At 71.9% G+C, this 230,686-nt stretch carries 199 protein-coding genes, 3 tRNA genes and 1 pseudogene (2 of these 203 running past the window's edge); 73 read left to right on the top strand and 130 right to left on the bottom strand.

Annotated elements, in window-relative coordinates; translation table 11 throughout:
- On the bottom strand, positions 1-993 hold the 5' portion of the coding sequence (locus tag HNR22_RS26195) for a glutamine synthetase family protein (RefSeq protein WP_179782583.1). The gene continues 372 nt to the left of window position 1, outside the view; 993 of the gene's 1,365 nt are visible here — the first part of the coding sequence; its start codon is at positions 991-993; its stop codon lies off the left edge, out of view.
- A gap of 91 nt (positions 994-1,084) precedes the next feature.
- Here HNR22_RS26195 and HNR22_RS26190 point away from each other — a divergent pair, with 91 nt between their 5' ends.
- Complete coding sequence (locus HNR22_RS26190; RefSeq protein WP_179782582.1) at positions 1,085-2,230, top strand: PQQ-dependent sugar dehydrogenase; 1,146 nt, start codon at positions 1,085-1,087, stop codon at positions 2,228-2,230.
- Between the two features lie 66 nt (positions 2,231-2,296).
- On the opposite strand, the gene HNR22_RS26185 is transcribed toward HNR22_RS26190, so the two are convergent.
- The 7 genes from HNR22_RS26185 to pcaF form a co-directional block, all read right to left on the bottom strand.
- The gene (locus tag HNR22_RS26185) at positions 2,297-2,710 is read right to left on the bottom strand and encodes a hypothetical protein (protein WP_179782581.1); all 414 of its coding nucleotides are present in this window, start codon (positions 2,708-2,710) and stop codon (positions 2,297-2,299) included.
- Positions 2,711-2,715: 5 nt separating this feature from the next.
- A complete protein-coding gene (locus HNR22_RS26180; protein ID WP_179782580.1) occupies positions 2,716-7,131 on the bottom strand; it encodes a polymorphic toxin-type HINT domain-containing protein in 4,416 nt (1,471 codons plus the stop codon).
- A gap of 272 nt (positions 7,132-7,403) precedes the next feature.
- Entirely contained in the window at positions 7,404-8,957 is a 1,554-nt protein-coding gene (locus HNR22_RS26175; RefSeq protein ID WP_179782579.1) for an amino acid permease, read from the bottom strand.
- 351 nt (positions 8,958-9,308) lie between these two features.
- Positions 9,309-9,809: a DUF456 family protein gene (locus HNR22_RS26170; RefSeq protein WP_179782578.1), complete on the bottom strand. Its 501-nt coding sequence runs from the start codon at positions 9,807-9,809 to the stop codon at positions 9,309-9,311.
- 55 nt (positions 9,810-9,864) lie between these two features.
- Positions 9,865-12,030 carry an EAL domain-containing protein gene (locus HNR22_RS26165; protein ID WP_179782577.1) on the bottom strand — a complete coding sequence of 722 codons (2,166 nt, stop codon included), beginning with the start codon at positions 12,028-12,030 and terminating at the stop codon, positions 9,865-9,867.
- A 5-nt stretch (positions 12,031-12,035) separates the two neighbouring features.
- Positions 12,036-12,848: an SAM-dependent methyltransferase gene (locus HNR22_RS26160; protein WP_179782576.1), complete on the bottom strand. Its 813-nt coding sequence runs from the start codon at positions 12,846-12,848 to the stop codon at positions 12,036-12,038.
- Between the two features lie 110 nt (positions 12,849-12,958).
- Positions 12,959-14,164, bottom strand: a complete 1,206-nt coding sequence (gene pcaF, locus HNR22_RS26155; RefSeq protein ID WP_179782575.1) for a 3-oxoadipyl-CoA thiolase — start codon at positions 14,162-14,164, stop codon at positions 12,959-12,961.
- Between the two features lie 105 nt (positions 14,165-14,269).
- Between pcaF and HNR22_RS26150 the strand changes: the two genes are divergently transcribed.
- The 4 genes from HNR22_RS26150 (at position 14,270) to HNR22_RS26135 (ending at position 18,550) form a co-directional block, all read left to right on the top strand.
- On the top strand, positions 14,270-15,235 hold the full coding sequence (locus HNR22_RS26150) for a glutathione S-transferase family protein (protein WP_179782574.1): 966 nt from the start codon (positions 14,270-14,272) through the stop codon (positions 15,233-15,235).
- Complete coding sequence (locus tag HNR22_RS26145; RefSeq protein WP_179782573.1) at positions 15,228-15,884, top strand: DUF998 domain-containing protein; 657 nt, start codon at positions 15,228-15,230, stop codon at positions 15,882-15,884. Before HNR22_RS26150 ends, HNR22_RS26145 begins: the two co-directional genes overlap by 8 nt.
- 223 nt (positions 15,885-16,107) lie before the next feature.
- A complete protein-coding gene (locus HNR22_RS26140) occupies positions 16,108-17,412 on the top strand; it encodes a dicarboxylate/amino acid:cation symporter (RefSeq protein ID WP_172862166.1) in 1,305 nt (434 codons plus the stop codon).
- Between the two features lie 70 nt (positions 17,413-17,482).
- Positions 17,483-18,550 (top strand): NADH:flavin oxidoreductase/NADH oxidase, encoded by a 1,068-nt coding sequence (locus HNR22_RS26135; protein ID WP_179782572.1) that lies wholly within the window; start codon positions 17,483-17,485, stop codon positions 18,548-18,550.
- A 58-nt stretch (positions 18,551-18,608) separates the two neighbouring features.
- On the opposite strand, the gene HNR22_RS26130 is transcribed toward HNR22_RS26135, so the two are convergent.
- Positions 18,609-22,142, bottom strand: coding sequence for an ABC transporter ATP-binding protein (locus HNR22_RS26130; RefSeq protein WP_179782571.1), 3,534 nt, complete (start codon positions 22,140-22,142; stop codon positions 18,609-18,611).
- A gap of 1,012 nt (positions 22,143-23,154) precedes the next feature.
- Between HNR22_RS26130 and HNR22_RS26125 the strand changes: the two genes are divergently transcribed.
- On the top strand, positions 23,155-23,721 hold the full coding sequence (locus tag HNR22_RS26125) for a hypothetical protein (protein ID WP_179782570.1): 567 nt from the start codon (positions 23,155-23,157) through the stop codon (positions 23,719-23,721).
- A 331-nt stretch (positions 23,722-24,052) separates the two neighbouring features.
- On the opposite strand, the gene HNR22_RS26120 is transcribed toward HNR22_RS26125, so the two are convergent.
- Together HNR22_RS26120 and HNR22_RS26115 are read right to left on the bottom strand one after the other, a co-directional pair.
- Positions 24,053-24,892 carry a GNAT family N-acetyltransferase gene (locus tag HNR22_RS26120; RefSeq protein ID WP_179782569.1) on the bottom strand — a complete coding sequence of 280 codons (840 nt, stop codon included), beginning with the start codon at positions 24,890-24,892 and terminating at the stop codon, positions 24,053-24,055.
- Positions 24,822-26,162 (bottom strand): MFS transporter, encoded by a 1,341-nt coding sequence (locus tag HNR22_RS26115; protein ID WP_179782568.1) that lies wholly within the window; start codon positions 26,160-26,162, stop codon positions 24,822-24,824. Before HNR22_RS26115 ends, HNR22_RS26120 begins: the two co-directional genes overlap by 71 nt.
- 112 nt (positions 26,163-26,274) lie before the next feature.
- Here HNR22_RS26115 and HNR22_RS26110 point away from each other — a divergent pair, with 112 nt between their 5' ends.
- Entirely contained in the window at positions 26,275-26,865 is a 591-nt protein-coding gene (locus tag HNR22_RS26110) for a PadR family transcriptional regulator (RefSeq protein ID WP_088946673.1), read from the top strand.
- A gap of 160 nt (positions 26,866-27,025) precedes the next feature.
- Here HNR22_RS26110 and ispG read toward each other — a convergent pair whose 3' ends face one another.
- The 5 genes from ispG to HNR22_RS26085 form a co-directional block, all read right to left on the bottom strand.
- Positions 27,026-28,198, bottom strand: a complete 1,173-nt coding sequence (gene ispG / locus HNR22_RS26105; protein WP_179782567.1) for a flavodoxin-dependent (E)-4-hydroxy-3-methylbut-2-enyl-diphosphate synthase — start codon at positions 28,196-28,198, stop codon at positions 27,026-27,028.
- A 9-nt stretch (positions 28,199-28,207) separates the two neighbouring features.
- Entirely contained in the window at positions 28,208-29,458 is a 1,251-nt protein-coding gene (locus HNR22_RS26100) for a M50 family metallopeptidase (RefSeq protein ID WP_179782566.1), read from the bottom strand.
- Positions 29,458-30,669 (bottom strand): 1-deoxy-D-xylulose-5-phosphate reductoisomerase, encoded by a 1,212-nt coding sequence (gene dxr, locus HNR22_RS26095; protein WP_179782565.1) that lies wholly within the window; start codon positions 30,667-30,669, stop codon positions 29,458-29,460. The genes HNR22_RS26100 and dxr overlap by 1 nt, the downstream gene beginning before the upstream one ends.
- A 504-nt stretch (positions 30,670-31,173) precedes the next feature.
- Positions 31,174-35,145 (bottom strand): CARDB domain-containing protein, encoded by a 3,972-nt coding sequence (locus tag HNR22_RS26090; RefSeq protein ID WP_179782564.1) that lies wholly within the window; start codon positions 35,143-35,145, stop codon positions 31,174-31,176.
- Between the two features lie 376 nt (positions 35,146-35,521).
- Positions 35,522-36,073, bottom strand: coding sequence for a GNAT family N-acetyltransferase (locus HNR22_RS26085; protein WP_179782563.1), 552 nt, complete (start codon positions 36,071-36,073; stop codon positions 35,522-35,524).
- A 51-nt stretch (positions 36,074-36,124) separates the two neighbouring features.
- Between HNR22_RS26085 and HNR22_RS26080 the strand changes: the two genes are divergently transcribed.
- Positions 36,125-36,964: a YhjD/YihY/BrkB family envelope integrity protein gene (locus HNR22_RS26080; RefSeq protein ID WP_179782562.1), complete on the top strand. Its 840-nt coding sequence runs from the start codon at positions 36,125-36,127 to the stop codon at positions 36,962-36,964.
- An 11-nt stretch (positions 36,965-36,975) separates the two neighbouring features.
- A complete protein-coding gene (locus HNR22_RS26075) occupies positions 36,976-38,571 on the top strand; it encodes a phytoene desaturase family protein (protein WP_179782561.1) in 1,596 nt (531 codons plus the stop codon).
- Positions 38,572-38,665: 94 nt separating this feature from the next.
- Here HNR22_RS26075 and HNR22_RS26070 read toward each other — a convergent pair whose 3' ends face one another.
- Positions 38,666-40,246: a Rieske 2Fe-2S domain-containing protein gene (locus HNR22_RS26070; protein WP_179782560.1), complete on the bottom strand. Its 1,581-nt coding sequence runs from the start codon at positions 40,244-40,246 to the stop codon at positions 38,666-38,668.
- A gap of 199 nt (positions 40,247-40,445) precedes the next feature.
- Here HNR22_RS26070 and HNR22_RS26065 point away from each other — a divergent pair, with 199 nt between their 5' ends.
- The gene (locus tag HNR22_RS26065; protein WP_088946662.1) at positions 40,446-40,667 is read left to right on the top strand and encodes a DUF2631 domain-containing protein; all 222 of its coding nucleotides are present in this window, start codon (positions 40,446-40,448) and stop codon (positions 40,665-40,667) included.
- 85 nt (positions 40,668-40,752) lie between these two features.
- On the opposite strand, the gene HNR22_RS26060 is transcribed toward HNR22_RS26065, so the two are convergent.
- The 8 genes from HNR22_RS26060 to HNR22_RS26025 form a co-directional block, all read right to left on the bottom strand.
- Positions 40,753-41,922 carry a DivIVA domain-containing protein gene (locus HNR22_RS26060; protein ID WP_179782559.1) on the bottom strand — a complete coding sequence of 390 codons (1,170 nt, stop codon included), beginning with the start codon at positions 41,920-41,922 and terminating at the stop codon, positions 40,753-40,755.
- A 31-nt stretch (positions 41,923-41,953) separates the two neighbouring features.
- Positions 41,954-43,111: a dual-specificity RNA methyltransferase RlmN gene (gene rlmN, locus HNR22_RS26055; RefSeq protein ID WP_179782558.1), complete on the bottom strand. Its 1,158-nt coding sequence runs from the start codon at positions 43,109-43,111 to the stop codon at positions 41,954-41,956.
- 103 nt (positions 43,112-43,214) lie between these two features.
- Complete coding sequence (locus HNR22_RS26050; RefSeq protein ID WP_179782557.1) at positions 43,215-44,507, bottom strand: phosphatidate cytidylyltransferase; 1,293 nt, start codon at positions 44,505-44,507, stop codon at positions 43,215-43,217.
- Positions 44,508-44,901: 394 nt separating this feature from the next.
- Entirely contained in the window at positions 44,902-45,459 is a 558-nt protein-coding gene (frr, locus tag HNR22_RS26045) for a ribosome recycling factor (protein ID WP_088946658.1), read from the bottom strand.
- 83 nt (positions 45,460-45,542) lie between these two features.
- Complete coding sequence (pyrH, locus tag HNR22_RS26040) at positions 45,543-46,310, bottom strand: UMP kinase (protein ID WP_088946657.1); 768 nt, start codon at positions 46,308-46,310, stop codon at positions 45,543-45,545.
- 161 nt (positions 46,311-46,471) lie between these two features.
- The gene (gene tsf, locus HNR22_RS26035) at positions 46,472-47,299 is read right to left on the bottom strand and encodes a translation elongation factor Ts (RefSeq protein WP_179782556.1); all 828 of its coding nucleotides are present in this window, start codon (positions 47,297-47,299) and stop codon (positions 46,472-46,474) included.
- A gap of 133 nt (positions 47,300-47,432) precedes the next feature.
- Positions 47,433-48,338, bottom strand: coding sequence for a 30S ribosomal protein S2 (gene rpsB, locus HNR22_RS26030; RefSeq protein ID WP_179782555.1), 906 nt, complete (start codon positions 48,336-48,338; stop codon positions 47,433-47,435).
- 399 nt (positions 48,339-48,737) lie between these two features.
- Positions 48,738-49,862, bottom strand: coding sequence for a hypothetical protein (locus HNR22_RS26025; RefSeq protein ID WP_218906708.1), 1,125 nt, complete (start codon positions 49,860-49,862; stop codon positions 48,738-48,740).
- A 196-nt stretch (positions 49,863-50,058) separates the two neighbouring features.
- Between HNR22_RS26025 and HNR22_RS26020 the strand changes: the two genes are divergently transcribed.
- The 5 genes from HNR22_RS26020 (at position 50,059) to HNR22_RS26000 (ending at position 55,751) form a co-directional block, all read left to right on the top strand.
- The gene (locus HNR22_RS26020; RefSeq protein ID WP_179782553.1) at positions 50,059-50,418 is read left to right on the top strand and encodes a YraN family protein; all 360 of its coding nucleotides are present in this window, start codon (positions 50,059-50,061) and stop codon (positions 50,416-50,418) included.
- Positions 50,419-50,450: 32 nt separating this feature from the next.
- On the top strand, positions 50,451-51,971 hold the full coding sequence (locus tag HNR22_RS26015; protein WP_179782552.1) for a YifB family Mg chelatase-like AAA ATPase: 1,521 nt from the start codon (positions 50,451-50,453) through the stop codon (positions 51,969-51,971).
- Positions 51,968-53,179 carry a DNA-processing protein DprA gene (locus HNR22_RS26010; RefSeq protein ID WP_179782551.1) on the top strand — a complete coding sequence of 404 codons (1,212 nt, stop codon included), beginning with the start codon at positions 51,968-51,970 and terminating at the stop codon, positions 53,177-53,179. Before HNR22_RS26015 ends, HNR22_RS26010 begins: the two co-directional genes overlap by 4 nt.
- A 291-nt stretch (positions 53,180-53,470) precedes the next feature.
- Complete coding sequence (locus HNR22_RS26005; RefSeq protein WP_179782550.1) at positions 53,471-54,526, top strand: tyrosine recombinase XerC; 1,056 nt, start codon at positions 53,471-53,473, stop codon at positions 54,524-54,526.
- 43 nt (positions 54,527-54,569) lie between these two features.
- Positions 54,570-55,751 (top strand): aminotransferase class V-fold PLP-dependent enzyme, encoded by a 1,182-nt coding sequence (locus tag HNR22_RS26000; RefSeq protein ID WP_179782549.1) that lies wholly within the window; start codon positions 54,570-54,572, stop codon positions 55,749-55,751.
- Here the strand turns inward: HNR22_RS26000 and HNR22_RS25995 are convergent.
- The gene (locus tag HNR22_RS25995; RefSeq protein WP_179782548.1) at positions 55,672-56,379 is read right to left on the bottom strand and encodes a peptidoglycan DD-metalloendopeptidase family protein; all 708 of its coding nucleotides are present in this window, start codon (positions 56,377-56,379) and stop codon (positions 55,672-55,674) included. The genes HNR22_RS26000 and HNR22_RS25995 overlap by 80 nt on opposite strands.
- A 255-nt stretch (positions 56,380-56,634) precedes the next feature.
- Between HNR22_RS25995 and HNR22_RS25990 the strand changes: the two genes are divergently transcribed.
- Entirely contained in the window at positions 56,635-57,762 is a 1,128-nt protein-coding gene (locus HNR22_RS25990; protein WP_179782547.1) for a sulfite oxidase, read from the top strand.
- A 63-nt stretch (positions 57,763-57,825) separates the two neighbouring features.
- Here the strand turns inward: HNR22_RS25990 and HNR22_RS25985 are convergent, their stop codons facing one another.
- The 12 genes from HNR22_RS25985 to proS all read right to left on the bottom strand — a co-directional run bounded on the left by HNR22_RS25985 (position 57,826) and on the right by proS (position 66,186).
- A complete protein-coding gene (locus HNR22_RS25985; RefSeq protein ID WP_007075222.1) occupies positions 57,826-58,149 on the bottom strand; it encodes a DUF2469 domain-containing protein in 324 nt (107 codons plus the stop codon).
- Positions 58,146-58,958, bottom strand: coding sequence for a ribonuclease HII (locus HNR22_RS25980; protein ID WP_088946626.1), 813 nt, complete (start codon positions 58,956-58,958; stop codon positions 58,146-58,148). Before HNR22_RS25980 ends, HNR22_RS25985 begins: the two co-directional genes overlap by 4 nt.
- Complete coding sequence (locus HNR22_RS25975) at positions 58,952-59,437, bottom strand: NUDIX domain-containing protein (protein WP_179782546.1); 486 nt, start codon at positions 59,435-59,437, stop codon at positions 58,952-58,954. Before HNR22_RS25975 ends, HNR22_RS25980 begins: the two co-directional genes overlap by 7 nt.
- A gap of 48 nt (positions 59,438-59,485) precedes the next feature.
- Complete coding sequence (lepB, locus tag HNR22_RS25970; protein ID WP_179782545.1) at positions 59,486-60,121, bottom strand: signal peptidase I; 636 nt, start codon at positions 60,119-60,121, stop codon at positions 59,486-59,488.
- A 10-nt stretch (positions 60,122-60,131) separates the two neighbouring features.
- Positions 60,132-61,001 carry a signal peptidase I gene (gene lepB / locus HNR22_RS25965; RefSeq protein WP_179782544.1) on the bottom strand — a complete coding sequence of 290 codons (870 nt, stop codon included), beginning with the start codon at positions 60,999-61,001 and terminating at the stop codon, positions 60,132-60,134.
- A 181-nt stretch (positions 61,002-61,182) separates the two neighbouring features.
- Entirely contained in the window at positions 61,183-61,539 is a 357-nt protein-coding gene (gene rplS, locus HNR22_RS25960) for a 50S ribosomal protein L19 (protein ID WP_179782543.1), read from the bottom strand.
- A gap of 142 nt (positions 61,540-61,681) precedes the next feature.
- Entirely contained in the window at positions 61,682-62,455 is a 774-nt protein-coding gene (trmD, locus tag HNR22_RS25955) for a tRNA (guanosine(37)-N1)-methyltransferase TrmD (RefSeq protein ID WP_179782542.1), read from the bottom strand.
- A 12-nt stretch (positions 62,456-62,467) separates the two neighbouring features.
- Complete coding sequence (gene rimM / locus HNR22_RS25950) at positions 62,468-63,082, bottom strand: ribosome maturation factor RimM (protein ID WP_179782541.1); 615 nt, start codon at positions 63,080-63,082, stop codon at positions 62,468-62,470.
- Positions 63,082-63,342, bottom strand: a complete 261-nt coding sequence (locus HNR22_RS25945; protein WP_172862164.1) for an RNA-binding protein — start codon at positions 63,340-63,342, stop codon at positions 63,082-63,084. Before HNR22_RS25945 ends, rimM begins: the two co-directional genes overlap by 1 nt.
- On the bottom strand, positions 63,317-63,820 hold the full coding sequence (gene rpsP, locus HNR22_RS25940; protein WP_179782540.1) for a 30S ribosomal protein S16: 504 nt from the start codon (positions 63,818-63,820) through the stop codon (positions 63,317-63,319). Before rpsP ends, HNR22_RS25945 begins: the two co-directional genes overlap by 26 nt.
- A gap of 229 nt (positions 63,821-64,049) precedes the next feature.
- Positions 64,050-64,697: a DUF402 domain-containing protein gene (locus HNR22_RS25935; protein WP_179782539.1), complete on the bottom strand. Its 648-nt coding sequence runs from the start codon at positions 64,695-64,697 to the stop codon at positions 64,050-64,052.
- Between the two features lie 82 nt (positions 64,698-64,779).
- Entirely contained in the window at positions 64,780-66,186 is a 1,407-nt protein-coding gene (proS, locus tag HNR22_RS25930; RefSeq protein WP_179782538.1) for a proline--tRNA ligase, read from the bottom strand.
- A 219-nt stretch (positions 66,187-66,405) separates the two neighbouring features.
- Here proS and HNR22_RS25925 point away from each other — a divergent pair, with 219 nt between their 5' ends.
- Positions 66,406-67,008: a TetR/AcrR family transcriptional regulator gene (locus HNR22_RS25925; protein ID WP_179782537.1), complete on the top strand. Its 603-nt coding sequence runs from the start codon at positions 66,406-66,408 to the stop codon at positions 67,006-67,008.
- Between the two features lie 406 nt (positions 67,009-67,414).
- On the opposite strand, the gene HNR22_RS25920 is transcribed toward HNR22_RS25925, so the two are convergent.
- From HNR22_RS25920 to ftsY, 9 genes are all read right to left on the bottom strand, one after another.
- On the bottom strand, positions 67,415-68,494 hold the full coding sequence (locus HNR22_RS25920) for an amidohydrolase family protein (protein ID WP_179782536.1): 1,080 nt from the start codon (positions 68,492-68,494) through the stop codon (positions 67,415-67,417).
- 65 nt (positions 68,495-68,559) lie between these two features.
- Positions 68,560-70,122 carry a signal recognition particle protein gene (ffh, locus tag HNR22_RS25915; RefSeq protein WP_179782535.1) on the bottom strand — a complete coding sequence of 521 codons (1,563 nt, stop codon included), beginning with the start codon at positions 70,120-70,122 and terminating at the stop codon, positions 68,560-68,562.
- A gap of 114 nt (positions 70,123-70,236) precedes the next feature.
- Positions 70,237-70,893, bottom strand: a complete 657-nt coding sequence (locus tag HNR22_RS25910) for a response regulator (protein ID WP_179782534.1) — start codon at positions 70,891-70,893, stop codon at positions 70,237-70,239.
- The gene (locus HNR22_RS25905; protein ID WP_246381006.1) at positions 70,890-72,053 is read right to left on the bottom strand and encodes a sensor histidine kinase; all 1,164 of its coding nucleotides are present in this window, start codon (positions 72,051-72,053) and stop codon (positions 70,890-70,892) included. Before HNR22_RS25905 ends, HNR22_RS25910 begins: the two co-directional genes overlap by 4 nt.
- A gap of 115 nt (positions 72,054-72,168) precedes the next feature.
- Positions 72,169-74,445, bottom strand: coding sequence for a [protein-PII] uridylyltransferase (locus HNR22_RS25900; protein ID WP_179782532.1), 2,277 nt, complete (start codon positions 74,443-74,445; stop codon positions 72,169-72,171).
- A gap of 17 nt (positions 74,446-74,462) precedes the next feature.
- On the bottom strand, positions 74,463-74,801 hold the full coding sequence (locus HNR22_RS25895; protein ID WP_172862163.1) for a P-II family nitrogen regulator: 339 nt from the start codon (positions 74,799-74,801) through the stop codon (positions 74,463-74,465).
- A 25-nt stretch (positions 74,802-74,826) separates the two neighbouring features.
- Complete coding sequence (locus tag HNR22_RS25890; protein WP_088946612.1) at positions 74,827-76,236, bottom strand: ammonium transporter; 1,410 nt, start codon at positions 76,234-76,236, stop codon at positions 74,827-74,829.
- A 276-nt stretch (positions 76,237-76,512) separates the two neighbouring features.
- Positions 76,513-77,376, bottom strand: coding sequence for an aminoglycoside phosphotransferase family protein (locus tag HNR22_RS25885; RefSeq protein ID WP_179782531.1), 864 nt, complete (start codon positions 77,374-77,376; stop codon positions 76,513-76,515).
- Between the two features lie 6 nt (positions 77,377-77,382).
- Positions 77,383-78,570 carry a signal recognition particle-docking protein FtsY gene (gene ftsY, locus HNR22_RS25880; protein ID WP_088946610.1) on the bottom strand — a complete coding sequence of 396 codons (1,188 nt, stop codon included), beginning with the start codon at positions 78,568-78,570 and terminating at the stop codon, positions 77,383-77,385.
- Between the two features lie 149 nt (positions 78,571-78,719).
- Here ftsY and HNR22_RS25875 point away from each other — a divergent pair, with 149 nt between their 5' ends.
- The 5 genes from HNR22_RS25875 (at position 78,720) to HNR22_RS25855 (ending at position 83,738) form a co-directional block, all read left to right on the top strand.
- Complete coding sequence (locus HNR22_RS25875) at positions 78,720-80,447, top strand: alkaline phosphatase D family protein (protein WP_179782530.1); 1,728 nt, start codon at positions 78,720-78,722, stop codon at positions 80,445-80,447.
- Positions 80,448-80,457: 10 nt separating this feature from the next.
- Positions 80,458-80,898, top strand: coding sequence for a MarR family winged helix-turn-helix transcriptional regulator (locus tag HNR22_RS25870; protein WP_231927243.1), 441 nt, complete (start codon positions 80,458-80,460; stop codon positions 80,896-80,898).
- Between the two features lie 183 nt (positions 80,899-81,081).
- Positions 81,082-82,659 carry an MDR family MFS transporter gene (locus HNR22_RS25865; protein WP_484502656.1) on the top strand — a complete coding sequence of 526 codons (1,578 nt, stop codon included), beginning with the start codon at positions 81,082-81,084 and terminating at the stop codon, positions 82,657-82,659.
- An 11-nt stretch (positions 82,660-82,670) separates the two neighbouring features.
- Positions 82,671-83,165: a universal stress protein gene (locus HNR22_RS25860; RefSeq protein ID WP_172861966.1), complete on the top strand. Its 495-nt coding sequence runs from the start codon at positions 82,671-82,673 to the stop codon at positions 83,163-83,165.
- Positions 83,166-83,207: 42 nt separating this feature from the next.
- Positions 83,208-83,738, top strand: coding sequence for a DinB family protein (locus tag HNR22_RS25855; RefSeq protein ID WP_179782528.1), 531 nt, complete (start codon positions 83,208-83,210; stop codon positions 83,736-83,738).
- A 7-nt stretch (positions 83,739-83,745) separates the two neighbouring features.
- Here the strand turns inward: HNR22_RS25855 and HNR22_RS25850 are convergent, their stop codons facing one another.
- The 3 genes from HNR22_RS25850 to HNR22_RS25840 form a co-directional block, all read right to left on the bottom strand.
- Positions 83,746-84,366, bottom strand: coding sequence for an HAD-IA family hydrolase (locus tag HNR22_RS25850; protein ID WP_179782527.1), 621 nt, complete (start codon positions 84,364-84,366; stop codon positions 83,746-83,748).
- Positions 84,366-87,980 carry a chromosome segregation protein SMC gene (smc, locus tag HNR22_RS25845; protein WP_179782526.1) on the bottom strand — a complete coding sequence of 1,205 codons (3,615 nt, stop codon included), beginning with the start codon at positions 87,978-87,980 and terminating at the stop codon, positions 84,366-84,368. Before smc ends, HNR22_RS25850 begins: the two co-directional genes overlap by 1 nt.
- 358 nt (positions 87,981-88,338) lie before the next feature.
- On the bottom strand, positions 88,339-88,533 hold the full coding sequence (locus tag HNR22_RS25840) for a hypothetical protein (RefSeq protein WP_007456482.1): 195 nt from the start codon (positions 88,531-88,533) through the stop codon (positions 88,339-88,341).
- 374 nt (positions 88,534-88,907) lie between these two features.
- On the opposite strand from HNR22_RS25840, the gene HNR22_RS25835 reads away from it, so the two are divergent.
- Positions 88,908-90,059 (top strand): CAP domain-containing protein, encoded by a 1,152-nt coding sequence (locus HNR22_RS25835; RefSeq protein ID WP_343059967.1) that lies wholly within the window; start codon positions 88,908-88,910, stop codon positions 90,057-90,059.
- Positions 90,060-90,176: 117 nt separating this feature from the next.
- A complete protein-coding gene (locus HNR22_RS25830) occupies positions 90,177-91,019 on the top strand; it encodes an endo alpha-1,4 polygalactosaminidase (RefSeq protein ID WP_179782525.1) in 843 nt (280 codons plus the stop codon).
- A 416-nt stretch (positions 91,020-91,435) separates the two neighbouring features.
- Here the strand turns inward: HNR22_RS25830 and HNR22_RS25825 are convergent, their stop codons facing one another.
- The 9 genes from HNR22_RS25825 to rsmD all read right to left on the bottom strand — a co-directional run bounded on the left by HNR22_RS25825 (position 91,436) and on the right by rsmD (position 99,362).
- A complete protein-coding gene (locus HNR22_RS25825; RefSeq protein ID WP_179782524.1) occupies positions 91,436-93,655 on the bottom strand; it encodes an MMPL family transporter in 2,220 nt (739 codons plus the stop codon).
- A gap of 221 nt (positions 93,656-93,876) precedes the next feature.
- Complete coding sequence (mutM, locus tag HNR22_RS25820; protein WP_179782523.1) at positions 93,877-94,734, bottom strand: bifunctional DNA-formamidopyrimidine glycosylase/DNA-(apurinic or apyrimidinic site) lyase; 858 nt, start codon at positions 94,732-94,734, stop codon at positions 93,877-93,879.
- Entirely contained in the window at positions 94,727-95,650 is a 924-nt protein-coding gene (gene rnc / locus HNR22_RS25815; RefSeq protein ID WP_246381005.1) for a ribonuclease III, read from the bottom strand. Before rnc ends, mutM begins: the two co-directional genes overlap by 8 nt.
- Complete coding sequence (locus tag HNR22_RS25810; protein WP_141908202.1) at positions 95,647-96,633, bottom strand: phosphate acyltransferase PlsX; 987 nt, start codon at positions 96,631-96,633, stop codon at positions 95,647-95,649. The genes rnc and HNR22_RS25810 overlap by 4 nt, the downstream gene beginning before the upstream one ends.
- 111 nt (positions 96,634-96,744) lie before the next feature.
- Positions 96,745-96,918 (bottom strand): 50S ribosomal protein L32, encoded by a 174-nt coding sequence (gene rpmF, locus HNR22_RS25805; protein ID WP_030335284.1) that lies wholly within the window; start codon positions 96,916-96,918, stop codon positions 96,745-96,747.
- A gap of 5 nt (positions 96,919-96,923) precedes the next feature.
- Entirely contained in the window at positions 96,924-97,487 is a 564-nt protein-coding gene (locus HNR22_RS25800; protein ID WP_088946597.1) for a YceD family protein, read from the bottom strand.
- A 109-nt stretch (positions 97,488-97,596) separates the two neighbouring features.
- Complete coding sequence (locus HNR22_RS25795; protein WP_179782522.1) at positions 97,597-98,094, bottom strand: SPFH domain-containing protein; 498 nt, start codon at positions 98,092-98,094, stop codon at positions 97,597-97,599.
- A 225-nt stretch (positions 98,095-98,319) separates the two neighbouring features.
- Positions 98,320-98,802: a pantetheine-phosphate adenylyltransferase gene (gene coaD / locus HNR22_RS25790; RefSeq protein ID WP_179782521.1), complete on the bottom strand. Its 483-nt coding sequence runs from the start codon at positions 98,800-98,802 to the stop codon at positions 98,320-98,322.
- Complete coding sequence (rsmD, locus tag HNR22_RS25785; RefSeq protein ID WP_179782520.1) at positions 98,799-99,362, bottom strand: 16S rRNA (guanine(966)-N(2))-methyltransferase RsmD; 564 nt, start codon at positions 99,360-99,362, stop codon at positions 98,799-98,801. The genes coaD and rsmD overlap by 4 nt, the downstream gene beginning before the upstream one ends.
- A gap of 307 nt (positions 99,363-99,669) precedes the next feature.
- Between rsmD and HNR22_RS25780 the strand changes: the two genes are divergently transcribed.
- A complete protein-coding gene (locus HNR22_RS25780) occupies positions 99,670-100,635 on the top strand; it encodes an LPXTG cell wall anchor domain-containing protein (RefSeq protein WP_179782519.1) in 966 nt (321 codons plus the stop codon).
- Between the two features lie 116 nt (positions 100,636-100,751).
- Here the strand turns inward: HNR22_RS25780 and recG are convergent, their stop codons facing one another.
- Both recG and HNR22_RS25770 read right to left on the bottom strand, forming a co-directional pair.
- Entirely contained in the window at positions 100,752-102,950 is a 2,199-nt protein-coding gene (gene recG, locus HNR22_RS25775; protein WP_179782518.1) for an ATP-dependent DNA helicase RecG, read from the bottom strand.
- Positions 102,947-104,560 (bottom strand): DAK2 domain-containing protein, encoded by a 1,614-nt coding sequence (locus HNR22_RS25770; RefSeq protein WP_179782517.1) that lies wholly within the window; start codon positions 104,558-104,560, stop codon positions 102,947-102,949. The genes recG and HNR22_RS25770 overlap by 4 nt, the downstream gene beginning before the upstream one ends.
- Before the next feature lie 287 nt (positions 104,561-104,847).
- Here HNR22_RS25770 and rpmB point away from each other — a divergent pair, with 287 nt between their 5' ends.
- Positions 104,848-105,039, top strand: coding sequence for a 50S ribosomal protein L28 (gene rpmB / locus HNR22_RS25765; RefSeq protein ID WP_007456456.1), 192 nt, complete (start codon positions 104,848-104,850; stop codon positions 105,037-105,039).
- Between the two features lie 199 nt (positions 105,040-105,238).
- Here the strand turns inward: rpmB and HNR22_RS25760 are convergent, their stop codons facing one another.
- Together HNR22_RS25760 and HNR22_RS25755 are read right to left on the bottom strand one after the other, a co-directional pair.
- Complete coding sequence (locus HNR22_RS25760) at positions 105,239-105,700, bottom strand: GNAT family N-acetyltransferase (RefSeq protein ID WP_179782516.1); 462 nt, start codon at positions 105,698-105,700, stop codon at positions 105,239-105,241.
- Positions 105,701-105,729: 29 nt separating this feature from the next.
- A complete protein-coding gene (locus tag HNR22_RS25755; protein WP_387380973.1) occupies positions 105,730-106,662 on the bottom strand; it encodes a thiamine-phosphate kinase in 933 nt (310 codons plus the stop codon).
- 153 nt (positions 106,663-106,815) lie between these two features.
- Here HNR22_RS25755 and HNR22_RS25750 point away from each other — a divergent pair, with 153 nt between their 5' ends.
- Together HNR22_RS25750 and HNR22_RS25745 are read left to right on the top strand one after the other, a co-directional pair.
- Positions 106,816-107,049, top strand: a complete 234-nt coding sequence (locus HNR22_RS25750) for an Lrp/AsnC ligand binding domain-containing protein (RefSeq protein ID WP_030487446.1) — start codon at positions 106,816-106,818, stop codon at positions 107,047-107,049.
- Entirely contained in the window at positions 107,050-107,718 is a 669-nt protein-coding gene (locus HNR22_RS25745; protein ID WP_343059965.1) for a DUF3515 domain-containing protein, read from the top strand.
- 71 nt (positions 107,719-107,789) lie between these two features.
- On the opposite strand, the gene HNR22_RS25740 is transcribed toward HNR22_RS25745, so the two are convergent.
- Both HNR22_RS25740 and HNR22_RS25735 read right to left on the bottom strand, forming a co-directional pair.
- Positions 107,790-108,890 carry a D-alanine--D-alanine ligase gene (locus HNR22_RS25740; RefSeq protein ID WP_179782513.1) on the bottom strand — a complete coding sequence of 367 codons (1,101 nt, stop codon included), beginning with the start codon at positions 108,888-108,890 and terminating at the stop codon, positions 107,790-107,792.
- Positions 108,891-109,085: 195 nt separating this feature from the next.
- A complete protein-coding gene (locus HNR22_RS25735) occupies positions 109,086-109,304 on the bottom strand; it encodes a hypothetical protein (RefSeq protein ID WP_088946586.1) in 219 nt (72 codons plus the stop codon).
- 278 nt (positions 109,305-109,582) lie between these two features.
- On the opposite strand from HNR22_RS25735, the gene HNR22_RS25730 reads away from it, so the two are divergent.
- Entirely contained in the window at positions 109,583-110,428 is an 846-nt protein-coding gene (locus tag HNR22_RS25730) for a helix-turn-helix domain-containing protein (protein WP_179782512.1), read from the top strand.
- Positions 110,429-110,433: 5 nt separating this feature from the next.
- A complete protein-coding gene (locus tag HNR22_RS25725; protein WP_179782511.1) occupies positions 110,434-110,634 on the top strand; it encodes a DUF397 domain-containing protein in 201 nt (66 codons plus the stop codon).
- Between the two features lie 242 nt (positions 110,635-110,876).
- On the opposite strand, the gene HNR22_RS25720 is transcribed toward HNR22_RS25725, so the two are convergent.
- The 5 genes from HNR22_RS25720 to HNR22_RS25700 all read right to left on the bottom strand — a co-directional run bounded on the left by HNR22_RS25720 (position 110,877) and on the right by HNR22_RS25700 (position 115,676).
- Positions 110,877-111,926: an ROK family protein gene (locus tag HNR22_RS25720; RefSeq protein WP_179782510.1), complete on the bottom strand. Its 1,050-nt coding sequence runs from the start codon at positions 111,924-111,926 to the stop codon at positions 110,877-110,879.
- Positions 111,927-112,010: 84 nt separating this feature from the next.
- Positions 112,011-112,799 (bottom strand): putative protein N(5)-glutamine methyltransferase, encoded by a 789-nt coding sequence (locus tag HNR22_RS25715; protein WP_343059964.1) that lies wholly within the window; start codon positions 112,797-112,799, stop codon positions 112,011-112,013.
- The gene (locus tag HNR22_RS25710) at positions 112,796-113,926 is read right to left on the bottom strand and encodes a cystathionine gamma-lyase (protein WP_179782509.1); all 1,131 of its coding nucleotides are present in this window, start codon (positions 113,924-113,926) and stop codon (positions 112,796-112,798) included. The genes HNR22_RS25715 and HNR22_RS25710 overlap by 4 nt, the downstream gene beginning before the upstream one ends.
- An 8-nt stretch (positions 113,927-113,934) precedes the next feature.
- Positions 113,935-114,942, bottom strand: coding sequence for an NAD(P)H-dependent glycerol-3-phosphate dehydrogenase (locus HNR22_RS25705; protein ID WP_179782508.1), 1,008 nt, complete (start codon positions 114,940-114,942; stop codon positions 113,935-113,937).
- Entirely contained in the window at positions 114,939-115,676 is a 738-nt protein-coding gene (locus HNR22_RS25700; protein ID WP_179782507.1) for a 1-acyl-sn-glycerol-3-phosphate acyltransferase, read from the bottom strand. The genes HNR22_RS25705 and HNR22_RS25700 overlap by 4 nt, the downstream gene beginning before the upstream one ends.
- Positions 115,677-115,803: 127 nt before the next feature.
- Between HNR22_RS25700 and cofC the strand changes: the two genes are divergently transcribed.
- The 5 genes from cofC to HNR22_RS25675 are packed head-to-tail and all read left to right on the top strand — an operon-like array spanning position 115,804 to position 121,495.
- Positions 115,804-116,454, top strand: coding sequence for a 2-phospho-L-lactate guanylyltransferase (gene cofC / locus HNR22_RS25695; RefSeq protein ID WP_179782506.1), 651 nt, complete (start codon positions 115,804-115,806; stop codon positions 116,452-116,454).
- A 23-nt stretch (positions 116,455-116,477) separates the two neighbouring features.
- Positions 116,478-116,675 carry a cold-shock protein gene (locus HNR22_RS25690; protein WP_030335323.1) on the top strand — a complete coding sequence of 66 codons (198 nt, stop codon included), beginning with the start codon at positions 116,478-116,480 and terminating at the stop codon, positions 116,673-116,675.
- Between the two features lie 54 nt (positions 116,676-116,729).
- Entirely contained in the window at positions 116,730-119,084 is a 2,355-nt protein-coding gene (locus HNR22_RS25685) for an RNA degradosome polyphosphate kinase (protein WP_179782505.1), read from the top strand.
- 24 nt (positions 119,085-119,108) lie between these two features.
- On the top strand, positions 119,109-120,629 hold the full coding sequence (locus HNR22_RS25680) for a CYTH and CHAD domain-containing protein (protein WP_179782504.1): 1,521 nt from the start codon (positions 119,109-119,111) through the stop codon (positions 120,627-120,629).
- A complete protein-coding gene (locus HNR22_RS25675) occupies positions 120,617-121,495 on the top strand; it encodes an NUDIX hydrolase (protein ID WP_179782503.1) in 879 nt (292 codons plus the stop codon). Before HNR22_RS25680 ends, HNR22_RS25675 begins: the two co-directional genes overlap by 13 nt.
- Before the next feature lie 25 nt (positions 121,496-121,520).
- On the opposite strand, the gene HNR22_RS25670 is transcribed toward HNR22_RS25675, so the two are convergent.
- From HNR22_RS25670 to leuC, 4 genes are all read right to left on the bottom strand, one after another.
- Positions 121,521-123,446: an endonuclease/exonuclease/phosphatase family protein gene (locus HNR22_RS25670; RefSeq protein ID WP_179782502.1), complete on the bottom strand. Its 1,926-nt coding sequence runs from the start codon at positions 123,444-123,446 to the stop codon at positions 121,521-121,523.
- 140 nt (positions 123,447-123,586) lie between these two features.
- A complete protein-coding gene (locus HNR22_RS25665) occupies positions 123,587-124,276 on the bottom strand; it encodes an HU family DNA-binding protein (RefSeq protein ID WP_179782501.1) in 690 nt (229 codons plus the stop codon).
- Between the two features lie 171 nt (positions 124,277-124,447).
- Positions 124,448-125,035, bottom strand: coding sequence for a 3-isopropylmalate dehydratase small subunit (gene leuD, locus HNR22_RS25660; RefSeq protein ID WP_179782500.1), 588 nt, complete (start codon positions 125,033-125,035; stop codon positions 124,448-124,450).
- Positions 125,036-125,049: 14 nt separating this feature from the next.
- Entirely contained in the window at positions 125,050-126,495 is a 1,446-nt protein-coding gene (gene leuC / locus HNR22_RS25655; RefSeq protein ID WP_179782499.1) for a 3-isopropylmalate dehydratase large subunit, read from the bottom strand.
- A 49-nt stretch (positions 126,496-126,544) separates the two neighbouring features.
- Here leuC and HNR22_RS25650 point away from each other — a divergent pair, with 49 nt between their 5' ends.
- The gene (locus HNR22_RS25650) at positions 126,545-127,231 is read left to right on the top strand and encodes an IclR family transcriptional regulator (protein WP_007456408.1); all 687 of its coding nucleotides are present in this window, start codon (positions 126,545-126,547) and stop codon (positions 127,229-127,231) included.
- Between the two features lie 177 nt (positions 127,232-127,408).
- On the opposite strand, the gene HNR22_RS25645 is transcribed toward HNR22_RS25650, so the two are convergent.
- The 4 genes from HNR22_RS25645 to HNR22_RS25630 form a co-directional block, all read right to left on the bottom strand.
- Positions 127,409-127,481: transfer RNA gene (locus HNR22_RS25645), tRNA-Glu, on the bottom strand.
- Positions 127,482-127,643: 162 nt separating this feature from the next.
- Positions 127,644-127,716, bottom strand: a tRNA-Glu gene (locus HNR22_RS25640).
- A gap of 135 nt (positions 127,717-127,851) precedes the next feature.
- A tRNA-Gln gene (locus HNR22_RS25635) sits at positions 127,852-127,923 on the bottom strand.
- Positions 127,924-128,031: 108 nt separating this feature from the next.
- Complete coding sequence (locus tag HNR22_RS25630) at positions 128,032-128,835, bottom strand: fumarylacetoacetate hydrolase family protein (RefSeq protein WP_179782498.1); 804 nt, start codon at positions 128,833-128,835, stop codon at positions 128,032-128,034.
- A gap of 172 nt (positions 128,836-129,007) precedes the next feature.
- Between HNR22_RS25630 and HNR22_RS25625 the strand changes: the two genes are divergently transcribed.
- Positions 129,008-130,483, top strand: a complete 1,476-nt coding sequence (locus HNR22_RS25625) for a hypothetical protein (protein WP_179782497.1) — start codon at positions 129,008-129,010, stop codon at positions 130,481-130,483.
- A 34-nt stretch (positions 130,484-130,517) separates the two neighbouring features.
- A complete protein-coding gene (locus HNR22_RS25620) occupies positions 130,518-131,384 on the top strand; it encodes a 3-methyladenine DNA glycosylase (protein WP_179782496.1) in 867 nt (288 codons plus the stop codon).
- 15 nt (positions 131,385-131,399) lie between these two features.
- On the opposite strand, the gene arfB is transcribed toward HNR22_RS25620, so the two are convergent.
- The 7 genes from arfB to HNR22_RS25585 form a co-directional block, all read right to left on the bottom strand.
- Positions 131,400-131,825 (bottom strand): alternative ribosome rescue aminoacyl-tRNA hydrolase ArfB, encoded by a 426-nt coding sequence (gene arfB / locus HNR22_RS25615; protein WP_099851126.1) that lies wholly within the window; start codon positions 131,823-131,825, stop codon positions 131,400-131,402.
- A gap of 34 nt (positions 131,826-131,859) precedes the next feature.
- Positions 131,860-132,156: a hypothetical protein gene (locus HNR22_RS25610; protein WP_179782495.1), complete on the bottom strand. Its 297-nt coding sequence runs from the start codon at positions 132,154-132,156 to the stop codon at positions 131,860-131,862.
- Between the two features lie 110 nt (positions 132,157-132,266).
- Entirely contained in the window at positions 132,267-133,139 is an 873-nt protein-coding gene (locus tag HNR22_RS25605; protein ID WP_179782494.1) for a S1C family serine protease, read from the bottom strand.
- A 37-nt stretch (positions 133,140-133,176) separates the two neighbouring features.
- Positions 133,177-134,136: a VWA domain-containing protein gene (locus tag HNR22_RS25600; RefSeq protein WP_179782493.1), complete on the bottom strand. Its 960-nt coding sequence runs from the start codon at positions 134,134-134,136 to the stop codon at positions 133,177-133,179.
- A complete protein-coding gene (locus tag HNR22_RS25595) occupies positions 134,133-135,152 on the bottom strand; it encodes a DUF58 domain-containing protein (protein WP_179782492.1) in 1,020 nt (339 codons plus the stop codon). Before HNR22_RS25595 ends, HNR22_RS25600 begins: the two co-directional genes overlap by 4 nt.
- A complete protein-coding gene (locus HNR22_RS25590) occupies positions 135,149-136,198 on the bottom strand; it encodes an AAA family ATPase (protein ID WP_179782491.1) in 1,050 nt (349 codons plus the stop codon). Before HNR22_RS25590 ends, HNR22_RS25595 begins: the two co-directional genes overlap by 4 nt.
- Before the next feature lie 275 nt (positions 136,199-136,473).
- Positions 136,474-136,983 carry a hypothetical protein gene (locus HNR22_RS25585; protein ID WP_179782490.1) on the bottom strand — a complete coding sequence of 170 codons (510 nt, stop codon included), beginning with the start codon at positions 136,981-136,983 and terminating at the stop codon, positions 136,474-136,476.
- 339 nt (positions 136,984-137,322) lie between these two features.
- Here HNR22_RS25585 and HNR22_RS25580 point away from each other — a divergent pair, with 339 nt between their 5' ends.
- Positions 137,323-138,336 (top strand): endonuclease/exonuclease/phosphatase family protein, encoded by a 1,014-nt coding sequence (locus tag HNR22_RS25580; protein ID WP_179782489.1) that lies wholly within the window; start codon positions 137,323-137,325, stop codon positions 138,334-138,336.
- A 42-nt stretch (positions 138,337-138,378) separates the two neighbouring features.
- On the opposite strand, the gene cimA is transcribed toward HNR22_RS25580, so the two are convergent.
- Positions 138,379-139,962 (bottom strand): citramalate synthase, encoded by a 1,584-nt coding sequence (gene cimA / locus HNR22_RS25575; RefSeq protein ID WP_179782488.1) that lies wholly within the window; start codon positions 139,960-139,962, stop codon positions 138,379-138,381.
- A gap of 364 nt (positions 139,963-140,326) precedes the next feature.
- On the opposite strand from cimA, the gene HNR22_RS25570 reads away from it, so the two are divergent.
- Complete coding sequence (locus tag HNR22_RS25570) at positions 140,327-140,785, top strand: hypothetical protein (RefSeq protein ID WP_088951510.1); 459 nt, start codon at positions 140,327-140,329, stop codon at positions 140,783-140,785.
- A 56-nt stretch (positions 140,786-140,841) separates the two neighbouring features.
- Positions 140,842-141,588 carry a tyrosine-protein phosphatase gene (locus tag HNR22_RS25565; protein WP_343059961.1) on the top strand — a complete coding sequence of 249 codons (747 nt, stop codon included), beginning with the start codon at positions 140,842-140,844 and terminating at the stop codon, positions 141,586-141,588.
- Between the two features lie 78 nt (positions 141,589-141,666).
- Here HNR22_RS25565 and HNR22_RS25560 read toward each other — a convergent pair whose 3' ends face one another.
- Both HNR22_RS25560 and HNR22_RS25555 read right to left on the bottom strand, forming a co-directional pair.
- A complete protein-coding gene (locus HNR22_RS25560) occupies positions 141,667-142,764 on the bottom strand; it encodes a branched-chain amino acid aminotransferase (RefSeq protein ID WP_088946555.1) in 1,098 nt (365 codons plus the stop codon).
- Between the two features lie 162 nt (positions 142,765-142,926).
- Positions 142,927-143,958, bottom strand: a complete 1,032-nt coding sequence (locus HNR22_RS25555; protein WP_179782486.1) for a 3-isopropylmalate dehydrogenase — start codon at positions 143,956-143,958, stop codon at positions 142,927-142,929.
- Between the two features lie 229 nt (positions 143,959-144,187).
- Here HNR22_RS25555 and HNR22_RS25550 point away from each other — a divergent pair, with 229 nt between their 5' ends.
- The gene (locus HNR22_RS25550; RefSeq protein ID WP_179782485.1) at positions 144,188-145,030 is read left to right on the top strand and encodes an FAD:protein FMN transferase; all 843 of its coding nucleotides are present in this window, start codon (positions 144,188-144,190) and stop codon (positions 145,028-145,030) included.
- 385 nt (positions 145,031-145,415) lie between these two features.
- A complete protein-coding gene (locus HNR22_RS25545) occupies positions 145,416-145,772 on the top strand; it encodes a hypothetical protein (protein WP_179782484.1) in 357 nt (118 codons plus the stop codon).
- A gap of 75 nt (positions 145,773-145,847) precedes the next feature.
- Here HNR22_RS25545 and serA read toward each other — a convergent pair whose 3' ends face one another.
- The 5 genes from serA to HNR22_RS25520 all read right to left on the bottom strand — a co-directional run bounded on the left by serA (position 145,848) and on the right by HNR22_RS25520 (position 153,956).
- The gene (gene serA / locus HNR22_RS25540) at positions 145,848-147,446 is read right to left on the bottom strand and encodes a phosphoglycerate dehydrogenase (protein ID WP_141908176.1); all 1,599 of its coding nucleotides are present in this window, start codon (positions 147,444-147,446) and stop codon (positions 145,848-145,850) included.
- 462 nt (positions 147,447-147,908) lie between these two features.
- Positions 147,909-148,922 (bottom strand): ketol-acid reductoisomerase, encoded by a 1,014-nt coding sequence (ilvC, locus tag HNR22_RS25535; protein ID WP_088946550.1) that lies wholly within the window; start codon positions 148,920-148,922, stop codon positions 147,909-147,911.
- A 93-nt stretch (positions 148,923-149,015) separates the two neighbouring features.
- A complete protein-coding gene (gene ilvN / locus HNR22_RS25530) occupies positions 149,016-149,531 on the bottom strand; it encodes an acetolactate synthase small subunit (protein ID WP_088946549.1) in 516 nt (171 codons plus the stop codon).
- A complete protein-coding gene (locus HNR22_RS25525; RefSeq protein ID WP_179782483.1) occupies positions 149,531-151,414 on the bottom strand; it encodes an acetolactate synthase large subunit in 1,884 nt (627 codons plus the stop codon). Before HNR22_RS25525 ends, ilvN begins: the two co-directional genes overlap by 1 nt.
- Positions 151,415-151,601: 187 nt before the next feature.
- Entirely contained in the window at positions 151,602-153,956 is a 2,355-nt protein-coding gene (locus HNR22_RS25520) for a putative bifunctional diguanylate cyclase/phosphodiesterase (RefSeq protein WP_218908329.1), read from the bottom strand.
- A gap of 129 nt (positions 153,957-154,085) precedes the next feature.
- Here HNR22_RS25520 and ilvD point away from each other — a divergent pair, with 129 nt between their 5' ends.
- Positions 154,086-155,933 (top strand): dihydroxy-acid dehydratase, encoded by a 1,848-nt coding sequence (gene ilvD / locus HNR22_RS25515; protein ID WP_179782481.1) that lies wholly within the window; start codon positions 154,086-154,088, stop codon positions 155,931-155,933.
- Between the two features lie 140 nt (positions 155,934-156,073).
- Complete coding sequence (locus tag HNR22_RS25510) at positions 156,074-156,925, top strand: SCO4651 family lipoprotein (RefSeq protein WP_246381004.1); 852 nt, start codon at positions 156,074-156,076, stop codon at positions 156,923-156,925.
- 511 nt (positions 156,926-157,436) lie between these two features.
- Here the strand turns inward: HNR22_RS25510 and HNR22_RS25505 are convergent.
- Positions 157,437-159,890 (bottom strand): glycoside hydrolase family 2 protein, encoded by a 2,454-nt coding sequence (locus tag HNR22_RS25505; protein ID WP_179782480.1) that lies wholly within the window; start codon positions 159,888-159,890, stop codon positions 157,437-157,439.
- Positions 159,891-160,010: 120 nt separating this feature from the next.
- On the opposite strand from HNR22_RS25505, the gene HNR22_RS25500 reads away from it, so the two are divergent.
- Positions 160,011-161,030, top strand: a complete 1,020-nt coding sequence (locus tag HNR22_RS25500; RefSeq protein ID WP_179782479.1) for a substrate-binding domain-containing protein — start codon at positions 160,011-160,013, stop codon at positions 161,028-161,030.
- A 20-nt stretch (positions 161,031-161,050) separates the two neighbouring features.
- On the opposite strand, the gene HNR22_RS25495 is transcribed toward HNR22_RS25500, so the two are convergent.
- The gene (locus tag HNR22_RS25495; RefSeq protein ID WP_343059959.1) at positions 161,051-163,444 is read right to left on the bottom strand and encodes an EAL domain-containing protein; all 2,394 of its coding nucleotides are present in this window, start codon (positions 163,442-163,444) and stop codon (positions 161,051-161,053) included.
- Between the two features lie 218 nt (positions 163,445-163,662).
- Here HNR22_RS25495 and HNR22_RS25490 point away from each other — a divergent pair, with 218 nt between their 5' ends.
- Positions 163,663-164,055, top strand: a complete 393-nt coding sequence (locus tag HNR22_RS25490) for a PH domain-containing protein (RefSeq protein ID WP_179782477.1) — start codon at positions 163,663-163,665, stop codon at positions 164,053-164,055.
- Here HNR22_RS25490 and HNR22_RS25485 read toward each other — a convergent pair.
- Positions 164,049-164,975 carry an NAD(P)-dependent oxidoreductase gene (locus HNR22_RS25485; RefSeq protein ID WP_179782476.1) on the bottom strand — a complete coding sequence of 309 codons (927 nt, stop codon included), beginning with the start codon at positions 164,973-164,975 and terminating at the stop codon, positions 164,049-164,051. The two genes, HNR22_RS25490 and HNR22_RS25485, sit on opposite strands and share 7 nt — an antisense overlap.
- 187 nt (positions 164,976-165,162) lie before the next feature.
- Between HNR22_RS25485 and HNR22_RS25480 the strand changes: the two genes are divergently transcribed.
- From HNR22_RS25480 to HNR22_RS25470, 3 genes are all read left to right on the top strand, one after another.
- Positions 165,163-166,980, top strand: a complete 1,818-nt coding sequence (locus tag HNR22_RS25480) for a SpoIIE family protein phosphatase (RefSeq protein ID WP_179782475.1) — start codon at positions 165,163-165,165, stop codon at positions 166,978-166,980.
- A gap of 92 nt (positions 166,981-167,072) precedes the next feature.
- Positions 167,073-168,245, top strand: coding sequence for a PQQ-dependent sugar dehydrogenase (locus HNR22_RS25475; protein ID WP_141908146.1), 1,173 nt, complete (start codon positions 167,073-167,075; stop codon positions 168,243-168,245).
- Positions 168,246-168,306: 61 nt separating this feature from the next.
- Positions 168,307-169,881, top strand: a complete 1,575-nt coding sequence (locus HNR22_RS25470; protein ID WP_179782474.1) for a metallophosphoesterase — start codon at positions 168,307-168,309, stop codon at positions 169,879-169,881.
- A gap of 11 nt (positions 169,882-169,892) precedes the next feature.
- On the opposite strand, the gene HNR22_RS25465 is transcribed toward HNR22_RS25470, so the two are convergent.
- Both HNR22_RS25465 and gatB read right to left on the bottom strand, forming a co-directional pair.
- Positions 169,893-172,250: a transketolase-like TK C-terminal-containing protein gene (locus HNR22_RS25465; RefSeq protein WP_179782473.1), complete on the bottom strand. Its 2,358-nt coding sequence runs from the start codon at positions 172,248-172,250 to the stop codon at positions 169,893-169,895.
- A gap of 122 nt (positions 172,251-172,372) precedes the next feature.
- On the bottom strand, positions 172,373-173,872 hold the full coding sequence (gatB, locus tag HNR22_RS25460) for an Asp-tRNA(Asn)/Glu-tRNA(Gln) amidotransferase subunit GatB (RefSeq protein ID WP_179782472.1): 1,500 nt from the start codon (positions 173,870-173,872) through the stop codon (positions 172,373-172,375).
- Positions 173,873-174,020: 148 nt separating this feature from the next.
- Here gatB and HNR22_RS25455 point away from each other — a divergent pair, with 148 nt between their 5' ends.
- Positions 174,021-174,239, top strand: coding sequence for a hypothetical protein (locus HNR22_RS25455; RefSeq protein WP_179782471.1), 219 nt, complete (start codon positions 174,021-174,023; stop codon positions 174,237-174,239).
- On the top strand, positions 174,236-174,793 hold the full coding sequence (locus HNR22_RS25450; RefSeq protein ID WP_179782470.1) for a hypothetical protein: 558 nt from the start codon (positions 174,236-174,238) through the stop codon (positions 174,791-174,793). Before HNR22_RS25455 ends, HNR22_RS25450 begins: the two co-directional genes overlap by 4 nt.
- A gap of 76 nt (positions 174,794-174,869) precedes the next feature.
- On the opposite strand, the gene gatA is transcribed toward HNR22_RS25450, so the two are convergent.
- From gatA to ligA, 4 genes are all read right to left on the bottom strand, one after another.
- Positions 174,870-176,345, bottom strand: coding sequence for an Asp-tRNA(Asn)/Glu-tRNA(Gln) amidotransferase subunit GatA (gene gatA, locus HNR22_RS25445; RefSeq protein ID WP_179782469.1), 1,476 nt, complete (start codon positions 176,343-176,345; stop codon positions 174,870-174,872).
- On the bottom strand, positions 176,342-176,647 hold the full coding sequence (gene gatC / locus HNR22_RS25440) for an Asp-tRNA(Asn)/Glu-tRNA(Gln) amidotransferase subunit GatC (RefSeq protein WP_088946529.1): 306 nt from the start codon (positions 176,645-176,647) through the stop codon (positions 176,342-176,344). Before gatC ends, gatA begins: the two co-directional genes overlap by 4 nt.
- A 157-nt stretch (positions 176,648-176,804) precedes the next feature.
- Positions 176,805-179,546, bottom strand: coding sequence for an EAL domain-containing protein (locus HNR22_RS25435; RefSeq protein WP_179782468.1), 2,742 nt, complete (start codon positions 179,544-179,546; stop codon positions 176,805-176,807).
- Positions 179,547-179,704: 158 nt separating this feature from the next.
- A complete protein-coding gene (gene ligA / locus HNR22_RS25430) occupies positions 179,705-181,840 on the bottom strand; it encodes an NAD-dependent DNA ligase LigA (protein WP_179782467.1) in 2,136 nt (711 codons plus the stop codon).
- Positions 181,841-182,015: 175 nt separating this feature from the next.
- On the opposite strand from ligA, the gene HNR22_RS25425 reads away from it, so the two are divergent.
- On the top strand, positions 182,016-182,552 hold the full coding sequence (locus tag HNR22_RS25425; protein WP_179782466.1) for a type II toxin-antitoxin system PemK/MazF family toxin: 537 nt from the start codon (positions 182,016-182,018) through the stop codon (positions 182,550-182,552).
- A 158-nt stretch (positions 182,553-182,710) separates the two neighbouring features.
- Here HNR22_RS25425 and HNR22_RS25420 read toward each other — a convergent pair whose 3' ends face one another.
- The 7 genes from HNR22_RS25420 to HNR22_RS25390 all read right to left on the bottom strand — a co-directional run bounded on the left by HNR22_RS25420 (position 182,711) and on the right by HNR22_RS25390 (position 189,229).
- The gene (locus HNR22_RS25420) at positions 182,711-183,721 is read right to left on the bottom strand and encodes an ADP-ribosylglycohydrolase family protein (protein ID WP_179782465.1); all 1,011 of its coding nucleotides are present in this window, start codon (positions 183,719-183,721) and stop codon (positions 182,711-182,713) included.
- A gap of 30 nt (positions 183,722-183,751) precedes the next feature.
- Positions 183,752-184,117, bottom strand: a complete 366-nt coding sequence (locus HNR22_RS25415) for a VOC family protein (protein WP_179782464.1) — start codon at positions 184,115-184,117, stop codon at positions 183,752-183,754.
- A gap of 36 nt (positions 184,118-184,153) precedes the next feature.
- The gene (locus tag HNR22_RS25410) at positions 184,154-185,158 is read right to left on the bottom strand and encodes a uroporphyrinogen decarboxylase/cobalamine-independent methonine synthase family protein (RefSeq protein WP_179782463.1); all 1,005 of its coding nucleotides are present in this window, start codon (positions 185,156-185,158) and stop codon (positions 184,154-184,156) included.
- 37 nt (positions 185,159-185,195) lie between these two features.
- Complete coding sequence (gene mnmA / locus HNR22_RS25405; RefSeq protein ID WP_179782462.1) at positions 185,196-186,269, bottom strand: tRNA 2-thiouridine(34) synthase MnmA; 1,074 nt, start codon at positions 186,267-186,269, stop codon at positions 185,196-185,198.
- A 201-nt stretch (positions 186,270-186,470) separates the two neighbouring features.
- Positions 186,471-187,646 carry a cysteine desulfurase family protein gene (locus tag HNR22_RS25400; RefSeq protein WP_179782461.1) on the bottom strand — a complete coding sequence of 392 codons (1,176 nt, stop codon included), beginning with the start codon at positions 187,644-187,646 and terminating at the stop codon, positions 186,471-186,473.
- A 102-nt stretch (positions 187,647-187,748) separates the two neighbouring features.
- Positions 187,749-188,402 carry a sortase domain-containing protein gene (locus HNR22_RS25395; RefSeq protein WP_179782460.1) on the bottom strand — a complete coding sequence of 218 codons (654 nt, stop codon included), beginning with the start codon at positions 188,400-188,402 and terminating at the stop codon, positions 187,749-187,751.
- Positions 188,399-189,229, bottom strand: coding sequence for a DUF4397 domain-containing protein (locus HNR22_RS25390; protein ID WP_179782459.1), 831 nt, complete (start codon positions 189,227-189,229; stop codon positions 188,399-188,401). The genes HNR22_RS25395 and HNR22_RS25390 overlap by 4 nt, the downstream gene beginning before the upstream one ends.
- A 229-nt stretch (positions 189,230-189,458) precedes the next feature.
- Here HNR22_RS25390 and HNR22_RS25385 point away from each other — a divergent pair, with 229 nt between their 5' ends.
- Together HNR22_RS25385 and HNR22_RS25380 are read left to right on the top strand one after the other, a co-directional pair.
- Positions 189,459-190,061, top strand: coding sequence for an RNA polymerase sigma factor (locus HNR22_RS25385; RefSeq protein WP_179782458.1), 603 nt, complete (start codon positions 189,459-189,461; stop codon positions 190,059-190,061).
- Entirely contained in the window at positions 190,015-190,920 is a 906-nt protein-coding gene (locus HNR22_RS25380; protein WP_179782457.1) for an anti-sigma factor domain-containing protein, read from the top strand. The genes HNR22_RS25385 and HNR22_RS25380 overlap by 47 nt, the downstream gene beginning before the upstream one ends.
- Positions 190,921-191,018: 98 nt before the next feature.
- On the opposite strand, the gene HNR22_RS25375 is transcribed toward HNR22_RS25380, so the two are convergent.
- From HNR22_RS25375 to HNR22_RS25360, 4 genes are all read right to left on the bottom strand, one after another.
- Positions 191,019-191,978, bottom strand: a complete 960-nt coding sequence (locus tag HNR22_RS25375) for an electron transfer flavoprotein subunit alpha/FixB family protein (RefSeq protein ID WP_179782456.1) — start codon at positions 191,976-191,978, stop codon at positions 191,019-191,021.
- A gap of 15 nt (positions 191,979-191,993) precedes the next feature.
- On the bottom strand, positions 191,994-192,773 hold the full coding sequence (locus tag HNR22_RS25370; protein WP_179782455.1) for an electron transfer flavoprotein subunit beta/FixA family protein: 780 nt from the start codon (positions 192,771-192,773) through the stop codon (positions 191,994-191,996).
- 187 nt (positions 192,774-192,960) lie between these two features.
- A complete protein-coding gene (locus HNR22_RS25365; protein ID WP_218906700.1) occupies positions 192,961-193,368 on the bottom strand; it encodes a hypothetical protein in 408 nt (135 codons plus the stop codon).
- 2 nt (positions 193,369-193,370) lie between these two features.
- On the bottom strand, positions 193,371-194,168 hold the full coding sequence (locus HNR22_RS25360; protein WP_179782453.1) for a GNAT family N-acetyltransferase: 798 nt from the start codon (positions 194,166-194,168) through the stop codon (positions 193,371-193,373).
- Positions 194,169-194,209: 41 nt separating this feature from the next.
- On the opposite strand from HNR22_RS25360, the gene HNR22_RS25355 reads away from it, so the two are divergent.
- From HNR22_RS25355 to HNR22_RS25345, 3 genes are read left to right on the top strand one after another with little or no spacing between them, the layout of a single operon-like run.
- Positions 194,210-194,602: a DUF202 domain-containing protein gene (locus HNR22_RS25355; protein ID WP_179782452.1), complete on the top strand. Its 393-nt coding sequence runs from the start codon at positions 194,210-194,212 to the stop codon at positions 194,600-194,602.
- Positions 194,599-194,904, top strand: coding sequence for a DUF202 domain-containing protein (locus HNR22_RS25350; RefSeq protein WP_179782451.1), 306 nt, complete (start codon positions 194,599-194,601; stop codon positions 194,902-194,904). Before HNR22_RS25355 ends, HNR22_RS25350 begins: the two co-directional genes overlap by 4 nt.
- Positions 194,905-194,931: 27 nt before the next feature.
- Positions 194,932-195,348 carry a PLD nuclease N-terminal domain-containing protein gene (locus HNR22_RS25345; protein ID WP_179782450.1) on the top strand — a complete coding sequence of 139 codons (417 nt, stop codon included), beginning with the start codon at positions 194,932-194,934 and terminating at the stop codon, positions 195,346-195,348.
- A gap of 54 nt (positions 195,349-195,402) precedes the next feature.
- Here HNR22_RS25345 and HNR22_RS25340 read toward each other — a convergent pair whose 3' ends face one another.
- Together HNR22_RS25340 and HNR22_RS25335 are read right to left on the bottom strand one after the other, a co-directional pair.
- On the bottom strand, positions 195,403-197,025 hold the full coding sequence (locus tag HNR22_RS25340) for an acetolactate synthase (protein WP_179782449.1): 1,623 nt from the start codon (positions 197,023-197,025) through the stop codon (positions 195,403-195,405).
- Between the two features lie 117 nt (positions 197,026-197,142).
- Positions 197,143-197,916 (bottom strand): enoyl-CoA hydratase-related protein, encoded by a 774-nt coding sequence (locus HNR22_RS25335; protein ID WP_179782448.1) that lies wholly within the window; start codon positions 197,914-197,916, stop codon positions 197,143-197,145.
- A 98-nt stretch (positions 197,917-198,014) separates the two neighbouring features.
- On the opposite strand from HNR22_RS25335, the gene HNR22_RS25330 reads away from it, so the two are divergent.
- The 3 genes from HNR22_RS25330 (at position 198,015) to HNR22_RS25320 (ending at position 199,468) form a co-directional block, all read left to right on the top strand.
- Positions 198,015-198,494, top strand: coding sequence for a DUF6232 family protein (locus tag HNR22_RS25330; protein ID WP_179782447.1), 480 nt, complete (start codon positions 198,015-198,017; stop codon positions 198,492-198,494).
- 126 nt (positions 198,495-198,620) lie between these two features.
- Positions 198,621-199,100, top strand: coding sequence for a DUF6232 family protein (locus tag HNR22_RS25325; protein WP_179782446.1), 480 nt, complete (start codon positions 198,621-198,623; stop codon positions 199,098-199,100).
- On the top strand, positions 199,100-199,468 hold the full coding sequence (locus HNR22_RS25320; protein WP_088946509.1) for a DoxX family protein: 369 nt from the start codon (positions 199,100-199,102) through the stop codon (positions 199,466-199,468). The genes HNR22_RS25325 and HNR22_RS25320 overlap by 1 nt, the downstream gene beginning before the upstream one ends.
- 32 nt (positions 199,469-199,500) lie before the next feature.
- Here the strand turns inward: HNR22_RS25320 and HNR22_RS25315 are convergent, their stop codons facing one another.
- A complete protein-coding gene (locus tag HNR22_RS25315) occupies positions 199,501-201,126 on the bottom strand; it encodes a dienelactone hydrolase family protein (RefSeq protein ID WP_179782445.1) in 1,626 nt (541 codons plus the stop codon).
- Positions 201,127-201,216: 90 nt separating this feature from the next.
- Here HNR22_RS25315 and HNR22_RS25310 point away from each other — a divergent pair, with 90 nt between their 5' ends.
- Positions 201,217-201,945, top strand: coding sequence for a hypothetical protein (locus HNR22_RS25310; RefSeq protein ID WP_179782444.1), 729 nt, complete (start codon positions 201,217-201,219; stop codon positions 201,943-201,945).
- A 23-nt stretch (positions 201,946-201,968) separates the two neighbouring features.
- On the opposite strand, the gene HNR22_RS25305 is transcribed toward HNR22_RS25310, so the two are convergent.
- Positions 201,969-202,427 (bottom strand): rhodanese-like domain-containing protein, encoded by a 459-nt coding sequence (locus tag HNR22_RS25305; protein ID WP_179782443.1) that lies wholly within the window; start codon positions 202,425-202,427, stop codon positions 201,969-201,971.
- A 163-nt stretch (positions 202,428-202,590) separates the two neighbouring features.
- Between HNR22_RS25305 and HNR22_RS25300 the strand changes: the two are divergent.
- A pseudogene (locus HNR22_RS25300) lies at positions 202,591-203,524 on the top strand (helix-turn-helix domain-containing protein).
- Positions 203,525-203,534: 10 nt separating this feature from the next.
- On the opposite strand, the gene HNR22_RS25295 reads toward HNR22_RS25300, so the two are convergent.
- Complete coding sequence (locus HNR22_RS25295; RefSeq protein WP_179782442.1) at positions 203,535-204,431, bottom strand: PfkB family carbohydrate kinase; 897 nt, start codon at positions 204,429-204,431, stop codon at positions 203,535-203,537.
- 24 nt (positions 204,432-204,455) lie between these two features.
- Positions 204,456-205,295, bottom strand: coding sequence for an ABC transporter ATP-binding protein (locus HNR22_RS25290; RefSeq protein WP_343059956.1), 840 nt, complete (start codon positions 205,293-205,295; stop codon positions 204,456-204,458).
- Positions 205,296-205,426: 131 nt separating this feature from the next.
- Between HNR22_RS25290 and HNR22_RS25285 the strand changes: the two genes are divergently transcribed.
- Both HNR22_RS25285 and HNR22_RS25280 read left to right on the top strand, forming a co-directional pair.
- Positions 205,427-206,428: an ABC transporter ATP-binding protein gene (locus HNR22_RS25285; RefSeq protein WP_179782440.1), complete on the top strand. Its 1,002-nt coding sequence runs from the start codon at positions 205,427-205,429 to the stop codon at positions 206,426-206,428.
- Positions 206,425-207,441, top strand: a complete 1,017-nt coding sequence (locus HNR22_RS25280) for an ABC transporter permease subunit (protein ID WP_179782439.1) — start codon at positions 206,425-206,427, stop codon at positions 207,439-207,441. The genes HNR22_RS25285 and HNR22_RS25280 overlap by 4 nt, the downstream gene beginning before the upstream one ends.
- A gap of 121 nt (positions 207,442-207,562) precedes the next feature.
- Here the strand turns inward: HNR22_RS25280 and HNR22_RS25275 are convergent, their stop codons facing one another.
- Positions 207,563-208,738 (bottom strand): ROK family transcriptional regulator, encoded by a 1,176-nt coding sequence (locus tag HNR22_RS25275; protein ID WP_179782438.1) that lies wholly within the window; start codon positions 208,736-208,738, stop codon positions 207,563-207,565.
- Positions 208,739-208,906: 168 nt separating this feature from the next.
- Here HNR22_RS25275 and HNR22_RS25270 point away from each other — a divergent pair, with 168 nt between their 5' ends.
- Positions 208,907-210,358, top strand: coding sequence for a glycoside hydrolase family 3 protein (locus HNR22_RS25270; RefSeq protein WP_179782437.1), 1,452 nt, complete (start codon positions 208,907-208,909; stop codon positions 210,356-210,358).
- Positions 210,359-210,622: 264 nt separating this feature from the next.
- Here the strand turns inward: HNR22_RS25270 and HNR22_RS25265 are convergent, their stop codons facing one another.
- A complete protein-coding gene (locus tag HNR22_RS25265) occupies positions 210,623-211,285 on the bottom strand; it encodes a GNAT family N-acetyltransferase (RefSeq protein ID WP_179782436.1) in 663 nt (220 codons plus the stop codon).
- A 171-nt stretch (positions 211,286-211,456) separates the two neighbouring features.
- On the opposite strand from HNR22_RS25265, the gene HNR22_RS25260 reads away from it, so the two are divergent.
- Together HNR22_RS25260 and HNR22_RS25255 are read left to right on the top strand one after the other, a co-directional pair.
- Positions 211,457-211,651 (top strand): DNA repair protein, encoded by a 195-nt coding sequence (locus tag HNR22_RS25260; protein WP_179782435.1) that lies wholly within the window; start codon positions 211,457-211,459, stop codon positions 211,649-211,651.
- 133 nt (positions 211,652-211,784) lie between these two features.
- Positions 211,785-212,303 (top strand): hypothetical protein, encoded by a 519-nt coding sequence (locus HNR22_RS25255; protein ID WP_179782434.1) that lies wholly within the window; start codon positions 211,785-211,787, stop codon positions 212,301-212,303.
- A 9-nt stretch (positions 212,304-212,312) separates the two neighbouring features.
- Here the strand turns inward: HNR22_RS25255 and HNR22_RS25250 are convergent, their stop codons facing one another.
- The 3 genes from HNR22_RS25250 to HNR22_RS25240 form a co-directional block, all read right to left on the bottom strand.
- Entirely contained in the window at positions 212,313-212,774 is a 462-nt protein-coding gene (locus HNR22_RS25250) for a hypothetical protein (RefSeq protein WP_179782433.1), read from the bottom strand.
- A gap of 344 nt (positions 212,775-213,118) precedes the next feature.
- Positions 213,119-213,868, bottom strand: coding sequence for a Clp protease N-terminal domain-containing protein (locus HNR22_RS25245; protein WP_179782432.1), 750 nt, complete (start codon positions 213,866-213,868; stop codon positions 213,119-213,121).
- A gap of 64 nt (positions 213,869-213,932) precedes the next feature.
- Positions 213,933-214,952, bottom strand: a complete 1,020-nt coding sequence (locus tag HNR22_RS25240; RefSeq protein WP_179782431.1) for a glycosyltransferase — start codon at positions 214,950-214,952, stop codon at positions 213,933-213,935.
- Between the two features lie 117 nt (positions 214,953-215,069).
- On the opposite strand from HNR22_RS25240, the gene HNR22_RS25235 reads away from it, so the two are divergent.
- Positions 215,070-215,885, top strand: a complete 816-nt coding sequence (locus tag HNR22_RS25235) for a DUF72 domain-containing protein (protein ID WP_218908312.1) — start codon at positions 215,070-215,072, stop codon at positions 215,883-215,885.
- 9 nt (positions 215,886-215,894) lie between these two features.
- Here the strand turns inward: HNR22_RS25235 and HNR22_RS25230 are convergent, their stop codons facing one another.
- A complete protein-coding gene (locus tag HNR22_RS25230) occupies positions 215,895-217,730 on the bottom strand; it encodes a glycoside hydrolase family 15 protein (RefSeq protein ID WP_179782429.1) in 1,836 nt (611 codons plus the stop codon).
- A gap of 156 nt (positions 217,731-217,886) precedes the next feature.
- Between HNR22_RS25230 and HNR22_RS25225 the strand changes: the two genes are divergently transcribed.
- A complete protein-coding gene (locus tag HNR22_RS25225; protein ID WP_179782428.1) occupies positions 217,887-218,312 on the top strand; it encodes a VOC family protein in 426 nt (141 codons plus the stop codon).
- A gap of 52 nt (positions 218,313-218,364) precedes the next feature.
- Here the strand turns inward: HNR22_RS25225 and HNR22_RS25220 are convergent, their stop codons facing one another.
- The 3 genes from HNR22_RS25220 to HNR22_RS25210 all read right to left on the bottom strand — a co-directional run bounded on the left by HNR22_RS25220 (position 218,365) and on the right by HNR22_RS25210 (position 222,775).
- Positions 218,365-219,579, bottom strand: coding sequence for an FUSC family protein (locus HNR22_RS25220; protein WP_179782427.1), 1,215 nt, complete (start codon positions 219,577-219,579; stop codon positions 218,365-218,367).
- A gap of 64 nt (positions 219,580-219,643) precedes the next feature.
- Positions 219,644-219,940, bottom strand: coding sequence for a DUF6582 domain-containing protein (locus HNR22_RS25215; RefSeq protein ID WP_088946488.1), 297 nt, complete (start codon positions 219,938-219,940; stop codon positions 219,644-219,646).
- 132 nt (positions 219,941-220,072) lie between these two features.
- Positions 220,073-222,775 carry an RICIN domain-containing protein gene (locus HNR22_RS25210; protein WP_179782426.1) on the bottom strand — a complete coding sequence of 901 codons (2,703 nt, stop codon included), beginning with the start codon at positions 222,773-222,775 and terminating at the stop codon, positions 220,073-220,075.
- A gap of 762 nt (positions 222,776-223,537) precedes the next feature.
- Here HNR22_RS25210 and HNR22_RS25205 point away from each other — a divergent pair.
- From HNR22_RS25205 to HNR22_RS31750, 3 genes are read left to right on the top strand one after another with little or no spacing between them, the layout of a single operon-like run.
- Complete coding sequence (locus HNR22_RS25205) at positions 223,538-224,140, top strand: DUF4956 domain-containing protein (protein ID WP_179782425.1); 603 nt, start codon at positions 223,538-223,540, stop codon at positions 224,138-224,140.
- Positions 224,137-224,970: a polyphosphate polymerase domain-containing protein gene (locus HNR22_RS25200; protein WP_179782424.1), complete on the top strand. Its 834-nt coding sequence runs from the start codon at positions 224,137-224,139 to the stop codon at positions 224,968-224,970. The genes HNR22_RS25205 and HNR22_RS25200 overlap by 4 nt, the downstream gene beginning before the upstream one ends.
- Positions 224,961-227,039, top strand: a complete 2,079-nt coding sequence (locus HNR22_RS31750) for a CotH kinase family protein (RefSeq protein ID WP_179782423.1) — start codon at positions 224,961-224,963, stop codon at positions 227,037-227,039. The genes HNR22_RS25200 and HNR22_RS31750 overlap by 10 nt, the downstream gene beginning before the upstream one ends.
- Positions 227,040-227,088: 49 nt before the next feature.
- Here HNR22_RS31750 and HNR22_RS25190 read toward each other — a convergent pair whose 3' ends face one another.
- Positions 227,089-230,073 (bottom strand): glycoside hydrolase family 3 protein, encoded by a 2,985-nt coding sequence (locus HNR22_RS25190; RefSeq protein WP_179782422.1) that lies wholly within the window; start codon positions 230,071-230,073, stop codon positions 227,089-227,091.
- Between the two features lie 298 nt (positions 230,074-230,371).
- Positions 230,372-230,686, bottom strand: partial view of an AAA family ATPase gene (locus HNR22_RS25185; RefSeq protein ID WP_179782421.1) — the 3' portion only. It continues 255 nt past the right edge of the window; only the last 315 of its 570 coding nucleotides appear in the window; the start codon falls outside the window, past its right edge; the stop codon is at positions 230,372-230,374.

The following is a 230,686-nucleotide window of genomic DNA, read 5'->3' as shown; positions in this document are numbered from 1 at the left end:
CACCCCCCACCGCAGCGCCGTCGGGGCGAACGATCCGGGCTGGTAGCGCTTGTAGGAGTTGATGTTCGGGGCGAAGAGCAGGCTGAACTCCCGCATGGTGGCCAGCAGCCCGGCGAGCACCCGCTGCCCGGTCGGCGACAGGTGCGCCGGCCCGTCGCCGAGCATCGCCGAGCCACCGCTGCTGTCCCGCAGGGAGAAGTGGATGTGGCAGGAGTTGCCCTCCCGCTCGTTCGGCTTGGCCATGAAGGTGATCGACATGCCCTCCTGGGCGGCGATCTCCTTGGCGCCGTTCTTGTAGATCACGTGGTGGTCGGCGCAGGCAACCGCCTCGTCGTAACGGAAGGCGATCTCGTGCTGGCCGAGATTGCACTCGCCCTTGGCGCTCTCCGGGGTGAGCCCGGCAGCGGCCATCTCGGTGCGGATCCGACGCAGCAGTGGCTCCACCCGGGCGGTGCCGAGCAGGGAGTAGTCGACGTTGTATTGATTCGCCGGGGTGAGATCGCGATAGCCGCGCCGCCAGGCGTCCTCGTACGAGTCACGGAACAGCACGAACTCCAGCTCGGTGCCGGCGTACGCGGTCAGCCCGTGCTCGGCCAGCCGGTCCAACTGCCGGCGCAGGATCTGTCGGGGCGAGGCGACCACGTCACCCGAGCCGTCGAGCCAGGTCAGGTCGGCCAGCAGCATCGCGGAGCCGGGCTGCCAGGGCGTGCGGCGCAACGTGCCGAAGTCCGGCACCATCGCGAAGTCGCCGTAGCCGCGCTCCCAGCTCGACATCGCGTACCCGTCGACGGTGTTCATGTCGACGTCCACGGCGAGCAGGTAATTGCAGCCCTCGCTGCCGTTGGCCACCACCTGGTCGAGGAAGAAAGGCGCGTGGAACCGCTTGCCCTGCAGGCGGCCCTGCATGTCGACCAGGGCCAACACCACGGTGTCGATCTCGCCGGCCTCGACAGCGACCCGCAACTCTTCCAGCGTCAACGGCGTTCTGCTCATGAGCGGGCCTCCATCACCAAGGTCTACTGGCAAACCGGATCACCGTCAATGCCCCCGGCGTGGTCGGCGGCAAACCACGCGAGGAGTTGTCATGCGTCTTCGAGCAGTTATCGCCGTCGTCACTCTCGCCATCTCGCTCGGCACGGCGGTGAGCGCCGAGGCAGCCGTCCGTCCGCCGGACGGGTCGGTCACCGCTGCCGGTGCCGAAGGGTTCGACTTCGCCCAACCGGAGGTCGTCGCGACCGGGCTGGAAGCCCCCTGGGGGCTCGACTTCCTGCCCGACGGCAGCGCCCTGGTGGCCCAGCGCAACCAGGGCACCGTGCTGCGGGTCCGACCCGGCCAACCGACGGCGCAGGTCGCCCGGATCGCCGGAGTGGTCGGCGGCGGCGAGGGAGGCCTGCTCGGCCTGGCCGTCTCGCCCCGGTACCGCCTGGACCGGTGGGTCTACGTCTGCTTCACCACCGCGTCCGACATCCGGATCGCGCGGTTCCGGCTGAACGCGCCGCAACGCCAGCAGGTGATCTTCAACGGGCCCGTGCGGGCGTCCATCCACAACGGTGGACGGATCGCCTTCGGCCCCGACGGGATGCTCTACGTCGGCGTCGGTGACGCCGGTGTCCCGGCCAACGCGCAGAACCTGGCCAGCCGCAATGGCAAGATCCTGCGGATCCGGCCGAACGGTGGCGTCCCGGCGGGCAACCCGTTCCCCGGCTCGCCGGTGTTCAGCTACGGCCACCGCAACGTGCAGGGTCTGGCCTGGGACGCGCAGGGCCGACTGTTCGCCACCGAGTTCGGCCAGGCCACGTGGGACGAGGTGAACCGCATCGTCCCGGGCGGCAACTACGGCTGGCCGGTCGTGGAGGGCCCGAGCAACGATCCCCGGTTCCGTGCCCCGGTGGTGGTCTGGCCTCCTGCGCAGGCGTCGCCGAGTGGTGCTGCCTTCGCAGGCGGCACCCTGTTCGTCGCCGCGCTGCGGGGAGCCCGGTTGTGGACCGTCCCGATCAGCCCCGCCGGGACGGTCGGGACACCGTCCGCCGAGCTGGTGGGCGCCTACGGTCGGCTCCGGACCGTCGAGGTGGCTCCGGACGGCTCCCTCTGGGTGGCCACCAGCAACCGCGACGGCAACGGCACGCCGAGGCCACAGGACGACCGCGTCCTCCGGTTCACGACCGGCGAGCGGCAGCCGCCGCCCGCCGGTCGTGCGGGTTTCCGTCCTGCGGACCCGGCGCAGCCCTGATCCACCTACCGGTGGATCAGGGCTGCCTTCGCCGCCGTGCTCGGCCGGACCGGCCCCACTCTCACGTCACTTCACAGTCCCCATCGCCACCACGACGTCCTCCTTGCCGGTGTGTGACCAGAACACCGGCTCGTCCGAATAGCTCAGTTTCGCCTCGGCCCAGAGCGGGTGCGACGAGACCACGAACCAGTCATGGCTGCGGGACAGCAGATAGATGTCCCAACCGGGCTCAAGAACCAGTCCGTGCAACTCCGTCAGACGGCGCGTCTGCTCCGGATCTGCCCTCCGCAGCCACAAGCCGCGCAGCACGAAGGGTGTGCAGAGGTATTTCACGTCCTGGAACAACACCTCAAGCCGGTGCTCGTGCGTGGAGTTGGCATCTGCCTGAAGCCACACCTGGGTGTGGGTCCGACTCACGTGAGTGATCTGAAACAGCCGGTCCGGGGCTTCAAGCTCGGCGGTGATGTCATTATTGATCATAAATCTCACATATCCTTGAATTCTCGCCAGCCGGCATCCGTCGTCGGGAGCTTGCTCCACAGATCGGCGGAGATATTCTCGCCGTTCAGGAAGAACTGGACAGACTTCCTGTCTCGTCCGCCGTCGGCCGGCCCGAGGATGATCGCATTTATCAGCTGCGCCATCTCCCAGCTCGTGCCCTGACCGGCCATCGCGTTCTCCGGACTCATGCTCTTTCCGCGTCGGACCGCGGTACGCAGCTTGAGGAACGCGTCGTCGCCACCGTCGAGCCCGTCCAGTGTGACGTAGATCTTTACACTCGGATCCTTGATCGCCGCCTTCACCATTCCGATCCACAGCGGCAACTTGTTGTTGGTGTCCGGGTCCATGTCGCCCCACGGAGAGCCGTTGTACGTGGTGACGTTGAGGCCGTCCTTGTTGAGCAGGTCCCGGAGCGCGTCGCTACCCAGCCCTTCCGACGGACCGTTCAGGCCCAGCACCACATCCTTGCAGCCACCATTGTGCACAAGGATCGGCGTCTCACCGGCGAGCACGTAGTACGTGTGCGTGCGGTGCACGGTGAGGTTGAACATCGTCCGGTGGCCCGGGTGGGTACGCACCGTGGTGACGCGGGCGTCGCTCCCGTCGGGGGTATGCAGGACGGTGCCGGGCGCAAGCTCCCCCGCACCGGTCCAGCTGTGGGTTGCCGGAACGAAGAAGGGATGCTTGGGCGTGGTGCGCAGGACGGCACGCTGCCCGGTGGGCTGCCAGACGGTGAGCTCGGTGAGCTCGGTGTCGACACTCCTGATCAGGTCAACGACCGGTTCGCCGCGGCTGCTGCCGGTGAGCGAGTCGGTGGCGAGCACCCGATCCCCCACCCGCACGTCGGCGATGGGCTTGCTGGTGCCGTCGGCGAGCAGGACGGGAGTTTCGGGCGCGAAGCTGTTCCCGCCCGCCAGACACGAGGGCAGACGCTTGAGTTTCGCGAGGGCGAGAGTGAGCAGCGAGATCTCCGCCTCAGCCACCTTCGCGGCGCGGCTGAGTTCGTAGAGCTGCTTGGCGGCCTTGAAGCCGGCCCCGACGAGCTTGGCGATGCCGGCGAACGCCAGCGCCTCCAGCGCGATTCCACCCAGGTGTAGCAGAGTGTTGGCCAACGACTGGTCGCCGTTGAAGTACTTGTAGATGTTGAGGCCGACATCGCCGATGTCCAGCAGGGTGCCGGCGACGATGCCGCAGACCAATGTCGCGACGCAGCCGATACCGACAGCGATCGCGATGGGAATCAGCGCGGCCGTGATGCCCTTGAGAGTCTCGGTGATCATGACCAGCGTCTGGTCACCCGTGAACTCCGGGGTGAGCACCGAGGCGAGGCAGTTCTTGCTGAGCTGGCTGCCCTCGGGATAGACGCTGCAGTAGGCGGAATTGCTGTACGCCCGTTTGGCAAGCTCGACGGGGTCGGCAATGACGTTGGAGACGCAGTTTCGGTACCAGTCGCCCTGGGTGCCGGCCAGGAATCTCTCGATGTCCGACGCCGGGCCGGAGGCGTACTCGGCGTGACACTTGCCGATCTCCGCGCCCCTGACCGACAGGAACTTCCCGTACGCCTCCTCGGCTGCGGCCTGAGCCTCTTCGGCACTCTTACCGGCGGCGAGCGCCGAATCCAAGGCGCGATTGGCCGAAGCACGTGCCTCGTTGGCGGACTGGATGGCCTGCTCGTGGGAAGCAACGGCCCAGGCCGCGGAACGGATTGCACTGCGAGCCGAGGCGGCGGCACGGGTCGCAGCGGCCTTGGCGGTCTGAACCGCGATGGCCGCCTTCTCGGCTGACTGACTGGCCTGGTTGGCGTACTGAGCGGCCTGTGCCGCATAGCCGGCGGCCTGCTGTGCCGACAGGGCGGCCTGGCTGGCGTAGTTCGCAGCGGCCGCCGCGTCCTTACGAGCCTGGGCTGCGACGGACTGCGCCTTCAGCGCGTTCTCGGTGGCGGTCTTGGCAGTCTGGTTGATCCGCTGCACCAGGCCCGCGGCCACCGCCAGGTGAGCGGCAGCGTCCTGGTCCCGCTCAGCGGCGGCATAACGGCCTTCGTCGAGGAACTGCCGCAGCCCTGGGGGTGGACCGTCCAAGGCGATCTGCGCTGCGGCCTTCACCTCGGGGCCGCTGTCCGGGCTGGCCAGGATCGTGTTGACCTGAACCCGCTGCCCGACCGTGGCGGCCCGGTACTGACCGGCGGCGATGAACTCCCGCAGCACCTGCCCGTCCCCGGAGTCCAGTGCCACCTGCGCCTGCTGCGCCAGATAGGTGTCACCGGCGGTCTTCGCCGCGGACAGGATCTGGTTCACCTTGAGCCGGTCCTGCGTGAGACGGCCGGAGTAGTTCTGCGTCTGTAGGAACTGCGACACCTGCGCGTCGCTGCCCGCGAGCGCCGCGAGCGCCGCGTCGCGCAGCGCGGTGTTGTCGGTGATGGCCAGGTCCCGTAGCGTGACCCGGTCGTCCTGCCCGGCCGCAGAGGCGATACCGGTACGGACGAACTCCATCACCTGCAGGTCACCACCGGCCAGCGCGGCCTGCGCGGCCTGCCTGGTCCAGGCACCACGGGAGCTCATCAGGTTCAAAGCGGCCTTGCGCCCGGCGGTGACCGCGACAGCGGGATCGGTGGCCGGGTTGACCGCCTCGTCGACCAGCCGGTTGGTCTCCGCATCGCGCTGCGCGGCCTGCACCGCGTCCCACTTGGCCGCTGCCTGCGCCTGGTCGTACAGCCCGCTGGCCTGCCGGGCAGCCTCGACGCCCTGGTCCAGCATGACCGCGATGCGCTCCGCGTCTGCCGTCCGCGCCGCGTTGTACACCTCGATCGCCTGGCCGGCGGTCTCCGCCGCGGCCTGCGCGGCCGCAGTCGCGGCGTTGGCGGCCTCGGTCGCTCGCTGTGCGGCTGTCGCGGCATCACCGGCATGATTCGCCGCGTCGATGGCTGCGTCTGCGGCCTGCTCCGCATGCTGCGCAGCTCGGTTCGCCGCGTCCCTCGCACGGAACGCGGCCTGCGCGGCCACCATCAGATAGTTCTGCGCGGCGTCGGCCGCCCGCAGCGCCCGATCGGCGTCCGCCCGCGCCTGCTTCGCGGCCGCCACCGCCGCCGAGGCGTCGGCGCCGGCCGCGTTGGCGTACCCGGTCGCCTCGTCGTTGGCGTCCGACGCGTGCTTCGCCTCCAGCGCCGCCAGGCGGGCTGCTTCCACCGCTCCCAGGCCCGCCTGGATCGCCTGCCCCGCCAGATGCGCGCTGGTTGCGAGATCCCGCGTCAGCCGCGCATTGTCCTTCGCCTCTTGCGCGATGATCCGGGCCGCGTCCGCCTTCGACGCGTCCGTCGCCGCGTTCGCCGCCGCGTTGTAGGCCTTCGTCGCCGCCTGCTCCGCCTTCGACGCGGCCGACGCCGCGCGTTGGGCGGCGGCAGCAGCGGCCCGGGCCGCCCGCTGCGCCGAGGCTGCCGCCTGCACCGCCACCTTCGCCGCAGCCGCGGCCTTCTGCGCGGCCACCGCCGCTCGCTTGGCCTGCGCCGCCGCCTCTCGCGTGTCGTTACGCGCCGCATTGGTGGCCGCGGCGGCTTGTTGCGCCGACCGGCGGGCCGCCGCAGCGGCCTCCTTCGCCCGCGCTCCCTCGTCGACCGCCCGCTGTGTCTCCTGCGCCGCTACCTCGCCCTGCGCCTGAGCCTGGGCCTGCAGCGCCGTCAACGATTCGGTCTCCTGGTCACGGGCCGCCGCTACCGACCACCCGTAGGCCAGGAATGACTCCAACGCCTCCGGCGTGCCCGCATCGAGCGCCTTCTGCCCCGCAGCCTTGACCGCGGTCCCACCTGACGCCATTGCCTGGTTGACCCGCACCCGCTGATCTACCAGCCACCGCGACTGCCAACCGGCATCGACGAACTCACGCCACACCGACGGGTCCGAGGTGTCCAACGCCTGCTGCGCGGCCGCCTTGACCTGAGCCCCGCCGGCGGCCATCAACTGGTTGACCTGGACCCGCGCGTCGGTGTCCGACGGCTGCTGCCAGCCGTAGTCGAGGAATCGGCGTATCGCGTAGGCGTCGCCGGCATCGGCCGCGTTCAGCGCCGACTGCGCCGCCCCGCGAACCGACGGGCCGCTGTCAGCGATCACCGCGACGACGGCGTCTCGGTCGTCCAGCCGCTGAGCCTCCTGCCACTTGCCCTCGATGAACGCCCGCACCTGTTCCGGCGAGCCGACCAGCGCCATCTCCGCGGCGGCACGTACCTGGGCTCCGCCGTACAGCCATGCCTGCACCACAGGTGCCCGGTCGACCGGCGGAGGCAGCGGATCCTCTGCGCGGGCCGGGGTCGGGTGCAGCAGGGACGCCAGCACGGCCAACGCGGTGAGGCAGGCCAGCACGGCCTGCCACCGTCTGGTCGTGCCGAGCCGACGAGGTACGACGAGCGGCATGGACGATTTCAGGATCACTTCAGTCCCCCGTGGACTAAGACGTGGAAGTGGACGACAGATTCCTCGACGATCGAGGGGCCTCAACCGAGCCGGCCCGCAACTTGCGAAAGAGAAGCTCGCCGATTTGCCGGCGGTGGCAATCTATAAGGACTCGGCGGGTCCCGTGATCCCGCCAAATGTGAGACAGAGCACAGCATTCAGCTCGGCCGAGGACGGCCACGAGTGCCTCCGCCCTGAGCCGGGCGGAAGCCCCGCGCGTCGACGACTACCGATCAGTCGCTGCGTTCCTCGACGGTACGGACGGGTCCGGTGAACCACCTGCGGGCCGAGGCGTACCACCAGACCGCGACCACCAGCAGCACCCCGCCGACGGCGAGTGGCGCGTAGTTGACGGCCGACCAGGTGAACCCGTCGTTGCCGGGCACTCCGGCGGGCACGATCGGCAGCACGAAGTAGACAGCGATGACGGCGATCTCGATCACCGCGATCCAGCCGAGCAGCTTGTACTTGCGGCCGAGCGTCCACGGCCCGGGCACGAACCGGTCGCCCATCCGCAGCCGCAGGGCGATCGGGATGAGGAAGGACAGGTAGAGCCCGAGCACCGCCACCGAGACCACCGCGTAGAAGGCGACCGGAATGCCGGCCGAGCTCTCGTAGAGCGCCGGCAGGGTCAGCACCAGGCCGGCCAGGGTCGCGCCGATGATCGCGTTGACCGGGGTGCCGTTGCGGTCGACCTTCGACCAGAGCCGCCACCCGGGCACCGCCCGGTCGCGGCTGAACGCGTAGGCCATGCGGCTCATCGAGGTCACGCAGCTCATCCCGCAGAAGAACTGGCCGATGGTGGAGATGATGATGACGATCTTGAAGAAGACCGGCGTCAACGCGGACTCGAAGATGGCACCGGAGAAGCCACCCGCGGCGTTGACCGCCTCGACGTCGGTGGCCGCGAAGAGGAACGCCAGGAGCAGGATCCAGCCGCCGACAGCGGAATAGAAGATCGACTGCCAGAGCCCTCGCGCGGCGGCCTGCGAAGCGCCCCGGGTCTCCTCGGAGACGTGCGCGCAGGCGTCGAAGCCGGTGATCGTGTACTGGGTCAGCAGGAAACCCAGGGGCAGCACGTAGAACCAGAACGTCAGCCCGCCGACGTCGCCGTCACCGAAACCGGAGTTGTTGAAGCGCTCGGTGAACACGAACTGGAAGCTCTGGTGGTTGTCCGGCACGAAGATCAGGATGGCCACCACGACGGCCGCGCCGGCCACGTGCCACCAGACCGAGACGTTCTGGAGTACGTCGATGATCCGGTGCCCGAAGATGTTGATCAGCCCGTGCAGCACCAGGATGATCACGAAGAGGACGAACGCCTGCCGCAGCGTCCCGGCCCAGCCGTCGAAGAGCGCCGACAGGGTGAGGTTGAGGAACGTCGCGCAGCCGTAGTCCACCGAGGCGGTGACCGCCACCAGGCCGATGAGGTTCAGCCAGCCGGTGAACCAGCCGTGCACCGGGCGACCCATGGTGGCCGCCCACCAGTAGATCCCGCCCGCGGTCGGGTACGCCGAGACCAGCTCGGCCATGCAGAAGCCGATGATCAGGATGAACAGCGAGATCAGCGGCCAGCCCCAGGAGATGGCGACCGGCCCGCCGTTGTTCCACGCCTGACCGAAGGTGGTGAAGCAGCCGGCCAGGATCGAGATGATCGAGAATGAGATGGCGAAGTTGGAGAAGCCACTCCACTTGCGGCGCAGCTCCTGTTTGTAGCCGAGTTCGGCGAGCCGTCGGGCGTCGTCGTCCATCGGTTGCTCGGCGGTTGGCACGGGGGTCGTTGCCACTGCACACCTCCCTGAGGTGGTTCCGCGTGCGAGTGGGCAAAGTGTGATCCCGGGCGATCAAGACGGTCAATACATACTCGGCGGGAATGTCACCGCCGGCGGCTAATTGTGTTGCCCCTGCGGCCACCCCGGCCGCATCCTTGAGCCCGTGACCAGCCCGTTCGCGACGGGCTCACCCCCGGGCGCTCGGACCGCCCGGACCGCGGCGGCGCGGGGCACACCTCTCTCTCACGTACGGCGATCCGCCGTACCCGACCAGTGCCCCGCGCCCCCACCACGCCTCGTGATCAAGAGCTTTGCGTCAGTTTTTCGGCCTTCCATGACGCAAACTTCTTGATCACGCGAAATGGATCAGGTCAGGAGGAGGCCGGTCACCCAGAGGGCCGCTACCACGAAGCCGGCCAGGAACTCCACCAGCATCGACAGACCGGCCGCCTTGAGCGCCTGCACGGTGGACGGCCAGGCGAGCTGGTTGCTGCCGAGCCGCAGCCGCTCCGCCGCCCACACCCCGGCGACGAAGCCGAGCACCAGCCCCACGACCGGCACCACGAAGAACCCGACGATGCCGAGCACACCGCCGGCGAGCAGTGTGGACGTCGGCACACCGGTGCGCTTCAGGTTCCGGCCCGGCCACGCGTACTTGATCACGGTGCCGCCCGCCACGACCACCGTGGCAGCGGCGAACACCGCCCAGCCCACCATGCCCGCACCGCCGAAGACCGCCCAGACCAGCACACCACCCCAGCACAGCGGCAACGCCGGCAGGCCGGGCACCACCACGCCGGCCAACCCGGCCAGGATGGCCAGCCCGGCCACCACTGTCACCACGGTCTGCGAGTCCGTCAGGCTCACGTCGCCACCTTCCATCGCCGCCATCGGTGCCGACCGAACCGTAGTGGGCCCCCGCTCACGCCGTCGCCCCGCCACGGAGTCGGGCGGTGATCGCGTCGGCCGGAGCCGGGGCGCCGAAGAATCGCCCCTGCCCGGTGTCGCAGCGCAGCGCCCGCAACCGCTCGGCCTGCACCCCGGTCTCCACCGCCTCGGCGGTCACCCACAGCTCCAGCGCGTGCGCCAACCGGACCAGCGCGTCGACGATCCGTTCGTCGCGGTGGTCGGCGGCGACGTCGGTCCCGTCGGCGCGGATGCCCTCGACGAACGGGCCGGCGAGCTTCAGGCAGTGGATCGGCAGCCGCCGCAGGTACGCCAGGTTGGAGTACCCGGTGCCGAAATCGTCCACCGCCAGCCGGACGCCGAGCGCGGCGAGCCGGTACAGGCTGCGCAGAGGCTCGTCGGCGCTGCCCATCACGGCGCTCTCGGTCAGCTCCAGTTGGAGCAGCTCGGCGGGCAGCCCGCTGGTGTGCAGCGCGTCGGCCACCGTCTCCACGATCGCCGGGTCGTCGGCCTGCCGCGCGGCCAGGTTGACGCTGACCACCAGCCTGGCCTCGGGGAACTCCCGCCACCACCGCTCGGCGTCGTGACAGGCCTGCCGCAGCACCCACTCACCGAGCCGGACGATCAGGCCGGTCTCCTCGGCCAGGCCGATGAACCGGTCCGGCCCGATCAGGCCCAGCTCCGGATGCTCCCACCGGACCAGCGCCTCCACCGCGAGCATGCTGCCCTCGAGCAGCGACACGATCGGCTGGTAGTGCAGGACGAACTCGCCCCGGTCCAGTGCGGCGGGCAGCCCGGCCACCAGCGCCGACCGGGCGATGTCCCGGGCGCTGCGCTCCGGGTCGTAGACCGCCCACCGGCCCCGGCCCGCCGCCTTCGCCCAGTACAGCGTGGTGTCCGCGGCCTTCATCAGCTCCGACGGGGTGGTCTCCGCGGCCGGGCACTGCACGATTCCCACACTGGCCGAGACGGCCAACTGGTGGTCACCGACGTGCACCGGGGCCGCGACGGCGGCCAGCGCGGCCTCCGCGACGGCTACCGCGTCGTCGATGTCGTTCCCGCCGTCGACGAGGATCACGAACTCGTCGCCGCCCATCCGGGCGACCAGGTGGCCGTGGTCGGCGACGCACGCGGCCAGCCTCCGGCCGATCATCACCAGCAGCCGGTCACCGAGGTCGTGACCGAGGCTGTCGTTGATCGCCTTGAAGCCGTCCAGGTCGAGGAAGCACACCCCGACCCGCCGCCCGGTGTCCGCGCCGTCGAGGACCCTGCCCAGGGTCTCGAAGAACAACGTCCGGTTGGGCAGCCCGGTCAGCGGGTCGTGCAGCGCCTGGAAGCGCAGCCTTTGCTGGAGTTCGTACCTCTCGGTGATGTCCTCGATCATCGCGACGGTGAACCGGGGCCGCCCGTCGTCGTGCCGGATCAGTGAGACGGCCAGATCGGTCCAGACCACGCTGCCGTCCTTGCGGTGGTAGCGCTTCTCGACCCGAGCCGAGTCCTGCTTGCCCTCGATCAGCTCCTGGTACAGCTCCCACATCCCGGCGGCGTCGTCGGGGTGGAAGAGCCCGGACACGTTGGTCTGGCAGAGTTCCTCGATCGAGTAGCCGAGCATGTCGGCGAACGCCTGGTTGACGTCGAGGATCTGACCGTCCACACCGGCGATGCCGATCCCGATCGCGGCACCGGTGAACACCGCCCGGAACCGCGCCTCGCTGTCGCGCAGCGCCTGCTCGACCTCGTCGCGCGCCTGCCAGGCGGACCGGGCGATCCGTTCCTGCTGACTGAAGGTGCGGTCGCGAAGCGCGCGGGCGAACCCGGCGGCCAGCCCGCCCTGCACGGCCGCGATCCGGTCGGCGAGGTCCGCCGGCCGGTCGAGGGCACCCAGCACCCGGTCCGCGAAATCCGCACCGAGGGCGTGCAGCGTCCAGTCCAGGGCCTGCGGCTCGGTGAGGTGCGCCTCCACCAGCGCCCACCCGACCTCCTCGGCCGGGCGGGCGGAGAAGGGCTCTGCCCGCACCGCCTGCGCCAGCCGGATCGTGTGCACCAGCAGCAGCCGCTCGGTCTCGGCCGCGCTGAGCGGCACGAACCCGAGGCGGCGCACCGCACGGGCCCAGTCGGCGGCGTACCCCTGGGCGTCGGCCCGGCCGGCGTCGACCCCGGCGGGGTCCGGGACGGCGGCCACCTCGATCAGCCGGCGGGCTGGTCGTACCGGGCGACGCCCCCGAAGGCGCCGAACCGCTCCGGGTGCTCGTCCACGTCGGACGGTGAGTCGGGACGCCAGAGCGGCATGTGCACCACGCCTGGTTCGAGGACCGTCCAGTCCCCGAAGAAGCCGGTGACCTGGGCGCGGGAGCGCAGGGTGATCTCGGTGTCCGTCCGCGCGGAGAGACGCTGGGCGTCCAGCATCTCCTGCGGCTGGTCCTCGAACGTGGAGTGCGAGATGACCAGGAAGCTGCCCGGCGCGGCGGCGGCCCGCAGGGTGGCCAGAATCTCCTCAGGCCGGTCGCCGTCGGGGATGAAGTGCACCACCCCGGCCAGCAGGATGCCCATCGGCCGGCTGAAGTCGATCAGCCCGAGCTGCTGGGTCTCGGCGAGGATCCGCTCCGGCTCGCGCAGGTCGGCGTGGATGACCCCGGTCAGCTCGTTGCCGGCGAGCAACTCCCGGCTGTGCGCGACCGCCACCGGGTCGATGTCGACATACACCACTCGGGCCTTGGGGTTCACCCCCTGGGCCACCTCGTGGACGTTGCCCACGGTGGGAATTCCGGAGCCGATGTCGAGGAACTGGTCGATGCCGGCGTCGAGCAGCACCCGGACGGCCCGGCGCAGGAACTCGCGGCCCGAACGCATGGTGGCGGCGAGATTCGGCGTCATGCTGGCGATCTGTTCGGCCAGCTGCCGGTCGATTTCGAAGTTGTGCGCCCCGCCCAGGAAATAGTCGTACACCCGGGCCGCGCTCGGCCTGGTCAGATCGATCTCGGTCGGCAGTCCGTCCGGCATCAGCGTGCTCCCCAGTTCATCGCCGCGGCGCGGGACAGCACCGGCGTCGGGGCGCGCAGCGGACACGCGTGGGCACCGGTCGACCCGCGGGTCGTGTGGTGTGGACCACTCTAGGCGGCTGACTCCAGCAACAGGGAGATCCCTTGACCAACACCGATGCACATGGTGGCCAGAGCCCGGCGGCCGCCGCGACGGCGCAACTCCAGGGCGGCGGTCAACGCCAGCCGCGCGCCGCTGGCACCGAGCGGGTGCCCCAGCGCGATGGCCCCGCCGTTCGGGTTGACGTGTTCGGCGTCCACCGGCAGCCCCAGCTCGCGCAACACCGCCACCGACTGGGCGGCGAACGCCTCGTTCAGCTCCACCACGTCCACCGCGCCCAACTCGACGCCGACCCGGTCGAGCAGCTTGCGGGTGGCCGGCACCGGGCCGATCCCCATGATCCGGGGCGGTACGCCGGCCGCCGCCGCCCCGCCGATCCGGGCCAGCGGAGTGAGGCCGTACCGGTGCACCGCCGCCTCGCTGGCGACCAGCAGGGCCACCGCCCCGTCGTTGACGCCCGAGGAGTTGCCGGCGGTCACCGTGCCGCCGTCGCGGAACGGGGTCGGCAGCGAGGCCAACTTTTCCAGCGAGGTCTCCCGGGGGTGCTCGTCGACCTCGACCAGCCGGGTCTCCCGACGGCCGGCCGGCACGGACACCGCCACGATCTCCTCGGCGAACCGGCCGTCGGCCTGCGCCTTTGCCGCGCGCTGCTGCGAGCGGTACGCGAAGGCGTCCTGCTCGGCCCGGCTCACGCCGTACTCGGCGGCCACGTTCTCCGCCGTCTCCGGCATCGAGTCGACGCCCCACCCGTCGCGCATCAGCGGGTTCACCAACCGCCAGCCCAGGGTGGTGTCGTACACCTCGGCCGAGCGGGAGTACGCCGACGTGGCCTTCGGCATGACGAAGGGGGCACGGCTCATGCTCTCCACCCCGCCGGCGATCACCAGCTCCGCGTCCCCGGCGACGATGGAACGGGCGGCGGTGGCCAGGGCGTCCAGGCCCGAGCCGCAGAGCCGGTTGACGGTGCTGCCCGGCACCTCCTGTGGCAGGCCGGCCAACAGCGCCGCCATCCGGGCCACGTTGCGGTTGTCCTCGCCGGCCTGGTTGGCGCAGCCGAGCACCACGTCGTCCACCCGCGCCCAGTCCACCGACGGGTGCCGGGCGACCAACTCGCGGATCACGTGCGCGGCCAGGTCGTCGGGGCGGACGCCGGCCAGCGCGCCGGCGTACCGGCCGATCGGGGTACGGACACCGGCCACCAGGTATGCCACGGTCATCGCGAGTCCTTCGGGGTGCAGACGGCGGGGGTGGGGCACGCCCACCGGGTCGCGAGGGCTGCCGGCCGCCAGGATATCCGCGTCGGCAGCGGATAGGTTGACGGCATGGCCCGGGCCCAGTTCAGCGCAGAGACCAGCGGCGGCGGCGCGTTCGTCCGTCAGCCCAACCGGTTCACCGGTCGGGTCACCGCCGACTCCACCTCCCCGCCCGGTGGCGGGCCCGACGAGCAGGACCGTTGGCCGCTGGAGGCCGGCCGGTACCGGCTGATCTGGTGCCGTGCCTGCCCGTGGGCGCACCGGGCGAGGATCGTGCGGGGCCTGCTCGGCCTGGACGACGCGATCTCGCTGGGCACCGTCGACCCGATCCGCGACGAGCGGGGCTGGGCGTTCGCCCTGGACCCGGACGGCTTCGACCCGGTCCTCGGCGTCAGCTTCCTCTCCGAGGCGTACCTGGCCACCGACCCGGACTACACCGGCCGGGTGACAGTGCCGGCGCTGGTCGACACCCTGACCGGCCGGGTCGTCACCAACGACTACCCGCAGCTCACCCTCGACCTCTCCACCGAGTGGCGGCGGCTGCACGCTCCCGACGCACCGGACCTGTACCCGGTCGAGCTGCGCCCCGAGATGGACGCGCTGATGGCCGAGATTCACACCGACGTCAACAACGGCGTGTACCGGTGCGGGTTCGCCACCTCCCAGGAGGCGTACGACGAGGCGTTCCGGGCACTCTTCGCCCGTCTGGACGCTCTGTCCGAACGCCTCGCCGGGCAGCGCTACCTGATGGGTGACGCGATCACCGAGGCCGACGTGCGGCTGTTCACCACGCTGGTCCGGTTCGACACCGCGTACCACGGCCACTTCAAGTGCAACCGGCAGAAGCTGACCGAGATGCCGGTGCTCTGGGCGTACGCCCGGGACCTGTTCCAGACCCCGGGCTTCGGTGAGACGGTGGACTTCGACCACATCAAGCGGCACTACTACGGCACCCACCGGGAGATCAACCCGAGCGGCATCGTGCCGCTCGGGCCTGACGACTCCGGTTGGAGCACTCCACACGGGCGTGGCTGAGCCGGGTCGGCCCGGCACCACGACCGCGCCGAGGGCCCGCGCCGACGTCGCCCGCCGGGTCGCCGGGTCCGCCGCGGCCGGCTGCGCGCTGGCCGGCGCGGTCGCGGTGACCGTCGCCGTGGTCGCCGGTCCCGGTCCAGGGCTCACCGGGTACGTCAGCGAGGCGGGCATCGCCGGCAGTGGTCACGCCACGACGTACCGGATCGGGATCCTCGCTCTGGCCGCAGCGCTGCTGCTGGTCGGCGCGGCGCTGCCTCCCGGGGTGTGGGCGGCACCGGCCCTGCTCGCCACCGGCGCGGTCTTCACCGCCGTGTCCGGGGCGGTGACCTGCTCCGCCGGCTGCCCGCTGCCACCGTTCGAGCGGGCGACGGCGGCGGATCTGGTGCACGGCGGCACGAGCATCGCGGCGACCGCGTCGGTGGTCCTCGCCATGGTCACGCTCGCCGTGTCCGGGCCGGCGGGCCCGGTGCTCCGTCGGCTGGCCGGCCTGGCCGCCGCGGTGTCCCTGCCGCTCTGCGCCGCGGTGGGGCTGGCGATGCTCGTCCTCGGCCGGGGTGCGGTGGTGGGCGTGCTGGAACGGCTGGTCCTCGCCGTCGCGGTGCTGTGGGGCCTCGCGACCGCGACCGCCCTCGCCCTTGCCCGCCGGTAGGACGGCGGGCAAGCCGGATGTAAGGAGCCTCACGCCGATCACCCCTTCCTCCCAGCGGGAATCGGCGTAACGTCGGCGAGCGATGACCAATGTCTGGGGCCTCACCGAGCGCCTGTACGTCGATCTCCGACTGCAGGCCAGCGGCGTCTGTCCGGCATAGCCGCGACACACACGCCCACCCGCTCGGAACCAGACAATTGGACAACGTCTCATGCCTTTCGGCCTGCGCAAGATCCCCTTCTCCGTGCAGATCCTGCTCGGCCTCGTGCTCGGCGTCGCGCTGGGTTTCCTGGCCCGCGCCAACGACCTGAGCTGGCTGACCACCACCCTGCACACCGTCGGTAGCCTCTTCATCCAGCTGCTCAAACTGGCGGTGCCGCCGCTGGTCTTCACCGCCATCGTGGTCAGCGTGGTCAGTCTGCGCGGCGTCGCGAACGCCGCCCGGCTCGCCCTCAAGACCCTGATGTGGTTCGGCATCACCGCCCTGATCGCGGTAAGCATCGGCATCGGCCTCGGCCTGCTCACCAACCCGGGCAAGGGCGTGACCCTCGACCTGGGTGGCGCGGCCCCGCCGAAGAACACCGGCTCGTGGACCGACTTCCTCACCGGCATCGTGCCCACCAACCCGGTCGGCGCGTTCGTCGAGGGCAACGTCCTCCAGATCGTCTTCCTCGCCGTCGTCGTGGGTGCCGCGGCCCTGCTGGTCGGCGAGCCCGCCGAGCCGTTCGTGGCGCTGAACCGGTCCCTGCTGGAGATCGTCCAGAAGGCGCTCTGGTGGGTCATCCGCCTCGCCCCGATCGGCACCCTCGGCCTGATCGGCAACGCCGTCGCCTCGTACGGCTGGGACCTGCTGGCCCCCCTCGCGAAGTTCACCACCGCCGTCTACGTCGGCTGCGCCATCGTGCTGTTCGTGGTGTACCCGCTGGTGCTGATCCTCGCCGGCCGCCTCAACCCGCTGCGGTTCTTCGCCGGCGCCTGGCCGGCGATCGAGCTGGCCTTCGTGTCCCGCTCCTCGGTCGGCACCATGCCGGTGACCCAGCGCTCCGTCGAGCGGCTCGGCGTCCCCCGCGAGTACGCCTCGTTCGCGGTGCCGTTCGGCGCCACCACGAAGATGGACGGTTGCGCCGCCATCTACCCGGCCCTCGCCGCGATCTTCGTGGCCCAGGTGTTCGGTGTGCAGCTCGGCGTGACCGACTATCTGCTGATCGCCTTCGTCTCGGTGGTCGGCTCGGCGGCCACCGCCGGCCTGACCGGCGCGATCGTGATGCTCACCCTGACCCTCAGCACGCTGGGTCTGCCGCTGGCCGGCGCCGGCCTGCTGCTGGCCATCGACCCGATCCTGGACATGATCCGCACCGCCACCAACGTGGCCGGGCAGGCACTCGTGCCGACAGTGGTCGCCGCCCGGGAAGGCACCCTCGACCGGGCCGCGTACGAGTCCGCCGGTCGGCGGGACCTGACCGACCCGGAGCCGGTCGCCGACCCCCGGCCGACCCGACAGGACGAGCTGAGCCCCGTACCCGCCTGATCCAGCTGACACCGACGGCGACGGGCCCCTCCCCGGAGGGGCCCGTCGCCGTCTTCGAGAGGATGACCCCATGAGTTCCCTGTTCACCCCCCTGGCCCTGCGCGCGGTCACCCTGCCCAACCGGATCGCCATGGCGCCCATGTGCCAGTACTCCGCCGGCCCCGACGGTCTGCCCACCGACTGGCACCTGATCCACCTGGGCAGTCGCGCGGTCGGCGGTGCCGGTCTGATCCTGACCGAGGCGACCGCCGTGCTCCCCGAGGGCCGGATCAGCCCGCAGGACACCGGGCTGTGGTCCGGCGCGCACGTCGACGCCTGGCGACCGGTGACCGCGTTCGTCGCCGCCCACGGCGCCGTGCCGGCCGTGCAGCTCGCGCACGCCGGTTTCAAGGCCTCCACCTACCGGCCGTGGGCACCAGAACGCGGTGGCGTGCCGGACAGCGAGGGTGGCTGGACGCCCGTCGCGCCCGGCTCGGAGCCGTTCACCGCCGACTACCGGACGCCGACCAGCCTCGACGAGGCCGGCATCGCCGGTGTGGTCCAGGCGTTCGCCGCAGCCGCCGAACGCGCGCTGGACGCCGGCTTCGCCGCCGTGGAGATCCACGCCGCGCACGGCTACCTGCTCAACGAGTTCCTCTCGCCGCTGACCAACCACCGCACCGACTCCTACGGCGGCGACCGTGCCGCCCGGATGCGACTCACCCTGGAGGTGGCCCGCGCGGTGCGCGCCGCGGTCGGCGAGGACGTGCCGGTGCTGACCCGGATCTCCGCCACCGACTGGGCCGAGGGCGGCTGGACGATCGAGGACAGCGTGGTGCTCGCCGGCGAGCTGGCCGGCGTCGGCGTCGACCTGGTCGACGCGTCCTCCGGTGGTGTCAGCGTGGACCAGCGCATCCCGCTCGGCCCCGGCTACCAGGTGCCGCTGGCCGCCCAGATCCGCCGCGACGCCGGTGTGCCGACCGGCGCGGTGGGCCTGATCGTCGAGCCCGAGCACGCGGAGCAGATCATCGCCAGCGGCGAGGCCGACCTGGTGCTGCTGGGCCGGGAGCTGCTGCGCGACCCGTACTGGCCGCGCCGGGCCGCCGCCAAGCTCGGCGTCGCGTACTCCGGCCCCGCCCAGTACGCCCGCGCGGCCTGATCTTCCGGGCGGGCGGGCGGCTGCCGCTGTGCGCAGCCGCCCGACCGTCACCCCGCTCTCAGCCGGCCAGGTGTGACCAGCGACCCTCCAGGTCCTGCCAGGTCCCCTGGGCCGCCACCTGCCCGCCGAGCAGCACCACCACGTGGTCGGCCCGGACCAGCGCGGCGCGCTTCGCGGTGGAGCCGACCACTGTCACCCCGTGGTCGCGCAACGCCTGCCACAGCGCCAGCTCGGTCGTGACGTCCAGCGCCGACGACACGTCGTCGGCGACCAGCAGTTCGGTACGCGGGGCCAGCGCACGGGCCAGCGCCAACCGCTGCAACTGCCCGCCGGAGAGCCGGGTGCCCTTGTGCCCGATGAGCAGACCGAGCCCACCGCCGGCGGCGGCCAGGTCGTGGTCGAGCTGTGCGGTGCTGACCGCCCCGGCCGCGTCCACCTGGTGCCCGAGCGCGATGTTGTCGGCGACAGTGCCGGACAGCACGCGAGGCAACTGGCCGACGTAACCGACCTGGTTGGGGCGGAGGAACAGCTCCGGCTCGGTGACCGGGTCACCGTTCCAGGCCAGCTCACCGGTGTGGTGCACGATCCCGGCCAGCGCCCGCAGCAACGAGGACTTGCCCGACCCCACCGGCCCGACGACCAGCACCAACTGCCCACGCTGCACGGTCAGGTCCACGTCCCGGACGGCCACCGTACCGTCGGAGTGCACCACCCCGAAGCCGCGCAGCTCCAGGCAGCGCAGCGGATGCCGGGGTGGTGGCGTCGGCGCGGGCGCCGTCCCGGCGGCCAGGTCGACAGCCGAAACCCCAGCGGAGTACGCGCTCACTCCGGTCATCGCCGCCGTGCGCCGCGTCCAGACCCGCGCCGAGGGCAGCTGGGAGATCAACGAGGCGGTGGTCCAGGCGAACCAGCGCGCCGCGCCCAGCGTGGAGACGGCCACCAGCACCGCCCCGGCGGAGAGCGAGCCGCTCAGATAGAGCGCCCACGCACCGATCGGCAACAGCCCGCTGGCCACCGACGGTGTGGAGCGCGCCCACACCTGCACCGAGATCTCCCGCCGTTGCCGGTCGCTGCGCAGCACGTCCAGGCCGGCCAGGTGACGCAGCACCGCCGTGGTCGCGCCGGCGAGCTTCACCGTCCGCGCCGCGGAGAGCGCGGAGACCAGCGCCGTGGCGAAGGCGGCCCGCGCCGCCACCGTCGCCCGGGCCGCGCGTTCGAGTTTCGGCCCGAACAGCGTCGCGGCCAGCCCGGAGACCACCATCGTGCCGAGGAAGAACAGCCCCGGTACGACGCTGCCGGTGACCGCCGTCATGGCGACCACCAGGACCAGCGCGACGGCCTGGTCCAGCACGTTGTCGGCGAGCTGGACCACCCGCTCGGTGTCGCCGCCCTGCGCCACGACCTCGGCCGGGGTGTGCGAGCTGACCCGGCGCGCCCCGGTCTGGCCGTGCACCAGGCGCAGGCCGATGCGCAGCATCTGCCGCACCCACCACTGGGGGAACCAGACGTGGGTGTAGTACGGCAGCGGCATGGTGACCAGCAGCCCGGCCACGATCCCGACCGCCGGCAGGTACGGGTTGCCGGTCCCGTCGACCAGGTCGGCCCAGAGCCAGGGCAGCACCGGGCCGTCCAGCCCCAGCAGGCTGAGCCCGAGGAACAACCCGATCGCCGCCAGCCCGTACCGGGGATCGTTGGTGCAGAGTCGGATGATCTCCCGCAGCGTCCGGGCCGGCGGGACGGGCGGCAGCGGTGGCGGGTCGGCCCGCGTCGGCCCGGTTTTCTCGACCGACTCGACCTGCCCGGCCTGCTCGACCGGCTCGGTGGTCGGCTCGCTCGGCCAGGCGTCGGCCGGGTCGGGGCCGACCAGCAGCTCGGTGCCGGTGCCGGCGCGGCCGGCCGGTGCCACTGCGGCGTACGCGGCCGCGTGACTGGTCGCCAGCAGTTCGGCGAAGCGCGTCGACGTCTCCAACGGGCCGGCCTCGACCACCGCGCCGTCGGCCAGCACGACCACCTCGTCACAGCGTCGCACCGAGGAGAGTCGGTGCGCGATGACGATGCCGATCCGGTCGCGCAACAGTCGTTCGGTGGCCCGCTGCACCCGTGCCTCGGTGACGGGATCCAGACGTGCGGTGGCCTCGTCGAGGATCACCACATGCGGGTCACGGACCAGGATCCGGGCGAACGCCACCAGCTGCTCCTGGCCGGCGGAGAGCACGTGCCCGCCCTCCCCCAACCGGGTCGCCAACCCGTCCGGCAACTCGGCGATCCAGCCGGCCAGACCCAGCTCGTTCAATGCCTGGGCCGCGGCGTCGAGCAGCTCGGGGTCGTAGAGCGCCACGTTCTCCGCCAGCGTGCCGGCCACGATCTCGGTACGCTGCGGCACCAGTGCCACCCAGCGGCGCAACTGCTCGACGTCGAGGTCACACAGGTCGGTGCCGCCGAGGAAGACCGTGCCCGACGGCACGTCGACCGCCCTGGTGAGCACCTTCGCCAGCGTCGACTTGCCCGAACCGGTCCGCCCGATCAACGCGTACGAGCGTCCACGCGCGAAGGTGAGGCTGAGCCCGCGCAGCGCGGCCCCCCGGCCGCCCTCCGGGCCACTCACCTGGTACCCGAAGGTCAGGTCGCGGATGCGCAGGTCACCCTCGGCCGGGCTGGCGCCGCCGACGGGCTCCTGCCGAGCCTTGTGCAGCAACTGCACCCGGGCCCACGCCCCGAGAGCCTCCTGAATCTCCGGCACCATTCGGCTGACGTGTTCCGCGGTGGCGCCGAAGGCCAGGGCGAGCAGCCAGATGGCGGTGAGCCGGGCGGCGTCGATCCGGTCGGTGGTCAACGCCCAGGCCCCACCGAGCACCACCGCGCCGATGCCAGCCCGGATCGTGGCGGTCGCGGCGGCGGCCACCCGGGCGGACAACACCCAGACCAGACCGCCCCGGGACAGCACGGCGGCGGCCCGCCGCGCGTACAGCCGCAGCACGTACGGACGGGCCAGGCTGGTCCGTACGTCGTCCTGGCCGTGCACCGCCTCCTCCATCACGGCGGCCAGGTCGGACCACGCCTCCTCCTCAGCCATCCGGGCCGGGGCGATCCGCGCCGTGGGCCGACGCAGACTGGCTGCGAGCACCACCGTGAGCAGCACCATCGCGACACCGGCCGGCCACCACACGACCAACGCCACGACCATCGACAACAGGCCGACGCAAAGACCCTGAGCGAGCCGGGTGCCCTGGTTACGGATCGCCGACGCCACCTGGTAGACGTCCCCGTCGATGCGGTCGAGCAGCTCACCCACCGGGGTGGTCTCCAGGGTGGGCAGATCCTGCCCGAAAGCGACCCGGCAGAGCCGTCGGCGTACGTCGGCGGACCAGTCGGCGGTCAGGCCGGCCATCAGCAGGCTCACCGCGAGGTCGCTGAGCACCACGGCGACCAGCGCCGCGGCCAGCACGGCGAAGAAGCCGGCCGACCGATGCACCAGCACCGCGCCGGCCAGCGCCGAGGCGCCCGCCTGACCGGCGGCGCCGAGCACGATCAGGACGGCCACGACCGTCATACGACGTGCCGAGGTGCCCCACAGATCACGGAGCAGGCGCATGGAAAGTCCTCCGGATGTGGGGTGGCGGAGAATTCAGCCTGCCGGCGTCCGCGCGTAGATTCAACCGAATTTCCGGCCCTGAGCAGGGCGTCAGTCCTCGCCGACCTCATGATCGACTCGGCTTCATTGAAGTCGGGGTGTCAGCCTGTCGCGGATGCCGCGGTTTCCGTGAAGGCGAGTGGATCATGCGCATGTGGGCGGTTCCGGGTGCCCGATGGGTGCTCGGGCGCACGGCACCCAGGCCGGCGGAACGCGTGCGCCCCTGGATTGCTGGGCAGGGGCGAAGGTGACGGGGTGATGCGAGGTTTGTCCGGTAAGAGGGGTTGAGCCGACGGTCTCGATGGCCCCGACACGAGGTTCGGGGCCTTTGGCCGGTGACCGGTCGCACCCGTGGGCCGGAATGATGGCCGGGGCGGGGTCGTTACACACCCTGACGATCGCAGGACCACCGGCTCACCGCCCCGCCTACCGGGGTTGGAACCGCTGGTGGCGGGGTTGGAATGCCGCCCCGGTCCGCATCGTTGACGCCTCCGCAACGACCACCCGAGCACCCCGCTCGACCGGGTGCCACGGGTTGGCCCCGGACCCGGAATGACTCATCGGGTGCCACGGGATGGCCCGCCCGGCCCCCGGAATGACCCCGGGCCCCCGGTCGTTGCAGTCCCCACGAGCGACCACCCCGCCACCGCTTCACCAGCGGATGTCGGTCGGGTGGGCCCACCGGGAATGACCCCCGACCCCCGGTCGTTACACCTGAACCCGGCGCCACGAGCCCCCGCTTGTCACCGCCGACCCGGCGCCCGAGCCCCCCGCTCGCAGGCCGCCGACCCGGCGCCCGGGCCCCGCTCGTAGGCCGCCGACCCCGGCCCCGCAAGCCCCCGGCATTGTGGGCGCCGATCTCCCCCAGACTTTCCCCTTGATGTTGTTGCAGCGCCGGACGAGGTGCTCACACCCTTGTGTCGCCGACCCCCGTCAGTGGCCGGGTGTTCCTACCCCCGAAGGAGCTACCCCCATGAACACGATCTTCCGTAAGAGCGTGCTGTCTGTTGCTGGTCTCGCGTTCGCCGGTGGTGTCTTCGCCGGCCCGATCGCCGCCCACGCCGCCACCCCGGCCGTGGACGCCAAGCCTGTCGCGGTAGCGGTGCAGTCGGCCGCCCCGAAGCCGCAGGGCGACCAGTCCCACATCACCCTCAATGACGAGCAGACCGCGAACGTCAAGGCGATCATCGCCGCCACGAAGAAGGCCGGCCTGCCCGAGCGCGCCGCGGTCATCTCCATCGCGACGAGCCTGCAGGAGTCCAAGCTGGAGAACCTGGGTCACCTCGGCGACGCCAACGACCACGACTCGCTGGGCCTGTTCCAGCAGCGCCCGACCAGCGGTTGGGGCACGCCGGAGCAGATCACCGACCCCGAGTACTCCACGACCGCGTTCCTCAAGGGTCTCAAGCAGGTTGACGGGTGGCAGGACATGCCCCTGACCGACGCCGCGCAGACCGTGCAGGTCTCCGCCTACCCGGACGCCTACGCGCAGTGGGAGCAGCAGGCCACCGACCTGGTCGCCCAGCACTGGAACAGCTGACCCACCCGCACGCACACCGAACAACCCGACCGCTGGCCGGCACCCCCACCCGGGGTGCCGGCCAGCGGCATATCCCCCACAAACACAAGGACACCGACAACGAGGCCCGGTAGAGATCGGCCCCCTCGGCACGCGGCACGGGTGCGCCGGGGCTGCGGGGACTCGGCAGATCCGCACGGCACACGTGCGGCCGGTGCGGCACCCGCGCTCGGCGCCCGGCACCCGGCGCCCGGCGCCCGGCACGCGGCACGCGGCACGCGGCGCCCGGTGGCGGGTGGCCAGTGCGGCACCCGCGCCCGGCACGCGGTAAGCGGCACCCGGCACCCCAGGGTCAGAAGAGGACCGTGGCGAGGGTGCCGACCGGCTGGAAGCCGCAGCGTTCGTAGACCCGGCGGGCCGGGAGGTTGAAGTCGTTGACGTACAGGCTGACGGTGGGGGCGACCCGCAGCAACGCGTCGCGGACCACGGCTGCCATGGCGGCTGCGGCGATCCCTCGGCCGCGCCACTCGGGTGCCACCCAGACGCCTTGCACCTGCGCCGTCCGCTTGGTCACCACGGCCAACTCGGCCTTGAACACGACCTTGCCGTCGACGAAGCGGGCGTACGCCCGACCGGCGCGGACCAGGTCGTTGACCCGGCGGCGGTAGCTGCGCCCGGCGTCCTCGGCCAGCGGGGAGACGCCAACCTCCTCGGTGTACATGGCCACTGCCGCGGGGAAGAGCCGATCGACCTCGCCGGAGCGGACCTGGCGTACCTCCGGGTCGGCCGGTACGGGTGGCAGGGAGTCGGCGACCAGCAGCGGCTGGTTGGGGCGGACGTCTCGCGCTGGCCCCCATGTGTCGGAGAGCCGGTCCCACAGCCCGAGCACGGCGTCGGCCCGACCGACGATGGACGAGCACAACCGCTCCTCGCCCGCGAGCAGGTCGGCGAAGGCGGCTACCGCGGCGTCGCTCGCCAGCACCGGTGTCAGGTTGCCGCCGAGCCAGCACAGCGATTCGAGGTTGCGCCGTGCCCCGTACCCCAGGATTCTGCCCTCGGCCCGCCACCACGAGAGGCCGCGCGCGGCGATCCGTTCGGCGACCTGCGCGCCCGCGAACGGGTCATGGTCGAGTAGTCGCTCGACCGCGCGGCGCTCCGATTCCCCCAGTTGGCGTACCGGCACCGTCAGCACGACTACCAGCCTGCCAGATCGACCCCCCGGTCCGCCGGTCGAGTGACAAGGCCGGCACCTGCTCTGTCGGCTCACTGAGCGGCCGGGTCCGCCCGGCCCACCGGACGACCGGTGGCACCAGTGCCCCGAGCAGGAGGAACAGGCCACCGAGCACAAGCCAGCCCGGTACGCCCCAGCCGAGCGCGAGGGTGGTCACCACCACCGGCGCGAGCATCTTGCCCAGTTCGTAGCCCATGCCGTACGCCCCCTGATACTGCCCCTGGGCGTCCGCTGGCGCGAGCCCGAAGGAGATCCCCCAGCCGGCGGCGGAGTGCCACAGTTCCCCGGTCACGTGGGCGACCGAACCGAGGCCGAGCAGACCCATCGCACCAGCGGGGGGCAGTGCGCCGCTGGCGGCGAAGAGTACGCAGGCCAGGGCGATGGCCACCCCCGCTCGACGGGCGGCACGGGCGGCTCCGGGCAGGGTCGCGGCGGCGCCCGCGGCGCGGACCTGGAGGAGCACCACCAGCACGGTGTTGACCAGCGTCAACGCGGAGATCATCCAGATGGGCGCCCGGGTGTGCCCGGCGATCCACAGCGGCAGGGCGATGGTGAGCAGGCTGAAGTGCATGGACATCAGCCCGTCGACCAGGGTGAAGGCAAGGAACGGGCGGTCCCGCAGGGCGACCAGTCGAGGGCCGTGCGCGGGGGCGGCGACCGGGGCGATGCTGGGCAGTCGGACGAAGACCACCGCGGCGGCCAGTGACGCCACCGCCGCGGCCAGGATCAGCGCGACGTAGCCGGTGCGGGTGTCGGCGGCGATGGCGAAGCCGCCGAGGACCGCGCCGACGGAGATCCCGACGTTGGTGGTGGCCCGGAGGTAGGCGCGGGTGCGTACCCGCTGGTCGGCCGGGATCGCCCCGGCGATCAGCGCGCCCCGCGCACCGCGCTCCACCGCGTCGGCGAGCGCCGTGGCGGCTCCCACCAGCAGGAAGGTGGGGAACGACCGGACGGCGACGAGGCCGATGGTCAGGGTGCCGGCGGCGAACAGCGCGCCGACCTGGACGCCGCGCGGGCCGACCCGGTCGGCCAGGTAGCCACTGGGGGTGCTGGCCAGCACGCCGACGAGGGCCGAGATGGTCAGGCCGATGCCCACCTGGGTCGCCGACAGGCCGACCGACCGGGTCAGGAAGAGCGCGCTGGCGACGAGCCACAGGCCACGCCCGACGGTCTTGACCAGGGTGCCGAGGGTGAGGACCCGGGCCGGGCCCGGTGGGGGAAGCAGGCGCATGACCGACACCCTAGCAAGACGTACGTACGGTTTGTAAAGAGCTACTTGTCGGCGATGCATTGCCGATATATCGTTGATGCATCAGCGACAGTACGAAGAGAGGGAGAACCCGATGAGGTTCCATCGACAGCACCACCAGATGCACGAGGCCCGGATGCGTGGGTTCGGCTTCCCGCCGGTTCCGCCCGGCCCGCACGGCCACGGCGAGCACGGACACGGCGGCCCCTGGGGCGGACGGGGCCGTGGACGGGGTCGGGGCCGACGCCCCAACGTCCGGGCGGCCGTGCTGGCCCTTCTCACCGAGCGGCCGATGCACGGTTACGAGATGATCCAGGAGATCGACTCCCGCACCGGCGGCGCGTGGCGGCCGAGCCCGGGCTCGATCTACCCCACCCTCCAACTGTTGGAGGACGAGGGCGTGATCGTCGCCAGCACGGAGGAGTCCGGCGGCGGACGGAAGCGGTTCACTGTCACCGAGGCCGGTCAGGCCGAGGCCACCGAGGCGGCGCAGACCCCGGCGTGGGCGGACGTCGCCCAGGGCACGGTGAGCAGCTGGCACGACATCCGCGACTCCGGCGCGCAGGCGATGAACGCGCTACGACAGGTCATGATGAACGGCACCGACGACCAGCGTGAGCGGGCCGCCCAGGTGCTCGACGAGACGCGGCGCAAGCTGTACGCGATCCTCGCCGAATCCGAGTGACGCCAGCCCGCACCACCGCGAGGCGAAACCGCAGTGACGCGAGAGCGCAGTGACGCGAGCCCGCACCACGGCACACCAACCACGCCCCGCACCGACGGGCCGGGATGCAACAAAAGCGGCCGTTCCCCACGGGGGAACGGCCGCTTTTCCAACTGGAAAATCAGTGCACGGTGACCGTCGGGCCGGTGATGAGCCCGCGCAGCTCCTCGGGAAGCTCGGCGCCCATCTCGTCGGCGATCCGCAGCGCCTCCTCGATCAGCGTCTCCACGATCTGCGCCTCGGGCACCGTCTTGACGACCTTGCCCTTGACGAAGATCTGGCCCTTGCCGTTGCCGGAGGCGACACCGAGGTCGGCCTCGCGGGCCTCGCCGGGTCCGTTGACGACGCAGCCCATCACGGCGACCCGCAGCGGCACCGGCAGCCCTTCCAGACCGGCGGTGACCTCCTCGGCGAGCTTGTAGACGTCCACCTGGGCGCGCCCGCAGGACGGGCAGGAGACGATCTCCAGGCCCCGCTCGCGCAGGCCCAGCGACTCCAGGATCTGGTTGCCGACCTTGATCTCCTCCACCGGCGGGGCGGACAGCGACACCCGGATCGTGTCGCCGATCCCCTCGGCCAGCAGCGCGCCGAAGGCGACCGCCGACTTGATGGTGCCCTGGAACGCCGGCCCGGCCTCGGTGACACCCAGGTGCAGCGGGTAGTCGCACTGCTCGGCGAGCTGCCGGTACGCGCGGATCATCACAACCGGGTCGTTGTGCTTGACCGAGATCTTGATGTCGCGGAAGCCGTGCTCCTCGAACAGCGAGCACTCCCACAGCGCCGACTCGACGAGCGCCTCGGCGGTGGCCTTGCCGTACTTGGACAGCAGCCGCTTGTCCAGCGAGCCGGCGTTCACGCCAATCCGGATCGGCACCCCCGCCGCCCCCGCCGCGCGAGCGATCTCCTTGACCTTGTCGTCGAACTGGCGGATGTTGCCGGGGTTGACCCGGACCGCCGCGCAGCCGGCGTCGATCGCCGCGAAGACGTACTTGGGCTGGAAGTGGATGTCGGCGATCACCGGGATCTGCGACTTCTTGGCGATCGCGGGCAGCGCCTCGACGTCGTCCTGGGACGGCACGGCAACCCGGACGATCTGGCAGCCGGACGCGGTCAGCTCGGCGATCTGCTGGAGGGTGGCGTTGACGTCGGAGGTGAGGGTCGTGGTCATCGACTGCACCGACACCGGCGCACCGCCGCCGACCGGCACCGAACCGACCATGATCTGGCGGCTGGCCCGACGGGGAGCGAGCGGCGGGGGCGGCACGGCTGGCATACCGAGACTGATTGCGGTCACTTCAGGCACTCACCTTGAGAAGAGCGTGATGGGGTTGACCACGTCCGCGGCGATGGTCAGCAGCGTGAACGCGCCACCGATCAGGATCACCACGTACGTGAAGGGCATCAGTTTGAGGTAGTCCACCCGGCCGGGGTCGGCCCGCCCGATCCGCGCGTAGATCCAGGATCGGGCCCGTTCGAACCAGGCGATGGCGATGTGGCCGCCGTCCACCGGGAGCAGCGGCAGCAGGTTGAACACGCCGATGAAGAAGTTCAGCGACACGAAGAGCATGAAGAAGACCAGCCAGGCGTTGTTCTCCACCGCCTCGCCGCCGAGTCGGCTGGCGCCGACCACACTGATCGGGGTGTCGACGTCCCGCTCGCCGCCGGTGAGGGCGGTCCACAGGGCGGGGACCTTCTGCGGGAGGCGCTGGAGCGCCTTCACGGTGCCGACGGCCAGCTCACCGGTGAAGTCGGCGGTGGCACCGAAGGCGCCGACCGGCCCGTACGTCACGCGGGTGGGCGTGCTGGGGACGAGCCCGACGCCGAGCGCGGCCACCGGCGCGGCGGCACCGGTCGGGTCGTCCAGCGGCGGACGCTGGGTCTGCGCGAGCACCGTGCTGGCGGTGCCCGGCTGCCCATCGCGGACATAAGCGATCTGCGCGGTGTCGCCCGGCTTGAGCCCGCGCAGCGTGGTGAGCAGGTCGCCGTAGGAGTTGACCGGCGTGCCGTTGACCGAGGTGATCCGGTCACCGTTGCGCAGTTGCGCCTGGGCGGCCGGGCTGGCCGCGTCGCCGGGGGCGCATGCCCGCAGCGAGTTCTCCGGCACCACACACTCGCTGAGCCGGATGACTGCGGGTTCCTGGCGGGCCTGCGCGTCGGTGGTCGGGAAGTCCGGGTTGGGCAGGCCGGCGGAGACCGCGAGAATCCAGATCGTGACCAGGGCGAGCGCGAAGTGCGTGATCGACCCGGCGGCCATCACGATCGTCCGCTTCCAGACCGGGTAACGCCACATCACCCGCGACTCGTCACCCGGCTCGACGTCGTCGTCCTGCGGGGTCATCCCGACGATCTTGCAGAAGCCGCCGAGCGGGATGCCCTTGACGCCGTACTCGGTCTCTCCCCGCCGGAACGACCAGATGGTGGGGCCGAAGCCGACGAAGTACTTGGTGACCTTCATCCCGAACATCTTGGCGGTGAGCAGGTGCCCCGCCTCGTGCAGACTCACCGAGATGAGAATGGCCAGGGCGAAGAGGACCACCCCGAGCAGGTACGACATCAAGCTCCTTCCACCGAACCCGCGATGATCTCCTGCGCGTGCGCGCGTGCCCACGACTCGGCCGCGAGCACGTCCTCGACGGTACCTGGTTCGCCGAAGTCCGGAGCGTCCTCCAACACGCGCTCGAGGGTGTCGACGATGCCGAGGAACGGCAGCCGGCCCGCCACGAACGCCGCGACGCACTCCTCGTTCGCCGCGTTGTAGATCGCCGGCCGGGAACGTCCGGCCTCCCCCGCCGCCTTGGCCAGCGCGACGGCCGGGAACGCCTCGTCGTCCAGCGGCGCGAACTCCCAGGTGTGCGCGGCCGTCCAGTCCACCGCCCTGGCCGCCTCCGGCACCCGGTCCGGCCAGCCGATGCCCAGCGCGATCGGCAGCCGCATGTCCGGTGGGCTGGCCTGGGCGATCGTCGACCCGTCGACGAACTCGACCATCGAGTGGATCACCGATTGCGGGTGCACCATCACGGTGATGTCGGCATAGGGGACGTCGAACAGCTCGTGCGCCTCGATCACCTCAAGGGCCTTGTTGACCATGGTCGCCGAGTTGATCGTGACGACCGGCCCCATGTTCCACGTGGGGTGCGCGAGCGCCTGCTCGGGTGTGACCTGCGTCAACTCGTCGCGCCCCCGACCCCGGAACGGGCCGCCGCTGGCCGTGACGATCAGCCGGCGAACTTCCGCGCGCGAGCCGGAGCGCAGGCACTGGGCCAGCGCCGAATGCTCCGAGTCGACCGGCACGATCTGCCCCGGCCGCGTCACCGCGGCCCTGACCAGCCGGCCGCCGGCGACGAGGGACTCCTTGTTGGCCAACGCGAGGGTACGACCACCACGCAGCGCGGCCAGCGTAGGAGCGAGGCCCAGCGAGCCGACCACCCCGTTGAGCACGATGTCGCACGGCCACTGGGCCAGCTCGGTCATGGCATCGGGGCCGGCCACGATCTTGGGAAGCTTGAAGTCACCCGTGGCCCAGCCGCGCCGGCTCGCCTCGGCGTAGAACGCCAGTTGCAGGTCCTGCGCGGCGGACGCCTTGGCCACCCCGACGGCCTCGACGCCCAGCTCGAGGGCCTGCGCGGCGAGCAGCTCGACGTTGCCGCCGCCCGCACCCACAGCGACCACCCGGAACCGGTCCGGGTTACGCCGAACGATGTCGATGGCCTGCGTGCCGATCGAACCGGTGGACCCGAGCAGGACAAGGTCGCGGGGGGAAGTCACGAGGCCATTCTTCCCCACCCTCGCTGCACACCCGCTGGGAGCCTCAACCCCCGCGCCCCTTCAGGCCGAAGGCCCGCCCAACGCCATGATCAACTCGAGTTCATGAAAACCGGGCCATCAACGGCGCCCGGACCCCCCGACTTTCGGAAAGCCGAGTCGATCAAGTGCCTGATATCCATCGTCGTTCCCTGCTCGGTGCCGGGCGCCGGCACGAGCGATCCCCGATTGGCTGGATGGTGTTCCGGGCGACCTGATGCTGGCCATGGCCGAGCGTCATGATCATGCGTCTGAACGCCGAGGCGCTCGCGGCAGCCCTGGCGCCGGTGCCGGCAGCCTGATCGGGCCGGCTCGCGTCGGCCTGGCCGTCGCAGTGGTGGCGTTGCCGGCACTGCAGCGGGTCCCCGCGACGCACAGGCTTGATCGACTCGGGCTTACGGAAGTCGGGGTGTCCCCGGCGGAGGGACACCCCGATTTCACTGAAACTGTGTTGATCAAGCCGGACGGTTAGCCGCCGTTGATGACGAACTGCGAGCCCGGCTGGACGACGATGTTGCCGTCGGCCGAGTTCGTGATGGTCACGTTCGTCAGGTTGGCGTTGCCGCGCGCGCCGCTCATCGCGAGGATGCCGGCACCGTTGTTGGACTTGTCGATCCGCACGTTGGTAATGGCGACGTTCGGCATGTTGCCGCCGCCGTTCTTGAACTGGATGCCGTCGAACGTGGAGTCGATGATGTCGGTGTCGCGGATCGTGACGCCGACGATGTCCCTGGTGGCGGGGAAGAGGGTGATGGCCCCGAACTCCTGGTCCTCGTTCCAGAACGCCCCACCGGTGCGGTAGAGCCCGTTGTTGGCGATCAGCGTCGTGCCGGAGAACGGCAACGGGTCGTGGTCGGTCGCCAGCATGATGCCCGGGTAGTTCGCCGTGTCGTAGATCAGGTTGTTCTCGATCGAGTTGTCGTAGCCGCCGTAGATGGCAATGCCGTTCGCCCGCCAGGGCAGCTGGATGGTGTTGTTGACGAAGTGGTTGTCGTGGGCGATGTCGACGTTGCGGTCCTTGACGTACGGGTTGGCCCAGACGGCGAGGGCGTCGTCACCGGTGGTGCGGAACGACGAGTTGAACACCCGCGAGTTGCGCGTGCCGTTGCTGAAGTTGATGCCGTCGGCGTACGTGTTGCGGATCCGCATGCCGCTGAACTCCAGCCCGTCGGCCGGCCCCCACAGGTCGGGGATGTTGTCGTAGTCGCGACCCACCCAGACACCCACGTTGGCGTGCTCGATCCACACGTTGCTGATCCGGGTGCCGGTGCCGAAGCGACCGTTCAGACCGACGCCACCCTCGGCGTTGCCGTCACCGCCACGGATCCGGCCGGAACCGAAGATGGCGATGTCGGAGATCTGGGTGTTCTTGTCGATGTCGAAGCCGAAGTTGCCCTCGTGCGGGTGGTTGATGCCACCCACCACGTTCTGCGGCTCGGTCAGCGTGTACAGCTGCGAGTGCCACATCCCGGCGCCCCGGATGGTGACGTTGCTGATGCCGACCTGGTTGTGCGTGCCCCGGTTCAGCGGGTCGTCGGTCAGGATCTTCTGCTCCTGCCGCCACTGCCCGGCGGGGATCCAGACGCAGCTGATGACGCCGTTCTGGTCGTCGGTCACCGCCCGCTGGATGGCAGGCGTGTCGTCGAGCCCGTCGTTCGGGACCGCACCGTACGAGGTGATCGAGGTGCAGCCGGCCGGCTGACTCGCCGCCGGTGCCACCTGCTCCAGGTCGATCATGTCGATGACGTAGAACGAGGCGGTGTCACCCGAGTCGCGCTGCAACTTGAACCGGGTGCCGGCCGGGTACGACTGCGCCAGCAGCGCGTTCGACTCGTCGAAGAGCCGTCGGGCGTCGGCCTGCGGGGTGTTGGTCAGCGCCTCCGGCCCGTCGGTGTTGCCGTAGAGCCAGCTGTGCTTCGACGACAGGGTCAACTTCCGGGAGAAGACGTCGTTGACGTAGAGGCTGATGGTCGCCTCGATGCCGCCGCCACCGGGCGCGTCCGGGATGGAGTTGCGCACCACGATGGAGTTGGCCTGGTTGGCCGAGGTGAACTCGACGAACTGGCCGGTGCTGTTGAGCCGGACCGACTTGCGCCCGGAGGACTCGCTGGCGAAGTTGGTGTGGCCGAAGGTACGCAGCGCGTCGGGCTCCAGCAGCGTGCCCTGGTAGCGAGCGGCCTCGGCCTCGTACGAGACGTACGGGACGGCCGCGCCGCGCCCGACCACGATCGACTGGCTGAACCCGTTGTTGGTCTCGTTGGTCTCGGTCACCACGTAGGTCGCGTCGGCGGTGGCCGTGATGGTGGCACCTCCGCTGGTGGCGGTCCAACTGCCGGTGACGGCCACGTTGACCGTCGCGCCGGCCGCGATCGAGGCGGTGCTGGTGTTGAGCGTGGTGCTGCCCACCACCAACCGGGTGACAGTGGTCGCGCCGGTCGCGGTGGTGCCACGGTTGCGGACCGCCACGGTGAAGGTGACGGACGCGCCGACCGCCGGGTTCGGGGGGTTCGAGGCGATGCTGAGCACCTGGAGGTCCGGGCCGGGGGCCTGCGCGACCACCAGCGGCGACGCTGCCGTGAAGCTGTTGTTGCCGTTGTTCTGCTCGACGATCGTGTTCGCCGGGTCGACCACCGCCGAGACGGCGTAGCTGCCCATCGGCCGGGTGCCGGCGTTGAACGACACGGTGGTCGAGCCGCCCGCGGCGAGCGCGCCCACCGTGGCGCTGCCGGCGACCGCGCCGGCCAGGCTGAAGTTCACGGTGGTCGCCGCGGCGGCGGCGGAGCCGATGTTGCGCACCACGGCCGAGAGCGTGACCGGGGAGACCTCGCTGGGCGATGTGGGCGACCAGGTCACCGAGCTGACGACCAGATCCGGGTTGGGGGCCGGCGTGCCGCACACCTCGAACTCGGCCACCTGGCCGGACGGGGCGCCGGTGTTGCCGGTGAACCGCAACTGCACGTCCGCGGTGGTCGCGGTGACCGGGATGCTCACCACGTTGGTTCCCTGGACGAACTGGTAGGTCGCCGCCGACACCAGACTGGTGTACGAGGACGAGGCCTGGTCGCGGCCGAGGACCTGGATGGTCTGGGTACGGGTGCCCCAGGCCGGGTCCGGGTTGAGCTTGACGGTGACGCCGGAGATGGAGTGGTTGGCACCCAGCGCGACGGTCAGGTTCTGCGGGTAGCTCGCCGCGCCCTCCCAGTAGGTGGTGAGCTGCCCGTCGTTGGCCTTGTCCGGGGTGAAGCTGAAGGTGGAGCCGCTCGCCGTCATGCTCTTGCCCTGCGCAACGTTGGTGCAGGCGGGCGGGTTGCTGCCGGTCCGGGTGACGGTGTTGCTGTTGCCGGACAGGTTGCCGGCGCCGTCGCGCGCCCGGACGTGGTACGACACCGTCGCCGTCGCCGGCTGGGTGTCCTGGTAGGTGAGGACGGTGCCCAGGGTCGCGATCAGGTTGCCGCCACGGTAGACGTTGTAGCCGGCGAGACCGCTGCCCCCGGAGTCGGTGGAGGCGCCCCAGGTGATCGTGATCGTGCTGCCCGACGTGCTCTGCGACAGCGTCCCCGGCACGCTCGGCGCGGTGGTGTCACCACTGCCGGTACGGGTGACCGTGTTGCTGTTGCCGGAGAGGTTGCCGGCGGCGTCGCGCGCCCGCACGTGGTAGGACACGGTGGCCGTGGTCGGCTGGGTGTCGTTGAAGGTGGTCACGTTCCCGATGGACTGCAGGAACGCGCCGTTGCGGTAGACGTCGTAGCCGGCGATGCCGCTGCCACCCGCGTTGTCGGTCGAGGCGACCCAGTTGAGGCTGATGGTGGTGCCCGACTGGGTGTACGAGAGGTTGCCGGGGACGCTCGGCGCGGTGGTGTCCGGGGTGGTGCCCCCGCTGCCGTACACCTCCAGCTCCGAGAGCTGCCCGGCCGGCCAGGCGCTGTTGGCGGTGATGTTGATCCGCACGTAGCGGGTGGAGGTCTGACCGAAGTTGATCGTGACCGTGCTGCCGCTCGCCGGGTTGAAGGTGTACGTCTGGGACCCGACCAGGTCGGCGAACGACGAACCGTTGGCGCTGCCCTGCACGCTCAACGTCTGCGTCCGGGTGCCCCAACCGGAGGTCGGCAGCTTCAGTACGACCTGGTTGACGCTCTGCGATGAGCCGAGATCGACCTGGACCCACTCCGGGAAGGAGTTGTTGACGCTCTCCCAGTAGCTGCCCGCGTTGCCGTCGACGACCTTCGACGAGTCGTAGACGTCGGCGTGGCCGCTCTCCTGGGTGGGCCGGCCCTGCGCGAGGTTGGTGGCCGCCGCGGCGAAGCCGGCGCTTGGCGCGGACACCGTGTCGGCGGGGCGGGCGGCACCGGCGGGATTCGCGAGGGCGGTGACCCCTGCCGTGGCGATCAGCGTGGCCGCGGCTGCCGCCGCCACCATCCTGAACAGATTCGTTCGTCTCATCACTGTCCTTGTCGTCGGGGGACGGCTGCCGCGGCGGCTTGACCACGGGGGGTGGGGGTGCGGCGGTGGGACGACCACCAACGGGCCCCTCCAGGGAGCCCGTTGAATCTTCCGGGAGCATGCGCTAAATCATGCACGCCTTTGTCGAAATCTTGCGTTACTTTGACCAAAGGTTACTGACGTGCTACGGGAGCGTCAACACTTCGACCACCGTGACTATTTATGGGTATGCGCGTCCTGCGGGCCGTCGCCGCTTCGGTTCGGTGGGCGCTCGCGGGCGCAAGAGTGATGCCGGTGAGTCGTCAGGACGACTCACCGGCATCAGGGTTCGCAACGCGTTGGGCTCACCGCACGGGCACGGAGGTGCCCGGGGTGTTCAGCCGGTCGGCGCTGATCGGACGAAGGTCTCCAACTCCTCACCGCCGTACCACTCGGTGCGCCGGCCCACGTGCTCCATGCCGAGTCGCCGGCAGACCGCCATCGACGGCTCGTTGCCCGGCGACACGACCGCGTAGATCTCCGAGGTGCCGGCGGCGAACTCCCGCGCCATGAGGGCACGGGCCGCCTCGGTGGCGTAGCCGTGACCCCTCGAGTCCGGATGCAGGTGCCAGCCCGTCTCGATGTCCTCGGTGAGCTGCGTCTCCGGGGTTCCCGGCAGCCGCTTGAGCAACACCGTGCCCGCCACCAGCCCGGTCTCGCGTACCTCCATCGCCCAGGTGCCGTACCGGCCTCCGTCGGCGGCGTGCCGGTCCTGCCAGATGCGCAGCCGATCGATGGCCTCGCTCGGGTCGGTCAGCGGCAGACCCGGTGCCGCGCCCAACCAACGGGTGATCTCGGGGCGGGAGTAGATGTCGTAGATCCGGGCCAGATCGGCCGGATCGTCGGTCCAATCGCGCAGGATGAGGCGTTCGGTGGTGACAACAGTCATGACCGGCGATCTTAAGGAGTGGCGGCCCTGACGACAGGGAAAGGGATCACGATGGGCAGCGGATGGCAGCAGGCGAAGCGGATCACCCGGGCCGCGTTCCGCCCGCTACGTGGGCGGGACCTGTCGCTGCACGCCGCCGCGATCACCTTCTACGGCGCGATCGCCGTGGTGCCGGTCGCCCTCTTGGCGATCTGGCTCACCTCCCTGATTGCCGGAGCCGACCGGGTACGCCGGCTCACCTCGTACGCCGTGGAAGCCCTGCCCACCGCGATCGGCGCACCCCGCGCGGTGGACGCGTTGGTCAACGCCGGGGTGGAGTTGACCCCGCTGCTGGCGCTGGCCTCGCTGCTGCCCGCGTCGCTGTACGGCGAGGGGCTGCGCCGGGCGTTCGTCTCGGTGGCGGCACCTCGTTCCGACGAGCACCTGGTCGGCTGGCGGGGTCGGATCCTCCTGCTGCCGCTGCTCGCGCCGGCCCCCGCGCTGCTGCTGTCGATCCTGCTGGCACTCCCGCTCACCACCCGTCTCGTCCGTCAGGGTGGATGGGTCGGCGTGCTGGGCGTGGTGCTGTCGTTCCTGGCGGTCTGGTTGGTGCTCACGCCGGTGCTGGTGTGGGTGTTCCGGGTCGTCGGGTCGGCCTCCCCGGACTGGCTCTCCACGCTCGGGATCGGGTCGTTCACCGCGGCGAACCTCTCCGGCTTCCTGCACGGCTTCGTGCTCTTCGCCTCGCTCCCCCTGGACCTGGGAGTGCCGTTCGGTGGCTTCGACGAGATCGGCGCCGGCGTGGCCGTGCTCCTGTGGCTCTACATGTTCCACGTGATCGTCCTGGCCGGTTACTCCGCCACCCTGACCCTCTCCCGCTGGCGCGCCCAGCGCACCGGAGGCACGGACTAGGCTGCGGCGGCATGAGCAGTGAGATTCCGGCCCGCGCCGACGTCGTGATCGTCGGTGCCGGGCACAACGGCCTGGTCTCCGCAGTCCTGCTGGCCCGCGCCGGTCTGGACGTCCTGGTGCTGGAGGCGGCCGACGTGATCGGCGGCGCGACCCGCACCGAGAACCCGTTCCCGAAGGTGCCGGGGCTGCGGCACTCCACCGGCTCGTACCTGCTCGGGTTGATGCCACCGGAACTGCTCGCCACGCTCGACGTACGGATCCCGGTGCTGCGCCGCGACCCGCACTACTTCCTGCCCACGCCGGGTGGCCTCGGCTCGCCGTACCTGCTCAACGGCCGCGACACCGCAGCCACCCGGGCGCAGCTCGCGGAGTTCTTCTCCCCCGCCGACGTGGCCGCCGACGACGCCATGCAGGCCGAGTTGGCCGCGCTGCGCGAGGATCTCGCCCCGGCCTGGCTGGCGGAGCCGCTGAGCGTCCAGGAGACCGCCGAGCGGCACGTGCGACCGGCGCTGCGGCAGGTCTTCGTCGACCTCGTGCAGGGTTCGGTGGCCGACTACCTGGCCCGGTTCGAGTTCCGCTCCGAGCTGCTGGTCAGCATGTATGCGGTCACCGACGGGCTGTCCGGCCTCAACGCCGGCCCGGACGACCCCGGCACCGGCCACAACTTCCTCGTGCACAACATGTGCCGACTGCCCGGCTCCGGCGGCACCTGGATGATCGCCGAGGGCGGGATGGGCACTGTCTCACGGACGTTCGCCGACGCCGCGCGGGCCGCCGGGGCGACCATCCTGACCGGTACGCCGGTGAGTGCGGTGACGCTCGACGGCGGCGCGGCGAGCGGAGTGGTGCTGGCCGACGGCCGACAGGTCGCCGCCCGGGTGGTGCTCGGCGCGTGTGACCCGTACCGGTTGATGGACCTGCTGCCCGACGGCGCGCTCCCGGCGCCCCTCGGCGAACGGATGGCGGCGGTCCGCCGCCCCGGCACCACCCTCAAGCTCAACCTGGCGCTCACCGGGCTGCCCCGGTTCTCCTGCCTGCCGACCGGCACGCCGAGCCCGTTCGGCTCGACCATCCACCTGCTGCCCGGCTCCGCGTCGCTGGTCGGCGGGGACGACACGTCGCCGATGACCGCGCTGCGCTCGATGTGGGCGGACGTGCAGGCCGGCCGACTGCCGGCGGAGCCGACCATCGAGTGGTACCTGCACACCACCGTCGACCCGTCGCTCTCCGACGCCGCCGGGCACCACTCGTCGGCGCTCTTCGTCCAGTCGGTCCCCTACGAGCTGGCCGGCACCACCTGGGACGCGGCACTGCCCGGCTACGTCGACCGGCTCGTCGAGATCGTCGAGCGGTACGCCCCCGGCACCGGTGACCTGATCGCCGACGCGGTGCCGCTCCCCCCGCCCGGCATCGAGAAGCACTTCGGCATCACCGGCGGGCACATCCACCACGTCGACAACACGGTCTCGTTCACCGACCGGATGCCCTACGCCACTGGCATCGACGGCGTGTACGCCGGCAGCGCCGGCTGCCACCCGGCCGGCAGCGTGATCGGCGCAGCCGGCCACAACGCCGCCCGCCGCATCCTCACCGACCTAGCGGTCTGACCAGCGGCCCCTACCCCAGACGCACGTTGATCATGAAGTTATCGCCTGCCGCCGCGGCGTGTCGGGGCAATAACTTCATGATCAACGTGGCTGGTCAGATCACCGCCTCGCCAGCGGGGGCGGGAGTCTCTGCGTCCACCCGGTGAGCTCTCACCTTGTGGCCGACGCTCGTTAGGCAACGGCCGCTGGGCAGGTCGAAACGCCAGCCGTGCAGCTGGCAGGTGAGCTGATCACCGTCGACGATGCCGAACCGGGTCAGGTCCGCCTTCAGGTGCGGGCAGCGCCGCTGCACCACCCAGTCGCCCAGGGTGATGTCCTCGGCGTCGGTGCTGCGCTCGTGCTCGTCGTACCAGCCCTCGGCGTACTGGAGACGCTCCTCGGAGAGGCACTTGAAGAACGCGTAGACGAACTCGTTGTACTGGCCGATCCGGGCCGCCGAGAAGCGGCAGGACAGGAAGAGCGAGTTGACCCAGTCCACCTCGTCGATGAAGAGCAGATGCTCGATCAGCGACCGCTCGGTCCGGAACCGGTAGCGGACCTTCTCGTCGGCGTACGGTCGGACCTCCTTGCCCGGGAAGTCCACCACGATCGACTCGACACTCTCGCCGTCGTAGCCGACCAGGTCGAAGCGGACCGGGCCACCCACACCCTTGGCGAGGTAGATCGACTCGTCGAGCAGCGGCTCGATGCGGCGCTTCATCTCGCCGAGGACGTCCACCTCGGGGTGCCGCCAGGACGCCTTCTCGGCCTCGATGACAGGGCGCTTGCGCTCCCGCATCTCCTCCAGGTGGGCGACCTTGTTCGCGAAGAACTCCTCCACCGGCACCGGGTGGGTGGTGCTCGCGCCCTCGGTGGTGACCTCGGCGACGCTTCCCGGCAGGAGCACGATCCCGTTGGTGCCGCCGACCTTCGCGTACTCCGACAGGAAGACCGACTGGTCGGGGAAGATGTTGCCTTCGTCGCCGTGGATGTCGTTGAACTGCCACAGCGCGTCGTCGAGGAAGCACGGCGGGCCGGCGATCGGGAAGACGTGGTCGGCCTTCAGGTCGTCGATGTAGCGCCACGTCCGGTCGAACTGCCGGTCGCGCTTCTGCTTGCCGAACGCGGTCTTCGCCGCCTGCGGCAGCTCGTAGACCATCGGGTACCAGATCGCGCCGGAGAACTGGAGCAGATGCGCGTGCACGTGCCCCAGCTCGGCGAAGACGCTCAGGTCGGTGGGGCGGGCGTCGTTCTGGTTGAGCAGCCGCACCCCGTCGTACTCGACCCAGAGCGACGAGTCGCCGATCGGTCCGTCGGTCGGGCTGGTCAGCGCCTGGATCATGATCTTGAGGCCGCCGGGCAGCTCCACGACCTGCTCGTTGGGCGCCCTCAGGAACTTGGTGAAGCCCAGCGCCCGAAACTCGTCCTCCATCTCCGAGGTGGGGAACTCGGGGAGCAGGACCGTGGCGTCCTTGGAGATGAAGTCCCGCAGGTGCTTGGCGTCGAAGTGGTCCCGGTGCAGGTGGGACACGTACAGGTAGTCGACCTGGCCCAGAGTCTCCCAGTCGAGCAGGGAATTGTCCGGGAACGGGAACCACGAGGCGAAGTAGGCCGGATTGACCCACGGGTCGCACAGAATGCTGCCCGCGGCCGTGTCGATCCGCATGCTGGCGTGCCCGGTTCCGGTCACTCGCACCGCACAGTCCCCCTCAAACAGACAATCAGGTGTACGCCAAACGCTACCGGAGGGAGTCTGACCACCGCCCCGCGACGCCGGTAGTGCCGTTCGGCCCCTGGTGGGCAGTGCCTGACGGCCGGGAAACCCCCACCCCGCCGCGCCGAGCAGGAGGCGTGCCAGACTAACCAAAGATCCGATCGCGAGGGAAGGACCGACAGTGGCAGGAAGCGAGCCGGTAACGTCGCCAGACCAGCACAAGCCCGGGCACCGCAAGGCCGGGCAGATCGGCGCCGTGCTGTCCGCACTGGCGCTGCTGGCGATGATCTGCGGCAACCACGAGGGCAGGGTCGAGGACCTCTGGCTGATCGGCCTGGCCGCGCTGCTGCTGATCATCGTGATCGGCGACATCGTGCTTCGGCGCAACGGTCTGCGCTCCTGACCCGACCGACCGCCGGACGACCGGCCGACGACGCCGAGGGCCCGCCCCCACCCGGGGGACGGGCCCTCGTCCGTACGCGTCGGGGTCAGCGCCCGAAGAGAATGTCCTGCACGTCCTTGAGCGCGGCGTCCACCTCAGCCTCGAAGTAACCGCCGGGCACCAGCCCGAACCGGAGCGTGTCCAGGTCCTTCGGGTCGACCGGCATCGGGTTGCGGCGCTGCATACCGCCGAGCAGGGTCTCGAAGAACCGGTCCACCTGGTCCGGGTCGTAACCGCTGCCGAACCGGCGTACCTGGAAGCTGCGGCGGATCTGGTCGACCCGGTACAGATCGCTGCCGGGCGGGCCGGCCATCGGCGGACCACCCATCGGCGGGCCGCCCATCGGGGGACCGGCCACGGCGGGCGGGCCGCCCATCGGCGGGCCACCGATGCCCTGCTGAGGTAGCTGCGGTGGACCGGCCGGGCCCCGACGCATGTCGCGCAGGTCCCGCTCCGGCATCCGGATCTCGGCGGTCATGTCGGCCCGACCGTGTCGCCCGGCCTCGAAGCCGTCGAAGCGCGGCTCCTCCGGCGGATAGCCGCCGGGCGAGCGCTGGTCGTCCGGGCCGTACCCACCCGGTGAGCGCTGGTCGTCCGGGCCGTACCCACCCGGTGAGCGCTGGTCGTCCGGGCCGTAACCCGAGGGGCCCGCGGGGAGGCCGCGCGGCGGAACGCCGTGGCCACCCATCGGGCCGGGGCCCATCGGGCCACCGGGACCCATCGGGCCAGGGCCGGCCGGGCCGCGCGGCGCATCGTAACCGCCGCGGGGGCCGTCGTACCCACCGGCGAAGGCACCGGTCGGCTCGTCGTAGCGGCCGTAGCGGTCGACGGGCGGGCCGGCCTGCGCGGGCATCGGACGGGGTGGCATCGGCTGCGGAACCATGCCCCGCTCATCGCGCATCGGCGGCCCCATCCGGTCCGATGGGCCCATCCGGTCACCCATTCGGGGATCGCCACCGCGCCCGGCGCTGTTGCGCTCCTCCAGCTCGGCCAACTGCCGCTCCACCCGGTCCAGGTGCAGGTCGACCTGCCACTCGTCGTAGCCGTTGAACCGGACCCGGAAAACGACGTCGTGGACCTCCTGGGAGGCCACCGGGGCGCCGACCTGTCGGCCGTCGAGTGTCGCCTCGACCCGGTCGAGGAAGGCATCCACCTCGTCGACCTTGTATCCCCGGCGGAGCGCCTTGCGCCGGAAACGCTGACCCTGACTCGCCACTATGTCTCCTGGTCTCGTTCGCCACGCCCGGTCACGCCGGTGCCTCTCCGGCGCGGTCGGTGAAGGTGTCGTTGTCCTCGGCGGCGGCGAGCTGACCACACGCGCCGTCGATCTCGCGACCTCGGGTGTCCCGTACGGTGGTGGACACCCCGGCATCGCGCAACCGCCGGACGAACTCCCGCTCAACCGGCTTCGGGCTCGCGTCCCAGCGGCTGCCCGGCGTCGGATTGAGTGGAATGAGGTTCACGTGGGTCAACTTGCCGGCCAGCAGCCGCCCGAGGAGGTCGGCTCGCCACGGCTGGTCGTTCACGTCCTTGATCATCGCGTACTCGATCGACACGCGACGGCCCGTCCGGGCGGCGTAGTCCCACGCTGCGTCCAGCACCTCGGCTACCTTCCAGCGCTGGTTCACCGGCACGAGTTCGTCGCGCAGATCATCATCGGGCGCGTGCAACGACAGCGCAAGGGTCACTGAGAGGTCTTCGCTGGCCAGTCGGCGGATGGCCGGAACCAGGCCGACCGTGGAAACGGTGATGTGCCGCTGGGACAGGCCGAGCCCCTCCGGAGCAGGGCTGACCAGTCGACGGATCGCCCCGATCACCCGGTTGTAGTTGGCCAACGGCTCACCCATGCCCATGAACACGACACGCGACAGCCGCGGCGGGGAGCCGACCACCGCGCCGGAGGCCGCGACGCCGGCCATGTAGACGGCCTGGTCGACGATCTCGGCGGTGGACAGGTTGCGGGTCAGCCCGGCCTGGCCGGTCGCGCAGAACGGGCAGGCCATCCCGCAGCCCGCCTGGCTGGAGATGCAGACGGTCACCCGGTCCGGATAACCCATCAGCACGCTCTCCACCAGAGCGCCGTCGTGCAGCCGCCAGAGCGCCTTACGGGTCGCGCCGTCGTCACACGCCAGCTCGCGCACCGGGGTGAGCAGGGTGGGCATGAGCTGCTCGGACAGCCGCTCCCGGGTCGCCGCGGGCAGGTCGGTCATGGCCTGCGGGTCGCGGACCAGCCGCCCGAAGTAGTGGTTCGAGACCTGCTTGGCGCGGAACGCGGGCTCACCCAACTCGGTGACCAGCGCCTGGCGGCCGGCCAGGTCCAGGTCGGCGAGGTGCTTCGGCGGCATGGAGGCTCGGCGCGCGGCGGGGGCGTCCGAGATGGCGGGGATCAACGGCAGGCTCGTCATGGCTGGTCTAGTGTGTCACGCCGTCGGCGGCAGGTGCCGGTCCGGAGGTGTCGAACGAGCGGCGACCGCCGCAGCCAGATGACCGGAACGCCGTGATCATGCCTCAGTTCACCACCGGCACGAAGATGGCCAGCAGCAGGTAGGCCGTCGGCACCGCGAACAGGATCGAGTCCAGCCGGTCCATCAGACCGCCATGGCCAGGCAGCAGGTTGCTCATGTCCTTGACGCCGAGATCCCGCTTGATCATCGACTCGGCCAGGTCGCCGAGGACCGCCGCGCAGGAGACGGCCACCCCGAACACCGCACCCCACCAGGGTGCCACCTCGAACATCAGCCACAACAGCAGCGCACTGCCGAGGGCCGCCGCCGTGACCGAGCCGGCGAAGCCCTCCCAGGACTTCTTCGGGCTGATCGACGGGGCCATCGGGTGTCGCCCGAAGGAGACGCCGGCCGCGTACCCGCCGGTGTCGGAGAGGACCACCGCGATCAGCGTGGCCAGGATTCGCAGCGGGCCGTCGTCGGGAGCCGCCGCCAGCAACGCCGCGAACCCGGCGAGGAACGGCACGTAGACCGCGATCAGGGTGGCGGCGGTGAGATCCCGCTGGAAGCCGGCCGGCCCGTCACCCAGCCGCCAGATCATGGTGCCCAGCACGGTGACCAGCAGCCCCAGGCTGAGCGCGTCCGGGCCGGCGAACCAGGCCAGGCCCACGGTCAGCACGCCACCGGCGATCAACGGCACCAACGGCGGGTGCGCGCCGCTGCGCCGGACCGCCCGGGCCATCTCCCACATGCCGATGGCGACCGCACCGGCGAGCACCGCCAGGAACGCCAGCGGGTAGAACACCAGCGGCACCACGATCAACGCGCCGAGGCCGAGCCCCACGCCGATCGCCGCCGGGAGGTTGCGGCCGGCCCGACCGGTGCCCAACTGCTGGGTGGCCGGTCGATCGACACTGGCCCGGCGTCGGCCCTTCGTGCGCCGACCGGACGGTGGCTCCGGCTCGGTCACCGGCTCCGGGTCCGGAGCGATCTCGGCCCCGATGGGCGCGAGCTGCGCGGTCGGGTAACCGGCGTCGTCGTCGTAGCGGACCGGTCCGTCGAACGGCGGGCCGTCGTAACGGCCGGGCTCGTCGTACCGGCCAGGCTCGTCGTGCCGCTCCGGGTCACCGTGGCGGGTCGAGGCGTCGTCCGGGCGTACGGTCCGGCCGCGCTCGTCGTACGGGTTCGGGTCCGCGTACGGCCGGGTGTGCGGGTCGGCGTACAGCTCAGGGCCGGCCGTGGGACGGCGGCTCCACTGGCCGGCGTCCAGGTCCTGCTCGGGCCAGGGCAGTGCCACTGGGCGCTCGGGGCGGTCCCAGCCGCGAGGCTCGCTGCCGTAGGGGTCGGGGTGGGACATCACGCACCGCGACGGGGCGCGAGAACCACCACATGACGCAAGACCACAAGCATCCCCTACACGCGCGATGTTCCTCCGATTGACCGCCCCGACGGTCGGTCGATTCCCGGTGTTCACCGCCCGGTGGCCGGGAATCCTGCCGAGCCTACTGCACCCGCCGGATCGGCACGGCGGACGAGGCAGGGCGACCGGCATCGCCCCTGGCCGGCGGGCCGTCGCCGAGCGATACCACCCGTCCGGTACGCAGAGAAGCAGCCACCGATCCGACTCGTCTCCTGCACGATCCGGGACTGAGCCGGAAACGTTGGGATCCCCTGCTGACGTACGACACGAGGCCCGGCCCCCGGCGGGGGTCGGGCCTCGGCGCCATCTCACCCGAACGACGGGCGGACGGTCACACCTCGAGCAGCTCGGTTTCCTTGTGCTTCACCAGGTCGTCGATGCTGGCGACGTAGCGCTGGGTCAGGTCGTCGAGTTCCTTCTCGGCGCGGCGACCGTCGTCCTCGCCTGCCTCACCGTCCTTGACGATGCGGTCCAGCTCTTCCTTGCCACGGCGGCGGACGTTGCGGATCGCCACCTTGGCCTCCTCGCCCTTGTGCCGGGCCACCTTGATCATGTCGCGGCGGCGCTCCTCGGTCATCTGCGGGAGCAGGATGCGCAACTGGTTGCCCTCGTTGTTCGGGTTCACCCCGAGGTCCGAGTCGCGGATCGCCTTCTCCATCGCATTGATCTGCGAGTTGTCGTACGGCTTGATGATGGCCATCCGCGGCTCGGGAACCGCGATGGACGCCATCTGGGTCAGCGGCGTGGGCGTGCCGTAGTAGTCGATGATGACCTTGGAGAACATGGCGGCGTTGGCGCGACCGGTACGGATGGCGCCGAACTCCTCCTTGGCGTGCTCAACCGCACGCTCCATCTTTTCCTCGGCCTCGAGGAGGGTGTCGTCGATCACCGGTCTCCTCGCCTCCTTCTGTGCTCGTGGTGGGCTCTGCTGAAAGTCGTCAGGACCGCCGCCGCCATCGCCGTCGGCGGGGCTCAGGCGGTGATCAGGGTGCCGATCTTGTCGCCACCCACCGCGCGGATGATGGTGTCGTCACCCTGCGCGCCGAAGACCAGCATCGGCAGGCCGTTCTCCATGCAGAGGCTGAACGCCGCCGCGTCGGCCACCCGCAGGTTGCGGCGCAGCGCCTCGGAGAAGGTGATCGAGTCGAGCTTGCTGGCGGTGGGATCGATCCGCGGGTCGGCGGTGTAGACGCCGTCCACGCCGTTCTTGCTCATCAGCACCACGTCGGCCCGGATCTCCAGAGCCCGCTGGGCGGCCACCGTGTCGGTGGAGAAGTACGGCATCCCGGCGCCAGCGCCGAAGATGACCACACGCCCCTTCTCCAGGTGCCGGATCGCCCGCAGGGGGATGTACGGCTCGGCGACCTGAGCCATCGTGATGGCGCTCTGCACCCGCGTCTCGATGCCTTCCTTCTCCAGGAAGTCCTGCAACGCGAGGCAGTTCATCACGGTGCCGAGCATGCCCATGTAGTCGGCGCGGGCCCGGTCCATCCCGCGCTTCTGCAGCTCCGCGCCGCGGAAGAAGTTGCCGCCGCCGACCACCACGGAGACCTGCACGCCGCGACGGACCACGGTGGCGATCTGCCGGGCGATGGCCTGGACGACGTCCGGGTCGACGCCGATCGCGCCGCCGCCGAACACCTCACCGGAGAGCTTCAGCACCACCCGGCGGGCGCGTCCCGGCGGCGGTGCCGTCGGATCGTCCACCGCCAGCGTCCGGTCACTCACAACCTGCGTCATCCGCCCCGCCCTTCCCCACGCGCACGCCCCGTGCGGCGCGTACCGCGAACCTGCCGCTGCCGACCCTATGTGACAAGGAGGCCGCGGTGCCTGTCACGTACACCGGCGGCCTCCTCGTCGACGTCTTCTGCCCACGGGCGCCCACGGCGCCCGGTGACGGCTCAGGCCTGGCCGACCTCGAACCGCACGAAGCGGGTGACCTCGATGCCAGCCTCGGCCAGCATCTGCTTCACCGACTTCTTGTTGTCAGCGACGGACGACTGCTCGACCAGGACGAAGTCCTTGAAGAACGAGTTCACCCGACCCTCGATGATCTTCGGCAGGGCCGCCTCGGGCTTGTTCTCCTCGCGGGCGGTCTGCTCGGCGATGCGCCGCTCGGACTCGACGACCTCAGCCGGAACCTCGTCCCGGGTCAGGTACTTCGGCCGCATCGCGGCGATCTGCATGGCCACACCACGGGCGTCGGCGTCACCCGCCTCGTCGGTCTTACCGGTGTACGACACCAGCACACCAACGGCCGGCGGCAGGTCCTGGGCCTTGCGGTGCAGGTAGACGGCGGTGGTGCCCTCGACCCGGGCGAACCGGTTGAGCACCAGCTTCTCGCCGATCTTGGCCGACTGCTCCTGGATCAGGTCCGCGACGACCTTGCCGTCGAGCTCGGTGGCGAGCAGCTCCTCGGCGGTGTTCACGCCGACGCGCTCGCCGTGCTCGACCAGCTGCTGGGCCAGCGCGATGAACGACTCGGTCTTCGCGACGAAGTCGGTCTCGCAGTTGAGCTCGAGCAGCGCCTTGCCGGAGTGGGCGACCAGGCCGTTGGCGGCCGTACGACCGGCCCGCTTGCCGACGTCCTTGGCGCCCTTGACGCGCAGGATCTCGATGGCCTTGTCGAAGTCGCCCTCGGCCTCGGTCAGCGCCTTCTTGCTGTCCATCATGCCGGCGCCGGTGAGGTCGCGGAGCTTCTTGACGTCCGCGGCGGTGATTTGGGACATGGCTCTCTCTTCGGTGTTGAGACGGCGTGTGGATGGTCAGAGGTGACGGTTACCCGGATCCGGGCGGATCGTGCCCGGCGTACCGTCGCTGCCCACCGTTCGCGAAAACGGACGGTGGGCAGCGACGGTGCGATCACTCCGCGGTCGCGGCCGCCGGCTGCTCGGTGGCGGCCTGCGCCGGCTGCTCCGGGGTGGCGGCGGGCTGCTCGGCGGCGGCAGCGGCGGGCTGCTCGGCCGGGGCGGCCGACTCGTCGGCCTTCTTCGGCTCCAGCAGCTCGCGCTCCCACTCGGTCAGCGGCTCGTCGCTCGCGACACCCTCGGGCTTCTCGTCGTTGCCCCGGCGACGGCCGGAACGCGCGATCAGACCATCCGCGACGGCGGCGGCAACGACCTTGGTCAGCAGCTCGGCCGAGCGGATCGCGTCGTCGTTGCCCGGGATCGGGAAGTCGACCTCGTCCGGGTCACAGTTGGTGTCCAGCACCGCGATCACCGGGATGCCCAGCTTGCGGGCCTCGTCGACGGCGATGTGCTCCTTCTTGGTGTCGACGATCCACACCGCGGCGGGAAGCTTCTGCATGTCCCGCAGACCACCGAGGGTGCGGGTCAGCTTGATCTTCTCGCGGGAGAGCTGCAGGGTCTCCTTCTTGGTGTAACCGGCGGCGGTGCCGCTGAGGTCACCCAGACCCTCCAGCTCCTTCATGCGCTGGAGCCGCTTGTACACCGTCTGGAAGTTGGTCAGCATGCCACCGAGCCAGCGGTGGTTGACGTACGGCTGGCCGACCCGGGTCGCCTGCTCGGCAATCGCCTCCTGGGCCTGCTTCTTGGTGCCGACGAACAGGATGCTGCCACCCTCGGCGACGGTCCCACGCACGAACTCGTACGCCTTCTCGATGTACTCGAGGGTCTGGCGCAGGTCGATGATGTAGATGCCGTTGCGCTCGGTCATGATGAAGCGCTTCATCTTCGGGTTCCAGCGCCGGGTCTGGTGCCCGAAGTGGACACCGCTCTCCAGCAGCTGGCGCATGGTCACGACGGCCATGGTTGGGGTACTCCTCAAGATCCCTGGTTGTCACGCCCGGCCGGTGGCCGGGCGTCCTGGCGCCTGGTCGCCGACCCATGGTGGACCCGATCAAGATCGGGACCAGGGAGGCCGTCGCTCCACGACGATTCGTGAAGAGGGCGCGCGAGGTCGACCGCACGAGGCGGTCGCCAGTTGGCCAGTGTACGCCCCTCGCCCGTTCAGCCGCCCCGGGGTGCGAAGTGCGTGGCCAGCACGGCGGGCGCGCCGCCCCGTGGTGACCAAACACGCGCTCGGCGATGATCGACTCGGTTTCCTGAAAACCGCGGCTTCGGGCTGACCCGGACACCGCGACTTCGTGAAAACCGAGTCGATCAAGACGCGGTAGGCAGGGTGGGCGGGCGGGCGGCGCTCGACGGGTCAGCCGGCAGCGAGCGCGGCGGCGAGGAAGAGCACCAGTCCGACGGTCAGGTAGGCCGTGGGCGGGCGGAGCCACCCCCGACCACCGTCGGAGAGCGCCAGACCGCCGGTCCGGAGCCCGTAGAGCCCGGTCGCGAAGATCGGCAGCCCGGCGACCAGGGCGATACCCACCACCACGTTCCCGGCGTCCACCGGGTCGCCGGTCACGCCCGCCAGCAGCACCCGCAGCGCCGGGATCTCGAAGATCAACACCAGCAGCGCGAAGAGTACGGCCAGCACCGGCCGGCGGGTCCGGTAGACGCCGTCAGCCACCGGGGGGTACGTCGACGGCTCCGTCGCGGGCAGGTCCGGGCGGGGGCCGATCCCCGGCATCGGCCCGGTCGGCATCTCCAGCGGGTGTGGCGTGTCGCCGCCCCGACTCGGCTCGATGATCGGGTAGCCAGCCAGCGGGGCGGGACGCACCTGGTCGGCGAGCACAGCAGCGGACGTGTCGGACGCCGGCAGGGCGTCGCGGGTGGCCTCCGGCAGGCCGGTGGTCAGCGGGGAACCAAGCCCGGTCGACTCCCGGGCGGCCCGTCGACCGGGCAGTTCACCGGAGACCTCCGACGGATCCCGGTCAGCCCTCCGCGAGCGGGTCGCCCGGTAACCGTCCGCTTCCGGCCGTACGTCACCCAGCGGGTCGACCGCGCGGAACCGTCCCGATTCGGGCTCACTCGCGCCGAACCGGCCAGGCTGGGCATCCACGACACCGAATCGACCCGAGTCCGGTTCGGGCGCGCCGAAGCGGCCGGCATCCACGGCGCTGAGCCGACCCGAGTCCGACTCAGGCGTACCGAAGCGGCCCGCGTCCACCGCGCTCAGCCGACCCGAATCCGACTCAGGCGTACCGAAGCGGCCGCTCGCATCGACGGCGCCGAAGCGACCGGAGTCCGACTCCCGGCGGCGGCCGACGCCGGTGTCCTCGACGGAGCGGCCCTCGTCGGGGCCGCGCTGCTCGGGAACCTCGGTGTCCCGGTACCGCGATTCGCCCGCGCCCCGCCACTCCGACTCGCCGTAACCGCGACCCCGCTCATCGGGGTACCAGCGCGACTCCTGATCTTCCGGAAAGCTCCGTCGTCCGTCCACGTCAGGCACCGTATGCGACCGGCAGCCGGCGCGCCATCTGGCCCCAGCTCAGCAACACCGCAGGCGCAACCTGTCCAGGATGTCGCCGTAGCACATCCGGGCATGATCGTCCGGTTGTCCACAGGACACCCGTCGTCCACAGCTGGGCCGTAACCGGGGTCGCGAAACGCTCCTTCCGGCGAGCACCGTGCCGGCCATGACGAAGCGGAACCAGGCGGTCGGCGCGTACGGCGAGCGGTGTGCCGCCCGGCACCTGACCGAGGCAGGGCTGCGCCCGATCGCCCGAAACTGGCGCTGCGCGGCCGGGGAGATCGACATCATCGCCTGGGACGGGCCGGTGCTCGCCTTCTGCGAGGTGAAGACCCGCCGGGGCGACGACTTCGGCACCCCGGCCGAGGCGGTCGTGCCGGCCAAGGCGCGCCGGCTGCGGGGGCTCGCCGCCCGTTGGCTGACCGAGACCGGCACGATCGCCGAGGAGGTGCGTTTCGACGTGCTGTCGGTGCGGCTGCCCGACGCCGGCCCGGCGCAGGTCGACCACCTCAAGGGCGCGTTCTGACATGCCCGCTCTCAAGGATCGGTGAGGGCGCCATGAGCTACGCCAAGGTGCTCTGTGTGGGTCTGGTCGGGGTGACCGGTCACCTGGTCGAGGTGGAGGCCGACCTGGCCGCCGGCCTGCCGGCGGTGGTGATCTCCGGGCTACCGGACACCGCCCTGCACGAGGCCCGCGACCGCGTCCGCGCCGCCGTGGTCAACTCCGGCCAACGCTGGCCCAACCGGCGGATCACCCTCAACCTGCTGCCCGCCACGCTGCCGAAGTTCGGCTCGGCCTTCGATCTCGCCATCGCCGCGGCGCTACTGGGCGGCTCGGGTGAACTGCCGCTGCTTCCCCTGGAGGGGGTCGTGGTCCTCGGCGAGTTGGGGCTCGACGGGACGGTCCGACCGGTGCGCGGCGTGCTCCCGATGGTCGCCGCCGCGGCCCAGGCCGGCGTCGGGCGGGTGATCGTGCCGGTCGGCAACGCCGCCGAGGCCGCGGTCATCCCGGGGGTACGGGTGCGAGCGGTGGACAACCTGCACCGGCTGGTCGCCTTCGTTCGCGACGGCACTCCGCTGATCGAGCCTCCGACGGCCGTCCCGGCACCGCTGGCCGACGGACCGGATCTCGCTGATGTCGCCGGGCAGCAGTTGGGTCGACGCGCATTGGAGGTCGCCGCCGCCGGCGGGCATCACGTGGCCCTGCTCGGCCCTCCGGGTGCCGGCAAGACGATGCTGGCCGAACGACTGCCGTCGATCCTGCCCGAGCTGGACGACGACGCGGCGCTGGAGGTCACGGCGCTGCACTCGATTGCCGGGCTGCTGCCGCCGGGTGGCCGGTTGCTGCGTCGCCCGCCGTTCCAGGCGCCGCACCACACCGCGACCGTGCCGTCGCTGGTCGGTGGAGGCTCGGGGCTGGCCCGGCCCGGCGCGGTGTCGTTGGCGCACCGCGGGGTGCTGTTCCTGGACGAGGCCCCCGAGTTCAGCAAGGGCGCGTTGGAGGCCCTGCGCCAACCACTGGAAAACGGTCGCATCCAGCTGAGTCGCAGCGGGGGCGGCACCGTGTACCCGGCCCGGACCCAACTGGTGCTTGCCGCCAATCCGTGCCCGTGTGCGAAGCCGTCCGGCGATGCGCACTGCGAGTGCACAGCGCTGGTCCGCCGCCGCTACCTGGGCCGGCTCTCCGGGCCGTTGCTCGACCGGATCGACGTACAGGTTCGGCTGATGCCGGTGCGGGCGGCGGAGTTGCTGGCACCCGACGGCGACACCGAGCCGTCGGCCACGGTCGCCGCCCGGGTGGCAACGGCCCGGCAGGCGGCGGCCACCCGCTGGGCCGGTCTCGGCCGGCGCATGAACGCCGAGGTGGACGGCCCGCACCTGCGTCGACCGCCGTGGCGGTTGCCCGCTCGGGTCACCGCCGAACTGCGGGGCCGGCTCGACTCCGGCTCGCTGTCGGCGCGCGGCTTCGACCGGGTCATTCGCATGGCCTGGACCATCGCTGACCTGGACGGCCGGGATCGGCCGGACCTGGACGACGTGCGGGAAGCGATCCAACTCCGGACGGGAGAAGCGACATGAGCGCCGACGACGAACAGCGGCTGGCCCGGGTCGCGCTGACCTGGCTGGCCGAGCCGGGCACCCGTGCGGTGCACCGACTGGTTGACCGGCACGGCCCGGCGGCGACCCTGGACCTGCTGCTCGACGGCGGCAGCCCGGACGGTTGGCTGCACAGCACGGTGGCCGCCCGGACGGCGGCCGGCGACGCCCGGGCGGTGGCGGCTGAGGCGCTGGAGCGCGCGGACCGGCTCGGAGCACGCCTGGTCACGCCGGACGACGAGGAGTGGCCGGCCCAGGTGGCTGTCCTCGCCAACCTGCATCTGCCGGACGTCACCCGCCGGGTGGACGTGGAGACCGCACCGCCGCTCTGCTTCTGGGTACGCGGGAGCTGGCCGTTGGGCGAGGCCCTGGATCGTTCGGTGGCCGTGGTCGGGGCGCGGGCGGCCACCGGCTACGGGCAGCACGTCGCGACCGAGCTGGGTTATGGGCTTGCCGAGCGGGACTGGACGGTCGTGTCCGGTGGCGCGTTCGGCATCGACGCCGCCGCCCACCGGGGTGCCCTCAACGCGGGCGGCCTGACCGTCGCGGTGCTCGCCTGCGGTCTGGACCGGCCGTACCCGATGGGCAACGCGGCACTCTTCGACCGGGTCGCCGACACCGGGTTGCTGGTCAGCGAGTGGCCGCCCGGCGCCGAACCGCTGCGGCCCCGGTTTCTGATCCGCAACCGGGTGATCGCCGCAGGCACCCGGGGCACCGTCCTGGTGGAGGCGTCGGCACGCAGTGGCGCGACGCAGACCGCGCGGCGAGCCATCTACACCAACCGGGTGGCCATGGTGGTGCCTGGGCCGGTGACCTCGGCAATGTCCGTCGGCGCGCACGACTTCCTCCGCGAGTTCCCCAAGGCTCGGCTGGTCACCGGGTTGGCGCACGTCCTTGAGGAGGTGGGCCGGATCGGCGCGGACCTGGCTCCGTTGACGCGCGGCCCGCAGCGGCCCGCCGACGCGCTCGACGACGACGCGCGGTCACTGCTGGAGGCGCTGCCGCGGCGAGGGGCGATGGGCGTGGACCGCCTCGCCGCCCGCGCGGGTGTCGACGTACGGACCGCGTTGCGCAAGCTGTCTCTCCTGGAGGAGTTGTCCATGGTGGTCCGTCGCGACGGTGGTTACGCCCTCATCCCGCCCTCCCGACCGAAGCGCACGACGGCGGCGACGACGTCCGGGTCGACCTGAGGGCGCCAACGCGGGGCGTCGTGCTGTCGCTCCTACCGGTACGGTGCCCGGTCATGGGTGCTGTCAAGCCGTGGCACATCACCGTGCTGTGCTGTCTCTTCACGTCCGCCGTGCTCATTGCCGGCCTGGTGGTGGTGATCAAAAGGTCCAACCGGCGATAGTCGAGGCCCGACGAACACCGGCACCGTGGGGGCCGGTGACCCTCGTCGCTCGGCCGTAGGCTGGTGCCGTGCCAGCTGCCAGTGAAGGTGCCGGGGCCGATGGACCGCTCCGCGAGCCGGCGCGGCCACGATGAGCCGGCCGGACCGGGGCACCCGGGCGATGCACCAGGCACTACCGCCCGAGCTGCGTGAGGCCGTCGACGACTTCGCCGAGCACCTGTCCCGGGTGCGTAACCGGTCGGCGCACACCGTCCGCGCGTATGTCACCGATCTCGTCTCGCTGCTCGACCACGCCGTCCGGATGGGCTGCGTCGACCTGGCCGAGCTGGACCTGTCGGTGCTGCGCAGCTGGCTGGCGAAGCAACGCACCACCGGTGCGGCCCGCACCTCACTGGCCCGCCGGGCCGCGTCGGCACGGGCGTTCAGCGCGTGGGCCCACCGCGCCGGGCTGCTCTCCGCCGACGTCGGTGCGGCGCTGGCGAGTCCGCGTGCGCACCGCGAGCTGCCCAGCGTTCTACGCGTCGACCAGGCCGCCGCACTGGTCGAGGCGCCGGCCCGGCAGGCACCGCCCGTGGGTCGAGCTCCCACCGACCCTCCGGTGCGGCCGGCGCCCGTAAGGCCAGCCCCCACCGACCCACCCACCGGGCCGACACCGGGCGCAGCGCAGACGGCTGAGACCGAGGCCGTGCCGCTGCGTGACCGGGTGCTGCTGGAGCTGCTCTACGCCACCGGTGTACGGGTCAGCGAGGCGTGCGGGTTGGACGTCGGGGACGTCGACCACGGCCGGCGGGTGATCCGGGTGTTCGGCAAGGGCGGACGGGAGCGCGCAGTGCCGTACGGGGTGCCCGCGCAGAGGACGTTGGACGACTGGCTGCGCCGGGGTCGTCCGGCGTTGGTGAGTGCCCGCTCCGGGGACGCGCTGTTGTTGGGTGCCAGGGGTGGCCGGCTCAACCCGACGACGGCGCGTCAGATCGTCGGTGCGTACGCCGAGGCCGTCGGCCTGCCCCGGACGAGCCCGCACGGTCTGCGCCACTCGGCGGCCACCCACCTCCTGGAGGGCGGCGCGGACCTGCGGGCCGTGCAGGAGCTGCTCGGCCACGCGTCGTTGGCCAGCACACAGATCTACACGCACGTCTCGGTGGAGCGGCTGCGTGCCGCCTACCGTCAGGCCCACCCACGCGCCTGATCAAGGGCCGGAGGGCGGGGGCCCCGGCGGTTACGATCATCAAGTGAGCGTCCCGCAGCCCCCTGAACCCATTCCGGGCGCCCGCCTGCTCTTCTCCCTGGACCCGGCGGTCAGCCACCTCAACCACGGCTCGTTCGGCGCGGTCCCGATCGGGGTGCAGCGAGCCCAGCAGCGGCTGCGTGACGAGATGGAAGCCAACCCGCTGCGCTTCTTCACCCAGGGCCTGGTCGATCGGATCGCGCACACCCGCCGGCACCTCGCCGGGTTCCTGGGCGCCGACCCCGACGGCAGCGCCCTGGTGGGCAACACCACGACCGGCGTCGCCGTCGTGCTCCAGTCGCTGGGCCTGCAACCCGGCGACGAGGTGCTCAGCACCGACCACGGGTACGGGGCGGTGAGCCTGGCCATCCAGCGCGAGTGCCGTCGCACCGGAGCGGTCAGCCGGGTGCTGCCGATCCCGCTGGCCGCGAGCGACGAGCAGCTCGTGCAGATCATCCGCGCCGGCCTGCGCCCCGGGCGGACCCGGGTGCTCGTCGTCGACCAGCTCACCTCGGCCACGGCCAGGCTCTTCCCGGCCGCCGCGATCGTCGGGGTGGCCCGCGAGCACGGCGTACCGGTCCTGGTTGACGCCGCACACGCCCCGGGGATGCTGGCCACGACGGTGGCCAGCATCGGCGCCGACTTCTGGGTGGGCAACCTGCACAAGTGGGCGTACGCCCCGCGCGGGACCGCCCTGCTGGCGGTGGCACCGCAGTGGCGGGACCGGATCGAGCCGCTGGTGGTGTCCTGGGAACAGGAGTCTGGTTTCCCGGCCCGGGTCGAGTGGCAGGCGACCCTCGACTACACGTCCTGGCTGGCCGCTCCGGCGGGCCTGTTCACGCTGCGCAGTCTCGGCGTCGACCGGGTGCGGGCGCACAACGCCGCGCTCGCCGCGTACGGCCAGCGGGTGGTCGGGGACGCGCTGGGGGTGCCTCCCGCCCAACTGCCCGACCCCGGCAGGCCGGGGGTGTCTCTGCGCCTCATCCCGTTGCCGGCCGGCATGGCCGTCACCATCGACGAGGCGCGGGCGTTGCAGGCGCGGATCGGCGAACGGCTCGCCGCCGAGGTGGCGGTGATGAGCTGGAACGGCCGTGGGTGGTTGCGCCTCACCGGTCAGGTCTACAACACCGCCGACGAGTACGAGCGGCTGGCCGTGCGACTGCCGGCGCTGCTCGCCCAGCGCTGACCTTCCGTGCGGCCCCATGGACCGGCAGCGGGGGGCCGGCGCCATTGACCGGCAGCAGTCGCACCGGGCCGAGGCCGAGCAGTGCCAGCGGGTCCAGATAGTCCGTGCCCCGGCGCAGGCCCCAGTGCAGGCACGCCGCGGCCGGGCAACCCGGGTGTCCGGGCAGCAGCTCGCCCAGCGGCGTGCCGGCGGTGACCTGCTGGCCGGGACGTACGGCGGGTCGGACCGGCTCGTGGGTGGTGCGCAGCCCGTCGGAGTGCCCCACGGTGATCACCGGTCGCCCGGCCACCAGGCCGGCGAAGAGCACGGTGCCCGGACCGGCGCTGCGGATCACCGTTCCGGCCGGCGCGGCCAGGTCGACGCCCCGGTGACCGGGCAGCCACGGCCGGGGCGGCGGGTCGAATCGGCGTACCGGACGAGGCGGTCCGTCGACCGGCCAGCGGAACCGCCCGGCGGGCTCCGGGGCGGACGGCAGGGCCGCCGCGACCGGCACGGTCGGCGTCGGTGGTTCGCGGGGCGTCGCCGCGACCAACCCGCAGAGCTGGACGATCAGCGCGAGGGCAAGCGCGGCGCGGAGCAGCCCGGCATGGCGGACCGGGCCGATGCGCGGGACGGATGGGGGTCGCATGACGGCAGCCTCCGGCCGGAGCCGGGTCGTCCGCCAGCCCGGCCTGCGGACCTGTGGACAACCGGACGTCCTGTGGACGACCGCCCAGCGATGCCGAGGATCTGCTACACGCGGGGGTTGGTGATGCTGCGTTGTTCCTCTCCGCCCCCGCGGACCTCACCCCACCGTCCCCCGGTCCGTGTTCGTGCTGCCAGGGAGGGCCTAGGCTGGTCCGCGTACGGCGGGTGCCGCCGTTTGGACCGGGGAGGCCCAGGCATGACCACTGTCGATGACCGGACGCCGACGGTGGCCGACGTGAGCGGCCCGTCCCGGCTCGCGGAGCCGGACGAGGCGATCAGCGCCGAGGAGTTGCAGCTCGCCGCCCGCAACCACGGCATCCCGTTGGAGGCGCTGCGCTACGACGTCACCCCGGCCGGGCTGCACTACCTGCTGATCCACTACGACATCCCGGACGTCGACCCGGTGGCGCACACGCTGACCATCGGCGGCGCGGTGGACCGCCCGCTGACGGTCACCCTCGCCGACCTGCGTGAGCGACCACGGGTCACCCGGCAGGTGACCCTGGAGTGCGCCGGCAACGGGCGGGCCCTGCTGCACCCCCGGCCGGTCAGCCAGCCCTGGCTGGTCGAGGCGGTCGGCAACGCCGAGTGGACCGGCACCCCCCTCGCTCCGCTGCTGCGGGAGGCGGGCCTCGGGCCGGACGCGGTGGACGTGGTCTTCACCGGTGCCGATCACGGCGTCGAGCGCGGGGTCGAGCAGGACTACCAGCGGGCCCTTTCGGTCGCCGACGCGCTGCGCGAGGAGGTGCTGCTGGCGTACGAGATGAACGGCGCTCCCCTGCTCCCGCAGCACGGCGCCCCGCTTCGGCTGATCGTGCCCGGCTGGTACGGCATGGCGCACGTGAAGTGGCTCCAGTCGGTCGAGATCCGCACCGAGCCGTTCGAGGGCTATCAGAACGCCGTCGCGTACCGGGTTCGCACCGACGCCGACGACCCGGGCGTTCCGGTCACCCGGATCGAACCCCGCGCGCTGGTCCGCCCGCCCGGCTTCCCCGATTTCATGTCCCGCCGCCGGGTGCTGCGGCCCGGGCCGTGCACGGTGGACGGTCGGGCCTGGTCGGGGCACGCGCCGGTGGTCTCCGTGGAGGTCACCACCGACGGTGGGCAGAGCTGGGCGCCGGCCGAGCTGGACCCGGCGGACGGCGGCGACTTCGCCTGGCGGCGGTGGCGCTACGAGTGGTCCGCCACCCCGGGCCGGCACGTGCTCGGTGCCCGGGCGACCGACGCGTCGGGGCGCACCCAGCCGGTCGAGCAGCCGTGGAACCGTGGCGGCTTCGCCAACAACCTTGTGCAGCGGGTCGAGGTCGTGGTGCCGGCCGAGTGATCGGCGGCGGGGGTCACACCGCGGGTGGGGGGCCCGTGGTGCGGCCGGCCGGCGTGGGTGCGGTCAGCCGCCGAAGCCGGAGTCGGCGGGCAGCGAGATGTCGGGCTTCTCCAACTCCTCGACGTTGACGTCCTTGAAGGTCATCACCCGGACGTTCTTCACGAAGCGGGCAGGACGGTACATGTCCCACACCCAGGCGTCGTGCATCTCGACCTCGAAGTAGACCTCGCCGTCGGAGTTGCGCACGTGCAGGTCGACCTGGTTGGCCAGGTAGAACCGGCGTTCCGTCTCCACCACGTACGAGAATTGGCGGACAATGTCGCGGTACTCCCGGTAGAGCTGCAGCTCCATCTCGGTCTCGTACTTCTCGAGATCTTCCGCGCTCATCGCACTCCGCCTTCCATGGCCACATCTTCCCCCACCGGCGCCGGAGGCCGAGGCTGCTCGCCCAACGCCACGCCGACGGTACCCCCTGACGCCCAGGAGCGCTCCATCGGCTCTTCCAGCGCGTGGCCGCCGGGCCGTCGGGCCCGCGGCGGCCGGCCGTCGCGGCCGGAGACCGCGGCGACATTGACGTACGAGAACCGGTGCTCCCGGCACGGCCCGTGCTCCCGCAGCGCAGCGGAGTGCTCCGGGGTGATGTAACCCTTGTGCTCGGCGAAGCCGTACGCCGGGAACACCCCGTCGAGCTCCACCATGATCCGGTCCCGGGTGACCTTGGCGAGCACGCTGGCCGCCGCCACACACGCCGCGACCCGGTCACCCTTCCACACCGCCAGACCGGGCACGCCCAGCCCGTCCACGCCGAAGCCGTCGGTCAGCACGTACTCCGGGCGGGTGGTGAGGGAGGCGAGCGCCCGTCGCATCGCCGCCAGGTTGCACACGTGCAGCCCCCGGGCGTCGACCTCGTCCGCGGGGATGACCACAACGGCGTACGCCAAAGCCCTGTCCACCACCTCCGCGTACACCCGTTCCCGGCTCGCCGGGGTGAGCAGCTTCGAGTCGGCCAGCCCCTCGATCTCGCCGCGCCGCCCCTCGGGCAGCACCGCCGCGGCGGCAACCAGCGGACCGGCACACGCGCCCCGGCCCGCCTCGTCCGCGCCGGCGACGTGCCGGAAGCCGCGCCGCTGGAGCGCTCGTTCCAGGGCGTACAGGCCGGCCTCGCGGCGCACGACAGTGCGCGGCGGGGTCAGCACGACGCCTCGCCCTGGCCCGCGCCGGTCGGCTGCCCCAGCCGGGTCAGCAGGACGGGCAGCTCGGGGGGATAGAACCGCTCACCGCTGACCGCCAGCTCGGCGGGAAGCCACCAGCGGTGATCGGCGATGCTGCGCTGCTCGATGTCGTTGAAGCCCGTGGTGTCCACCTGCCAGGACTGCACCCGGAAAAGAAAGAAGTCCTGTTCCTGGCGGTACCAGGTGCCGTCGAACGTGAACTCGGTCGTGTCGCACCAGACCGGCTCGCCCAACTCGGCCGGGTCGAGCCGCAACCCGGTCTCCTCGGCCAGCTCCCGTGCCGCGCCGGCTGCCGGGGACTCCGCCGGGTCGAGCCCACCGCCGGGGGTGAACCAGTAGCGGTGCCCTGGTCGGGCCGGGTCGAAGCCCTCGAACAGCAGGACCCGGCCGGCCGCGTCGACGAGCAGCACGCGTGCGGCGCGTCGAGGGGTGTAGACGGTCACCGCCCCAGCCTGCCAGACCGGCGGCGGATCGCCCACGCCCCGGGCGGCCTACGGCTTGGGAATGCCGTCGAACTGATCGGGCACGGTCAGCCAGGTGGCCCGACTCACCGGCCAGAAGACGGTGAACGCCCGACCGACGACGTCGTCCTCGGGGATCGTGGCCTCGGTGATGTTCTGCCCGGACTGCTGCCAGTGCTCCAGGGAGTCGCCGGAAGCCGAGCGGTGGTCGCCCATCACCCACAGCCGGCCCTTCGGCACGGTGATGTCGAACTCCTGGTCGGCGGGCTTGTCGCGGATCCCGTCCATCGAGAAGATGTACGGCTCGTCCAACGACTTGCCGTTGATCATCAGCCGTTCCTGCGGGTCGCAGCAGACCACGTGGTCACCGGGGACGCCGATCACCCGCTTGATGAAGTCCTCACCGTCGGGGTTGCCGCTCCAGGCGGTCGGAGCCTTGAACACGATCACCTCGCCGCGGTGCGGCGATCGGAAGTCGTAGACCAGCTTGTTGACCAGCACCCGGTCGTCGATCTTGAGAGTGTTCTCCATGGACGGGGACGGGATGAAGAAGGTCTGCAGCACGAAGGCGCGGACCAGCACCGCGACCAGGATCGCCACACCCAGCAGGATCGGCAGCTCCTTCCAGAAGGAGCTGCGCGGCTTGTCGGTCTGCTCGTCAATCACGCCAAGGAGCCTACGTTGCCGAACTGGACGCCACCGACCGGAACGCGCGGGAACCACGCAGTGCGGCTACCAACGGGAGTATCAGCAGCACACCGCCCTGCGGGGTCGGTTGCACCGGGGGTGCGCCGGGGGACGCCGTCGCCGGCGCGGACACGTCGGCGAACGTCGACGGCACCGACAGCGAGGTCCACCGCGAGGAGGGCCAGACCACGATGAAGGCCCGGCCGACCACGTTGTCGATCGGCACCGGGCCCTGGCAGCGTGCATCCTGCGAGACCTCGCGGTGGTCACCCATCACGAAGATCTGACCGGGCGGTACGACGACCTCGTCGAAGCGCCGGGAGCGGCACTCCGCCGGGTTGGGCGGCAGGTCCAGCGGGGAGTCCCGCAGCACGTACGGCTCGTTGAGCGGCGTGCCGTTGACGGTCACCCGACCCTGGCTGTCGCAGCACTTGACCCGGTCGCCGGGGAGACCGATCACCCGCTTGATGAAGTCCTTCTCGCCGGGGCGACTCACCCCGACCAGGTCACCGACGGTGCGGGTGAGCTTGCCGGCGACGCCGGGCGCCGGCTGTTCGTCGACCTGCGGCGCCCAGCGGTCGGTGCCCCGGAAGACCACCACCTCACCGCGTTGCGGGTCGCGGACGTCGTAGACGACCTTGTTGACCAGCACCCGGTCCCCGATGAGGAGCGTGTCCTCCATCGAGCTGGACGGGATGAAGAACGCCTGGAGCAGGAAGGTGCGGATCAGCACCGCGAGGCAGAACGCGACCACCAGCAGCAGCGGGAGCTCCTGCCAGAGGGGCATCTGGCGGCGGGTACGGCGAGCCCGCCGGCGCCACGGATCGACGGTGCCGTCCTCGTCAAGCGTCTGCACCACGCCACTCCCCGGTCCACAGAAGCACTACCGCCCGGGAGCCTCGACGAGGCTCCACGGGCGGTAGTGGACGACTGCCCGCCGCTTGGGCGGGGCCGCCGCCGCGCTGCGCCCGTACGACCAGGGTAGTGCGGTCTGGTCGGTACGGCATACGCACAGCTCGGGCGGCGTGGTGAGCGGGAAGTCAGCTGGGCTGCTTCTCCCGCTTCTCCTTGATCTTGGCCTTCTTGCCGCGCAGCTCGCGCAGGTAGTAGAGCTTGGCGCGGCGCACGGCGCCGCGGGTCACGACCTCGATCCGGTCGATGCCCGGGCCGTTGATCGGGTAGGTCCGCTCGACGCCGACGCCGAAGCTGACCTTGCGGACCGAGAAGGTCTCGCGCAGACCGTCACCCTGGCGGCGGATCACGACGCCCTGGAAGATCTGGACACGGGACCGGTTGCCCTCGACGACGCGGGCGTGCACCTTGACGGTGTCACCGGCCCGGAAGTCGGGAAGGTCGGTCCGCTTCGACTGGGCGTCAAGGGCGTCCAGGATGTTCATCGCTGCGTCCTCGTAAGGCTCACGGCGCACCGTCACTCGGTGCGCGGGTGGGTGATTCTGATCCCCGGGTGGTGTCGGCGGGCCGACCCTGGTCGGGGATCCTCGCAGCCGCCCGCGGGCGCGGACGGATGCGGCAACCCCCCTACTTTGCCACATCCCCCGGCGGCAGCTGAAATCCGGCCTGGTCCAGTGCCGCGATGTCCCGTTTGTCGAGCCGATCGGCGGGCAGCGCGGCGAGCAGGTCCGGGCGACGGGCGGCGGTGCGCAGCAGACCCTCCTCGCGCCGCCAACGGGCGATCCTGCCGTGGTCACCGGAGCGGAGCACCTCCGGCACGTCGTGCCCACGCCAGCTCGGCGGCTTGGTGTAGATCGGTGCCTCCAGCAGCCCGTGCGCGTGCGACTCCTCGTCCAGCGAACCCGCGTTGCCCAGCACCCCCGGCAGCAACCGGGTGACCGCCTCCAGCATCACCAGCACCGCGACCTCGCCGCCGAAGAGCACGTAGTCACCGAGCGAGACCTCGGTGACCGGCATCCGGGTGGCGGCGTGCGCCAGAACGCGTTGGTCGATGCCCTCGTACCGGCCGCAGGCGAAGAGCAGATGCGACTCGGCGGCCAGCTCGTGAGCCATGGCCTGGGTGAACGGGGCACCGGCCGGCGACGGCACCAGCAACCGGGGTGGCGGGGCCTCGGTCGGCGCGAGCGCGTCCAGCGCCTCACCCCACGGCTCCGGACGCATCACCATGCCCGGCCCGCCGCCGTAGGGAGTGTCGTCGACAGTGCGGTGCACGTCGTGGGTCCAGGTTCGCAGGTCGTGCACGGCAAGCTGGAGTACGCCGCTGGCCCGCGCCCGCCCGATCAGCGACAGGTCGAGCGGGGCGAAGTATTCCGGAAAGATCGACACGACGTCGACGCGCATAGCGGGGTGATCCTAGAGGTCGAGCAGTCCGGCCGGCGGGTCGACGATCACACGTCCACCGGCCAGGTCGACCTCCGGGACGATCGCCCGGACGAACGGGATCAACGCGGTACGCCCCTCGGGGCGCCGCAGCACCAGCAGATCCGAGGAGGGCGCGTGGTCGATGCGGGCAACCTCGCCCAACCGCTCACCGGTCGGGGTGACCACGGCCAGCCCGACGAGCTGGTGGTCGTGGAACTCCTCCGGGTCGTCCGGCGGGGTCACATCGGCGCTGTCCACCACGAGCAGGGTGCCGCGCAGCGCCTCGGCGGTGTTGCGGTCCGGGATTCCAGCGAACGCGATCAGCACCCGGCCCTGGTGGAAGCGGGCTTCCTCGATGGTCAGCTCCGCCGGAACCCGGAACGGAACGCCGGGCTCGTCCGCCGTGTCGGGCGACGGGGGTGTCGCCCCCGGCTCAGTGCGCAGCACGGTGCTGCGCGGGGCTGTGGTCGGGGGCGTCGCCCCCGGCTCAGTGCGCAGCACTGCGCCGGGGGCGAACCGTGCTTCGGGCTCGTCGGTCCGCACTTCCACGGTGACCTCACCGCGGACACCGTGCGGCTTGCCGATCCTGCCAACGACGAGCTGCATCAGTACGAGTCGACGATGTCGACGCGTACCCCGCGCCCGCCGATGGAGCCGATCACCTGGCGCAGCGCCTTGGCGGTCCGGCCGGACCGCCCGATCACCGTGCCGAGGTCCTCGGGGTGCACGCGGACTTCGAGCCGCTTGCCCCGACGGGAATCGACCATCCGCACCCGGACGTCGTCCGGGTGGTCGACGATGCCCTTGACCAGGTGCTCCAACGCCGGACGCAGAGGCATGTCAGGCCTGCTCACCGGCGTCGGCAGCGGCGGCCGGAGCCTCAGCCTTCGGAGCCTCGGCCGGAGCCTCGGTCTTCGGAGCCTCAGCCTTGGGCGCCTCGGCCGGAGCCTCAGCGGTCTTGGCGGCCTTCTTGGCCGGCTTGGCCGGCGTCTCCGGGGCGAGCCCGGCGGCGGCCTTCGCCTCAGCTTCGTACGCAGCCTTGCGGTCGGCCCGCTCGGGGGCGACCAGAAGCGGCGGCGGGGCCGGCAGGCCCTTGTACTTCTGCCAGTCACCGGTCAGCTCCAGCAGCCGCTGAACCGCCTCGCTCGGCTGAGCGCCGACGGACAGCCAGTACTGGACCCGCTCCGACTTGACCTCGATGATCGAAGGGTCTTCCTTCGGCTGGTAAACCCCGACGAACTCGATCGCCCGACCGTCACGCTTGGTGCGCGAGTCGGCGATGACGATGCGGTACTGCGGGTTGCGGATCTTGCCCATCCGCAGGAGCCGGATCTTTACGGCCACAGTTGTTTCGCTCCTGTTGCGATCTCACCGGCCCGTGCGGGCGGTGTGCATGGGTGAGCGCCGACCGGACCCGTGGGGTTGGGCCGGAGACTACTCGGTGGACTAGCGACGTGCCCGGGTTAGAGGGCGCCGGACGCGCGCCGGATACCAGCGACCCATTCTGCCAGATCCGATGCCGATCGCACGCATCGGACCCGGACACCGCGTCACCGGTGACGCGGGACACCTCTCAGCGCACCGGCGGACGGTCCCATCCCGGCGGAAGTTCATCCGGTACGTCCCAGTCTGACGGGGGCGTGAAGTCGCACCAGGTGCCGTCGAACGGGAACTCGCCGGCCGCGGCGAGCGCGATCACCCGCTCCCCCTCGGCGCGGACCGCCTTCTCGTCGGTCACCCAGTAGTCGTCGCCGAAGGCGAGCCGCTCGACGAACTCGTCCTCGTCCTTCCAGTCCCAGCTGAGGTCCGGTCGCACCACCACGTCCAGGTCCTGGTCCACCACGTCGACACCGGCCACCGGACCGTCGTCCCAGCGGACACCGGGTTCCTCCAGGTTGACGTACCAGTTGGCGAACCGGCCCTGCGCGTCGCGGAACCACCAGACGGAGTGCGCCGCCCCGGTGGGCAGGAACTTCAGCAGCGGCGGCCCGTTCCAGCGCCCGTGCGCCATCCGGTACGACGACGAGATCCACTGGGCGAACGGCATCGCCCGCATCCCCAGCCCGGCCTCGGTCACCTCGTGGGCCACCGGGGAGTCCCGGGCGATCCACACCAGCAGACCCCGGTCGTCGTCGCTGACCACGCGGCCCGGCCGGACCCACCCGATCCGACCGTGCCGCACGTTCCGATGCATGATCAGCCGACCTGGCTCGAAGCGCACCGCACCCGCCTCTGGGTTGTTCTTCCTCTGCCGCCGGCGTGGAGAAGGATGCCCATCGCGCCGGACCAGGCGTCCCTACACCTCAGTAGGCGCGGGCGAGGATGGCGACCAGGTCGGGCTCGTCCTCGGAGTCCGGTACCGAGCCGTCGGCGCGCAGCAGGCAGCGCACCGTGACGCCCTGACCGTTCGCCTCGGCCTCGCCGGCCACGCCGACCGCCGACCACGGCACCCGGGCCCAGCCGTTCGCGGCGGCCTCGATCGCCTCAGCCAGCGTGGCGACCTCCACCGTGCGCGACTCGCGGTTGGCCAACGCCTGGTCGTGCAGCACCTGCTGGTCCGTCTCCAGCGCGGCCAGCACCGCTGCGACCACGTCGGCCACCGGCGTCGGGGACTTCGAGCCGTCGGTGCGGCGCACCACCGTCGCGTTGCCCACGGCCAGGTCCCGGGGGCCGACCTCGACGCGTACCGGATAGCCACGCAGCTCGGCGTCGACGGCCCGGCGGCCGAAGGCGGTGTCGGTCCGGTCGTCGAGCGCGACCCGGACACCGGCGTCACGCAGGCCGTCGCGCAGCTTGGCCGCCGCCTCGGCGACGCCCTCGCCGTCCTTGACGATCATGACGTACGCCTGGATCGGCGCCAGCCTCGGCGGCACGCGCAGACCGTTGTCGTCGCCGTGCGCCATGATCAGGCCACCCAGCATCCGGGTGGACGTGCCCCAGGAGGTGGTCCAGGCGTGCTCCCGGCCGCCCTCCTTGGAGGAGTAGCTGATGTCGAACGCCTTGGCGAAGTTCTGACCCAGCTCGTGGCTGGTGCCCAACTGCAGCGCCTTGCCGTCACCCATCATGCCTTCACAGGTGTACGTGGCCGTCGCGCCGGCGAACCGCTCACGGGCCGTCTTCAGGCCCACCACCACCGGAATGCCGATGACGTTGACCATCAGGTCCTCGTACGCCTCGTGCAGGATCTTCCGCGCGTACGCCCTGGCGTCCTCGCGGGTGGCGTGCGCGGTGTGCCCCTCCTGCCAGAGGAACTCGCTGGTACGCAGGAAGATGCGCGGGCGCAGCTCCCACCGGACCACGTTCGCCCACTGGTTGAGCAGCAGCGGCAGGTCCCGGTACGAGTCGATCCACTTGGCCATGAACTCGCCGATCACCGTCTCGCTGGTGGGGCGCACCACCACCGGCTCGGCGAGCGGCTTGCCACCACCGTGGGTGACCACGGCGAGCTCCGGCGAGAAGCCCTCGACGTGCTGGGCCTCACGCTTGAGGTAGCTCTCCGGGATGAAGAGCGGGAAGTACGCGTTCTCCGCACCCGCCGCCTTGATCCGGGCGTCCATCTCGGCCTGCATACGCTCCCAGATGGCGTAGCCGGCCGGTCGGATGACCATGGTGCCGCGAACCGGGCCGTTGTCGGCCAGCTTTGCCTTGGCGATCAGGTCTTGGTACCAGCGGGGGAAATCCTCCGCACGGGGAGTGAGCACGCGTGCCATGACCGCACATCCTATGCGTCAGGCGGGGGGACACCGCGCCCGGGAGCCGCAGCGCCGTGTCGCAGCCCCTTCTGGTGGCGGTTGTGCACGCTCGCGGCGTCGGTGGTGACGCCGGTGGGCGGCGCGACGGCGGCCGGTGGGCGGCGCGACGGCGCACCTTCGGCGGGCGGGCCAGGCGCGCTGGGCGGGCGAGCCGCGCGGCTCTAGAATTCGACCATCATGACTGCAACGACGGACTCCCCGCGTCAGCGGCTGCGGGACACGATCGTGGACGCCGCCCGCGCGCGGACCATCGCCGCCGGGTGGGACGCGGTCCGGATGGGCGGCGTGGCCACCACGGCGGGAGTGAGCCGGCAGACCGTCTACAACGAGTTCGGCAGCAAGGCCGGGCTGGCCGAGGCGCTCGCCCGCCGCGAGGTGGACCGCTTCGTCGGCGACGTCCGTGCCGCCCTGCTCGCGCACGGATCCGACGTACGGACCGGCGCGTACGCCGCGATCGCGCACACCCTCGCCACGGCCGCCGACAACCCGCTGGTCAAGGCCATCCTGACCAGCGCCCGAGGTGGCTCGGACGAGCTGCTTCCGTACCTCACCACGCGGGCCGAGGTGGTGCTCACCGAGGCGTCCGGGGCGCTCATCGAGTGGGCTGGCGACCACCTTCCCGGAGCGGACCAGGCTGCGTTGGCCTTCGCCGCCGACACGATCGTCAGGTTGGTGGTGAGCCACATCGTGCTCCCCCGCTCGCCGATCGACCAGACCGCCACGGCCCTCGCCGACCTGGCCTTACGCCTCTTCAGCGCCGCCATCCGCCCAACCCCCTGACCCACCCGCCGCGCCGGCACCCGCCCTTGCACCGCCGTGCGCCGCACCCGCACCCGGCACTCCCCCGCACCCGCACCCGCACCCGCACCGCCGAGCGGCGGCGCGCCCGCGCAACTTCCCGGATGTTGCTGCCTCCGGTGCGCGGGAGGCAGCAACATCCCCGATGTTGCGCGGATCTTCCTCCCTGGCCGGGCTCCGATCCCGGCGCCGCGCCCAAGATCGCGCTCGATCCAGGATGTAGTGGCCTCGGCGTTGGAGGACCCCACTACATCCAGGATCGAGCGCGATCTTGCGGCGGAAACACGACTCCGCGGCGCGGCGCGGGGCGGCGCGGGGCGGCGCGGGGCGGGGCGGGGCGGCGCGGGGCGGCGCGGCGCGGCGCGGCGCGGCGCGGCGCGGCGCGGGGTCAGCGCACCACTTGGCCGCGCAGGATCGTGCGGGAGGGGGCGCGAACGACGCGCAGGTCGCGGCGGGGGTCTTCGGGGTAGACGGTCAGGTCGGCGAGGCCACCCTCGACCAGGCCGGGGAAGCCCAGCCACTGTCGGGCGCCCCAGGAGGCGGCGGCGAGTACGTCGATGGGCGCCATGCCGGCCTGCTCGTGCAGCAGCAGCATCTCCTCGGCGGCGAGTCCGTGGTCGATGCCCCCACCGGCGTCGGTGCCCACGTAGATCGGCACCCCCGCCTCGTACGCGGCACGCACCACCTCGGGGAAACCGTCGCGCAGCGCGAGCATGTGCTCCGCGTACCCGGGGAACTTGCCCCGCGCCTGCTCGGCGATGCCGCCGAAGGTGGCGATGTTGATCATTGTGGGGATCAGCGCGGTGCCCCGCCGGGCCATCTCGTCGATCAGGTCGAGGCTGAGGCCGGTGCCGTGCTCCACGGAGTCCACCCCGGCCCGCACCATGATCTCGACCGCCGACTCGGAGAAGGTGTGCACCGCGGCGCGTACCCCGGCGTCGTGGGCGGCCTGGACGGCCGCGGTGAGGGTGTCCGCGTCCCAGGCCGGCGCGAGGTCACCCACGCCCCGGTCGATCCAGTCGCCGACCAGCTTGACCCAGCCGTTGCCGGCCCGCGCCTGGGCGGCCACCGTCGCGGCCACGTCGGCCGCGTCGACCTCCACACCGATGTCCCGCAGGTAGCGCTTCGGCGGCGCGACGTGCCGGCCGGCGCGGGCCAGCCGCGGCAGGTCCGGCTCGTCGTCGAGTTCGGGGTACGGGTACGGCGACCCGGCGTCGCGGATCGCCAACACGCCGGCGTCCCGGTCGACGTGGGCCAACTTGCGGGCCTGGTCGAGTGAGGTGATCGGGGCGCCACCTCGGGCGATGCCGATGTGGCAGTGCGCGTCGACCAGCCCCGGCAGGACGAAGCCGCCGTCGACGACCGTCTCCGCACCGGGCACCGGGGTGAAGGTCACCCGCTCCCCGACCACCCAGAGATCCCGGACCTCGTCATCGGGGAGCAGCACACCGCGCACGTGAAGAGCCATGCGCACAGTCCTACCCGATCACGCCCGGTCGGGGGCGAGCAGGTCGCCCTCGACCGGCACGGACGTCAGCGGGGGCGGTTGTCGCCCTTGCCGAGCTTGTTGAAGTCGATCTTCGGAAGCTTGAAGCCGGGCGGAAGGCCCTGGCCACCGGCGAGGTCGTTCGGGTCCATCCCCGGCGGGAGCTGCGGCATGCCACCCGGGAAGCCTCCGGGCATCCCGGCTCCGGCACCCGCTCCCGTACGCGGCCGACCGCCACCCTTGGTGCCCTTGCGCTTGTTCTTCGGCGACTTGGTCGCCTTGCGCCGGCCACCGCCGGGCAGGCCCATCATGCCGCCCATCTGCTTCATCATCTTCTGCGCGTCGGTGAAGCGGTTGAGCAGCTGGTTGACGTCCATCACGGTGACCCCGGAGCCGTTGGCGATACGCGCTCGGCGGGAGCCGTTGATGATCTTCGGGTTGGTCCGCTCGCCCGGGGTCATCGACCGGATGATCGCGGTGACCCGGTCGAAGTGGGTGTCGTCTAGATCGGCGAGCTGGTCCTTCATCTGCCCCATGCCCGGCATCATGGCCAGCACGTTGGCGATCGGGCCCATCCGCCGGACCGCGATGAGCTGGTCGAGGAAGTCCTCCAGGGTGAACTGCTCGCCGCCCATCAGCTTGGCGGTCATCTTCTCCTTCTGATCGGAGTCGAAGGCCTGCTCGGCCTGCTCGATCAGAGTGAGGACGTCGCCCATGCCGAGGATCCGGCTGGCCATCCGGTCGGGGTGGAAGACGTCGAAGTCCTCCAACTTTTCACCGGTGGACGCGAACAGGATCGGCTGCCCGGTGACCTCGCGCACCGACAGCGCGGCACCACCGCGAGCGTCGCCGTCGAGCTTGGAGAGCACCACACCGGTGATGCCGACGCCGTCGCGGAACGCCTCGGCGGTGCGGACGGCGTCCTGACCGACCATCGCGTCGATGACGAAGATGACCTCGTCCGGCTGGACCGCGTCGCGAATGTCGGCGGCCTGCTGCATCATCTCGGCGTCGATGCCGAGGCGGCCGGCGGTGTCGACGATGACGATGTCGCGGGCAGCCCGCTTCGCGTGCTCGATCGAGGCGCGCGCCACCTGCACCGGGTCGCCGGTGCCGTTGCCGGGCTCCGGGGCGTACACCTCGACACCGGCCCGGCCACCGAGCACCTGGAGCTGCCCGACGGCGTTGGGGCGCTGGAGGTCGGCGGCGACGAGCAGCGGCTGGTGCCCCTGGCCCTTGAGCCAGCGGGCCAGCTTGCCGGCCAGGGTGGTCTTACCGGAACCCTGGAGACCGGCCAGCATGATCACGGTCGGCGGCTGCTTGGCGAACTGGAGCCGCCGGCCCTCGCCGCCGAGCACGGTGATCAACTCTTCGTTGACGATCTTGATGATCTGCTGTGCCGGGTTCAGCGCCTGGGAGACCTCGGAGCTGCGGGCCCGCTCCTTGACGGCAGCGATGAAGCCCTTGACCACCGGCAGCGCGACGTCCGCCTCCAGCAGCGCGAGGCGGATCTCGCGCGCGGTGGCGTCGATGTCGGCGTCGGTGAGCCGGCCCTTGCCGCGGAGCTTGGTGAAGATCCCGGACAGGCGGTCACTCAAGGTGTCAAACACGCGAACATCCCGTTTGTCAGTGTTCCGGCGGGCACAACGCGGCCGGCACTGCGGAGTCCGGCCACCGCTAGGGTAACCGCCCCGCCGCAAGGCCGCTGTCGCCCGGCCCGGGCCTCACCCCGACACCAACCCCGACTGGTACGCGAACACGACGAGCTGGGCCCGGTCCCGGGCTCCCAGCTTGCCCATCGCCCGGCTGACGTGGGTCCGCGCGGTCGCGGGGCTGACCACCAACCGGGCGGCGATCTCCTCGTTGTTCAGGCCCTCCCCGACCAGACCGACGACCTGGCGCTCGCGATCGGTCAGCGCGCTCAGCCGGGGGTGCGGACGAAGCACCCGCGACGGTCGGGTGGCGAACTCGCGCACCACCCGACGGGTCACCGACGGGGACAGCAGGGCCTCCCCCTCGGCGACGAGCCGGATCGCGCGCAGCAGTTCGGCCGGTCGGGTGTCCTTGGTGAGGAACCCGCTCGCGCCGTGCCGCAGCGCGTCGAAGACGTACTCGTCCAGCTCGAAGGTGGTCAGCACCACCACCCGCGTACCGGTCAGGTCGGGGTCCGCGACGATCCGCCGGGTCGCCTCGATGCCGTCGATACCGGGCATCCGGATGTCCATCAGCACCACGTCCGGCCGAACCCGGCGCGCCAGCTCCACCGCCTGCAACCCGTCGGCCGCCTCACCGGCGAGCGCCAGGTCGTCCTCGCTCTCCACCAGCGCGCGCAGACCGAGCCGGACCAGGTCCTGGTCGTCGGCGACCAGCACCCGGATCACGTGGTGGGCCCCACGGGCAGCCGGGCGTACACCCGGAACCCGCCGTCGGGGCGCGGCCCGGCGGCCAACCGCCCGCCCAACGCCGCGACCCTCTCCCGCATCCCGGCCAGACCGTGCCCACTCTCGTCGTCGACCGGGTCCGTCCCGACTCGCCGCACGCCGGTGCCCTCGTCGGTGACCTCGACGGTCACCTCGTCGGCGCGGTAGTCCACCCGCACCTGCGCGTTGGCCACCCCCGCGTGACGCAGCACGTTGGTCAACGCCTCCTGCACCACCCGGTACGCGGTCAGGTCCAGCGCCGCCGGCAGGTCCCGAGCGTCGCCGGTCACGCGCAGGTCGACGGCGAGTCCGGCCCCGGCGAGCCGGTCGCGCAGCGCCGGGAGCCGGGCCAGACCGGGCACCGGCCCTCGCTCGGCGCCCTGCCGCACCGCACCGAGGGTGACCCGAAGCTCGTCCAGCGCCTCCCGGCTGGTCCGGCTGATCGCGGTCAGCGCGGTCTCCGCCTGCTCGGGCCGTTTCGGCAGGAGGTGCAGGGCGATCTCCGCCTGCATGCTGATCGCGGCAAGCCCGTGCCCCACCACGTCATGCACCTCCTGCGCGATGCGCAGTCGCTCCTCGTCGGCCTGCCGCCGGGCCTGTTCGGCGCGATCTCGGGCCGCCTCGGCCCGGCTGCGCGCGGCCGTCTCGCGGTTGACCCGCACCACGACCCCCACGGCGAACGGTACGACCACCCACGCCGACGCGGGCAGCACTCCGGCCCAGCCGGGCGCCGGACCCTCGGACCAGAAGACGTGCGCCAACAACAGGACGAACGCGCCACCAAGGGCGAGCGCCGCCGGGCGCACCGGCAGTCGCACCGCCACGGTGTACACCGCGATGAGGAACGCGACCAGGATCGGCCCGTACGGGTAGCCGAACACCAGGTACGTCGACGTGGCCACGGTGACCACGGCGAGGGTGGCGATCGGGGCGCGCCTGCGGAACAGCAGAGCGAGCGCGGCGACCGCGATCAGCACCCGACTGGCGGCGTCCACCGGCCTCGACCCCGGCTGGTTGTCCCCGGCCAGACCGGTGGCGAGCAGCCCGAAACCGAGCAGCACCAGAGCCAGCGCGGCGTCTGCCGCCACCTCCGGCCACCGCCACCGCCCGCTGCCTCGCATGGCCGTCATTCTGCCCGCGCCGAGGCCACCTGACGTGCGTCCACGAGCGGCACCGCGGCTACGCACCTCGACGTACCCGCCACCGGACAGCAACCGCCGACGGTGTCGCCGTAGGTCAGACGGCGGCGAGGACGGCCGCCTCCAGGCGGGCCCGGGTGGCGTCGTCCGGCCAGCCGCCGACCAGGTAGAAGGCGTCCACCACGTCGGCGCCGAGAGTGGAGATGCGGGCCGCGCGGACCAGGGCACCCGCCTCGTCGAGCGCGCAGGCGACCCGGTAGAGCAACCCGGCGGCGTCGGCGGCGCGCAACTCCAGCAGCACGGCGTTGGTGGCCGCCTCTCGGTGCCAGACGACCCGGGGAGCAGCCCCACCGCCGCGGGCGGCGAGCGCCCGACCCCGCAGCCGCTGGGTGACCGACACGTCGCCGCCGACCGCCCGACGCAGGTCGGCGCGGAGCGGGACCGGGTCGGGCGGGAGACCGTAGCGGGGTTGGACCCGGCACTCGACCAGGGCGCGGCCGTCGACCACGGAGGCATCCGCGGAGATCACTTCCAGCCGGTGCAGCGCCAGGCATCCGGCAACCGTGGCGAGCAGGCCCCGTCGGTCGGCCGCGGCGACCGACACCCGGTCGCCGGTCAGGTGGACGACCGGCAGGGGCCCGGCCAGCAGCGCCGGGTCCGGGGTGGGCGGTTCGGGCAGTACGCCGGTGTCCAGTGCGGTGCGGACCCGACCGACCAGTTCGGCGACGAGTCGGCCCTTCCAGTCCGACCAGGCCGCCGGCCCGGTCGCCGCCGCGTCGGCGCGGACCAGCGCGTGCAACAGGTCGAGGGTGCCGGTGTCCCCCACCGACTCGGCCACCGAGGCGATGGTGACCGGGTCGGCCAGATCACGGCGGGTGGCCACGTCGGGCAGCAGCAGGTGCAACCGGACCAGCGTGCCGATCAGCTCGACCTCGGTGGGGGGCAGACCGATCCGGGTCGCCGCCGCCTGGGCGACGGGCACCCCGACGGTGCTGTGATCACCGGGGAGTCCCTTGCCGATGTCGTGCAGGAGGGCGCCGAGGAGCAGCAGGTCGGGCCGCTCCACCTCGCGGGCGTGCCGGCTGGCCTCGTGAGCGGTCTGCACCAGGTGCCGGTCGAGGGTGTAGCGGTGCACCGGGTTGTGCTGCGGCAGACTGCGCAGCCGGGTCCACTCGGGCAGCCAGTTGTCGACCAGTCCGTACCGGTCGCAGGTTTCCCAGGCGGGCACCAGGCCGGGACCGGCGCCGAGAAGGGTGGTCAGCGCGGCCCGGGCATCAGCCGGCCAGGGCGCGGGCAGTGGCGGGCAGTACGCCGCGAGCCATTCGCAGGTGGCCCGGGCGATCGGGAGTCGGGTCGTGGCCGCCGCGGCGGCCACCCGCAGCGAGAGGCTCGGGTCGGGGCGAGCCCCGATCGCCGTACGGGCCAGCACGAGCTCGCCGTCGTGCTCGACCACGTCGCGGGCCACCGGGCGGCGCGCGGGGCGAGCGCCGGCCCCTCGGGACCGGCCGGAGCGCAGCCGGTCGGCGGCGCGGAACGCGTCGTCCAGGGCGTGGCTGACAGTGCGGGCGTCACCGGCGACCCGGCGTAGGAGGGCGTCGCCGTCCTCCAGCGCGAGGAGTGCGGCCACACCGTCTCGTTCCTGGGCGACCAGCCGGTCGACCCGGCGGCCGACCTGCTGGTGCAGGGCGTCCCGGGTGTCGAGCAGGCGCAGGTGTGCGGCGCGTACGGCGGGGCGCAGCGCGTCGGTGATGCCGGCGGCGGAGATCGCTCGCAGGAGCCCCACGTCGCGCAGACCGCCGGCGGCCTCCTTCAGGTCGCCCTCCAGCAGGAAGGCCAGCTCGCCGTGGGCCTGCCAGCGTGCTTCGGTGACCGCCCGCAGGCCGGGTAGGTGCCGGACGGCGGTGCGCCGCCAATGGTCGGCGGCGGTGCGGATCAGCGCCTCGGCCAACGTCTGGTCGCCCGCCACCAGCCGGGCGTCGAGCAGCCCGAGGGCGACCTTGACGTCGTCCTGGGCCACCGAGAGTGCTTCGGAGACGGTGCGTACCGAGTGGTCGAGCCGCAGGCCGGCGTCCCAGATCGGGTACCAGACCGAGGCGGCCAACTCGTCGGTGCCGGGCACCCCGGCGTGCAGCAGAACCAGGTCGAGATCGCCGTACGGGGCGCACTGCCGCCGCCCCAACCCCCCGACGGCGATCAGCGCGACCCCCTCCCGCGAAGGCAGCAGCCCCCGCAGAAAGGTGTCGTAAGCGCTCGCCCGCCCCAGCCGGGCGGGCTCCCCGATCCCCCCTGGAACGCCGACGACCTCGTTGATCAAGAGGTTCGCGTCACCGTCACCGGCGTGTCCTGACGCATTCTTCTTGATCAACGAGGTCATGTCAGTCGTGGCCGCGGTCAGAGGGCGTCTAGGCCGCGTTCGCCGGTACGCACCCGGACGACCTCTTCGACACCGGTGACCCAGACCTTGCCGTCACCGATCTTGCCCGTGCGGGCCGCCCCGACGATGGCGTCCACCACCTTGTCCACGTCGATCTCGTCGGTGAGCACCTCCACCCGGATCTTGGGCAGGAACTCGACCGTGTACTCGGCACCCCGGTAGACCTCGGTGTGCCCCTTCTGCCGTCCGTACCCCTGAACCTCGCTGACGGTCAGCCCGGCCACCCCGAGGGCGTGCAGGGCCTCCTTCACCGCGTCCAGTTGGTACGGCTTGATGACCGCGGTCACCAGCTTCATGTCCAACCCCTCCATCCCAGGAACGTTAACCGGCGACCTTTTCGCTGACCGTCTCGGCGGGCTCCGCCGGCGGCTTGGCACCACTCGTGCCGCCACCGGGGGTGCCGATGCCGGCCATCGCGAACGCGCTGCCCGTGCCGCCACCGGCCGGGGACAGGTCGTAGCTGCTCTCGGCGTGCTCGGCGATGTCGATGCCCTCGACCTCGTCCTCACCCTTGACCCGGAAGCCGATCGTCTTCTCGATGACGAAGGCCAGCACCCAGGCGATGCCGAACGACCAGACGGTGACGATCAGGCCGGCGAGGGCCTGCCGCCCGAGCTGGGTCGCGCCGCCGCCGTAGAAGAGGCCGTCGGAGGCACCCACCACGTCGCTGATCGCGGCGTTGACCGAGTTGGTGGCGAAGAGACCGAGCCAGAGCGAGCCGATCCAACCACCGACGAAGTGCACGCCCACCACGTCGAGCGAGTCGTCGTAGCCGAGCTTGTACTTGAGGCTGACGGCGAGCGCGCACACCGCACCGGCGACGATGCCGAGCAGGACGGCCGCCCACGGGGCGATGAAACCGCAGGCCGGGGTGATGGCGACCAGGCCGGCGACGGCACCGGACGAGGCGCCCACCATCGTCGGCTTACGGGTCTTGACCCACTCGACAGCGATCCAGCCGAGCACCGCCGCCGCCGTGGCGAGCTGGGTGTTGATGAAGGCGAGGCCGGCGACCGAGTCGACGGTCAGCTCGGAGCCGGCGTTGAACCCGAACCAGCCGAACCACAGCAGACCCGCACCGAGCGCGACCAGCGGGATGTTGTGCGGCTTCATGCCCTCACGCGGCCAACCGAGCCGCTTGCCGAGCACCAGAGCCACGGCCAGGGCCGCCGCACCGGCGTTGATGTGCACCGCGGTGCCACCGGCGAAGTCCAGGGCGTGGATGTCGGCGCCGATGATGCCGCCGCCCCACACCCAGTGGGCGACCGGGAAGTAGACCAGGGTGGCCCAGCCGAAGGCGAACAGCAGCCAGCCGGCGAACTTGGCCCGGTCGGCGATGGCGCCGCTGATCAACGCGACGGTGATCACCGCGAAGACCATCTGGAAGGCCATGAACACGTAGAGCGGGACCCCGATGCCGCTGGGGTTCTCCGCCGTGGCACCCCACAGGTCGGTCTCGGCGAGGAACGTCTTGGTGCCGAGGTACGCGCCCGGGTCGCCCCAGAAGCCGTTCACGTCGGTCCCGAAGGCGACGCTGAATCCGTAGAACCACCACAGAATAGAGATGAGCCCGATAGCGGAGAAGCTCATCATCATCATGTTGAGTACGCCCTTGGCCCGGTTGAGGCCGCCGTAGAACAGCGCCAGTCCGGGGGTCATGAGCAGCACGAGCGCGGTCGAAACCAGCAGCCACGTGGTGTTGGCGCCGTCGATCGTCGGTGCTTCAGGCACGCTGGCCTCCTAAAGGGTGAATTCCTCCTTCGCGGCTTTCCGGGGCAGCGTCGCCCGTAGGCCGGTTGCGCGGAAGCTTCGCGGCCGGCTGTTTCACCCAGGGTCCCGGGCGGGTTTCCGTTTCGTGACGGGTTGTTTCGTACGTGTCACGAAGTCCGCACAGTCAGCGGCATGGACAATGGTGGATCGTTCGGACGGCGGACGTCGATGGCTGACCGGCCAGTCCCATCGACCGGTCCGCTTGACGGGACCGACCGAGCATCGACCGGCCGACGGTCAGCGGAGGGCGTTCTCCAGTGCGTGCCGCTCGTAGTCGAGCAGCCGCAGATCGCGCATCGGTCGGCGCAGGTGGCCCTTGTGCACGATCCGGACGAACGCCGGCTCACCGGCGGCGGCCATCCGGCGGATGCCCTCGACGTGGTCCACGATCCGCTTACGGATGGTCCGGATCAGCCGGTGCCGGTCCCGAGGGATCAGCCCGTACGCGTCGGCGAAGAGCCGGAGCCGGCGCGGCCGGTCCGGGTGCTTCCAACCGAGCGTGATCGAGTCACGGTCCGCGAAGATCGGCACCCAGGTCCAGGCCGCGTACGCCACGTCGTAGATCCGCGCGCCGGGTGAGGCGAGGTCGAAGTCGATCAACCCGAGGGTGCCGTCCGGCCGCCAGATCACGTTGTGCGGCGCGGCGTCGTGGTGACAGATAACCTCGGTGTCGGGCGGCGGGGGGCCGAACGAGCGCCAGACCGCCCCCGGCTGCGGAGTGAAGCCGTACTGCGCGTCGTGGAACATCCGCAGCATGGTGGCGACGGTGACCAGCGCCTCGTCGGTCACCCAGTGCGGGGCGAGCGGGTATTCCCCGCACTCCCCCTCCAGGTACGACAGCACCTCGCGGTTGCGCTCGTCCATGCCGAGCGCCCGGGGTGCGCCGGTGAAGCCCACGTACTCCAGGTGGCGCAGCAGGGCGTGCACGGACGGTGTCCACGGCCCGGCGTTGCGGCGGACCGTGTCACCGACGCGGACGACGGTGCTCACGTTGCCGCCGTGCAGCGGGATCTCCTGCGAAGTCACGTACGGTCTCCCGAGGCGCTGCGAGGGGTGGCCGGGCTCACGCCAGCCCGCGTATGCGCGGTTGTCACTGGACACCCGAGACTACGCGTCCCGTCCGGTGGCCTCGGTCCCCAGCAACGCGTCGACGAACTGCGCCGGGTCGAACGGGGCCAGGTCGTCCTTGCCTTCACCGAGGCCGACCAGCTTCACGGGGATGCCGAGCTTGCGCTGCACGGCGATCACGATGCCGCCCTTGGCGGTGCCGTCGAGCTTGGTCAGCACCACGCCGGTCACGTTGACCACCTCGGTGAAGACCCGGGCCTGCTCCAGGCCGTTCTGGCCGGTGGTGGCGTCCAGGATGAGCAGTGTCTCGTCGATCGGGCCCTGCTTCTCCACCACGCGCTTGACCTTGCCCAGCTCGTCCATCAGGCCGACCTTGTTCTGCAGGCGGCCGGCGGTGTCGATGAGCACGGTGTCCACGCCGGTGTCGATGCCGCGCTTGACCGCATCGAAGGCGACGCTGGCCGGGTCGGCGGCCTCGGGCCCCCGGACGGTCTCCGCGCCGACGCGCGAGCCCCAGGTCTCCAGCTGGTCGGCGGCGGCGGCGCGGAAGGTGTCCGCGGCGCCGAGCAGCACGGTACGGCCGTCGGCGACCAGCACTCGGGCGATCTTGCCGCAGGTGGTGGTCTTGCCGGCGCCGTTGACGCCGACGACGAGGACCACCGCCGGCACGCCGTCCTTCGGGGCGGTCCGCAACGAGCGGTCCAGGCTCGGGTCGAGCGCGTTGACCAGCTCGGCGGCGAGCAGTGCCCGCAGCTCTGAGGCCGAGCGGGTGCCGAGCACCCGGGTGCGTTCACGAAGCCGGTCGACGATGTCGCGGGTGGCGTCGACACCGACGTCGGCGGTGATCAGGCTGTCCTCGATCTCCTCCCAGACGTCCTCGTCGAGGTGGTCGCGGGCGAGCAGGCCGAGCAGGCCCTTGCCGAAGACGTTCTGCGAGCGGGACAGTCGCGAGCGGAGCCGGACCAGCCGCCCGGCGGTCGGCTCGGGCACCTCCACCGGTGCGGGCGCCTCGATGACCGGCGGCGGCTCGACCAGGACGCCGGTGGACAGTTCGGACTCCGGTGCCTCGACCGGCGGGCCGGCGAGATCTTCCTCGGCCCTGGTGTCGACCTCGGTGTGCGGCAGTGGGGGCTCGGGCCGCCGCCGCAGGCGCGGCACGACCAGCCCTACTGTGCCGGCGATCAGCACACCGAGCAGGACCAGAGCGAGGACGAGATATTCGGCCATGCCGGAATCCTGTCAGATGCGGGCGACGGCGTCCCAGCCACCGCACCCCGAGCGGTGCCCGGAGTCTCAACCACCGCACCCCGAGCGGTGCCCGGAGTCTCAACCACCGCACCCGGTCGGTGCCGGAAACCGGCGGTAGGCTCGGCCGCATGCCCGCCGCACACCTCCTCATCGGCCCACTCCTGCGGCGAGTGGTGGACACCCGAGCGACCGTCTGGGTGGAAACGGCGGCGCCCGCCGTGGTCACCGTCCGCACCGCCGACGGCGCCACCGGCACCGCGCCCACCTTCTCGGCGTACGACCACCACTACGCCCTCGTGGTGGTGGAGGGGCTCACCCCGGACAGCACGACCACCTACGAGGTGCTCGTCGACGACGAGGTGGTCTGGCCGGTGCCGAGCAGCGGCTTCCCGCCGAGCGTGATCCGCACCCGGGCCGCCGACGACCGGGACCAGCCGGTCAACCTGATCTTCGGCTCGTGCCGCGAGACCACCCAGCACTCCACGACCCGCAAGCTGCCACCGGACGCGCTGGACGCGTACGCCCGTCGGTTGATGGCCGACCCGGAGGCGAACCCGCCGCCGGACCTGCTGGTCCTGCTCGGTGACCAGGTCTACGCCGACGTCACCTCGCCCACGGTGCGCCGGCTGCTGCGTCGGCGTCGGCGGCGTCCTAAGGGCGCCCCGGCCGACCAGGTGGTGAGCTTCGACGAGTACACGAAGCTGTATCTGGAGTCCTGGCGTGACCCGGAGATCCGTTGGCTGCTCTCCACCGTGCCGAGCGTGATGATCTTCGACGATCACGAGATCATCGACGACTGGAACACGTCCGCGTCGTGGCGGGCGGACGTGCGCCGGGAGCCGTGGTGGGCCGAGCGGATCGGCAGCGGGCTCGCCTCGTACTGGGTCTACCAGCACCTGGGCAACCTCTCCCCGGACGAGATCGCCGCCGACCCGGTCTTCGCGAAGGTCGCCGCCGCCGAGGACGCCACCGGTGTGCTGCGCGAGTTCGGCCACCGGGTCGACCAGGAGTCGGACCTGGCGCACGACACCGAGCGCTGGCGCGCGGTGCAGTACCAGTGGAGTTACGCACTGGACCTGGGCCGGACCCGGCTGGTGATGCTCGACAACAGGTGCAGCCGGGTGCTCGAACCGGGCAGCCGGGCGATGTTGCCGCCGGGTGAGTGGTCCTGGTTCCTCGACCAGGCGCACGGGGTCTACGACCACCTGGTGGTCGGCGCCTCGCTGCCCTGGCTGCTGCCGCAGGGCATCCACCACATCGAGGCATGGAACGAGAAGCTGGCGGACTCGCGTCGCCCCTGGGTGGCCCGCGGGGCGGAGAAGCTGCGCCGCGCACTGGACCTGGAGCACTGGGCGGCGTTCCGGCGCTCCTTCGAGGCGCTGGCGGAGACCTTCACCCGCATCGGCACCGGCACGCCCCGGCAGTCCGGCGCGCGGGTCGGCGCCGGTCCGGCGTACGCCCCGCCGGCGTCGATCAGCGTGCTCTCCGGGGACGTGCACCACTCGTACGTGGCCCGGGCCCGGTTCGGCGACCCGGCGGTGGTCACGCCCGTGCACCAGCTCACCTGCTCACCGATCCACAACCAGGTGCCGGCCGGCATTCGTCCGCTGATGCGGCTCGGTTGGTCGGCCGGTCCGGCCGGCGCCACCCGGGCGCTGGCTCGCTCCGCGGGTGTCCGGCGGCCGGGGGTGCGGTGGCGCAAGTTGGCCGGTCCCTACTTCGGCAACGCGGTCGCCACCCTGACGCATGAGGGGCGCAGAGCTGACGTGGTCATCGAGGGCACCACGAAGGACGGACACCTACGCCCCGTGATGCGGCGCCGACTCTCGGCCGCCGCACCGCCGACCTCGCCGTAGTCTCTACGCCGTGGACGAGCACCTGCCAGAACCGATCCGGGCGGTCGAGCACGAGTTGACCGCCCTGCTGCGTCGTGGGCGGGCGGTTTCCTGGGAAATCGCCCGCGAGGTGCACCCGAACCTGGAGCCGAACACGTACGGGCTGCTGCTCTGGTTGAGGCGCAGTGGGTCGATCCGGTTGACCGAGTTGGCGGCGCGGCTCGGTGTGGGCAAGGGAACGCTGAGCCGGCAGATCAACGCTCTGGAGGTCCTCGGCCTGGTCTACCGTGACCCCGATCCGAGCGACCGGCGGGCCGCGCAGATCACGTTCACCGAGGAGGGCCAGCGCCGGTTCGACGCGGCCCGGTCCGCGCGGGTGGGAGAGTTGCTGCGTACGCTGAACGACTGGCCGGCCCGGGACGTCGAGGAGTTCGCCCGGCTGTTGGGCCGGTTCAACGACTCCTGGCAGTAGCGCTCCAGGACGGGGAATAGTGCACCGCTTCGTCAGGTTGTTGCTTCAGGCAACCAAATATGCGGTTGCCTCAGGCAACTCTCAGGCGACCCTCACGAAACACCCGTCGCTTCACCTCGACTCCCTCCGGAGGCAGCAACGATGAGCCAGGCGACAGCGCCCACACGGGCGACCGGCGTTGACATGACGCACCGGCAGATCCTGCAGGCACTCTCCGGCCTGCTGCTGGGCATGTTCGTCGCGATCCTCTCCTCCACGGTCGTCTCGAACGCGCTGCCGAGGATCATCACCGAACTGCACGGGAGCCAGTCCGCGTACACCTGGGTGGTCACCTCGGCCCTGCTCGCGACCACCGCGACCACCCCCATCTGGGGCAAACTCGCGGACCTGACCAGCAAGAAACTCCTGGTCCAGATCTCCCTGGGGATCTACGTGCTGGGCTCGGTGCTGGCCGGGGCCGCGCAGGGCACCAGTGAGCTGATCGCCTGCCGGGTGCTCCAGGGAATCGGCGCCGGCGGCCTCACCGCGCTGGCCCAGGTGATCATGGCGACCATGATCGCCCCACGCGAGCGGGGCCGCTACAGCGGCTACCTCGGCGCTGTGATGGCCGTCGGCACCATCGGCGGCCCGCTGATCGGCGGTGTGATCGTGGACACCTCCTGGCTCGGCTGGCGCTGGTGCTTCTACGTCGGCGTGCCGTTCGCCATCGCCGCGCTGGTCGTGCTCCAGAAGACCCTGCACCTGCCCGTGATCAAGCGGAAGGCGCAGATCGACTGGTGGGGCGCCACGCTGATCACCGCAGCCGTCTCGCTGCTGCTGATCTGGGTCTCGCTCGCTGGCGGCCAGTTCGCCTGGGCCTCCTGGCAGAGCGCCGTCATGGTGGTCGGTGCCCTGGTGCTCGGCGCGCTGGCGATCCGGGTCGAGACCCGGGCCGCCGAGCCGATGATCCCGCCGCGGCTGTTCCGCAACCGCACCATCACCCTGGCCGTCGTCGCCAGCATCGCGGTCGGCGTGGGTATGTTCGGCGCCTCGGTCTTCCTCGGCCAGTACTTCCAGATCAGCCGCGGCCAGAGCCCGACCATGTCCGGCCTGATGACGCTGCCGATGATCCTCGGTCTGCTGGTCTCCTCGACGCTGAGCGGCCGGATCATCACCCGTACCGGCCGCTGGAAGCGGTTCCTGGTCATCGGTACGGCGCTGCTCACCGCCGGCTTCGCGCTGATGGGCACGCTCCGGGCCGACACCAGCTTCACCCTGCTCAGCGTCTACATGGCGCTGGTCGGCATCGGCCTGGGCATGACCATGCAGAACCTGGTCCTCGCCGTGCAGAACACCGTCGGCACCCACGAACTCGGCGTGGCCAGCTCGACGGTTGCGTTCTTCCGCAGCCTCGGCGGCGCGATCGGCGTCTCCGTGCTCGGCGCGGTGCTCGCCCACAAGGTCACGGGCTACACCGCGGAGGGCCTCGGCCGGCTCGGTATCGCCGCGTCCGGCTCGGGCAGCGGTGGTGTCCTGCCCGACGTGCACACCCTGCCCGGGCCGATCCGGGACGTGGTGGAGAGCGCGTACGGCCACGGCGCCGGCGACATCTTCCTGGCCGCCGCCCCCTTCGCGCTGATCGCGCTGATCGCTGTGAGCTTCATCAAGGAGGTGCCGCTGCGGCAGCACAGCAGCTCTCCGGTCGGCGCCGAGGTCGAGCAAGAATCAACCATCGCGGCCGGCGCTGGTGCCGCCGTGGTCCGCACCGGCGAGCAGAGGTGAGGTAGCCAGCCATGAGCGTGGGAGCACCGGACCGCGAGGAGTACGGCCCCCGGACCCGCCCGCTGCCGTTCGAACGCGGCACGGACGGGCCCCGGGTGGTCCTGGTCGGCGTGGACGGCACCCGCACCTCCGAGCGGGCCGGCTGGTACGCCGCCGGCCTGGCCCGCCGGCAGGGTGCCGCGTTGGTGGTGGTCTACGTCAGCTCGACGAGCGGGCTGACCGCCCTGATGCCGGGGATGGACGCCGGCGCGGTGCAGCGAACCCACGACGAGCTGGCCGCCGAGCTGCGCCGGGAGTGCCGCCGCGGGGCCGAGGAGCTGGGCGTACCGCTGACTTTCCTGTCCCGGCGCGGCGACGCGTACGGGGAGTTGTGCGCGGCGGCGGACGAGTTCCAGGCCGACATGGTGGTGGTGGGCGCCTCCGAGCAGGCCGGTCACCGGCTGGTCGGCTCGGTCGCCAGCCGTCTGGTCCGCACCGGCCGGTGGCCCGTCGTCGTGGTGCCCTGATAACCCGTCGCGGCTGTCGTACCCGAGCCGCAGGATGACCCGATGACGACATGGAGAGCACCGGAGATCGACCGCAGCCACGAGCCTCTGGTCGCAGATGAGCGCACCATGCTGGAGGGCTGGCTCGACTACCACCGCGACACCCTGCTGCACAAGTGCGCCGGCCTGACCGCCGAGCAGTTGCGCACGGCAAGCGTCGAGCCCTCCGGCCTGAGCCTTCTCGGGTTGGTCCTGCACATGACCGACGTCGAGCGCTCCTGGTTCCGCCAACGCTTCGCCGGCCAGGACCTGCCCGACCTCTTCGACTACGCCACCGACAACGACGCCGACTTCCACGCTGCGGCGGGCGCCGACGCGGAGACCGCCTTCGCCGCCTTCCGAGCCGAGGTCGAAGCGGCACGGGCGGCGACCGAGGGACGCTCCCTGGACGAGACGTTCACGCTGACCCGCAGCGACGGGACCCGCACCTTCAGCCTGCGCTGGGCGTACGTCCACATGATCGAGGAGTACGCCCGGCACAACGGCCACGCCGACCTGATCCGGGAACGCATCGACGGGGTCACCGGCGATTGACCGGCGCTCAGTAGTCCAGAGCCGCCCGCAGGTAACGCAGGTCGGCGTGGCCGCCCCAGCGGTGCGCCGACAGCCCGGCGGAGCGCGCACCTCGTACGGCCCAGTCCTCGTCGTCGACGAAGAGCACCCGGGCCGGCGGGGTGGCCAGCGCCTGGCAGGCGGCCTGGAAGTATTCCGGCGCAGGCTTGTGCACCCCGAGGGTGGAGGAGTTGACCACCACGTCCAGATCGTCGGTCAGCCCGAGCGCGGCCAGGTCGGCGTCGAGCAGGTCGGTGGCGTTGGTGGCCAGGCCGACCCTGATCCCGCCCGCGCGCGCCTCGCGGACGAAGTCGAGCACCTCGGTGTCCACCTCGCCCCGGTAGCGCTGCCACTGCTCCACCGCTGCCCGGGCCCGGTCCGGGCCACCGGCCGGCTCGGCGAGAGCGTCGGCCACGCTGCTCACCCAGTCGGCGTGCGTGAGCTGGCCGGTGAGCACCGGCTGGAGCCGGCCCCACTGCATGGCGATCTCGGTGAGCACCCCGTCGGCTAGGCCGTACTCCCGCTCCACCCCGGCGGCGACCGCCGGGTCGAACCGGCGCAGGACGCCGTCCAGATCCAGCAGGAGCGCCGTCGCGCGTTCCCGAGCCACTACCCGTTCTCCTCGCCGCGGCCGTGCCGCTGGTCGTCCTCGTCGGCCCGGTTGAGCCGTTGGCTGATCACCTGGGTGACCCCGCTGCGCATGGTGACCCCGTAGAGCGCGTCAGCGATCTCCATCGTCCGCTTCTGGTGCGTGATGACGATCAGCTGGCTCTTCTCCCGCAACTGTGCCAGCAACAGGATCAGCCGGCCCAGGTTGACGTCGTCGAGCGCCGCCTCCACCTCGTCCATGATGTAGAACGGGCTGGGCCGCGCGCGGAAGATCGCCACCAGCATGGCCACCGCGGTCAGCGACCGCTCCCCGCCGGAGAGCAGCGACAGCCGCTTGATCTTCTTGCCCGGCGGGCGGGCCTCCACCTCGACGCCGGTGGTGAGCAGGTCGTCCGGCTCGGTGAGGATCAACCGGCCCTCGCCGCCGGGAAAGAGCACTGTGAACACCTGCTCGAACTCCCGAGCGGTGTCCTCGAAGGCGCTGGCGAAGACCTCCAGGATCCGCTCGTCCACGTCCTTGACCACGGTGAGCAGGTCCCGACGGGTGGCCTTGAGGTCTTCCAACTGCTCGGAGAGGAACTTGAAGCGCTCCTCCAGCGCGGCGAACTCCTCCAGCGCGAGCGGGTTGACCTTGCCGAGAAGGGCCAGTTCGCGTTCCGCCTTGGCGGCGCGCTTCTCCTGCACCGGCCGCTCGTAGCGGACCGGCTCGGGCACCGGCAGGCCGTCCCGTTCGGCCGTCGCGACGTCGACCTGGGTCGGCGGAACGGGCTGCGCGGGGCCGTACTCGGCGACCAGCGTCTCCACGTCCAGCCCGAAGTCCTCGGCGGCCTTCGCCTCCAACTGCTCGATGCGCAGTCGTTGCTCGGCGCGGGCCACCTCGTCGCGGTGCACCTGGCTGGTCAGCCGCTCCAGCTCCGCGCCGAGACGCTTGGCTGCCCCGCGTACCTCCTGAAGCTCCGCCTCGCGGGCGGCGCGTTCCAGCGCGACCGTGTCGCGGTGCTCCTCGGCCGTCGCGATCGAGGTGGTGAGCCGCGTGAGCGCCTCCCGGGCGCCGCCGGCGACGGCCCGGGCGATGCCCGCACCCCTGGTGCGCGCGGCCCGCCGGGCTGCCGCGCGCTCCCGGGCGGCCCGCTCCGCGGTGGCCTGCCGGGCCAGCGAGTCGGCCCGACCGGCGATCGAGGAGACCCGCTCCTCTGCGGTACGCACGGCGAGCCGGACCTCCATCTCGTTCTGCCGGGCCTGCGGCACCATCGCGGCGAGTTGGTCCCGTTCCTCGCTGGACGGCTCGGCGTCGACCGGGGTCTCCTCGGCCAGCCGCAGCCGTTCCTCCAGCTCGGCGAGCGCCGTGAGATCCCGCTGTCGAGCCGCCTCGGCGCGGGAGCGGGACTCGCCGAGCCGGTCGGTCTCCGCCTTCGCCGAGCGGGCCGCCGCGCCCAGCTCGGCCAGCCGGCGCGCGGCGGCGTTGCGGTGGCTCTCCGCCTCACGCTTCTCGGCGGCGGCGTGCTGCACGGCCTCCTTGGCGGCGGCGACCTCGGCGCGCGCCTCGACGAGCTGGTCGCGCAGCTCCACGCCCGCGCGCTCGGCGGTGAGCCGGTTGGCGCGGGCCTCCTCGACGGCAGCCTGCACCTCGATGTAGCTGGGGGCCTTGGCCGACCCGCCAGCCGCCGCGTACGCCCCGACCACGTCACCGTCGGGGGTGACCGCCCGCAGCTCGGGGTTGCTGGCGACCAGGTCGGCGGCGGCGGCGAGATCGTCGACGAGCGCCACGTCGCGCAGGGCCCGGTGCACGGCCGGACGCAGCTCGGCGCTGCACTCCACCAGGTCGGGGGCCCACCGGGCGTCGTCGGGCAGCTTCGGGCGCAGCGCGTCGGCGGAACCGGTCATGCCGGGCCCCGCCGGGCTGCCGACGAGCAGGCCAGCCCGGCCGGCATCGGATATCTTCAGCAGCCGCATCGCCTCGACGGCCTCGTCCACCCCGCTGACGGCGACCGCGTCGGCGAGACCGCCGAGCGCGGCGGCCAGCGCGGCCTCGTGGCCGGGCGCGACGGTGAGCAGCCCGGCGAGGCTGCCGAGCAGGCCGGGCACGTCGCCGGCGCGGGCGAGCAGCGCTCCCGCGCCGTCCTTGCGCCGCAGCCCGAGCGCCAGCGCCTCCTCCCGGGCCTTCCAGGTGGCGGCGTCCTTCTCCGCCGCCCGCTCGGCGTCGGACAGCGAGCGCACGGTGGCCTGCGCCCGCTCCTGCACGGCGACCGCCTCGGCGTGCCGGGCGTCCAGGTCCGCGTTGTCCCGGTCGGCCTCGGTGGACTGGGCGGCCACCGCGTCCAGGTCGGCCTGCGCCTGCTCAGCGCGGCCCAGTGCGTCGGCGTGCGCGACGGCGAGTCGTTCGATCTCCTCGCCGGCGCTGGTCGTCCTGGCTCGCGCCGAGTTGACCTGGCCGGTGAGCCGGGCCATCCCCTCCCGGCGGTCCGCAAGGGCCTTGGCGGCGGCGACCAGCTCCCGTTCGGCGGCGGCGAGCTGCCGTTCCAGCTCCTGGCGGTGCTCGACCGCCTCGGCAAGCCGGATCTGGTCGTCGGTGAGCGCCCCGCGCAGCTCCTCCTCCTGCTCGCGGACGCGTTCAGCCTCGGCCTCCAGCTGGTCCGGGTCGCGGCCGGGCCGCTCGTCGTCGCCGCTGGCGCTGAGGTGCCGCAGCCGTTCCCGGGCCAACTGCTCGATCGAGCGGAAGCGCTCCTGGAGGGCGGACAGCTTGTACCAGGTGTCCTGGGCGGCGGCGAGCAGCGGCGCGTCCTCCGCGAGAGCGGCCTCCAGCTCGCCGAGCCGGCCCTGCACCTCGACGTGCTCTCCCTCGATCTGCTCGCGCCGCTCGCGCAGCGCGGTCTCGTCGGCGATCTCCCGATCGAGGGTGGTGCGCAGGGTGGCCAGATCGTCGGCGAGCAGACGCAGCCGGGCGTCGCGCAGGTTGGCCTGGATGGCGGCGGCACGGCGGGCCACCTCGGCCTGCCGGCCCAGTGGCTTGAGCTGACGGCGCAGCTCTGCGGTGAGGTCGGTCAGGCGGTTGAGGTTGGTCTGCATCGCGTCGAGCTTGCGCAGCGCCTTTTCCTTGCGCTTGCGGTGCTTGAGGACGCCGGCCGCCTCCTCGATGAACGCCCGGCGGTCCTCCGGCTTGGCGTGCAGCATGCCGTCGAGTCGGCCCTGCCCGACGATGATGTGCATCTCGCGGCCGATGCCGGAGTCGCTCAACAGCTCCTGGATGTCGAGCAACCGGCAGGTGTTGCCGTTGATCTCGTACTCGCTCTCGCCGGAGCGGAACATCCGGCGGGTGATGGAGACCTCGGTGTACTCGATCGGCAGCGCGCCGTCGGTGTTGTCGATGGTGAGGGTGACCTCGGCGCGGCCCAGTGGCGCCCGGCCGGCGGTGCCGGCGAAGATGACGTCCTCCATCTTGCCCCCGCGCAGGGCCTTGGCCCCCTGCTCGCCGAGGACCCAGGCGATGGCGTCGACGACGTTGGACTTGCCGGAGCCGTTCGGGCCCACCACACAGGTGATCCCGGGCTCCAGCTTCAACGTCGTGGCGGAGGCGAAGGACTTGAAGCCCTTCACCGTCAGGCTCTTGAGATACACCTTCTCGATCCTCGTCCGGTGGCCGCCGTACCGTCGCCGGCTCTGGGGACCTGGGTGAACTCGCAGACTAACCCGGTGGTGGGAGCGGACCGGCACGCGACCCGCCCCGGGTCGTGTGCGTCGAGGGCACGAGGCACGACCGCGCTGTTGTTCCGACGGCCCAGATAATGGCGAGAGCAGTTCATGATCGGCTTATCCGTGGGCGCGCTATTCGGATGCGGCCTGGACGGTTCCCGTGCGACCGACCACAAGATCACAAATTGTCGGCCCGAAAGGAACCGGACAGTGTTGCGCGCCGGCACAGAACGTGTCGGCGCGCTTTCTGCGATAGTGCGATTCAGTTTTGTCGAGGCGGAGATCAGGTCAGCGCCGGCTCGGCCAGACGGAGCAGATCGTCCGCCTCCGCCGCAGCCGCCGCGAGCCGATCATTGTCGGCACGCAGACGCGTGATCTCGAACTCCAGTGCCTGCACCCTGGCACGCAGTCGGGTGACCTCGTCGAGCAGACGCCGGTCGGGCGCTGCACCTACGTGGCCGTAGAGGGCCTTCGCCATGCTGACTCCTTGATATGCGCTGCCGGAAAGGCCGGCCAACGCGCGCCCATTTAAGTACGCGACTGTCATTCCAGGCTGTATCTGGGCATGACCGGGCGCGACTGGCGACACCTATATATTGAGCCGAAACCCCCTCCTTCGTCAAGTTCTCGCAGGCCGTAGATCATCTCCACGTCAACCTGACCACTTGTCGGGGGGTTGCCTTCACGGCACGGACACGCTCTGTCCGGACACCTTTACTGTACGCCCGGATTCCCGGAAGTCAGCCCTCAGACGTCTGACTTCCCCTTAACTCTTCCTTAGCCACGTTGCCGCAGCTCGTCCACGCGCCGTAGCGTCACCCCGGCCCGCAACTGACCCCTGGAGGCATAGGCGTGTACGGCTGGACCGACCCGATGGACCCGAACGGCGCACCCCGGCGCGTCGAACGGCCGACCGACGAGCCGACCTGGCTGCACGACCGCCCGGAGCCCCGCTCGGCCTACCTGTTCGGTGACGACTCCGACCAGCCCGGCGACGAGCGGCACCCGGAGCAGCCCGCCGCCGGCTGGCAGTCGGACCCAGCGGGACCCGCCGGCTCAGCCGACGCCCACACCGCCGCCTGGCCGGCCCACCGCCCGGATGGCGGGAGCGGCGCCTGGGCCAACAGCCGCCCGGTCGAGGACCCCACCGGCGGCTGGCACCCGGACACCGACGCGGAGACCACCGGCGGCTGGCGCACCGACGCCGACCCGGACACGACCGTCGGCGTGACCGGCCGGCCCGGCGACGGCCGGCACCGCTCCCCCCGCCGCTGGCGCAAGCCACTGATGATCGGAGGCGCCGCCGCAGCGGCCACCCTCGTGGTGAGCTTCGGCGTCGGCGCGCTCGCGCTGCCCGGCGGCGACAACGGGGGCAGTCAGCCAACCGCCGTCGACGACACCTTCGCCGCGACGGAGGCCCCGGCCGACCAGCCGGCCATCGACACCCTGGCCGCACCCTCCCCGTCCGCCACGCCCAGTCCGGCGCAGCCGAGTCCCTCGCCGAGCAAGGTCGTCAAGCCGACCCCGGCGGCCTCCCGGACCACCGCCGCGTCGCGCCGCACCGTCGAGCGCAGCACCGCGCCGAACACGAACAGCGGCTCCAGCGGCTCCAGCGGCACCGTCAGCGCCCAGGCCAACGAGGTGGTGAACCTGGTCAACGCCGAGCGGGCCAAGGCCGGCTGCAAGGCGCTGAGCATCGACGCCAAGCTGATGACCGCCGCGCAGAAGCACAGTCAGGACCAGGCCGACCACCAGAAGATGTCGCACACGGGCAGCGACGGCAGCAACGCCGGCACCCGGCTGGACCGGGTCGGCTACACCTGGCGCACGTACGGCGAGAACGTGGCCTGGAACCAGAAGACCCCGGCCGCGGTGATGGATGCCTGGATGAACAGCTCCGGCCACCGGGCCAACATCCTGAACTGCGCGTTCACCGAGATCGGCGTCGGCATCGCCAGCAGCAACGGGCCGTACTGGACGCAGGTCTTCGCCGCGCCGCGCTGACGGCGCGTCGTCCACGCCCCCGCGCTCGTTTGACCCGGTGAGGTACGTCGGGCCGAGCGTGCGGGGCGGCGTACCGGTGCGGGCGGCGACGGGCCGTCCGGGACCCGGGAGCTGCCGATGTGGATCCGGCCGCGGCGACACGTCGCCGTACGCCCACTGCGCCGCGTCCTGTCGGCCGGCGTCGCGCTCCTCCTGGTCGTGCCGGCATACGGGTGCCGACCCAAGCTGACCCCGCCCGGCGCGCCCACCGCGTGGCCGGCCGCGTCGGCCCGCACCTGGCAGTGGCAGTGGCAGCTCAGCGGCCCGCTCGACCCGACGGTGGAAGCAGACGTCTTCCTCCTCGACCCGGTGGTCACCACCACCGAGCAGACCAACGACCTGCGCTCCCGGGACCGCCGGTTGATCTGCCATGTGCACGTCGGGTCGGTCCGCGCCGCCGACCCGGACGCCAGCCGGTTCCCGGACATCGTCCAGGGCTCCACCGGGCGTCGGCCCGACAGCCGGTGGCTGGACGTGCGCAGCTGGGACGCGCTCAAGCCGGTGCTGGCCGACCGTTTCCGACTCTGCCGGGGCAAGGGCTTCGGCGCGGTGGCGCTCGCGGACGCCGACGGGTACGCGTCCCGCACCGGCTTCCCGCTCGACTTCGACGACCAACTGCTGTTCAACCGCCGACTGGCCGAGCTGGCCCGCTCGCTGAGCCTCTCCCCCGGGCTGGTCAACGACGTACCCCAGCTCGCCGCGCTGGCCCCGGACTTCGACTTCGTCGTCAACGAGGAGTGTGTCCGGTTGGGCCAGTGCGCCAAGCTGCTGCCGTTCGTCGACGCCGACAAACCGGTCTTCCACGTGGAGTACGCCATCTCGACCGACGAGTTCTGCGTCACCACCGTCGGTTACGGCTTCGCGTCGATCCGAAAAGACCGTCGGTTGGACGCCTGGCGGGAAGCCTGCCCCCTGCCCTGACACGGCTGCGGCCGGGCCGGGCCGTGGCCGTGGCCGTGGCAGCGGCAGCGGCAGCGGCCCGGCTACACCCCGCCCCGCCGCCCTCCGCCCCGCTTCCGCCGCCCGGCCGCTCGCCGCCGCCCCGCCCTCGCCGCCCCGCCCTCGCCGCCCCGCCGCTCGCCGCCGCCCCGCCGCTCCCCGCCCTCGCCGCTCGCCCTCGCCGCTCGCCCTCGCCGCTCGCTCCGCCGCTTGATCGACTCGCCTTTCATGATTTCGCGGTATCCCCGGCCGCTTGATACCGCGAAATCAATGAAACCGAGTTGATCAAGCGGCGAGGACGAGGGGTGGAGACGGCGAGGCGAGGGGTGGCGGCGGCGAGGCGAGCGGCGAGGGCGGGCCGGCGACGGCGAGGGCGGCTTGGGCGGTTTCCGGGCGGGTCAGGGCACCGGCACCAGCTCCGGGGCGGGGGCCGGCGGGTCGGCCGGCGCGGGCGCCGGACGCGGGCGCAGGAAGCGCGGGGCCCACCAGTTGGCGTCGCCCAGCATGGTCATCAGTGCCGGCAGCACCACGCCCCGGATGATCGTGGCATCCAGCAGGATCGCCGCCGCGAGGCCGATGCCGAGCTGCTTCATGTCGATCGTGCTCAGCGTGGCGAAGATCGAGAAGACCCCGACCATCACGATCGCGGCGCTGGTCACCACCCCGGCCGAGGAGGTGATCCCATAGGACACCGCGTCGCGGTTGGGCATCCCCGCCCGGATCCCCTCGCGGATCCGACTGACCACGAAGACGTGGTAGTCCATCGAGAGGCCGAAGAGCACCACGAAGAGGAACAGCGGCAGCCAGGACACGATGGCGCCCATCGAGGTGAAGCCGAGCAGCCCCTGAGCCCATTCACCCTGGAAGATCAGCACCAGCAGCCCGTACGCGGCGCCGGCGGAGAGCAGGTTCAGCGCGATCGAACTCGCCGCGACCACCACCGACCGGAAGGTGAACACCATGACCAGGAAGGTCAACACCAGCACGAAGCCCATGACCAGCGGCAACTTCTGCCGGACGTGCGCGGCGTAGTCCTCGCTGTCGGCCACGCTGCCGCCGACCGCGTACTCGATGCCGGGGATGCCCCGCAGTTCCGCCGGGACGAGGTCCGCGCGCAGCTTCTTCAGCGACTGCACCGACCGGTCGTCCCGACTGGCGTACGGGGTGGGCACGTCCAGCACCGACACCCGCCGGTCGGCCGACACCTCGATCTTCGGACCGTCCGCCTCGACCGGAGCGAACAACGGATCCCCGGCGGCACGGGTGGACAGTTCGGTGAGGGCGGCGCGAACCCGGTCGGCCTGCTCGGCCGGCGCCCGCACCGCCACCACGTGATTGGTGCCGGTGCTCGGGAAGGCGACGGTGAGCCGGTCGTACGCCTGCATGGCCGGGGTGGTGCGGGGCAGGTCCTCCATGCCGGGGAACTTCAGCTTCATGCCGAGCGCCGGCGCGGCCAGCGCGAGCAGCAACCCGACCGAGATGACCAGCGTCACCACCGGAGCGCGCAGCGCGGGCCGGAGCACGGCGGGCCAGAGCCGGGGCTCGCGGGGCTCGCCGTTCCGGCCGGTGCGCGGGGCGGTCAGCCGCCAGAGCAGCGGCACCCGGGGCCGGTCGACCCAGCGGCCGAGCTTGGCCAGCAGGGCGGGCAGCACGGTCAGCGAACCGGTGACCGCGACGGCGACCACGAGGATCGAGCCGACGGCGAGGGACGAGAAGACCACGTCGCCGGCGAGCAGCAGCCCGGCCATCGAGATGATCACCGCGAAGCCGGAGACCACCACGGCGTGTCCGGAGGTCTCCGCGGCGATCTCCACGGCGTCGAGGCCGGATCGACCCTTGGCACGTTCCTCCCGCTCCCGACGGATGTAGAACAGCGAGTAGTCCACCCCGACCGCCATGCCGATCAGCAGGATCACCGGGGCGGTGGTGTCGGTGGCCGGCACCAGGTGTGAGGCGAGAGTGGACAGACCCATCGCGGCGGCGACCGAGGAGAGCGCCAGCAGCACCGGCACGCTGGCCGCGATCAGCGCCCCGAACGCGATGATCAGGATCGCCAGGGTGACCGGCAGGCTGAGCAGCTCGGCACGCTTGAAGTCCTTGCCCAGCGTGTCGTCGAGGGCCTGGCCGATCGACGGTCCGCCGACCTGCTCGACGCGCAGCTGCGGGTGTTCGGCCTGCACGCCGTCGGTGGCGTCGCGCAACGGCTGCACCCGTTCCGAGGCCGTCTCCGGGTCACCGGACATGGTGATCGGCAGCAGCAGCGCCGAGCCGTCCCGGGCGGTGACCGGCTGGCCCACCGAGGCGACCCCGACGACAGTGCGCAGTCGCGCCGCCGCGTCGTCGGCGGCGGCCCGGGCCGCCGCCTCGTCCAGCGCACCGCCCCGGGAGGTGATGAGGACGTTGTCCACGGCCGGGTCGTCGAAGTCAGCGGCGTCCACGATCAGGCCGGCCCGCCCCGTCTCGCCGATCGCCTGGTCGCCACTGGTGGCCTCGTTGAGACCGGCGGCGCTGCCACCGACGAAGCACACCGCCACGAACACCGCCCACATCGCGAGCGCCCGCCACGGGTGCTCGGCGCTCCACCGCGCCAGCCGCACCGTCACCGGTCTTTTCCTCATTCCGAATCCCCCTGTCACGTCAGCCCCCCAGTGATCGGTGCTGACGTTAGGTGCGTGACGAGGCGGTCACATCGGGGATCCGCCCCGGCGCACCCCGGAATCACCGCAGGGCGCGCGGGGCCGGTTGGGCGGGCGTCAGCCCGCCATCGGGGCGTACGCCAGGGTCCAGCCCGGAGCGGCCGGCCGCGACCCGCCGGCACCACCCCGGAGCCGGCTCCGGGTCATCCCCGAAGGGAACCCCGGGGCCGGGGCTGGCAGCGCGGGCAGCTGTACGAGGACCGGTTCATGAAGGCCTCGCGTCGGATCGGCGCGCCGCACCGTCGGCACGGCTCTCCCTCGCGGCCGTACGCGTTCAGCGCCCGGTCGAAGTAGCCGCTCTCGCCGTTGACATTGACGTAGAGGGCGTCGAAGCTGGTGCCGCCCTGTCTGATCGCCTCGCCGAGCACGTCTCGGACGTGGCCGAGCAGGCGTTGCGCGGCCGGGCCGGTCAGCGCGTCGGTGGGTCGGGCGCCGTGCAGCCCGGCGCGCCAGAGCGCCTCGTCGGCGTAGATGTTGCCCACCCCGGAGATCAGGGTCTGGTCGAGCAGGGCCCGCTTCACCTCGGTGTGCCGGCGGCGCAGCGCGGCGACGAACTCCGCATCGGAGAACTCCGGGTCCATCGGGTCGCGGGCGATGTGCGCGATCTCGTCGGGCAGCTCGGCGCCGCCCTCGCTCACCGAGAGCCCGCCGAACGTGCGCTGGTCGACGAAGCGCAGCTCCGGGCCGTCGTCGGCGAACCGGAACCGGACCCGCAGGTGGGTCTCGTCGGTGGTGCCGGGTGGCTGGAGCAGCATCTGGCCGGACATCCCGAGGTGCCCGATGATGGCGTCGCCGCTGTCCAGTGGCAGCCACAGGTACTTGCCGCGACGGCGGGCGTCCAGCACCTTCCGGCCGGCGAGCACGTCGGCGAAGTGCACGTCCCCCGGGACGTGCCGGCGGACGGCACGCGGGTGACGGACCTCGACCGAGGTGATCCGGCGGCCGACGACCCACTGGGCCAGCCCCTGCCGGACGGTCTCCACCTCGGGCAGCTCAGGCACCCCGTGGCCCCGTCTCGTGGCCGTCGGCACCCCCGGCCGGCAGGGCCTGCGCCAGGTGGTCGGCCTGCTCGGCCTGGGCCGCCCGCTCGGCGCGCTCCAGCGGCCCGAACGGCTCGTCGGAGTCGGCCGAGCCGCCCCGGTCGACCGGCTGGTCCTGGCGCCCGTCGCCGGTCCGCCCGTCCTGACCGTCGTCGCCGTTCTGGCCGTTCTGCTCGGCGAGCGTCCGCCAGGCGGCCTCGGCGGCCCGCTGCTCGGCCTCCTTCTTGCTGCGCCCCTCGGCGCCGCCGTACCGGTTGCCGGCCACCACCACCCAGGCGGTGAACGTCTTCAGGTGGTCCGGGCCGGTGCCCTCGATCCGGTACTCCGGGACGCCGAGCCCGAGCGCCGCCGTCAACTCCTGGAGGCTGGTCTTCCAGTCCAGGGCGGCGCCCCGGCCGGCCGACTCCGCCATCAGCGGGTCGAAGAGCCGGTGGATGACGATCCCCGTGGTGTCCAACCCGTACTGGAGGTAGATCGCGCCGAGCAGCGCCTCCAGCGTGTCGGCGAGGATGCTCGCCTTGTCCCGACCGCCGGTGGTCTCCTCGCCCTTGCCGAGCAGCAGGTACGCGCCGAGACCGTCCGGGCCCAGACCACGGGCCACGTCGGCCAGGGCCCTCATGTTGACCACGCTGGCGCGCAGCTTGGCCAACTGCCCCTCGGGCAGGTCCGGGTGGTTGTGGAAGAGCGCCGTGGTGATCACCACACCGAGCACCGAGTCGCCGAGGAACTCCAGCCGCTCGTTGGTGGGCAGCCCGCCGTTCTCGTACGCGTACGAGCGGTGGGTCAGCGCACGCTGCAGCAGCTCGGGTTCCAGGCTCACGCCGAAGGCGGCTTCCAGGTGACCGACGGACGCCCGCCGCCGCTTGTCGTTGCTCATGATGTGCGTACCTCGGTGTCGGTGGAACGGTCGGTGCGGTCCGTCGCGGCGTCGCCGTCGAGCAACGCGGAGACCAGATCGGTGGCGCGCCGCCGCCACAGGTGAGCGGCGAGAGCTATGCCGGAGGCGACGTCGTCGGCGCGGGCGGAACCGTGGCAGACGACCACCGTCCCCGCAACGCCCAACAGGGCGGCCGCGCGGGGCGCGCCACCCCCGCTGGGAGGGCCGCCAGCCATGGCGTACGCGCCCTCGATGGCCTTGAGCAGCACGTTACCGGTGAAGCCGTCGGTGACGACCACATCGGCGCGCGCGCCGAGGGCCACGTCGTACCCCTCGACCAGGCCGACGTAGCGCGCCCCGCCGGGGAGCGGCTCGACGGCGAGCAACGGGTCGGTGGCCCGGCGGACCCGGTCGCCCTTGCCGGCCTCGGTGCCGACCGAGAGCAGGCCGACCCGCGGCGCGGCGATCGAGTGCGCCACTGCGGCGTACGCGGCGCCGAGCACGGCGTGGCGGGCGAGAGTGGCCGGGCGGGGTTCGAGGGAGCCGCCGACGTCGAGCAGGACGACCGGCCCGGCCACGGCAGGCAGGGTGGCGGCCAGGGCGGGTTGGCGGATCTCCGGCCAACGGCCCAGGCCGAGGACGGCCGCGGTGACTGTGGCACCGGTGGCACCGGCGGACACCAGGGCGTCGGCGGTGCCGTCGCGAACGGCGGTGACCGCGGCCCGGACGGTGCTCTCCGCGCGGGCGGCACTGGGGTGGTCGGCCATGCCGACGACATCGCGGACGGGCCGCACCGTGATCCGGGCGCGTTGCGCCGGATCGAGGGCAGCAATCATCTCGTCGGCGACCTCGGTCGGGCCGACGAGGAGCAGGTGCAGGTCAGGGTCGGCGCGCATGGCCCGCAGAGCGCCGTCAACCACGACGGCGGGAGCGTCGTCCCCGCCGAGGAGGTCAACGGCGATCCGCGCGGTGCCCGGCTCCACGGGAACGCCGGCCGGAGTGGGCCGGGCGTCGGAGGGAGCCGGGGCACCGGGCGAATGCCAGGATGCGCGCGCCGCCCGACCTGGGGTCGGGGGCGTCACTCGGCGTCCAGGTCAGACCTCGAGAACCTGGCGGCCGTTGTAGGTGCCGCAGACGGAGCAGGCGGCGTGCGGCAGCTTCGGGGACTTGCACTGCGGGCACGCAACGGTCGCGACCACGGTCGCCTTCCAGTTCGCCCGGCGGGACCGGGTGTTGCTGCGCGACATCTTGCGCTTCGGGACGGCCACGGTTCTTACTCCTCTGTAACGGTCATTTGCGACAGGCCCGCCCAACGCGGGTCGATCTGCTGGTGACTGTGGTCGGCCGGCAGATCGTCCCAGTGCGCCCCACATTCGGGGCACAGTCCTGGGCAGTCCTCCCGGCAGAGCGGGTTGGTCGGCAGCGTGAGCACCAACGCGTCCCGCAGCGCCGGCTCCAGGTCGATCAGATCGCCCTGCATCCGGCCCACCTCGTCCTCGTCGGTCGTGGCGTCCGTGGTGCTGTCCTCGTACGCGTACAGCTCCTGGATCGTCACGCCCATCGAGTCGTTGATCTCGCGCAGGCAACGGCCGCACTCGCCCTGAACGGGACCGGTGATGGTCCCGGAGACGAGCACGCCCTCGGACACCGACTGCAACCTCAGATCGAGGTCGAGGTCCGCGCCCTCCGGCACGCCGATCAACTCCACACCGAGGTCCGCCGGTGCCGGCACGACCCGCCGGACTTCACGCAACGCGCCAGGGCGGCGCGGGAGGTCCCTTGTGTCGAGGACCAACGGCGACCTGGGGTTGAGTGTTGATGGCGAGTGCTTGGGCATAGTCAGACTCCGGCCGGTGAGAGGCCGACAAAAAAGGTTACCTGGACGACCGCCGGACCGTCGAACCGGGGGCGACGCCCGCCTGAGAAGTCGGCTGGTGAGGTGCCGCTCAGAAGGGTAGCGGGCGTTCCGCCTCATCCCCAGCGAAGGTGCCGATCTCCCGCAGTGCGTGCATCTTGTCCCGGCCGCGCTCTATCGAGGCCAGCGCCCGGGTGAGGAACTGCTCGAAGTTGGCCAGCGCGGTGTCGACGTAGTCGTCGACCTCCTCCCGCAGGCGCTGCGCCTCGGCCCGGGCCTCGGCGATGATCCGGGCACCCTCGTGCTCGGCCGACACGGTGATCTCGTTCACCGAGACCAGGCGGGCGTGTTCTGCCTCACCCTCGCTGATGATCCGGTCCGCCTCGCGCTTGCCGGCCTCCATGATCTTGTCGCGCTCCTCCAGGAGAGCGGCGGCGCGACGCAGGTCGGCGGGGAGGTCGGCGCGCACCTCGTCGAGGGCCGCGATCATCTCACCCCGGTCGACCATGCAGTTGTTACGCGACATCGGGACGGAGCGGGCCTGCTCCACCATGGCGATCAGTTCGTCGATGCGATCGAGCGGGTCCACCGGTACCTCACTCCTGTCGTTCTTCGGCCGACCTCCATGATGCGGGCTACGGCCGTTCCCCGCGCCACCAATCATGTCGTGCCGGCCCCACACCGGCCCCATCCGCCCCAACCCGGCGCGTCGCGACATCGTCACACCGCGCCCACCCTGCCCGCACTCCTGCGTCAATTTTCCGCAAAAGGGGCGTCACGGCGACCGAAGCGGCAGGCCGCCGGATCAGGTGGGTCAGGGACGGGGGCCGAGCCGGGCCTGAAGGGCCTCACGGACCAGGTCGGGGACGTGCGCGGAGATGTCGCCACCCCACTTGGCCACGTCCTTGACCAGGCTTGAGGAAAGGAACGAGTAGAGCGGGTTGGTCGGCATGAAGAGCGTCTCGACGCCGGCCAGCCCGATGTTCATCTGGGCCATCTGCAACTCGTAGTCGAAGTCGCTGACCGCCCGCAGACCCTTGATCAGCACACTCGCCTGCTGGGCCCGGCAGAAGTCCACCAGCAGCCCCCGGAACGACTCGACCCGCACGTTGCCGTACGACGAGGTCACCTCGCGGAGCATGTCGATCCGCTCCTCGACGGTGAACAGGCCACTCTTCGACTGGTTTATCAGCACGCCGACGATCACCTCATCGAAGAGCCGACTGGCCCGCCCGATGATGTCGAGGTGTCCGTTGGTGACCGGGTCGAACGAACCGGGGCACACCGCACGTCTCATGATCGGCGACCGTACCAAAGGGTGGTCTCGCCGTAACGGCGACTGCGGTCCGAGGTGATCCCGTCCACCCAGTCGAACTGCCTGGTGCGACTGGACCGTTCCACCACCACCAGCGCGTCCGGCGCCAGCCAGTCGCCGTCGACCAGCGCGGTCAGCAGGGCGGTGATCTCCTCGTCCGGCACCGCGTACGGCGGATCGGCGAAGACCACGTCGTACGGCCCACCGTCCGGACCGGCGGCCAGCACCGTCGCCACCTTGCCGGTGACCAGGCGGGCGGCGGGGCCGGCCTGCAGAGCCGCCACGTTCTCCCGGATCACCCGGGCAGCCCGTGGATCGGACTCGACCAGCAACACGTGCTCGGCCCCTCGGGAGAGGGCCTCCAGGCCGACCGCGCCGGAGCCGGCGTACAGGTCGGCGAAGCGTGCGCCGTCGAGGTCGACCTCGGCCTCGACGGCACTGAACAGCGCCTCCCGGACCCGGTCGGAGGTGGGTCGGGTGCCGGCGCCGGGGGGCGCGGTGATCCGCCGGCCGCCGAGCGTCCCGGCCACGATCCGGGTCACGGTCTCCTCCTGCTCATGCCCGCGACGCTACGCGACCCGTCGGACCTGGCTGCCGACAGCGTCAGCACCGGCACGGCGACCGCATGATCACCTGACGTATATCAATGATCTCGAATTCGTAACATTCGCCTTAGCGAATCATGAGGGCTGTATCGCTAGCGGCGATCTCGCTAGGGTCGGCCGGGTGCCGACGGGAGACCGTCGACCCGCGGCTCGAGAACGCCTCCCCCTGCACGCGGACGTGCGGTAACCGTCCACTGTCGTTCCCGCGCCACGCCCCTAACGCTTCAGCATTCCAGGAGTACCAGTGATCCGTCCGAAGTCTCCGTTCCGGCGCATCGCGGCCGTCGCCGCCGGTGCGGTGATCGGCATCGGCACCATGGCGACGTTCGCCGCGCCGGCCAGCGCCCACCACCCCGAGCCCTCCGGCACCTACTGCCTGGCCTCCGACGGCCAGCTCACGGTCACGTGGAAGGTCGGCAACAGCGAGAACATCTTCGCCAAGATCACCGCGGTCTCGTCGACCCTCTCCAGCCCGCTCAGTGGCGACCTGAAGGTCGGTGCCACCCTCGAGGCCAAGGGTGGGAAGCGCCTCTCTGCCACCCAGACCCACACCCTCAGCGACCCCAAGCAGAAGCCGAAGATCGAGCTGACCGTCGAGGCGCGGTGGGAGCGTCCGGACCGGATCGTGACCGAGCACCGCACGGTGGCGGCCACCAAGTCTGGCAAGTGCGCCGCGCAGCCGACGCCGTCGCCGAGCAGCCCGACGCCGACCCCCACGACGACGGCGTCCCCCACCCCGACCCCGACGCCGAGCACCGTGTCCCCGTCGCCGAGCACGCCGGCGACCGAGACCCCGACCCCGACGCCGACCGCCACCACGCCGCCGGCCGAGCCGGTGGGCACCGTCGAGTCGACCTGCGACGAGCTCACCTTCACGATCGAGAACCCGGCCGACGGCAAGACCGTCGTCATGACGCTGACCCCGAACAAGGGCGAGGCGAAGACGCTGACCGTCGAGCCCGGCAAGACCGGCTCGGTCTCCTTCGACGCGGTCGACGGTCTCACCGTCACGCCGGCCGCCGAGGGCCTTGACGACACCGAGCCGATCGCCTGGGAGCAGCCGGCCGAGTGCGACAAGGGCGAGGGTGGCGGCCTGCCGCTCACCGGCACGAACACCACCCTGATCGCGGGCGGCGCCGTCGTCCTGCTGGCCGCCGGTGCGGGCCTGTTCCTGGTCGCTCGCCGTCGCCGGCTCCGGTTCACCGCCTGAACCGAACCACGCTGAACCGAACCACGCTTGAACCCGAGGGCGCGTCGACCACCCGGTCGGCGCGCCCTCGGGCCGTTTCATCCCGCTTGCCACAGGTCTCGCGGCGGGTCGAAACGTCAGCCCTTCTCCAGGTACTCCGCGCGGTCCTCGTCCACCAGTGCGGCCACCGAGGCGGCCAGCGCGGGATTGCGGGTCAGCTCCGGGTCGTCCTCGACCAGGGTGATCGCCTCGGCACGGGCGTCGCGGATCAGCTCCGTGTCCCGTCGCAGGGACAGCAGTCGCAGGTGTGAGCGGTGCCCGGACTGGGTGGCACCCAGCACGTCACCCTCGCGGCGCTGCTCCAGATCCAGCTCGGCGAGCTTGAAGCCGTCGCTCGTGGACGCCACCGCGTCCAGCCGCTCGCGCGCCGACGAACCCTCGGCCGCCTCGCTGACCAGCAGGCAGAGCCCGGCGGCGGAGCCCCGGCCGACCCGGCCACGGAGCTGGTGCAGCTGGGAGACACCGAAACGGTCGGCGTCCAGCACGATCATCACGGTCGCGTTCGGCACGTCCACGCCGACCTCGATCACTGTGGTCGCCACCAGCACGTCCAGGTCACCGGCGGCGAAGGAGCGCATCACCGCGTCCTTCTCGTCGGCCGGCAGACGACCGTGCAGCACCCCGATCCGCAGCCCGTGCAACGGCCCCTCGGCCAACAGCGGGGCCACCTCGGTCACCGCCAGCGGCGGCCGGCGGCCGTTGTCGTCGACCGGCGGCGGCTCCTCGTCGCTGGCCGGCCCCTCCCCGATGCGCGGGCACACCACGTACGCCTGGTGGCCGGCAGTGACCTCCTCGCGCAGTCGACGCCAGGCCCGGTCCAGGTAGGCCGGTTTCTCGGCGGCGGGAACCACGTGCGAGGCGATTGGCGACCGCCCCCGGGGCAGCTGGGAGAGGGTGGAGACCTCCAGGTCGCCGTAGACGGTCATCGCGACCGTGCGCGGGATCGGGGTGGCCGTCATCACCAGCACGTGCGGCGGCTGGTCGGCCTTGGAGCGCAGAGCGTCGCGTTGCTCCACACCGAAGCGGTGCTGCTCGTCGACGACAACCAGGCCGAGATCGGCGAAATCGACCCCCTCGTAGAGCAGGGCGTGGGTGCCGAGCACGATGCCGGCGGCACCACTGGCGACCTCGCCGAGCGCCCGCCGTCGGGCGGCGGCGCCCAGCGAGCCGGTGACCAGCTCGACCCGGGTGGCGTGCTCGGCGGAACCCAGCTCGCCGGCCCGCCCGAGCGGCCCGAGCAGGTCGAGCATGCCGCGGTAGTGCTGGGCGGCCAGCACCTCGGTGGGCGCCAGCAGCGCGGCCTGCCCGCCCGCGTCGACCACCTGGAGCATCGCCCGCAGCGCCACCACGGTCTTGCCCGAGCCGACCTCGCCCTGCAACAACCGGTGCATCGGGTGTGGTGCGGCCAGATCGGCGGCGATCTCCACACCGACGTCGCGCTGACCGGCGGTCAGCTCGTACGGCAGTCGGGCATCGAAGGCGTCCAGCAGCCCACCTGGTCGTGCCGGGCGGGGTCGCGCGGGCCAGTCGGCTGCCCGGTGCTTGCGCTGCACGAGGGTCAACTGGACGGCGAACGCCTCGTCCCACTTGAGCCGCCGACGCGCCCGGTGCAGCTCCTCCTTGCTGGACGGCCGGTGGATCTCGGTCAACGCGGTGCCCAGCCCGACCAGCTTGCGGCTGGCGCGCACGGTGCCCGGCAGCGGATCCTCCGGCGGGGTGAACGTGTCCAGGACGACTCGCACGCAGCGCGCGATCACCCAGGTCGGCACGGCCGCGGCGGCCGGGTAGACCGGGATCAGCGCGCCCGCGAACTCCTCGATCTCGTCGCTGACCGCCGCCTCCCCGTCGCCACCCTCGCCGAGCAGGACGTACTCCGGGCCGTTGAGCTGGCGTTTGCCGCGGAACTCGGTGACCTTGCCGGCGAACAGCCCCCACCGGCCGGGGCGCAGCTCGCGTTCGCGCCATGCCTGGTTACCGAAGAAGGTCAGTGTCAACACCCCGCCGGAGCCGTCGCCGACTGTCACCTCCAGTAGGTTGCCCCGCCGCTGCCGCATCGGGCGCACCGCGGTGCGCTGCACCTGGGCCAGCACGGTGACCTGCTCGCCGACGTCCAGTGCGCGGATGTCGGTGTGCTCGCCGCGCTCGTCGTAGCGACGGGGGAAGTGGTAGACCAGGTCACCCGCGGTGTGCAGATCGAGGTGCGTGGCCAGCGCCTTGGCCGTCTTGTCCCCGACCAGCTTCTTCAGCGGAGTGTCCACCGTGGCTGGTTCGCTCATTCGATCCCTACCAGGAGCGGATAAAACGGCTGGCCCCCCGGGTACGCGTGCACCTCGACGAACGGCCAGCGTCTCGCGACGTGCGCGCGGACGGCATCGGTGAGCCCGGCCGGGGCGTCCGCCCCGGCCAGCAGGGTGACCATCTCGCCACCGCCGCCGAGCATCCGGTCGACCACGGCGGCGCAGGTGTCGGTGAGGTCGGTGCCGATGAGGTGCACCTCCCCCTCGACCAGCGCCAGCACGTCGCCGGGACGGCACGGGCCGGCGACGGTCAGCGCGTCCCGGCTGGCGTGGCAGACCTCGGCGTAGCGGCAGGCGCCGGCCGCCTCGGCCATCGCGATCACGTCGTCCTCGAAGCGGCGGTCGTCGTCGCGGACCGCGAGGGCGGCCAGCGCCTGCACGGGCGAGCGGGTCGGCACCACGCTGACCTTGATGCCGTGCCGGTGGGCCTCGCGGGCCGCCGCGCTCGCCACCGCCTCGGTGTTGGCGTCGTTGGGCAGCACCACCACCCGGGCCGCACCGGTGCTGCGCACGGCGTCCAGCAGCTCACCGGTGGACGGGTTGCCAGGCACCACTGTGGCGCCCTCGGCGGCGAACAACTCGGCGATGCCTCCGCCGGTGGCGACCACCACCGCGGCCCGCCCGGCCGCCACCGGGCCGGAGGGCGGCTCCGGCTGGTCGGCGAAACGGGTCACCGAGATCCGGTACGGGCGACCGGCGGCAACCCCCGCCTCGACCGCGGCGCCCACGTCGTTGACATGCACGTGCACGTTCCAGGTGCCCTCGGGCTCACGCCCGTCGCCGACGACGACCAGCGAATCCCCCAGCGCGTCCAGCGCCCGCCGCAACCCGTCGACCGCCTCGGCCCCGGCGTCGAGCAGGAACTGCACCTCGTACGCGTACTCGTCGGAACCGGTCTCCCGGGCGACGGTGGCCGCCGGACGGGCGGAGCGCGGCGTCGGCGCGGGCTGAGCGGTGCTCTCCCCGGTGAGCACCGCGACCAGGGCGTCGAGCAGCACGCACAGCCCTCGGCCACCCGCGTCCACGACCCCCGCGCGGGCCAGTGCCGGCAGTTGCTCCGGGGTGTGGGCGAGCGCCTCGGCGGCGGCCCGGGCCGCGGCGCGGACCACCGCCGGCAGGTCGTCGCTGTCCGCCCGTTCGGCGCCCGTGGCCGCCGCCGCGACCACCGTGAGCACTGTGCCCTCGACCGGCCGGGCAACCGCGGTGTACGCGGCGGCGGCGGCGGAGCGCAGCGCGGCGGCCAACTCCCGGCCGCGCACCGCCGGCACCCCGGCGACCTCGTCGGCGAACCCCCGCAGGATCTGCGAGAGGATCACCCCGGAGTTGCCCCGCGCGCCGAGCAGCGCGCCCTGCGCCATCAGCCGCAGCGCGTGCCCGTGCGCGGTCGGCCCGCTGTCGGGGAGGGTGTCCAGGTTCATGGCGAGGGCCTGCTGGGCCGAGGTGAGGGTGAGCACCAGGTTGGTGCCAGTGTCGCCGTCGGGCACCGGGTAGACGTTGAGCTGGTCGATCTCGCCCTGGTGACGCTTGAGCGCGGCCAACCCGCTCGCACACCAGCGGCGGACCGCGGCGGCGTCGAGGGTGTCCAGCACGGCCAGAAGCCTACTGGCGCGCACCGACACGCGTCGGACTCGTCCCGCGTGTCCCCCGCGCCCCGCTCCGGCGGTGACCGCAACATGGGCGAACTCCTCCGGTACCCTTGCCGCCGGGCCGGCCCACCGTCGGGCGGACGGGCCCACGACCAGGCACGAGCCGGGGCACGGGCGAGCGCCGGACCGGGCCGGTTGGCCGGGCCGGCGAGTCATCGGGTAACCTGACCAGGTTGCCCGGGCAGCACCTGCCGGCGACCCCATGAACGTATCAATCCCAGGAGTATCCCGTGGCTAGCGTGTGCGACGTCTGTGGCAAGGGACCGGGCTTCGGCCACAACGTGTCCCACTCGCACCGGCGGACCAACCGCCGCTGGAACCCGAACATCCAGTCGGTGCGTACCCCGGCCGGTGGCGGCAACACCAAGAAGTTGCAGGTCTGCACCTCGTGCATCAAGGCCGGCAAGGTCACCCGCGCCTGACGCGGTAGCACCCACCTTCTCGTTGGCGGAGCCGGCGGACCCTGAGGTCCGCCGGCTCTGTCGCGTCCGGTGCACGCCTGTGGCATGCCGCCTGAGCTGTGGGGTGCCGCCTTGATCGACTCGGTTTCCCGGAAGTCGGGGTGTCCGGCGCTGCGGACAGCCCGAGTCCAAGAAACCCGAGTCGATCACCGCAACGGAGTCACAGGGTTCGGCCGAAGGAGACGCAGCCCTCCGCGTCCTTGTAGAAGCCGAAGTTCGGAATCCGCTCGTAACCGGCGGAGCTGTACATCGCGATCGCCTCGGGCTGCTTGTCCCCGCACTCCAGGACCACCCGCTTGCGGCCCTGCTCCCGGGCCGAGCGCTCGACGGCCGCCAACACCGTGCGGGCCACGCCCCGCCCACGCGCAGCCGGGGCCGTGTACATCCGCTTCAGCTCCGCGGTGTCCGCGCCGTGACTGCGCCAGCCACCGCACCCGACCGGCTCGCCGGCCAGGTAGGCGACCAGGAACGCGCCATCAGGTGGCTCGAACTCGGTCGCGTCCACCGGGGTGTCGTCGCCGGTGCCGCCGTAGCGGGCGCCGAGGTCGGCCAGTGCGGCTTGGATCAACTGCTGTGCCACCGGTGCGTCGAACCGCACCGCCCGGATCTCGATCTCACTCACGGTGTCCAGGGTACGGCGGGCCCCAGGCCTCACCGGAAATGGTCCCAGCCGGCCGGGCCGTCGTGGGGCGCGCCGTCGACCGTCACCCCGGCACCCTCCGTGACCAGGCCCACCGGCCGCCAGTCGGGCGGCAGCACGACCGCCGGGGGGAAGGTCGCGGCCAGCGCGTGGTCGTCGCCACCCGCCAGGATCCAGGTGTACGGGTCGACGCCGAGTGCCTGCGCCGCGTCGGCCATCTGCCGGGGCACCTCGAACGCGTCCCGCCGCACGTCGATCGCCACCCCGCTGGCCGCCGACACGTGCCCGAGGTCGGCGAGCAGCCCGTCCGACACGTCGATCATCGAGGTGGCGCCGAGCCGGGCGGCCTGCGGGCCGGCCTGGTAGGGCACCTGCGGCCGCCGGTACGCCTCGACCAGCAGCCGGGGGGTGCGGAAGCCGCGGGTGAGCACGGTCAGCCCGGCAGCCGCGTACCCGCTGCGCCCGGCCAGGGCGAGCACGTCACCGGGACGGGCGCCGGAGCGCAGCACGGGTGGGCGGCCCTCCAGGTCGCCCAGCGCGGTGACCGCCACGGTCAGGGTGGGGCTGGCCGACATGTCCCCGCCGACGACGCTGGCGCCGACCGTCGCCGCCTCGGCGGCCAGCCCGTCGGCCAGCTCCTCCGCCCAGCCGGTCTCCAGGTCCGCCGGCATGCAGAGCGCGACCAGCAGGGCGGTCGGCGTGGCGCCCATCGCCGCGATATCGGCCAGGTTGGCCGCCGCCGCCCGGTGCCCGACGTCGCGCGCCGAGGACCAGTCCCGCCGGAAGTGCCGACCGTCGACGAGCACGTCGGTGGAGGCCGCCACCCGGCCGTCCGGGGCGGCCACCACCGCCGCGTCGTCGCCGGGGCCGAGCAGGGTCGTGGGCCCGAACGAGAGTCGGGCAGTTATCTTCCCGATCAGCCCGAACTCCCCGATCCCGGACACCCGGGCGCCACTGCCGGCGTTCCGCCCGTGCTGCCCGGCTCCGCCGTGCTCGCTCACCGCTGCTCCTTGACGACCGATAGGGATCAGACCTGGTCCGTAGGGTAGTTTCACCCTTCGGGCCGCTCCCGGGCGGCGACGGACGGAGGTCGAGTCGTGGTACAGGCGTACATCCTCATCCAGACCGAGGTCGGCCGCGCACGTGACGTGGCGGGTCTCATCGCGGACATCCCCGGCGTGGTGCGCGTCGACGCCGTCACCGGGCCGTACGACGTGGTCGTCCTCACCGAGGCGAACACCGTCGACGAGCTCGGCAAGCTCATCGTCAGCAAGGTGCAGATGGTGCCTGGCATCACTCGCACCCTCACGTGTTCGGTGGTGCGGCTGTAAGTGGACGAGATGACGGCCTCCTCTGCACGTGACGACGACCGGACGCGTGAGCCGGCTGACGGTAACCGCGACCCGGCCGACCCCGCCGCCGCCGCGCCGGCCGGCCGGGACCGGACCATTCGCGGCGCCGCGCTGCTGGCCACGGTGATCGCGCTGCCGATCACGCTGCTGGTGGCCGTGCTGGCCTTCAACAAGCTCAGCCCGGGCACACCCGCGGCCGCGCCGACCCCGTCCGCGACGACTCCCCGGGTGCAGTCCACCGCCCCGGTGGAGATGGCCGCCCCGGCGCTGGCCGCCCGCCCGGCCACTGTCTGCCGGGCCCTGCTCTCCCAACTGCCGGCGAACATCCGCGACCTGACCCAGCGGCCGGTCACCGCCGGCCCGGAGCAGAACGCGGCGTACGGGGACCCCGCGCTCACCGTGGCCTGTGGCGGCACCGAGCCGGAGTTCCCCAGCACCGACGAGGTCTGGACGGTGAACCGGGTCTGCTGGCACCTGGCCGAGCAGTCCGACGCGGCGGTGCTCAGCACTGTCGACCGGGAGACGCTGATCACGGTGCGTGTGCCGCGCTCCTACGAGCAGCCGTTGCAGTGGCTGACGACCATCTCCAGCACGATCGTGGCGACCGTGCCCTCCGGCGGCGCCATCCCGTCCGGCTGCCAGCGCTGACCCGATCCCGCGCCGCCTGACCTACGTCGGGCGGGACCGGGCAGCTCAGCTGCCTGACGCTCCCGGGTGGCTCAGTGCAGGCCGACGCCGCGCCGCTGGGCGGTGCGAATCAGGCGGTTGACCAGCTTCGGATACTCCAGGCCGGAGGCCGCCCACATCCGGGGGAACATCGACGTCGGGGTGAACCCGGGCATCGTGTTGATCTCGTTGAGGTAGACGTCCAGCTCGGGGGTGACGAAGAAGTCGGCCCGGGCCAGGCCCGCGCAGTCCAGCGCGGTGAACGCGCGGACGGCGTACTCCTGCACCTGGCGGGTCACCTTCTCGGGCAGGCCGGCCGGGATGTCGTACTCGCAGGAGTCGTCGAGGTACTTCGCCTCGAAGTCGTAGAAGTCGTGGTCGGCGACGACCCGCACCTCGGCCAGCACGGACGCCTCGGGCGCGCCGCCGGCCTCGCCCTCCAGCACACCGCACTCGACCTCGCGGCCGATGATCGCGGCCTCGATGATGACCTTCGGGTCGAACTGCCGGGCGGTGGCGACCGCGTCGTCGAGCTGCGCCCAGTCGGTGACCCGGGTGATGCCGAACGACGACCCGGCCCGAGACGGCTTGACGAAGACCGGCAGACCGAGCCGCTCCTTGTCCGGCTCGCTGAGCGTCATGCCGTTGCGCAGCACGGCGTACGAGCCGACCGGAATGCCCTCGACGGCACAGAGCTTCTTGGTGAACTCCTTGTCCATCGCCGCTGCGGACGCGAACACGTTCGCCCCGACGTAGGGGATGCCGGCCATCTCCAGCATGCCCTGGATGGTGCCGTCCTCGCCGTACGTGCCGTGCAGCACCGGGAAGACCACGTCGACGTCGGCCAGCACCCGGGGACCCTCGGTCGGGTCGAGCACCATCAGCCCGTTGCCGGTGGGGTCGGCGCGCAGCACGATGTCGTCGCCGGAGTCGGCGGTGATCTCCGGCAGCTGACGGGCGTTGATCGCGAGCTGGGCGGGATCTCCGCTGGTCAGGACCCACTGGCCGGCCCGGGTGATGCCGACGGGCACCACCTCGAACTCGTCGGGGTCGAGCGCGCCGAACACGCTGCCGGCGCTGACGCAGGAGATGCCGTGCTCCGGGCTGCGGCCGCCGAACACGATCGCCACGCGGGTCTTGCCTGGGGTGGTCACTCCGGTCACCTCTTCGTACGCGACTGCGGCTGGTCGTGCTCGCCGGTGGCGCTCACCCGGTTGACCTTACTGTGCGTGGCGATAGGGCGAGGCGATACCCGGCGAGCCACAGCACGACACGGCAATCGGTCAACAGAGGATGTACGGTGCGTGACGGGACAGTCGCGGTGTCGCAGGCCGGTGACCTGGGCCTGCTCAGTCCCGGGAGTGCCGGCGACCGACCGCGATCACCTTGACCCGTTGCCGGCCGGCCCGCACCATGCCCAGCGCCATGAACGCTCCGGCGATCCGATCGGCGGCCTCCCGACTGCTGGCGCCGACCACCTGTCGGCGCCGCTCGGGCGCGACCCGCTCGTTGCGGTCGATGCCCTCGACGGGGCGCACGTCGGTGAGCACCACGAGGAAGCGGGTCATCGACAGCCGCCCGGGTGCACGGCGGAGGGCTCCGGACAGGTTCGCACGTCGTCTCCTTCCGGCGGGACGGGATGGCGGGGCGGCACGCGACGATCGGGCACGGGGGAGAAACCCGATCGCCGCGCGCCCCATCCCCTCCGGTCGCTCACCACCACCGTCGCCACGACAACCGGCGGTGAGGACGCGATAACAGATTGACACGTGGACAGCCGTGAATGCAACTCTCATCGACGTTCTCTCATGCAGACGTTCCCGCAAATGTGTGCGACCATCGATGCATGGCCCCCAAGACCGCCCGCGCCCGCCGGCTCGGTATCGCCCTGCGCCATCACCGGGAAGCCGCCGGCCTGACGCTGGAAACCGCGGCGGATGAGATCAACAGCACCCGCAGCACCCTCTCCCGGTACGAGAACGCGCAGACCCTGATCAGCCCGGCCACCGTGCGCGCCCTGCTCACGTCGTACGGGGTGGGTGCCGAGGACGTGGCTGCGGCGGTGCAGCTCGCGAAGGACGCCCGCAAGCCGGGCTGGTGGGTGTCGTACTCGTACCTGCTGGATCCGCGCACCATCGACTTCATCGCGCTGGAGGCCGAGGCGACGGCCATCGCCAACTTCGAGCCCTCGGTGGTGCCCGGCCTGCTGCAGACCCCGGACTACGTCCGTGGCGTGATGCGCGGCGGGCCGCACACCCTCGGCGACGACCTGGTGGAGCAACGGGTCAAGATCCGGCTGGACCGTCAACAACGGCTCACCGGCGACAACCCGCCCATCTTCGACGCGATCATCGACGAGGGCGCGCTGCTGCGTCCGGTCGGCGAGAAGTCGGCGATGGACGGGCAACTGCGTCACCTGGTCAAGATGGCCGAGCTGCCCAACATCAGCGTCCAGGTGATCCCGCTCTCCGCCGGCTACCACCGGGGCACGCGGGGTTCGCTGCACATCCTGGAGTTCGCCGACCCGGAAGACCCGATCATCGCCTCGGTGGAGACCGTGGCAGGTCAGATGATCCTCGACCGGGCTGGCGAGACGCGTACCTGCACCAAGATCATGGAGCATCTCCGAAGCGTGGCGCTCAGCCCGGCGGACAGCCGCGAGATGCTCCTGTCAGTCCTGAAGGGACGGTAGGACCGATGACACCGACAATCACAGCGGCCTTGGCCGCGGCGGCGTGGCGCAAGAGCAGCCGCAGCGGCGACGAGGGTGCCTGCGTCGAGGTTGCCGCGCTGCCACGGCTGGTGGCCGTCCGCGATTCCAAGGACCCGGCCGGCCCGGCCCTGCTGTTCGCAACGGACGCCTGGGCCGCCTTCGCTCAGGCGCCACCGCGCCGCTGACCAGGCCGTCGCACCGCTGACCCGACCTCCGGCCACCGCAGCCCGGGACCGGGCACTGCCCTGCTGACCGCCCGCCGCGCCGCCGATCAGGGCGCGGCGGGCCAGGCCTGAGAGTTGGCAGGCCGGGCGCGGTAGGCCCGGGCGTAGCAGGCCCAGACGTGGCAGGCCCGGGCGGGGCAGGCCCGGGCGGGGCAGGCCCGGGCGGGGCAGGCCCAGGCGCGGCAGGGTCGGGTGCTGCGGGTTCAGGCGACCAGCGGGCGGGGCTCCGGGACGGCGCGCAGGGCCTCCAGCGCGGCGATCGCCACGCCACGAGCACCGGCCATGTCCCGGTCCGGCACCAGCGCGAAGGTGGCCACCGCGGCCTGCTCCTCGCGGAGCACCGTGTGCTCGCGGACCGCCGCCAGGAACCAGTCGCGGAACTCCGGTGCCGCCTCGACCACCCCGCCACCGACGAAGTACGCGTGCGGGTCGGTGAAGTTCGCCGCAACGGTGAACAGCCGACCCAGCGCCATCGCCTGCTGGGTGAAGAGGTCCCGTGCGAGGGCGTCTCCCCGTTCGCCGTACCCGCGAACCAGCTTGGCCGCCCGGGCCAGCGGCTCGGCGGCGAGCGGATGGTCGGGGTACCGGGTCAGCCAGTACGGCAGCAGGTTGCGCTCGATGCCGGTCAGCGAGGCCACGCTCTCGACGTCACCGGTGAAGCCGCAGGCACAGGTGGGTTCCTGCTGCCCCGGGCTGAGCAGCCCGTTCAGCGGGATGTGCACGTGACCAAGCTCCCCGGCCATTCCGGCCGCACCGGCGATCACCCGACCGCTCTCGACCACACCGCCGCCGAGGCCGGTGCCGACGATCGCGGAGACCGACGAGCGGCTCATCGCGTCGGCGCCGAAGTAGACGTGGTGGGCGTAGAGCGCCGCCGCGTTGCCGTCGTTGTGATAGACGACCGGCAGGCCGAGCCGTCGTTCCAGCGCGCCCCGCACGTCGAAGCCCCGCCAGGCCGGCTGGGAGAAGTTGGTGGAGCCCCGCGACGAGATGACGCCGTCGGCGCTGGCGGGGCCGGGAGTGTCCAGCCCGACCGCCTGGACCAGGTCGCGCGGCACCCCGGTCTGCGCCAGGGCGCCGTCCAGGGCCTGGGCGAGCGCCTCGATCGCCGCCTCCGGCCCGGCCCGCACCTCGCTGGGAATCTCCAACAGCCCGTCCACCAGGAAGCGGCCATCCACCGTCAGCACGGTGGCGTTGTTGCTGGTGCCGCCGTTGTCCAACCCGACGACCACCGGCACCCCTGCGCTGCCCACCGATACCGCCTCCCGCCGTCATGAGTGTGAGCCGAGGCTAGTGCCAACCCTCCTCCCCCGCTACGCCCGGCCACCCCAGCGGGCTCAGCCGGGGCGGCGGGCCGTTACTGCTGTGGCGTCCAGGTTCTCGTCGTGTCGCACGCTCGGCACCAGCCCGGCGGCGTCGAGCGCCGCGCAGAGCACGTCCGCCTGGGCGTCGCTGGCCTCGACCACCAGGTGTCCGCCGGGGGCCAGCCAGGAGGCGGCACCGACGCCCACCCGGCGCAGCACGGTGAGCCCGTCCGGCCCGCCGTCGAGCGCCACCGGGGCCTCGTGCAGCCGCGCCTCGGCCGGCATCAGCGCCACCGCGTCGGTCGGCACGTACGGGGCGTTGGCGACCACCAGGTCCAGCCGACCCCGCCACTGCCGGGGCAGCGGTGTGAAGAGGTCACCCTCGTACACCTCGGCGTCCAGCCCGGCGAGGTTGCGGCGTGCGCACGCCACGGCCGCCGGGTCGATGTCGGCACCGGCCAACCAGCGCGGGGCGAGCCGGTGCGCCAGCGCGACAGTGGTGGCCCCGGAGCCGCAGCAGAGGTCCGCCACGGCCGGGGACGGGCCGGTCAGTTCGGCGGCCACCTCGACCAGCAGCGCGGTCCGCCCACGCGGCACGAAGACGCCCGCGTCGACGGCGATCCGCAGCCCGCAGAACTCGGCCCAGCCGAGCAGGTACTCCAGCGGTTCACCAGCCACCCGCCGGTCGGTCAGCTCAGCCAACGCCGCCGGGGTGTCCGCGGCGGCCAGCAGCAGGTCGGCCTCGTCCTCGGCGTAGACGCAACCGGCGGCACGCAGCCGGCCCACGAGCGCGGACCGGTCGGCCAGGGGCGCTGACGTCACGAGCCTCCTCGGACCGGCCCGGCCGCGTCCAGGGCGGCGGCGATGTCGGCCACCAGGTCGGCCGTGTCCTCCGCACCGCAGGAGAGCCGGACGAAGCCGGGTGCGGTGTCGTCGCCCCACTGCTCCCGCCGGTCCGCCGTGGTGTGCAGGCCACCGAAGGAGGTCGCCGCCGCCACCAGCCGGGCGGCCTCGATGAACCGGCCCACCCGGTCGGCGCTACCCAGATCGAACGAGAGCACCCCCGGCATCCGACGCATCTGGGCCGAGGCCACCGCGTACGCGGGATCGCCCGGCCGCCCCGGCCAGCGCAGGCCCGTCACGTCCGGCCGGCTGGCCAGCAGGTCGGCGACCGCGGCGGCGTTCGCGCTCTGCCGGGCCAGCCGCAGATCGAGGGTGGCCAGCGACCGGTGTGCCAGCCAGGCGTCGAACGCTCCCGGCACCGCCCCGGTGGTCGTACGCCAGGTCGTCACCGCCCCGATCAGCTCGGTGGACCGGCTGGCCAGGTAACCCAGCAGCAGGTCGGAGTGGCCGGTGAGCGCCTTGGTGCCCGAGGCGACCACCAGGTCCGCGCCGAGGTCCAGCGGGCGCTGACCGAGCGGGGTGGCGGTGGTGTTGTCCACCGCGAGCAGCGCGCCCGCGGCGTGCGCCTTCTCCGCCAGGGCCGCCACGTCGACCACGTCCAGGCCCGGGTTGGCCGGCGTCTCCACCAGCACCAGCCGGACGCCCTCGAACGACGGGTACGGCCCGGCGGTCGGCGCGAACAGCACCCGGACGCCGATGCCCTCCAGCACGTCGGTGGCGAACGCCCGGACCGGGAAGTATCCGTCCGACGGCAGCACCACCGTGTCCCCGGGACGCAGCAGGGTGAGCAGCAGGCCGGTGATGGCCGCCTGACCGGTGGCGAAGACGCGGCAGTCGCCGCCTTCCAACTCGCCCACGGCCGCCTCCAGGAGCCGCCGGGTCGGGTTGTCGGGGCGACCGTAGCCGTTCGGCGACGTGCCCTGGCCCTGGAACGGGTCGAGGTGGTACGGCGCGGCGAAGACCGGCCCGGGCAGGAACGGGTCCCCTGGTGCCGGCTCCGGCAGGCCGGCGCGTACGCAGCGGGTGCCGTCTCCCAACTCGCTCATCGGTTTCCTCACTCGTACGACTCGGGTTTGGCGGTGCGGCTCATCAGGGCTTCCACGGCGAGGCGTGGGTCCATCCCCTCGTGGCAGATCCGCTCGACGTGCTCGGTGATGGGCATCTCCACACCGTGCGCGCGGGCCAGGTCGCGAATCGCCAGGCAGCTCTTCACACCCTCGGCGGTCTGCCGGGTGGCCGTCTGGGCCTGCTCCAGCGTCTCGCCCCGGCCCAGGTGCTCGCCGAAGGTGCGGTTACGGGCCAGCGGGGACGAGCAGGAGGCGACCAGGTCGCCCATTCCCGCGAGGCCGGCGAAGGTGATCGGGTCCGCGCCGAGCGCCACGCCCAGCCGGGCCGTCTCGGCCAGCCCCCGGGTCATCAGCATGGCCCGGGTGTTGTCGCCGAAACCCATCGCGGTGGCGATGCCGTACGACAGGGCGATCACATTCTTGACCGCCCCGCCCAGCTCACAGCCGATCACGTCGTCGTTGGTGTAGGGGCGCAGGTAGGGCGTCCGGATCGACGCCTGCACGAGCGCGGTGCGGTGGCTGTTCGTCCCGGCGACGACGGTCGCGGCGGGCTGCTCGGCGGCGATCTCCGGGGCCAGGTTCGGGCCGGACACGACGACCACCCGGTCCGCGGCGACCCCGGCGGTCTCCACGATGACCTCGCTCATCCGCTTGGTGGTGCCGAGCTCGATGCCCTTCATCAGCGACACCAGGGTGGAGTCGGGGTGCAGGTGTCCGACCCACTCGGCGAGGTTGCCGCGCAGGGTCTGCGACGGCACCGCCAGCACCACCACCTCCGCGCCGGTGATCGCCTCGGTCGCGTCGGCGGTGGCGGTGACCCGGGCCGGCAACAGCAGGTCGGGCAGGTACTCCGGGTTGCGGCGCTCGATCCGGATGCTTTCGGCGACCGGCGCACGGCGGGCCCACACGGTCACGTCACGCCCCGCGTCGGCCAGGATCTTGGCGAACGCGGTGCCCCAGGAACCGGCGCCGAGCACCGCGACGTGGCCGGTCATGCCAGGTCGCCCTGCTGCTCGTGCCGGACGGAGGACCGGGCCGGTCGCTCCCACAGCGGCGGCGGGGTGCCGCCACGGATCTCGGCGAGCATGTCCCGCAGCCGCAACATGATGGTGTCCGTCATCTCCTCGAGGGTGGCCCGGGTCGGCGGGGCGTCCGCCCACCGGCCCAGGTCGATCGGCTCCCCGGCGACGACGGTCACCGGGATCCGGGGGCGCAGGTTGACGCGACTGGTCCGTGGGTCGAAGATCCGCTCCGGCCCCCACATCACCAGCGGTACCACGGGGGCGCCGGTGGCCAGGGCCAGCCGGGCGGCACCGGTCTTGGCCTTCATCGGCCACAGCTCCGGCTGCCGGGTGGTGGTGCCCTCCGGGTAGATCACCACGGCACCGCCCTCGTCGAGCGCGGCGACCAGCGCGTCCAGCGAGCGGACCGCGTCGACGCTGCCCCGCTCGACTGGGATCTGTCGGCACCGGCGCACGATCCACCCGACCACCGGCACCCGGAACACGCTGGCCTTGCCCAGGAACTGCGGCCAGCGCCCAGAGTCGTAGATGAAGTGCGCGGAGACCAGCGGGTCGGCGTGCGAGATGTGGTTCGCCACGATGATCACGCCACCGTCGCCGCCGAGGTGTTCCTGGCCCCGCCAGGTGCGCCGGGTCCACACGGTCATCACCGGCTTGACCAGCCACACGGCGAACCGTTGCCAGAACCCCAGCCTCCGCCGTGCCACTGTGCCTCCTCGTCGCGCCCCAACCCCGCCGCGAACCCCGCCCGCGACACCCGCAGCGGAAATCATGCCTGCTCGCCCCCGGTACGGCCAGCGAGGGTCCCGCAGTGCGGCTGGCAGGATTGCGGGCGTGAGTCAGCCGAGGTGGGCCGTGGTGGTGCCGGTGAAGCATCTGGCCGCCGCCAAGAGCCGGCTGCGGGGCGCGCTGTCCGGCGTACCGCACGAGGAGTTGGCTCTGGCCCTGGCGGCCGACACCCTCCGCGCGGTGCTGGCCTGCCCGGCGGTCGCCGAGGTCCTTATGGTCACCGACGATGCCCGGATCGCGGCGGCGGCGCTGGGCGCCGGAGCGCGGGTGCTGCCCGACGGGCCGGACGCCGGCCTGAACGCTGCGTTCCGGCACGGCGCCGCCGGGACCACCGCCGGCTGGGTGGCCGGGCTCACCGCGGACCTGCCGGCGCTGCGCCCGGCCGAGCTGGCCGGCGCGCTGCTCGCGGCGCAGAACGGCCCGGAAGGGGTACGCCGGTTCGTGCCGGACGCGCCCGGCAGCGGCACGGTGCTGCTCGCCGCCCCGCCGGGTGTGCCGCTGGATCCTCGCTTCGGGGTGGGCTCGGCGGTCGCGCACGCGGCGAGCGGGGCGCTGCCCCTGACCGGCGACTGGCCCAGCCTGCGCCGGGACGTGGACACCGCCGCGGACCTGGCCGCTGCCGCCCGGCTCGGACTGGGCCCGCGCACCGCCGCACTCGTCGCCGCCGCCAGCCGTCCGGCCCGCTCCGCGGGGTGACCCCCCGGGTGTACGGTGCCAGCATGCAGGGCACGGTGGCCAGCTATGACGCGGCAACACGCAGCGGTGTGCTGCTGCTCGATGACGGCACCGAGATGCGCTTCCCCGCGCGGGCCTTCGATGCCTCGGGGCTGCGGCTGCTCCGGCTGGGCCAGCGGGTCCGCATCGACACGGATCCCGACGGAGAGGTCGTCCGGGTGACATTGCCGACGATGATCTGAGCCGGCGAGCCCAAGTTCATTTTGCGTTTACCGTAATCGGGTGATTATGAGCGGGTGAGCACCCCTCGCGAGCAACCGGCCCACCCGCCCACCACCGACCTCCGCAACGGCTCCCGCGCGCGCGGCACCGACGGCCGCTTCCGCCCGTCCCGCGCGGAGAGGGCCAGCGCGGCCCGCGCCGACACCCTCGCCGACGACCCGGCTGCCGCCTCCTCCGGGCTGGACGAGGTCCTCGACCCCGCGCCGAGGGTCGAGACGGCCGGCCCGACGGCGGGTGGCGTCCACCAGGTCCTGCCCGGCGACCTACCGACCGGCGCCGATGACGAGGACGACGAGCCGCCGGCGCCGCTGCCGGAGGACCGGTTCCTCAACCGGGAGCTCTCCTGGCTCGACTTCAACGCCCGCGTGCTCACCCTGGCCGAGGACCAGCGCACCCCACTGCTGGAACGGGCCAAGTTCCTGGCGATCTTCGCCAGCAACCTGGACGAGTTCTACATGGTGCGGATCGCCGGGCTGAAGCGGCGACTCTCCGCCGGCCTGCCGGTGCGCGGCGGGGACCGGCTGCCCCTGCGCACCCAGTTGGAGCTGATCGCGGAAAAGACGGCCACGCTGGTCGCCCGCCACGCCGCCTGCTTCGTCGACGACGTGCTGCCCAAGCTGGCCGACGAGGGCATCCGCATCCTGCGCTGGGGTGAGCTGGGCGACCCGGAGCGGGAACGCCTGCGCACCTACTTCCGGGAGCACATCTTCCCGGTGCTGACCCCGCTCGCGGTCGACCCGGCGCACCCGTTCCCGTACATCTCGGGGCGCTCGCTGAACCTGGCGGTGGCGGTCCGCGACCCGAACGGCGGTTCCGAGCTGTTCGCGCGGGTGAAGGTGCCCAACAACGTGCCCCGCTTCGTCCGGGTCGACCGGGGCCAGCCGGGCGTACGGATGCTGCCCCTGGAAGACCTGATCTCGGTGCACCTGGGGCAGTTGTTCAGCGGCATGCAGGTGGTCGAGTGCCACCTGTTCCGGGTCACCCGCAACGCCGAGGTGGAGGTCGACGAGGACCGCGACGAGGACCTGCTGCAGGCCCTGGAACGGGAGCTGGCCCGGCGGCGCTTCGGTCCGCCGGTCCGCTTGGAGGTGGCCGCGTCCATCTCCGACCACGTGCTGGAGCTGCTGGTCCGCGAGTTGGACATGGACGACCAGGACGTGCTGCGGGTGCCCGGACTGCTGGACCTGTCGGCGCTGTGGCAGGTCTACGGCGAGGCCGACCGGCCGGACCTCAAGGACCCGCCGTTCGTGCCCGCCACCCACCCCCGGCTCGCCGAGGGTGAGGTGCCGCGCAGCGTCTTCTCCACCCTGCGTGACGGGGACATCCTGGTGCACCATCCGTACCACTCGTTCGCGACCAGCGTGCAGCGCTTCATCGAGCAGGCCGCCGCCGACCCGAACGTGCTGGCCATCAAGCAGACCCTCTACCGCACCAGCGGCGACTCCCCGATCGTCGACGCGTTGGTCGATGCGGCCGCCGCCGGCAAGCAGGTGGTGGTGCTGGTGGAGGTGAAGGCCCGCTTCGACGAGGTGGCCAACATCGGCTGGGCCCGCACGCTGGAACGCGCCGGCTGCCACGTGGTGTACGGCCTTGTGGGCCTGAAGACGCACTGCAAGACCGCGCTGGTGGTCCGCCAGGAGGGCAACCAGATCCGCCGTTACTGCCACATCGGCACCGGCAACTACCACCCGAAGACCGCCCGTCTCTACGAGGACTTCGGGATGCTCACCGCCGACCCGGAGATCGGCGCCGACCTCACCGACCTGTTCAACGTCCTCACCGGCTACAGCCGGCAGACCGCCTACCGGCGGTTGCTGGTCGCCCCGCAGGGCATCCGCACCGGCCTCATCGAGCGGATCGAGCGGGAGATCTCGCACGTCCGACTGGGCATGCCCGGCCTGGTCCAGTTCAAGGTCAACTCCCTGGTCGACGAGGGGGTGACCGACGCGCTGTACCGGGCCTCCCAGGCCGGCGTCCACGTCGATCTGCTCATCCGGGGCATGTGCACGCTGCGTCCCGGGGTGCCCGGGCTGTCGGAGAACATCCGCGTCCGCTCGATCCTCGGCCGTTTCCTGGAGCACTCGCGGGTCTTCCGCTTCGGCAACAACGGCGAAGCGGAGTTCTGGATGGGCTCGGCCGACCTGATGCACCGCAACCTGGACCGTCGGGTGGAGGCGCTGGTGCAGGTGACCGACCCGATCGCCCGTGCCGAGCTGGACCACGTGCTGGCGGCCGCGATGAGCCCGGACGTGGACGCTTTCGAGCTGGCCGGCGACGGCAGCTGGACCCGGCGGACCAGCGCCGACGACAACGCCCGGACGCATCTGCAGGAACTGTTGTTGCGCCGCGTCGGTGGCACGGCCGGCTGAACGATCAGCGCATAGGCTGAGCTGATGGTCGAGGAGGAGCAGAAGTACGAGGTGGACGACGCCTACGTGCTGCCGGACCTGGCCGCCACGGCCCCGGCCGGGGGTCGGGTCCGGGCGCTGCCACCGGTGACGCTGGTCGCCCGCTATCTCGACACCGTCGACCTGCGGCTGGCCCGCGCCGGTGCCTCACTGCGCCACCGCAAGGGCGACGAGCTGCCCTGGACGGTGAAACTGCCGACCGGGACGCCGGGTGTCCGGCATGAGATCTCCCGTCCAGGGCCGAAGGGGCAGCCACCACCGGAGCTGGTGGAGCTGGTCACCGTCCTGCACCGGGGGGCTCCGCTGGCCCCGGTGACTGTGGTGCGGACGGTCCGGCACGCGTACGAGGTGTGTGACGAGGCGGGCGCGGTGCTCGCCGAGGTGGTGGACGACCGGGTGACCGTGCTGGACGACTCCGGCGCCACCACCGGCACCTTCCGCGAGGTGGAGGCGGAGCGCAAGGCCGGCGACCGGGAACTGCTCGACCGGATCGGCGCGGTGCTGCGCGAGGCTGGCGCCCGGGGCGGGTCGTTCACCCCGAAGCACGTACGGGCGCTGGGCGAGACGGCGCAGGCCGATCCGGACCTGGTCGCGCCGGCCGGGCTGACCGCCGAGGCGAGCGCCGGCGACGTGGTGACCGAAGCGGTCCGCAAGGAGATTCGCCGGCTGCTGGCGCACGACCCACTGGTCCGGCTGCGGGCTCCGGCCGCCAGTGGCGACACCGCCGTGCACCAGATGCGGGTCGCCTGTCGACGCCTGCGCAGTGACCTGCGCACCTTCAGGCCCCTGCTCCGCAAGACCTGGTCCCGTCCGCTGCGTGACGAGCTGCGCTGGCTGGCGGGTGTCCTCGGCGCGGCCCGCGACGCCGAGGTGCTGCGCGCACGGCTGCGCCGCACCGCCGACGCCGACCCGCTCAGCCCGCTCGACCAGGGGGCGGTGGACCGGCTGGACGAGGTGCTCACCCAACGACAGCGGACGGCGCACGCCGCCATCGACGAGGCGCTTCGCTCCGCGCGTTACCTGGCCCTGGTGGATTCCCTGGTGCTGGCCGCCCGCGCGCCCCGGCTCACCCGCAGGGCGGCCGCGCCCGCGGGTGAGGCGCTGCCCGCGCTGGTGGCCCGGCCGTGGACGCGGCTGACCGGGCCGGACGGGGTCGGCGGGCTCGACGCTCAGTCGCCGGACGACAGCTGGCACGCCGTTCGCAAGGAGGCGAAGCAGGCCCGCTACGCGGTCAACGCGGTGGCACCGACGGTCGGCAAGGGTGCGCGTCGACTGTCCCGCGCCCTGGCCGGGGTGCAGGACGTGCTCGGCGAGCACCAGGATGCGGCAGTCGCGGCGGAGACCTGGCTGGAGATCGCCGCCGAGCGGCCGGACGACCACGAGCTGGCGGTCACCGCAGGGCGGCTCGCTGAGCGGGAACGCGGGTCCGTGCGCCGGACGCGCGGCCTCCTCCCGGCCGCCTGGCATCGGGCGACCCGGCGACGGCGGACCAGTTGGCTGCCGTGATCGGCATCCGGGCGGCGGGCGGGGTGGCCTGGCGGCCGACCCCCGACGGCGTACGCGTCTGTGTGGTGCACCGCCCCCGATACGGCGACTGGACGTTGCCGAAGGGCAAGCTGGAGCCGGGTGAGCACGCGCTGGCGGCGGCGGTCCGTGAGGTGGCCGAGGAGTCCGACGTGCGGGGCGTGCCGCAGGTCCGGCTGCCGTCGGTGCGGTACCGCAGCGAGGGGCAGGCCAAGCTGGTCGACTACTGGTCGATGCTCGCGGTGGCCAGCGGCGGTTTCCAACCGGACACCGAGGTGGACGACATGCGCTGGCTCGCGGTGGACGACGCGATCCGGTTGGTCAGCTATCCGCACGACGCCGAGGTCCTGGCGGCGTTCGCCGCGCTGCCGCCGGTGACCGCGACGGTCGCGCTGGTCCGGCACGCGCACGCCGGCAAGCGGGCCACCTGGTCCGGCCCGGACGTCGGACGCCCCCTGGACGCCGAGGGACGGGCCCAGGCGAGCGCGCTGGCCGACCTGGTCGCCCTGATCCGGCCGTCCCGGCTGGTGTCGGCGTCACCGCGACGGTGCGTGCAGACACTGGATCCGGCGGCGGCGCGGCTCGACCTGCCCATCGAGATCTGCGGCGACCTGGACGAACCCCAGCCCGGCCAGCAGAGCGACGAGCAGATCCTGGCCACCGCCGCCCGTCTGCTGGAGTTGGCCAACGCCGGTGGGCAGGTGGCGGTGTGCAGCCAGGGCAAGGTGCTGCCGGGCGCCCTGGAGCAGCTCACCGGCCGCACCGACGAGGACTTCACCACGCCCAAGGGCGGCGGTTGGCTGCTTGCCTTCACCGCCGACCGCCTGTTGGCCGTCGACCGCCTGTAGGGCCGTCAAACACGCCCTGGGCGTGTCAGCGGGGCGGGAGGGTCACTGTCACCGCGACCGGCAGGTGGTCGCTGGCCGTGCTGCGGGGCGCCACCGGGTCGCCGGGAGTCAGGCCGGGCGAGACGAAGATGTGGTCGATCTGTTCGCGCGGGTCGTCCGCCGGGCTGGTCGCCAGCGGTCGGGCGGCCGCCAACGCGTCGGCCAGGCCCGCGTTGGTGAACTCGGCGTACGCCTCGTCGCCGGGCTCGGTGTTCAGGTCGCCCGCGACAACCAGGGGTCGGCCGGCCGCGTACCGGGTGGCGAAGTCCGCGACCGCGCGGGCCTGCACCACCGGGCCCCGCCCGGGTGGCGGTTGCAGGTGGGTGCTCACCACGGCGGTACGGACACCGTCACCCAGGTCCAGCGTGACGGCGAGGGCCTGCGCACCGGTGGGCGCCCCGACTGCCGGCAGCGGGAGGCTACGCGGGTCGCGCATCGGCCAACGGCTGAGCACCGCGTCCCCCCAGACCGGGTCGGCGGCCGGCCCGAAGACGTACGGCATGCCGAGCCGGCCTGCCAGCAGGTCCAGGGTGTCGTGCCCACCGTTGAGCAGCCAGGCGCGGTCCACCTCGCTGAGCAGCACCACGTCGGGTCGTTGCCGGTTGACGACCTCGGTGAGCCCGGGCAGGTCGAACCGACCGTCCAGCCCGAAACCCATCCGGATGTTGTACGCCACCACGGTCAGCCGCTCCGGCGGGCCGTCCCGGTTGCTGGCCACCGGGATGTCGTCGGCGAGCACCGGCGCCAGCAGGGCCAGCGCGGTGACCGCGGCGGTGGCCCGTAGCGGCGGAAACGGCCCCGGGAGCCGGTGCATGACGGGACGGGCGGCGAACGCCACGACGGCGACGAGCCCGGCGACCACCACGGGCACCGCCGCGTTGGGGTAACCGAGGTCGTAGGCGGAGTAGTACCCGACCGCCCCCAGCGCGAAGACGAGCATGCCGGTGGCCACCGCGTACCCCCGGCGGGCCGCTCTGTCGCTGGCGCTGCTGGTGTCGCTGGCGCTGCTGGTGTCGCTGTCCGGGCCGCTGGCGTCGTCGGTCAGCGCGAGGCAGGCACCGAGACCGACTGCCGCGAGCAGGATGGCCGGGAGGAGCAGGTCACCCCGGTCGAGGGCGAACAGCACCGCTCCGGCCAGCAGCGCCACCGGCCCGTACGCACGGCTCCACCCCCGAGGCGGTCGGGTCGACGCGGCACACAGGAACCCGGCGACCGCCACCGGCACCGGCGCCAGGCCGAACAGCGGCGAACGAGCCACTCCGTCCGCGGCCACCAGGTACGACATCCCGGTCCGGGCCAGCGCCGGGGAGAGCGCCACCATTCCGGCCAGCAGCAGCGCCGGCCCGGCCAGCAGCCAGGCCCGCACCCCACCGGTACCGATACCGGTTACGCCATCGGCACGGGCGCCGGGCTGCGCCGTCCCGAGCACGAACAGCACCACCGCGACGGAGCTGAGCAGCCAGGCCAACCAGTCGCCCCGCCACACCAGGTCGACGGTGTCCAACACCGCGTGCAGGGCCGCGTTGACCGCGAAACCCAGCGCCAGCCCCGGAACCGGTCGGTCGGTGTCGGCGGCGACGCCGACCAGCCAGACCAACCCGGCGAGCAGCCCGGCGGTGGCCAACCAGAGCTGCGTACGCCCGCCGGGTGTTGCGGTGAGCGCGAGCCGGGCGACGGCCAGCAGAACGGCGGCGACGACCGTGACCGGGCGGGCGCCGACCCTGCGGACCACGGCGGGTGCGCCCAGCGCGAGCACGAACCAGCCGAGGGCGAACGCGCCCATCAGCTCGGCCGGCGTGGACGCCGCCTGGCCGAAGATGGTGATGATGCCGGGCAGCCAGACCCGCAGCACGTCGATGAGCAGGATGACGCCCAGCGCGAGCGTCCCGGTGGTGAGCTGGCGGTAGCGCACCGGCGCCCCATTTCGCGTCGACGGGCCGGCGGAGGGGGACCGGCACGGCGATTCTGCGCGAGCGAGGCGAGCGGGTCAACGGTCCCCGTACGCCGAAAGGGCGCCCACCCACGGGTGGACGCCCTTTCGGAACAGGTCGGTCAGCGCTTGCTGGCCGCCTTCTTGGCCGGAGCCTTCTTCGCCGGCGCCTTCTTGGCCGCCGCGCTCTTGCTCGCCGCCGTGGCGGTCTTCTTCGCCGCGGTCGACTTGGTCACCGCGGTGGTCTTCTTCGCCGCCGCGGTGGTCTTCTTGCTGGCGGCCGTCTTGGTCGCCGTGGTGCTCTTGCTCGCCTTGGCCGGGGCGGTCTTCTTGCTGGCGGCCGTCTTGGCCGTCGTGGTGCTCTTGCTCGCCTTGGCCGGGGCGGTCTTCTTGCTGGCGGCCGTCTTGGCCGCAGTCGCCTTGGTGCCAGCCGCCTTCGTGCCGGCTGCCTTGGTGCCGGCTGCCTTGGTGCCGGCCGCCTTGGCCGTGGCGGTGCTGGTGGTGGCCTTCTTCGTCGCCACCGTGGCCTTCGGCACCTTGCCGCTGGCCACCATCTCCTTGAACCCGGCGCCAGGGCGGAAGGTCGGGACTGACGTCTTCTTGACCTTCACCGCCTCACCGGTACGAGGGTTGCGCGCTGTTCGCGCGCCACGCACACGCTTTTCGAATGCTCCGAATCCGGTGATCGCCACCTTCTCGCCCTTGGTGACTGCCGCCTGGACCTCGGTGAGGACCGCGTCGAGCGCGGCCGTCGCCATCTTCCGGTCCCCCAGGCGAACAGCGAGCGCCTCGATGAGCTCGGCCTTGTTCACGACTTCCTCCCGATTGTGCAACTGACTCGACGCGAGCCATTCTGCGCGCACGTTATGCCCTGTGCTGCCGAGACACAAACATTCGGTAGAAAAAAGCCCTTGTGTCGTAACGGATTCACCCCCACCGGTTGGACCGATGGGGGTGGAAATGCTGTGTGAGCGGGCGTACGGCTATGCCACGGAGGGCAGGAACGGCAGTCGGCGCGCCTCGTAGGAGTCGATGTCGGCGGCGTGCCGAAGGGTGAGTCCAATGTCGTCCAGGCCTTCCAGCAGCCGCCAACGGCTGAAGTCGTCCAGCGGGAACGACCAGCTGGCGTCCCCCGCCCGGAGCTGGCGGGCGGTCAGGTCGACGGTCACCGGGGTGGTCGGATCCGACTCGACCAGATCCCACAACTCTTCGACGGCTTTCAATTCCAACTCGACCGGCAACAGACCTTCCTTGAGGGCGTTGCCACGGAAGATGTCGCCGAAGCGCGGGGCCACCACCGCACGGAAGCCCCAGTCCCGCAGAGCCCACACGGCGTGCTCCCGGGAGGAGCCGGTGCCGAACTCCGGGCCGGCGATGAGGATCGACGCCCCGGAATAGCTCTCATCGTTGAGCACGAATTCCGGATCTTCCCGCCACGCGCTGAACAGCCCGTCGGCGAAACCCGTCCGGGTCACCCGCTTGAGGTACACGGCGGGGATGATCTGATCGGTGTCCACGTTGGACCGACGCAGCGGCACGGCGGTGCCGGTGTGGGTGGTGAACTTGTCCATCTCCTCGGTCCCTTCTACAGGTCGGCGGGGGCGGCCAGCCGGCCGACCACGGCGGTGGCGGCGGCGACCGGCGGGGAGACCAGGTGGGTACGCCCACCCCGGCCCTGACGGCCCTCGAAGTTGCGGTTCGAGGTGGAGGCGGAGCGCTCGCCCGGCTTCAGCGTGTCGGGGTTCATCCCCAGACACATGGAGCAGCCGGCGAACCGCCACTCGGCCCCGGCGTCGGCGAAGACCTTGTCCAGCCCCTCGGCCTCGGCGGCCTCCCGCACGGCGGCGGAACCGGGCACCACGAGCATCCGGACGCCGTCGGCGACCCGGTGCCCCCGCAGCACGTCGGCGGCGGCCCGCAGATCCTCCAGACGACCGTTGGTGCAGGAGCCCACGAAGACCACGTCGATGGGCAGCTCCCGCAGGGGGGTGCCGGGGCGCAGGTCCATGTATTCCAGGGCGCGGCGCGCGGCGGCGCGCTCCGAGTCGGTGGTGAACTCCTCCGGGTCCGGCACCGGCGCGCTCAGCGGCGCCCCCTGCCCGGGGTTGGTGCCCCAGGTGACGAACGGGGTGACCCGGCTGGCGTCCAGGGTCACCTCGGCGTCGAAGCGCGCGCCCTCGTCGGTGGGCAGCGTCCGCCACCACGCCAGCGCCGCGTCCCAGTCCGCGCCCTGTGGCGCGTTCGGCCGACCCTTGAGGTACGCGAAGGTGGTCTCGTCCGGCGCGATCATGCCGGCCTTGGCGCCCCACTCGATGGACATGTTGGCGATGGTCATCCGCCCCTCCATGGAGAGGGCCTGGATCGCCTCGCCGCGGTACTCGACGATGTGCCCGCGCCCACCGCCGGTGCCGACCTGGGTGATCAGCGCCAGCACCAGGTCCTTGGCGGTGACGCCGGGGGCGAGGCGGCCGGTGACGTTCACAGCCATCGTCTTCGGCCGGCTCTGCGGGAGCGTCTGGGTGGCCAGCACGTGCTCCACCTCGCTGGTGCCGATGCCGAATGCGAGCGCGCCGAACGCGCCGTGGGTGGCGGTGTGCGAGTCGCCGCAGACGATCGTCATGCCCGGCTGGGTGACACCGAGCTGCGGGCCGATGACGTGCACGATGCCCTGGTTGTCGTCACCGAGCGGGTGCAGCCGCACCCCGAACTCGGCGCAGTTGCGGCGCAACGTCTCGATCTGCGTACGCGACGTGGGGTCCTCGATGGTGAGCAGGTCACCACGGCGGAGGCGGAACGCCGGGTCGGCGTACCCGGTCGGGGTGTTGTGGTCCTCGGTCGCGAGGGTCAGGTCGGTACGACGCACCCGGCGCCCGGCGAGCCGCAGCCCGTCGAACGCCTGCGGGCTGGTCACCTCGTGCAGGAGGTGCAGGTCGATGAAGAGCAGGTCCGGCTCACCAGCGGCGGACCGTACGACGTGCGTGTCCCAGACCTTCTCGGCCAGGGTCCTCGGCTCAGGAGTGACTCCCACCATCTGGACATCCTAAATTCTGGGAGGTAAGTTTCGGCTTGTGGGACACAGTATGAGCGGTGTCGGCGTTCTCGACAAGGCGGTGGTCATCCTGGCCGCCTGCGTCGACGGCGCCAGCCTGGCCGAACTCGTTGAACGCACCAAGCTGCCCCGAGCCACCGCGCATCGGCTGGCACAGGCCCTGGAGATTCACCGGATGCTGGTGCGCGACACCCAGGGCAGGTGGCGACCGGGCCCCCGGCTGGGTGAGCTGGCCAACGCCGCACCGGACGTTCTGCTCACCGCCGCCGAGCCACTGCTGGCCGCCCTGCGCGACGCCACCGGGGAGAGCGCACAGCTCTACCTGCGCCGCGCCGACGAGCGGATCTGCGTGGCGGCGGCGGAGCGCGCCAGCGGGCTGCGGGACACCGTTCCGGTCGGCTCTGTGCTGCCGATGACGGCCGGCTCCGCGGCCCAGATCCTGCTCGCCTGGGAGCCGCCGGAGGCGGTGATGCCGTTGCTGCCGCGCAGCAAGTTCACCGGCCGGACCCTTGCCGAGGTCCGCCGCCGCGGCTGGGCGCAGAGCGTCGCCGAGCGGGAGGCCGGTGTGGCGAGCGTCTCCGCCCCGATCCGCGACCGCACCGGCCGCGTGATCGCCTCGGTGAGCATCTCCGGCCCGATAGAGCGCCTGGGCCGCCGCCCCGGCGAACGCCACGCCATGGCAGTGGTGAGAGCCGGCCAACGCCTCTCCGGCCTCTAACCCCACCCCTGCCCCCTGCCCACCCCCTGCCCCACCCAGCCCGGGTGATCAAGAGGTTCGCGTCACGACACGCCGGAAGCGGTGACGCAAAGCTCTTGATCACCGGCGGCAGGGGTGCGCGCGGGGCGCGGGGAATGGAAAAGGCTCGCCTCGCGAAGCGAGACGAGCCTTTGGTTGTAGCCCCGACCGGATTCGAACCGGCGCTACCGCCTTGAGAGGGCGGCGTCCTGGGCCACTAGACGACGGGGCCAGAACTTTTCCGTTCACCGCCCTCGCGGGCGGTACGGCTGTAGTCTAGCGGCACCGTCGCGCCGGCATGATCGCGGGGTGCGGGCGCACGGCGGGCGCGCAGCGGGCCGGCGCGGACAACAAAACAGCCCGCCTCACTAGGTGAGACGGGCTGTGCACAATGTAGCCCCGACCGGATTCGAACCGGCGCTACCGCCTTGAGAGGGCGGCGTCCTGGGCCACTAGACGACGGGGCCAGAATTAGCTTTTGCTCCCCCACCCGTGCGGGCGGAGGAGCTGCACTCTACCAGAGACCACTCTCCGCCCCCGAAGGGGCGGAGTCGAACTCCGTCAGAATCCAGCGTCTGGAACTCTCGCGAATTCCAGCAGCGCTGGGGTACCAGGACTCGAACCTAGACTAACTGAACCAGAATCAGTCGGGCTGCCAATTACCCCATACCCCATTGGCACCTTGCGGCGCCGGGAGTGAACTTTACCCTCCCGGTGCCGACTGGCCAAATCCGATCCCCCCGAACCGCCCGTGAGCTGCGAAAACAGGGGCATCGGACGGATCAGGCGACGGGAACCACCGGGTTGGTGAGCTCGCCGATGCCCTCGATCCGCACGGTGACCGTATCCCCCTCGACAAGCGGGCTAACCCCGGCCGGAGTGCCGGTGAGAACGACGTCTCCGGGCAGCAGAGTCATCACGTGCGAGATGTACGACACCAGGCCCGCCACGTCGAAGACCATGTCCTTGGTCCGGCCGAGCTGGCGTACCTCCATCTCCTCCGGGTTGCGACCCACCTCACAGCGAATCTCCACGTCGGAGACGTCCAGACCGGTGGTGATCCACGGACCGATCGGGCAGAACGAGTCGAAGCCCTTGGCCCGGGTCCACTGCCCGTCCGAGCGCTGGAGGTCCCGCGCGGTGACGTCGTTGGCGCAGGTGTAGCCGAAGATGGCGCGTTCGGCGGCGGCCCGGTCGGCGCGGCGCGCCCCCGGCGCCCCGATCACGACCGCGAGTTCCGCCTCGTGCTCGACCTGCTTGGAGAAGATCGGCAGTCGGATGGCGTCGCGGGGGCCGATCACCGAGGTGGACGGCTTGAGGAAGAGCAACGGCTCCTTGGGCACGTCGTTGCCGAGTTCGGCGGCGTGGTCGGCGTAGTTGCGGCCGACACAGACAACCTTGCTGGGCAGGATCGGCGAGAGCAGCCGAACGTCGGAAAGGGCCCAACGGGCCCCACTGAAGGAGAGTTTGCCGAACGGGTGGCCCTCGATCTCGGCGATGGTCAGGCCCTCCGGCCCGGCCCCCGCTTCGCCTTCGACGGCACCGAACGACATTCCCTTGGCATGGGCGAAACGAGCGATACGCACCCGGCCAATCTAGCCCCGCCGACACCTCCACCGGCCAGGACCGGCCGTGCGGTGTGCGCAACACGTCAGCGCGGCACCCTATCGGAGCAGGAGGTGACCGGGGTGGTCTTCCCGACTTCGTACCCGCACGGAGGCAACTCGCCCCTACCGTCGGCTCCGGAGGTTCGTTCGTATGCCTGCATCGACACGACACCACAGAGCCCTCGCAGTGTTCGTACACTGCCTCGGCATCCTCGCCGCCGTGCCGGCCCTGCCGTCGGCGGCCCCGGAGGCGGCGGCCACGCCACGACCACCGGCCGCCACGCCACAACCAACGACCGCGGCGCCACGGTCATCGGCTGCGGCGCCGCCAGTCGCCGCGACGCCACGACCAGGCGCCGCACGACCACCGGCGGGGACCGCCGGGCCGACCGTCACGCAGCCACCGGTCGCGGTGGTCGCGTGGCTGACCGAGCCCACCCCGCCCTCGGCGCCACCGGCGGTGGCGCCACCCTCCCGGGCACCGGCGTCGGCGCCCCCGCAACAGGTCACGGTGGCGGTCGCACCGGAGAGCAGCCCGGCGCCGAGGTACCGGATCCAGGTGCGCAACGTGGGCAACGCGCCGGTGGACACCACGGTGCGTCAGGAGCTGCCGGCCGGCTCGTCGCCGACCGCGATCAGCGCCGGCGGCCGGTCCACCAGCGCCGGCGGGTCCAGCACGGAGGTGACCTGGCGGTTGCGGCTGCCGGCGCACAGCAGCACCACGCTGGGCACCGCGCTCGCCGCGACCGCGCCGGGCCAGCCGCTGACCGCGCCGGCCTGCGCGTTCACCGGTGACGGCAGCCGGCCGTACGACTGCGCCACGGCCACCTGGCAGGCGGCGGGAGCGCCGGCGGCCGAGGTCACCGAGGCGCCGCCCTGGCGGCGGTACCCGGTGCTGCTCGCCGGCCTGGCGGTCCTGCTGTTGGTCAGCGCCGCGCTGCTGTGGGTGTGGCGACGTCGGCGGGGGCGTCGGGTGACGGCTGCCGCCCTGGCCACCAGCGGCGGGCCGGAGGGTGATCGCGGGACGATCTATCCCCGTCCGGCAGTGCCGAGGTCGGCGAGGCGTCGGCGTACCCCGCCGGTCTGGTTGTTGGTGGGTGCCGCCGTCGTGGTGCTGGCCGGCGTCATCGGCACCGCCGGCTGGACGGCGACCCGGCAGGTCTCGGAGATCGACACGCAGAAGCAGCCGACCAGCGGCGCGTGGATGGGTAGCGGTGTCACCGGACCGGTGGGTGTGCCGCTGCGTGAGTCGGCGTTCGAGTTCACCGTGTACCGGATGTCATGTGGCGCGCCCGGCTCTGCCGCGAAGACCGACGGCGGCGGTGCGGCACCGGCCAACGGCCGACGCTGCCAGGCCACGGTGGGTGTGCGCAACGTCACCGGCGACCAGCAGCCCTGGCACGGTCAGCTGCAACGGGCGTACCTGCCCGGCGGGCGCTGGGTGAGCACCGACGAGCCGGCCACCCGGGCGGCCAACCTGGGTCGGGACATCTTCGCCGACCCGATGGCGGCGGGCACCCGGATGGTGCTCCCGCTGGTCTTCACCGTCGACGGGCGGGACCCGCCCCAGCAGCTGGAGCTGCGCAGCGGGGTGTTCTCCGCCGGCGTCCGGGTGCACATGCCCTGAGGTGTGTTCGGGCGGCGGTCGTACCCTGGGGTGCGTGACCGCCGCCCTCGCCCCCGCCGTGCTCGACGTGGCGCAGTGGCAGGCCCGCCGGCGCGCCCACGAGGAGCGCGTGGACGTCTGGCTGACGCCGCACCTGGCCCGCCGACGGAAGGGTGAGCGGCATCCGGTGGCCGACTTCCTGTTCACCTACTACTCACACCGCCCGGCCCAGCTCCGTCGCTGGCATCCGGGGGCCGGGGTCGAGCTGCGCGACGCCGACCCGGCCGAGTTCGGCCGGGACTACCGCGCCACCACCGCCGGGGTCACCCTCGACACCGATGCGGTACGGGCGCGGCGCGGCGAGTCGATCGCCTGGATCCGTTCCCTGTTGGCGGCCACCGCCGGGCGGGCACCGCACTTCGGCTGCTTCGGGATGCACGAGTGGGCGATGGTCTACCGGCAGACCCGTGAGGAGCTGCGGCACAACGCCTGGCCGCTGCGGCTGACTCCGGAGCGGACCGCCGCGGTCGTCGAGGAGCGCGGCGTACGGTGCAGCCACTTCGACGCGTTCCGGTTCTTCACGCCGCCGGCTCGACCGTTGAACCTGCTCACCCCGACCCGGGAGACGCAGCACGCACTCGAACAGCCGGGCTGCCTGCACGCCAACATGGATCTGTACAAGTGGGCGTACAAGCTGTCCCCGCTGGTCACCTCGGAACTGGTGGCCGACACGTTCGAGCTGGCCCGGGAGATCCGCACGCTGGACATGCGGGCGAGCCCGTACGACCTGGCGGCGCTGGGCTGTCCGCCGGTGCGGGTGGAGACGCCGGAGGGTCGGGCGGAGTACGCGGCGGCGCAACGTGGGTTCGCCGACCGGGCCGCTGTGCTGCGCGACCGGCTGCTCGCCGCCGTCCCGGCCTGAGCCGGGGCTGGCCGGTCAGTCGTCGTCGGCGCGGCGGTCGCGTTTGCGCTGGGACTGGCGCTTCTTCTCGGCCAGCCGGCGTTCCTTGGCCCCCCGCGACGGGCGGGTCGCCCGGCGGGCCGGCGGTGGGGGTGCGGCGGCCTCCCGCAGCAGGGCGGTCATCCGTTCGCGGGCCGCCTCCCGGTTGGCCAGTTGGGCCCGGTGCTCACTGGCGGCGATCGTCAGCACCCCGTCGACCAGGCGGTTGGCCAGCCGGGCCAGTGCCCGCGACCGCAGCCACTCGGGCACGGCCGGCGAGTTGGCCAGGTCGTAGCTCAACTCGACCCGGGAGTCTGCGGTGTTGACTCCCTGCCCACCCGGCCCGGACGAGCGGGAGAAGCGCTCCCGCAGCTCCCCGGCGGGGACGACCCACCGGTCGGTCACCCGCAGTCCGTCGTCCACGCCCCGAGGCTAACCCGCGACGACCCGCTGGGGGTCATCGGTGCGGACGCTCACTCTGCGGCGGGGACTGGCTGGGCGTCGGCCCGGCGGTTTCCTCGTCGGCGCCGACCGCCGCGTACGCCACCGCGCCGAAGAGCAGCAGCGCGATCACCGCGGCTTTCACGACGAGCCCACGGACGAGTGTCCAGGCGCCTCGACGGGCGCCCGGCACCGATTTCTTGACGGTCTGGTAATCGTTCCACCCGCGTCGTGCCCGGGCGTACGCCGACCCCACTGCACATCCGATGACCAGGCCCACCAGCAGGAGGACCGCGAGAAGAGGACGCTCCACCTCCGCCAGTATCCATACCGACCGTAATATTTCCATGGTCCGATGCTGTCCCGCCGGATATCTGACAGTGGCCGCGCTGCCACCGCCCGCCGCGAGGCTTTCCGGGCAGCTCAGCCGCCCTTGCCGATGATCGTGTCGGCGGTCTGCTGCACCTGGTCGATCGGGATGGCGAAGCCGATGCCGATCGACCCGTTTCCGTCGATGGTGGCGATGGCGGTGTTCACCCCGACCACCTCCCCGCGGGCGTTGACGAGGGGCCCACCGGAGTTGCCGGGGTTGATGGAGGCATCGGTCTGCACCGCACTGTGCCGGTTGTTGCCCAGCCGCACCTCGCGGTCCAACGCGCTGACGATGCCCGCGGTGACCGTCCCGGCCAGACCGAGCGGCGAACCGACGGCGAGGACCGGCTCACCGACCCGGGTCGCTCCCGGCTTGGCCAGGGGCAACGGGGTGAGCCCGGCCGATGCCGGCACCTTCAGCACGGCCAGGTCGCTGCGCGGCTCCCGTCCGACCACCTCGGCGGCGAACCGGCGGCCGTCGGGCAGCTCCACTGTCACCGGCCCACCGCCCCCCTTGGCCAGGATGTGGTCGTTGGTGATGAGGTGCTGCTGGTCGTCGACGGCGAAGCCCGAACCGGTCGCGGACCCGCTGGTCGTGGACCCGCCGGTCGCGCCGCCGCCGGCCAGCACCGACACCACCCCGGGCACGGTCCGCTCCGCCGCCGTGACCAGCTCGGCCGGCACCGGGGCGGCGGACGCCGCAGCCGGGCCCCCAGCCCCGTCCCGGCTGGCCACCACGCCACCGGCGAGAGCACCGGAGACGGCGGAGACCGCCACCACGGCCAGCACGGCGAGCAGCCGCCCAGGCTGTCGCCCGCCCGGTTCCCGCTCGGGTGGGTCCCACCACCCGCGCCCGTCCGGGTCGAGTTCCGGCGAGATGAACCAGGGACCACGCGGTTCGCCCAGTCCGGTCTGCACTGCCATGCGTACTCCTCACGGTCGACGTCGGTCGTGCGCGCGATCAGGGCAGCCGGGAGAACCAGCGCATCGAGCCGGCGGCGGCACCCATCGCGAACACCAGTCCGAGGCCGATGAACCGGGCCGAGACGTCCTGCCGCTCGGTGCGGTAGCCGACCGAGCTGCCGATGTCGTCGTAGACGGCTCGCAGCTCGTCGGTGGTGCTGGCCTCGTGGAACATGCCGCCGGTCTCCTCGGCGACCGCCTTGAGCGTCTGCCCGTCGACAGGCACCTGGATGGGCCGTCCGCCACGGTCCACGAACCCGGACGGTGTGCCGAACGAGATGGCGTGCACCGGCACCTCGGCCGTCACCGCCTCCGCCGCTGCCTCCATCGGGTCCATCCCGGAGGTGTTGGCGCCGTCGGAGAGCAGGATGATCCGGGCCGGCGGCGTCTCCTTCGCGGCCTCGCTGTCCAGGCTCTTGACCGCGCCGAGTGAGGTGTTGATGGCCTCGCCGATCGCGGTGCCCTGTACCCCGGTGATTCCCTCGGCGAGCCGGTCGATCCCCTCGTCGAGGGCACCCCGGTCGGTGCCGGGCGGCACCAGCACGGCGGCGCTGCCCGCGAAGGCGACGAGCCCCACGTTGAACTCGTCGGGCAGGCCCTCGACGAAGCGCCGGGCCGCCTGCTTCGCGGCGGTCAACCGGTCCGGTTCGACGTCGGTGGCGAGCATCGACGTGGACACGTCCACCGCCACCATCACCGTGGCGCGTTCCCGGGGCACCCGAACCTCGGCGCTGGGTCGGGCGAACCCGACCACGAGCAGCGCCAGCATGGCCAGGAAGAGCCCGGCCGGTACGTGCCGGCGCCAGGCGGGCCGCTCGGGCGCGACCCGGTCCAGCAACCGCAGGTTGGTGAAGCGGACCGCGTAGCGGCTGCGTCGGCGCTGCACCACCAGATACGCGACGACCAGGGCGACCACGCCGAGCAGCAGCCAGAGTCGCAGCGGCGACTGCCAGATCACGCGACACCTCCCCGTCGGTGGCCGGCTGGCGCGGCGGCCAGCCGACGTTGGGCGTGGACGTGCCGGACGATGTCCGCGCTCCAGTCCCTGTCGGTGCGCAACGGCAGGTGGGTGACCCCGCTGCGGCGCAACGCCTGGTGGACCTGATCACGTTGGGCGGCGGCGGCCTCGGCGTACCGCTCCCGCAACCGACGGTCCGAAGTGCACACCTCACGGCAGCGGCCGGTCTCCGGGTCCATCAGCGTGATCAGGCCGACGTCCGGCAACTCCAGCTCACGCGGGTCGGTCACCTCGATCGCCAGCACCTGGTGCCGGGCGGTCAGCCGACGCAGCGTCCGTTCCCAGGGCGCCTGCTTGTCGGGGTCGTCGGGCAGCCCGTCGAGGAAGTCGGACACCACCACGACCAGTCCACGCCGGTTGGCGATCCGGTGCAGCGCGTCGAGCCCGTCGGCCAGATCCGGCGGGCGGGGCTGTCCCCCGGCCGTCGACCCGGGCGCGGTGGCACGCGGGGCGGCGAGCAGCGCGCGCAGCAGAGCAAGCAGATGGGTACGTCCGGCGCGGGCCGGGAATCGGCGCACCCCGTCCGCGCGCAGCACCTGGGCACCGAGGCGGTTGCCGACGCCCGCGGTCAGGAACCCGACCGCCGCGACGGCGGCCACCGCCAACTCCCGCTTGTCCAGCTCGGCGGTGCCGAACTCCATGCTGGCGCTGCCGTCGACCAACAGCCAGGTGGTCAGCTCACGGTCGGCGTCGACCTGCCGGACGTGCGGAACGGCGGTACGGGCCGTCACCGCCCAGTCCATCCGGCGTACCTCGTCCTCGCCTGGCCGGTACTCGCGGCTGCCGGCTGGTTCACTGCCCGGTCCGGGCAGCAGGCCGCGGTACTGGCCGTGCAGCAGGCCGTTCAGTCGGCGCGTGACGGTGAGCTCCAGGCGGCGCAACCGCTGGTCGGGAGCCAGCTCGGCCAGACCGGGGTCGGCCGGCGCGGCGGCGGGTGCCACCTGCACGCGTCTCATGCGGCCGCCAGATCCGGCGCCTGCTGTGGGTGCCCGCTGGCCAGCCGGGGCGGTGGCACCGCCTCGACCAGTCGGCGCACCACACTCTCGGCCGACACCCCGTCGGCCACCGCGTCGAAGGAGAGCACCAGCCGGTGGGCGAGGACGTCGACGGCGAGTTCACGGACGTCCTCGGGCAGCACGTACTCCCGTCCCCGCAGCAGGGCCTGCGCCCGGGCTGCCGCGACCAGGCCCAGGGTGGCCCGCGGACTGGCCCCGTACGCCAGCAGCGGTGCGATCTCCGGCAGACCGAACCGGCCCGGGTCCCGGGTGGCGAGGATCAGCCGCACCACGTACTCGGCCAGCGCGTGGTGGACGAAGACCCTCTCGGCGTGGATCTGGAGGTCCCGCAGCCGTTGGGCGTCGAGCACCCGCCGTGGGCTCGGCCGGTCGGTGCTCATCCGGTAGAGGATGGCCAGTTCGTCGGCGTCGCTGGGGTAGTCGACCACCACCTTCATCAGGAAGCGGTCGCGCTGCGCCTCCGGGAGCTGGTAGACCCCCTCCGACTCGATCGGGTTCTGGGTCGCCAGCACCAGGAACGGTTCCGGGACCGGCCAGCTCCGCCCGCCGATCGAGACCTGCCGTTCGGCCATCGCCTCCAGCAGCGCCGACTGGACCTTCGCCGGGGCACGGTTGATCTCGTCGGCCAGCACCAGGTTGGCCATGATCGGGCCCAGCTCGATGTCGAAGGTCTCCTTGGAGGCCCGGTAGATCCGGGTGCCGACGATGTCGGAGGGGACCAGGTCCGGAGTGAACTGGATCCGCGAGAAGGTGCCGCCGACCACTGTGGCGAGGGTCTGGGCGGCCAGTGTCTTTGCCACGCCGGGCACCCCCTCCAGGAGACAGTGCCCGTTGGCGACCAGTGCGGTGAGCAGTCGTTCGACGAGGCGATCCTGCCCGACGATCACGCGTTTGACCTCGAAGAGGGTCTGTTCCAGCTCGGCGCCCGCAGGCTCGGGATCGACCGAGCTGGGCATGCTGGCCAGGGTGTCCGAGATGTCCGTCACGGTGCTTGCTTCCCGGGCACGTGGCCGGCAAACGTCGGATTGTGCGGGCCGGACCGGCCCGGGGTGACCCGAACGGGGATGAGCCGCGCGAAAGGGTGAAGACCGGCACGAGGCACTCGTCGACGGCCGATCGACTCGGGATCACGGAAAGCGGACCTTGCGGGAAGCCGAGGGGATCAGAGCCGGAGTCTGGCTGCCTGCGCTGGGACCGGTGGGCCGGCCGCGGACACGGTGCGGCCCCCGCGCACGTGGCGCGGGGGCCGGACGTCGATCGGTCAGGGAGTGTGGGTGAGCAGGGTGAAGCCCAGGTCGGCAGGGGTCCCGGCCGAGTTGCGGGTCTGCACGAAGACCGCGTTGGGTGTGCTCAGCCGTGGCGCGACCGAGACCTCGCCACCCGGCGGGATGCAGCAGGCGTCGGACCGGGAGATGGTGGCCAGGAAGGCACCGGCCGAGACCGTGTAGCCGAACTGCACCTCGTACTGACCGACGCCGTACTTGATCACGGTGCCGGTGCCGCGCGCCTTGGTGCCGTTGGCGTTGACGACGGTGAATACGTTGGTGGCGACCAGCGTGGTCGCCGCACCCGACTTCAGCGCGGCTTTCGCCATACGCGCCGACTCGGCGGTGACCGGCGGCTGGGAGTTCGTGCCGCGGGCCGCCGGCTGGACGGCCTCCTGCGGCGCCTTCGCCGACGGCTGGGCGACAGCGATGCCCCCACCAGCCAGGCTGAGCGCCAGGACGGCGAACGTGACCGCCGCCGCCTTACGTCGGAAAGATGTGCTCATGACAGGTCCCCCTTGTGTGACCGTGCGAATTCGGCCGACCCGCGGGGCGGGACGGATGACTGCCCATAAATAGGCGGCACGACGACGACAGGGCGGGGGCAAGTTGTTTCTCCTGCACCCAGTGAGGTTGATTTCTCAACGACCCGTAGCCCGTCTGAGCTGGTATTACTACTCAGAGTTGCGTCGTTTAGGCCAGATGGAACGTAGCATCGAAAAAAGCCGGTAGTCAATAGTTGATCTCACTTTGTCGAGCTGTCAATCAGCCGTCAAACAATTGTGAAAGATGAACGCGTTACCATTCACGAAATTGCTTCGGTGTTCTGAACTAGGATCAGCGCCATGATCGTCGACGCTCCGTCAACACCCTCTCCCACGCCCACGTCGGGGTGGCTCCGAAGCGCTCGGCTCCGCACGACGGTCTGCTGGCTGGTGGTCGCCCCGACCGCCCTCTGGGCAGCCCTCCGGCTGATCGGCCTGGACCGGGGTCCGCTGGTGCAGGCGCTCGCCTTCACGCCGTACGTCGCGGGCTTCAGCGTGCTGGCCCTGGCCCTTGCCCTCGCCCTGCGGCGCTGGTGGCCGGCGGCCCTCGCGGCAGTGGCGGCGGTGGCACTGCTCGGTGCCGTCGCACCCCGGGCGGTGGCCTCCACGCAGCCGACGGTGGCCGGGCCGACCGTCCGACTGCTCACCGCCAACCTGCTCGCCGGTGCCGGCGACGCGCGGACCCTGGTTGACCTGGTCCGGCGGTACGAGGTGGATGTGCTCACCGTGCAGGAGTTCACCCCGGACGCGCAGGCGGCCCTGGACCGGTTCGGCCTCGACGGGCTGCTGCCGCACCGTCAGCTCAACCCGGAGATCGGCACACCCGGCTCCGGGCTCTACTCGCGGTGGCCGCTCACCGACGTCGGCCTGCGGCGCAACCTCGACGGCTGGGGCTTCACCCAGGCGTACGGCACGATAGCCGTCCCCGACGCGCCCCCGGTCCGCGTGGAGTCGGCCCACCCCTCGGCGCCGTACGCGGTGGACCAGGTGGGCGCCTGGCGTGCCGACCTGAAGGGTCAACCACCGGCCACCCCGGACGGCGGCCTGCAGATCCTGGCCGGCGACTTCAACGCCACCCTCGACCACAGCCCGCTGCGGGCCCTGCTGAGCACCGGTTACGTCGACGCCGCCGACGCCACCGGAGAGGGCCTGACCGGCACCTGGGGCCCGTACGACGGTGACCTCATCCCACCGGTCACCATCGACCACGTGCTCGTCGACAGGCGCATCGCGGTCCGGTCGGTGAGGGTGCTGGCCCTACCCGGCAGCGACCACCGTCCCGTCCTAGCCACAGTCACCCTCCCCACCCGGTAACCCCCAGCGCTGCCCCACATGCAGCGCTGGGGGTGGGAGGGCTCAGACGGTGGTGGGGGCCAGGCCGTAGGTGAGGGCGTCGACCAGGGCGTGCCAGCTCGCTTCGACCACGTTGGGGTGCACACCGACGGTGGTCCAGTCCCGGCCGGTGCCGTTGGCGGTCTCCAGCAGCACCCGGGTCACCGCGCCGGTGCCGTGGCTGCCCTCCAGGATGCGCACCTTGTAGTCGGCCAGCTCGAAGTCGCGCAGCTGCGGGTAGTGCCGGGCCAGCCCGACCCGCAGCGCCTCGTCGAGCGCGTTGACCGGACCGTTGCCCTCGGCGGTGGCGATCACCCGCTCGCCGCGTACGCGGATCTTGACGGTCGCCTCGGAGACCACCGCGCCGTCCTCGCGGTGCTCGACCAGCACCCGGTACGACTCCAGAGTGAACGGTCGGGCCGGGCCGCCCTCCGGCAGCTCGGAGCGGACCAGCAACTCGAAGGAGGCGTCCGCGGCCTCGAAGGACCAGCCACCCGCCTCCAGCTCCTTGACCCGCTTGGTGACCCGGGTCAGCGCCTCCGGGCTGCTGGCCAGGTCCAGGCCGAGCTCACGGCTCTTGAGTTCGACGCTGGCCCGGCCGGCCATCTCGGTGATCAGGATCCGCATGTCGTTGCCCACCACCGACGGGTCCACGTGGTTGTAGAGCAACGGGTCGACCTTGATCGCACTCGCGTGCAGCCCCGCCTTGTGAGCGAAGGCGGCGGCCCCGGCGTACGCCTGGTGGGTGTCGGGGGCGATGTTGGCGATCTCGGCGATGGCGTGCGAGACCCGCACCATCTGCGCCAGGCAGCCCTCCGGTAGGACGGGCATGCCCAGCTTGAGTTGGAGGTTGGCGACGACCGCGAAGATGTCGGCGTTGCCGGGGCGTTCGCCGTACCCGTTGGCGGTGCCCTGGACGTGGCGGACACCCGCCTCCACGGCGGCGATCGTGTTGGCCACCGCGCAGGAGGTGTCGTTCTGCGCGTGCATGCCGAGCAGCCCGGCGTCGATCCCCAGCCTGTCGGTCAGGTCACCGATCACGGCGGTCACCTGGGACGGCAGCATGCCGCCGTTGGTGTCGCAGAGCACCATCCGCTCGGCGCCGGCGGCCAGCGCGGTCTGCACCACCGCCGCGCCGTACGCGGGGTCGTGCCGGTAGCCGTCGAAGAAGTGCTCGCCGTCGACGAAGACCCGTCGGCCCTCGCGGACGAGGTGGCCGACGGTGTCGTGGATCATCGCCAGGTTCTCCGCGCCGGTGGTGCGCAACGCGCGCTCCACGTGCCTGCTGTCGGCCTTGGCGACCAGCGCCACCGCCGGCGTCTGCGCGTCCAGCAGGGCACGCACCTGGGGGTCGTCGGCGACCGCGACACCGGCCTTGCGAGTGGCGCCGAACGCGACCAGGACGGCGTGCCGCAGGTCCAGTTCGGTGCGCGCCCGGCGGAAGAACTCGGTGTCCTTGGGCACCGCGCCCGGCCAACCCCCCTCGATGAAGCCGACCCCGAACTCGTCGAGCAGCCGGGCCACGGCCAGCTTGTCGACCACCGAGTAGGTGAGCCCTTCGCGTTGGGCGCCGTCGCGCAACGTCGTGTCGAAGACCTGGAACGTCATCAGGATCCTTTCTCGGAGCAACAAAAAGACCTCCCGCGGATGCGGGAGGTCTGCGCGCTCGGCGGAGGGGGCCGGCGCGCTAGGTCGCAATAATCAGGGCGGTGCTGGTCACGATGGCAACTCTGCCACTCCGCCCGTGGTTTTGGGAGGAACAATCCATATAGCGGGACGGTCACCCTGCGTGGTCCCCAGCGCCGGCCTGCGCACGTACGCCCCGCCGAGCCGCCGCCGCACGCGCGGCTCGGCCTCCCGCCGCACCGCGGCCTCGGCCTCCCGCCGTTTCCGGCCCCCGGCGGACGGGTAGCTCCTGCGGGGACGCACCCACCTATGCCGAGACGATCGGCGACAGTCAGGAGTGAACGGCATGGACAGGATCGATCCCCACGCCACCCACGCCGGGCCGGATCCGCTGCGCGGTGGCGACCAGGGCACGGTGCCCGGCGGCGCGCCGGCCGGCACTTTCGACCCCTGGCGCTACCGGGACCAGGCCGGCGTGGCCGACGCTGACCTGGTCGGCTACAAGGTCGAGGCCACCGACGGTGGAATCGGCAAGATCGACAGCGCCAGCCACGAGGTGGACGGCAGCTACCTGGTCGTGGACACCGGCCCCTGGATCTTCGGTAAGAAGGTGATGCTGCCGGCCGGCACCGTCAACCAGGTCGACCACGACCAGCGCACCGTTTCCGTCGACCGGACCCGCGACCAGATCAAGGCCGCCCCGGAGTACGACGAGACCAGCCACAGCGACCCGAGCTACCGGGATCAGCTGGGCGGCTACTACGACGAGACGTACGGTGCGCTTCCGCCCGGCACGGCACGCTGACGGTTCGGCCCCGACGGCCGGTGGGGCACGGACCCACCGGCCGTTACCGTGAGGGCGTGGACGCCATCGACGACAGCCGACAGATCCCCCTCCCCGCCACCTTCAACTTCCGCGACGCCGGCGGCTATCTCGGGCACGGTGGCCGACCCGTACGCCGTGGTCGGCTCTACCGCTCCGACTCGCTGCACCGCCTCACCGAACAGGACCGGGACGCGTTCGTCGCGATCGGCATCCGCACGGTCATCGACCTGCGCCGCCCCACCGAGGTGGAGCGGGACGGCCGGGTGCCGGCATACCAGGGGCTGACCTACCGGCACATCCACCCGGAGCACGACGACTGGGCGGGCGTGCCGCACGAGGAGGGCGCGAGCCTGGCCCGGTACCTCGCGGACCGGTACGCCGCCCTGGCCCGGACCGGCACCGCCGGGCTGGCCGAGGCCGTCGGGCTGATCGCCGACTCCGCCAACGCCCCGGTGGTGGTGCACTGCGTCGCCGGCAAGGACCGCACCGGCATCGTCTGCGCGCTGACGCTCGCCGTGCTCGGTGTCGACGACGCGGACATCACCGCGGACTACGCGCTCAGCAGCGAGGCGTCAGCCCGGTACAGCGCGTGGCTGGCCTCCATCAACCCGGACGGCGTGGACCTGCCGGCGCCGTTCCTGGCCTCACCCGCCGAGGCGATGCAGATCTTCCTGGACGAGCTGCGCGAGGGGCACGGCTCGGTCGAGGCGTACCTGCGGCACGCCGGTGTGACCGACGAGCAGCTCGCCGCCCTCCGCGCCCACCTGCTCGCCGACGCGTAGACCGCCGAGGTTCCGGGCGCCGTGCCGGTCCGACTGCGCCGGCCCGTCCCTCTGGACGGGCCGGCGCAGCGACGGATGTCAGAAGACCCGCTGCACCCAGCCGTGCGGGTCGGCGGCCTCGCCACGCTGGATCTCGACCAGCTGCTGACGCAGAGCCATGGTGACCCGGCCGGGCTCGCCGCCACCGATCAGGAACTCGCCGTCCGGGAAGCGGACCCCGCCGATCGGGGTGACCACCGCGGCGGTGCCGCAGGCGAACACCTCCTTCAGGCGTCCGCTGGCGGCGTCGGCCTGCCAGTCGGCGAAGCTGACCGGCCGCTCCTCGACCTGATGCCCGGCCGCCCCGGCCAGCGCGAGAATGGCGTCGCGGGTGATGCCCGGCAGGATCGTGCCGGTCAACGGTGGGGTCACCACCGTCCCGTCGTCGTAGACGAAGAAGACGTTCATGCCTCCCAGTTCGTCGACGAACCGGCGCTCCACCGCGTCCAGGAAGACGACCTGGTCGCAGCCGGCCTCGATGGCCTCGGCCTGGGCCGCCAGCGACGCGGCATAGTTGCCGCCGCACTTCGCCGCGCCGGTGCCGCCGGGCGCGGCCCGGGTGTAGTCCGGGGAGACCCAGACGGTGACCGGCTTGACGCCACCGGTGAAGTACGCGCCGACCGGTGAGGCGATCACCATGTAGAGGTACTCGTTGGCCGGGCGGACGCCGAGGAAGACCTCGCTGGCGAACATGAACGGCCGCAGGTAGAGGCTGCCGTGCTCGTCGGTGGGGATCCACTCCCGGTCGATCTCGATGAGCTTGTGCAGCGAGTCGACGAACACCTCGGGCGGCAGCACCGGCATCGCCATCCGCTGCGCCGACGTGGCGAAGCGTGCGGCGTTGGCGTCCGGCCGGAACATCGTCACGCCACCGTCGGCCGTCCGGTACGCCTTCAACCCCTCGAAGATCTCCTGCGCGTAGTGCAGCACCGCACTGGCCGGGTCCATCGGGATCGGGGCCCGCGCCTCGACCCGGGCGTCGTACCAGCCCTTGCCGTCGGCGTAACGCACCGTGACCATGTGGTCGGTGAAGACGCGGCCGAATCCGGGGTTGGCCAGCAGGGCGGCCCGGTCGGCGGCGGATACCGGTGCGGGATTCGGACGGATCTCGAAGTCGAGCTTGTCACCACCGCTCATCGCGCTGACCTCCCTGCGGGACAACGGCATGCGGAATCGCACACCGACTTGGCTGTGCCAGAAACTTACCCCGAACGGTCGTTCAGCGGGTAGCGCCGCTCGGGCGAGACAGGGCGGCCCGGCCGGGCCGAGGCCGGGCCGGTCGCTGGTGGGCCGGGTCGGTCAGGCTACGGCGTGGGCGGCGAGCCGGTCGCCGACCTCTTCGGTACGCAGCGTCACGCCCGGAGTGCGGCTGGCCAGTTCGACGGCGACCGACGCGTTGACCCGGGCCGCGGCCTCGGCGTGCCCGAGCTGCTCCAGCAGCAATGCGGCGGAGAGCACAGCGGCGACCGGGTCGGCGATGCCCTGCCCGGCGATGTCCGGCGCCGAGCCGTGTACCGGCTCGAACATCGAGGGGTACGTCCCCTCGGGGTTGATGCAGCCACTGGCGGCCAACCCGATCCCACCGGTGACGGCGGCGGCGATGTCGGTGAGGATGTCGCCGAAGAGGTTGTCGGTGACCACGACGTCGTAGCGCTGGGGCTGGGTGACCAGGAACATGGCCGCCGCGTCGACGTGCTGGTATTCGGTGGCGATGTCCGGGTGCTCGGCGGCGACCACGTCGAAGGTGCGCGACCAGAGCGACCCGGCGTGGGTGAGCACGTTGGTCTTGTGCACCAGGGTGACCTTGCGCCGCTCGCGGCGGCCGGCGCGCGCGAACGCGTCGCGGATCACCCGCTCCACGCCGTGCCGGGTGTTCAGGCTCTCCTCGGTGGCGACCTCGGCGGGGGTGTCCCGGTGCAGGGAACCACCGGCCCCGGCGTAGAGACCCTCGGTGCCCTCGCGCACCACCACCAGGTCCACCTCGCCCGGCTTGACGTTGCCAAGCGGGCCGGCGACCCCGGGCCAGAGCCGGGACGGGCGCAGGTTGACGTACTGGTCGAAGGCGAACCGCAGCTTGAGCAGCAGCCCTCGCTCGAGCACCCCCGGCGGAACCGTCGGGTCACCGACCGCGCCGAGCAGGATGGCGTCGTGCCCGGCCAGCTCGGTCAGCACGGAGTCGGGCAGCACCTCTCCGGTACGGTGCCAGCGGGCGGCGCCGAGGTCGTACTCGGTGGCCTGCACGCCGGGCAGCACCGCGTCGAGCACCTTGCGGGCCTGCGCGACCACCTCGGGCCCGATACCGTCCCCGGCAACCACCGCGATCCGCGCCACGACCGCACTCCTCTGCTCAACGGTTCTCCTCCGGGCAACGGTACGTCGGTGTCCCGCCTCCCGGTACGCGCCTTCCAATATTCGGGACGCGCGGATGCACAGCACCCTCTCAGCTGAGACTCATGGGGCGGTCATGTCCGCTGCATACCGTGGTGGTCAGCGGGTCACGGGGGCCTGCCGACCATCGGCGTCGCGACGACGCGACGCCAAGCGCGAGGGGGTAGATGCGATGCGCATCGACGAGCAGCCGCGGACCCGCTGGCCGGACCCGTCCACGTTCCGCAACCGCCGGCCGGACCTCCGACTCGGCAGCCGCCGACACCGCATCGACCCGGCCGCCGCCACCGATGGCCGGATCGCGGTGCAGCACACCGTTCGCACCGCGACCGCCGAATACACCCTCCTGCTCAACGCCCCCGCGTGGCTCGGCCGCCGCGGCGTCGGCGAGGCACTGCGGGACAGCGTGGCGGAGCTGCGCGCCATCGACCTCACCTACGGTCCCAACCGGCCGGAGAGCCTGGTCTCCCGCCTGCGCAGGGGCGAGATCAGCCCCGACTCGTACCCGCCACTCGCCGACCTGGTGGACCGCTGCACGGCCATGCGCGCCGCCACCGACGGGTGGTTCGACGCCTGGGCGGTGCCCGGCGGCTTCGACCCGGGCGGTCTGCTCGGCGGCTGGGCAGTCGAACGCGCCGCCGAGCGGCTTCGTGCCGCCGGCATCCACGACTACGCCGTCCTCACCGGCGCCGACCTCGTCGTCCGCGGCCACGCGCCGCACGGTGGGCCCTGGCGGGTCGCGGTGCACCACCCCACCGCACCCGAGCGCGCCCCACTGGTGTTGGAGATGACCGCCGGAGCGGTCGGCACCTCAGGGGTGACCGGGCGGCAGGGGCACGTGGTGGACCCGCACACCGGTGAGCCGGCCGACCAGCTCGTCGCCGCCACCGTCGTGGGCCCCAACCTCACCATCGCCGACGCCTACGCCACCGCGCTCTACGCGGCCGGCCCCACCGGCCTGTCGTGGTTCCGTGGCAACTCCGACTATCGCGCGCTGTTCGCACACCGACGCTGAGAAGAACGTCGTCGCAGCGAGCCCGTCTCCCCGCAGCGCTCGGGCCCGATTCGCACCTCGACCGCTCACCGGCGGCCGGCCGGGCCGATGCGATCGGCCCCCACGGTCTCGGCAACGACCGTGGGGGCCGGTCAGCGACGAGTGCGCGTGGCTCGCACAATCGAGGGGTGCGGACCGGTCGGGCCGGACGTCGACCGCGCCACCCGAAGACGGGCCGGCGCCTCGAACTCGGCCAGTGACCGCAGACGTACGCTAGCGAATCGACGCAACTCGACGCAAGAGTCTCCACAGCGGACCGTCGTGACCGGAGACCGCGGTGTCCGGTGGTTGACCCGGCGGCGAGGCAGTTTCGACATGGTGAACGACGGATGGCACGCTGTCCGCCGTGAGTTTCGATCTGAGCGTGTGGGCCCTGGAGGACGGGGCGACGCCCGAGGACGTACGGACAGCGGTCGACGGTTGCCGACAGGGGCGACACGTGGACCGTTACCCGGACCCGAGGGTGGTCAGCTTCTACCGGGCCATCACCGCCTCCTATCCGGACCGCCACCCCGGCCCGAACAGCCCGTGGGCGGTGGCGCCACTGCACGCCGCCCACGATCACGTCGAGCTGAACCTGCACCCGACCTGCGCGGACCAGGTGCTGCTGGACATCGAACGGCTGGCCGGTGAAAACGGGCTGATGCTCTTCGACCCGCAGGACGGCTCGGTCTACCCGCCCCCGGCCCGGCTGCCCGGCTGACCTGACCGGCGGCACGGACGGGAAGTGACGAGGGGCCCGGCGAATCGCCAGGCCCCCCGCAGTGTTTGTCGTCTACTACTCGTCGCGCAGATCGGCGGCGCTGGCCGACGTGGCACCGATCGAGTCGGCGGCCGAGGTCAGCAGGTCCGCGCCGAGCGCCTGGTCGACGGTGAGCGTCATCAGGGTCTCACCGCCCGCCTCGCGTCGAGCCACCTGCATGGCGGCGATGTTGATGCCCGACTCGCCGAGCAGGGTGCCGACGGTGCCGACGACGCCGGGTCGGTCGGCGTAGCGCAGGAAGAGCAGGATGCCCTCCGCGCCGATCTCCACGTCGAAGCCGTCCACCTCGGTCAGCTTGAGGACGTCCCGAGCACCGGAGTGGGTGACCGTGCCGGAGACACTGACCGTACGTCCATCCGGCAGCGCGCCACGCACCGTCACCAACGTGGGCTGCTCGGCCGTCTCGGCCAGGGTCGCCAGGGTGACCTCGACGCCACGCTCGGCCGCCAGGTGCGGGGCGTTGACGTAGGTGACCTGCTCCTCGACCACCGAGCTGAACAGGCCCTTGGTGGCGGCGAGCTTGAGCACCGACACGTCGTGGCTGACGATCTCGCCACGCACCTCGACAGTGACGCTGGCGGCAACCCCACCGGCGACAGCGGTGAACGCCCGGCCCAGCTTCTCGGCCAGCGGCAGCAGCGGCCGGACGTCCTCGGCGACCACGCCGCCGGCCTGCACGTTGACCGCGTCCGGGACGAACTCGCCCTGCAACGCCAGCTTGACGCTCCTGGCCACGGCGAGACCCGCCTTGTCCTGCGCCTCGTGGGTGGAGGCGCCCAGGTGCGGGGTGGCCACCACGTTGTCGAAGGCGAACAGCGGCGACGAGGTGCACGGCTCCTTGCTGTACACGTCGACACCGGCGCCGGCGACCCGCCCCTCGGCGATCGCGTTCGCGAGCGCCTGCTCGTCGACCAGCCCGCCACGGGCGGCGTTGACGATCCGAACGCCGGGCTTGACGATCGCCAGCTCCTTCTCACCGATCAGCCCCACCGTCTCCGGCGTCTTGGGCAGGTGGATGGAGATGAAGTCGCTCTCCCGCAGCAGCTCCTCCAGGCCGACCAGCCGTACGCCGAGCTGCGCCGCGCGGGCCGGCTGGATGTACGGGTCGTACGCGATCAGCCGGGTGCCGAACGCGGCGATGCGCTGCGCGAAGAGCACCCCGATGCGACCGAGCCCCACCACGCCGACGGTCTTGCCCTGCACCTCGACGCCGGTGTACTTCGACCGCTTCCACTCCCCCGCCTTGAGCGCGGAGCTGGCGCTCGCGGTGTTACGCGCGACGGCCAGCAGCAGCGCGACGGCCTGCTCGGCGGCGGAGACGATGTTGGAGGTGGGCGCGTTGACGACCATGACGCCCCGGGCGGTGGCGGCCGGCACCTCAACGTTGTCCAGCCCGACGCCCGCCCGGGCGACCACCTTGAGACGCGGCGCGGCGGCAACCGCCTCGGCGTCGATCTGGGTCGCGCTGCGCACGATGACGGCGTCGGCCTCGGAGAGCGCCGCGAGCAGGGCCGGACGGTCGGTGCCGTCGACGTGACGGACGTCGAAGTCGTGGGCGAGCACCTCGATGGCGGCGGGGGCGAGTTCTTCGGCGATCAGTACGACAGGATTCATCGGTCCTCGTAGAGGTCGTGTTTGCGATCGGCCCGGGCGGCGGGGCGCCGCACTGCGCCCTGCGCTGATCCGTGCCGTGGCCGTCAGGTGCCGGCTGCTGCACCTACCCGCGATCGTAGGGGCCTTGCTGCCCGGCATGTTCCGGTCTTCGGGGTGAGGGCTCTCACACGCCCGGTCGGGCGCTGGACATCGACCGTTCACCGGGCCGAAACGGTCCCGGCAAACAAGACGCCCCACCCGCACCGGTGCGGTGCGCGCCCGCGCCCGCGCCCGCTGGCGCCATGATCCGCGCAACATCAGGGAAACTGCTGCCTCGAAGCAGCCTGAGGGCGCAACATCCCTGATGTTGCGCGGATCACGGAGGGCGTCGAACGCGTCGAGGGGTGGGCGGCACATGGTCCGACGGCCCCGGGCGGCGCTGGGGAGAGCGCCGGCCCGGGGCCGTCGGCGGAGCGGGACGGGTCAGGCGGTCTCGGTGATCGGGCGGTCGACCCAGCTCATCATGCCGCGCAGCTTCTTGCCGGTCTCCTCGATCGGGTGCGCCGCACCCTCGGCCTGCCACTTGGTGAAGTTGGGCCGGCCGGCCTCGTCCTCGGCGACCCACTCGCGGGCGAACTCGCCGGACTGGATCTCGCCCAGGATCTTGCGCATCTCGTCCTTGACCCGGGAGTCGATGATGCGCGAGCCGCGGGAGAGGTCGCCGTACTCGGCGGTGTCGGAGATGCTGTAGCGCATCTTCGCGATGCCGCCCTCGTACATGAGGTCGACGATCAGCTTCAGCTCGTGCAGGCACTCGAAGTAGGCGACCTCCGGGGCGTAACCCGCCTCGGTGAGCACCTCGAAGCCGGTCTGCACCAGTGCGGAGGCACCGCCGCAGAGCACCGCCTGCTCGCCGAAGAGGTCGGTCTCGGTCTCCTCGGTGAAGGTGGTCTTGATCGCGCCGGCTCGGGTGCCACCGATGCCCTTGGCGTACGCGAGGGCGAGGGCGAACGCGTTGCCGCTGGCGTCCTGCTCGACGGCGACGAGGCAGGGCACGCCCTTGCCGTCGGCGTACTGGCGGCGAACCAGGTGGCCGGGGCCCTTCGGCGCGACCATCGCCACGTCCACCTCGGCCGGCGGCGTGATCAGGCCGTACCGGATGTTGAAGCCGTGGCCGAAGAAGATGGCCTTGCCCGGGGCGAGGTTCGGGGCGATCGACTCCGAGTAGATGGAACGCTGGGCGGTGTCCGGTGCGAGCACCATGATCACGTCGGCCTCGGCGGAGGCCTGCGCCGGCGTGAGGACCCGGAAGCCCTGCTCCTCGGCCTTGGGACGGCTCTTCGAGCCCTCCGGCAGACCGATCACCACGTCGACGCCCGAGTCACGCAGCGACAGCGCGTGGGCGTGACCCTGGCTGCCGTAGCCGATCACCGCGACCTTCCTGGCCTGGATCAGGCCGAGGTCGGCATCGTCGTCGTAGAACACCTCAACGCTCATGAGAACTTCCCTTTCGTACGACGGCCGGGGCGGCCCGTCGTGGTCTGTGTTGATGGGGTCCGGGGCAGCCCGCCAGGGCCGACCGGGTGGCGGTCAGGCGGCCCGCAGCGCGGGACCGGCGGTGATCGAACGCGAGCCGCGCCCGATCGCCACCAGCCCGGACTGGACCATCTCCTTGATGCCGAAGGCTTCGAGGTCGCGCAGCAGCGCGTCGAGCTTGTCCGGAGTGCCGGTGGCCTCGATGGTCAGCGTGTCCGGTGCGACGTCGACGACCCGGGCGCGGAACAGGTTGACGGTCTCCAGCACCTGGGACCTCGCGGACCTGTCGGCGCGGACCTTCACCAGCAGCAACTCGCGGGCGACCGAGACCTGGGGATCCAGCTCGACGATCTTCAGCACGTTGACCAGCTTGTTCAGCTGCTTGGTGACCTGCTCCAGCGGGGACGACTCCGCGTTGACCACGATGGTGATCCGGGAGACGTCCGGGTTCTCGGTCTCACCCACGGCGAGACTGTCGATGTTGAACCCGCGCCGGGAGAACAGGCCGGAGACCCGGGCGAGCACGCCCGGCTTGTTCTCCACGAGCACGGACAGAGTGTGCATCGTCATTAAATGTCATCCTCGTCGAAGGTCGGGCGGACGCCGCGGGCGAACATGATCTCGTCGTTGCTGGTGCCGGCGGCGACCATCGGCCAGACCATCGCGTCCTTGCCGACCACGAAGTCGATCACCACCGGCGCATCGTTGATCTCCATGGCGGCGGCGATGGTCTTGTCCACGTCGGCCGCGTTCTCGCAGCGCAGACCCACGCAGCCCAGTGCCTCGGCGAGCTTGACGAAGTCGGGGATGCGGTGCTTGTGGGTGCCGAGCTCGGTGTTGGAGTAGCGCTCGTTGTAGAACAGCGTCTGCCACTGCCGGACCATGCCGAGGTTGCCGTTGTTGATGACGGCGATCTTGACCGGGATGCCCTCCAACGCGCAGGTGGCCAGTTCCTGGTTGGTCATCTGGAAGCAGCCGTCACCGTCCACCGCCCAGACCACCGTGTCCGGCTTGCCGACCTTGGCGCCCATCGCCGCCGGCACCGCGTAGCCCATCGTGCCGAGACCGCCGGAGTTCAACCAGGTGTACGGCTTCTCGTAGGAGATGAACTGGGACGCCCACATCTGGTGCTGGCCCACCCCGGCCACGAAGATCGCGTCGGAGCCGACGATCTCGCCCAGGCGCTTGATCACGTACTGCGGGGAGAGCGTGCCGTCGGACGGCTCGTCGTAGCCCAGCGGGTAGCGGTTGCGCAGGTCGTCCAGCTGGGTCCACCAGTCACCCAGGTCGGTGCTGCGACCCGCCGACCGCTCGACGGTCACCGCGGCGATCAGCTCGTCGATGACGTGCTTGGCGTCGCCGACGATCGGCACGTCCACGTGCCGGTTCTTGCCGATCTCGGCGGGGTCGATGTCCGCGTGCACCACCGTCGCGTCCGGGGCGAACGAGTCCAGCTTGCCGGTGACCCGGTCGTCGAACCGGGCACCCAGCGCGACGATCAGATCCGCCTTCTGCAGGCCGTAGACAGCGGCGACAGTGCCGTGCATGCCGGGCATCCCCAGGTGCTGCTGATGCGAGTCGGGGAACGCGCCGAGCGCCATCAGCGTGGTGACGACCGGGATGCCGGTCAGCTCGGCCAGCCGGCGCAGCCCGTCGGTGGCACCGGCCTTGAGCACACCACCGCCCACGTAGAGCACCGGCCGGCGGGCGCCCGTGATCAGCCGCGCCGCCTCCCGGATCTGCTTGCCGTGCGGGTGCAGGGTGGGGCGGTAGCCGGGCAGGTCCAGGGTCGGCGGCCAACTGAAGGTGGTCGACGCCTGGAGCACGTCCTTGGGGATGTCGACCAGCACCGGGCCGGGTCGCCCGGTGCTGGCCAGGTGGAACGCCTCGGCCAGCACCCGGGGGATCTCCTCGGCGTTCTGGACGAGGAAGTTGTGCTTGGTGATCGGCAGGGTGATGCCCTGGATGTCGGCCTCCTGGAAGCCGTCGGTGCCGATCAACGGGCTGGCCACCTGCCCGGTGATCGCCACCATCGCCACCGAGTCCATGTACGCGTCGGCGATCGGGGTGACCAGGTTCGTCGCGCCTGGGCCGGAGGTGGCCATGCAGACGCCGACCTTGCCGGTGGCCTGCGCGTACCCGGTCGCCGCGTGTCCGGCACCCTGCTCGTGCCGCACCAGGATGTGCCGGACGGTGGAGTCGTAGAGCGGGTCGTACGCCGGCAGGATCGCGCCGCCCGGGATGCCGAAGACGACGTCGACGTCGAGCGCCTCAAGCGACCGCACGAGCGAGCCGGCCCCGGAGACCTGGGCCGAGGCGGAGGGTCGTACCGCCGGGACGGCCGGGGTGGCCGCGGTGCGTGCGGCGGCCGGGTCGACGTCGACTGCGGGGTCGGCGGACGCGCGGGCCCGGCGGGCGGTGTGGGCGAGGGTCTCGGGCGTGGGTCTCGTCATGACGGTTCTGGCCTTCGGCTGGAGTGGCTGGTGGCTAGTCAAGCGATGCGACACGGGCGGGGCTCGCGTCGCCAGGTTCCGATGGCAATAAAAACGGCCCTCGTGCAGATGCACGGGGCCAGCGCACTCTCATGAGGGAGAGTGCGCTCAGGTAAGTACTCGCAGCGACCGGTACGACGACATGCGGCTAAGCCTGACGCATCTCACGCGATGAGTCAACTGATCCCACATGTTGGTTAACGGACGTCGGCGCGTCGGTCGGCGGCGCGCCATCGGCAGGTGGGGTGAGCTGCCCTGACCCGCCCGAATTCCGGCGTGGTATGGGCAGCGGAGCAGGCCGCGCACCGGGTGAGGTCGCCGCCTCCAGCATCGCCTCCAGGTGCTCGGCCGGCACTCCCCAGCCGAAGAGCGCGCCCTGGCCGAACCGGCATCCGGCGGCCACCACGGCGGCCAGCTCGGTGGGCGTCGTCACCCCCTCGGCGATCACCTCCAGCCCCAGCTGGTGGCCCAGTCGCATGACGATGTCGACCATCGGCGCGAACGCCGGACCGTCCTGGTCGACCGGGCGGACCGGCTCGTGCTCGGCGACGAGGCTGTGATCGATCTTCAGGATGTCGATCGGGAGCCGGCGCAACTGCCCCAGCGAGGAGTAGCCGGCCCCGAAGTCGTCCAGCGCGATCCGGACACCGGTCAACCGCAGCGCGGTCAGCCGCCGGATCAGCTCGTCGAGGTCGGTGGCGACCGCGTGCTCGGTGACCTCCAGCACCAGCCGCTGCGGCGGCACGTGGTGGGCGCGCAGCGCCTCGGCGACCTGGACCACGTACTCCGGGGCGTGCAGCTCACGCGGGGAGACGTTGACCGACACCCACACGTCGTGCCCGTCGGCCAGCCACCGGGAGAGCTGGTAGCAGGCCTGGTGCAGCACCCAGGCGCCGAGCGGAGCGATCATCCCGCACTCCTCGGCGAGCGGGATGAACTCGTCCGGACGGACGTTGCCCAGCTCGGGGTGGTGCCAGCGGAGCAGCGCCTCGGCGCCGACCGGTCGCACCGACGGCAGCGACGCCACCGGCTGGAAAGCCAACCGCAGCTCGTCACGGTCGATGGCGCCGCGCAGCTCGTGCTCCACCGCGGTCCGCCGACGCAACAGCTGGTCGTACGCCGCGTCGTAGCGCTCGATCCGGTTCTTGCCGCGTTGCTTGGCGTAGCGCAGCGCCAGGTCGGCGTGGCGCAGCAGCAGCTCCACGTCTCCCTCGCCGGCCGACCCGGCCACGCCGATGCTGACCGACAGGAAGACCGGCCCCTCCGGCTCGTCGTACGGCCGGTTGAGCACCCCGAGCAACCGTTCGGCGACCCGGTCCGCCTCGGCCGGCCGGCCCTGCATGAGGACGGCGAACTCGTCGCCGCCCAACCGGGCGGCCACGTCGCCGGGGCGCAGGTTGCCGCGCAGTCGCCGGCCCACCTCGGCCAGCACGGCGTCGCCCACGTCGTGACCGCGCATGTCGTTGACGTTCTTGAAGCCGTCCAGGTCGAGGCCGAGCAGGACGCGCGGGGTGCCCGTCGCGACGCTGTCGTGCAGTGCGCGGAGCAGACCGCGCCGGTTGGCCAACGACGTCAACGGGTCGGTGTGCGCCAGCTCGCGGAAGTGCGCCTCCCGCTCGGCCAGGCGGTCCGCGTACCCCCGGACGTCGCGGAGGGTGAGGTATTGCCGTGCCACCAGGGCGAAGCCCTCCACGCTGCCGGCCACGATGCCCGCCGCCGTGAACCGGCCGTCCTGGGCGAGGTGGTACATCGCCGACGCGGCCATCGCCAACATCGGGGCGATGGCGTACTCGCCGTCGCGACCGATCAGGTCCAGATCGACCTGCCCGGGCCGGTCCGCCCGGTACACCGAGAGCGCGACGGCCAGCAGACCGGCGGCGAGCACCGCAGCACCGGTCAGCGCCATCGTCGGCCCGGCCTGGCAGAGCCCGGCGCTCAGGCCGAGGCCACCGCAGGTCACCGCGGTGATGCCGGAACCCAGCGCGGCGAGCCGTCGACGGGGGGTCGCGGCCCGGAAGACCACGATCACGGCGAGCCCGGCACCGAGGGCGGCGCTCACCGTGGCCACCAGGATCGCCGGGCAGGCCATCGGGGTGGCGGCGCCGAGCAGCCGGGTGGGCTCGGAGAAGAGCACCCAGCCGACGAACCACAGCGCGGCGGCCATGACCAACCCGTCCAGGGCGAGCCGGGCCGTTCCCGACGCGGTGGCCGCCACCCCGGGCAGCCGGAGCAGACCGGCGGCGAAGGCCAGCCCGCTCAGCGCCGCGCCGATCGCCACCACTGTCGCCCAGCCCGTACGCTGCCCCTGCTCGTGGGCCCAGTGGTCGTTCGCGCTGAGCACGGCGACGACCCCGGCCAGCAGACTGAGCAGCGCGACCCCGGCGGCCGCGGCGAGCAGCACGTGTGCGGGCCGGCGCGGCCCGGTACGCCGCCAGGCGACGACGGTCAGCAGCACGGCGGCCACGGCGGCGGCGAGCCCGCTGAGCGCCGCCACAGCGACCATGCCCGGGGGGAGATGCACGCTCCCAAGAGTGCCGGATGCGCGCGAGTCGTGGGGGGCTGGGTGTGCATCTGTTGGGACACGGCGCCCACCGGGGCCGGCCCCCGTGGCGGCGGTGTCATGCTGGTATGCATGCCTGAGCTGCGGTCGAGGACTTCCACACACGGTCGGACGATGGCCGGCGCCCGGGCCCTCTGGCGGGCCACCGGGATGACCGACGACGATTTCGGTAAGCCGATCGTCGCCATCGCCAACAGTTTCACCCAGTTCGTGCCTGGTCACGTCCACCTCAAGGACATGGGTGGCCTGGTCGCCGACGCGATCGCCGAGGCCGGTGGGGTGGGCCGGGAGTTCAACACCATCGCGGTCGATGACGGCATCGCGATGGGCCACGGCGGCATGCTCTACTCGCTGCCCAGCCGGGAGCTGATCGCCGACGCGGTGGAGTACATGGTCAACGCGCACTGCGCGGACGCCCTGGTCTGCATTTCCAACTGCGACAAGATCACCCCAGGGATGCTGCTGGCCGCGCTGCGGCTCAACATCCCGACCGTCTTCGTCTCCGGCGGCCCGATGGAGGCCGGCAAGACGATGGCGATCGAGGGCGTCGTGCACAGCAAGATCGACCTGATCGACGCGATGATCGCCTCCTCGAACGAGGCGGTCACCGATGAGCAGCTCGGCGAGATCGAGCGCTCCGCCTGCCCGACCTGCGGCTCGTGCTCCGGCATGTTCACCGCCAACTCGATGAACTGCCTCACCGAGGCGATCGGGCTGGCTCTGCCGGGCAACGGCTCCACGCTGGCCACCCACGCCGCGCGCCGGTCACTCTTCGTCGAGGCTGGCCGCACCGTCGTGGAGATCTCCAAGCGGTGGTACGACGGCGACGACGACTCGGTGCTGCCCCGCACTGTCGCCTCCAAGGCCGCCTTCGAGAACGCGGTCGCCCTGGACGTGGCGATGGGCGGCTCCACCAACACGGTGCTCCACCTGCTCGCCGCCGCCCGGGAGGCGGAGATGGACTTCGGCGTCGCCGACATCGACGCGATCTCCCGGCGGGTGCCGTGCCTGGCCAAGGTCGCGCCCAACTCTCCGCAGTACCACATGGAGGACGTGCACCGCGCCGGCGGCATCCCCGCGATCCTCGGTGAACTGGACCGGGCCGGGCAGCTCAACCGGGACGTGCACGCCGTGCACTCCCCCTCGCTGGCGCAGTGGCTGACCGACTGGGACGTGCGCGGCGGCTCGCCGACACCGACGGCCGTCGAGCTGTTCCACGCGGCCCCCGGCGGCGTGCGTACCGTCGAGCCGTTCTCCACCACCAACCGGTGGTCGTCGCTGGACACCGACGCGGCCGGTGGCTGCATCCGGGACCTTGAGCACGCCTACTCCGCCGACGGTGGGCTGGCCATCCTGCACGGCAACCTGGCACCGGAGGGCAGCGTGGTGAAGACCGCCGGCGTGCCGGACGACTGCCTGACCTTCCGCGGCCCGGCGAAGGTCTACGAGTCGCAGGACGACGCGGTGACCGCGATCCTCGCCAAGCAGGTGGTCGCGGGGGACGTCGTGGTGATCCGGTACGAGGGGCCCAAGGGCGGCCCCGGCATGCAGGAGATGCTCTACCCCACCTCGTTCCTCAAGGGACGTGGGCTGGGCCGGTCCTGCGCGCTGCTCACCGACGGCCGCTTCTCCGGCGGCACCTCCGGGCTCTCCATCGGGCACGTCTCCCCCGAGGCGGCCTCCGGTGGGCTGATCGCCCTGGTCCGCGACGGCGACGAGGTCGTCATCGACATCCCGAGCCGGTCGATCGAGCTGAACGTGCCGGCCGACGAGCTGGAGGCGCGACGGGTGGCCGAGGAGAAGCGCGACAAGCCGTACACCCCGACCGACCGGCAGCGCCCGGTGTCGGCGGCGCTGCGCGCGTACGCCTCGATGGCCACCTCGGCCAGCGACGGCGCCTACCGCCGCGTCCCGGAGTAGCAGCCGCCCGCTGATATCGGGGTGTCCCACTGGCTCGGACACCCCGATATCGACGAAACGCGGTCCCCGGATGTCGGTCGTGTGGGCTAGCGTGTCGTCGATCAATTCGGGGAGAGCCCGGATTCCTGCGGGGAAGAGGCGTGTACGTGGCATTTGGCAAGAAGTCCGTGGCGGTGACGGTCTCGGCGCTCACCGCGCTCGCTGTCTCCGCGTGCGGCACGACGTCCGGCGGGTCCGGCGGGTCCGACGCGCCCAAGCAGCCCAGCGTTCTGGAGCTGCTGGCCAGTGACCTGAAGGGGTCGCTGCAGAAGACCGCCGAGGCCACCAACAAGAGTGACTCGGTGACCGTGAGCATGACGGGCACGGCCGGCGGCGAGAAGGTCGAGATGCACGGCGTCATCGACCTCGGCGACCCGGCCAAGGCCGAGATGACGGTGAAGGACCCGAAGGGCGAGCCGACCGTCGTCCGGATGGTCGGTGCGGTCGTCTACGTCGAGATCCCCGCGGCGGACCGCGCGGAGATGAACGGCAAGCGCTGGATGAAGATGGACCTGAGCGCCGCCGGTGAACAGGCTGGGATGAACTTCGGCAAGCAGTTCGAGGACATCGACCCGACCAAGCAGGTCAAGACGCTGCTCGCCACCGAGGGCACCAAGGTGGTCGGTCAGGAGACGGTGAACGGGGCGGCCACCGTCCACTACACCGTCACCGTCCCGATGGCGACCTACCTTCAGCAGATGGACGCGAAGCTGCGGGCGGGCGTCGAGCAGCAGATGACCAAGATGGGCGTCAAGGAGATCACCACCGACCTGTGGGTCGACGAGCAGTACCGGCCCCGCCGGGCGGCCCTGAAGATGGGCCCGCTGGGCGATCTGCTGATGGACTACACCGACTACGGCAAGGCGGTGACCATCGAGACGCCGCCGACGGCGGAGACCCTCGACTTCGCCGAGATGCTCAAGGGTCTGCAGGGTCTGACCGCCAGCAACTGATCAGGACCGGAAGGCTGCCCGGCCGGCGCGGAGACGCGCCCGCCGGGCAGTGCCTTGTCCGCCCGCTCGTCGCGCCCGGCTGACAGCCGACTCCGGGTCAGCCGAGGTCCGTAGGTCGAGGGCAGGCGAGGTCAGTTGGCCGCCACGACGTGGTCGATCACCAGGTGGGCGGCGCCGGTGATGCCGACGTCCTGACCGGTGGCGACCCGCTCGATGAGCAGGGTCTGGGTGGCCAACGGCAGGCACCGCTCGTAGAAGTGCACCGCAACCCGGCGCCGCTGATGGGCGGCAGCCTGAGCCGGCCCGAGTACGAGCGGTCGGGCACCTCCGGGGCTCTGGTCGGTCAGGTGCTGGCGGCCGCCCGCGCCTGACCCGCGCTTCGGGCACCTCGAACGTGCTCAACCCGCCTTGATCGTGCTCGAACATGGAAGTAGTGGCCTCCCGCGGCAGGGAGGCCACTACATCATGGATCGAGCGCGATCATGCAACGTCAGCCCGCCGTCTCGGTGGCCTAGCTTTGCTGAATGTCGTTGACGCAGCGCAGCACCGGTCGAGCGGTCAGCGCAGCACTGTCCAGCGGCTCGCAAGCCCGCACCGTGAAGGTCGTCGACTCGCCCGGCAGCAGGGTGACCAGGGCCTCGTCGACGGAAGCCGCCGGGTCGAGCCGGTCGGCGAACAGCGTCAGGTCGCGCAGCACCGTGCGAGCCGTGATCCGGACCCGCTGCCCTCCGTCGAACGGCTCAACCGTCGCCTCCCAGGCCGCCACAGGCCACTCCACCTCGCGGTCCTCGGCAAAGAACCAAAGCGCCCGCCGCGTGCTCTCCCCCGCCTCGGCGACGAGCAGCTCGCGCCTGGCCTCCTCCGGCCGGCCCAGCTCCGCAGGCAATGCCAGCGTCACCGCGGAGTACGCGGGAACGGCCAGCTCCATCGTCGTCTTCGCCCGGGGCTCGCCGGCGAGGGTCACCCGGGTCACCGAGGCCGACGCCCGCCAGGGCATGCCGCCGTCGTTGACCGCGACCAGGGCCAGACCGCCGGCGCGGGGTTGCACGGTGAGGAGCCGGTCGGCGTACGCGTGGCGCAGCGAATACCACAGGGGTTTGCGTCGGCCGTCGCCGTCGACGGCGGACCAGGAGGTCACCGGCCAGCAGTCGTTGAGCTGCCAGACGATGGTGCCGGCGCAGACGTCCCCGTGTGAGCGGAAGTGCTCCACCCCGAGCTGGATGGCGCGGGCCTGGTTGAGCTGCGTCAGGTAGTGCCAGTCGTCGAAGTCCGCCGGGGCGGGCAGGTGCGCATCCAGACCCCGCTGGAGCTTGGCGTCCCCGTTTGCCGCCTTCTGGTGGTGCGCCATGCCCGGCGAGTCGTGCGCCAGGGGCTCGTCGCTCAGCGCCCGGCGGACTGTGGCGTACGCGGGTGGTGCCTGGTAGCCGAACTCGGCGACGAAGCGCGGGACGTACTCCCGGTATCTGGTGTAGTCGTCGGTGTTCCACACGTCCCAGATGTGCGTGGTGCCGTGCGCCGGGTCGTTGGGGTGGATCGCCTCGGTGCCCGACCAGGGGCTGCCCGGCCAGTACGGGCGGGTCGGGTCCAGCTCGCCGACGATCCGGGGCAGCACGTCGAGGTAGTAGCCGCGCCCCCAGGTGCGCCCGGCCAGCGGCTCCTGCCAGTCCCAGTCGTGCCAGCCCCAGATGTTCTCGTTGTTGCCGGTCCAGAGCACCAGCGACGGGTACGGCGCCAGCCGGGTCACCTGCTCGGCCGCCTCGGCGGCTACCTCGGTGGCGAAGGGCTCCTCCTCCGGGTAGGCCGCGCAGGCAAAGAGGAAGTCCTGCTGGACGAGCAGCCCCCGCTCGTCGGCGAGGTCGTAGAAGTCCGCCGACTCGTAGCGGCCACCGCCCCAGACGCGCAGCAGGTTAATGTTGGCTTCGACGGCCTGGTCGAACCGCTCGGCCAGTTGGTCGCGGGTGATCCGGGTGGGGAACACGTCGTCCGGGATCCAGTTGACGCCGCGGACGAAGACGGGGACGTTGTTGATCGACAGCGCGAACGGGGTGCCGTGCTCGTCGGGCGTGGTGTCCAGTCGCACCGAGCGGAAGCCGACCCGGTGCGACCAGACGTCGAGGGTGTCGCCGTCCGGCCCGTGCACTGTCACCTCGATCGGGTGGCGCGCCTGTTCGCCGTACCCCCGGGGCCACCAGAGCGCGGGCTCGCGGACGGTGAGGGTGAGCACGGCCGTGCGCTGGCCGGCCGGGACGATCGCCTCGGTGTGGGCGCCGGCGACGGCGGCGCGGACGGTCAGCGGGACGTCCGAGGCCCGCTCGATCTCGACGTGCAGCTCGACCCGGCCGTCGCGGCCGTCCATGGTGACCAGTGGGCGGACGGTGGCCAGCCGGGCGGTGGACCAGGCGTGCAGGCCGATCTCCTGCCAGATGCCGGCGGTGACCAGGGTCGGCCCCCAGTCCCAGCCGAAGTTGCAGGCCATCTTGCGGATGAAGTGGAACGGCTCCGGGTAGGCGTTGGGCCGGTCGCCGAGCCGCTCCTGCTGCGCCTCGGCGTAGCGGTACGCGGAGTCGAACGCCACGACCAGGTCGTTGTCGCCGTCGCGCAGCAGCGACCGGACGTCGAACCGGTAACCGCGGTGCATGTTCTGGGTGCGGCCGACCTCGACACCGTTGAGGGTGAGCGTGGCGACGGTGTCCAGGCCGGCACAGACCAGGTCGACGCGCTCGTCGTCGCCCGGCCGGTGCACGAAGGTGGTCTGGTAGCTCCAGTCGGTGCGCCCGATCCAGGCCAGCGCCAGCTCGTTGTCGTCGAGGTACGGGTCGTCGATCAGCCCGGCGTCGAGCAGGTCGGTGTGCACGCAACCGGGCACTGTCGCCGGCACAGCCCGCCCGGCGATCTCGACCGGCACCTGCGCTCCGGGTGCCGCCCGCAGGGTCCAGCCGTCGTAGAGTGCCTGTCGGCTCACCATTGCACCACACCTTCCGCATCGAAAGACGTTTACTGAACCGGATAAGCTAGCAACCGTACGGTCCACCCTGGTGACTGTCAACGGCCGGTTGACGCCCCCGCAGCGAAGAGGAGCACGCCGGTGAAGCGGCCGACCATCGCCGACGTCGCCCGACGCGCCGGCGTGTCCAAGGGCGCCGTGTCGTACGCGCTCAACGGGCAGCCCGGCGTGTCCGAGACCACCCGGCAGCGCATCCTGGCCATCGCCACGGAGATCGGGTTCAGCCCGAGCAGCGCCGCCCGCGCCCTCTCCGCCGCCACCGCCGGAGCGGTCGGCCTGGCCCTGTGCCGACCGGCCCGGACACTCGGCATCGAGCCGTTCTTCATGGCGTTGATCAGCGGTGTCGAGGCCGAGCTCTCCGCCCGCTCGTACGCGCTGACCCTCCAGGTGGTGGCCGACCACGACGCTGAGATCGCGGTCTACCGACGGTGGTGGGCCGAACGTCGGGTGGACGGGGTGCTCGTCTGCGACCTGCGCACCGACGACCGCCGCATTTCCGCGCTGGAGCAGCTCCAACTGCCGGCGGTGGTGATCGGCGGACCCGGTGGCACCGGTGAGCTGGCCAGTCTCTGGTCCGACGACGCCGCAGCGCTGACCGAGACGGTGGAATACCTGGTCGCGCTCGGGCACCGACGCATCGCCCGGGTGGGCGGCCTGCCCGACCTGCGGCACACCGAGATCCGCACCGAGGCCTTCGCGGAGGTCTGCCAGCGGCTCGACCTGGTCGACGCGACCACCGTCTGGTCCGACTACACGGGCGAGGAGGGAGGTCGGGCGACCCGCCGGCTGCTCAGCTCCGCCCAACGACCCACCGCGGTCATCTACGACAACGACGTGATGGCCATCGCCGGGCTCTCCGTCGCCCAGGAGATGGGGCTCACCGTGCCCGGCGATTTGTCCATCGTGGCCTGGGACGACTCGCCGCTGTGCCGCCTGGTGCACCCGCCGTTGACCGCGCTGGGCAGGGACATCCCGGCGTACGGCGCGCACGCCGCCCGCCAACTGCTCGCGGTCATCGCCGGACAGCCCGCCAGCCGGGTGCAGGACGAGACGCCGCACCTCACCCCGCGGAGCAGCACCGCACCACCCCGCGCCAGATGAACCGGTTCAGTGCCGAGGGCTCAGCGGGACGCTGACGGGAACTCCTCGAAGTACGCCTCGACCCGCTCGGCCGTCGCCGGGCGGGCCAGCGCGAACCCCTGCCCGTACCGGCAGCCGCCCCGGCGCGCCCCCTCCACCTGGGCCGAGGACTCCAGCTCCTCCGCGACGATCTCCACACCAAGCCGCTCGCCGACGTTGACCACCACGTCGATCAGCGGCGACTGCCCGTCCGGCCGTGCGCCCACCAACTCCGGGCCCACCTTGAGCAGGTCGATCGGCAGCCGGCGGAGCTGCGCCAACGAGGCGTGCTCGGCCCGGAAGTCGTCCAACGCGGTGCGCACACCCAGCGACCGCAGCCCGGCCAGCCGGGCCACCACCGTCGACAGGTCACCGGCGACCCTCGGCTCACTCACCTCCACCACCAGCCGCTCCGGCGGCACCCCGTACGCGGCCAGCACGGCCGCTGCCCGCTGCACGAAGTCGGGGGTGGTCAGCTCCCGGGTGGTGATGTTGACCGCCATCCACAGCTCCCGTACGCCCACCGACCAGTCGGACAACTGCCGGCAGGCCCGGTCCAGAACCCACCACTCCAACTCGCCGATCAGGTCCAGGTCCTCGGCCACCGGCAGCAGCTCGGCCGGGAGCACCGTGCCGAGCACCGGGCTCCGCCAGCGCAGCAGAGCCTCCGCGCCCACCGGCTGCCCGTCGGCCAGGTCGACCACCGGCTGGTAGACCAGATCCAACTCACCGCGGGCCACCGCACCGGGCAGCTCGCGCTCCAGGTCGAGCCGGCGAACCAGCTGCTCCTCCAGGAACGCGTCATACCACTCGACCCGGTCCCGACCCAGCTGCACGGCCCGCCGTCGGGCCAGCTCGGCCTGACGGAGCACGTCCGCCGGCCCGGCCCCGCTGACCTCGGCCAACCCGATGCTCGTCTGCACCCGCAGCACCGCACCGCCCAGCCGATAGGGCGGGCTGAGCGCGGTCAACAACCGGGTGCCCAGCGCGTACGCCAGCATCGGACCGGCGGCGGTGACCACGGCGAAGCCCGCACCCGTGCACCCGGTGACCAGGTCGTCGGGGGCGATGACCGCGCGCGCCCGGTGCACCGCCTCGGCCAGGATGTCCTCCCGGGCCGTCGGGCCGACGCCTTCGGTGCCGTGCAGGTCCACCAGCAGCAGCGCACCGGCCGGCGCCGGCACGTCGCCGATCGCGGCGAGGGCGTCCAGCAGGGCCGCCCGGTCGCCCGGGCCACCGCCGCCCGCCGGGACGGGCCGCCGGTTGAGCGCCGACCAGGCGGCACCGTCGTCCCGTGACCAGGCTGGGCCGACACCGCTCGGGGTGGCCGGACCCTCGACGGCGCGGCCGGCGTGGTGCTGGGCCGGTGCGGCTGACGGTTCCGACCTGCCCGGCCAGCGTGCCGGCGCCGCACGGCGGTGCCGGACCGCGCCGTCCGCGCGTCGGCGGTGCGCGGCCCGCCGTTCGGTGGTGGAGGTGCCGCCCGCGCGCATCAAATCACGCAGCACCAGGGACGGCACCGCCGCCAGGGCCAACACCACGCTCGTCCGGTCGGGAGCGCGGCCGGCACCGAGGTGCACACCCGCCGCCAGCAGCAGCATCGCCGCCGGGAGCACCGCTCGGGGCCAGGCCGCGCCGACCGGCTCCGCCGGCTCGGCGTCACCCTCGTCCGCCGCGTCTGCCGCACCGACCGCGACGAGCAGCATCCCGAACACCAGAGGGGGTACGGCCAGCAGGGCCGCCGGCCCGACCGGCGCGGTCGGCAGCGTGGCGAGCAGCACCAACCCGCCCAGGGTGAGCAGGACGCCGCCCCGGCAGACCTCCGCACCCGAGCGTCGCCTCGGGCCCGCGAACGCGTCGAGCGCGGCCATGCCCAGCCCGCCGAGCGCCAGCGTGCCGACCAGCCGGGTCGAACCCGGCAGGTCGGCACGGGGCAGCAGCAGCCAGCCGGCGAGGGCCAGGCCGACGGCCGGGCCGCTCGACTCGACCGACCGGCGCAGCCGGACCCCGGCCGATGTCCGCGTCCGGCCGGGAAGACGATGGAGACCGAGCCCGGAGAGAGCAGCCACGACCAGCGAACCGATCAGCACGGCGACGGTCGACCCGACGTCGGCCAGGGGCAGCACGACCGCGGTGAGGCCAGCGGTCACCACCGCCGCGTCGAGGAGCACACCCGCCGTACGCGGTGACGGATCGGCACGGCGTCGTCCGGCCAGCCGGGAGAGCCGCACCCCGGCGAGCGTGGCGCCGGCACCAGCTGCCAGCGCGATCACCACCGAGGCCGGGACCAGGTCGACGGCACCGGCGAGAAGGAGCAGCGCCACCGCGGTGGAGGTGGCGGCCTCCGGTGCCGCCCGGCGAGGGACGAGAACACGGAACGGGTACGCGAGGAGCACGGCGGTCGCCTTCGTGAGGGGGCACGGGGGCGGTACGACGGTGCGGGGCATCGGACATTGCGGGTCCGCTGCTCAACAAACGAAAACGATCGACGGCCGGATTGGTTACGTGTCGGTCACCTGGAGGAGACAATGACCTGTGTCACTGTACGGCGTACCCCACCCCGCCGGCACCGCCCGCCGCGAGCCGGACCGGCGGGGGGTGGGATCATCGGAGGGTGAGTAAGCCCGACACGGTCCGCTTCCGGTACAACCAAGCCATCCTGGTCGCCGCGGTCATCGCCTTCGTCGGTGCACTGCCGCTGGCGAGCGCCCGGACCTACCTGCTGCCGGTGCTGCTCCTGCCGCTCGCCGTCGCGCTCTGGGCCTGGCGGGCCGGCACCGACGCCGACGCCCGGGAGCTGCGCGTACGGGCGTTGGCCGGGCAGCGCCGCATCGACTGGGACCAGGTCCTCGAACTGGTCACCGACCAGCGCGGACGGGCGGTCGCGCGGCTCGACGACGGCCAGCAGGTCACCCTGCCGGCGGTACGCGGCGTGGACCTGCCCCGGCTGGTGTCGGCCACCGGCCAGACGCTGCCCGACAACCCGGCCGGGGCGCCCGGTCAGTAGCCGTCGACCACCGTGTTGATCAGCGGCTGCCCGGCGGCGAACCGCCGCACCTGATCACCGACCAGTCGGTAGGCGCGCGGCAGCAGACCTCGCACCGACCCGGCCACATGCGGGGTGAGCAGCACGTTCGGCATCGTCCAGAGCGGCGAGTCGGCGGGCAGCGGCTCCGGATCGGTGACGTCCAGGGCGGCCGAGATCCGACCGGTGGCCAGCTCGGCGACCAGCGCCTCGGTGTGGGCCACCGGCCCCCGGGCGGCGTTGACCAGCAACGCACCGTCCGGCATCGCGGCCAGGAAATCCTTGTCGATCAGGCCACGGGTCTGGTCGGTGAGCGGCACGATCACGACCACCACGTCGGCCTCGGGCAGCAGCCGGGGCAGTTCCTCGACGCCGTGCACGCCCTGTTCCGGGCGGGCGGTCCTCGCCACCAGCGTGAAGCTCACCTCGAAGGGGGCGAGCCGGTCCCGCACGGCGGTGCCGATCGCGCCGGCCCCGACGATCAGCACCCGCTTGCCGGTCAGCTCGTCGGTCGGGAGGTTTCCCTCGTTTGCCCAACGCCGCTCGGCCTGCGCCCGGATGAACGTCGGGAACGCGCGCAGCTGGGCAAGGACCGCCGTGACGACCCACTCGGCGGTGGACGGGTCGTGCACGCCCCGCGCGTCGCAGAGCGTGACCCCCGGCGGTGTCCGACCGGCCCAGGCGTCCGCCCCGGCGGAGAGCAACTGCACCACGGTCAGGTCGGGCAGCTCACGCAGCAACGCCGTCGCGTCCGAGCCGCCCAGGAACGGTGGCACCCAGACGCGGACGTCGGTGGCCTCCGAGGGCAGCCGGTCGGCGTGCTCGAACACCTCCACCGTCACGTCCGGGGGCAGCTCGCCCATGAGGTCCAGACCGGCCTGGTGTGGGATCCATACCTTCACGTCCGCCGACGATAGTCCCCCTGACCCACGGCCGGCGCGGGCACGGCGGCGAACAGACGTCCCGGGGGATGGCGCGTGGGGTCGGGGCGGGCGAGACTCAGCACACCGATGTTGGACTCCGCCCTGAACGAGGTATAACGAAGGGTCGGAGGGCCGGTCGGCCTCCGCCCCGGCAGACAGGTGCTCGATGACCGACGGCTCCCCCGCCACCGCCCGGCCTCCGATCGTCCCGCCCGCGGCGCTCGGTGACCCGGCGCGGCTGCGCGCGCTCGCTGACACCGGGCTCGACGCCGTCCCGGACGAGGCCTTCGACCGGTTCGCCCGGCTGGTCAGCGACCTGCTGGACGTGCCGGTGGCGCTGGTCTCCCTGGTCTCCGCCGACCGGCAGTTCTTCCCCGGCGCGGTCGGGTTGCCGGAACCGTGGTCGGAGCGTCGGCAGACCCCGCTGAGCCACTCGTTCTGTCAGCACGTCGTGGACATCCAGGTGCCGATGGTGCTGCCGGATGCCCGGCTCTACCCCCGCGTCCGGGACAATCTGGCGATCGACGACCTCGGCGTGGTCGCGTACGCCGGGATGCCTCTGACCGATCTCTCCGGTCGGGTGCTCGGCTCGCTGTGTGCCATCGACAACAAGCCCCGAGCATGGACGGCCGCGCAGCTGCGGACACTGGCCGATCTGGCCGCCGCCTGCTCGTCGGAGCTGCGACTGCGGATCGCGCTCGACAGCGCGCAGGAGGCAGGGCGGCGGATCGTGCAGGCGCATGAGCGACTGGAGCTGCTGGCCGGGGTGAGCGAGACGCTGGCCGGCACCCTGGATGTGAACATCGCGCTGCGCCGGCTCGCCGCCACCATGGTGCCGCTGCTCGCCGACTGGTGCCTGCTCACCCTGATCGGGCCGACCGGCCTGCCCCGCGAGGTGGTCTCGGTGCACCGCGACCCGGCCCGGGCGGCGGACGTCGACCGCTTCGGTGAGCTGCTGCGCACCGGGCTGAGCCCGGAGTCGATGGTCCGGGCGGTCCTGCGGACCGGCCAGCCCCGGCTCGGCAGCGTGGCGTCCCTGGCCGACGTCACGAGGGGCACCACGCACCCGGAGATGGCGACGATCGCCGACCGTCTCGGCATCGCCTCCTACCTGAGCGTGCCGGTGCAGGGCGCCGGCGGCACCGTGCTGGGCGCGATCACCCTCGTCAACGGCGCGCAACGGCAGCAGTTCGACGACCGCGACCTGCTCACCGCAGTCGACATCGGCCGCCGGGCCGGCCAGGCCGTGGGCAACAGCTCGATGTACGGCGAGCAGCGGCACGTCGCCGAGGTGCTGCAACACAGCATGCTGCCCCAGCTGCCGATCGTGACGGAGCTGGAGCTCGCCGCCCGCTACCAGCCGGCGGCCGACCGGGTGGAGGTCGGCGGCGACTGGTACGACGCCTTCGCCCAGCCCGACGGTGACGTGATCGTGGCGATCGGCGACGTGGCCGGGCACGACATCGAGGCGGCGGCGACCATGGGTCAGCTCCGCAACCTGGTGCGGGGCAACGCCTTCGGCCGGCCGGACACGGTCGGGTCGCTGATGAGCAACCTGGACGGCGCGATCCGCGGCCTGCGGCTGCCGATCGCCGCCACCGCGACACTGGTCCGGATCGGCCCGCAGCGCGGCGGTGTCCACGAGGTGACCTGGTCCAACGCCGGGCACCCACCGGCCCTCGTGGTTCGCGCCGGTGGAGCGGTCGAGTCCCTGGAGGCGACCCCGGAGCCGCTGCTCGGGCTGGCCCGGCCGTCGTCGCGGACCAGCCAGTCGACCAATCTGGCCACCGGCGACACCCTGCTGCTCTACACCGACGGGCTGATCGAGCGGCGGGACCGCTCCATCGACGAGGGCCTGGCCGAGCTGGCAGGCCGACTGGCCGACACCGACACCCTTCCCCTCGACGAGCTGTGTGACCTGCTGCTCGCCTCGATCCGCCACCGTGAGGACGACACCGCGCTGCTGGCCGTACGGGCACGGTGAGCGGTCCACCGGGGACCGCCGGCCGGGCTCATCGGCACCCGTCCGATCGCCACGGGCCCGGCCCGGCCGTCCAGCGGGCTACCCTGGGCCGGGTGAGAGCCCGTCCCCCGTACCCTCGCGTCCGTCGCCTCCGGGCGGCCCTCGCGGCGTCCTGCGCGGCGCTGCTGTTCGCCTCCGGCTGCAGCTTCGGCGAACCGGAACCCGACCCGGCCGGCGAGCCACCCAACCTGCCGACGCCGTCCGCGCCGGCGAGCGCCGGCGGCGCCGGCCAGCAGGCGGTGGCGACAGTGCTCGCCAAGGGCCTGCGGGTGCCGTGGGGCATCGCCTTCCTGCCGGACGGCGGCGCGCTGGTCACCGAACGGGACAACGGCCGGATCCTTCAGGTCGGCCCCGAGTCCGGGCCGGACGGGCTGCGGGTCCGCCCGGTGCAGACCATCCCCGAGGTGGCTGCGGCCGGCGAGGGCGGTCTCCTCGGCATCGCCGTCTCCCCGGCCTACGCCCAGGACCGCACGGTCTTCGTCTACTACACGGCCGCGCAGGACAACCGGGTCGCCCGGCTGCAACTCGGCGGTCAGCCCACCCCGATCCTCACCGGCATCCCCAAGGCCAACGTGCACAACGGCGGCGGGTTGGGCTTCGGCCCGGACGGGCAGCTCTACGTCAGCACGGGCGACGCGGGCGAGCGCCCCTCCTCCCAGGACGTGAAGAGCCTCGGCGGCAAGATCCTCCGGATCACGCCGGACGGCAAGCCCTCCGCCGGCAACCCGTACCCCAACTCCCCCGTCTGGTCACTGGGCCACCGCAACGTCCAGGGGTTCACCTGGGACGGCGCCAAGCGGATGTACGCCGTCGAGTTCGGCCAGAACACGTGGGACGAGATCAACCAGATCACCAAGGGCGGCAACTACGGCTGGCCGGAGGTCGAGGGGCGCGCGGGCGACAAGCGGTTCACCGACCCGATCACGCAGTGGGCCACCTCGGACGCCTCCTGCTCCGGTCTGGCCGCCACGGACCGGCTGCTGGTCACCGGCTGCCTGCGCGGCAAGCGCCTCTGGGTGATGGAGCTGACCGACACCGGGACGCTGCTCGGCCAGCCCAGTGAGCTGCTCACCAACCGGTACGGTCGACTGCGCGCGGTGGCCGCGGCACCGGACGGGTCGCTCTGGGTGGGCACCTCCAACCACGACGGGCGCGGTGACCCGGCCGGCGACGACGACCGGCTCCTGCGGGTGGTCTTCGCGGGCGGCGACGGCGGCCGCAGCTGACGTTCGTCACCATCCGTTCAGGTTTGCCAAGATCTTTCGACGGGCAGGTCAGACTTTCAGCATGGACGGGCAACGCGACGAGCAGCACGACGACGCCGACGACCGGGACGACCCGGCGACCGGCGGCGGCCGGCCGCTCCCGAACGGTCGGCGGCTCGGGCCCGCCGGGCCGCTGCGCCGCATCGGGTTGGTCGTCGCCGTCCTCGCCGTGGCCCTGGCCGGGGCGGTGCTCGGCGTGCTGGCCGGCGGTCGGGTGGACACCGACATCGGCCCGTTCCGGGCCAACCTCAGCATCTCCCCCGCCCGCGACGGCGGCACCACCGTCGACATCCCACCGCTGGGCGCGCTGCTGCTCGACAGCCACGACGGGCCGACCCACCTCACCGTCCGGCTGGGCGCACTCGACCAGGGCCGCACCGAGGCGCTGATCGACGACCCGGCCAGCATCAGCCGGGCCAGCCAGAGCGCCGTCGAGGACGTCCGCTCCGGGGTGATGCGGCTCGGCCTGCGGACCCTCGGCACGTCGGTGCTGGTCACCCTGATCCTGGCCGGGCTGATCTTCCGCAACGTCCGGCGGACCGCCTGGGCGGGCGGGCTCGCACTGCTGATCACCGCCGGCAGTCTCGGCACGGCGGCGGCCACCCTGCGCCCGCAGGCGATCGAGGAACCACGCTACGAGGGGCTGCTGGTCAACGCACCGGCCATCGTCGGCGACGCCCGCCGGATCGCCAACGACTACACCAAGTACGCCGAGCAGCTGCAACGCCTGGTCGGCAATGTCAGCCAGCTCTACACCACCGTCTCGGCGCTTCCGCTGTTGGAGCCGACCCCGGGCACCACGCGGGTGCTGCACGTCTCCGACATGCACCTGAACCCGACCGGCTGGCAGTTGATCCGCACGGTGGTGGAGCAGTTCGGCATCGACGTGGTGATCGACACCGGCGACATCACCGACTGGGGCAGCGAGCCGGAGGCGTCCTTCGTCGGGTCGATCGGCCTGCTCAAGAAGCCGTACGTCTTCATCCGGGGCAACCACGACTCCGGCAAGACCGCCGCCGCGGTGGCCCGCCAGCCGAACGCGATCGTGTTGAACAACACGACGACGACAGTCGCCGGGCTGACCATCGCCGGCATCGGCGACCCACGTTTCACCCCGGACAAGAACACCTCACCCGCCGGCAGCGGCCTGACCCAGCAGGTCGCCGACCAGGTGACCGGGGCCGGCGAGCAGCTCGCGACCACGGTGCGCCGCTCACCCCAACCGGTGAACATCGCGCTGGTGCACGACCCGGCGTCGGCCGGGCCGCTCTCCGGCACCTGCCCGCTGGTGCTGGCCGGGCACACCCACGCGCGGCAGGTCTCCAAACTGCCGCAGGTGCCCGGGCAGCAGCCCACCACGCTGATGGTCGAGGGCTCGACCGGCGGGGCCGGGCTGCGCGGCCTGGAGGGCGAGAAGCCAACCCCGCTGTCGATGAGCGTGCTCTACTTCGACCAGCAGAAGATGCTCCAGGCGTACGACACCATCACCGTCGGCGGCACCGGGCAGGCCCAGGTCAACCTGGAACGACGCCTGGTGGAGAACCCGACCGCCGGAGCGCCCCCCTCGGGCACCCCGACACCGACACCGACGAGCTGAGGGCGGGGCGGTCAGCGCAGGGCGATGGCGGCCAGGGCGGCGTTGACGATGCTGCCGGGCAGCAGGTCGTGCAACTCGTACAGCTCGGCGACGCTGCCGGACTGGCCGAACTCGTCCACGCCGAGCGGCACCGCCGGGGCGCCGACCGCCGACCCCAGCCAGGCCATCGCGTGCGACGCGGCGTCGTGCACGGTCACCACCGGCACCCGATCGACGAACGCGGACCGCAGCGCCCCCGGCACGCTGGGCACGGTGGCCGTCCGCACGCCCTGGCGCAGGGTGCGCTGCCAGGCCCGGTAGAGCCGGTCGAGACTCGTCACGTCCACCACGTGCGCGGCGACGCCCTCGTCGGCCAGCTCCGCCGCTGCGGCCAGCACCTCGGGCAGCACCGCGCCGGAGGCGGCCAGTTGCACCACCGGGGCGTCGACCAGGTGCGGGTACGCCTGGTGCGCGTCGACCAGCCGGTACGCCCCGGCGACCACCTGCCGACGCAGGACCGCGTCGCCGAGCCGCGCCCGGGCCGCCTCGAACGGCGCCTGGTCCAGCGGACGGGTGCTCAACCGGAAGTAATACGCCCCGTCCTCGGTCGGCGCGGCGGTCGCGGCCGGGGTCGACCCGCCGGCGATCTGCCCCAGCGCGTCGCAGAGCAGCCAGTCGAGGCTGGCCGCGTACGCCGGTTCCAGGAAGGTCACCCCGGGCAGCTCCAGGCCGACCGACGCGGTGATGGTGGACTGGTGGGCGCCGCCCTCCGGGGCCAGGGTGATGCCCGACGGGGTGCCGGCCACCACGAACCGGGAGCCGGAGTACGTGCCGTACAGGAACGCGTCCAGGCCGCGCAGCACGAACGGGTCGTAGACCGTGCCGACCGGCAGCAGCGGCTGCCCGGACAGGTCCCAGGACAGGCCGAGCTGACCCAGCAGCAGGAACAGGTTCATCTCCGAGATGCCCAGCTCGATGTGCTGCCCGGCGGGGCTCTCCGTCCAGCGCAGCATCCGGTCCTCGGCCCAGGAGCGCTGCTCCGTGGGTGCGAACACCCCGGTCTTGTTGATGAACCCGGCCAGGTTGGTGGAGGTGGCCACGTCCGGGGCGGTGGTGACCAGGTAGCGGCCCACCTCCCGGTTCCGCGCCAGGTCCACCAACACCCGACCGAATACCTCCTGGGTGGAGATGGGCTTGGTTGCGCGTACTCCCGTGCTTTCCGGAACGGTGACCCCCAGCGCGCGCTCGCGGGGCGCGCGGGACAGCGCCTCCCGGCGGGCACCGGCCCGGATGCCGGCCGGTGACGCCGGGTCGAGGCGGTCCCACTCGGTCTCGGAGGTCAGCCCCTGCGCGGCCCGCAGCGTGTCGACCTGCTCCGAGCTGAGCAGCGCGGAATGGTTGCGCGGGTTGCCGGCGATGGGCAGACCCCAACCCTTCACCGTGTACGCGAAGACGACGCTGGGCCGGTCGGTGACCGCGTCGCACTGGGCGTACGCGTCGAGCATCGCGGACAGGTCGTGCCCGCCCAGGTCGGTGACGAGGGGACCGAGGTCCTCGTCGCTGACGTGGGCGATCAGCTCGTCGATGCCGGCCGGCGCGCCGTCCAGGAACTGCTTGCGCAGCGCCGGGCCGGTCAGCCCGAACAGCGACTGGTACTGCTCGTTGGGCATCGCGTCGATCCAGTCGCGCAGCGCCTCGCCGCCCGGCCGGGCGTACGCCTCGGCGAGCCGGCGACCGTACTTGACCTCCACGACGTGCCAGCCGGCCGCCTCGAACTGACCGCGCCACTGGTTGATCCGGATGCCGGGGACCACCCGGTCCAGCGACTGCCGGTTGAAGTCGACCAACCACATGACGTTGCCCAGGCCGGTGGTGGCCGGATCGGCGACCGCCTCCCAGATGTTGCCCTCGTCCAGCTCGGCGTCGCCGATCAGCGCCACGAAACGGGAGTGCGGTCGGGCCCCGAAGTGCGCGTCGACGTAGCGACGGGTGGCGGCGGCGAACAGCGGCGCGGCCGCGCCCAGACCCACCGAGCCGGTGGAGAAGTCCACCTCGTCGGGGTCCTTGGTCCGCGACGGGTACGACTGGAGGCCGCCCCGGGCCCGCAGCCGGGGCAGGTACGAGCGGTCCAGGTTGCCGAGCAGGTACTGGATGGCGTGGAACACCGGGGACGCGTGCGGCTTCACCGCGACCCGGTCCTCGGCGTCCAGGTGCGCGAACCACAGCGCGGTCATCGCCGTGACCAGGGAGGCGCTGGACGCCTGGTGGCCGCCGACCTTCACACCGTCGCCGGTGGCCCGGTCGTGGTTGGCGGCGTCCACGATCCGGGTGGCGAGCCACAGCACCCGCCGCTGGATCTCGTCAAGGACATCGAGGTCGTGCTGGGTCACGGTGGCTCCATCCAGGCGTCGCCGTTGACGCCCTCGCGAGGGGTGCGGGGTGGCCGCGTGGTCGGCAGGGGGTGGCGGAAGGCCGCCGCCGGGTCGCGGCGGCGGCCTGCTCCGGGTGGGTCTCAGCCCTGGACGCCGAGGCGCTCCAGGATCAGCGTGCGGACGGCGGCGGCGTCGGCCTGGCCCCGGGTGGTCTTCATGACCGCGCCGACCAACGCGCCGGCCGCCGCGACCTTGCCACTGCGGATCTTGTCGGCGATGCCGGGGTTCGCGGCGATCGCCTCGTCCACGGCCGCGGTCAGCGCGCCGGTGTCCGACACGACCTCCAGGCCCCGGTTGGCCATGATCTCGGTGGGCGAGCCCTCGCCGTCGACCACGCCCTCCAGCACCGCGCGGGCCATCTTGTCGTTGAGCTTGCCGGCGTCGACCAGCCCCTGCAACTCGGCGACCTGCGCGGGAGTGGCACCGATCTCGGCCAGCTCCACGCCGCTCTCGTTGGCCCGGCGGGACAGTTCACCCAGCCACCACTTGCGGGCTGCCGCCGGGGTGGTGCCGGCGGCCACGGTGGCCTCGATCAGCTCGACCGCGCCGGCGTTCAGCACCGACTGCATGTCCAGGTCGGAGAGCCCCCACTGCTGCTGGAGGCGACGCCGGTGCACCCGGGGCAGCTCCGGCAGGGCGGCCTTCAGCTCGGCGACCCAGGCCGGGTCCGGGGCGATCGGCACCAGATCCGGCTCCGGGAAGTACCGGTAGTCGGTGGCCGTCTCCTTCGAACGTCCCGGGGTGGTGTCGCCGGTGTCTTCGTGGAAGTGCCGGGTCTCCTGCGTGATCCGGCCACCCGAGTCGAGCACCGACGCCTGCCGCAGCATCTCCGAGCGGACCGCCCGCTCCACCGACCGCAGCGAGTTGACGTTCTTCGTCTCGGTGCGGGTGCCCCACTCCTGCCCCGGCAGGTTGAGCGAGGTGTTCACGTCACAGCGCAGCGAACCCTCCTCCATCCGCACGTCCGAGACACCGAGAGTGCGGATCACGTCGCGCAGCTCGGTGACGTACGCCTTGGCCACGTCGGGGGCGAGCGCGCCGGTGCCCGGGATGGGCTTGGTGACGATCTCCACCAGCGGGATGCCGGCCCGGTTGTAGTCGACCAGCGACTCCGTCGCGCCGTGGATGCGGCCGGTGGCGCCACCCACGTGCAGCGTCTTGCCGGTGTCCTCCTCGAGGTGCACCCGCTCGATCTCGATCCGCACCGTCTCGCCGCCCACCTCGACGTCCAGGTAACCGTCGACGCAGATCGGCTCGTCGTACTGGCTGATCTGGAAGTTCTTCGGCATGTCCGGGTAGAAGTAGTTCTTCCGGGCGAACCGGCACCACTCGGCGATCGAGCAGTTCAGCGCGAGGCCGATCCGGATGATCGCCTCGATGGCCGCCTTGTTGGCCACCGGCAGCGAGCCGGGCAGGCCCAGGCACACCGGGCAGACCCGGGTGTTCGGCTCGCCACCGAAGTCGGTCGGGCAACCGCAGAACATCTTGGTGTTCGTGCCCAGCTCGACGTGGGTCTCCAGGCCGATCACCGGTTCGTAGCGCGCAACGACCTCGTCGTACGCGGGCAGTGTCGTGGTCATGAGACGCTCCAGGCGCGATCCGGGACAGAACCTGTCCAGCCTAATGGGGTTGCCCGATCAATCCTCGGGCGGGTTTCGTCGGGCGCGCGTGGCGTCTTTGGCGACGGGGTACGGAGCGACCATGGCGAATACGGGGAGAGAGTCAGGAGTGCAGGCCCGACCGGTGATCCTCGCGGTGGTCGCGGTGTGGGCGGTGGCCGTCGTGGTCACCGTGATCACCTGGCTCGCCGCCGGAGAGGACCGGAACCCGGACTCGGCGGTCGAGTTGGTGCTCGGCATGGTGCTGCCCGGGTTGCTGGCGGTGGCGATCGCGTGCGCCGTGGTGCACCTGCTGAACCGGCGGCGTGCGGACCGGGGGCGACCATGACCACCGAGGAACGGGTGGCCCCGGAAGAGCCGGTGACGCAGAGGCCTGACCGCCGCAGCACCTACGCTGTCGCCGCGCTCGTCGTGGTCGGGGTGGCCGCATTGAGCACCGCCGCCTTTGTCGGCCGCGGCACCGTGAAGTCCGACCAACTGCTCGGGTCGTTCGGGCTGATGCTCATCCCGCCGTTGGTCGGCGCGGTCGTCGCCCTCGTCTTCGGCCGCCGGCTGATCAGGCGGATGCCCCGGACGGCCGGTGCCGACCCGACGACCAGGCGGCGGATCGCGCAGGCGTTACGCGACGGGTCCACCGACGATCCTCGTCTGGACGCGCTGGCTCGCAAGGAGGCTCGGTCCCGCGTCAGTCAACGCTGGCTGCTGGTGCTGTTCACGGTGGGCTTCCTCAGCCAACTGCCGCCCCTGGTGGACCCGGTCCGCCCGTTCGGCCGCGTGCTGGCCGTACTGCTGCTCCTGCTCTGGGGAGGTGCCGCCTGGTATCGGTGGCGTGGCCTGCGGGAGGCCCGCCGCTACCTCGCCGGGCCGCCGAACCAGCCCTGACCGACACCCCGCCTGCCCGGACGCGCGATCGGCGCCGAGGGACACGTCCCTCGGCGCCGATGCGGTGACACCCGTTCTAGAGCGCCGGTGGCGTGAACGTGCCGATCGCCGACTCCAACGCGGCGGCGACCCGGTACATCCGGTCGTCGGCCATCGTCGGGGCCATCACCTGCAGGCCGACGGGCAGCCCTTCGGAGATGCCGCAGGGCACCGAGATGCCCGGCCCGCCGTACAGGTTCGTCGGGATCGTGTACAGGTCGGCCAGGTACATCTGGTACGGGTCAGCGGTCCGTGCGCCCATCGGGAACGCCACCGACGGGGTGGTCGGCGAGATCAGCGCGTCGACCCGCTCGAACGCGGCGGTGAAGTCCCGGGTGATGAGCGTCCGGACCTTCTGCGCCTGCCCGTAGTACGCGTCGTAGTAACCCGACGACAGCGCGTACGTGCCGATCATGATGCGGCGCTTGACCTCCGGGCCGAAGCCGGCCTCGCGGGTCAGCGACATGACCTCCTCCAGCGACCGGTTGCCGTCGTCGCCGACCCGCAGGCCGAACCGGACGCCGTCGAACCGGGCCAGGTTGGAGGAGCACTCGCTCGGGGCGATCAGGTAGTACGCCGGCAGCGCGTACGCGAACGTCGGGCAGGACACCTCGACGATCTCGGCGCCCAGCTTCGCGAGGGCGTCCACCGACTCGCGGAACGCGGCCATCACGCCCGGCTCGGCGCCCTCGCCGACGAACTCGCTGACGATGCCGAGCCGCACACCGGTCAGGTCGCCGGTCGCGCCGAGCTTCGCCGCCGCCACCACGTCCGGCATCGGCTGCGGGATCGAGGTGGAGTCACGCGGGTCGTGCCCGCCGATCACCTGGTGCAGCAGGGCCGCGTCGAGCACGTTACGGGCACACGGGCCCGGGGTGTCCAGCGACGAGGAGAAGGCCACCAGACCGTACCGGGAGGTGCCGCCGTAGGTGGGCTTCGCACCGACGGTGCCGGTGACCGCGCCGGGCTGGCGGATCGAGCCGCCGGTGTCCGAGCCGATCGCCAGCGGCGCCTCGTACGCGGCCAGCGCGGCAGCGCTGCCACCACCCGAGCCACCCGGGATCCGGCTCAGGTCCCACGGGTTGTGCGTCGGGCCGTACGCCGAGTATTCGGTGGAGGAGCCCATCGCGAACTCGTCCATGTTGGTCTTGCCGAGCATCACCGTGCCGGCCTCGCGCAGCCGCTGCACGATCGTCGCGTCGTACGGCGGGCGCCAGCCCTCCAGGATCTTTGAGCCCACGGTGGTCGGCACGCCCCGCGTGGCGAGCACGTCCTTGACCGCGACCGGCACACCCGCGAGGGGGCCCAACTCCTCGCCAGCCGCCCGGCGCTCGTCCACCGAGCGGGCCGCGGCGAGCGCGCCGTCGGTGTCGACGTGCAGGAAGGCGTGCACCCGGTCGTCGACCGCGGCGATCCGGTCGAGGTGCGCCCGGGTCACCTCGACGGCGGAGGTCTCGCCCCCGGCGACCAGGGACGCGATCTCCGTCGCGGTCATTCTGGTGAGATCGGTCATGACGCCACATCCTCACTCAGGATCCGCGGTACGCGGAAGCGCTGGTCCTCGGCGTCGGGTGCGCCCGACAGCGCCTCCTGCGGGGTCAGGCACGGCGTGACGACGTCCTCGCGGAAGATGTTGGTCAGCGGCACCGAGTGCGAGGTCGGCGGAATGTCCGCTGCGGCGACCTCGCCGACCTGAGCGACCGCCTGGAGGATCACGTCGAGCTGGCCGGCGAACATGTCCAGCTCCTCCTCGGTGACGGCGAGCCGCGACAGGCGCGCCAGGTGCGCGACCTCCTCGCGGGAGATGGCGGCCATCCGTGCCCCCTTCTGATGTCCTGCTGGTCGGGCGGTGTGCCGGCCGCGCGACGGGTGGAGCGTGACGCGCGGTGACCGGAGCGAGTCTATTGTTCCGCTCCGGTGCCGCGTCCCCGACTCCCCCTCCGGCAGCCGGAATGCCGTGCCGGCGGACGGGTCAGCGGGTGGGGCGGCGACCGATGTCCGACTGCGCGGGCCCGCTCGGGCGCACCGGCCGGTACCGGGCCAGCCAGGTGACCAGCTCCTCGGCCGGCATGGGCCGGGCGTAGAACCAGCCCTGGGCGGCGTCGCAGCCGGCGGCGTGCAGCATCCGCCAGGTCCGCTCGTCCTCGACGCCCTCGGCGACCACCCGCAGCCCCAGCGCGCCGGCCAACTCGATCATCGATCGGACGATCGCCGCGTCGTCGGCGTCCTCGGCCATGCCGAGCACGAACGACCGGTCCACCTTCACCTCGGACAACGGCAACCGGCGCAGGTGTTGCAGCGAGGAGTAGCCGGTGCCGAAGTCGTCCAACGAGATCGCCACCCCGATCCGGTGCAGCTGGGAGATGGTGGCCAGCACCCGACGCGGGTCGGCCATCAACGCACCTTCGGTGATCTCCACCTGCAGTCGGTCGGCAGGCACCCCGTAGCGGGCCAGCCGGTCGGCGATCTGATCGGCGACGTCGCCGGTGTGCAGGTCGCGCACGCTCACGTTCAGCGCCGCGCGCAGGCCGATGCCGGCCGCCGACCACTTGGCGAGTTGCTCCACCACGTCGTCGACCACCCGCCGGGTGAGCAGTCGCATCACCGCGCTCTGCTCGGCGACCCGGATGAGTTCCTCCGGGTCGACCATGCCCCGTCGGGGATGCCGCCACCGCAGCAGGGCCTCGACACCGACCACCTCGCCGGTCGCGATGGCGATCTGCGGCTGGTAGTACATGGTGATTTCCCCGGCGTCGTCTGCCGTGTCACCGTCCGCGTGCGCCCACCCCGTCGACTCGACCGGGTGGCCCGAGCCGCCTGCCCCGATGTCACGCCGCCGCCCGAGGCCGCCGTTGCCCCTCGCGGGCGCCGCGCCCCCGTTGGATGACCGGCGGCCGATGCCGGCCCCCGCGCGTCGCTCCCGGGTCGATCCCGAGCGGGTGCCGGTGACAGCGGAACGGGAGCCACGGCCCCGGATCGGGTCGGCGCCGGTCGCGATCCGGTTGATCAGCTCGTCGGCGTGCACCAGCTCGGCGTCGTTGCGCCGACGGCGTCCCCACCACCGGTTGGCGGTCGGCGGTGCCGTGGCCGCCGCCGGTGCCGTGGCCGTGTGGGGTGCGGCCTCGGCCGGGGACCCGATGGGCAGCGCCGCGCCGTCACCGCCGCGCACCTCCGCCGTCGCCGCGAGGGGTACGTCGACTGCCCGCTCCGCGCCGTTCGATACGCCGTCCCGACCGTGCCCGTCGGCGTGCTCGCCCTGCTCGGCGTGCCGGCCCAGCTGCACCTGCTCGGCGTGCTCGCCGCGCTGGTCCTGCCCGGCGTGCTCGGCCGGGCGCTGGTCTGCCGGGTCGGTGTCGAACGCCCCGTCGGCCTGGTCCGCCGGGTCGGTGTCGAACAGGTCACTCGACGGGCTGGATTCCAGCACCCGGCGCAGGTCGGCGAGGAGGCCGAGGCGCTCGGCGGAATTGTGGTCGGACTCGGGGGCGTAGACGGCCACCGTGTCGTTGCGGTGCTTGGCGTCGTACATCGCCACGTCGGCGTGGCGCATCAGGGTAGCGAAGTCCTCGCCGTGCTCGGGGAAGAGGGCGATCCCGATCGAGCCGCCCACGTCCAACGGCAACCCGTCGAGTGGCACCGGCTCGGCCAGCGCCTGGACCACCTGGTCGGCCAGCTCCCGGGCCTGGCCGACGTCGGTCAGGCCGGTCATCACGATGGCGAACTCGTCGCCGCCGAGCCGGGCGATCATCTGTGGTCGGGGCTGCACGTCGGTGAGCCGGGCGCTGACCTCGACCAGCAGCCGGTCGCCCACTGCGTGCCCAAGCGCGTCGTTGACGTTCTTGAAACGGTCCAGGTCGATCAGCAGCAGAGCCAGCTGCCCGTCGGGTTCGCCGCGGGCCGTCCGCTCGGCGTGCAGGTGCACCTGCTCCGCCACCTCGGCCAGCAGCGCCTTGCGGTTGGGCAGACCGGTCAACGGGTCGGCGGCGGCGAGGTGCTGCTGCTCGACGGTCAGCCGGGCCATCCGGTAGACCGCGAACAGCGGCACCAGCACCAGCGGGATCAGCGCCGCGCTGACCCGCGCGGCGGCAACCAGCACCGGGGCGAGCAGCAGCAGTGAACCGGTGGAGAGCAACTCGAAGCCGAGGCCCCGGCGCAGCGTGGGCCACCACCGGTCGCCGAAACGCAGCCGCACCGCCCAGCTGACCAGCCCGTAGTTGACGACGAACCACGCCAACGTGGCACCGCCGACGGCAGCCATGTCGGTCCAGTGCAACCGCCCGCCGGAGAAGATGGTGCCCGAGCCGAGCAGGATCACCCCGTACGCGGCGGCGAGGGCGCACACGTACTGGCCGACGTTGAACGCCGTCCGCCAGGCTGCGTGCCGCATCCGCCAGCCCGAGACGATCACCCCCATCGCCTGCACCACCACCGCGGGGCCGAGACCCCACCCGAGCAGGATCGCGAAGGTGAAGCAGGTGGACGGGAACACCGCGGAGGTCTGCCGGCGCCCCGGCGGGACGAACGGCCGGGCGTCGCAGACCACGGCGAGAGCGGCCATCGTCCAGAACGCCACCGGCAGCCGGGACACCTCGTCCGGAAGGGACGCGAGGGGTACGGCGGCGGTCAGCGCGGCGACCACCAGGATGCCGACGACGAAGGTGGCGAACGGTGTGGCCCGTCCCGGCGGAAGTGAGTTGCGTGGATCGGCGACCTCCACCACACCTCCCGACCGACAGTCGGCGTGCCGGTGCGGTACGCCGTGACCCAATGAAACGCCCTCGGCCCCCAGTTTCCCGGTATGACAGTCACGAATCGGTCGTAGTCGTAATTAAGTTGGTATACGCGCCCAGTCGCCACCGCGGGCCGCGATCGGGATCACCCGCCCGGCTGGGCGACCTCCCGCGCGGCGTCCGGGCCCGCGTCCAGCAGCAGCCGGAACCCGTCCTCGTCCAGCACCGGCACCTTGAGGCTGGCCGCCTTGTCAGCCTTGGACCCGGGGTTGTCCCCGACGACCACGAAGCTCGTCTTCTTGGAGACCGACCCGCTGAGCTTGCCGCCCCGGCTCTGCACGGCCTCGGCGGCCTGGTCCCGTGAGTAGCCGGCAAGCGTGCCGGTCACTACCACCGTCAGCCCCTCCAACGGGCGCGGCCCCTCGTCGACAGCCTCCTCGGCCATCCGTACACCCGCCTGGGCCCATTTGCGGACGACCTCGCGGTGCCAGTCCACCGCGAACCACTCCCGGATGCTGGCCGCGATGGTCGGCCCGACCCCGTCGACAGAGGACAGCTCCTCCTCGCTGGCCTCGTCGATGGCCTCCATCGAGCGGAAGTGCCGGGCGAGCGCCTGCGCGGCGGTGGGGCCGACATGGCGGATGGAGAGCGCCACCAGCACGCGCCACAGGTCACGCTCGCGGGCGACGGCGAGGTTGTCCAACAGCTTGGCCGCGTTGCTGCCCAGACTGCCGTCCTTGTTGACGAAGAACGGGGACCGGGACAACTGCTCGGCGTCGAGCTGGAAGAGGTCACCCTCGTCCGCGATGACCTCCGCGTCCAGCAGGGCCGCAGCGCCCTTGTAACCGAGCGCTTCGATGTCGAAGGCACCGCGACCGGCGAGGTGGAACACCCGCTCGCGCAGCTGGGCAGGGCAGCTACGGGTGTTGGGGCAACGGATGTCGACGTCGCCCTCCTTGGAGGGCGCGAGCGGGGTGCCGCAGGCCGGGCAGGTGGTGGGCATGACGAACGGCCGGGCGTCGGCGGGTCGCAGGTCGACCACCGGGCCGAGGACCTCGGGAATCACGTCGCCGGCCTTGCGCAGCACCACCGTGTCGCCGATCAACACCCCCTTGCGCTCCACCTCACGGGCGTTGTGCAGGGTGGCGAGCGCGACGGTCGAGCCGGCCACCCGCACCGGCTCGAGCACGGCGAACGGCGTGACCCGCCCGGTGCGGCCCACGTTGACGTCGATGTCGAGCAGCTTGGTGGTGACCTCCTCCGGCGGGTACTTGAAGGCGATCGCCCACCGCGGCGCGCGGCTGGTCGAGCCGAGCCGGCCCTGGATGGACACCGGGTCGACCTTGACCACCACGCCGTCGATCTCGTGCTCGACGTCGTGCCGGTGCTCGGCGTAGTAGGCGATGTATTCGGCCACGCCGCTCAGATCCGGGACGACCCGCCACCGGTCACTGGTCGGCAACCCCCATGACCTGAGGGCCGCGTACGACTCGGACTGGGCCGTGGGCTGGAACCGACGGCGGGCACCGATGCCGTGCACCACCAGCCGCAGCGGCCGGGAGGCCGTGACGCGCGGGTCCTTCTGCCGCAGGCTGCCCGCCGCGGCGTTACGGGGATTGGCGAACGGGGCCTTGCCCTGCTCCACCAGGCCCGCGTTGAGGTCGGCGAACGCGGCGACCGGGAAGTAGATCTCCCCCCGCACCTCCACCAGCTCGGGCACGTCCGGGAAGTCGGCGGACGGGGTGAGCTGGCCGGGCACGTCCCGGATGCTGCGGACGTTGGCGGTGACATCCTCACCGGTGCGGCCGTCACCCCGGGTGGCCGCGCGGACCAGCCGGCCGTTCTCATAGGTCAGGTTGATCGCCAGCCCGTCGACCTTGAGCTCGCACAGGTAGGGCACCGCGCCACCGGCGTCCCGCTCGACCCGCTCGGCCCACGCCGCCAACTCCTCGTCGGCGAAGGCGTTGTCGAGGGAGAGCATGCGCTCGGCGTGGGTGACGGGGGTGAAGTCGGTGGAGAACGTGCCGCCGACCCGTTGGGTCGGCGAGTCCGGAGTCCTCAGCGCCGGGAACTCCGCCTCCAACGCCTCCAGCTCGCGCAGCTGCCTGTCGAACTCGGCGTCGGTGATGATCGGCGCGTCCAGCACGTAGTAACGGTATTGATGCTCGGTCAGCTCCTGACTGAGCGTGGCGTGCCGCTCGCGGGCCTGCGGCGTGGGCTCAGCCCCGGCCGCCGCCTCCTGAGCCGGGCTGACCTGCTGACCGATCTGTTCCTCGGACACACCGCTACCTTCGGACACGCCTGCGACCTCCCTGATCACGCTACTCCGGCACCGTATCGGGCCGGTGGGACAATCCGTCGCCCACCCGCGCCGGGTTGGCGGGCGGCACGGGCGGCGGCGTGCGAGGATCGCCGGACGGTGCGACCCGGCGGGTCGCCGAGAGGCGGAGGTACGAATGCCCGAGGCGCTGCTCTGGGCGGTGGCGATCCTGCTGGCGGTGGCCGCCGGCTGGGCGTGGAACAGTTGGCGACACCGGGTGGCCAACCGCCGTCCGGGCACCCGGCCGGGTCGGGGCGGCCGCCCCGGCCGTCGTTCCACGGCACCGAGGCCACGCGGCGCCGATCGACCGGCCACCAAGCCGCGCTCGCGCGACACCGGACGGCCGGCCGGCGCTCCGGCACCGGGCGATATCTGGTGGGCCGACGTGCCGTACGCCGACGGCAGCGGCTCGAAGGTACGTCCCTGTCTGGTGCTGCGCGCCGACTCCCGGGGCGCAGACGTCCTGAAGATCACCAGCCAGGACAAGAGCGACCGGGACGACCACGTACGGATCCCCACCCGTGACTGGGACCCCGGGGCGGAGCACGACAGCTACCTGAGCCTGACCGAGCCGATCCGACTCAACTCGGCGGCCTTCGAGGACCACGCCGGGCGCTGCGACGCCGACCTGTGGAAGAAGGTCCGCAGCCTGCGTCACCTGCCCACCCCCTGACCACCCGCTGCGTCGTCGCACTGACCACCCGGTCGTCCTCGCCCTGCCCCGCGGGCTTGATCGACTCGGGTTCCTGAAAAGCGCGGCATCCGAGACCGTGGGACACCCCGACTTCCTGAAACCCGAGTGGATCAAGCCCGCCGGGCAGGGCGGGCGGGTCAGTCCCAGGCTTCGCCGAGGGTGGCGAGTTGGTCTGCGTACTCGATGCGGTCGGCCCACCCGCTCGGCCAGGCGCTCATCCCGACGGCCGCGCCCACGAACGCGCCGGCCAGGGCGGCGATCGAGTCGGAGTCGCCGGCGGTGGTCGCGCCCCGGGCCAGTGCCGCCACCGGGTCGTCGGCGTGCCGTACCGCGCAGAGCAGCGCGGTGGCCAGCGCCTCCTCGGCGACCCAGCCCTCGCCGGTGGCCCGGCACGGGTCACCGCCATCGTCCGGCTGGCTCAGGGCGTTGGTCAGTCGGCCCAGCACCGCCAGGCACTCGTCCCAGCCGTGGGCGATGAACTCCTGCGGGGAACGCGAGTCGGCGCGCTGCCAGAGGTCGCCCAGCCACCGCTCCCGGTAGACCAGGCGCTGGGCGAGCGCCCGCTCGGTGAGCAGCGCGGGAAGCTCGGGCAGCGTGGCGCCCGCGCGCAGCGCGAAGACCGCGTACGCGGTCAGCTCGCTGGCGGCCAGCCCGGTCGGGTGGCCGTGGGTCATCCCGGCCTGCAGCTGGGCCAGGCCGGCGAGCGTGTCCAGGTCGACGTCGAGCAGCCCGACCGGGGTGACCCGCATGTTGGCGCCGCACCCCTTCGACCCGATGACGGTGGCGTCCTGCCAGCGCGCCCCCCGGGTCAGCTCGGCGCAGGCGCGCAGGCAGGTCATGCCCGGGGCGCGGTTGTTGTCCGGGCTGACCGCCCAGGCCACGAAACGCTGCCGCAGCAGCGGCTCCACCGCCTCCGGGGTGAGCGAGGGCGCCTCGTGCAGCGCCCAACCCACCGCGAGGGCCATCTGGGTGTCGTCGGTGACCAGTGCCGGCTCGCCGGACAGCTCACGTGGACCGGTCGGGCCGTACCGGTGCTGGATCTCGGCGACGGTCAGGAACTCGGTCGGCTTGCCGAGCGCGTCACCGTAGGCGAGGCCGAAGAGTGAGCCGGAGGCGCGCAGCGGGGAGGTAGGGATCACGGCGGCCATGATGCCCGGCCGCCGCAACCCCCGTCAGGCTCAGTCCCAGCAGAGACAGAACGGGTGGCCGGCCGGATCGGCGTAGACCCGGAAGCCCTCGCCCTCACCGGGCAGCCGACGAGCACCGAGCGCGAGCGCGGCCTTCTCCGCACTCTCGATGTCGTCCACCGTCACATCCAGGTGGAACTGCTGAGGACGCTCCGGGTCCGGCCAGGCCGGCGGCCGTAGGTTGAGTGCCTGCTGGAAGGCGAGGCGCGGCTGGTGACCGGGCGGCCCGCCCAGCACCACCCAGTCGTCGTCCGTGTCACCCTCGACGAAAGGCACCCCGAGCAGCTCGGAGTAGAACGTCGCCAACGCCCGCGGGTCCGGGCAGTCGATCACCACTGAACGCAGCTGTCCAATCATGACCGTCATCCTGCCCGCCGGGTACGACAGGAAACCTCAGTCCTCGGCGAGCCGCCGACCGGCGTCCCGACAGGCCGCGAGCACCGCGCGCGCGTACTCCGGGGTGGCGCCGGCGAGACCGCACGCCGGGGTGATCACCACCTGCTCGGCCAGCTGCCGACGAGGGAAGCCGAGGCGGTCCCAGACCTGGCGTACGCGATCGGCGACCTGCGCGGAGGTCGGCGCGCCACCGGCCGACGGCGACCGGGTCGGTGCGGCCCCGGCCAGCAACCCGAGGCCGGCGTCGATCGCTTCGCCCAGCGGGTCCAGTTTGGTGACCAGGTCGAGGTCGAGGGCGACCGCGACGGCGCCGGTGGAGCGGATCAGCTCCAGCGGCACGTCCGGGGCGCAGCAGTGCACCAGCGTCGGCACGCCGACCGCCTCGACGACCGTGCGCAGCAGCGCGGCGGCGTCCACCGGGTCGACCGCCCGGTACGCGCCAAGCCCGCTCTCGGTCGGCACCTGCCCGGCCAGCACGGTCGGCAGCGACGGTTCGTCCAGCTGGAGCAGCACCGACGCCTGAGGCAGCCGTCGGGCCACCGCCGCGACGTGCGCGCGCAGCCCTTCGGCGAGGGAGCCGGTCAGATCGCGGACCGCGCCGGGGTCGCGCAGCAGACGGCCACCGATCGGCAGCTCAAGGGAGGCGGCCAGGGTGAGCGGGCCGGCGGCCTGCACCTTGATCGGTCCGGCGTACTCCTCGGCCTGCTCGGCGAGCTGGTCCAGGTCGCGTTCCATCAGGTCACGGGCCCGGCGCAGGTCGCGCCCGGGGCGTGGGGCGACCCGCCACCGCCCGGCGTACACCTCGACGGGCAGCTCGACGAGCAGCCCGGCGGACCGGCCGATCATGTCCGCGCCGGGACCACGGGCCGGCAACTCGGGCAGGTGGGGCAGCTCGGGAAGCTCACCGAGGATCACCCGCTGTGCCTCGCCGATGTCGGTGCCGGGCAGCGAACCAATTCCGGTTGCCGCGCCGGCCGGCCAGGGCCACGCCTGATCTGTCACGGCCGAAGGTTATCCCGCGAACACCCGGGCCGTGCGGTCAGCCGGTGATGGTCGCGGAGCCGAGGACCACGTCGCCGGCCGGGTCCGCCCGGTACGCGACCACGGCCTGACCGGCGGCGACGCCGCGTACCGGCCGGCGCAGCTCGGCATGCATCGTGTCGCCGTCGAGGGCGACGGTCGCCGGCACCACGCTGCCGTGCGCGCGTAGCTGCACCTCGCACTCCACCGGGGCGTCCGGGCGTGCGCCGCCGGTCCAGACCGGACGGACGGCGCGGACCTCGGACACCTCCAGCGCCTCGGCGGGGCCGACGGTCACCGTGTTGGTCTTCGGCGTGATGGAGAGCACGTAGCGCGGTCGGCCGTCCGGGGCGGGCCGGTCCAGGTGCAGGCCGCGACGCTGCCCCACCGTGTACGCGTACGCGCCGCTGTGACTGCCGACCACCGCGCCGGTGCTCGCGTCCACCACGTCGCCGGGCGCCTCGCCGAGTCGGCCGGCCAGGAAGCCGCGGGTGTCACCGTCGGCGATGAAGCAGATGTCGTGCGAGTCCGGCTTGTCGGCCACCGCCAGGCCACGCTCGGCGGCCTCCGCGCGGACCTGCGCCTTCGTCGAGTCGCCCAGCGGGAAGATCGACCGGTCCAGCTGCTCGCGGGTGAGCACGGCCAGCACGTACGACTGGTCCTTGGCGATGTCCACGCTGCGCCGCAGCAGCCCGTCCGGGCCGAGCCGGGCGTGGTGACCGGTGACCACCGCGTCGAAGCCCAGGGCCACCGCGCGGTCCAGCACCGCCGCGAACTTGATCTTCTCGTTGCAGCGCAGGCAGGGGTTCGGCGTGCGGCCGGCGGCGTACTCGGCGACGAAGTCGTCCACCACGTCCTCGTGGAAGCGGTCGGCCATGTCCCACACGTAGAAGGGGATGCCGATCACGTCGGCGGCCCGCCGCGCGTCCCGGGAATCCTCCAGGGTGCAGCAGCCGCGCGCTCCGGTCCGATAGGTCTGTGGGTTGCGGGCCAGGGCCAGGTGCACGCCGGTCACGTCGTGCCCGGCCGCCACCGCCCGCGCCGCCGCCACGGCCGAATCAACCCCGCCCGACATAGCCGCCAGAACCCTCACCAGCCCACTCCCTTCCCACCCCAGTCCCCCACGACAACCCTATCCACCAGCTCCGAAAACCCCACCCCACCCCGCCTCCGCGCCGCCCCCGCCGTCGATCATGGGGTTGTGGTGCCTGGAATGAGGTGAACGGCGGCCTTTGTCACCCACCACAACTCTTTGATCGACAAAGACGGGGGGGGTGGGGGGTGGGGAGCCGGGTCAGCGGGGGGTGCGGAGGGCTGCGGCTCGGCGGGCTCGGTCCACTGCCGCCGGGAGGGCCGCCACCACGGCGTCGATGTCGGCCTGGGTGCTCGTGTGACCCAGGGTGAAGCGCAGCGAGGAGCGGGCGCGGTCGTCGTCGGCGCCCATCGCCAGCAGCACGTGCGACGGCTGGGCCACTCCCGCCGAGCAGGCCGACCCCGTCGAGCAGGCGATCCCCTGCGCGTCGAGCAGGAGCAGCAGGGCGTCCCCCTCGGAGCCCGGGAAGGAGAAGTGCGCGTTGCCGGGCAGCCGGTCGGTCGGGTCACCGTTGTAGATCACCTCGGGCACCGCCTGACGGACCCGTTCGATCAGGTCGTCCCGGAGCGCCGCCACCCGGGCCGCGTACTCCTGTTGGCCCTTCACCGCCGACTCGACGGCGACCGCGAAGGCGACGATGCCGGCGGTGTCCAGGGTGCCGGAGCGTACGTCGCGTTCCTGCCCGCCGCCGTGCAGCAGCGGCGTGGCCGCGACGTCCCGGGCGAGCAGCAGCGCGCCCACCCCGGTCGGGCCGCCCAGCTTGTGCCCGGTCACGGTCAGCGCGGCGACTCCACTGGCGGCGAAGTCGACGGGCACCTGACCGACCGCCTGGATGGCGTCGGTGTGGAACGGCACACCGTGCTCGGCGGCGACGGCGGCCAGCTCGGCGACGGGCTGGATGGTGCCCACCTCGTTGTTCGCCCACATCGCGGTGACGACGGCCACCCGGTCGGCGTGCGCGGCCAGCTCGGCGCGCAGATCCTCCGGGTCGAGCCGACCGGCGGCGTCCACGGGCAGCCAGCCGATTTCGGCGCCCTCGTGCTGGGCCAGCCAGTCGACCGCGTCCAGCACGGCGTGGTGCTCGACGGCGCTGGAGACCACCCGGCGGCGGTCGGAGCCGGCTCCCCGGCGGGCCCAGAAGATGCCCTTGACCGCGAGGTTGTCACTCTCCGTGCCGCCACCGGTGAAGATCACCTCAGACGGCCGGGCGCCGAGGACAGCGGCCACCCGTTCGCGCGACTCTTCGACCCGGCGACGGGCACGGCGACCCGCCGCGTGCAGGGAGGACGCGTTGCCGACCTCGCGGGCGGTAGCGACGTACGCCTCCAGTGCCTCATCGAGCATCGGAGTCGTCGCCGCGTGATCCAGGTAAGCCATCACCGTTCAGCCTACGGCCGACGCCTCAGGCGCCGGATGCCGGAGGGGACTCCGCCGACGTGCCGGGGTGGGAATCCCCACCCCGGCACGTCGTGGTCCTCGTCAGGCGGGCACCGCGGTGACGACGATGTTGTCGCGGTACTTGCGGGCCTTGGCATCGAACGGGCCACCACAGGTGATCAGGGTCAGCCGCGGCTTGCCGTCCCGGGCGAAGTACCGGTCCAACGGAATCTTGGTCTTGGCGTACTCCTCGCGGGCGATGACCCGGTACTGCCGGGCCTCGCCGTCGCTGCCGGTCGCGGTCAGGGTGTCGCCCTGGTCCAGCTCCCGCAGCCGGAAGAACGCGCCCTTGCCCTGCTTGGCGCTGTCCACGTGACCGGCGATGACCACCGAGCCGGCGTCCGTTTCCAGGCCGGGACCGTAGCGGTACCAGCCGATCTGGTCGACGCTCGGCGGCACCTCGAACTCGTTGGTCCGATCGTTGATGCCGACCGCGTTGACGGTGGCTGTGACGTCGATCCCCGGGATCACCAGCCGGACCGGCGGGATGATCGCCGCGTCGGCCGGCAGCTCACCGACGGTCACCGGGACCGCCGGAGCGCTGGTGGCGGTCGCCGGAGTGCTGGCCAGCGTGCTCGCCTCCTCGGCGCCCACGTTCTCGGCCGGTTGGGAGCCGCACGCCACCAGGGTGGAGACGGTGAGCGCGGCAACGCCGGCGGCCAGGGCCGCCAGCGCGCCGCGGTTGCGCACCGTCACTTGCGACCGGTCCGCGCGGTCGCCATCCGCACCCCACCACCGAGCAGCAGGAGTACGCCGGCACCGGTGAGCGCGTACCACCAGGTGTTCACGCCCGTGCCGGCCTGACCACCGTCACCGCTGGGCACGCCGCCGGGCGCGGAGTGCAGGCCGGTGATGGTCTGCGCCACCACGCCGAGCGTCTTGCCCTCGGCGGAACCGATCGCGTAGACGATCGTCGCGGTGCCCTCCTTGAGGTTGAGGTCGGCCGGGCCGATGGCCACGGTGTCGGTGCCGGCCAGTACCACGTCCGCCTTCACGTTGCCCGCGTCGACGTCGCCCTTGGCCTCGTTCGGGTTGGTGAGCCCCTCGAAGACCGGGGTGCCACCGGCCCGCACGTCCACCTCAGGGGCGGCGGCGGTGTGCCGGACGATGAGCCGGGCCTTGCCAGCGGCGACCTTCGAGACGTCGTTCACGAACGGCGTGATCTTCGGCTGGCCGGCGGCGTCGAGGTGGGCCGCGATGCTGATGTTCGCCCCGCCCGGGACGGCCGCGTTGTCGACAGTGAGGATCGCGCTGCCGATCGGCTCGCCGGGCTTGGTGAGCGCGATGTCGTAGTCGCCCTCCTCCAGGTTCAGCGGGCCGGCGACGTCGCCCGGCTTGAAGTTGTCCAGCGTCTTCTTGCCGTTGACGTAGACGTCGACCGGGGTGTCCGGGATGCCGTGCACGACGGAGACCTTCGCCGTGGCGGCGTACGCGGGGGTGGCGGTGAGCGCGCCGACGCCGGCGAAGGCCAGCGCGGCGACCGCGCCGCCCGCGGCGACCCGACGGAAGTACGAGAGCTGCATGTCTGCCTCCTGCTGATTACTGCTGATTCGTCAGGCCTTGCTTGCAGAACGGGTTACGCCGGCTCTCCGACGGGTGGATGCGCTCGGACGCACTTTCTTTTCCGGCCTCCGACTGCATCCGTTCCGGGCCTGGGACACGAAGAGCAGGTGAGATGACATCGACCGGGAGAGTGGGGCGGAGACTGTGGCAGCTACAGTCGGGTATGCCCCATCGAAGGCGAGCCGCCCGATGACGGCCATACGACAGGAACCGGACCCTCCGGTGGACGACCTCGATCTCCGCTTCCGAGCGGGCGACGATGTGGCCCTCCGCGAGGCGTACGACCGGTACGGTCGCGCCGTGCTCCATCTGGCCACCTCCATGCTGGCCAACCGCAGCGACGCCGAGGACGTGACCCAGGCCACGTTCGTCGCCGCCTGGCTGGGTCGGGACACCTTCGACCCGGCCAAGGGGTCGCTGATCGGCTGGCTGCTCGGCATCGGCCGGCGAAAGGTGATCGACCGGATGCGCGCCTCGGCCCGGGAGACCCGGGTGGTGGAGACGGTCCGCCAGCTGCCCGAGCCGGCGCCGACCGGCCCGGACCCCGATCGCGTGGTGGACCGGCTGGTGATTGCCGACGAGCTGGCCCGTCTCCCGGACGAGCAGCGACGCATGCTGGAGTTGGCCTTCTACGACGACCTGACACACCAGCAGATAGCCGCGGTGACCGGAGTGCCGTTGGGCACCGTGAAGAGCCACATCCGGCGCGGCATGGCGAGCTTGAAACGCAGATGGGAGGTGGACGGTGCAGCACCTGGACCACGACCGGCTGGTCTTTCTGGCACTCGGTGAGAGCGAGGCGGACAACGCCGAGAGCACCCACCTCGGCACCTGCGCGCTCTGCCGTGCGGAGGTGGCGACCTTTGCGCAGGTGGCCGGGCTCGGCGCCGAGACGCAGGGCCTGGCTGACCTACCCGATCCGCCGGAGCACATCTGGCAGGGCATCGCCGCCCAGGTCAGGGCGGCCGAGGCCCAGCAGCCCCAGGCCGAGACCCGTCGGCAGCAGGTCCCTGGGCAGGGCGTCGGCACCCTGACCGGGCAGACCTACGACACGCCGTTCGGACGGGCCACCGGCACGACGGCCGCAGAGGCCACCGGCACGACGGCCGCACAATCCGCCGGCACGACGGGTAAGCAGGCCACCGGCACGACGGCCGGGCCGACGGTCACCCGGCTGGATTCGGCGCGCCGGTCCCGTCGGGGCTCTGGCTGGTCGCGCTGGGCGGCCACGGCGGTGACCGCGGCAGCCGCCGCGGCGGTCGGTGTGCTGGGCACGGTCTCCGTGCTGCGGCCGGACGACCCCGCACCCGCTCCGACGCAGGTGGTGGTGGCGAGCGCGCCGCTGGCGGCGTACGGATCGACGCCACCGGCGGCCAAGGGTGACGCCCGGGTTCTGCGGGACGGCCAACTGCATCTGCATGTGGCGAATCTCCCGCGCGTCCCGGGGTACTACCAGGTCTGGCTCATCAATCCGACGACGATGGAGATGTTCTCTGTGGGCACCCTGGGTGGCGGTTCGGACGCGCTGCTGCCCCTGCCCCCGAATGTCGACCTCACGAGCTATTCGGTGGTCGACGTCTCCGCCGAGCAGTACGACAACAACACCCGCCACTCCGGCGACAGCCTGCTGAGGGGCACCCTGACGGGCTGATCGGTGGGCCGGCTCAGCTCCCCGGCCCGCCGATCAGCTCCCATCGAAAGAGAAGTGGCCGCCCCCATCGGGGGCGGCCACTTCTTGCGTGCTGGGTGTCACTTGCGCTTGCGGATCTCCTCGGCGGCCTGCGGGACGATCTTGAACAGGTCGCCCACCACGCCGAAGTCGGCCAGCTCGAAGATCGGCGCCTCGCCGTCCTTGTTGACCGCGACGATGGTCTTCGAGGTCTGCATGCCAGCCCGGTGCTGGATGGCACCGGAGATGCCGAGCGCGACGTAGAGCTGCGGGGAGACCGTCTTGCCGGTCTGGCCCACCTGGAACTGGTGCGGGTAGAAGCCGGAGTCGACGGCCGCGCGGGACGCGCCGACGGCGCCGCCGAGCAGGTCGGCCAGCTCCTCGACCAGCTTGAAGTTGTCGGCGTTGCCGACACCGCGACCGCCGGAGACGACCACGCCGGCCTCGGTCAGCTCGGGGCGGGAGCCCTTCTGCTCGGCGACCCGCTCGACGACCTTGGCCAGCTTGTCGGTGTCGGTGACCGACACGGTGAGCTGCTCGATCGCCGGGGTGGCGGCGGCCGGGCTCGGGGTGACCGAGTTGGGTCGCACGGTGACCAACGGCAGGCCCTTGGTGACCTTGGACTTGACGATGGTGGAGCCGGCGAAGGCGACCTGGGTCGCGGTGCCGTCGGCGTCCAGGCCGACCACGTCGGTCAGGATGCCGTTGTCCAGCTTGACGGCGAGGCGGGCGGCGATCTCCTTGCCCTCCTGGGCCGAGGCCAGCAGCACGGCGGCCGGCTGCACCCGGTTGACCAGTTCGGCCAGCACGGTGGCCTTGGGCGCCACCAGGTAGCCGTCGATCTCGTCACCCTCGGCGGCGTAGATCTTCTCCGCGCCGTACTCGCCCAGTTTGCCGCTCAGCGCGTCGGCCGCGCCGGCGCCACCGAGCACCACCGCGCTCGGGGTGCCGAGCTCACGCGCGAGGGTGAGCATCTCCAGGGTGACCTTCTTGACGCCGAATTCCTTGGTGGCTTCGACGACGACGAGAACCTCAGACATGTCAGAACCCCCCTCTCACACGAACTTCTCGGTGGCGAGGAACTCGACCAGCTTGACGCCGCCCTCGCCCTCATCGGTGATCTTGGCGCCGCCGGAGCGCGGCGGGCGCTTGGTGTGCTCGACGACGGCACTGGTGGCGCCGTCGAAGCCCACCTCGGCGGGCGCGACGCCGAGCTCGGCCAGCGAGAGCGTCTGCACCGGCTTCTTCTTCGCGGCCATGATGCCCTTGAAGGAGGGGTAGCGCGGCTCGTTGATCGTGTCCCAGACGGAGACCACGGCCGGGGTGGAGGCGGTGACGACCTCGTAGCCCTCCTCGGTCTGCCGCTCGACGGTCAGCGTCGCGCCGTCGACGGTGAGCTTGCGGGCGCCGGTGAGCGCCGCGACGCCCAGCCGCTCGGCGATCATGTGCGGCATGACCTGGACCCGACCATCGGTGGACTCCGCGCCGCAGATGACCAGGTCCGCATTCAGCTGACCGAGGGCCGCGGCGAGCACCTTCGAGGTGGCGATGACACAGGAGCCGTGCAGGGCGTCGTCCAGCACGTGGACGGCCTTGTCCGGGCCCATGGAGAGCGCCTTGCGGATCGACTCGGTCGCCCGGTCCGGACCCATGGTCAGGATGGTGACCTCGCCGCCGTGCGCTTCCTTGATCTTCAGCGCCTCCTCGATGGCGTACTCGTCCATCTCGTTGATCACGTTGTTCGCCGAACCGCGGTCGACGGTGTTGTCGTCATTGCGCAGGTTGCGGTCCGCGCCCGAATCAGGCACCTGCTTGACGAGTACGACGATATTCATCGCGCTTCGACGACCCTCCTGTGTGGTGTTGCTATTTGCTCGCCCGGTCTGGGGCGCAGCGTCGCGCGTCGGTCGACGCCAGGTCAACCGGGGGCTGCTGTGCAGTTGCCCACGGCGCAATGTTACCTGCCAGTAGGTTGCGCTCCCGAGGCACCGCGAGTGACACAGCTCACCGACGCGCGGTTGTTCAGGTCGGTTCGGAGAGCGCCACCCGGATCTGGTCGATGGCCGCCGCCTCGGAGGCTGCTATCCCGTCGTGCGCCCGGGCCACCCGGTCCGCCGCGGTCAACACCACCGAGCGGTACGCCTCGACGTCCGACGGTGACTTGTCGCGCAGGATCAGCACCGCCTGCCGCAACGCCGGCAGCACCACCGACTCGATCTCCAACTGTGAGTCCCGGGGAAGCCACGGCAGCGGACCGGTGGTCAGCGCCTCCTTGACCGCCCCGCTGGCGTCGGCGAGCGCGCCGGACGCGGCGATGCTCTCCCGGATCACCCCCAGCACCCCGGGATCGGCGTTGGAGACCAGGAAGACCGCGCCGAAGGCACCGGTCTTGATGGTCAACCGCTCCTCGTCCGTCAACCGCTGCTCCATGATCACGGAGTGTAGACGTACGGGGTGGTGGTGGTGACCGCGACGAGGCCGAGCCGCTGCAGGATGGGCCGGCTGTCCTCGGAACAGTCGACCTGCATCAGGGTCCGGCCCCGCTGGTCGGCCAGCCGTGCGCGATAGGTGACCAGCGCCCGGTAGATGCCCTTGCGACGCCACTGCGGGAGGGTGGACCCACCCCAGAGGGTGGCGAAGCCGGTGTTCGCCGGGCAGCGCACCCAGCCGGCGCTCACCACCGTGTCGTCCACCTCGGCCACCACCACGGTGATCGAGTGCGGGTCGGCGTCGATCTCCTTCGCCAGCCCCCAGACCAGGTGCGAGCGGTCCTCCTGCCAGACCTCCTCCTCCATGGCGGCGATCCGCTCCAGGTCGGCGCGGGAGGTCACCTCACGCAGGCGTACCCCCTCGGGGATGACCGGCAGCGCGGCCGCCAGCGGCGCGACCGGCCCGACCACGACGGTCTCCCGGTCCTCAGCGACAAAGCCGGCGGCGCGCAGACGGTCCGCCAGGTCCGCCGGTTCGTCGTGCTCGTTGAGCTTCCACTCCGCCGACTCGCCCCGCTCACGGCACAACCGCACCTGCCGGACGATCAACTCGTCCAGCGCGTCGCCGGTCAACCCGCCCAGATCGCGGTAGGTGATGAAGCCACCGGCGTCGAGCCCGGAGATCCGGACCAGCGGCCCGTCCCGCTCCACCGTCACCCCGGCCGGAACCGGGTCGGGGATCTCCGGGCGGAGCTGGTTGTCGTAGGCGGTACGCAGCGTCAGGATGTCGAGATCAGTCACCGGCCCAGGCTAAGCGGGATGGGAAGCGGATAATCGGCTCCGTGTGGGAGGCGATCAGGCGATGGTTCGACCCGGCGGAGCTGCGCTCGGTCGGTGAACCACCGGACTACCGGTTCTCCCTGGCCAACGAGCGGACGTTCCTCGCCTGGCTGCGCACCGGGCTGGCACTGGTCGGCGGCGGGTTGGCCACCGCGCAGTTCCTGCCGCCCCTGCCGATGAGCCACCTGCGGGAGGTGATCGCGGTGGCGCTGCTGCTGCTCGGCGGCGCGGTCGCGATCCGCGCCGTGGACCACTGGGCGCGTACCGAGCGGGCCATCCGGCTCGGTGAGGAGTTGCCCGCGTCCCGGTTTCCCGCCATCCTCGCCCTCGCCGTCGGCGCCGGGGCGGTGCTGCTGGTGGTCGCCGTCCTGGTCCGGGCGATCGGCGGGCGGTGAGCACCGGCCGCGACCCGGGGCTGCAGGCGGAGCGGACCCGGCTGGCCTGGCGGCGCACCCTGCTCACGGTGACCGTGGTCACCGCGCTGGCGGTCCGGCTGGCGTCGGCCGGAGACCCGGTCGGGGCACTGGTCGCCGGGATCACCGTAATGCTGTGGGGTGCCCTGCTGGTGCTCTGCTGGCCCCGGGGCACCGGCACCGGTTCAGCCCGCACCGGCGGCCGGACACTCCCCCTGGTCGCGCTCGGCACCGTGGGGCTCGCACTACTGGGAGTGCTGCTGGTTCTTCGCGGACTAGGGTGACGCGATCCGGTGCGTCATCATGGGTGCATGGCCCGGCTTGGCGTACTCCTCTTCCTGGTGCAGATTGTCCTCGCCGTCTGCGCGCTGATCAGTTGTCTCTCCGCCGAGGAGGGCAAGATCCGTGCCCTTCCCCGGATCGCCTGGGTGCTGATCATCCTGTTCTTCCCGCTGGTCGGTTCGATCGCCTGGTTCATCGTCGGCCGGGAGCCCAGCTCCGGCGCCAGCAAGGGCTGGCCCGGTGGCACCTCGTCCCCGCAGCGGCAGCGCCCCCGGCCGGTCGCGCCGGACGACGACCCGGAGTTCCTGCGCTCCGTGCAGGATCGGGCCAAGCAGCAGGACCAGGAGCTCTTCCGCCGTTGGGAGGAGGACCTGCGCCGGCGCGAGGACGACCTGCGCCGGCGCGACGGTGACCCGCCGCGCGAGGGTGACCGTCCGGAGGTGTGAGCACCGCCGCGGCCGCCGCCGCCCCGGGTGGGCGACGGCGGCGGCGGGTGCGACTCAGGCCAGGTTCGACGACCGGGGGTACGCGTCGGTCGGGTCGGTGAGCACGTTCACCAGGTACGGCACTCCGGCGTCGAACGCCCGCTGCAGGGCCGGACCCAGGTCGGCCGCCTTGGCGACCGTCTCCCCCGCACCGCCGAGCGCGCTGACCACAGTGTCGTACCGCAGCTCCGGCTGGAGGTCGGCGGCCACGTCGTAGCCGTACATGGCCCGCATCGGGTGCTTCTCCAGACCCCAGATGCCGTTGTTGCCGACGACGATCACCACCGGCAGCTTCTGGCGGACCAGCGACTCGACGTCCATCAGCGAGAAGCCGGCCGCGCCGTCGCCCATCAGCACACAGATCTGCCGGTCCGGGTGACTGACCCGGGCACCCATCGCGTAGCCCATGCCGGTGCCCAGGCAGCCGTACGGGCCCGGGTCCAGCCAGGTGCCGGGCTGGGCCGGCTCCAGGTAGCGCCCGGCGTACGACACGAAGTCACCGCCGTCGCCGATGGTGATCGCGTCGGGAGCCAGCACCCGGCGCAGCTCGCCGTAGATCCGGGCCGGACGGATCGGGTCGGTCTCGGCGGCCATCTCCGCGGCGTCCCGCGCCTTCGCCGCGTCCTCGGCGACCCGCAGGTCGGCGATCCAGTCGGAGTGGTCGGCCCGGTCGCCGGCGTGATCGGCCAGCGCGGAGAGAATCAGACGCAGGTCGCCGGCGGGGGCGACGGCCGGCTGTACGTGCGTCGCCCGCTGGCTCGGCGCGTCGACGATGTGCACCACCTTGGCCTCGCCGAAGTCACCGAAGCTGAGCCGGAAGTCCAGCGGGGTGCCCACCACCACGACCACGTCGGCGCCGGAGAGCGCGGCCCGGCGGGCCTTGGCGAACGCGAGCGGGTGCTCCGGCGGGAGCGAACCGCGCCCCATGCCGTTGGTGAAGACCGGCACCTGCAGTGCCTCGGCCGCCTCGCGCAGCGCGGCGACCGCGTCGCCCGCGTACACGTCGGAGCCGGCGATGATGACCGGTCGTTGCGCCGCGGCGATGAGCATCGCGGCGCGGCCGACCTCCTCCGGGTCCGGTACGACCGGGTCGACGCCCGTCACGGCGGGCAGCTCGACCTCGGCGACCGAGAAGACCGTCTCCAGCGGGAAGTCGAGGAAGGCCGGGCCGCGGTGCGGGGTGAGCGCGGCGTGCAGCGCCGCACCCACCGCGCGCGGGATGTCGTCGGTGCTGAACACCGTCTCGGCGTGCTTGGTGACCGGGGCGACCAGCGGCAGGTGGTCCATCTCCTGGAGGCTGCCGGAGCCCCAGCGGAACGCGGGCGCGCGGCCACCGAGCACCAGCACCGGAGAGGCGTTGAAGAACGCGCTGGTCATGCCGGAGATGCCGTTGGTGACACCGGGCCCGGCGGTGAGCACGGCGAGACCGGGCCGGCGCTGCAGCTTGGCGACCGCCTCGGCGGCGAAGACCGCGGACTGCTCGTGCCTGACGTCGTAGATCGGGAAGTCGGTCTTGTACGCGGCGTCGTAGAGCGGGAAGACGTGCCCGCCGGAGAGTGTGAACATCTCCCGTACGCCGTGTGCGCGTAGTGCCGCGAGCGCCAACTCGCCGCCGTGACCCTCGATCCGCTCCGTCATCGCCGCTCCTTCTCGTCGCTTATGACCGAAGCCACACGCTACTGGCCGGTAGGCAGAATGTGAACAATTCTCGGCTCGCCGTCGGGGCCGGCGGCACGCACCGCCGGCCCCACCCGGTCAGCGGCCGGTGAAGTCCGGCTTGCGCTTCTCGACGAAGGCCGACATGCCCTCACGCCGGTCGTCGGTCGCGAACAGCGCCGCGAAAAGCTGGCTCTCCCAGGCCAGACCGGAGTTCAGGTCCATGTCCAGGCCGCCGTCGACCGCCAGCTTCGCCGCGCGCAGCGCCTGCACGGGACCCGTCAGGTACGGGGTGATCAGCGCGACGGCCGTGTCGTACACCTCGGCGGCCGGGGCGACCCGGTCGGCCAGACCGATCCGCAGCGCCTCCTGCGCGTCCACCATCCGGCCGGACATGATCAGGTCCTTGGCGCGGGCCGGGCCGACCAGGCGGGCCAGCCGCTGCGTGCCGCCCGCTCCGGGGATGATGCCCAGCTTGATCTCCGGTTGGCCGAGCTTGGCGTCCTCGGCGACCACCCGCCAGTCGCAGGCCAATGCCAGCTCGCAGCCGCCACCGAGGGCGTACCCGGTGATCGCGGCGACCACCGGCTTCGGGATCCGGGCGATCGCACCGAGCGCACTGGACAGATTCGCGGCGCGGTCGGCCATGTCGACATAGGACATCTCGGCCATCTGCTTGATGTCCGCACCGGCGGCGAAGACCTTCTCGCCGCCGTACACGATGACGGCACGGACGTCAGGGTCGGCGGTGGCCGCCGTGGCGGCGGCGCGCAACTCCTCCTGCACCTGGGTGTTGAGCGCGTTCATCGGCGGCCGCTCCAGCCGGATCGTGCCGATGCCGTCAGTGGTCTCCAGCCGAACGAACTCGCCCACGCTGCCCTCACTTCCTCGTCGAAGTCGCGTGCCAACCTTACGACCCGGCTCGTTTGGGTAAGTAGTGTGGTGTCAGCCCCGTGGGCGGGAGTCCAGCCATGACGACGTACTACGACGACAGGTCGGTGCAGGTCACCTCCACCACCGTCCGCGTCGACGGCCGTGCCTATGCGCTCGCCGACATCACCATGATCTGGCACCGCCGGGGCACCCGCTCGTGGCGCGTGCTCGCCGGGCGGGGCGCTATCGGTGCCGCACTCGCCGGTCCGCTGGTCGCGGCAGTGCTCGGCATCGGCGTGGCCGTCTGGCTGCACCGCTCACCGACCGTGACGATCGCGATCGTCGGCGCGTCGGTGCTGGTCGGGTTGGCCGTCGGGCCGGTCGCCGACTTCCTCTTCGAACACCTGGACCGCTCGTACGCCCGGGGCAGCCGCCAACTCGAGATCTGGGCCCGCTGGCGGGGTCAGCCGGTGCGGCTGCTGCGCACCGGCGACGCGCTGCGCTTCGGGCAGATCTACCGGGCGGTGCAGCGGGCGGTCGAGCACAGCCAACCGGCGCGTCCCGTCACCCGCCGCTAGCGGCCCACGCTCAGAACCCGATCGGCTCGTCCGCGCAGCAGGCCGAGACCGCGCAGCAGGCCGTACAGGTCCGTGCCCGTAACCGCACCGGAGGCGCGGGTTGCCGGTCGGTGGTTAGGCTTAGTGATGACCCTCTATTACCGGGACGACGCGGTGCAGGTGACCTCCGAGTCGATCCGGGCGGGCGGTCATGTGATCGCCCTGTCCGACGTGACGTTCGTCTGGCACGCACGCGGGCAGAAGACCCTCGCCGTACGCGGCCGGGTGCTGGGTCGCGGTGTCCTCGTCCTGCTGCTCTCGCTGCCGCCGCTGGTCGCCGTGGTCTGCGTGCTGTCACTGGCGTGGTCCGCACAGGACCGTGGCAACTGGCAGCTGGCGCTGATCATCCTCGCCGCCTGCGCGGTGGGGGCGCTGGCGTTGACGCCGTTCCTGGAAATCCCGTTGGGTTGGCTGGACCGCTCCTACGAGCGCGGCAGCCATGTACACGAGTTGTGGGTGCAGCACCACGGTCGGGAGGACCTGCTGCTGCGCACCCCGGACGCGCTACGGTTCGGGCAGATCTACCGGGCCGTGCAGCGCGCCGTCGAACAGCAGGGGGACCGCTGATGAGCAACCGCCGCGAGGCCGCCGCGCTGGCCGGGCTGCTCGCCGTGGCCGGCGTCACCCACCTGGTGCGCCCCGGCTTCTACGACCCGATCGTGCCGGGCGCGCTGCCTGGCCCGGCCCGGTTCTGGACGTACGCCAGCGGGGTCGCCGAGCTGGCGGTGGCGGCGGCGGTGGCCAACCCGGCCACCCGACGGGCCGGCGGTCGGGCCGCAGCCGCGCTCTTCGTCGCCGTGCTGCCCGCCAACGTGAAGATGGCGGTGGACTGGCGGCACCGCCGCCCGACGAAGCGGGCCATCGCGTACGGCCGGGTGCCGATGCAGGTGCCGCTGATCTGGTGGGCCCTGCGCGTCGCCCGCGCCGGCCGGTAGGCCCCGGGCCGGTCAGCCCAACGACAGGCCGGTCAGCTCAGCGGCAGGGTGGTGGCGATCGGCCAGCCCACCAGGGCGGCGCCCAACACGGCCGGCAGCCAACGCGGGCCGGCGTACCGGCGCAGCACGGTCGCCCAGGCTGCCTGCCAGCCGAGCAGCAACGCGAACAGCGGCACCACCAGCACGACGAAGCCGGGTGCCAGACCGACCAGCGTCGACGCGGTCAGCACGACCACGGTGACCGCGACGACCAGCAGGTGTCGCCCCGTCCGCCCGGCGGCGACCAGTTCGACGCCCAGCAGGAACAGCAGGCAGGCGCCCGCGGCCAGCGGGAGCAGCCACCAGCGGGCGCCGACCGGCAACGCCGAGGTCAGGCCCAGGTGGATCGGCAGGGCGACGGCGAGGACGGCGTACCCGGTCAACGCCAGCGTCGCGACAGCGGTTCGTGCCGTCGCCTGCCGGCCCCCCGACACGGGTGTGCCGGGCGGTGGTTGACATACGCCGAACCAGCCGGGCAGCCAGCGCTGCCCCGCGACCAGAAGAACGCCGGTGACCAGCAGGAAGCCGGCGACGTAACCGCCGACCGCAAGCGGTAGCCGGGTCGTCGGCAGCACCGCGGCGACGACCGCGCCGACGCCGGCCACCAGCACCGCCAACGCGAACAGCAGCAGACCACCGAACGGCACCCCCGACAGCGCCGTACCACCGGGCGCCGGACTGCCCGGCGGCGCTGGGCTGTCGGTCTGCTCCGGGGCGTCGGGTTCCCGGCCGGAGGGTGGGTCGGTCGGTCGGCGGCCGGTCGACCGGCGCGGCAGGAGCAGGGCCGCCAGCGGAACCACGCCGATGCCGAAGGCGAACATCAGCAACGCCGCCCCGGCGAGCCGGGCGATCGGTCGCGGCCGGGCGGTGCCGTCGCCGCCGGGCAGCCAGTCGGCGATCTCCTGGTGGGTACGCGCGGCGAACAACACGGAGATGTGCTCCACGCCGGGCACCACGACCGCCGGCCGCCTACCCGTTGACGCGCCGCGGCGGGCGGCGTCGTCGGCCGCCCTGCGGAAGGCCGGAAACTCCGCGCCTCCCACGATCAGCAGCAACTCCGTCGGTCGGCCCGGGGGCAGCTCGCCCGCCTCGGGCAGCGAGATCGCCACGGTCCGGGCGATCTCCGGGTGCCCGGCGGCGTACCGGGTGACCGCGCCGGCGCCCATCGAGTGCCCCACCAGGACGATTCCGTCCGCGTCGACGTCCGGCCGGGAACGTAGGTAGCCGACGGCGGCGTCCAGGTCGGCGGCGAGCGTGGCGGCGGACGTGTTCGAGCCCGCGCCGGGCAGCCGAGCCGGGTTGGCACCGTGTCCGGCGAAGTCGAACAGCAGCGCGACCGCTCCGCGCCGGGCGACGGTGTCGGCGATCGGGCGCATCAGCTGGGCCGAGCCGGCGAAGCCGTGCGCGATCACCGCGCCGGGTCGCCGGACGCCGGGCGTCGGCGGACCGGCGCGTACCTCGGTCATCGGCACCCCGCCGACGGTGACCTGCCGGGCCGTGAGGCCGGCGTCCGCCCGGACCAGCACCAGCGTGCCCAGCCCGGCGGCGACCACCGCCAACACGGCGAGCAGGACGGCGGCGCGGGTGCGGGGTGGGCGGTGCGGCGAGGGTGCCGACATGCCGGCACCCTACCGTCGCGCGACCCTCCCGAGCGCCCGCCGATCGAGCCCGTCGGGCGGTTGTGGTGCGGCCGACGCACACTTGATCCCATGGCCATTCCCCTCCCCACCCCGACCGCCGTGGTCGGCCTGACCCGATCCGCTCTCGACCAGGCGCTCGGCTCGGCCGCCTCGTTCGCCGCCGTGCCCGCCCGCGCGTTCGCGGTGCTGGACGGGGTGGAAGCGCTGCTGGCCCGGATCAACGGCGTGGTCGACCGCATCGAGACGACCCTGGACCGGACCGATCAGGTGCTCACCGACGCCGAGGAGGCGGTCCGTGAGGTGGCCGTCATCAGCGCCGCCGCGACCACCGCCATCGACACCGCCACCGAGGTGGCCACTGCCGCCGCCGTGGTGGTCGCCGACGCCGACCGCGTCGCCCGGACCGCCGCCACGGTGGTCGCCAAGGCCGAGGGGGTGGCCGGCCGGGCCGCCGTCACCGTGGGCACCGCGACGGAGGCCGCCGCCACGGCGGCCGAGCTGCTGGCGGCGTACGAGCCGGCGCTGCGGCGGGCCGCGCCGATGGCCGGGAGGTTCGTCGAGCAGTTGAGCCACGAGGAGGTCACCGCGGCGATCCGGCTGGTCGACGAGCTGCCCAAGCTCAAGCAACACCTGACGGCCGACATCCTGCCGATCCTGGCCACACTGGACCGGGTCGGGCCCGACCTGCACGACCTGCTCGACGTGACCCGCGACCTCAAGCTCGCCGTAGCCGGCATCCCCGGGCTGGGCATGCTGCGTCGACGCGGCGAGAAGCTCGCCGACGAGCCCGCCGGCTGAGCCCTCCCCCGCGTGCGTGGGGATCAGCAGTCGCAGGTGATCGCGGCGATCGGCGCGGTCAGGTCGTCGACCGGGCGCCGGGTCAACCCGGTCTCCGTCACCACCGGCAGCCCCTCCCGCACCCAGTACTCGAACCCGCCGAGCATCTCCTTGACCGCGTAGCCGAGCAGGGCGAACTCCAGCGCCGCGCGGGTCGCCCCGTTGCAGCCCGGCCCCCAGCAGTAGGTGACCACCGCCGAGCCGGACGGGATCAGCTCCGCCGCGCGGGTCGCGATCTCGGCGGTGGGCAGGTGCACCGCGCCCGGCAGGTGCCCCTGTGTCCACGCGGCCACGCCCCGGGAGTCGACCACCACCAGAGCAGGCGTACGCGCGGACAGGTCGGCGTGCACGTCGCTGACGTCGGTCTCGACGGTGAGTCGGGCGCGGAAGTGGGCGACGGCGGTGGCCGGATCGGCCGGCGGAATGGCGAAGGTGAAGGTCATGGACGGATCCTCGCCAGTCCGCGTGGCCGCAGCGAGTGGCGGAGACGACGTCCTGCGCTAACATCCCGCCATGCCGATGCGGCCCACGACCACCGGCCCGCGCCTGCCGACGCCCCGACGACCGGCAGCCGCGCACCGCGTGGCAGTGCTCGCGTACCCGGGAATGTCGGTGTTCGAGACCGGCATCGTCACCGAGGTGTTCGGGCTGCCCCGACCCGAGTTCGGCGTCGACTGGTACGACCTGGTGGTCTGCGCCGAGCGGCCGGGGCCGGTGCCGGTGGTCGGCGGGGCGAGCCTGCACACCCCGTACGGCCTGGCCGAGCTGACGGAGGCGCGGACGGTGATCGTGCCCGGCGTGCCGGACGTGACCGGTGACCCGTCACCCGAGCTGGTGACCGCGCTGCGCCGGGCGCACCGACGCGGTGCCCGCATCATGTCGATCTGCTCGGGCGCGTTCGCGCTGGCCGGCGCCGGGCTCCTCGACGGCCGGCGGGCCACCACCCACTGGCAGTACGCCGAGCTGCTGGCGCGGCGTTACCCACGGGTCGAGGTGGACCCGGACGTGCTCTATCTCGACGACGGCGACCTGCTCACCAGCGCCGGCAGCGCCGCCGGGCTGGACCTGTGCGTCCACGTGGTCCGGCGCGACCATGGCGCGGCGATCGCCAACGCGGTCGCCCGTCGGCTGGTGATCCCGCCACACCGCGACGGCGGGCAGGCCCAGTTCGTCGAGGCGCCGGTGCCCACCGACCCGGACGACGACCGGATCGCCGGCAGCATCGACTGGGCGCTCGCCCATCTCGCCGAGCCGCTGAGCGTGGCGCAGCTCGCCGGGCAGGCGCACATGTCGCCCCGCACCTACCTGCGGCACTTCGCCCGGGCCACCGGGACCAGCCCGATCCGATGGCTGATCGACCCAGCGGGTCCGCGCCAGCCTCACCCTGCTGGAGGAGACGGACGCCCCGGTCGAGCAGGTCTCTCGCTCGGTGGGTTTCGACACGCCGGTCACCTACCGGCACCACTTCGGTCGGCTCATGCTGACCTCGCCGTCGGCGTACCGCAGGGCCTTCCGGACCGGCGCGGGCCGGCCGGCGTGACGCGGGTGGGTCAGACCTGCGCGTACAGCTCGTCGATCTCGGCGCGTTGCGGAAGCGCCACCGAAGCACCGAGCTTGCGAACGCAGGCAGCGCCGGCCGCCGACGCCCAGCGCACCGCGTCGATGAGGTCACGTCCCTCGCCCCAGCCGACGGCCAGCGCGGCGGTGAACGCGTCACCGGCGGCGGTGGAGTCGACCACGTCGACGCGTACCGCCGGCACGTGCACCTCGGCGCCGTCCCGGTCGACGTACCAGGCGCCCTCGCCGCCGAGAGTGAGCACGGCCCGGGGGGCCAGGTCGAGCAGCGCCCGGGGCTCCTCCCGACCTCGGCCGGCAAGTGCCTGCGCCTCGCCCTCGTTGACGACCAGCAGGTCCACCGATGCGAGCAGTTCGGGTGGGAGGTCCCGCGCCGGGGCGGCGTTGAGGATGACCCGGGTGCCGGCGGCGCGGGCGGCCACCGCCGCGGCCGTCACGGTCGGCACCGGGATCTCCAGTTGGGCGACCAGGACGTCCGCCGCGCTCACCGTGGCCAACTCCTCGTCGGTGAGGCCGACCAGCGCGCCGTTGGCGCCGGGGGTCACCATGATGGCGTTCTCCCCCTGCGCGTTGACCATGACCAGGGCCACCCCGGAGGTGCCGTAGACCACTCGCAGCTGGCTGGTGTCCACACCGGCAGCGGTGATGCGGGCCCGGAGGGTGACACCGAAGGCGTCCGAGCCGATCGCGCCGAGGAAGGAGCAGGACGCTCCGGCCCGGGCCGCGGCGACGGCCTGGTTGGCGCCCTTACCGCCGGGCACCATCACGAAGTCGGTGCCGAGCATGGTCTCGCCCGGTCGCGGCAGCGCGGGTGCCATCGCGACCAGGTCCATGTTGGCGCTGCCCACCACGGCAACCCGGGTCTGCGGCACTGTCGTCTCCGCCCCGGCCGACGCTCAGGCGGCCCGGGCGGTGTAGCGGTCGCCCCGGCGCTCGACCACCAGCGGCAGGCCGAAGGTCTTGGAGAGGTTGTCGCCGGTCAGCGTCTCGGCGAGCAGGCCCTGGGCGACCACGCCACCCTCGCGCAACAGCAGCGCGTGGGTGAACCCCGGCGGGATCTCCTCGACGTGGTGGGTGACCAGCACCATCGCCGGGGCGTCCGGGTCGTACGCCAGCTCGGCCAGTCGGGCGACCAGGTCCTCCCGACCACCCAGGTCGAGGCCGGCGGCCGGCTCGTCGAGCAGCAGCAGCTCCGGGTCGGGCATCAGGGCACGGGCGATCTGCACCCGCTTGCGTTCACCCTCGGAGAGGGTGCCGTAGCGGCGCTCGGCGAGGCCACCGACGCCGAGTTGGCTGAGCAGTGCCAGCGCCCGCGTCACGTCGCCGCGCTCGTAGCTCTCGCGCCAGCGGCCGACCACCGACCAGGCTGCGGTCACCACCACGTCGCTGACCTGCTCGTCGGCGGGCAGTCGCTCGGCCAGCGCGGCGGTGGTCAGGCCGATCCGGGTGCGCAGCTCGTTGACGTCGGTGCGGCCGATCCGCTCGCCGAGCACGTGCGCCACACCGGTGGTGGGGTGCAGCCGGCCGGCGGCGAGGTTGAGCAGTGTGGTCTTGCCGGCGCCGTTGGAGCCGAGCACGACCCAACGCTCGTCCAGCTCGACCCGCCAGGTCAGGTTCTGGAGGAGGGCGGTGCCAGAGCGGCGCACACCGACGCCGTCGAGGCTGACCACCAGATCCGGGTCCACAGGAGCGGCGGCAGGCGCGGCGCCGGCAGCGCCGGGGATCAGGTCAGTCACCGCTCCATCCAACCACGCAGCGTCGGGGCGCCCCCCATGGGCGGCGCCTCGGCAATAGGGTGAAGCGCCGTGTCGTTGATCACCAAGTCCGGAGGACGGTCCATGCCCCGTCGAGGTACGGAGCCGCGCGGATGAGCGCGGTCATCGAGATCGAGGGTCTGCGCAAGACCTTCCACAGCATGCGCAACGGCCGGCGGGTGGCGGTGGACGGGTTCGACCTGTTGGTGGAGGCGGGCCAGGTCCACGGCTTCCTCGGCCCCAACGGCTCGGGCAAGACCACCACCCTGCGCGCCCTGCTCGGGCTGGTACGCGCCGACAGCGGCCGGATGTCCGTGCTGGGCCAGCCGTCGCCGGAGCTGCTGCCCCGGGTGGCGGGCCAGGTGGGCGCCATCGTGGAGAGCCCGCAGTTCTTCGGCAACTTCACCGGGTACCGCACGCTGCGGTTGTTGGCCCGGGCCGGCGGGGTGCCGATCTCGCGGGTGGACGAGGCGCTGGATCTGGTGGGCCTGCGCGACCGGGGCGACGAGCGGGTGAAGGGCTACTCGCTGGGCATGAAGCAGCGTCTCGCGGTGGCGTCCGCGCTGCTGAAGGACCCGCGGTTGCTGATCCTGGACGAGCCGGCGAACGGGTTGGACCCGGCGGGCATCCGGGAGATGCGGGATCTGATGCGGTCGCTGGCGGCGAGCGGGGTGACAGTGCTGGTGTCCAGTCACATCCTGGGTGAGATCCAGCTGATCTGCGACCACGTCACGATCATTTCGCAGGGGCGTCGGGTGGCGGCCGGTCGGGTGGACGAGGTGCTGGCGGGTTACGACCGGCACGAGTTCCTGGTGCGGGTGGCCGACCCGGAGCGCGCGGCTGAGCTGTTGCACGCGGCCCAGCTGACGGCGGTCGTCGACGGCGAGGCGCTGGTGGTGAGTGGGGCGAGCGACCCGACGGTGATCAGCCGGGTGCTCGGCGAGCAGGGGCTGTGGGTCGGCGAGCTGACGCCGCTGCGGCCTGATCTGGAGAGCGTCTTCCTGGAGCTGACGGGTGCGCACCCGTCGGTGCCCCGACAGGTCGACGACTCGGCGCTGCCGTACGGCGGTCAGGGCGATGCGGTGATCGATCTCGATCGGGGAGTGGACGCGTGAACCTGGTTCGTGCCGAGTTGGAGCGACTGTCCGCCCGTCGCTTCGTGCAACTCATGGTCGTCCTGCTGGCGTTTGCGTTCGCGGTGACGGCGGCGACCACCCTTGCGGGTTCCCACAAGCCGAGCGCGAGTGAGCTGAACTCGGCGCGGGCGCAGGCCACCGAGGCGCGGCAGGGCATGGAGACGGCGTACCGGGAGTGCCTGGCCCGCCAGGGCGGCTCGCTGCCGACGGAGGACAGCGGTTTGTACCTCCCCGCCGACTGCTCGGAGATCGACCCGATCCGGCAGTCCCGGCTGCCGATCGCCGCCGACTTCCTGCCGGGGGTGTTCAGCTTCGCCCAGCAGGCGCGGCCGCTGCTGTACTTCCTCATCGCGTTCCTGGTGCTGTTCGGGTTCCTGGTCGGTGCCTCCTACATCGGCGCTGACCTGAACTCCGGCGGCGTGGTGAACCTGCTGCTCTGGCGACCGCGCCGGTTGACGGTGCTCGGGGCCAAGTTGGGCACCCTGCTCGGCACGGTGCTGGTGCTGGCCCTGCTGGCGTCGGTGGCCTATCTCGCCACGTTCTGGGTGATCGGGCAGACCGCCGGGCTGGCCGGCCGGTTGAGCGGTGAGTTCTGGCGCGAGCTGGGCGCGGTGCACGGGCGCGGTCTGGTGCTGGTGCTGCTGGCCACCGCGATGGGCTTCGCCATCGCCACGCTCGGTCGGCACACCTCGGCGGCTCTCGGCGCGCTCGCCGCGTACGTGGTGGTCTGGGAGTTGGGCGGTCGGCTGGTCCTGGAGATCATCGACGCCCCACAGTCGGACCGGTTCATGCTCTCCAGCCACATCGGGGCGTGGCTCAACGGCGAGGCGCGTTTCTATGACACACGGATCTGCCAGGGCAGCAACGTTGGCTCCTACTGCGAGGGGTTCTACACGCTGACCTGGTTGCCGTCGCTGTTGGTGCTGCTCGCCATCACCGGCGGGCTGACCGCGGCGGCGTTCGCCGTGTTCCGCCGACGCGACCTGATCTGAGGTTTCGCCGGGTCGCCCGTCCGCTCACGGGCGGCCCGGTGAAACCACTGCGTCGACGGCAACGGCTTGCAGCAGGCCGACCGGCGGTGAAATATTCCTTCACGTGACCGCCGCAGCGGGCTCAGCCGACGGTGGAGCCGAACACCTCGTCGCGCACGGCGTTCAGCGCGGTGCGCAGCGCGCCGTGCAGGATCGGCTCCTCGGTCAGCCCGGTCGGCACCACCCGAGGTTGCACCAGGGTGATCGCGGCGACCTCGTGCTGCACCCGGTCGGCGAGCGCGGCGCCGCCGGCCTGACCCACCTCGCCGGCGAGCACGACCAGCGGCGGGTCGAGCACCACGCAGGTGCTGGCCACACCGAGCGCGAGCCGGCGGGCCAACTCGTCGAGCATCGGGCCGCCGTCGGCGCCGGCCGCGACGGCCGCGCGGATGGCCCCGGCGGCGTCGGCGTCCGGGTACCCGTGCTCACGGGCCACCGCGCGCACCGAGTCCGCGCCGACCAACTGCTGGAAGGCCGGCTTGGCACGACGGGAGACGTCGCGCGGAATGGGCGCGCCGGGCACCGGCAGGTAGCCGATCTCACCGGCCGCACCGCTGCTGCCGTGGTGCAGCCGGCCGCCCAGCATGATCGCCAGGCCGACACCGGCACCCACCCAGACCAGCACGAAATCCGCCAGCCCCTGCGCGGCGCCGGACTGCGCCTCGGCCACCGCGGCCAGGTTGACGTCGTTCTCGAAGACCACCGGGGTGTCCAGGTCGTCGCGCAGCGCGGCGAGCAGGCCGCTGTGCCAGCGCGGCAGGTTGAAGGCGAAGGTGATGTCGCCGGTGCCGGGATCGACCAGGCCCGGCGTGCCGAGCACGATCCGCCGTACGCTGCTCAGCTGCGCCTGGGCGCTGCTGGCGGCCTGCACCACGGCGTTGTGCACCACGCCCACCGGGTCGTCGGTGTCCCTGGTCGACTGCTCCACCCGGCCGATGACCGCGCCGGTGATGTCGGCGCAGGCGGCAACCACCCGATCCGGTCCGACGTCGACGCCGACCACGTGCGCGCTGCTCGGACGGACGGCGTAGAGCTGGGCGTTGGGCCCCCGCCCGCCGGCCTGCTCGCCGACCCGGGTGACGAGGCCGCGTTCCTCCAACCGCTCGACCAGTTGGGAGGCGGTGACCTTCGACAGCCCGGTCAGCTCGCCGAGCCGGGCGCGGGTCAGCGGACCGCGTTCGAGGAGCAGCTCCAGCGCGGCACGGTCGTTGAGCGCCCGCAACAGGCGGGGGGTGCCGGGTAGCCGGGTCGCACTCATGACACGTCCTCTAGTTTTAGTAAACTTTGCTAACTGTAAACCGACCTGCGAACGGGTAGCCGTAGCGTAACGGCCACCCGAAGGTGGGGCGCTCGGCCGACTCGGCAGGGCGAACATCCCCACCGGTACGACATCCGTACCCGCCGGGGCACCGAAGGGGGAGATCACGTGGGGCTGGATCCAGGACTGCGCCGGCTGGCGCTCGGCACGCTGCTGGCCGCGTACCCGGGGCCCGTCCCGCCGGACTGGGCGGTCGACCTGCTGGCCGACGGACTGGCCGGGCACACCCTGTTCGGCACCAACGTGCACGACCCCGCGCAGGTGGCGGCGAGCACCGCCGCGCTACGCGCCGGCCGGCCGGACGTGCTGATCGCCATCGACGAGGAGGGTGGCGACGTGACCCGGCTGGCACACGCCACCGGCAGCCCGTACCCCGGCAACGCCGCTCTCGGCGCGATCGGCGACGTGGCGCTCACCCGACGGGTCTACCAGTCGATCGGCGCCGAGCTGGCCGCGCTCGGCATCACCGTCAACCTCGCCCCGACGGTGGACGTCAACACCGCCGACGACAACCCGGTGATCGGCACCCGGTCCTTCGGGGCGGACCCGGTGCGGGTGGCCGCCCACTCGGCCGCCGCCGTGACCGGGTTGCAGGCCGCAGGTGTCGCCGCCTGCGCCAAGCACTTCCCCGGGCACGGTGCCACCGTCACGGACTCCCACCACGAGCTGCCCACCGTGGACGCCCCGCTGGCCCTGCTGCGGCAGCGGGACCTGCCGCCGTTCGCGGCGGTCGTCGCCGCCGGGGCCCGCGCCGTGATGACCGCGCACATCCGGGTGCCCGCGCTGACCGGCACCGACCCGGCCACCTTCAGCCGGGCCGTCCTGGTCGACCTGCTCCGCGCCGAGTACGGCTTCACCGGCACCGTCATCACCGACGCCCTGGAGATGAAGGGCGCCGCGGTGGCTGCCGGCGGCGTCGGGCCGGCCGCGGTCCGGGCCCTGGCCGCCGGCGCCGACCTGCTCTGCATCGGCGCGAAGGTCGACGCCCAGCTCGTCGAGCGGGTCGCCGCCGAGATCGTCGACGCCCTCACCGACGGCCGGTTGGCCACCGCACGGGTCGAGGAGGCAGCCGGCCGGGCCGCCGACCTCGCCGCCTGGACCCGGGCCGCCGTCGGGTCGACCGCCGCCAGCGACACCGACCTGGGGTACGCGGCAGCGCGCCGCGCGGTCCGGGTGGACGGCGTGCTCAACGGCCTGGACCGACCACTGGTGGTGCAACTGCACACCGAGTCGACGATCGCCGAGGGGCGGGTGCCGTGGGGCCTCGGTCCACACCTGAGCGGGGTGCAGGAGCTGCGGGTGATCGCCACCGAGACCGACCCGTCGAGGCTGGGCGAGCTGGCCGGGGACCGGCCCATCGTGCTGGTCGGGCGACACCTGCACCGGCTGCCCGGCGGCCCCGAGCTGATCGCCGACCTGGCCGCGCAGCATCCGGTGACCGTGGTGGAGATGGGGTGGCCGGCACAGTGGCGCCCGCAGGGCGTACGCGCCTTCGTCACCACGTACGGGGCGAGCCACGCCAACGGTCGGGCGGCGGCCGAGGCGCTCGGTCTGACCTGACGACGGAGCACTCCGACGACCACCGCGGGTGACCCTGCCGCCCCCGGCGGATGACACCCTCAACCGCTCAACCGCAGGTCAAGTCCGCTTTTCGACACTCCGAACCGACAGCTCGCCCCTTGCCGAGCGCCTGATCGATACGTAGCGTGATCGACATGTCCCGGCCCGCGCAGAGCGCGACCGGCACACCCGGAACCGGGGCCTGGGGGGAGGTTGCGGACCGTGGATCCGGCCCGGGGTCCACGGTCCGCGCCCGTTGTGAGCTCAGCGCGGATAGACCCCGTACGCGCGCCAGCCCCGGTCCGGAAAACCGGCCGCGTCAGCGACCCGGGCGGAGGCTTGGTTGTCCCGCTCGTGCAGGTACGTCGGCACCGCCCCCTCGTCGAGGACCCGCCGCGCCGCCTGCGCCACGAGTCGGCGGGCGAGGCCGCGACCCCGGGCGGCCGGCACGGTGCCGATGGCCAACTCGTGCCCGTACGCGTCATGCCGTTTGATCCCGGCGCCCGCCAGGTAGCCGCCGTCCGGGTCACGGACCACCAGCACCGGCCGGTCGAAGAGCCGCAGCCAGGGCGGCAACCCGGGAGCCGTCGGCTCGGTCCACTCCCCCACGTCGGGAAGCGGCGCGGGGGCCACGCTCCACCGGAAGGGGCCGTCGTGCACGCACCAGTCGGGCAACCCGACGGCCTCCGGTAGTGCGGCGAGCAGCCGATCCGGTGTACGCCGGACCAGCGAGCGGATCGCCGCCACCCGATCCGGCGCCACGGAGAGCACTGCGCTCCGCCCGGTGTCCACGGCGAGTGCGGGGCGCAGTCGACCGTCCCAGGCCGGCCTGGCCCGCCGATGCGAGGCGACCACGTGCAGCCCCGGCCCGGCCGGCCACTGGCCGAGCCAGGTGGCCAGGTGCAGCTGGAGCCGCCGGTCGAGCATGCAGACCTCCCCCGTCACCCCGGCCGTCGTGGATCACCGTACGCCGGGCGGCCGGGCCGGGCGGACGAACCGTCAGGGCCGGAGCCAGCCGAGCGCCAGGGAACCAACCTCACCTATCGACCGTCATATGTATTTCCATACCTGGACACCTTTATTTGGGACGGTAAACGCATGCCGATTCAGCCGAACGACCACTTCCAGCAGGACCCCGAGCGACTCTGGCGGGCAGCGGAGAGCGTTGGCGGCGTCCCGCCCCAGCCGCGCTACCGGAACCCCCGGGCGGTCGGCCGAGGCACCCTGTCCTGGTCGGGGCTGAACAAACTGTCCGTCGGCAGCTCCGGCAGGCATCGCCTGAACACCCACTGACACCGGTCGAAGGGCAGCTGACGAGTTCATCCGGACGGCGACACACCGGGGAGGTCCAGCGAGGGCTTTCGCACACCTGTCGGGTAATTTCTTGTGGTCCGCCATCCGGCCAACGACAGGAGAAGCTCCGCGCATGGGCAAGAAGACGATCCACGTCTCCGACTTCAGCGGCACGGTTCTACAGCAGGACGACGAGGTGGTCCGCGTCGTCGTGCTGGAGCACCCGGACCTGGTCGCCGGGCCCGTGCAGTTGGACGCCACCCCGACCGAGGTGGAGAACCTCGACGACGCCGCCCTGGACGTGGCGGTGGTGGAGATCCATGACCGGCACGGCGGCGGCGAGCCCCGCCGGGTGGTGTTGACCGCCAGTGAGTTCGACGCGATGGCCACCGACGTGCCGATGGCGCAGCTGTTGAAGACCGCTGAGCGGGTCCGCCCGCCCAAGGCCCGCAAAAGCACCGAGAAGATCGACTACGGCACGCTGGAGCACGCCGGCAAGCCGCACCGGGGACGGGTCACCGAGGAGGAGGCCCGACTGGTTCGCGAGCAGCTCGACGAGGTCAACAAGCGCCTCGCCGACGCGGGCGTGCGCCAGATCGACCCAGCCGACCCGGAGCACGCCCTGCGCTACGGCTTCCCCGACGTTTCCTGAGCCACCGCGTCAGCAGGCCTTCTTCGCCCGATCACGGAAGGCGGTCTCAGTGACCGCCTTCCGCTTCGTGCCGGCACCGCTGACGAGAACCTGATCCGGCCCGAGCCCGGTCACCTCGTCCAGGGTGAAGTCAATTGGCTCAGCATTGCTCTGATAGCCGTAGGCGGTGACCGCATACTCGATGTCGGGCTCGAACGCGGCGAGTGACTGCTCGGCCACATTCCAGCCCGGCGGTGGCTGCAACAGGGTCACCGCCGCAAGCTGCTCGGTGCCCTCACGTTCGATCGCCCACTTCGCGGGCGGCGCGGGCTCTTCGGCGAACACGGCGATCCTGGTCGCCGTGAATACGGCACACTCCGCCACCACCAGAACCGGCTGTCCGTTGACGACTCGTAGCGCAGTCAGTGGCTTGTCTGCCGGTGTACATGCGGTCAGCCCCGCCAGGGCGGCGAGCGTCACCAGGACGCCCACCGCCCGGACCTGTGCTCCAGTCAACAGTTCTCGCCCAGCCGGAGTCGGTGGGCCGGCATGCGTTCGCCGCACAGACTGTCTGAAGAATTTCTCAAAACGCTCCCCCGTTCACGAATGCCCATGCGTTGATGTGCGCATGGCCAACCGAGGCTAGGTGAGAGCCGTCCGGGGCGCGGACCCGTGACGGCATATACAACCTTCCGGACTTACGACCCGGATCCCGCCGTCGGCAGGCAATCCCACGCCGGCACCACGTCGCACGCCGTCTGGGCGAGGGAAACGCCGCGCCGCCCCACCGAGGACATTGGCTCGCGGGACGGCGCGGGATGGTGGCCCTGGTGCCGTTACTGGGCGTCGCCGCCCGTGGAGGCGGCCTTGACCACTGCGGCGAGGGCGGTGGCGAGGTCCGCCTCGACCGACGGCTTCGTCAGACCGAGGTCGGTGAGCACACCGCTGCCGTCCTCCTGCTCCAGCAGGGCGAGCAGGATGTGCTCGGTGCCGATGTAGTTGTGCCCGAGGCGCAGCGCCTCCCGGAAGGTCAGCTCCAACGCCTTCTTGCCGCGTGCGTCGTACGGGATGAGGTCCGGGACCTGGTCGACCCGCGGCGGCAGGGCGGCGCCGACCGTCTCCCGCACCGCCTCGGGAGTCGCGCCCCGACCGGCCATCACCCTGGCGGCCAGCCCGTCCGGCTCCGCCAGCAGACCCAGCACCAGGTGCTCGGGCCCGATCTCGGCGTTTCCGCTGGCCCGGGCCTCCTCCTGCGAGGCGATCACCACGTTGCGCGCCCGGGGGGTGAACCGACCGAAGCCGTCGTTCGGGTCGAGCGGCGACCCGTCGGACGCCTTCGACACGAAGCGCTTCTGGGCCGCCTGCTTGCTGACTCCCATGCTGCGGCCGATGTCGGTCCAGGAGGCGCCCGAGCGCCGAGCCTGGTCGACGAAGTGACCGATCAGATGGTCGGCAACCTCGCCGAGGTGGTCGGCCGCGATGACCGCGTCGGTGAGCTGATCGAGGGCGTCGGTGTGCGCCTTCTTGATCGCCTGGATCAGGTCATCGAGCTTGACCGGGTTGCTGATCTGGGTAGGTTCCGTCATGCGTCAACCATAGGTTGACGCAGTCTCATCGTCAACCCCGAGTTGACGATCTCCCCTCCCCTGCTCACCCTCCCGAACCGACGTACTCCGGTAGTCGCTGGGCCACCGCCGCCGGCGACGGCATGCGGGCGATCTCCTCGGCGATCACGCGGGCCGCGTCACGATGCTCGGCGTTGCCGTGCTGCGGCAGCAGCCGGTGCGTCCGCTCGGCGACGGCGTCCGCGTTCACCTCCTCCGGCAGCAGCCGCACGGCGACGCCGGCGACGCCGAGCGCGTCGGCGTTGGCGAACTGGTCGGCACCCTGCGGCAACACCACCTGCGGTACGCCCGCCGCGAGCGCACCGAGGGTGGTGCCGCTGCCCCCGTGGTGCACCACCACGTCGACGAGCGGCAGCAACTCCACCTGCGACACCCAGGGATGTACGGTGACCTGGTCGGGAAGCTCGCCAAGCTGCTCCGGAGGCACCCGACCCGCCGCGACCACCACCTGCGCGTCCAGCGTCGCCAGGCCGGCGATGACCGTGCGGAGCAACTCCGGTGTGCCGAACGCCGTACCGAGGGTCAGGTAGATCAGCGGCCGGGACGTCCGACGGCTCACCCACTCAGGTAGCGGGGTCGGCGTCGAGAACGGGACCGGTCGCAGCTCGATCCGACGTTCGGTGGCGAGGAAGTTCGCGTCCTGCAGCGAAGGCGGGCAGATGTCGAGGTGCGGTAGACCGGCCACCTCGGTGTTCCGGGTGGGAAGGTCGAGGCCGATGCCGTCGGGGAACATCCGCCCGAAGCCGTGCCAGAGGCCCGGGATGCCGGCCCGACGAGCGGCCACGGCCGCCCCCGGCAGCCCCCACTCGTGCACCACCAGGTCGGGCCTCAGCCGCGCCAGCTCCGGTTCGAGATCCTCGGCGTACACCTCGTAGAAGGCGTCGCCCGGGCGGAACGGCCGCAGGCCGTTCGCGGCCAGCGGCGCGTGCACCGCCGGGCCGGCGGCGAAGTGCACCTCGTGACCGGCGTCCCGGGCGGCGATCGCCAGCGGGATCAGCGGATAGGTGTGACCGACGGACGCAAGACTGGCGAACAGCACACGCATGGCGCCGGACGCTACCCGTCGCTCGGGTCGCGTCCGGTGGCGCGTATACGGTGGCTCCGGTCAGGGCGCTGTTCACCGAGGAAAAGGGCGGTCATGCGTCTGCACGTGGGGTGCGCGATGTGGAGCCACCGGTTGTGGCCGGGTCACCGGCTGCCGTCCGCGGAGCGCCTACGGCACTACGGCAGCTGGTGCGACGCCGTGGAGGGCAACACGACGTTCTACGCGACCCCGGCCCGGGACACCGTGGAGTCGTGGGCCGCACAGACCGAACCCGGATTCCGGTTCGTGCTCAAGCTTCCGAAGGTCATCACGCACGAACGTCGGCTCACCGACGTCGGCGAGCCGTTGCGCGCCTTCCTGGACGCGATCGAGCCGCTCGGCCCGCGTGCGCACGCTCTCTGGATCCAGTTGCCCGGCTCGTTCGGTCCCGCCGACGTTGCGACCCTGACCCGCTTCCTGGCTCAACTCCCCCGATCACACCGGTACGCGGTGGAGGTGCGCCATCCCGCGTTCTTCACCGACGACCGCGCGACCCGGCTGCTGGAGGCGACCCTCACCGCCGCGTCCGCCGAGTGGATCCCCTTCGACACGACCGCCTTCTTCGCGAGCCCACCGACCAGCGACGCGGAGCGGGACGCCTGGACAAAGAAACCCCGGGTGCCGCTGCGGTCGCTGGCGCTGACGGACCGGCCGATCGTCCGTTACCTCGGCCGCGACGACTCCACGCGCACCGTCGAGGGGTGGCGACGCTGGGTCGACGTCACGGTGGCCTGGCTACGGGAGGGCCGCTCACCGACCATGTTCGTCCACACCCCGGACAACGCCGAGGCGCCCGTGCTCGCCCGCCGGTTCCACGACGAGGTACGGACACGCGTACCCGAGCTGGACGCGCTGCCCGAGCCGATCCCGGTCGAGCCGCTGACGCTGTTCTGACCGTGCGGATCAGCACTGCTCCTTGTCGAGCAGGTCGTCGAGGTGGGCAGCAGTGCTGATCAGCGAGAGATGGCTGAACGCCTGCGGGAAGTTGCCGATCTGCTCACCCGTCGGGGCGATCTCCTCCGAGTAGAGACCCAGAGGGCTGGCGTAGGTGAGCATCTTCTCGAAGGTCAACCGGGCGTCATCGAGCCGACCGGCCTGGGCCAGCGCCTGCACGTACCAGAAGGTGCACATGTTGAAGGTGCCCTCGGTGCCGGCGAGGCCGTCCGGTGAGGCCTTCGGGTCGTAGCGGTAGACCAGGCTGTCGGAAACCAGTTCGGCGTCCATCGCCCGCAGCGTCGACTCCCACATCGGGTCCGTCGGCGAGATGATGTTCAGCCCGGGCATCGCCAGGAGCGAGGCGTCCAGGATGTCGGACCCGTAGTGCTGCACGAACGCGCGACGCTCCTGGTTGAACCCGCGGGTCATGACCTGCTGGTAGATGGCGTCCCGTTCGGTGGCCCACCGGGCGGTGTCGCCGGGGCGCCCTCGCCGGTGCGCGATGCGGATCGCCCGGTCGAGTGCGACCCAGGACAGCACCCGCCCGTAGGTGAAGTCCTGCCTGCCGGACCGGGTCTCCCAGATGCCGTCCTCGGGCTGGTCCCAGTGCTCGCAGAGCCAGTCCACCAGAGCGGCCGTCTTCCGCCACCCCTCGTACGGCGGGATCAGCCCGTTCCGGTCGGCGAGTTCCAACGAGAGGAGCGCCTCGCCGTAGATGTCGAGTTGCAGTTGGCCGGCCGCGCCGTTCCCGATCCGCACCGGCGCCGAGCCCCGGTATCCCTCCAGGTGACCCAGCACCTCCTCGTCGAGGTCCGGTGAGCCGTCGATCCGGTACATGACCTGAAGGGGCAGGCCGCCGTCCCGGGCCTCGCGGATGCGCTCGTTCAGCCAGAACAGATACTTCTGGGCCTCGTCGGTGAAGCCCAGCCGCAGCAGCGCGTGCACGGAGAAGGACGCGTCCCGGATCCAGGTGTAGCGGTAGTCCCAGTTCCGCTGCCCGCCGATCTGCTCCGGTAGTCCGGCGGTGGGTGCGGCGACCAGGGCGCCGGTCGGCGCGTACGTCATCAGTTTGAGCGTCATCGCCGACCGCTCGACCACCTCCCTCCAGCGGCCCTTGTAGCGGGAGCCGCCGACCCACCGCCGCCAGTAGTCGCGGGTCTCGGCGAGCAGGTCGCACGCCTCCTCGGTGCTCATCGCGCGGGGAGCGTGCGGGCAGGCCGTCTCCAGGACGACCCCGCCGATGTCACCCGCCTGCAGGGTGAACGACGCGGACACGCCGTCCGCGTCGCGCCGCACTCCCCTGGCGTCGAATTTCCGTTCCGAGTCCTTGAAGGGGGCGATGCTGAGGGTCAGGGTCGGGCTCCGGAAGACGTCACCCTCGGGGTGCACCTCCATCTCGTAGGGGTCGCGCCCGTAGTTGAACCGCGGGTGGCAGTCGAAGCGGAACCGCATGCTCCCCCGGACCATCCGCACCAGCCGGATCAACCGGTGCTGGTCGGTGGCGCGTTCGCCGGTGACGGGCATGAAGTCCAACAACTCCCCCACGCCGTCGGCGCTGTGGAAGCGGGTGATCAGGATCGGCGTTTCTGGTAGGTAGAGCTGCTTGCTCGTGTAGTCGATGCCGTCGGGCGTGAGCCGGAAGTAGCCGCCCTTGTCATGGTCGAGCAGCGCACCGAAGACGCTCGGTGAGTCGAAACGGGGCGCGCAGAACCAGTCGACCGCGCCGTCCGCGCTGATCAGCGCGGCGGTCTGCAGGTCACCGATCAGGCCGTGCGCCTCGATCGCCGGATACGTCGCTTCCACGTTGGCCCCCCGCCGCTCGTGATGGCAACGGCGGCGACTACCCGGGGAAACGACGGGCTACACGCGACTCCTCCGAACCCACTGGCCATTGCGGAAGCAAACCTTCCGCAATCGCCGATAGCGTCCTTGTCGACGACATCGACGAAGGGACAGCTGATGAGCCTGCGAGGATTCGCCACACTCAACATCTGGGCCGACGACGTGGAGGCGGCAACCGCCTGGTACGCGGACTTCCTCGGGGTCGAGGCGTACTTCATGCGCCCGGGGCCCGACGGGCGCCCGGCCTACACCGAGTTCCGGATCGGTGACTACCAGGCCGAGTTGGGCATCATCGACCGCAGGTACGCACCGCCCGGTGCCGCGACGGGGCCCGGCGGCGCCGTCATGCACTGGTGCGTCGACGACCTCGACGCCACCGTCGAGCGACTCCTGGCGCTGGGGGCCACGGAGTACCAACCGATCACTCCGCACGGCGACGAGGGGTTCATCACGGCAGCGGTGGTCGACCCGTTCGGCAACGTGCTGGGCGTCATGAGGAACCCGCACTACCTCGACGTCCTCGCGTCCCTCAAGGCGACCTGACGGACTAGCTCGACTTCCCCGACGCGACAGTGGCCGCCGCAGGCTCGCCGGCTCAGTCCCACTCGTCCCGATCCGACGTTCGCCGCACCAGCGCCGCGGCCTCGTCGGTGTCCAACCCGCTGGCGATGAGGATGTCGTGGGCGGCTGTGCGGAACTCACCCGCAGCGATCATTCCCGAGTAGCCCAACCGGTGGGTGTGCGGGCGGGTGGGATCGGGCGCGGCCTCCCCCTGCGCCTTTCCGACCAGCTCGACTGCGGTCAGGATCTGTTGGCGCGCCTCCAGCGGCTCCGCCCGCACGCGGATGGCTAGTCTCAGGGTCTGCACACTGGCGGCCAGCAGGTCGATGGCCGCCGGGAACTCCTCCGGTATCGGCTCGTCGTCCCGAAGAGCCTTGGTGATTCTCCTCGTGATGGCCCGACAGCTGTAGAGGCTCCGCTCGAGATGTCGGACGGCCTCGGTGTAGAAGGCCAGAGACCTGCGTTGGCGCCACCGTAGGGGCGCCAGTCGCACCACTTCCTGGGCAGCTCCGAGCCCGTTGTCCAGCGCGGTCATCCGCGATCCAAGAATCCGTAGATCGGTCAGACTCTGCTCGGCGCCGCCAAGGTCCCGACGACGCAGCGACGTGGCCAGGTCGTGCAGGGCGGCGAGGGCCGGGTCGATGACCGGTTCGGCCAGCCGCTGCACCGTCCGCTGCGGGTGGATGGGCACGAACAGCAGACCGACCGCCAGACCGACGAGCCCGCCGGCCGCGGCGTCGACGAAGCGTGGGATGGACAGCTCACGCACGGGCGGTTCCAGGGTGGCGATGAGCACCGCGGTGCCGCCGGCCTGGGTGAGCAGGGAGCCGCCGCCCTTGAGCAGCACGGCGACGATGATCGCCAGCACCACGACCACACCGGTCTGCCAGGCTCCGATGCCGAACAGCGGCATGAGTGTGTCACCGACGGCGAGGCCCAGGACCACCCCGACCAGCAGCTCGACGGTGCGCCGCAGGCGGGTCCCCATCGAGGCGGCCACGATGCCGACCGCGGTGGTGGGCGCGAGGACCGGGGCGGGGTTGTCCAGGAACTGGGCTCCCACGAACCAGGCGAGCGCCGCCGCGACGCCGGCCTGCACGGCAAGCAGCCCGAAGAGGCGTAACCGCCAGACGCGGGCGCTTAGCGCGTACCGCACCCGCTCGCGCAGACCGGCCACCGTCCGGTCGGTCCGGGACGCCCCGCGTGGCGCCGGGTCGGGGCGGTCTGCCGGCTCCTGCTTCGCGGGCATTCGCGCCGCTTACCCGCCGAAGGCGAACCTATCCGGCGGTAGCGCCATATCGGGTGGGGTTACCTCAGTGGGCGGGATTCGGCGTGTGTGGCAGTCGACCGAGTTGGCGCCAGTCGGTCTCCGCGACGTCGACGCCGTAGTGCTTGGCGGCGGCGAGGATGTTCTGGAAGGCCAGGTCCCGGTCCGCGTCGGTGACGCCCTGCACCTGGTCGAAGCGTGCGATGGCGTTACGGACGTGACCCGCGTCGGTCATGGGTTCCTTGCGCTCCTTGGGGAACGCGAAGACGGTCTCCGGCAGCTCGCGCTTGTCCTTGCTCGACAGGCCACCGTGCTTCTCGTGGGGTTTCCAGGTTGAGGTCATCGCCCACCATTACCCACTCGTTGTCCGGCAGCACCTCCGCTTATCGGGAGATGCTGCCGGCGTATTTTGAAGAAGTGGTCCGGCCAGACCCGGGGCCGGGCCCGTGTCGGCCTGGCCCCGGGGTCCGGTCGATCAGCTACGCAGCGTCCACTGCTGGTTCGCGCCCCCGTTGCAGGACCAGAGGATGACCTTCGTGCCGTTGGCCGTGGCGGCGCCGAAGGCGTCGAGGCAGAGCCCGGACTGGGCATTCGTCACGGTGCCGTTGGTGTTGACGTTCCACTGCTGGTTCGTGCCGCCGTGGCAGTCCCAGATGATGACCGCGGTGCCGTTGGCCGTGCCGGCCCCGGAGGCGTCCAGGCACTTGTTGCCATACACGTTCAGCTGCCTGCTGGAGGTGTGGGTCCAGCGCTGGTTGGTGCCGGTGGAGCAGTCCCAGAGTTGCGTCTGGGTGCCGTTGGTGGTCGAGGCGTTGGGCACCTCGACACAGCGACCGGACTGGCCACCCACGAGCTGTCCGTTGCCCGTACCGCTGCCGCCGCCCTGCTGCTGCCGGACGATCGATGTCGACTCGGCCGACCGGTTGCCCTGTGCGTCGACGACGTAGAGCCGGTACTCGCCCTGCGTGGCCGGCACGGCGATGGACGTGGCGGTGCCGGCCGCCCTGGTCATCGTCACCCCGGCGGTGAAGGTGGTCGTGCCGTACGGGGCCAACCAGACCGACCTGGTGGCGTCGCCGATGCTCCGGATCGGGATCGACGCCGTGGCACTGGTGACGAACGTGCTGGCCGGCAGCACGTAGTTCGGTGCGGAGAAGTTGCTCGCCGGGATGATGTCCCGGTACGCGTCCTCCAGGCCGGAGTTCGCGGCGATGCCGTAGGCGGCCGCGGGCCAAACGTAGTCGGAGGAGACGAGGATGTCGCCGATCGTGCTGTTCGGCAGATTTTTGTTCGAGACCTTGTTGATCGGGCCGTAGATCTGCGTGATGCTCAGATCGTGCTTGCGCCCGAAGTCGTCTGAGTTGATCATCCAGGTGACGTTCTTGTCGATACTCAGAACGTTGTCGCGGAACGTGATGAACGCCGACCCCTCGTCCGGGTGCAGCCCGTACTTGTGACCCGACGGAACGCCCTGGAGATAATTGTTGGTGATCGTGGTCCCCGGCTGACTGCCCAGCGTGTAGATCGGCGCCGTGTCACTCAGCCGCTGCACCGTGTCGATGATGTGGTTGTAGCTGATCGTGTTGTTTCTCGCCGTCGTGGTCGGTCGGTTCGGCACGATCGAGCCCGACGATCCGTCGAAGTTCCACCAGCCCCAGCCGAGCGTGATGCCGGACCACGGAGTCTTCTCGATCCGGTTGTGCTGGATGGTCAGGGTGTCGGCGAAGTACGCCGAGATGGGGCTGTGCCCGTTGAACAGAACCGCACTGTCGTACAGATAGTTGTTCTTGATGTCGATGTTCTTCGGCAGCCCTTCGACCTGCGCGGAGTATTTCTCCCTGTTGGTCGAGGTGCCATCTCCGATGTAGACGTGCTGGGGATGGCCCACGGTGATGGCGGACCCGGCGATGTCGTTGGTGTGGTTGCCGATCAACTGCGTGCCCTGCACGTCGTTGACCATGTTGATTCCGTCGGCGCCGGTGTGCTCGATCCGGTTGCGTTGCAGGAGGATGCCGTCGGCGTTCTGTAGCTGGACGATGCCGGGGGTGACGTCCACGTTGCGGTAGTGGTAGACGTGGAAGTTGCCCCTGGCGTAGACGTTCGCGCTCAGGTTGCCCTGCTGCGCCTGCTTGAAGGACGACCCGGCGACGTTGACCAGGTTCCAGTCGGAGTGGCGCACCGTCAGGCCGGAGAACGTGATGTTGCGCGCGTGGCTGCTCGTCGAGGTGCCGGCGACCCGTAGCACGGTGGTCACGTTGTTCGGCGCATAGACGGTCGCCGTCGACATGTTCTCGGCGCTGGCCTTGTAGTAGTAGACCGTCCGGCTGCCCTTGTCGAAGTAGAACTCACCGGGCGTGTCCAGGAACTCGTAGGCGTTCATGAGTTTGTGGGTGCCGCCGACCTGGGCGTTGCCGTTGAACGCGCCCTGGGCGATGGCCGCGCCCGGTTGTTGGAACAGGGCAACCCGGTTCGCGCCGTCGGAACTCGTGGTCACCTGGCGGACACCCACGATGGCCGTGGTCCAGGTCGTGCCTGTCTCGATCTCGATGTCGTCCTGGTTGCGGGCGACGGCGGGAAAATCAGTCAGGCTGTATTTGGCGCCGTCGCACTGCGATCCTGACTCCCAGGCCCACGCGGCCTGGCCGGCGGTGATGGTGTACGTCCCGTAACAGCCCGCCGAGCTGATCGTCTTCGAGGCCATGTACGCGCGCCTGTCGTTGACGTAGAGCGCCCGCAGCTTGTTGGCGCGGTCGAGCGGCGCCTTCCAGATGTTGCCGCTGTGCTGGGTCCACCCGGTCACCTGGACACCGCCGTCGAGAACCGGCTTCTCGTTGGGGTAGGCCGCGTAACTGACCCGGAATCCGTTGGTGCCGGAGTCGCTCGTCCCGAATTCGACAGTGCTGCTCACCGGATAGGTTCCACCACGGAGGAAGACGTTGACGTCGCCGGTCATGCTCGTGTTTACCGTACGAACGACGTCCCGGGCACGTTGCAGAGTCCGGAATGGCGCCTGCAGAGTGCCCGCGTTGGTGTCATTACCGTCCGGGGCGACATAGTAGGTCGCCTGAACTGCGGCCGAGGCCGGCAGCTGATTTGTCAGCACGGCCGACAGCGTGGCGGCGACAAGCGCCGCCACCGCCAACACTGACGTTCGAGCGGTGGAGATGGCTGAATTCACGTCTGTTCCTCTCACTGGTCGTCGATGTGGTGCCCAAAGTGCGCATCGAGCGACGAGTACGGAACAGCGACGCCACCAAGGGCCGGCGGGGACTTCCGTCGCCCGACCGCACTCTTTGTTAACCGCCCCGAAATTCTTACTGGGAGCGTAGGTCACACGTCTGACCAATGCAACCGTCAATTGGAGGGCGTCTATGCAGAAATGCCCCCGGATCGGGCAGACCAACCATGCTCACCGCACACCCCTGCTCGCGTCGTCCGACGAATCCACAGCGACGAGGGGGCCTCGTCGCTGCGGCCCGCGACGTGGAACTTGCCCCGCAGCGGGGCGCTGACCGGCTATGACCGTTCAGGACGACCCGGCGCCGTCGGCACCGGATTCGTTGGCGGCGTCAGCTCCAAAGGCGCCGCGGCTACTGGGCTCCGCCCGCGCCGGCGGTCACGAGAGACTGGGCGGCCACCCACGGGCCCATCCGCGACGCCCGAAAGGCTCCGAAAGTTTCGGCGGCTTCATGAGCCGAGGGGGCCACCCCGGGCCTGCCCACGTCAGACGCATCGAACCCATGCCAGGCGGCCCCGACACCCCGACGATCGCACGGATCACACATTGACTTAGGTAGATGTTCTGCTTACAGTCACCACCGAAATACCGAAAGTTTACCGAAAAGTAGTCCGGAGGTCCGGCCGCCTTCCGCAGGTCGCCACGCAGCGACGGCGGCGTGGCGTCGGTCCGCTCCGGCGGTGAACCAGGAGGAACCCAGCGATGTCGCAGCTCGTCCTGTTCGCGATCGACATCTGCGCGGTGGCGCTGCTCGTCTTCGGGCTCTACTTTCCGCGGCACCGCCGGCGTGACCTGGTCGTCGCCTACCTGGGGGTCAACGTCGGCGTTCTCGCGGTGGCGAGCGCGCTGAGCGCCAGTGACGTTGGCGCCGGGCTGGGGCTGGGGCTGGCGCTGTTCGGCGTGCTCTCCATCATCCGACTCCGTTCCACGGAGCTCGACCAGCACGAGGTCGCGTACTACTTCTCGGCTCTCGCGCTGGGCATCCTCGGCGCGCTCAGCACCACCTCGATCTGGCTCAGCGGCGGCCTGATGGCGCTCATCGTCGCGGTGATGTTCGTCGGCGACCACCGGCGGCTGCTACGGCACTACCGGCACCAGATCATGGTGCTCGACTCTGCCGTCACCGATCAGGTCGCTCTCGTCGCTCAACTGGAGCAACTGCTCAACGCGCGGGTGCACACCGCCACCGTCCAGCGGCTCGACATGGTCAACGAGACGACGGTCGTCGACGTTCGATACTCGGTTGCCGGGCGCAGCGCGGCGGCCGGCACCAACAAGCCGGCACGGGCCGGAGCGGTCCGATGACCCCGCTGCTGACCGGGTCGCCATTGGCAGGATTGGCTCCGGTCGCACTCGCCGAGGTGATCGAGCGGGCCTCGCTGCAGAGCAGAGTGGACCGCAAGTACGTCGTCGCGGTTGACGAGTTGCCGCACCTGCTCGACCAGCTCACCCCGTACGCCCAGGTGCTGGACATCGACGGCGAACGCACCTTCCAGTACGAGTCGGTGTACTTCGACACCCCATGTCTGGCCAGCTACCACTGCGCGGCCTACCGGCGGCGGAGGCGCTTCAAGGTACGGACCCGCACCTACCTCGACTCCGCTCAGTGCTGGCTGGAAGTCAAAATCAGCGGGGCGAGAGGGCTGGTCACCAAGCACCGACTGCCATACCTCGCCGAGGACCGCCACACGGTCCGGTCCGGGCGCGGGTTCGTGGACGATGCGCTCGTCCGGGAGTCGATCTGGCCCGACCTCGCCGCCAGCCCGCTCGAGCCGGTGCTGGTCACCAACTATCGCCGCAGCACTCTGCTGCTGCCGACGACCGCGAGTCGAGTCACCATCGACACCGAGCTCACCTGGCAGGACGGTGACCGCACACTGCGACTGCCCGGCATCGCCGTGGTCGAGACCAAGACCACCTCGGCTGCTTCGCTGGTCGACCGCATGCTGTGGCAGCGCGGGACCCGACCCGTACGCATCTCGAAGTACGCCACCGGCCTCGCGGCGCTGCGCCTGGATCTGCCCGACGTGCCGTGGCGACGAACGCTGCGCCGCCACTTCCGCGCCACCCCACCCCTGGTGGGTCCGGCGTTGCAGGTTCCCACCCGATCAGAACAGGAGGCATCGTGCGCTTGACCGTCCGCAGCACCGGCGTTCCGGCGGCCTTTCGTGCCGCTGGGATCACCGCCGCCACCATCCTCGTCGCGGGCCTCCTCGTGGTGTGCTCGCCACAGGCCGGTGCCGAGCCGCTCACCGGCACCGATCCGGTGGCCGGCACGCTCGCCGGCAGTACCGTCGCCGCGTCCGCCGCGGCGGACGATCTGATCGGCGACATCACCTTCTCCGTTCCCAGCGGCGCCTTCCAGGGGGAGGTGGCGGTGACGCTGAGCAGCACGGTCAGTGGCGCGCAGATCCGCTACACCACCAACGGGCAGCTCCCGACCGCCCAGTCGTCCCTGTACGCGGGCTCGGCGCTGCGGTTCACGCGTACCACCCAGTTGCGGGCGCAGGCATTCGTCGGGCAGACCGCGACCGGCGCCCCCGGCACCGCCATGTACGTGGCCCAGAACGTCACCACCGCCCACGATCTGCCGGTGGTGGTGGTCGACTCGTACGGCGCCGGCCGGCCCGACCGGGAGTACCTCGACGCCACCACGATGATCTTCCCGCCGAGCGCTGGCGGCTCCCCGACGCTGGCCGCCGCGCCGACGGTCGCCACCCGGGCGGGGTTCCGACTGCGCGGCAACTCGTCGGCGACGTTCGAGAAGACGCCGTTCCGCGTCGAGTTCTGGGACAACGAGAACGACGACGCCGACTATCCGGTGCTGGGCATGCCCGCAGACTCCGACTGGGTGTTGCGCGGTCCGTTCACCGACAAGGCGCTGATCCGGGAGGCTTTCGTCTACGACCTCGGGCGGGAGATGGGGTTGCCCGCCCCGCGCTACGCGTTCGCCGAGTTCTACCTCAACACGGACGCGACCCCGGTGGGCGCCGGTGACTACATGGGCGTCTACATGATCGTGGAGACGATCAAGAACTCCAAGGACCGCCTCGACCTCAAGCAGTTGGACTCCGACGACGTGACCCTGCCGAAGATCCAGGGCGGTTACATCTGGAAGTTCGAGTGGATGGCGGCCGAGGAGCCCACGTTGCCGTGCACCGGACCGGCGGCCACCTGCTGGAACTACCTCGAGGTGGTCGACCCGTCGCCGCTGCAACCGCAACAGCGGGACTGGCTGCGGGGTCACCTCCAGGAGTTCAACGACGTCCTGCACGGGGCCAACTTCGCCGACCCGACCACCGGTTACCGGAAGTACATCGACGTCGACTCGTTCATCAACCTCATGATCGTCAACGAACTGAGCCGGGAGATGGACGCGTACGTCCGCAGCTCCCACTTCTACAAGGACCGGGACAGCAAGATCTTTGCCGGCCCGCTGTGGGACTTCGACCTGAGCTTCGGCGTCGGTGGGTTCTTCGCCAACGACCAGGTGTCGGGCTGGCAGTATCAGCAGACCAGGCAGCCGTCGGCCAATGACTGGTTCGCCCAACTGCTGCGCGATCCCGCATTCGTCAACCAGGCCCGGGCACGCTGGCAGACGCTGCGCCGCGGCCCGCTCTCCGACACCGCTCTCCAGGCCCGGATCGACGCTCTCGCCACCCCGCTGACCAACGCGGCCCAGCGCAACTTCCAACGCTGGCCCAACCTGACGTCGCCGACGGTCAGCTTCTTCCGTACGCCGACCTCGCCCACCTGGCAGGGCCAGGTCCAGGTCATGCGGGACTGGATGCTGCGCCGCGCCGCCTGGTTGGACTCCACCGCCGGCTGGGGTGGGTCCGTCACCACGCCGCCGCCCACCACGCCACCGCCCACCACGCCACCGCCCACGACCCCGCCGCCAGCGGCCGGCTGCACCGCCACGTACACGGTGACCAGTCAATGGACCGGTGGGTTCCAGGGCGAGGTACGGGTCACCGCGGGGGCCTCGTCCATCGCCGGATGGACCGTGACGTGGACCGTCGCCAACGGGCAGAGCGTCACCCAGGCGTGGAACGCCACCGTCACGAGTCAGGGGTCCACGGTGACCGCCCGCAACGTCGCCTACAACGGCGCCCTCGGCGCGGGAGCCAGCACCACGTTCGGGTTTCTCGGCTCGTCCACCGGCACGCCCAGCGCACCCACGCTGACCTGCACGGCGAGCTGACGTCAGAGGCCGGGGCCGGGTCGACTGTCGACCCGGCCCCGGTCCTCGATCACCGGATGGTGAAATCCGCCAGTCGCAGCGGGGAGTCGAACACCAGGTACACGTCGTGGGTGCCGGCGGCCCGCGCCAGGTCGGCGCTCACGCTGACGTACCGGTAGTCGTCGCCGGTGCTGGGCACGGTGGCCGTGCCGAGCAGTCGGCCGGTGGGCGAGCCCAGCCGAACCTGGATCGTGCCGGTGCCCGTGCCGGCCCTGGCGACCCTCCCGGTGAGGCTGTGGGTGCCGGGACGCAGCGCGGAAGCGTCGAAGGAGATCCACTGACCGGCAGCGGTCGCGCCGACGACCGTGCCGCTGGCCTTGGTCTCGTCGACGAGCCGGACCCCGGCGTACCGGTCGAAGTTCTCCGCCCGGGTGGCCCGGGACAGGTCCCGGGCCGGGATCGTCTCACCGCGCACCCGCACCGCGGCCCGGGCCCGGATGTCCTGGGCGGACGCCCCGACCATCAGGTCGTAGTTGGACGACTCGACGACCCACCGGCTGCGGGTGACGTCCCAGTGCGCCAGGTCGGCGGCGGGCAGTCGGAGCGTCACGGTCCGGGTCTGCCCGGGCGCGAGTTGCACCCGCTGGAACGCCTTGAGCTGCCGGATCGGTGTCCGGTCCCGGGAGGTGCGCTGATGGGTGTAGAGCTGGACGACCTCGGAGCCGGCCCGAGCGCCGGCGTTGGTCACGTCGACGCTGACCGCGATCGTGCCGTCGGCCGCGACCGAATGGGCACCGGTACGCAGCTGGCCGTACCGGAAACGGGTGTACGACAGCCCGTGGCCGAACGGGTAGAGCGGCTTCGCGCGGTTGTACAGGTAGGTCTGGCCGGACGAGATGATGTCGTACTCCAGCAGGTCCGGTGGCAGTTGGGAGTCGGAGCGGTACCAGGTCTGGGTGAGCTTGCCCGACGGGTTGCGGTCACCGAAGAGGACGTCGGCGACGGCGTGCCCGGTCTCGGCGCCCGCATGGGTGGTCCAGACGATGGCCGGAACGTGCTCCTGCTCCCACGACATGGTGACCGGGTAGCTGGTCTGAAGCACCAGCACCGTACGCGGATTGGCCTTGGTCACGGCCTCGACCAGCGCCTCCTGGCCGGCGCTCAACGCGGTCGAGGTGCGGTCGTGCGCCTCGCGTCCGTTGATGAACGGGTTGCTGCCGACCACCAGCACGGCGGTGTCGGCCGCCTTCGCCGCAGCCACGGCCCGGTCGATCCCGCTGCTGAGCACCTCGCGACTGAAGTGGGTCGCGTCGGCCGCCGTCGACGCGCCGAGCGTGAGGGCACCGTCGGCACCGACCGTCACGTACCGGTCAGGGCCGAACCAGCTCTCCTTGGTCTCGTAGCCGGCGTAGCGCAGCGCGACCGTGCCGTCGGCCTGCGACTCCAGCTTGAACTGCTGCTGGACGTACCAGCCGTTCGGCTGCGCATCGCGAGTGACGAACGGTCCCCAGTTGTAGCCGAGGTAGCGGCCGTTGGCGGCGTTGCGCAGCGTCACCACGTCCTGACCCCAGTCCACCACGTCGAACTGGGCGGCGAGTTCGGCGTTGGCAGCGGTGGCGGCCACCGGGTCGGCGTCGGTGGTGCCGGTGGCCGTGACGTACCGGCCGGTCGTCGGGTCCTTCAACGCGATCCGGTCCGCCCCGTCGAGCCCGCTGACGGTGGCCGAGCCGCCCAGCCGCTCACGGATACCGTCGAGCGCGGTGACCTCGTACGGCAGATCGCCGCCGTACCAGTCGGAGTAGAGGGTGTCGGCCAGCGGCCCGAGCACGGCCACCTTGCGCGTCCGGGCGGGGTCCAGTGGGAGCGCCTGGCGCGTGTTCTTCAGCAGCACCATCGCCTCCCCGGCGGCCTGCCGGGCGAGTCGCTGGTGTTGCGGGCTGTTGATGACGTCCGGGGTGATACCCCCGAACCGGCCGCCGCCCGGGTCGAACTCACCCAGCCGGAACCGCACGTTCAGGGTCTCCCGGATCCGGGCGTCGATGTCCCTCTCGGTGAGCAGACCGGTGGCCAGCGCCTGCTTGATGGCGGTGACGGTCGGCTGCGCGTTGGTGTCGTCGGTGATGAAGCTGTTCAGGCCGGCCTTGACGATCGCGGCGTTCCCCTCGGGGAGGGTGGCGTAGTAGCCCTGGGAGCCGATGAGGTTGTTGGGCGCCCAGGCGTCCGTGACGTTGAGCAAGGGCTGGTCGGTCCACCCGCGGACCACAGTGGCCAGGTCGGGGTCCACAGTGGCGGGCCGACCGTTGACCAGGTTGTACGACGCCATCACCCCGGTCGCCGCGTCGGCGGCGATGGCCGGTTTGAAGGCGGCGCGGTCGTACTCGTTGAGCACCCTCGGGGGCACGTTCGATGAGGTCACGTCACGACGGACCTCGTTGTTGTAGGCCAGGTAGTGCTTGAGGGTCGGCGCGCTCTTCAGGTGGTCCGGGTCCCCGCCGGTCATCCCCGAGCCGTATGCGGTGGAGATGGCCGCGGTGAGCATCGGGTCCTCGGAGTAGCCCTCCTCGTTGCGGCCCCACCGGGGGTCGCGCAGCAGGTTGACCACCGGTGCCCAGAGGTTGAGACCCCAGACCCGGGGGTTCTGCGCGTGGTAGCCGCGCGCCTCGTCGCCGACGGCGGAGCCGACCTGCCGGATCAGGTCGGTGTTCCAGGTGCTCGCCATGCCCACCGGTTGCGGGAAGGCGGTGCCGCGAGCCTTGACGACCGCGCCGTTGTTGTCGATGTCGGTCGACCAGGCGACGCCGTGCAGGGCCTCGGTGCCGGTCTTGAACAGGCCGATTCCCAGCCGGGGGATGGCTGGCTGGTACTGGTGCAGCATCGAGATCTTCTCGTCCTGCGTGAGCCGCCCGAGCAGGTCGTCGACCCGCTCACTTACGGGCAGACGCGGATCCCGGAACGGGTAGGTGGGTTCGGCGAGCGCGGTGCCGGGAACCGCCGGTAGGGCCAGCAGGGTGAGCGCGAGCACGGTGAAACCGCGCCGAAGGCGCCGGTTGCGCATGTGGATCTCCTCGTGTCGTTCGGCAGACGCCCAGCGGGGCGCCGAGACCGACGTGACCAGGCTCGTCACCCGGCTGACGGGCCTGAACGACGGGTCGTCGAAGCGCTTCGACGATGTGGCCGCGTCATCACGGCCAGGATTGTGGTGATCCCCGCAACCATAGATGCGCGACTATTCGCGGGGCAAGGCTGGTCCGGCTCCTCGCGAGCGCACCGACAGCTCGACAACAGGCGTCGAGCCCTGGCCCCATCCGCCGGCCCAGCCGGTCCTCTGCTGAGCCAGGCCTCTTGTGCTGGGTCTACGGGACGATGGGGAGCACGTCGTCGTCACGCCCGGACTGGGTGAGTCCCGAGGCTGCGGCGATGGCCTCGACGGCTTCCTCCAGCCCGGTGGTCTCCGGGAGGACAAGCTCCCCGGGCCAGCCCAGCACGTCGTGCGCGGCGTACCAGCCGCTCATCTGCTCGGCGGTGAAGTCGTTGACCTGCGGGCGCGTGAGGTGCCGGCGCAGGGTCTCGGGCAGGGACACGTCGAGGTAGCAGAACAGCGACCGCCCCCGGTGACCGTCGCGCAGATCAGTGAGCATGCTCCGGTAGAGGCTGGCATGCAGGATGCC

This window comes from Micromonospora jinlongensis, assembly GCF_013410645.1.
Lineage (GTDB): Bacteria > Actinomycetota > Actinomycetes > Mycobacteriales > Micromonosporaceae > Micromonospora > Micromonospora zamorensis.
The sequence above is the reverse complement of the archived record's forward strand: the minus strand, read 5'-3'. Positions and strand labels throughout refer to the sequence as shown.

What these genes read in the sequence shown, in the direction of transcription:
- HNR22_RS25625 (WP_179782497.1), top strand. Translation starts at nt 129,008, where the DNA reads ATGCCTGCATCGACACGACACCACAGAGCCCTCGCAGTGTTCGTACAC.
- HNR22_RS25260 (WP_179782435.1), top strand. Translation starts at nt 211,457, where the DNA reads ATGCCGATTCAGCCGAACGACCACTTCCAGCAGGACCCCGAGCGACTC.
- gatB (WP_179782472.1), bottom strand. Translation starts at nt 173,872, where the DNA reads ATGACCACGACACTGCCCGCGTACGACGAGGTCGTTGCGCGCTACGAA.
- HNR22_RS26135 (WP_179782572.1), top strand. Translation starts at nt 17,483, where the DNA reads ATGAGTTCCCTGTTCACCCCCCTGGCCCTGCGCGCGGTCACCCTGCCC.
- rlmN (WP_179782558.1), bottom strand. Translation starts at nt 43,111, where the DNA reads ATGACGAGCCTGCCGTTGATCCCCGCCATCTCGGACGCCCCCGCCGCG.
- HNR22_RS26005 (WP_179782550.1), top strand. Translation starts at nt 53,471, where the DNA reads ATGAGCCGGCCGGACCGGGGCACCCGGGCGATGCACCAGGCACTACCG.
- HNR22_RS25330 (WP_179782447.1), top strand. Translation starts at nt 198,015, where the DNA reads ATGACGACGTACTACGACGACAGGTCGGTGCAGGTCACCTCCACCACC.
- HNR22_RS26185 (WP_179782581.1), bottom strand. Translation starts at nt 2,710, where the DNA reads ATGATCAATAATGACATCACCGCCGAGCTTGAAGCCCCGGACCGGCTG.
- HNR22_RS26125 (WP_179782570.1), top strand. Translation starts at nt 23,155, where the DNA reads ATGAACACGATCTTCCGTAAGAGCGTGCTGTCTGTTGCTGGTCTCGCG.
- HNR22_RS25895 (WP_172862163.1), bottom strand. Translation starts at nt 74,801, where the DNA reads ATGAAGCTGGTGACCGCGGTCATCAAGCCGTACCAACTGGACGCGGTG.
- HNR22_RS26080 (WP_179782562.1), top strand. Translation starts at nt 36,125, where the DNA reads ATGGGCAGCGGATGGCAGCAGGCGAAGCGGATCACCCGGGCCGCGTTC.
- HNR22_RS25375 (WP_179782456.1), bottom strand. Translation starts at nt 191,978, where the DNA reads ATGTCTGAGGTTCTCGTCGTCGTCGAAGCCACCAAGGAATTCGGCGTC.
- HNR22_RS25725 (WP_179782511.1), top strand. Translation starts at nt 110,434, where the DNA reads ATGACACCGACAATCACAGCGGCCTTGGCCGCGGCGGCGTGGCGCAAG.
- HNR22_RS25855 (WP_179782528.1), top strand. Translation starts at nt 83,208, where the DNA reads ATGACGACATGGAGAGCACCGGAGATCGACCGCAGCCACGAGCCTCTG.
- tsf (WP_179782556.1), bottom strand. Translation starts at nt 47,299, where the DNA reads ATGTCCCAAATCACCGCCGCGGACGTCAAGAAGCTCCGCGACCTCACC.
- HNR22_RS25570 (WP_088951510.1), top strand. Translation starts at nt 140,327, where the DNA reads ATGGACAGGATCGATCCCCACGCCACCCACGCCGGGCCGGATCCGCTG.
- HNR22_RS25310 (WP_179782444.1), top strand. Translation starts at nt 201,217, where the DNA reads ATGGCCATTCCCCTCCCCACCCCGACCGCCGTGGTCGGCCTGACCCGA.
- HNR22_RS25800 (WP_088946597.1), bottom strand. Translation starts at nt 97,487, where the DNA reads ATGCCCAAGCACTCGCCATCAACACTCAACCCCAGGTCGCCGTTGGTC.
- HNR22_RS26180 (WP_179782580.1), bottom strand. Translation starts at nt 7,131, where the DNA reads ATGCCGCTCGTCGTACCTCGTCGGCTCGGCACGACCAGACGGTGGCAG.
- HNR22_RS25875 (WP_179782530.1), top strand. Translation starts at nt 78,720, where the DNA reads ATGCCCGCCGCACACCTCCTCATCGGCCCACTCCTGCGGCGAGTGGTG.
- proS (WP_179782538.1), bottom strand. Translation starts at nt 66,186, where the DNA reads ATGGCACGCGTGCTCACTCCCCGTGCGGAGGATTTCCCCCGCTGGTAC.
- HNR22_RS25190 (WP_179782422.1), bottom strand. Translation starts at nt 230,073, where the DNA reads ATGCGCAACCGGCGCCTTCGGCGCGGTTTCACCGTGCTCGCGCTCACC.
- HNR22_RS25470 (WP_179782474.1), top strand. Translation starts at nt 168,307, where the DNA reads ATGGACGGGCAACGCGACGAGCAGCACGACGACGCCGACGACCGGGAC.
- HNR22_RS25420 (WP_179782465.1), bottom strand. Translation starts at nt 183,721, where the DNA reads ATGGCCGCCGTGATCCCTACCTCCCCGCTGCGCGCCTCCGGCTCACTC.
- HNR22_RS26100 (WP_179782566.1), bottom strand. Translation starts at nt 29,458, where the DNA reads ATGTCGTACCTGCTCGGGGTGGTCCTCTTCGCCCTGGCCATTCTCATC.
- gatC (WP_088946529.1), bottom strand. Translation starts at nt 176,647, where the DNA reads ATGGCCGCCATCTCCCGCGAGGAGGTCGCGCACCTGGCGCGCCTGTCG.
- HNR22_RS25505 (WP_179782480.1), bottom strand. Translation starts at nt 159,890, where the DNA reads ATGGTGAGCCGACAGGCACTCTACGACGGCTGGACCCTGCGGGCGGCA.
- recG (WP_179782518.1), bottom strand. Translation starts at nt 102,950, where the DNA reads ATGAGCGAACCAGCCACGGTGGACACTCCGCTGAAGAAGCTGGTCGGG.
- HNR22_RS26085 (WP_179782563.1), bottom strand. Translation starts at nt 36,073, where the DNA reads ATGACTGTTGTCACCACCGAACGCCTCATCCTGCGCGATTGGACCGAC.
- leuD (WP_179782500.1), bottom strand. Translation starts at nt 125,035, where the DNA reads ATGGACAAGTTCACCACCCACACCGGCACCGCCGTGCCGCTGCGTCGG.
- HNR22_RS25730 (WP_179782512.1), top strand. Translation starts at nt 109,583, where the DNA reads ATGGCCCCCAAGACCGCCCGCGCCCGCCGGCTCGGTATCGCCCTGCGC.
- HNR22_RS26110 (WP_088946673.1), top strand. Translation starts at nt 26,275, where the DNA reads ATGAGGTTCCATCGACAGCACCACCAGATGCACGAGGCCCGGATGCGT.
- HNR22_RS25225 (WP_179782428.1), top strand. Translation starts at nt 217,887, where the DNA reads ATGAGCCTGCGAGGATTCGCCACACTCAACATCTGGGCCGACGACGTG.
- HNR22_RS25400 (WP_179782461.1), bottom strand. Translation starts at nt 187,646, where the DNA reads ATGGCTTACCTGGATCACGCGGCGACGACTCCGATGCTCGATGAGGCA.
- HNR22_RS25365 (WP_218906700.1), bottom strand. Translation starts at nt 193,368, where the DNA reads ATGGAGCAGCGGTTGACGGACGAGGAGCGGTTGACCATCAAGACCGGT.
- rnc (WP_246381005.1), bottom strand. Translation starts at nt 95,650, where the DNA reads ATGAGCAACGACAAGCGGCGGCGGGCGTCCGTCGGTCACCTGGAAGCC.
- HNR22_RS25995 (WP_179782548.1), bottom strand. Translation starts at nt 56,379, where the DNA reads ATGCGACCCCCATCCGTCCCGCGCATCGGCCCGGTCCGCCATGCCGGG.
- HNR22_RS25255 (WP_179782434.1), top strand. Translation starts at nt 211,785, where the DNA reads ATGGGCAAGAAGACGATCCACGTCTCCGACTTCAGCGGCACGGTTCTA.
- ilvN (WP_088946549.1), bottom strand. Translation starts at nt 149,531, where the DNA reads ATGACGATGCACACTCTGTCCGTGCTCGTGGAGAACAAGCCGGGCGTG.
- HNR22_RS26115 (WP_179782568.1), bottom strand. Translation starts at nt 26,162, where the DNA reads ATGCGCCTGCTTCCCCCACCGGGCCCGGCCCGGGTCCTCACCCTCGGC.
- HNR22_RS25920 (WP_179782536.1), bottom strand. Translation starts at nt 68,494, where the DNA reads ATGGCTCTTCACGTGCGCGGTGTGCTGCTCCCCGATGACGAGGTCCGG.
- serA (WP_141908176.1), bottom strand. Translation starts at nt 147,446, where the DNA reads ATGAATCCTGTCGTACTGATCGCCGAAGAACTCGCCCCCGCCGCCATC.
- HNR22_RS25480 (WP_179782475.1), top strand. Translation starts at nt 165,163, where the DNA reads ATGACCGACGGCTCCCCCGCCACCGCCCGGCCTCCGATCGTCCCGCCC.
- HNR22_RS25275 (WP_179782438.1), bottom strand. Translation starts at nt 208,738, where the DNA reads ATGAGTGCGACCCGGCTACCCGGCACCCCCCGCCTGTTGCGGGCGCTC.
- HNR22_RS26075 (WP_179782561.1), top strand. Translation starts at nt 36,976, where the DNA reads ATGAGCAGTGAGATTCCGGCCCGCGCCGACGTCGTGATCGTCGGTGCC.
- HNR22_RS26015 (WP_179782552.1), top strand. Translation starts at nt 50,451, where the DNA reads ATGAGCTACGCCAAGGTGCTCTGTGTGGGTCTGGTCGGGGTGACCGGT.
- HNR22_RS25680 (WP_179782504.1), top strand. Translation starts at nt 119,109, where the DNA reads ATGGTCGAGGAGGAGCAGAAGTACGAGGTGGACGACGCCTACGTGCTG.
- HNR22_RS25605 (WP_179782494.1), bottom strand. Translation starts at nt 133,139, where the DNA reads ATGGCAGTGCAGACCGGACTGGGCGAACCGCGTGGTCCCTGGTTCATC.
- HNR22_RS25265 (WP_179782436.1), bottom strand. Translation starts at nt 211,285, where the DNA reads ATGCTCGACCGGCGGCTCCAGCTGCACCTGGCCACCTGGCTCGGCCAG.
- HNR22_RS25560 (WP_088946555.1), bottom strand. Translation starts at nt 142,764, where the DNA reads ATGAGCGGTGGTGACAAGCTCGACTTCGAGATCCGTCCGAATCCCGCA.
- ilvC (WP_088946550.1), bottom strand. Translation starts at nt 148,922, where the DNA reads ATGAGCGTTGAGGTGTTCTACGACGACGATGCCGACCTCGGCCTGATC.
- pyrH (WP_088946657.1), bottom strand. Translation starts at nt 46,310, where the DNA reads ATGACGCAGGTTGTGAGTGACCGGACGCTGGCGGTGGACGATCCGACG.
- HNR22_RS25240 (WP_179782431.1), bottom strand. Translation starts at nt 214,952, where the DNA reads ATGCGTGTGCTGTTCGCCAGTCTTGCGTCCGTCGGTCACACCTATCCG.
- HNR22_RS25325 (WP_179782446.1), top strand. Translation starts at nt 198,621, where the DNA reads ATGACCCTCTATTACCGGGACGACGCGGTGCAGGTGACCTCCGAGTCG.
- HNR22_RS25595 (WP_179782492.1), bottom strand. Translation starts at nt 135,152, where the DNA reads ATGAGACGCGTGCAGGTGGCACCCGCCGCCGCGCCGGCCGACCCCGGT.
- HNR22_RS25305 (WP_179782443.1), bottom strand. Translation starts at nt 202,427, where the DNA reads ATGACCTTCACCTTCGCCATTCCGCCGGCCGATCCGGCCACCGCCGTC.
- HNR22_RS26160 (WP_179782576.1), bottom strand. Translation starts at nt 12,848, where the DNA reads ATGCCGGACGGACTGCCGACCGAGATCGATCTGACCAGGCCGAGCGCG.
- HNR22_RS25205 (WP_179782425.1), top strand. Translation starts at nt 223,538, where the DNA reads ATGTCGCAGCTCGTCCTGTTCGCGATCGACATCTGCGCGGTGGCGCTG.
- pcaF (WP_179782575.1), bottom strand. Translation starts at nt 14,164, where the DNA reads ATGACCGTGGCATACCTGGTGGCCGGTGTCCGTACCCCGATCGGCCGG.
- HNR22_RS25825 (WP_179782524.1), bottom strand. Translation starts at nt 93,655, where the DNA reads ATGAGGAAAAGACCGGTGACGGTGCGGCTGGCGCGGTGGAGCGCCGAG.
- HNR22_RS25215 (WP_088946488.1), bottom strand. Translation starts at nt 219,940, where the DNA reads ATGACCTCAACCTGGAAACCCCACGAGAAGCACGGTGGCCTGTCGAGC.
- coaD (WP_179782521.1), bottom strand. Translation starts at nt 98,802, where the DNA reads ATGAGACGTGCGGTGTGCCCCGGTTCGTTCGACCCGGTCACCAACGGA.
- HNR22_RS25865 (WP_484502656.1), top strand. Translation starts at nt 81,082, where the DNA reads ATGACGCACCGGCAGATCCTGCAGGCACTCTCCGGCCTGCTGCTGGGC.
- HNR22_RS25830 (WP_179782525.1), top strand. Translation starts at nt 90,177, where the DNA reads ATGTGGATCCGGCCGCGGCGACACGTCGCCGTACGCCCACTGCGCCGC.
- HNR22_RS26090 (WP_179782564.1), bottom strand. Translation starts at nt 35,145, where the DNA reads ATGAGACGAACGAATCTGTTCAGGATGGTGGCGGCGGCAGCCGCGGCC.
- HNR22_RS25345 (WP_179782450.1), top strand. Translation starts at nt 194,932, where the DNA reads ATGGCCCGGCTTGGCGTACTCCTCTTCCTGGTGCAGATTGTCCTCGCC.
- HNR22_RS25735 (WP_088946586.1), bottom strand. Translation starts at nt 109,304, where the DNA reads ATGACCCGCTTCCTCGTGGTGCTCACCGACGTGCGCCCCGTCGAGGGC.
- HNR22_RS25925 (WP_179782537.1), top strand. Translation starts at nt 66,406, where the DNA reads ATGACTGCAACGACGGACTCCCCGCGTCAGCGGCTGCGGGACACGATC.
- HNR22_RS25585 (WP_179782490.1), bottom strand. Translation starts at nt 136,983, where the DNA reads ATGAGCACATCTTTCCGACGTAAGGCGGCGGCGGTCACGTTCGCCGTC.
- rplS (WP_179782543.1), bottom strand. Translation starts at nt 61,539, where the DNA reads ATGAACATCCTGGACGCCCTTGACGCCCAGTCGAAGCGGACCGACCTT.
- HNR22_RS25580 (WP_179782489.1), top strand. Translation starts at nt 137,323, where the DNA reads ATGATCGTCGACGCTCCGTCAACACCCTCTCCCACGCCCACGTCGGGG.
- HNR22_RS25520 (WP_218908329.1), bottom strand. Translation starts at nt 153,956, where the DNA reads ATGGTCGCTGTGGCGGCGCTCAGCGGGCTCGCCGCCGCCGTGGCCGCC.
- gatA (WP_179782469.1), bottom strand. Translation starts at nt 176,345, where the DNA reads ATGACCGATCTCACCAGAATGACCGCGACGGAGATCGCGTCCCTGGTC.
- HNR22_RS25320 (WP_088946509.1), top strand. Translation starts at nt 199,100, where the DNA reads ATGAGCAACCGCCGCGAGGCCGCCGCGCTGGCCGGGCTGCTCGCCGTG.
- HNR22_RS25710 (WP_179782509.1), bottom strand. Translation starts at nt 113,926, where the DNA reads ATGAGCGAGTTGGGAGACGGCACCCGCTGCGTACGCGCCGGCCTGCCG.
- HNR22_RS25550 (WP_179782485.1), top strand. Translation starts at nt 144,188, where the DNA reads ATGCGCATCGACGAGCAGCCGCGGACCCGCTGGCCGGACCCGTCCACG.
- ftsY (WP_088946610.1), bottom strand. Translation starts at nt 78,570, where the DNA reads ATGGCCGAATATCTCGTCCTCGCTCTGGTCCTGCTCGGTGTGCTGATC.
- HNR22_RS26150 (WP_179782574.1), top strand. Translation starts at nt 14,270, where the DNA reads ATGGCCCGGGCCCAGTTCAGCGCAGAGACCAGCGGCGGCGGCGCGTTC.
- HNR22_RS26190 (WP_179782582.1), top strand. Translation starts at nt 1,085, where the DNA reads ATGCGTCTTCGAGCAGTTATCGCCGTCGTCACTCTCGCCATCTCGCTC.
- HNR22_RS25220 (WP_179782427.1), bottom strand. Translation starts at nt 219,579, where the DNA reads ATGCCCGCGAAGCAGGAGCCGGCAGACCGCCCCGACCCGGCGCCACGC.
- HNR22_RS25200 (WP_179782424.1), top strand. Translation starts at nt 224,137, where the DNA reads ATGACCCCGCTGCTGACCGGGTCGCCATTGGCAGGATTGGCTCCGGTC.
- HNR22_RS25425 (WP_179782466.1), top strand. Translation starts at nt 182,016, where the DNA reads ATGCCCGAGGCGCTGCTCTGGGCGGTGGCGATCCTGCTGGCGGTGGCC.
- leuC (WP_179782499.1), bottom strand. Translation starts at nt 126,495, where the DNA reads ATGGTGGGAGTCACTCCTGAGCCGAGGACCCTGGCCGAGAAGGTCTGG.
- HNR22_RS25245 (WP_179782432.1), bottom strand. Translation starts at nt 213,868, where the DNA reads ATGACGGAACCTACCCAGATCAGCAACCCGGTCAAGCTCGATGACCTG.
- HNR22_RS25860 (WP_172861966.1), top strand. Translation starts at nt 82,671, where the DNA reads ATGAGCGTGGGAGCACCGGACCGCGAGGAGTACGGCCCCCGGACCCGC.
- HNR22_RS25370 (WP_179782455.1), bottom strand. Translation starts at nt 192,773, where the DNA reads ATGAATATCGTCGTACTCGTCAAGCAGGTGCCTGATTCGGGCGCGGAC.
- HNR22_RS26050 (WP_179782557.1), bottom strand. Translation starts at nt 44,507, where the DNA reads ATGTCCCACCCCGACCCCTACGGCAGCGAGCCTCGCGGCTGGGACCGC.
- HNR22_RS25340 (WP_179782449.1), bottom strand. Translation starts at nt 197,025, where the DNA reads ATGACGGAGCGGATCGAGGGTCACGGCGGCGAGTTGGCGCTCGCGGCA.
- HNR22_RS26010 (WP_179782551.1), top strand. Translation starts at nt 51,968, where the DNA reads ATGAGCGCCGACGACGAACAGCGGCTGGCCCGGGTCGCGCTGACCTGG.
- HNR22_RS25235 (WP_218908312.1), top strand. Translation starts at nt 215,070, where the DNA reads ATGTGGAGCCACCGGTTGTGGCCGGGTCACCGGCTGCCGTCCGCGGAG.
- HNR22_RS25990 (WP_179782547.1), top strand. Translation starts at nt 56,635, where the DNA reads ATGACCACTGTCGATGACCGGACGCCGACGGTGGCCGACGTGAGCGGC.
- cimA (WP_179782488.1), bottom strand. Translation starts at nt 139,962, where the DNA reads ATGACGTTCCAGGTCTTCGACACGACGTTGCGCGACGGCGCCCAACGC.
- rimM (WP_179782541.1), bottom strand. Translation starts at nt 63,082, where the DNA reads ATGCAGCTCGTCGTTGGCAGGATCGGCAAGCCGCACGGTGTCCGCGGT.
- HNR22_RS25525 (WP_179782483.1), bottom strand. Translation starts at nt 151,414, where the DNA reads ATGACGAGACCCACGCCCGAGACCCTCGCCCACACCGCCCGCCGGGCC.
- HNR22_RS25840 (WP_007456482.1), bottom strand. Translation starts at nt 88,533, where the DNA reads ATGGCGAAGGCCCTCTACGGCCACGTAGGTGCAGCGCCCGACCGGCGT.
- trmD (WP_179782542.1), bottom strand. Translation starts at nt 62,455, where the DNA reads ATGCGCGTCGACGTCGTGTCGATCTTTCCGGAATACTTCGCCCCGCTC.
- HNR22_RS25315 (WP_179782445.1), bottom strand. Translation starts at nt 201,126, where the DNA reads ATGTCGGCACCCTCGCCGCACCGCCCACCCCGCACCCGCGCCGCCGTC.
- HNR22_RS25985 (WP_007075222.1), bottom strand. Translation starts at nt 58,149, where the DNA reads ATGAGCGCGGAAGATCTCGAGAAGTACGAGACCGAGATGGAGCTGCAG.
- rpsB (WP_179782555.1), bottom strand. Translation starts at nt 48,338, where the DNA reads ATGGCCGTCGTGACCATGCGCCAGCTGCTGGAGAGCGGTGTCCACTTC.
- HNR22_RS25650 (WP_007456408.1), top strand. Translation starts at nt 126,545, where the DNA reads ATGAGCGGTGTCGGCGTTCTCGACAAGGCGGTGGTCATCCTGGCCGCC.
- HNR22_RS25450 (WP_179782470.1), top strand. Translation starts at nt 174,236, where the DNA reads ATGACCACCGAGGAACGGGTGGCCCCGGAAGAGCCGGTGACGCAGAGG.
- HNR22_RS25415 (WP_179782464.1), bottom strand. Translation starts at nt 184,117, where the DNA reads ATGATTGGACAGCTGCGTTCAGTGGTGATCGACTGCCCGGACCCGCGG.
- HNR22_RS25905 (WP_246381006.1), bottom strand. Translation starts at nt 72,053, where the DNA reads ATGCGAGGCAGCGGGCGGTGGCGGTGGCCGGAGGTGGCGGCAGACGCC.
- HNR22_RS26020 (WP_179782553.1), top strand. Translation starts at nt 50,059, where the DNA reads ATGACGAAGCGGAACCAGGCGGTCGGCGCGTACGGCGAGCGGTGTGCC.
- HNR22_RS25390 (WP_179782459.1), bottom strand. Translation starts at nt 189,229, where the DNA reads ATGCAGCTCTCGTACTTCCGTCGGGTCGCCGCGGGCGGCGCGGTCGCC.
- HNR22_RS25385 (WP_179782458.1), top strand. Translation starts at nt 189,459, where the DNA reads ATGACGGCCATACGACAGGAACCGGACCCTCCGGTGGACGACCTCGAT.
- HNR22_RS25690 (WP_030335323.1), top strand. Translation starts at nt 116,478, where the DNA reads ATGCAGGGCACGGTGGCCAGCTATGACGCGGCAACACGCAGCGGTGTG.
- HNR22_RS25285 (WP_179782440.1), top strand. Translation starts at nt 205,427, where the DNA reads ATGAGCGCGGTCATCGAGATCGAGGGTCTGCGCAAGACCTTCCACAGC.
- HNR22_RS25705 (WP_179782508.1), bottom strand. Translation starts at nt 114,942, where the DNA reads ATGACCGGCCACGTCGCGGTGCTCGGCGCCGGTTCCTGGGGCACCGCG.
- HNR22_RS25900 (WP_179782532.1), bottom strand. Translation starts at nt 74,445, where the DNA reads ATGACCTCGTTGATCAAGAAGAATGCGTCAGGACACGCCGGTGACGGT.
- HNR22_RS26130 (WP_179782571.1), bottom strand. Translation starts at nt 22,142, where the DNA reads ATGCGCCTGCTCCGTGATCTGTGGGGCACCTCGGCACGTCGTATGACG.
- ilvD (WP_179782481.1), top strand. Translation starts at nt 154,086, where the DNA reads ATGCCTGAGCTGCGGTCGAGGACTTCCACACACGGTCGGACGATGGCC.